Genomic DNA, 225,679 nt, shown 5'->3' with positions numbered 1-225,679 from the left:
CTGAAGGCGGTCGATGCGCGCCTGCCCGAACCGGTGCGGCGCAACGGCATCCAGGTCGAGAAGGCCGCCGACAACATCCAGCTCGTCGTGTCGCTGACGTCGGACGACGGCCGCATGACCGACGTACAGCTCGGCGAATACGCGTCGGCGAACGTCGTGCAGGCGCTGCGCCGCGTCGACGGCGTCGGCCGGGTGCAGTTCTGGGGTGCCGAGTATGCGATGCGGATCTGGCCCGACCCGGTGAAGATGGCCGGACACGGCCTCACCGCGTCGGACATCGCGACGGCCGTGCGCGCGCACAACGCGCGCGTGACGGTCGGCGACATCGGCCGCAGCGCGGTGCCGGACAGCGCGCCGATCGCGGCGACGGTGTTCGCCGATGCGCCGCTGAAGACGCCGGCCGATTTCGGCGCGATCGCGCTGCGCACGCAGCCGGACGGCTCCGCGCTCTACCTGCGCGACGTCGCGCGCGTCGAATTCGGCGGCAACGACTACAACTATCCGTCGTACGTGAACGGCAAGGTGGCGACCGGCATGGGCATCAAGCTCGCGCCGGGCTCGAACGCGGTGGCCACCGAGAAGCGCGTGCGCGCGGCGATGGACGAGTTGTCCGCGTATTTCCCGCCGGGCGTGAAATACCAGATCCCGTACGAGACGTCGTCGTTCGTGCGCGTGTCGATGAACAAGGTGGTCACGACGCTGATCGAGGCCGGGGTGCTGGTGTTCCTCGTGATGTTCCTGTTCATGCAGAACCTGCGCGCGACGCTGATTCCGACGCTCGTCGTGCCGGTCGCGCTCGCGGGCACGTTCGGCGTGATGTACGCAGCCGGCTTCTCGATCAACGTGCTGACGATGTTCGGGATGGTGCTCGCGATCGGCATCCTCGTCGACGATGCGATCGTCGTCGTCGAAAACGTCGAGCGGCTGATGGTCGAGGAGGGGCTCGGTCCTTACGAAGCGACCGTCAAGGCGATGAAGCAGATCAGCGGCGCGATCGTCGGCATCACGGTCGTGCTGACGTCGGTGTTCGTGCCGATGGCGTTCTTCGGCGGCGCGGTGGGCAACATCTACCGGCAGTTCGCGCTGTCGCTCGCGGTGTCGATCGGCTTCTCGGCGTTTCTCGCGCTGTCGCTGACGCCCGCGCTGTGCGCGACGCTGCTCAAGCCGGTGTCCGGCGACCATCACGAGAAGCGCGGCTTCTTCGGCTGGTTCAACCGGTTCGTCGCGCGTTCGACGCAGCGTTATGCGACGCGCGTCGGCGCGATGCTGAAGAAGCCGCTGCGCTGGCTCGTCGTGTACGGCGCGCTGACCGCGGCCGCGGTGCTGATGCTCACGCAACTGCCGACCGCGTTCCTCCCCGACGAGGACCAGGGCAACTTCATGGTGATGGTGATCCGGCCACAAGGCACGCCGCTCGCGGAAACGATGCAGAGCGTGCGCGAGGTCGAATCGTATATCCGCAAGGACGAGCCGGCCGCGTATACGTTCGCGCTCGGCGGCTTCAACCTGTACGGCGAAGGGCCGAACGGCGGGATGATCTTCGTCACGCTGAAGAACTGGAAGGAACGCAAGGCCGCGCGCGATCACGTGCAGGCGATCGTCGCGCGCATCAACGCGCGCTTCGCGGGCACGGCTAACACCACGGTGTTCGCGATGAACTCGCCGGCGCTGCCCGATCTCGGCTCGTCGAGCGGCTTCGACTTCCGGCTGCAGAATCGCGGCGGGCTCGACTACGCGGCGTTCAGCGCCGCGCGCGAGCAACTGCTCGCGGCGGGCGGCAAGGACCCGGCGCTCACCGACCTGATGTTCGCCGGCACGCAGGACGCGCCGCAGCTGAAGCTCGATATCGATCGCGCGAAGGCATCGGCGCTCGGCGTATCGATGGACGAGATCAACACGACGCTCGCGGTGATGTTCGGCTCCGACTATATCGGCGACTTCATGCACGGCACGCAGGTGCGCCGCGTGATCGTGCAGGCCGACGGGCTGCACCGGCTCGATCCGGACGACGTGAAGAAGCTGCGCGTGCGCAACGCGCGTGGCGAGATGGTGCCGCTCGCGGCGTTCGCGACGCTGCACTGGACGCTCGGACCGCCGCAGCTCACGCGCTACAACGGCTATCCGTCGTTCGCGATCAACGGCTCGGCCGCGCCCGGGCACAGCAGCGGCGACGCGATGGCCGCGATCGAGCGGGTCGCCGCGAAGCTGCCGGCCGGCATCGGCCACGCGTGGTCGGGGCAGTCGTTCGAGGAGCGGCTGTCGGGCGCGCAGGCACCGATGCTGTTCGCGCTGTCGGTGCTCGTCGTGTTCCTCGCGCTCGCGGCGCTGTACGAAAGCTGGTCGATTCCGTTCGCGGTGATGCTGGTCGTCCCGCTCGGCGTGATCGGCGCGGTGCTCGGCGTCACGCTGCGCGCGATGCCGAACGATATCTATTTCAAGGTGGGGTTGATCGCGACGATCGGGTTGTCCGCGAAGAACGCGATCCTGATCGTCGAGGTCGCGAAGGATCTGGTCGCACAGCGCATGTCGCTCGTCGACGCCGCGCTCGAGGCCGCGCGCCTGCGGTTGCGGCCGATCGTGATGACGTCGCTCGCGTTCGGCGTCGGCGTGCTGCCGCTTGCGTTCGCATCGGGCGCCGCGTCCGGCGCGCAGACGGCGATCGGCACCGGCGTGCTCGGCGGCGTGATCACGGCGACGGTGCTCGCGGTGTTCCTCGTCCCGCTGTTTTTCGTGATCGTCGGCCGCCTGTTCGACGTCGGCCCGCGCCGGCGCGGCGGGCCGCAGCCGACGACGATGGAGGGTTCGCATTGATGTTTGCGTTGAATGCACGCGCCGCATTGAGGGTTCAACTCGCGCTCGCCGCCGCGCTCGCGCTCGCGGGCTGCGCGTTCGCGCCGCGTTACGAGCGGCCGGCGGCGCCGGTGCCGGCCAGCTACGCGCCGGTCGACGGCAGCACGGCGTCGGCTGCCGAGCCGGCTGCGGTGCAAGACGCCGCGCTGCTCGACGACTGGCATGCGTATTTCACCGATCCGGCGCTGCAGGCATGGATCGACGCGGCGCTCGCGAACAATCGCGACCTGCGGATCGCGGCCGGCCGGCTCGACGAAGCGCGCGCGCTGTACGGCGTGCAGCGCGCGGACCTGATGCCGTCGGTCGACGCGAATCTCGGCTATGAACGCGCGCGCCAGTACGATCCGGTCGTGCGCCAAAGCGCGATCAGCGGGCTGTATCGCGCGGGCGTCGGCATCAGCGCGTACGAACTCGACCTGTTCGGCCGCGTGCGCAGCCTGTCCGATGCGGCGCTCGCCGAATATTTCGCGACGGCCGATGCGCAGCGCACAGTGCGCATCGGCGTGATTGCCGAAGTCGCAGGGGCGTACGTGTCGGAGCGATCGTTGCGCGAGCAACTGGCGTTGGCCCAGCGCACGCTCGACGCGCGCGAGCGCATCGCCGCGCTCACGCAGCGCCGTTACGCGGCCGGCACGAGCGATGCGATCGAGCTGCGTTCGGCCGAGATGCTGGTCGCGTCCGCGCGGGCGTCGCAGGCCGCGCTGCAGCGCCAGCATGCGCAAGCGGTGCGCGCGCTGCAACTGCTCGCCGGCGATTTCGCACGTAACGTGCCCGCCGACGGCTCCGCGCTCGACACGCTCGCGATCGCGCCAGTGGCGCCCGGCGCGCCGAGCGCGCTGCTCGAACGGCGGCCGGACATCCGGCAGGCCGAGTCGAGGCTGAAGGCCGCGAACGCGCAGATCGGCGCCGCGCGCGCGGCGTTCTTCCCGCGCATCGCGCTGACGACCGACTACGGCTCGGTCAGCGACGCGTTCTCGAGCCTGTTCGCGGGCGGCACGAGCGTATGGACGTTCGCGCCGCGCATCACGCTGCCGATTTTTGCGGGCGGCCGCAATCGCGCGAATCTCGACGTCGCGAATGCGCGCAAGCACATCGCGGTCGCCGAGTACGAGAAGACCGTGCAGACCGCGTTCCGCGAGGTGGCCGACGCATTCGCCGCGCGCGACTGGATCGACCGCCAGCTTGCCGCGCAGCAGGACGTCGACGCGGCCGACAGCGCGCGGCTGAAGCTCGCCGAGCGCCGCTATGCGGGCGGTGTCGCGACGTATCTCGAACTGCTCGACGCGCAGCGCAGCACGTACGAATCCGGGCAGGAGCTGATCCGGCTCAAGGAGCTGAGGCTCGCGAACGCGATTGCGCTGTATCGCGCGCTCGGCGGCGGGTGGGCGCCGACAGCGGCAGGGGAGGCTGCCGCGTGATGTCGTGGCCGGGGTGGCGGCGCATTGCGATGCGCTGCCGCTGTTCCGGCGTGTATCGCTTCTGCCGTGATACCGTCAGCGTCGACGACGAGCGCATCCGCGCGCGCCGTCGCCCACGTCGTTTCTCCTGGCTGTCGAGCTGAACGGCCATCTTCAGATCGACCTGCATCCCGGCGACCGATCGCGTCGCCGCCCGGCCGCCGATCGTGCCGGACTTCATTCTTTTCGATTCCATCCAATGCGTTCGTGCGTTCGTGCGTTCGTGCGTTCGGGCGTGCGTGCGCAGTGCGCCGTATGCCGCGATGGCGCACGGCATTACGCGCGACTTTTAATCCGGAATTGACGCATCGATTAATTCGTGCATCATGAATAATGCAGGGCGACAAACTGCCGCGGTAAAACGTTTGTATGGTGCGCAATCGTTTGCGAAGAAAATTCGAGGCGGCGAAAATCACTCGTTAATTTCCTGTCAGTTGAAAATCGCCAAATGTTTTCGTTGTGGTCGGCCAACGATGGCGGGATTGGACAGAATTTCGTCATTTCAAAGTGGTTATCCATCAAAGCCTTGACCGGCAATGGGTAGCAAGGTCGGAGTATTGGCGACGGGAAAATGTCTTTATATTTCAAGCGATTCCGTGAAATGGGAAAGGGCTTCGGAAGAAAAAGGTGGATTGATAAACTCAGAGAAAGAGTGTGCTTGAAAATACGTAAATCCGACATTGTCATGCTCTATTTGACAATGATTTACAGAATTCTTTCATTCATATCTCGATAATGCCGCCTCGTGACGGACGGGAGCCACCACACGCTGCCTTTTGTATCCGCCACGTCGTCCATTCCCTTTGCAATTCTCACGGAAAACGCCATGAAAAAAACCCTCCTGACCGCTGTCGCACTCGCAGTCCTGTCCACCTCCGCCTTCGCAGACGGCACCGGCACGATCAACTTCACGGGCGAGATCGTCGCGGGCGCATGCGGCATCGATTCGGGCTCGGTCAACCAGACCGTGAACCTCGGCAAGGTGCCGACCCACACGTTCAAGCAGGCCGGCGACAAGTCCACGCCGACCAACTTCGACATCAAGCTGACCGACTGCGACACCAGCATCGCGCAGAACGCGTACTTCACGTTTACCGGCACGTCGAGCGCGGGCCAGCCGAAGCTGCTCGCCACGATCGGCTCGGCAACCAACGTCGGCATCCGCCTGCAGGCTGCATCGGGCGAATACCTCGACAACGGCGCAGAGCAGAAGGCGCCGACCGTGCTGCAAAACGGCACGAACATCGCACGTTTCGCGGCCATGTACGAAGCCACGGCAGCCGGCGTGACGCCGGGTACCGCCGACGGCGTCGCGAACTTCACGGTCCGCTACCAGTAAGCGTCCGTACCGGGGAAGGGGTGCGCGCACCCTTTCTCCATCCTCGTTGCCTTCCCGCTTCTTCTTCCTCGGATTTCCGGTAGCGCCGCGTGCGAATCAGACATTCCTTCCTTTGCGTCTCCGTGCTGGTCGTCGGCAGCCAGAGCCATGCGACGGAATTCAATTCGTCATTCCTCGACATCGACGGCACGAGCAACGTCGACCTGTCGCAGTTCTCGCAGGCCGACTTCACGCTGCCGGGCGAGTACATGCTTGACGTGCAGGTCAACGACCTGTTCTACGGGCTGCGGGCGATCCAGTTCATCGCGCTCGACGCGTCCGGTGCGGGCAAGCCGTGCCTGCCCCCGGAACTCGTCGCGCAGTTCGGGCTGAAGCCGTCGCTCGCGAAGGACCTGCCGCGCTTCCAGGGCGGCCGTTGCGTCGATCTCGGCGCGATCGAGGGCGCGACCGTGCGTTATCTGAAGAGTGACGGGCGGCTGAAGATCACGATTCCGCAGGCCGCGCTCGAATTCACCGATTCGACCTATCTGCCGCCGGAGCGGTGGTCCGAAGGGATTCCGGGCGCGATGCTCGACTATCGCGTGATCGCGAACACGAACCGCAGCTTCGGTTCGGGCGGCCAACAGACGAATGCGATCCAGGCCTACGGAACGATCGGCGCGAACTGGGACGCATGGCGTTTTCGCGGCGACTATCAGGCGCAGTCGAACGTGGGCAACACGGCGTATGCGGACCGCACGTTCCGCTTCAGCCGGCTTTACGCGTTTCGCGCGCTGCCGTCGATCCAGTCGACGGTGACGTTCGGCGACGACTACTTGAGCTCGGACATTTTCGACACGTTCGCGCTGACGGGGGCGTCGATCCGCAGCGACGACCGCATGCTGCCGCCTTCGCTGCGCGGCTATGCGCCGCTGATCTCGGGCGTTGCGCGCACCAACGCGACCGTGACCGTGTCGCAGGCGGGACGCGTGCTGTACGTGACGCGCGTCTCGCCGGGCGCGTTCGCGCTGCAGAACATCAATACGAGCGTGCAGGGCACGCTCGACGTCGCGGTCGAGGAAGAGGACGGCAGCGTGCAGCGCTTTCAGGTAACGACGGCCGCCGTGCCGTTCCTCGCGCGCACGGGACAACTGCGCTACAAGGCCGCCGTCGGCAAGCCGCGGCAGTTCGGCGGCGCAGGCATCACGCCGTTCTTCGGCTTTGGTGAAGCCGCGTACGGTTTGCCGTTCGACATCACGGTGTACGGCGGATTCATCACCGCTGCGGGCTATACGTCGATCGCGCTCGGTGTCGGCCGCGATTTCGGTACGTTCGGCGCGGTTTCGGCCGACGTCACGCATGCGCGCGCGCGGCTGTGGTGGAACGGTGCGACCCGCAACGGCAACTCGTACCGCATCAACTATTCGAAGCACTTCGACGGGCTCGACGCCGACGTGCGCTTCTTCGGCTATCGCTTCTCCGAACGCGAGTACACCAACTTCGCACAGTTCTCGGGCGACCCGACCGCGTACGGCCTCGCCAACAGCAAGCAGCGCTACTCGGCGACGATGTCGAAGCGCTTCGGCGACACATCGACCTATTTCTCGTACGACCAGACGACCTACTGGGCCCGCGCGTCGGAGCAACGCGTCGGCCTCACGCTGACGCGCGCGTTCTCGATCGGCGCATTGCGCAACCTGAACGTCAGCGTGTCAGCGTTCCGCACGCAGAGCGCGGGCGCGAGCGGCAACCAGTTCTCGGTGACCGCGACGCTGCCGATCGGCGGTCGCCACACCGTCACGTCGAACCTGACGACGGGCAGCGGCAGCACGAGCATGAACGCGGGCTACATCTACGACGACCCGGCCGGACGCACCTACCAGATCAACGCGGGCGCGACCGACGGCCGCGCGTCGGCGAACGCGAGCTTCCGCCAGCGCACGTCGACGTACCAGCTGAGCGCGCAGGCGTCGACGCTCGCCAATGCGTATGCGGCCGCGTCGCTCGAAGTCGACGGCTCGTTCGTCGCGACGCAGTACGGGGTGTCCGCGCACGCGAACGGCAACGCGGGCGATACGCGCCTGCTGGTATCGACCGACGGCGTGCCCGACGTGCCGCTGTCCGGCACGCTGACGCACACCGACTCGCGCGGCTATGCGGTGCTCGACGGGATCTCGCCGTACAACGTGTACGACGCGACCGTCAACGTCGAGAAGCTGCCGCTCGAAGTGCAGGTGTCGAACCCGATCCAGCGCACGGTGCTGACCGACGGCGCGATCGGCTTCGCGAAGTTCTCCGTCGCGCGCGGCAGCAACCTGTACCTGACGCTGACCGATGCGGCCGGCAAGCCGCTGCCGTTCGGCGCATCCGTGCAGGACGCGGCGAACGGCAAGGAACTCGGCATCGTCGGCGAGGCCGGTGCCGCGTTCCTGACCCAGGTGCAGCCGAAATCCGCCCTCGCGGTGCGTGCCGGCGAACGCACGCTCTGCACGGTGAACGCACTGCCGAGCCAGCTTCAACTCGAAGGCACGCCGATTCCGGTGACGTGCCAGCCGCCCGGCGAGTCGCATGCAGCGGCCGCACGGGTCGAACATTGAATTGACGGAACCCGCGATGAACCATGCTTTCTCCTTTTCCTTCCGGCGACGCGCGTCGTGCATGCTGGCCGCGGCCGGCGCGCTGCTCGCCGGCGTCGCGCACGCGGCGATCGTGCCGGACCGCACGCGCGTGATCTTCAACGAAGGCGAACAGGCCGCGATCGTCACGATCACCAACAAGAGCACGACGTATCCGTATCTCGTGCAGTCGTGGCTCGAGGATACGCAAGGCAACAAGATCGCGTCGCCGCTGATGGTCGTGCCGCCGCTGCAGCGCGTCGAGGCGAACGAGCGCAACGTGCTGCGCATCGCGAAGCTGCCCGGTGCCGCGCTGCCGGCCGATCGCGAAACGGTGTTCTACCTGAACATCCGCGAAGTGCCGCCGAAAACCGATACGCCGAACACGCTGCAGATCGCGCTGCATACGCAGATGAAGCTGTTCTACCGGCCGAAGGGCGTGCAGCCGGCGCGCGACGAGGACTGGACGCTGCCGATGACGCTGCGCGTCGACGCGGCCACGCACCGGCTCGTGTTCGACAATCCGACGCCGTACCACGTGACGGTGGTCGACATGACGACGGGCGCGCAGAAGACGCCGGTGCCGATCGAGCCCGTGATGGTGAACCCGATGAGCACGGCCGACGTGCCGTTCAAGGCCGCGACGCCGTCAACGCTGTTCGTCACGCATATCGACGATTACGGCGGCCAGGTGGCGGTCGAATATGCGTGTGACGCGGGCGCTTGCAAGAGCGTGAAGAAATGAGCGGCGCCGCGCATGACCGGCAATTGCCGGCGGCATGGCTACGCTGGATCGTGCTTGCTTTGCTGGTCGCGGCGGCGCAGCCCGCGTGGGCGTTGCGGTGCCTGACGAACAGCGGTGCGACCTCGCTGACCGAACCGATCGGCGGCGTGGCGTCGTATCCGACCGACGCGCCGGACGGATACGTGATCTGGGTCTCTCCGGTCCGCACGACGTCGGGGTATTGCTACAAGGACCTCGGTGATGCCGGCAGCCTGAAAGTCGTCGACAACATCTATTTCTACGCGAACCCGAATCGCACGAACCCGGCCGCGTGGGGGCTCGAGATCGGCATCCGCTACCAGGGGATCGACTATTTCGACAAGACGAGCAATCGTGGCGGCGGCGTGTTTACCGGGTATGCGGTGCCACCGTGCAGCAAGTACGACTTCGATCGCGGGCGTTGTCAGCAGACCCGGATCAGCATCGACTACCAGGTCGTCGTGCGCAAGAAAGGCAACTGGGTCCAGCCGCCGAGCGATATCTACACGGTATTCCAGTTCGACGGCGAGTTCGGGCTGAATGCGTACAACCCGAGCTTCCAGTACCGGTTGAGCGGCCTACGCAACCTCCAGCCGACGCCGTGCTTCGTCGACGTGCTCGTGACGCCCGAGCCGGGCATCGTCAACTTCGGGCAGGTGCAGGCGGTGGGCAACGGCTTCATGCCGGCGGTGCCGCGCAAGCGGTTTTCGTTGTCGTTGACCAAGAAATGCAACGTCGCGGTGCGGGTCGACGGGTATTTCGAAACGAGCTTTCCGGTGCAGAACGGTTTGCTCGTGTCGGCGAAGGACAGCAATTTCGGTATCGGCATCGAGGACAGCCAAGGCAAGGCCATTCCGTTCAATCAGCAGTTCACGCTGGCTCAGTTTGCGTCCAACGTGATGAATCAAAGCGTGTTGATGGACGCGGTGCTGAAATCGTTCGGCCCGCCGAAGATCGGGCGATTCGATGCGACCGCAACGATCCGGTTGTTCATCTACTGACGTGATGCTCACGGGTGCAGCCGGGCCGCAGCCTGGCGCACCGCACGCCATGAAAAAAGCGCCGGCATGCCGGCGCTTCCTTTTCAAACCCGCTGCGCGATGCTCAACGCACCCAGCGGCACATCTTGTGATGGTGATGCTCGAAGTGGCACACGCGGTGCGGATGCGCTTCGGCGATGGCCGGCACGAGCACGGCGGCGGCAACGGCGGCGGCGGTCAGGGTTTTCAGTAGCGTCTTCATGTCGAGGTCCTGTCGTTCAGTATTGGGTCACGGGAGGCGGAAGGCTTTACCACTGCGGGCGCTGGTCGTCACGGCGATCGTAGCGATGGTCGTCCCGGCGGTCGTCATGACCGCGCGGATGCTGCGCTTCCCAGTCGCGGCGCTCCCAGTAGCGCTGTCCGTCCCAGTAACGATCGCCGTGCCAGCCGATCGTGACCTGAGCCTGGCCAGGGTATGCGACGCAGCCGGTCAGCATCACGCTCGACAGCGCGCCAACCATGACAGCGGATAACACGATGGATTTCATGTTGTTCTCCCTTGGAAACAGCAAGCCGATCGTACGAGCCCCCAAAATTTCACGTGGTAATAAGTTGCTACGGCAAATGACAGCCGTACGCGTTTCGTCAGGGGCGTGAAAGACCGGGCCGACGTCACGCAAGCAGCAGGGGGCGCGCGAATGCGTCGCTCGCCCCGTGCGGCGGCGCGCCTGCCATGAGCGTCGGGCCGTTTCCGGCGCCGGCCGCCTTCCTTTCATGCGGAAAGCTTTCCGCACGCCACGGATCCGCTGTTCCCGTCCCGTTCGTCGAGACATCGGCTCTGCCAATTAATCAGACAAATCCCGGCAACCGGAAGGGGCTTTCGGTAATCGTATTGAGAATGATTTGCGTTTACGTTAGATTGCGCTATCTCAGAATTTGACGGAGCAGATCGATGGCAATGGCGGAAGTGCTTGAACGACCGGCAGCGGCAGCGGCGAACCCGTTCCTCGGCAGTTATCCGGGCTTGCCGTCGCGCTCCGTGCCGCGTGCGTGCCGTGCCGCGGAGCAGCGTGCGCAGGGCGCGCTGCTCGACGTGCTGATTTCCCATCGCGCGATGCTCGTCAACGTCGCGCGCGGCTTCGTCGGCTGCGCGAGCCGCGCCGAGGACGTCGTGCACGACGTGTTCGTGAAGCTCGTCGAATTCCCGAACCAGGACGCGGTGCGCCAGCCGGTCGCGTACGTGACGCGGATGGTGCGCAACGCGTCGATCGACGCGTGCCGCCGGCAAAGCCTCGAGAACGTCTATCACACGGAAGAGGACGACGGCTTCGACGTGCCGTCGCCGGAACCGACGCCCGAGGCCGCGCTGATGACGCGCGACACGCTGCGCCGCGTGTGGGCCGCGCTCGACGACCTGCCGGCGCGCAGCCGCGCGGCGTTCGAGATGGTGCGGCTGCGCGAGGAAACGCTGCAGACCGCGGCGCGCGCGCTGAACGTGTCGCAGACGCTGGTGCATTTCATGGTGCGCGACGCGGAGCGGCACTGCGTGGAGTGTCTCGACGCATGCCAGCGCGGCGTCGCGTGTCCGGTGTTTCTCGGCGGCCGCGCACGGCGGCGGTAAAAAATCGCGCCGGCCAATCGTCTTCAAGACAGGAGCGGCCGAATCGACAGCGCGCCGCTTCGCATCCTTCAACCGTCTCCCGCTTTTTTCCGATCATGACGCAAGCCACGACGCCTTCCGCGGACACCGACGACCTCGTCTACACGGTCGTCATCAACGACGAAGAACAGTATTCGATCTGGCCGACGTTCCGGCCCGTGCCGGCCGGCTGGCGCGAGGTCGGCGTGCGCGGCCCGAAAGCCGACTGCCTCGCGCACATCGAGACCGTCTGGACCGACATGCGCCCCGCGAGCCTGCGCCGCGCGATGGACGGCGAGCGCGCGACGCGCGCGTCTTGACCCGCTGCGCCGCGCTTGCGGCGCGCCACCTGAAGAGGACGTTGCATGACCCTGCTTTCGTTGCCGACGCTCGACGACCTGCGTATCGAGCCGGGGCTGCCCACCGTCGTGTCGCCGCGCGGCGCCGACGGCATGTCGATCGACGAAGTCGCGCCGCTCGCGCATGCCATCGCGGCCGACACGCTCGAACGGTCGGGCGGCGTGCTGTTCACGGGCTTTAACGTGCCGTCGATCGATGCGTTCCAGCAGTTCGCGGCGTCGTTCGGCGATCCGCTGATCGGCTATGAATACGCATCGACGCCGCGCAGCCAGGTCGCAGGCGCCGTCTACACGTCGACCGAATACCCGCCGCATCGCGCGATTCCGCTGCACAACGAGCAGTCGTACACGCGCGAGTGGCCGCTGCGGATCTGGTTTCATTGCGCGCTCGCGGCGCCGAAGGGCGGTGCGACGCCGATAGCGGACAGCCGCGCCGTCTATCGCGCGCTCGATCCGGCGCTCGTCGCGCGCTTCGAACAGCGCGAGCTGCTGTACGTGCGCAACTTCGGCCAGGGGCTCGACCTGCCGTGGCAGCAATCGTTCGGCACCGACGATCCCGCCGAGGTCGAGCGAATGTGCGCGGCGCGCGGGATCGAATGCGCGTGGCGCACCGACGACGGCGAGCTGCTGCTGCGCACGCGCGAACGCTGCCAGGCCGTCGCGCGCCATCCGCGCACGGGCGAGCGCGTGTGGTTCAACCAGGCGAACCTGTTTCACTTGTCGGCGCTCGACGACGACATGCAGGAAGCGCTCGTCGACGCGGTCGGGCTCGAGAACGTGCCGCGCAACGTGTACTACGGCGACGGCGAGCCGCTCGAGGCCGACGCGCTGGCGGAAATCCGCGGCGTGCTCGACCGCCAGCGCATCGTGTTCCCGTGGCAGACGGGCGACGTGCTGATGCTCGACAACATGCTGACCGCGCATGCGCGCGACCCGTTCGAGGGGCCGCGCAAGGTGGTCGTCGCGATGGCGCAGAGCTACACGGTCCGGCGCGCGACCGAACGGAGGACCGATGACGCGTAGTCCCGCCGCGCTTGCCGCGCGCGGACTGACGGTGGGTTATCGCGACCATGTCGTGATCGACGGGCTGGACCTGTCGATCGCGGCCGGCCGCGTAACGGCGCTGTGCGGCCCGAACGGCTGCGGCAAGAGCACGCTGCTGCGCACGCTCGCGGGGCTGCAGCCCGCGCGTGCGGGCCACATCGACGTGAACGGCATGCCGCTCGCGTCGTTTCGCCGTCGCGCGCTCGCGCGCGAACTCACGATGCTCGCGCAGTTCAACCAGATTCCGTCGGGGCTGACCGTGCGCGAGCTCGTCGCGTACGGGCGATACGCGTATGGCGGCTTCCTGCGCGGGCTGTCGCGCGCCGACCAGGCGGCGATCGACGCGGCGCTGGACACGAGCGGCCTGGCCGGCGACGCCGAGCGTGACGTCGGCGCGCTGTCGGGCGGCGAGCGCCAGCGTGCGTGGATCGCGATGGCGCTCGCGCAGCAGGCGCCGATCGTGCTGCTCGACGAGCCGACGACCTATCTCGACATCCATCACCAGCTCGACATCCTCGACGCGCTGCGCGCGCTGAACCGCGCACGCGGGCTGACGATCGTGTGGGTGCTGCACGACCTGAACCAGGCCGCCGCGTACAGCGACGAGATCGTGCTGATGCGTGCCGGCCGCCTCGTCGCGCAGGGGGCGCCCGACGCGATGCTGGAACCGGCGCAGCTGCGCGCGGCGTTCGGCGTCGGCATGCTGAAGCTCGCGCATCCGCAGACGGGTGCGCCGATGTGCGTGCCGGCCTACGGGCCGCCGGCATCGGGCACGCAGCACGCGTTCGATCGCGCGGTCGATCGGGATATCGCCGTATGACGACGTTCGCGATGCGCAAGCGGCTCGCGGCGAGCGGGCAGGGCGCGGCATCCGGCCGCCGTGCCGGTGCGATCGCGCTTGGCCTTGTCGTGCTGATCGCCGTGCTGGCGGTGCTGCGCGTCGCGCCGGACCTGCACGTATGGTGGAACGCGGTGCCGGGCAGCGACGCTGCCGCGCTCGCGGGCGTGTTCCTGTTCGACCTCAACCTGCCGCGCGTCGCGGCCGCGCTCGTCGCGGGCGGCTGTCTCGGCATCGCGGGCGCGCTGTTCCAGTCGCTCACGCGCAACCCGCTCGCGTCGCCCGACCTGCTCGGCGTGACGGGCGGTGCCCAGCTCGGCCTGCTTGCGGCGATGCTGGTGCCGGCGCTCGCCGGCGTCGCGTCGGTGCCGCTGCTGTTCGTCTGCGGGCTGATCGCCGCCGCGTGCGCGATCGTCGCGGCCGGCGGCTGGCGCGCGACGCCGCTGCGGCTCGTGCTCGCGGGCAGCGTGTGCATGCTGCTGTTCGCGGCGCTGTCGACGCTGGTACTCGCGTTCTTCGAGCAGAACATTGCAGGCGCCGCGCTGTGGACCAACGGCAGTCTCTATCAACCGGGCGCGACCGGGCTCGCGCTCGCCGCGCGCTGGCTGGTCCTGCCGCTGCTGGCATTGCCGTTCGTGATCCGGCCGCTGAATCCGCTCGCGCTCGGCGACGAGGCGGCGGCCGCGGCCGGCGTGCGCGTCGATGCGACGCGGCTCGCCGCGACGATCGTCGCGGTCGCGTTCACGAGCGTGGCGGTCAGCATCGCGGGCCCGCTGTCGTATGTCGGGCTCGTCGCGCCGAACCTGCTGCGCCAGGTGCGCGGTGCGCGCGCGGCGCGGCTCGGCGTGCTGGTGCCGCTGTCGGCGCTCGCGGGCGGTGCGCTCGTGCTCGTCACCGACAGCGCGGTGCTCGCGTCGGGCCTCGACGCGACGTTGTCGACCGGCGTCGCGATCGCGCTCGTCGGCACGCCGCTGATGCTCGCGATGATCCGGCGCGGCGCCGCGTGGTCGGGTGTGCTGCACGCGCAAGCCGAACGCGCGGCCGGCAGCGGCTCGACGCGCGTGGTCGGCTGGCTCGAACGGCTCGGCTGGCCGCTGCGCACCGCGCTGTTCGTCGCGGCCGGCTTGCTCGTGGTGTTCGTCGGCGTGTCGACCGGCCCCGAATGGCTGTCGCTCGCGCGCTGGTCCGCCGCGCTGTCGGGCCACGATGCGCTCGCGCGCATGCTGATCGACCTGCGCATGCCGCGGCTGCTGTGCGCGCTCCTCGCGGGTGCGCTGCTGGCCGCGAGCGGCGTCGCGATGCAAAGCGTCGTGCGCAATCCGCTCGCCGGGCCCGAAGTGCTCGGCGTCACGCAGGGCGCGGGGCTCGTCACGCTGTTCGCGTTGTCGACGTGGCCGCTGATGGGCCATGTGACGCTTGCCGTAGCCGCCTTGACCGGCGGCGCGCTGTCGCTCGCGATCACGCTCGCGCTGAATCACCGGCATCGTTACGCACCGCTCGCGGTCGCGTTGACCGGCATCGTGATCGGCGCGCTGTGGACCACGCTCGCGCAATGGCTGATCACGCAGCAAAGCGTGCAGCCCGCGCGCTTCGTCGTCTGGCTCGTCGGCGGCACCTACGGTCGCAGTTGGGGCGAGGTGTCGATGCTGCTGCCGTGGTGCGTGCTCGCGATACCCGTATTCGCATGGCTCGCGCGGCCGCTCGATATGCTGGCGCTCGGCGACGACCAGGCGGCCGCGCTCGGCCTGCCGGTCGCCGCGCTGCGGCCGCTCGCGCTGACGATCGCGACGCTCGCCGCCTGCGCGGCCGTCGCGGCGGTCGGGCCGGTCGGCTTCATCGGACTGATGGCGCCGCACGTCGCGACGATGCTCGGCGCGCGCCGGCATCGCACGCGTCTGTGGCTGGCGGCCGCATGCGGCGCGCTGATTCTCGGATGTGCCGATCTGGCGGCCCGCACGGTCGTCGCGCCGCGCGAAGTGCCGGCCGGCGTGCTGACCGCGCTGATCGGCGCGCCGTACCTGCTCGGGCTGCTGATCCTCGAGGGGCGCCGCGCCCGGCGCGCGGGGCGATGACGCCGGCGCTCGACGGCGCGCGCGTCACGTGCTTCTCCGCGTTCTCGCCCGAACCGTTCGCCGCGCATCTAGACGACGTGTGGCTCGGGGTGCCCGACGACACGCACGCGCCGTGCCGGATCGTCGTGCCGGTGAGCGCGCTGCCCGATCATCGCGACGCGGTGCTCGACGCGATGGTGCGGCGCTACGGCGGCGATCCGGCGCAGCATGCGCGCGCGCTGATGTCGCAATGGAGCAAGTACTACTTCGGCCGCGCGGCGCCCGCCGGCGTGGTCGCCGCGCTGACGCTCGGCCGGCCGCTCGACATGGCGCCGGAACACACGTTCGTCGCGCTCGACGACGGGATGCCGGCCGCACTGTATTTCGCGCCAAACGCGCTCGGCGCGCCGTGCGCCGATCCCGCGCCGCGCTATGCGGGGCTCGTCGCGCATCTCGGCGCGGTGATCGACCTGCTCGCGGCGATGGGCCGTGTCACGCCGCGCGTGCTGTGGAGCAACGCGGGCAACCTGCTCGACTATCTGCTCGATACGTACCGGTCGCTGCCGTGTGCGGCCGATCCCGTTCGCGATGCCGACTGGCTGTTCGGCGCGTCCTGCGTTCAGGGCGCGCCGAATCCGCTGCGCCTGCCGGTGCGCGACGCCGTGCCGCGCTCGCCGTTGCTGCCGACGCCGTTTCGCGCGCGCCGCGTGTGTTGCCTGCGCTATGAAATTCCTGGAGAAACGCAACTGTGTGGAAGCTGCCCCCTGCTATTGACGATGGACGACGCGGCGCTGGCCGAGCAGGACGCGTGCCGGTGACGCATGCCGGCCGCCGTCATGCGCTCGGCGCACTGGCCGCGCTCGGCGCCGCGTGCTGCGGCGCGCTGGTTACACCGGCCGTCGCGGTCGCCGGCGACGCGCGCGGCGGAGCGGGCAGCACGGCCTCGCCATCGAGCCGCTTGCTCGCCGGCAACCCCGTCGTATCGCAGGCGAGTGCAACGATGCCCGTGCGGCCGCAGCGCGTGGTCGCGCTCGACTTCATGTTCGCGGAAAGCGTGATCGCGCTCGACATCGTGCCGGTCGGCATGGCGGATACGGCGTTCTATCCGGGCTGGCTCGGCTACCGGAGCGACCGGCTCGCGCACGTGACCGACATCGGCTCGCGGCAGGAGCCGGGGCTCGAGGCGATCGCCGCGGTGAAGCCCGATCTGATCATCGGCGTCGGCTTTCGGCATGCGCCGATCTTCGCCGCGCTCGACCGCATCGCGCCGACGATCCTGTTCCAGTTCAGCCCGAACGTGTCCGAAGACGGCGTGCCCGTCACGCAGCTCGACTGGATGCGGCAGATCTTCCGGACGATCGGCGCCGTGACCGGACGCGACGCGCGTGCGAAAGCGGTCGAAGCGCAACTCGACGCGGGCATCGCGCGCAATGCGTCGCGGCTCGAGGCGGCCGGGCGCAGCGGCGAACGCATCGCACTGCTGCAGGATCTCGGGCTGCCCGACCGTTATTGGGCCTATACGGGCAACAGCACGTCGGCGGGCCTTGCGCGCGCGCTCGGTCTCGAGCCGTGGCCGAAGAAGCCGACACGGGAAGGCACGCTCTACGTGACCTCCGCCGACCTGCTCCGGCAACGCGATCTCGCCGTGCTGTTCGTCACCGCGACCGGGATGGACGTGCCGCTGTCGTCGAAGCTCGATTCGCCGGTGTGGCGTTTCGTGCCCGCGCGGCGAGAACACCGGATCGCGCTCGTCGAGCGGAATATCTGGGGGTTCGGCGGTCCGATGTCGGCGCTGAAACTGGCCGACGTGATGACCGATACGATGCTGAAGCTGCCGATCGTGCGCTGAACGGGGAGATCGTCGTGAGCGGGCGGGGCAGCGCGTGGCCGGGAATTGGGTTGTCATTCGCGTACCGCCCGAACGGGCCGCGGCATTGCGGTGGCATTACGCCGTATGCAAGTATGCCGAACAATATCTCCTTCCGATTCATCCGAATCCTTCCGATTCATCCGAATCCTTCCGATCTTCCGATCTTCCGATCTTCCGAACCTCCGAACCTCCGAACCTCCGAACCTCCGAACCGAACAACGCCTGCGCGCCGCAATCGCTGCACGCAGGCCGCCGGTGTTGACGCATGCTCACGCGCTCAGCGCGTCGGCACCATCCCGCGCGCGTGACCGCGCGGGCGTCGTGTCGCTGACGATCTGCCCGTTGTCGAGTTTCAGCAGGCGATCGGCGAGATCGAAATAGCGGTCGTCGTGCGTGATCACGATCACGGCCTTGCCGCGCGCGCGCAGCTCGGGCAGCAGCTGCTCGTAGAACACGGCCTTGAACGACGGATCCTGGTCGGCCGCCCATTCGTCGAACAGGTAAAACGGGCGGTCCTCCAGATACGCGACGACGAGCGCGAGCCGCTTGCGCTGCCCGGTCGACAGCGCACGGTTCGAGAACGCGCCGTCGACGACCTTCACCTTGTGATCGAGCGCGAGCTTCGCGACCAGCGCGTTCGCGCGCGCATCGGCCTGCGCACGCGCCGGATCGTCCGGATCGACGATGCCGAGCAGCGCATCGAACAGGTGGAAATCGTTGAACACCGCGCTGAAGCGCTGCCGGTACGCCGCACGCTCGCGCCAGCCGATCGCGAGGCCGTCGACCTCGATCGTGCCTTCCTCCGGCTCGTAGAGCCCCGTCAGCACCTTCGCGAGCGTCGTCTTGCCGCTGCCGTTGCCGCCGACGATGAACACGAGCTCGCCCGGCTGGATCGTCAGGTCGATCGGCCCGATGCGGAACATTCGTTCGTCGCGCTCGTGGAAGTACGCATGCGTGACGCCGCGCAGCGTGACGGCGCCGGCCGGCGGCACGTCGGGCGCGTCGCTGGCGGGCGGCACCGTGCGCAGCGCGCCGAACTCGGCCATCACGCCTTCGATCCGCGTGAGCGACACGCGCGCCGCATTGACGGTCGGCAGATTGTTCAGCAGTCCGTCGAGCGGCACCAGCATGAACAGGAACACGACGACGTAGCCGGCCGCCGCACCGGCGTCGGCATGCACGCCCAGCTGCGGCCAGAACGCGGCCGCGCCGAGGAACACGTAGAACAGGAAGATGATCCAGCCGACACCGACCGCATACGCGCTGAACGCGCGGCGGCGGTGGTCGCGCACCTCGCCGATCGCGGCGCCGAGCTGGCCGTCGACGAACTGGCGCGCGCGCGCGTCGTGCAGCTTCAGCTCCTTCGCGCCGGAGAACAGCGAACCGAGATAGCCGAACAGGCGGTCCTGCGCGTGGCCGGCCGCCTCGAGTGACGCGATCGCGCGGCGGTCGCCGGTGTGATAACCGAGCGAGCCCGCGATGATCGCGGTCAGCGCGAGCAGGCACACCGGCCACGACAACCACGCGAGATAGCCGAGGCAGCCGAACACGATCGAGCCGTGCATCACCAGGTTCGGCAGCGCGAAGAACAGCATCGACACGTTGGTCGCGTCGTCGGTCAGCACCGACTGCACGGGCGCCGCGCCGATCCGCTCGATGTCGCGCAGTTCGGCTGCGCCGACACGCCGCGCGAGATGCACGCGCAGACGCGCCATCGTGTCCTGCGACAGCCGGGCGAACAACGTGCCCGACACGATCCGCGTGACGAGCGCGATCACCGCGCACAGCGCGAAGCGCCACGCGAGCGACGCGTCGGCCGCGCCGGGCTGCGCGAGCGCGCGGTTCAGCGTCGCGACGAGCAGCACGCTCGCGACGCCGTTGAGCACACAGGCGACGAGCGCAAGCGCGAGCGATGCGCGGCTTTCGCGCAGCAGCGCGAGGATCAGGCGGGCCGCGGGGCGGCCGGGGGAGGCGTCGAGGGACGGCGGGGAAGAAGGCTCGTGGGCGGCGGTCATCGGCAACGTCGGTAAATGAAGGGCAGGCAAACCGTGCGGAAACGGCAAAACTGACGCGAAAGCGGCGCGCGGGACGGGCCCGGTTGCGGCGCTCCTCCCTGATAGACGAACGGGCCGCGCAAATATTTAGCCATGCCGTCAAAAAATGCATCCGTTCGGACTTTGCGCGCAGAACGGTAAAAAATCGGCCGCGCCGTTCGTCACACCAGTGAAGCCGCCCCAAGCGGCCCCGAGACTTGGCCGAAGCGGCCGGACCGAAGGACTTCACGCACATGACGAGTTTCCCGACTGCGTTGCACCACCGAATCCGCGAACTGGCGCGCCGCGCGCCAGCCGCCCCTGCGCTCGCCGCGCCTTTCCAGAACGACCTGCGCCTGTCGCGCGGCGCGCTCGACGCGCGTGCATCGCGCCTTGCTCGCCAGTTGCGTGCTGCCGGTGTCGGCGAGGAAGTGCGGGTCGGCGTCTGTGTCGAACGCTCGTGTGAGCTGTTCGTCGCGCTGCTGGCCGTGCTGAAGGCGGGCGGCGTGTTCGTGCCGCTCGATCCGCGTCATCCGGCCGCGCGCCTCGACTGGATCGTCCGCGATGCGCAGTTGCGCCACGGGATCGTCGATGCGGCGGGCCGCGCGGCGCTCGGCGCGTCGTTCGAACACGCGTTCGACGCGACGTCGGCGGTGGATGACGGCGCGGATGCCGCCGCCTTCGCCGACGAAGAAGACGAAGACGTGCCGGTGCATCCGCGTGCGGCCGCCTACATGATCTATACGTCGGGCTCGACCGGCACGCCGAAGGCGGTGGTCGTCGAGCACGGGCCACTCGCCGCGCATTGCGACGCGCTCGCGGCCGCACTGCCGATCGAAGGCGGCGATCGCCTGCTGCATTTCGCGTCGGTCAATTTCGACGCCGCGCACGAATGCTGGCTCGCGCCGCTCGCGGTCGGCGCGAGCGTGACGATTGCACCGCCGCAGCCGTTCGCGCCGGACGCCGCCCATGCGCTGATGGTGCGCGAATCAGTCAGCGTCGCCGCGTTCCCGCCGGCCTACCTGCGTGAATTCGCGGCCGTCGCCGCGCGCGACGGCGTGCCGCCGGCCTTGCGCGTGCTCGCGTTCGGCGGCGAAGCGCTGCCGCAACAGGCCTTCGAATTCGTGCGCCGCACGTTCCCGTCAGTACGCCTGATCAACGGCTACGGGCCGACCGAGGCCGTGATCTCGCCGATGCTGTGGCCGGTCGAACCGGGCGAAACGCCCGTGCTGGCCGCGCACGATGCGTATGCGTCGCTGCCGATCGGCCACGTGATAGGCCCGCGCGTCGCGCGTATCGAAGGTGACGAGGCGGGCGAATCGGGTGAATCGGGTGAATCGGGCGAGGGCGGCGAACTGCTGCTCGGCGGCGTGTGCATCGCGCGCGGCTATCACGGCCGCCCGGCGTTGACGGCCGAACGCTTCATTCCCGATGCGCAGGGCGAGCCCGGTGCACGCGTGTACCGCACCGGCGACCTCGCGCGCCAGCGCGCCGACGGCGCCTTCGATTATCTCGGCCGTCTCGACGACCAGGTCCAGGTGCGCGGCGTGCGCGTGGAGCCCGCCGAAATCGCCGCGTGCCTGCGCACGCATCCGGCGGTGGCCGACGCGGCCGTGATCGCCGAAACCGGCAACGGGCCGACGCGGCTCACCGCGTGCGTCGCGCTGCGCGCGGCCGCCGACGATGCGGCGCTGAAGGCGCACGTGGGCGCGCAGTTGCCTGCCGCGTGGCAGCCGCACCGGTTCGTGCGCTGCGATGCGCTGCCGTACACGCTGAACGGCAAGCTCGACCGTGCCGCGCTGCGCGAGTGCATCGCCGCAGCACGGGATACCGAACAACACGCTGGCGACGCACCGCGCACGCCGACCGAAGCGCAGATCGCCGGTTTCTGGCAGACGCTGCTCGGCCTCGACGCGACGCCGTCGCGAGCCGACCGCTTCTTCGCGCTGGGCGCCGATTCGCTCGCGGCGATGCAACTGCAGGCCGCGATCCGCGCCGCGTTGCGCGTGAACCTGCGGCTCGACATGCTGTTCGCCGATCCGGCGCTGGGCGAGCTGGCCGCGCACGTCGATCGCGCGGAACGCGAAACGGGCGAGCCGCTGGCCGCGATCGCCGCGCGCCGTGCGCCGGCTGATGCGGCCGCATCGGGTGCGGCGCATGTCGATCGCGCGGCATCGCTCGCGCAGCAACGCTTCTGGGTACTCGCGCAAACGCGCGACGCCAGCGCCGCCTATCACATCGCCGCGCACTGGACGATCGACGGCGCGCTCGACCGCGCTGCACTGCAGCGCGCGCTCGATCACGTGATCGGGCGGCACGAGGCGTGGCGCACGACGCTCGTCGACAATGACGACGGCATCGTGATGCAGCGTATCCACGCGCATCTGCCGGTTTCGATCGCCACGGTCGACCTGCGCGACCAACCGCCGGCTGCACGCGATGCAGAGGCTGCTCGTCTTGCCGAACGCGACGCGGGCGCGCCGTTCGATCTCTCGCACGGGCCGCTGCTGCGCGCGACGCTCGTCGTGCTCGCCGACGAGCGCCAGCGGCTGCTGTTGACCGCGCATCATGCGATCACCGACGGCTGGAGCTCGCGCTGCGCATTCGACGAGCTGTCGGCCGCATACGGCGCGTACGCGCAAGGCCGCGAGCCGTCGTTGCCCGCGTTGCCGATCCAGTACGCCGACTACGCGGACTGGCAGCGCGACATGCTCGCTGGCGGCGAAGGCGAGCGTCAGCTCGAATATTGGCGCGGCGCATTGCGCGACGTGCCGGGCCCGCTCGCGCTGCCGGTCGACCGCCAGCCGGGCGCGACGCGCACGCTGCAGGGCGCGCGTGCGTCGCTTCGCCTGCCCGACACGGTCACGGCCGATGTGCGGCGTCTCGCGCGCGACGCGCAGGCCACGGTCTTCACCGTGCTGCTGGCCGCGCTCGACGCATGGCTGTCGCGCCTGACCGGCGAGACGGACGTCGTCGTCGCGGTGCCGGTCGCGCATCGTCAGCGTCCGGAAACCCGCGCGCTGCTCGGCCTGTTCCTGAATACGGTCGCACTGCGCGTGCGCGTGGTGCCGACTCTGCCGTTTCGCGCGCTGGTCGACGCGGCACGCACGGCGGCACTCGACGCGGTCGCGCATCAGGATGTGCCGTTCGAACGCGTCGTCGATGCGGTGAAGCCGCCCGTCAAGCGCGGCGACGAATGGCTGCGCGTGAAATTCGCGCAGCAGTTCGATGCGCGGCACGACAGCGTGCTGCCGGGCGCGACCGCGGTTGCGACGCCGGGGCCCGATCTCGCCGCGCGCTTCGATTTCGCGCTGGACTTCACCGATGACGCGAACGGGATCGAACTCGTCGCCGCCTATGCGACCGACTGCATCGATGCCGATACCGCGCGCGCATGGCTCGACAGTTATGCGGCGCTCGTCGCCGCCGCCGCACATGAACCGCAATGCACGACGGCCGCGCTGCCGTGCGATGCGTCGCCGGCATCGCGCCAGTCGCGCGACGGCCGCGCGCTGAGCGTCGAGCACACCGACATCGTCGCCGCATTCGCGCGGCAGGCCGCTGCCTATCCGCATCGCGTCGCGCTTGCCGATACGTCGGCGGCGCTGACGTTCGCCGAACTCGACGACGCGTCGAACCGCATCGCGCACGCACTGACACTGCGCGGCTCGACGGCAGACGCGCCCGTCATCGTCTGCATCGAGCGTTCGGCACGCTTCGTCGTCGGCCTGCTCGGCGCGCTGAAGGCCGGCGCGCTGGCCGTGCTGCTCGACCCGGCCCAACCGGACGCACGCCTGGCCGCGGCCGCCGCCGATAGCCGCGCACGCTGGGCGCTGGTTGCGAACGCGGCCGCGTGGCCGGCCGGCATCGACGCGCAGCCGCTCGACGTCGACACGCTCGCGCAGGACGCGACGCTCGCACACGCGGCCGGCGTACGCGTCGCGCGGCATCCCGAACAGGGTGCCTATCTGATCTATACGTCGGGCTCGACCGGTACGCCGAAGGGCGTCGTCGTGTCGCACGGCGCGCTGGCCGACTACGTGCAGGGAATGCTCGACGAACTTGCGTTCGCCCCGGACGCGTCGTTCGCGATGGTGTCGACCGTCGCCGCCGACCTCGGCCACACGACGCTATTCGGCGCGCTGTACGCCGGTCGCACGCTGCACCTGCTGCCGGCCGCGTGCGCGTTCGATCCGGACCTGTTCGCGGAAGAAATGCGCCGCCGCGACGTCGGCGTGCTGAAGATCGTGCCGAGCCACCTGCAGGCGCTGCTCGATGCGCGCGTGCCGGCCGACGTGCTGCCGCGCCACGCGCTCGTGACCGGCGGTGAAGCGCTGACGTGGGCGCTCGTCGCGCGTCTGGCCGCGCTCGCGCCGGCCTGCCGCGTGATCAACCATTACGGGCCGACCGAAGCGACGGTTGGCGCGATCGCGTGCGACACCGCGTCGATCGCGGCCGACGCGCGCGATCCGGCGAGCGGCGTGCCGCTCGGCGCGCCGCTGCCGAATGCGCGCGCACTGGTACTCGACGCGTTCGGCGCGTGCGTGCCCGCCGGTGCGACGGGCGAACTGTATCTGGGCGGGCCGGGCGTTGCGCGCGGCTACCTGAACCGGCCGGCGCAGACCGCCGAGCGCTTCGTGCCCGATCCGTTCACGCCCGGCGCGCGCCTGTATCGCACCGGCGACCGCGTGCGTCTGCGCACGGACGGCCGTCTCGCGTTCCTCGGCCGGATCGACGATCAGGTGAAGATTCGCGGCTATCGCGTCGAGCCGGGCGAGGTGAGCGCGGCGGTACGCGCGTGCGGCCCGATTGCGCAGGCCGAGACGCTCGCGATCGAGCACGACGGCCGTCTGCGGCTTGCGACGTTCGTCGTGATGCGCGACGGCGCGGCATTCGATGAAGCCGCCGTGCGCGCGGCGCTCGGCACGACGCTGCCCGACTACATGGTGCCCGCGCAGTTCGTCGCGCTCGCACGTCTGCCGGTGACCGCGAACGGCAAGATCGATCGCGCGGCACTGCGCGAACTGGCGGCCGCGCCGGTGGCGACGGCCTCCGGCGACGCGCCGCAGGGCCCGGTCGAAACGGCGCTCGCGGAAGTCTGGCAAGCGGTGCTGAAGGCGCCGCATGTCGGCCGCGACGACAACTTCTTCGAACTCGGTGGCGATTCGATCCTCGTGCTGCAGGTGATCGCACGCGCCCGCAAGCGCGGCGTGCGCTTCACGCCGAAGCAGCTGTTCGACGGCCCGACGGTCGCCGAACTCGCGCGCATCGCGAAGACCGGGGACGTTGCCGCTGCTATGTCGGCAACGACTTCCGCAACGCCCATGCCAGATCAGTCCGCACCGGCTGCCGAGGCGATCCTGACGCCCGCGCAACAGCGCTTTTTCGCGCTCGACGTGCCGCGTCCGGGCCACTGGAACCAGTCGGTCGCGTTCGACGTGCGCGGCCCGTTCGACGCCGATGCGTTCGCGCGTGCATTCGATACGTTGCTGACCCATCACGATGCTTTCCGCCAGCGCTTCGCGCGTGGCGCGGACGGCAAGTGGCACGCGCGCGATGTGGCAAAGCCGTACGACGCGCTGCCGTTCGTCGAAGTCGCCGCACGCGATGATGCCGACGCGCTGGCGCGCTTCGACGCACTGCAGCGCCGCCTCGATCTCGGCCGTGGGCCGCTCGCCTGCGCATGCGCGGCGCGGCTGCCGGACGGTGCGACGCAGCTATATCTGGCGATTCACCACGCGATCGTCGACGGCGTGTCGTGGCGCATCCTGCTCGACGACCTGGACGCCGCGTATCGCGCTGCATGCGAGCGCACGCCGGTCCGTCTGTCGCAGCCGGGCCTGCGAGCGGACGCATGGGCAGCACGCCTGGCGCGTGCCGCGACCGACCCGGCGTCGCCGCTCACTGCCGAAGTCGCATACTGGACCGGCATGGCACAGGGCGACGACCTCGTGCCCGATCATCCGGACGCACCGGCGACGAACGCCGACGCGGCCGTCGTCGTGCAGACGATCGACGCGGCACTGACCCGCGCCGCGCTGACCGATGCGCATGCCGCGTATCGCACGCAGACGATCGAACTGCTGGGCACGGCGCTCGCCCTGGCGCTGGCCGGTGCCGGTGCCGGTGGCGCCGCATCGTGCCGGGTCGAACTCGAAGGGCATGGCCGCGAGGCGCTGTTCGACGATGCGGACGCGAGCCGCACGATCGGCTGGCTGACGAGCCACTATCCGGTGACGCTGCCGGTCGCCGCCACGGCGCGCGACACGCTGTGCGCGGTCAAGGACACGCTGCGCGCGGTGCCGCACAAGGGGCTGGGCTTCGGCGTGCTCGCGCACTACGGCGATGCGGCGACGCGCGCGGCGCTGGCCGCGGTGCCTCGTCCGCACGTCACGTTCAACTATCTTGGCCAGTTCGACGCACCGCGCGACGCGATGCTCGTGCCGCGCTTCGGCGGTACCGGCATCGAGCGCGACCCGCAAGGGCCGCTCGGCAACACGCTCGCGATCCACGCCTATCTGGATACCGATCGCGATGGCGCACGCACGCTGAAGGTTCACTGGGTATACGGCGCGCCGCAATTCGAGCGCGCGACGATCGACGCATTCGCGGCACGCTTCGCCGTCGCACTGCGCGAACTCGCCGACGCATGCGCGTCGCGTGTCGCGCATCGCGGCGGCGGCGCGACGCCGGGCGATTTTCCGCTCGCGCAGGCCGCCGGTCTCACGCAAGCCGCGATCGAGCGCGCGCCGCTCGACTGGCGCACGATCGACGACGTGTATCCGCTGTCGCCGATGCAGCAGGGAATCCTGTTCCACGCACTGTTCGCACCCGGCCACGCAAGCTACGTGAACCAGCTCGTCGCGACCGCGACGGCGCTCGATGCCGACCGGCTGGCGGCCGCATTCGGCGCGTCAGTCGCGCGCCACGACATCCTGCGCACCAGTGTGATGCCCGACGAGGCCGCACCGCTGCAATGCGTGCATCGCCATGCGCAGATGCCGATCGAACAGCTCGACTGGCGCACGCGCGGCGACACGCTCGACGCCGATTTCGACGCATGGCTCGCGGCCGACCGCGCACGCGGCTTCGACTGGCGCGAGCCGCCGCTGATGCGGCTCACGCTGATCCGCGTCGCAAACGACGCATGGCGGGTCGTCTGGACGCGTCACCACGTGCTGCTCGATGGCTGGAGCACCGCGCGCCTGCTCGCCGACATGCTGCGCGACTATCGCGGCCCCGATGCCGTGTCGCCGTTCGCGAGCCGCCCGACGCTGCGTTACCGCGACTTCATCGCATGGCTCGGCACACGCGACCGAGCGGCGGACGAGCGCTTCTGGACCGATCGGCTCGCGCGTCTCGACGCACCGACGCTGATCGCCGAGCGCGTGGCCGACCGTGCGGATGCCGACATGGTCACGTGGCGCGCGACGATCGATGCGGATGCGATGACGCGCGTCGCACGAACGGCACGTGCGCTGAAACTGACCGTCAACACGCTGGTGCAGGGTGCGTGGGCGCTCGCGCTGCAGCGCATGACGCACCAGCCAGCCGTCGCGTTCGGCGCGACCGTCTCGGGCCGTCCCGATGCGCTCGCGGACGTCGACACGGTGCTCGGCCTCTTCATCAACACGCTGCCGGTGATCACGGCGCCTGCGCCGCAGCAACGCGCGGCCGACTGGCTGCAAGCGCTGCAGCGCGAGAACGCGGCCGCCGCCGAGCATGCGCACACGCCGCTCGCCGACATCCAGCGCTGGGCACGCGGCGCCGGCGGCGCACTGTTCGACACGCTGGTCGTGTTCGAGAACTATCCGGTCGACGACACGGCGCGCGACACCGATCCGCGCGCGCTCGCACTGAGCGACGTGCGCAGCATCGAAGCGACCGATTTCGCGCTGACGCTCGTGATCGAGAGCGGCGCCGAGCTGACGATTGACTACGGCTACGACACCGCGCGCGTCGATGCGCGCCAGGTCGAGACCTGGCACCGCGCGTTCGCGTGCGCGCTCGACGCGCTGTCCCGCACGCCGGACGCATTGCTCGGCACGCTGTCGATCGCCGACGACGCGACGCGCGACGCACTGGCGCTCGCGCAGGACACGGCGCGGATGTGGCCGGACGCGCAACGGCAGCCGCTGCACCTGCAATTCGCGGCCGCTGCACGGGCGACGCCCGACGCGATCGCGCTCGAATACACGGATACCCATGGCAGCGTGCAACGTGCGACTTATCGCGAACTCGACCTGAACACGACGCGTGTCGCCGCCGCATTGCGCCGGCGCGGCGTGCTGCCAGATACGCCCGTGGCGTTGTGCGTCGAGCGCTCGTTCGACATGGTGACGGCACTCGTCGGCGTACTGAAGGCCGGCGCGGCCTACCTGCCGGTCGATCCCGACTATCCGGCCGAGCGCATCGCGTACCTGCTGCGCGACGCGCGGCCGGCGGTCGCGATCACGCAGGCCCATCTGCGCGAGCAGGTCGAGGCCGCGCTCGGCAACGACGCGACGACGCAACTGCTGACGGTAGCCGATCTGCTCGCCGACGGCACCGACAACGGCGTCGATGGCGACGATGGCGATGCAGCGGCCGATACCGCCACCGACGCTGCGACCGACATCGACGACGCCCGGCTCGCATACCTGATCTACACGTCCGGCTCGACGGGCAAGCCGAAGGGCGCCGGCAACTCGCACGGCGCGCTCGCGAACCGGATCGCGTGGATGCAGCACGCGTACCGGCTGACGCGCGACGACGTCGTGCTGCACAAGACGCCATTCGGCTTCGACGTATCGGTATGGGAATTCGTGTGGCCGCTCGCGATCGGCGCGAAGCTCGCGATCGCCGCGCCCGGCGATCACCGCGATCCGGCCCGCCTCGCGGCCGCGATCCACGCACACGGCGTGACGGTGCTGCACTTCGTGCCGTCGATGCTGGCCGCGTTCGCCGCATATCTCGACGATTTCACGGCCGCAGCGCAATGCGACAGCGTGCGCCTGATCGTCGCGAGCGGCGAGGCGCTCGCGCTCGAACTCGTCGCGAAGGTCGCACGGCTGATGCCGGACGCGACGCTCGTGAACCTGTACGGGCCGACGGAAGCCGCGATCGACGTGTCGCACTGGACCTGCGGCCCCAGCGACGCGAGCGCCGTCGCGGTGCCGATCGGCCATCCGATCGCGAACCTGCAGCTGCACGTGCTCGACGCGGCCTGGCAACCGGTGCCGGCCGGCGCGACCGGCGAACTGTATCTGGCGGGCGCGGGCCTCGCACGCGGCTATCTCGGCCGTCCGGGGTTGACCGCTGAGCGCTTCGTGCCCGATCCGTTCGTGGCGGGCGCGCGCATGTATCGCACCGGCGACCTCGCGCGGCGCCGCGCCGATGGCGCGTTCGATTACCTCGGCCGCGTCGACACGCAGGTGAAACTGCGCGGCCAGCGGATCGAGCCCGGTGAAATCGAGGCGCTGTTGCGAGCGGCGCCGGGCGTGCACGACGCGGTCGTGATCGTGCGCGACGAGCAACTGATCGGCTATGTCGCCCGCGGCGACGCGGGGCCGCTCGACCGTGCGGCACTGCTGGATTCGCTGCGCGCGCAGTTGCCGGCATACATGGTGCCGTCGCAACTGATCGAGCTCGACGCGCTGCCGGTCACGCCGAACGGCAAGTGCGATCGCCATGCGTTGCCCGCGCCGGTGCGCGAGGCAGCCGCGGCCGTCGAACTCGCGACCGACACGGAGCGCGCGCTCGCGGCGATCTGGCAGCGCGTGCTGCACGTGGACGCGATCGGCCGCGACGACGACTTCTTCCTGCTCGGCGGCCACTCGCTGCTTGCGACGCAGGCCCATGCGCAGGCGAACCTGCACTGGGGTCTCGCGCTGCCGCTGCGCACGCTGTTCGACACCCGCACGCTCGAACGCTGCGCGGACGCGATCGACGCGGCCTGCGCGGCACGCGGCGAGACCGACGCGGCGAGCGCGATCGATGCGCTGCTCGGCGAACTGGAAACCCAATAAGGACGACGGATGACGAAGGTTCAACCCGACTGGCTCGCGCTCGCGACGCGTTTCGCGCAACTGCCCGACGCGCAGCGCGCGGTGTTCATCGACAGGCTCGGCGCGGCCGGCATCGACTTTCGCGTGCTGCCGATCCCGCCGCGCACGCCGCGCAGCGATCGGGTGCCGGCGTCGTTCGCGCAGACGCGGCTGTGGCTGCACGCGCGGCTGATCGACGCGCCCGACGCGTATCACATCACCGAGCGGCTCGCGCTGACGGGCCCGCTCGACGGTCACGCGCTGCGGCTCGCGTGCGATGCGCTGATCGCGCGCCATGAAGCGCTGCGCACGACCTTCGATGAAGCGGAGGGCGGCGTCGCACAGACGATTCATCCGCCGCTGCGTTGCCCGTGGCGCGAGACCGATCTCGACGCGCTGCCCGACGCGCAGCGCGTCGCGCGCGCCGAAAGTATCGCGGCGGCCGACGAAGCCGGCGCATTCGATCTCGGCGCGGCGCCGCTCGTGCGCGCACACCTGATCCGCTTCGACGCGACGCACCACTGGCTCGCGCTGACCGTGCACCACATCGTGTCGGACGGCTGGTCGTCGGGCGTGATGCTGGACGAGCTTGCGGCGTTCTATCGTGCGTATGCGTCGGGCCAGCCGGTGCCGCTCGCGCCGCTGCCGATCCAGTACGCGGACTATGCGCTGTGGCAGCGCCGCTGGCTCGATGCCGGCGAGCGCGATCGCCAGCTGGCGTTCTGGCGCGAACGGCTCGATCCGCAGCGCGGCGTACTCACGCTGCCCGGCGCAGCCGCGCGGCCTGCTCGCCGCAGCGCGCGCGGGGCACGTCATGTGTTTTCGCTCGACGCCCGCACCAGTGCACAGCTGCGCGCCTTCGCGGCCGGGTCGGGCGCGACGCCGTTCGCGGTGCTGCTCGCCGCGCTCGACGCGCTGCTCGCGCGCGCGACTGGCGATGCGCGGATCTGCGTCGGCGTGCCGGCCGCGAACCGCGAGCGCGCGGAAACGGCCGGCCTGATCGGCTTCTTCGTCAACACGCTCGCGATCGACGTCGACGTGCCGGCGCACGGCGATTTCTCGTCGCTGGTCGCGCGCACGCAGCGCGCGCTCGTCGATGCACAGATGCACCAGGACGTGCCGTTCGAGCAGGTCGTCGACGCGCTCGGCGTGCCGCGCAGCGCAAGCCACCATCCGCTGTTCCAGGTGATGGCCGCGTATGGCGAGCGCCGCGCGCTGCCGGCGCTCGGCGCGGCGTCGGCAGCGTTGCTGCCGTCGGGCACGCCGTCCGCGAAATTCGACCTGACGCTTGCCGTCGAGGCGACGCCCGACGGCACGTTCGACGCCGCCTTCATTCATGCGCTCGACCTGTTCGATGGCGACGCGATCGAACGGCTGGCCGCACGCTTCGTCACGCTGCTGGGCGATGCGCTCGTGCGTCCCGACACGCCGGTCGGTGATCTCGACTGGCTGCCGGCGGACGAACGAGCACAGCTCTTCGCGTGGAATGCGCCGGCAGGCGCGGCCGAAGCCGAGCCGTTCGTGCCGGTGCACGCGCGCATCGCCGCGCATGCGAAAGCACGGCCCGACGCACGCGGCGTCGCCGACGTCGATCGCGCGCTGACGCGCGGCGAGGTCGACGCGCGCGCGGCACGCATCGCGCGCAATCTCGTCGCGGCCGGCGTGCGGCCCGAAATGCGCGTCGGCGTCGCGCTGCAGCGCTCGGTCGACCTGCTGGTCGCGCTGATCGCGGTGCTGAAGTCGGGCGCCGCGTTCGTGCCGCTCGATCCGGCCCATCCGCGCGAACGGCTCGCGCAGATCGTCGGCGACGCAGGCATCGCGCACGTGCTGACCGATGGCGCGAGTGCTGCATCGCTGCCCGAGTTGCCGGCCCTGAGCGTGTGGCGCGCGGATGAAGTCGACGCGCTCGACGAGGCGGCCCACGTGACGCTGCCGGACGTGCTCCCCGGCCATGCCGCGTACGCGATCTACACGTCGGGCTCGACCGGCAAGCCGAAGGGCGTGATCGTCGATCACGCGGCGTTCGCGCGGCATTGCGTGGCGATCGCGGAGCGCTACGGTGCTGGCGAGCACGACGTGTTCCTGCTGTTCCAGTCGGTCAACTTCGACGGCGCGCACGAAGGGTGGTTTTCGCAATACCTGTCGGGCGCCGCTGTGTCGGTGACGGCCGACGTGCTATGGCCGCCCGCGCAGACCTGCGCGATGATGGTCCGCGACGGCGTGACGATGACCTACGTGCCGCCCGGCTGCGCCGCGCAGCTCGCCGAATGGGCGCTCGCGCACGGCGCGCCGCCGACGCTGCGCTCGCTGACCGTCGGCGGCGAAGCGACGTCGCGCGAAGCGTTCGCGATGCTGCGCCGCGCGATGCCGAACGTGCGCGTGGTCAACGGCTACGGCCCGACCGAAACCGTGATCACGCCGACCCTGTGGATGTTCCGTCCCGGCGACGATCTCGCGAAGCTTGGCGACGCCGCCTATCTGCCGATCGGTACGCTGGTCGGCGCGCGCACCGCGCACGTGCTCGACGCGCGGCTGCATCCGCTGCCGGTCGGCGTGATCGGCGAGCTATATCTGGGCGGCGAGGGGATCGGCGTCGCGCGCGGCTACCTCGATCGTCCCGCGCTGACGGCCGAGCGCTTCGTGCCGGATCCGTACGGCGCGCCGGGTGCGCGCCTCTATCGCACGGGCGATCTCGTGCGGCGTCGCGCGGACGGCGTGTTCGACTTCATTGGCCGCGTCGATCACCAGGTGAAACTGCGCGGGCTGCGCATCGAACTCGGCGAGATCGAGGCGCAGCTGGCCGCGCACGATGCGGTGCGCGAAACGTGCGCGGTCGTGCACGGGCAGGGCGCGCAGGCGCAGCTCGTCGCCTACGTCGAACTGACCTCGGACGCGCAGGCCGCCGCGCAACCGGTCGAAGCGGCGACGCTCGACGCGCACTTGCGCCGCACGCTGCCCGACTACATGGTGCCCGCGCAGCTGATCGTGCTCGACGCGCTGCCGCGCAACGCGAACAGCAAGGTCGACCGTGCACGGCTGCCGGCGCCGGTGCGCGTCGAACGCGCCTACGAAGCACCGCATGACGGCGACGAAACCGCGCTCGCGGCAATCTGGCGCGACGTGCTGAACGTCGAGCGCGTCGGCCGCGGCGACCACTTCTTCGAACTCGGCGGCCATTCGCTGGCGGCGGTGCGCGTTGCGACGCGCGTCGCCGAGCGGCTCGGCCGCGACGTGCCGGTGCGTGCGCTGTTCGAAGCGCCGGTGCTCGCACAATACGCACGCCAGGTGGCCGATGCGCCGCGCGCCGCACACGCCGGCGCCACGGCGCCGGGCGTCGCGGTGGTCAAACCCGATGCGCACGGCGTGTGGCCGCTGTCGCCCGCGCAGCTCGGCCTGTGGTTCCTGTGGCGCGCGCAGCCGGACAGCGCCGCGTACAACATTCCGGTCGCGCTGCGCGTGCGCGGTCCGCTCGACCTCGAGGCACTGCGCGCGGCGTTCTCGGCGGCGGCGGCCGCGCACCCGGCGCTGCGCGCACGGCTCGTCGTGCGCGACGGCATGCTGCCGGGCCAGCGGATCGACGCCGCGGCGTCCGTCGCGCTGCCGCTCGTCGACCTGTCCGCGCAGCCCGACGCGCTCGCCCGCGCGGCGGCGCTGACCGATGCCGATGCGCTCGCGCCGTTCGATATCGCGGCCGATGCGCCGCTGTGGCGTGCATGCGTGCTGCGGCTCGGCGCGGACGATCACGTGCTGTCGGTGACGATCCATCACATCGTGTCGGATGGCGAATCGATCGAGCTGTGGCTCGATGCGGTGCGCGCACGCTATGTCGCGCTCGTGCGGGGTGACGTGGCATCGGCATCGGCATCGTCGGCAGCGTCGACGACGACGGCGGAAAACACGTCGCTCGTGCTGCCCGCCCCGTGCCATCCGGCTCGCGTCGCGTACTGGCGCGACGCGCTGGCCGACCTGCCATCTCCCATGCTGCCGCGGCGCGCACACGCGCCGGCCGTCCCGCAATGGCGCGCGGCGCGCATCGCGTTCGAATTCGACGCGTCGCTGATCCGTGCCGCGCGCGACGCCGCGTCGGCTGCGCACGCGACGTTGCCGATGCTGTTGCACGCGGCGCTCAACACCGCGCTGTTCCGTGTGACCGGCGCAGCCGACCAGCCGGTCGGCGTGCTCGCATCGACGCGGGAGCTGACGGGCGATGCGGCGCGCGATGCGCTGGGCCTGTTCATCAATTCCGTGGTCGTGCGCACGCAGATCGACACGGCGGCCAGCCGCACCGACGTGCTCGCGCAGGTGCGCGATACGGCGCTCGCCGCTTATGCGCATGCCGACGTGCCGTTCGCCGACGTCGTCGCGGCGCTGCGCGCACCGCGTGCCGCGCACGCCAATCCGCTGTTCCAGGTGATGTTCAACTACCTGCGCCCGACCGGTGCCGCCGCACGCGACTGGGCCGGTTTGTCACTCGCCGACTTCGACGACGTGCGCCATCGCGTGGTGTTCACGCTGGAGCTGGATGTCGTCGAGCATCCGGACGGCCGCGTGAGCGCCGCGTTCTCGTATGCGGACGAACTGCTCGACGGCGGTTTCGTCGATGCGCTCGTCGAGCGCTATCACGACGAACTCGCGCGTTTCGCCGGTGCGCCGGAAGCGACACTCGGCGTGCCCGATGCGCTGTTCGATGCGCCGGCAGCGGCTGCAGTCGGCCCGGCCACTGGCCAAGCAACGCCCGTCAAGACGGCATCGCATGCCCCGAACGCTGCGGCCGCGCTCGCCGCGCTGTGGTCGGACACATTCGCGACGGCCGCGCCGGCGCCCGACGCCGACCTGTTCGAAGCCGGCGCGACGTCGTTCGACGTCGTGCGCTTCGTTGACGCGGCCGGCCGCGCCGGTCACGCGCTGACGGTGGCTGACGTGTTCGCGTCGTCGACGCTCGCGGCGCTCGGCGCGCATGTCGAGGCATCGGCCGAAGCGGCGCAGGAGGTGCGCGATGCTGGCTGAAGTGCGTCCGGACGGATTCACGATGCCCGACACCTGCCGTCTCGCGTTCGCGGACGGCCTGGTCGCTGCGCGCGACGGCGCGGAGATCCGCGTCGCGCAGGGCGACGGCATCGGCGCGCAGCTGCTGCGCGCGCAACTCGCGGACGACGGCACGCTGCGCCTCGTCGCGTACAACCATCGTGCGGCGCCGGCCGAGCAGCGCCGCGCGCTGCTGGCCGCACTCGCCGCGGCGTTTTCCGACGACGTGCGCCGCGCGGCGATCCGTCTCGACCCGGCCGCGTGGCCGGCGGTCGCGCTCGATGCGCTGCGCGCGAGCGGCGTGCTCGCCGACGGTGGCCTGTGCATGCGCGAAGGCTGGGCGCAGCAGGCCGATCTGTGGCGCGTCGGCACGCCGCTGCCGTGCGCGACGCTGCCGATGCTGACCGACGGCCGCCGTCATCCGCGCCGACCGCCCGCGCCGCGCGGCGACGTGTATGCGCGCGACCTGCCGGCGCTCGGCGTGCGCTTCACGCTGCGCGGCTGGCAGCCGGCCGAAGACGCCGCGCGCGTCGCGCGCTGGTTCGACGAGCCGCGCGTGCGCGACGGCTGGCCGGGCACGCAGCCCGGCGCGGACGGTACGGGGCCCGATGCCGATCCGCACGTGAGCCCGCTCGTCGGGTGCTTCGACGGCGAACCGTTCGCCTATGTCGAGGCGTTCTGGCTGAAGGAAGACCCGCTCGCACCGCACGTTGGCGCGCGCGACTACGACCGCGGGCTGCGGATGCTGGTCGGCGAGCCGCGCTGGCGCGGCCCGCATTGCGTGGCGGGCTGGCTGCCGTCCGTCGTTCATTACCTGTTTCTCGACGACCCGCGCACCGAAGCGGTCGGCTGCGCGGTCCCGGCCGGCCGTGCACGGATCGTCGATACCCTCGCGCGGCACGGCTTCGCGCGGCCGCGTCGTCTGGCGCTCGCCGACACGCAGCCGCTGTGGATGTGCACGCAGCGCGAGACCTTCTTCACCGGCCGTCACGTCTGACGGGCCGGTTTCACCGACAAGGGAGCTGAGAGACATGCAGAGAGAAACCGTATTCGACCTGATCGGCGTCGGCTTCGGGCCGTCGAATCTGGCGCTGGCCGTGCGCCTCGAGGAGCGGCGTGCGGCACGCCCGCTCGCCCATTGCTTCATCGAACGCCAGCCGGAATTCGGCTGGCATCGCGGAATGCTGCTCGACGACTGCCGGATGCAGATCTCGTTTCTGAAGGATCTCGTGACGATGCGCGATCCGAAGAGCCGCTACACGTTCATCAACTACCTGTTCGAACGCGGCCGGCTGAACGAATTCGTCAACCTGAAGAACTTCTATCCGACCCGCGTCGAATTCCACGACTACCTGAGCTGGGTCGCCGACGCATTCGACGAGCACGTCCACTACAGCGAAACCGTCACGGCGATCGAGCCCGTGCGCGGCGACGGCGCGCGGATCGACGCGCTGCGCGTGGTGTCGCGCGACGCGGCCGGCCACGAGCGCCGGCGCGCGACGCGTGCGCTGTCGGTCGGCGTCGGCGGCACGCCGGCGGTGCCGGACGCGTTCGCCGCGCTCGGCCGCGATCGCATGATCCATTCGTCGTCGTACCTGACCGACATCGACCGGCTGGTCGCGTCGCCGGATGGCGAGCGCCGCCGCGTCGCGGTGATCGGCGCGGGGCAGAGCGCGGCCGAGGTGTTCATCGACCTCGCGCGCCGTTTCCCGCACGTCGACGCGAGCCTCGTGATGCGCGCGGGCGCGCTGAAGCCGGCCGACGACAGCCCGTTCGTCAACGAGATCTTCAGCCCCGAGTTCACCGACGTCGTCTACGCACAGCCGCACGATGCGCGCCGCGCGCTGCTCGAGCGCTACCGCGACACCAACTACGCGGTGGTCGACCGGCCGCTGATCGAGCAGATCTACGAAATGCTGTACCTGCAGCGCATCGACGGCACGCCGCGTCATGCGCTGCTCGCGAACAGCGCGATCGAGGCCGCGGTGCGCACCGCCGACGGCCGCATCGAGCTGACGCTGCGCGACCGGATGAACGGCGCCACGCGCGTCGAACGCTTCGACGCGCTCGTGCTCGCGACCGGCTACCGACGCGACACGCATTCGGCGCTGCTCGAAGGGCTCGCGCCGTATCTCGGCGATGCGCTCACGCGCGGCGACGTCACGCGCGACTACCTGCTCGCGACGCCCGAGCACTTCGCGCCGCGCATCTACCTGCAAGGCTGCTGCGAAGACAGCCACGGCCTGTCCGACACGCTGCTGTCGGTACTGGCGCGCCGCGCGGACGAGATCTGCGCGTCGATCGAGGAAGGGACCGCGCCCGCCCATGACGACGGCGCGGCCCGGGCACTGCATGAACAACGACATCAAAACGGGGCGAGCGCGGGCCGCATGGCTTTCGCTCTTTGACAAAGGCGCGGTCGGAGACCGCATCGAAAAAGTGGAGCAGAGAAAGATGGAGTGGGCAACAGGCACGCGTGTGCGTGCGATCGCAGCCGCGGCAGGCGTGGCGTTCGGGATGGCGGCAGGCCACGCATTCGCGCAGACGGCGCCGGCTGTGAACGCGGGCGCCGCGGCGTCGGCCGGCAGTGCGCAAAACGGTGCGGCGGCCAATGCGTCGAGGAGTGCGCCGAACGGCTCGACGACCGGCACGCTGCCGGCGATCAACGTCAACGCGGGCGCGGAAGGAGACGGCACGGTCGGTCTCGTCGCGAAGCGCAGCAGGACCGGCACCAAGACCGATACGTCGATCGATGCAATCCCGCAGACGATCAACGTCGTCACCGCGCAGCAGATCGAGATGACCGGCGCGACCGACGTGAACGCGGCGCTGCGCTACGTGCCGGGCTTCTCGTCGTACGGCTCGGACAACCGTTCCGACTGGTACGCGGCGCTGCGCGGCTTCACGCCGACTGCCTACGTGAACGGCCTGCAGGTGCCGAACACGCTGAACCTGTCGAGCTGGCGCGTCGATCCGTACATGATCGACAGCATCACCGTGCTGCGCGGGCCGACGTCGGTGCTGTACGGCGCAGGCGACCCGGGCGCGATCATCGACGTGCAGACCAAGACGGCCGACGGCGAACGCGTGCGCGAAGCCGGCGTGCAGTTCGGCAACTATGCGCGCAAGCAGTTCATGATCGACGTCGGCGACAAGCTCGACGCGGACGGCAAGTATGCGTACCGGTTCGTCGGCGTCGCGCGCGACGGCAACGCGCTGACGGGCCCGAACAACGACCAGCGCGTCGCGCTCGCGCCGTCGTTCCGCTGGCGCCCGGATGCGGATACGTCGCTGACGCTGTCGGCCACGTACCTGCAGGACTGGGGCGACATCTCGTCGAACTTCCTGCCGGCGCAGGGCACGGTGCTGCCGAACCCGAACGGGCAGCTCGGCAAGGACGTCTACGGCGGCGATCCGGATTTCAACTACTACCGCAAGAAGCAGTGGTCGCTCGGCTACCAGTTCGAGCGGAACCTGAACGCGATGTGGACGTTCCGGCAGAACGTGCGCTGGATGCACCTGTCGCTCGACAACGGCTCGGTGTTCGGCGCGGGCCTGGCCGACGGCAGCACGACCGACATCAACCGCTGGGCCGGCGTGTTCCAGACGAACTACAGCCGCTTCGACATCGACAACAACCTGCAGGGCCGCTTCGGCACGGGGCCGCTCGAGCACACGCTGCTGCTCGGCTTCCAGTACAACCGGCAGACCGCGACCGACAGCGAATGGCTGGCCGCCGCGTCGACGTTGAACATCTACAACCCCGTCTACACGCCGGTCACGCTGTCGGTGTTCTCGCCGCCGAACACCACGTACCGCACCAACACGTACACGACGATGAACACGTTCGGGCTGTACGTGCAGGACCAGGTCAAGTGGAACCGCTGGACGCTGACGCTCGGCGGCCGCGAGGACTGGGTCAACCAGCGGATGGACGACCGCGAGGGCGGCACGCAGTCGAAGGCCGACGTCACGGCGTTCACCGGCCGCGTGGGCCTTACGTACCAGGGCGACTACGGGCTGTCGCCGTACGTCAGCTACGCGACGTCGTTCAATCCGCTGATCGGTGTGAACCTGTACGGCGGCGGCCTGCCGCAGCCGACGCGCGGCAAGCAGATCGAGGCCGGCCTGCGCTGGCAGCCGGCCGGCCGGAACCTGATGCTGAGCGCGGCGATCTACCAGATCAACCAGACCAACGTGCTTACGCCGACGCCGACGAATCTCGATCCGTCCGGCACGACGTCGATCCAGACCGGCGAAGTGCGCTCGCGCGGGATCGAGCTGAACGCGACCGGCAAGCTCACGCGCAACCTGTCGCTGATCGCGTCCTACGTCTACCAGGACGTGAAGAACGTGAAGGCGAACGACGCATCGCTGAACAACTGGCCGGTCGACATTCCGCGGCCGCGCCAGATGGCGTCGCTGTGGGCGGACTGGACGTGGCACACGGGGCCGCTCACCGGCTTCGGCCTGGGTGGCGGCGTGCGTTACCAGAGCGCGTCGGCCGGCGCGGCGGACAACTCGCTGACGGTGTCGAGCTACACGCTGTTCGACGCGGGCGTGCACTACGACACGCGCAACTGGCGCTTTGCCGTGAACGGGACGAACCTGTTCAACCGCCACTACATCAGCGGTTGCCAGTCGACGAGCGTCTGCATTTTCGGTACCGACCGCACGGTGATCGCCACCGCGAAATACAACTGGTGACGCCGTGCGCCGCGGCGTGCCGGCCGGCCTTCGGGCCGGTGCGGGCGGGCCGCGGCGCCGTCGTCCGCTTTTTCCACGACGCCTCCATGCCGAAGAAAAATCTCGTCTACATCCAGTCGCTGCGCAACGGCGCGGCCGATCGCGCGGGCCAGCCGGTCGCTTACCAGGGCGGCACGCGCTACATGAAGGCGCCGCTCGAATTCCTCGTCGAGCGCCTGAACGATTCGCCGCTCGGCGAACGCTATGCGCTCAAGGGCGTGATCGTCGACGACGACGAAGGCTCGCCGGCCGATCGCGCGAAGGTCGCCGACTACGGCTTCGCGCGCACGCCGGGCCGCCCGTGGATCCTGCCCGACGGGCTGACCGTGCAGGGCCGGCCGGTCGACGAACTGTTCTGCACGATTGCGTCGACATACCGCCGGCTGCCGCGCGACGCGCGCGAGCGCGTGACGGGCAAACAGGCGTTCGAGCGCCGCCTGCTCGAACGCCTGCTCGAACTCGACGCCGACGTGGTCGTGCTCGACGGACTGCTCGTGATCCTCGACGAGCTCGTGCGTCCGGGCGCGCGCTTTCACCGCCGCATCGCGAACATCCACCCGGGTATCACGGCCGACGATTCGCCGTACCAGCGGCGCGGCGCGTGGGCAACGCTCGACGCGCTGCACGGCGCGCGCGGCGAACGGGTCGACTGGGCAAGCGGTGCGACCTCGCGCGTCGAACCCGTGACGATGACGGGCGCATCGTTCCACTACGTCGACAACGGCATCGATTCCGGCGAGGTAATCTGCGACGTGCTCGACACGCCGATCGCGCCGGACGACACGATTCTCGAACTGCGCTGGAACAACTTCCAGCGCAGCCTGTTTCCGGCGCTCGAGCGGGGGCTGCACGTCCTCGCCGACCGCCACGACGCGGGAGCACTGTGATGGAAGACACGCTGACGAAACCGGCCGGCACGGCAGATACCGTCGAAGGCGAGGTGGCCGCGGCACTGGACGGCGCCGCGCACGCGCAGGCGACGCCCGCCGCCGAGCACGCGCTCGACGCGTGGCGGCCCGGCGACCCGCCGGCCGCGCTGCTCGCGGAATTCGTCGCACTGTTCAACACGGACACGCGGCACGACACGGCGACGGTGTCCGTGCCGCTCGGCGACGCCGATCCGGCGGCCGTCGGGTCGTACGTCGAGCGCGCGGTGCGCGAAGGCGTGATCGACGGCGCGCAGGTCGCGGGCGACCGGCTGCGCCTGAGCGCATCGCGCGCGACGTTCTGGCAGAACCCGCAGCCATGGTTGAAGGCGCCCGCATCGGGCGGGATGCCGCTGCGCTACACGATCACGAACGGCCATCGGCATCCGGTGCGACCGCCGTCGCCGGCCGGCGAGATCTATGCGCGCGACATGCCGCAAGTCGGGATGACGTTCAGCCTGCGCACCGTCGACATCGATGCGCATGCGCGGCTGTTCAGCGACTGGATGAACCTCGATCGCGTCGCGCATTTCTGGGATCAGCGCGGCACGCTCGACGAGCACGCCGCGTATCTCGCGCAGCGGCTTGCCGATCCGCACATGCATCCGATGATCGGCTATTTCGACGATACGCCGTTCGGCTATTTCGAGTTCTACTGGGCGAAGGAGGACCGCCTCGCGCCGTTCTACGACGCGCACGACTACGATCGCGGGCTGCACCTGCTGATCGGCGACTCGCGCTTCCAGAGCGCGGGCAAGCTGCATGCATGGTGGAGCGGGGTGCTGCACTACATGTTCGTCGACGAACCGCGCACGCAGCGGCTCGTCGGCGAGCCGCGCGTCGATCACGTGCGGCATATCGCATACATGCACCGGCTCGGGTTCTACACGCTAAAGGAGTTCGACTTCCCGCACAAGCGCGCGGCGCTTACCGTGATGGAGCGCGAGACATTCTTCGACACTTTCCGGTTGCCGTGACGGGACGGCGGCGCGAAGCGTCGGTGCGCGGATTCGCACGCGGCGACGTTTCGCGCGGCTCGAATGGCCGCGGGCATCGGCCGTTCGGGATATGGATCGGGCGGGCGGCATGAGGAAGAATGGATCGCATCCTCATCACGCACAGGTCATGACGACATGGCAAGCACATCCGCGATCGCATCGGGCACGCTCCCCGATCCGCGTTCCCCGACATTGACATATGCCGGCATATGCCTAAAATGGGCGCATCGTACTCCCGTGGAGTGGCTCATGCGCACCGTTTCCATTTTCAAGAACGCCCGTAACCAGGCAATCCGCATCCCGAAGGACATGGAATTCGAGGGTGTCACGGAACTCGAGATTCGCCGCGAGGGCGACACGCTGCTGCTGCGTCCGGTGCGGCCGACGTGGCTGTCGTTCGCCAGTGAACCACTGGCCGATGCCGACTTCCTCGTCGAGCGCCCGGCGATCGTCGAACCCGGCCGCTTCGACCTGTCCGGCGCCGATGACGACGCACCGACGGAGTCCGGCCGGTGACCACGCTCTACATGCTCGATACGAACATCTGTTCGTTCATCATGCGCGAGCGGCCGCCCGTGGTGTTGTCCCGGTTGCAGTCGTGCGTCAATGCGCAGCACCGGATCGTCGTGTCGGCAATTACCTATGCCGACATGCGGTTCGGCGCAGTCGGCAGAAAGGCTTCGCCGAAGCATGCCGAACTCGTGACGGCCTTTGTCGCGCGGCTGGACGGCGTGCTGTCGTGGGATACCGCAGCGGTCGATGCGACGGCCGCGATTCGCGTCGACCTTGCCGCACGTGGCACGCCGATCGGCGCGAACGACGCGTCGATCGCCGGTCACGCGATCGCGGCCGGTGCGGTGCTTGTCACGAACAACCATCGCGAGTTCGGCCGTGTAGCGGGGTTGTCGCTCGAAGACTGGACAGCCTCGGCATAGGGGCGAATGCACGATGGCGCTGCTGTCGCGCGGCGCGCCAGCACGTCATGCCCGCGGAACGGGCGGATCCGCGAGGAAAGCCGAGCGGAACGCGTCGAGATACCGGTCCGCGTCATCGTTGAATTCACCCGGCAGCAACGCGAACGCACGAGCCTGCAGATCCTGCACGAGCGTCGCGTAAATCGCTTCGTCGGATAACAGCGCGCGGATCGCATCGTACGTTTTCGGTGAAGCAATGCCCTTCGCATCGCGTGCCAGCAGCGCCGCCGCTGCCAGCTCCGGCTGGAAATCGTGCAGTTCGACCAGATCGGGCGCAACGTCCCAGATGCGCTCGCGATTGCCCGCGTCGTGAAAATGCGTGAGCAGGAACAGCAGATCGTACGCGTCGCTGTTCTGGCGCGCGCGCCGGTCCTTCCACGCGAGCAACTTCAGCAGCGCGAGCGCCGGCAGGCTGGTCACCGGCACCACAATGCCGGCGCCGATCGACACGGCCAGCGCCGTATCGACCGCCTCCTGAAAGCCCAGCACGTTCAGCACGAAGTCGCCGCCCGGCGGCCACGCGATTTCGCCGGGCGGCGTTTCGAGCGGCCCGAACGGCACGAGATCGAGCTCCGTGCGAAAACCCTGCGTCCCGCTGTCGAACAGCAGTTTCTGCTGATGTTTCGGCGCGCGCGCGAATTGCCCGGTCGCGACGAGCGCATCGACGAGCCGCTCGTGAAACGGCCAGCTCACCGCGCACACGGCGACATCGACGTCCCGCGTCGCGCGCACCGGCCGGATGCCGTGGACATGCCACATCAGGATGTCGCGCGCGGTTGCGCCGGCGACGACGAATGCCGCGTCGAGTGGCGCGCAGGCTGCGCCGACCGCCTGCAGCAGCGTGACCGCCGCCGGCTCGAGCGGCCGGCGTGCGTCGACTTCAAGCGGGCGGGTGGGCGAGGTATCGGTCATGGATGTATTCGGCAGCGGCAAGATTGCGGCTGTCCCCGGACGAGACGAGATCCGCGTAGATCAGCAGCGGCGGCACGAGCGGCACGTCCTGCTCGCGCCAGTCGAGCGCCGGCGACGGTGGCCAGAATGCTTCGAGCAGTTCGACGTCGCCGTGCTCGTCCGGGCGCAGGCGCGCCTGGAGCAGCAGGCGGTTCGACGCGGCGCCGTGCGTATAGACGGTGATCGCGGCGGGTTTCAGGTCGTGCGTGAGCAGGTCGGCCGCCGGTTCGCCGCCGAGCTGTGCGTCGAATGCAGCGAAATCGAAATTGCGCCACCAGTCGGGCGCGAGCGCGGCAAACCGCCGGCTCGGCAGTTTCGCGCGCAGGCGGCTCGGGTACAGTGCAACCCATTCCTGCACGAAACGCGGCCAGTCGGGAAACCGGCGCTCGCCGTTGCGCCGCTGCGCGACGAGGCCGCGAGCGATCAGGTCGTCCATCGCGAGATTGACCGTGCCGAGCGCGACGTCCGAGGCGGCGGCGATCGCCCGAAGCGGTTGCGCGACGAGGCTCGGCTGCGTCGCGAGCGCAAACATCACGGCGAGCCCCTTGGGCGTCGTCGCGCGCGATGCCGGCCGGCGCGGTGTGCGTACCGGTTTCGGCCGGCCGGAGATCATCACGGTCGCCTCCGGCTGGACCAGGCACGCGTTGCCGGCGGTATCGAGATACGGGATGTCGTGATCGATCAGGCGGGCAGCCAGTTCGGCTGAAAAATACGGCGCGACCAGCATCAGCGGCCGCTCGCCGGGCGTCGGGGTAGCGCGATGGCGTAACGCGGCGAGTGCGCCCTGCAGCGATTCGACGCCGACGCTCACAACAGCCGGCATCTCGAAGGCCTGTCCGGCAATGCCGAAGCGGATCATCGCATCGGCATGCGCGCTGCGGGCGGCCGGCACGCGCACGGGCCGTGCGTTGAAGCGCCGGGTCGCGCGTTCGAACGCGGCGCAGGCTTCGTCGAGCACGTGTTGTTCCGCTATCGGCAGGGTGGCGTTCTTGGGCATCAGGGCGAATCGGTTGTTCACTTTTTTATCAGCGTACACAAAAAATGTACGCCCGTCAAAAAATGAACAAACTCGCTCAAGCCATTGAGGTAAATGAATTATTTAAGAATATCGAACTGCAATCAACGAACGCCCCCGCCTGAAAAATCGAGACCGAACATGCAGTGTCGCGAATCCCGATCGCGCACGGTAGTCGCCCGAATGGCCGGTTTGTGACCGCCGAGCGAGTCGCCATGTTCCGCCATCACGGAACGGCAACTCCAGGTTGTCTCAGTGACGACTTTCTGTCTGCCCGGTTGCCGCTCAACGGACTATCCTTGCCTGCACATTCCCCACCGAACCCAGGAGACGACACCGTGACGCACAGCGTGATCCCCGCAGGCCTCGCCGACGAAATGATCGAGATCCGGCACCGCATTCATGCCCACCCCGAGCTGGGCTTCGAGGAATTCGCAACGAGCGATCTCGTCGCCGGGCAGTTGCAGGCATGGGGCTATACGGTGCATCGCGGGCTCGGCGGCACGGGTGTGGTCGCGCAGCTGAAGGTCGGCAACGGCACGCAGCGTCTCGGCCTGCGCGCCGACATGGATGCGCTGCCGATCCACGAGTCGACCGGCCTGCCGTACCAGAGCACGATCCCCGGGAAGATGCACGCATGCGGTCACGACGGCCACACGGCGATGCTGCTCGCGGCCGCGAAGCACCTGGCGCGCGAGCGCCGCTTTTCCGGCACGCTGAACCTGATTTTCCAGCCGGCAGAGGAAGGGCTCGGCGGCGCGAAGAAAATGCTCGACGACGGGCTGTTCGAGCAGTTCCCGTGCGACGCGATCTTCGCGATGCACAACATGCCGGGCTTCCCGACGGGCAAGTTCGGTTTCCTGCCGGGGCCGTTCATGGCGTCGTCGGATACCGTGATCGTCGACGTGCAGGGGCGCGGCGGCCACGGCGCGGTGCCGCACAAGGCGATCGACCCGGTCGTCGTGTGCGCGCAGATCGTCGTCGCGCTGCAGACGATCGTGTCGCGCAACGTGTCGCCGCTCGACATGGCGATCGTCACGGTCGGTGCGATCCATGCCGGCGAAGCGCCGAACGTGATTCCCGATCGCGCGCAGATGCGCCTGTCCGTGCGCGCGCTGAAGCCCGAGGTGCGCGACCTGCTCGAGACACGCATCAAGGAAGTCGTTCATGCGCAGGCGGCCGTGTTCGGCGCGACCGCGACGATCGACTACCAGCGCCGCTACCCGGTGCTCGTCAACGATGCGCAGATGACCGCGTTCGCACGCGGCGTCGCGCGCGAGTGGGTCGGCGAAGCGAACCTGATCGACGGGATGGTGCCGCTCACCGGCAGCGAGGATTTCGCGTTCCTGCTCGAGAAGCGGCCGGGCAGCTACCTGATCATCGGCAACGGCGACGGGGAGGGCGGCTGCATGGTGCACAACCCCGGCTACGACTTCAACGACGCGGCGCTGCCGACCGGCGCGTCGTACTGGGTCAAGCTGGCCGAGGCATTTCTGGTGTGACGAAGAAGGCGACGTGCGGGCCGGGGCCGGGCATCGGTGCGCCGATCGCGGTGATTGCATCCGGCATGTACCTGACGTTGGTACATGCCCATCGTGTTCAAAGGCAGTGATTCATGTCGCTAAAAGCCACCGTTTCCCGAGACAAGCACTTTGCCGAGTGCGTCGACGCTGAAGTGCGGTCGAAGCGATGTTCCGAGAGCGACATCGTGCGAGCGAGATCGCGGCTGCTTGAATCACCTGAAGCACCGGTGCGCGTGCTGCGCGACGCGCTGAAGGCCGGCGAGGCCTCGGGCGATCCCGCGACGTTCGACGGAGAAATCTTCCTGGCCCGCATGCGGGCAACGCATGGCGGATAAGGTCAGTCAGGTCACACGATTCCTGCCCCGATCTTGAAGGCGGTTGGCGTCGTGCCGCCGAACATGGGCCGCTCTCGCAAGCTGACCACTCATATCTCGAACACGTCCCCGCTGAACAACGCCGCCGCCGCATCCGGATTCGACGGCCAGTACATGTGCATGTACGTCGCGACGATCGCCCCCGCGCGATAAACGGCTTCGCCGCTGCCGGGCTCTCCATCGGGCCGGGCGGCGGTCGCCACCGGCGCCAGCGGCGTGTCGAGCCGCGAATAATGAAACGTGTGTCCGCGTATCGGCCCGGTGCGCGTGTCGAGCTGCTGCATCCCGAGCGCCGCGAACCGGCGCTGCATCGTCGCATGGCCTGACAGCAGCCCGAGCATCGGTGTCGTCGCGCCTTCCACGTCGGTCAGCGACTCGCACAAATACACCATCCCCCCGCATTCCGCGACGATCGGCCGGCCGGCCGCCGCGTGTGCGCGAATCGTCCGCGCGGTCACGGCATTCGCCGCGAGCGTCGTCGCATGCAGTTCCGGATAACCGCCCGGCAGGAACAGCGCGTCGCAATCGTCGGGCACGGGCTCGTCGGCAAGCGGCGAAAAGAACCGCAGCTGCGCGCCGAGCGCATCGAGCAGCGCGAGATTGGCCGGATAGATGAACGAGAACGCCGTATCGCGCGCGATCGCGATCCGCTTGCCGGCCAGCGCACGCGGCAGCGGAGCGCCGACGTCAGGTTCCGCGAACGAGACGGCGGGCGGCAATTCGGCGAGCGCCGTCTGCGCGAGCACGTCGGCCGCACGATCGAGCCGCGCATCGAGATCGTCGATGTCGGCCGGCTGGTGCAGGCCGAGATGCCGTTCCGGCAGCGCGATGCCCGCATCGGCCGGGACGTGCCCGAGCCAGCGCAAGTCGTCCGGCAGCGCCTGCCGCAACAGTTCCGCGTGACGCGGCGAGCCGACGCGGTTCGCGAGCACGCCGTGAAACGGCACCTCCGGCCGGAACCGCGCGAGCCCGAACGCGATCGCCGCGAACGTCTGCGCCATCGCCTTCGCCGAAATCACCGCGACGACCGGCACGCCGAATGCCGCCGCGAGATCGGCGCTGCTTGGCGTGCCGTCGAACAACCCCATCACGCCTTCGATCAGGATCAGGTCCGCTTCGCGCGCGGCATCGGCGAGCAGCGCCCGGCAGCCGGCTTCACCGACCATCCCGAGGTCGAGCGCGTGCACCGGCGCGCCGCTCGCGCGTTCGAGCAGCATCGGATCGAGAAAGTCCGGCCCGGTCTTGAACACGCGTACGCGCCGGCCGAGCCGGCGGTGCAGCCGCGCGAGGCCGGCCGTAACCGACGTCTTGCCCTGGCCGGACGCGGGCGCGCTGACGAACAGCGCGGGGCAGGCCGGCATCGGTCAGAACTCCACGCCGCGCTGCGCCTTCACGCCTTGCTCCTTGTACGGATGCTTGACGAGCCGCATTTCGGTGACGAGATCGGCCGCATCGATCAGCGCATCGGGCGCATGCCGCCCGGTGACGACGACGTGCACCGAATCCGGTCGCGCGACGAGCGTCGCGAGCACTTCGTCGAGCGGCAGGTATTCGTACTTCAGCACGGTGTTCAGCTCGTCGAGGATCACCATCCGGTACTCGCCGCTTTCGATCATCCGGCGCGCCTCGTCCCAGCCCTTGCGCGCGGTCGCGATGTCCGCGTCGCGGTTCTGCGTATTCCACGTATAGCCGTCCCCCATCGTCACGAAGTCGCATTGCGCGACCGCACCGAGGAAGTCGCGCTCGGACGTATGCAGCGCGCCCTTGATGAACTGCACGACGCCGAGCCGCATGCCGTGGCCGAGCACGCGCACGGCCATGCCGAACGCAGCCGTGCTCTTGCCCTTGCCGTTGCCGGTGTTGACGATCAGCAGGCCCTTTTCCTGGGTGGCGGCAGCCTGCTTCTTTTCATGGCCGGCGCGGCGGCGTTCAGTCATCCGCTGATGGGATTCGGCATCGGTCTTCATCGGGAATCGTCCTGTCGAAAGCGAAACAAAGGGTTCAGAGCGGGCCGGCGAGCGCAACCGTCACGCCGTCCCGGATGGATTTGGGGCCGAGCAGCCGGCCATTGGGCGCCGCGAGCCGCGCGCACGGCTCGGCCACGCCCGCGACGCCGAAGCGCGCGAGCGCGGCGGCCGACGGGCCGCTCAATAGCGGTTCGGAGCAATGCGCGAGTTGCGCCGCGTCGAACGCGACGAGCGGCCAGCCGCGCCGTGCGCACAGCGTGCGCAGCGGCCGCGCACGCGCCTTGTCGGCGAGCGTCGCGACGACGGCCGGCTCGACGTCCGGGTAACGCGCCAGCGCCGCGCGGATCGCGGCATCGAGTTGGGCGGCCGTCACGCCCGCGCGGAAACCGACGCCGAGCGCGACGCGCATCATGCGCGGCCGCCGAGCGCCGCGCGCACCGCCGGATCGTCGGCGAGCGCCGCGACACGGCCGATCACGACGATCGCGGGCGAACCGATGCCGGTCAGGCCCACGCGTTCGACGATCGTGTCGAGCGTCGCGAGCACGTGCCGCTGCCCGTCACGCGTCGCGTTTTCGATCGCCGCGCACGGCATGTCGCCGGCCAGGCCGCCGTCACGCAGCGCGGTCACGATCGCGTCGAGCCGGCGAATGCCCATGTAGATCACGATCGTCATCCGCGTCGCGGCCAGCGCGCGCCAGTCGGGTTCGTCGGCACCCGCACCGTGGCCCGTGACGAAGATCACGCCCTGCGCGTCGCCGCGATGCGTGACCGGAATGCCGAGCGCGGCCGGCGCGGCGATGCCGGCCGTGATGCCGTTGACGACCTCGACCGGAAAACCGGCCGCGCCGAGCGCGAGCAGTTCCTCGCCGCCGCGGCCGAACACGAACGGATCGCCGCCCTTGAGGCGCGCGACGCTGCGGCCCGCGCGCAGGTGCGCGAGCATCGCGGCGACGATCGTCTCCTGCGGCGTCGATGCATGGCCGCCGCGCTTGCCGACGTGCTCGATGCGTGCGTCGGCGCGCGCGTGGCGCAATACGTCGGGGTTCACGAGATCGTCGACGAGCAGCACGTCGGCCGCGGCGATCGCGCGCACGGCCTTGAGCGTCAGCAGATCGGCGTCGCCGGGGCCGGCGCCGACGAGCCATGCGCGGCTCATCGGACGCGGCACGGCGCGCACCGTGTCGTAGCGGTGGAAAGGGGACAGCGAGCGGCACATCGGCGGCCGGCGGACAGGCAGTGCATGACGGATCGAGCGAAGCCCGCGCGAGCGCGGGCGGAAAGCGCACCCCATCCGTTCCCCGCGGATCGGGCGTTCGGCGAGCCTCGGGCTCGCCCCTTGCGTCGGCCGGTATCCGGGCTGGCCGCTTGCCAGGCCGCAGCCTTCCCACCCGCTGAAGGGCAGTGGCATCGCGGGCGGCCTGGGCGCGTGCGGGGGGGAACCGCGGCGCGCGGGCGGCGTACCGTTGCGGGGACAGCACAGGCCGGGCGGACTTCCGCCTCCTGTTTCCCGTTTAACTGCGTGCGCGGAATGCGCATGCGAGCACCGAACGCGGCGCATACGATAGCACAGCGCCCGGCCCGCGCGAACCCGCCGCGCGGGTGCCGGGATGCGGCCGCGGGCGCGGTGCCGCGGTCATGCCGAAGCCTCCCGCGGCGGCCCGTTGCGCCTTGACGCTCCGCGCACCGCCGCCTACACTCGCACGCGTTTCGGTGCTCGCACGCGCCTCTCCGGCGTGCGCAGTTAAACGGGAAACAGGGAGCCTGCCTGCGCCGCAGTCGAGCCAACCTGTGCTGCCCCCGCAACGGTAAGCGAACGCGTCGCGCGCAAGCGCCACGCAGCGCCGCTTCGCCGCATGCCCGCCGCATGCGGACGACCGCCACTGGATGCCGCGCATCCGGGAAGGCGAAGCGGCGTGTTCGTCAGCCCGGATACCGGCCGAAACGTTGGGGTTCAGCGCCGCGGGGAGGCGGCGCATCGTCCACGGCCGCAGCACGCCCGACGCCCGCGCGTTTCCCGCTTTCCCCGCCGATCCGCCCGCCGCACGCGCGCCGGGCCGGCGCGACGAACGGCAGGCGGCGCGGGCAGGGCCGACGGCGGCCGTGTTGGCATTCACGATGTCGACCGTTCGCAAGGAAGCGTCATGTCCGATTCGTCGTTCCGTCCGTTCTGCAGCCGTCCGTGCGGACTGCACCGCGCCATCCCCGCGATTCGCCAAATGACATGCCGCGCCGCCATCGACGCGACGATCCCGGCCTGATTCCATTTTCGCCACAGGACCTACCATGACCCTACGCAAGCTTCCCGTCACGATCGTCACGGGCTTTCTCGGCAGCGGCAAGACCACGCTGATGCGCCACATCCTGCAGCACGCCGAAGGCCGCCGCATCGCGGTGATCGTCAACGAATTCGGCGAGCTCGGCATCGACGGCGAAATCCTCAAGGGCTGCGGGATCGGCTGCGAGGATGCGGAGGGCGCGCAGGGCGAAGCGTCGGGCCAGCTGTACGAGCTCGCGAACGGCTGCCTGTGCTGCACCGTGCAGGAGGAGTTCTATCCGGTGATGGAAGCGCTCGTCGAGCGCCGCGCCGACATCGATCACGTGCTGATCGAGACGTCGGGCCTCGCGCTGCCGAAGCCGCTCGTGCAGGCCTTCAACTGGCCGACGATCCGCAACAGCTTCACGGTCGACGCGGTCGTGACCGTCGTCGACGGGCCGGCCGCCGCGAGCGGCCAGTTCGCCGAGAACCCGCAGGCCGTCGACGCGCAGCGCCGCGCCGATCCGAACCTCGATCACGAATCGCCGCTGCACGAATTGTTCGCCGATCAGCTGTCGTCCGCCGATCTCGTGATCGTGAACAAGGCCGACCTCGTCGCCGACGCGCAGTTCGCCGAAGTCGAAGCCGCGATCCGCGAGGAAATCCCGCCGCAGGTGAAGATCGTGCGCGCGACGCGCGGCGAACTGGATCTCGCGATGCTGCTCGGGCTCGAGTCGGCATCGGAGGAAACGATCCATCTGCGGCACGACCATCACGGCTCGGCCGACGACGGCGATCACGACCACCATCACGACGATTTCGATTCGGTCGTCGTGTCGGGCGATGCCGGTTCGCGCGAAGCGACGATCGCCGCGCTGCAGCGTGTCGTCGAGGCACATACGATCTATCGCGCGAAAGGCTTCGCGGCGCTGCCCGATGCGCCGATGCGGCTCGTGATCCAGGGCGTCGGCCGCCGCTTCGACAGCTATTTCGACCGTCGCTGGCAGGACGGCGAGCCGCGCACGAGCCGCTTCGTGCTGATCGGCGAGGATCTCGACGCGGCCGCGCTGCAGCGCGCGTTCGACGCCGCGTGCGCGGCGCAAATGCAACAGGCGTAACGCGCGATGCATCTGCTGCGCACCACGCCGGGCGGCTTCGTCGACGATACGCAGGGTGTCGTCCGGATCGACCAGCAGCCGGCCGACATCGTGATCCTGAGCTCGGCCGACACGACGCTGTCGCTGCTGGCCAGCGTCGTGCCGAAGCTGCCGGCCGGCTTTCCGAGCGTGCGGCTTGCGAACGTCACGTTCCTGCGGCAGCCGGCGTCGGTCGATTTCTATGTCGACGACGTGCTGCGTCACGCGAAGACGGTCGTGATCGATCACCTCGGCGGCGAAGCATACTGGCCGTACGGGATCGAACAGGCCGTGTCGCTCGCGTCGAAACGCAAGCAGCAGCTCGCGATGTTCTCGGGCGACCTGCAGGAAGACCCGAACCTCGTCGCGAAGAGCACGGTCGCGCCCGACCTGTGCCGGCTGTGGTGGCGCTACCTGCGCGAAGGCGGGATGCACAATGCCGAAGCGTTGCTGCGCAGCATCGCGTTCCATACGCTCGGCTTCGGCGACGAACCCGAGCAGCCGCGCCCGCTGCCGGCCGCCGCGCTGTATCACCCGGCGCGCGACCCGGCGAGCGTCGACGACTGGCAAGCGCGCTGGACGCCCGGTGCGCCCGTCGTCGCGATCCTGTTCTATCGCGCGCACTGGCAGGCCGCGAACACGGCCGTGTTCGACGCGCTGGCCGATGCGCTCGTGCGCGAAGGGCTCAATCCGCTGCCGATCGCGGTCACGTCGCTGAAGGACGCGGTGAGCCGCGAGGTCATCACGCAGCTCTGCGACACGCACGGCGTCGCGCTCGTGCTGAACACCACGGCCTTCGCGGCCGGCGCGATCGACAGCGCCGAGCCCAACGTGCTCGCCGGCGACGCGCCCGTGCTGCAGGTGATCCTGTCCGGCGGCAACCGCGACGCATGGGTGGCCGACAATCAGGGGCTGCACGCGCGCGACATCGCGATGCACATCGCGCTGCCCGAGGTCGACGGGCGCATCGTCACGCGCGCGGTGAGCTTCAAGGGGCTCGCGTATCGTTGCCCGCACACTGAAGTCGACGTCGTGCGCTACCAGCCGGACGCCGAACGAATCGCGTTCGTCGCGGCGCTCGCGCGCGGCTGGTGCCGGCTGCGCACGCTCGACAATGCCGACAAGCGCATCGCGCTGATCCTCGCGAACTATCCGCAAAGCGAAGGGCGGATCGGCAACGGCGTCGGGCTCGATACGCCGGCGTCCGCGCTGCGCGTGCTGTCGACGCTGCGCGACGCGGGCTATGCCGTGGCCGACCTGCCGACCGACGGCGACGCGCTGATCGCGCGACTCACCGAAGGCGTGACCAACGACCCGGCCGTGCGCGCGTTGCGCCCCGCGTTCCAGAGTTTCGCGCTGGCCGACTACATCGCGCATTTCGCGCGGCTGCCGGCTGGCGTGCGCGACGCGCTGAACGAACGCTGGGGCCCGCCCGAAGCCGACCCGACGCTGCGCCAGGGCCGCTTCACAATCGCCGGCTGGCGCGCGGGCAACGTGTTCGTCGGCATCCAGCCGTCGCGTTCGCGCGGCGAGAACGACTATGCGAGCTACCACGACGCGGACCTCGTGCCGCCGCACGCGTACCTCGCGTTCTATTTCTGGCTGCGCGATGCGTTCGCCATCGACGCGGTCATCCACCTCGGCAAGCACGGCAACCTCGAATGGCTGCCGGGCAAGAGCGTCGCACTGTCCGACGCGTGCTGGCCCGACCTGACCCTCGGACCGCTGCCGCACCTGTATCCGTTCATCGTCAACGATCCGGGCGAGGGCAGCCAGGCGAAGCGACGCGCGCAGGCGGTGATCGTCGATCACTTGATGCCGCCGCTCACGCGCGCGGAGAACTACGGCCCGCTGCAGGATCTCGAACGGCAGGTCGACGAGTACTACGAAGCACTGATGGTCGATGCGCGGCGCGCGAAGCTGCTGCGCAAGACGATCCTCGCGACGATCGCCGAACACCGGCTGCATGACGAGCTGAGCGTGTCGCCGCCGCGCGACGCGGGCGCCGAGGATGCGCTGCTGACGCGCGTCGATGCGTGGCTGTGCGAACTGAAGGAAGCGCAGATTCGCGACGGGCTGCACGTGTTCGGCGCGTCGCCGGCCGACCGTCAGCGGCGCGATACGCTGCTCGCGCTCGCACGCTTTCCGGTCGGCGACGGCAAGGGCGAACGCGCGGGACTGATTGCCGCGCTCGCGCGCGACCTCGCGCTCGGCGACGCGTTCGATCCGCTCGCAGCCGACTGGGCCGCGCCGTGGACGGGCCCGCGGCCCGCCGTTCTGCAGTCGCTCGACGAATCGCCGTGGCGCCATGCGGGCGATACGCGCGAGCGGCTCGAGCGGCTCGCGCAGCAGTGGCTGGACGGGCTGTGCGCGCACGCCGGCGTCGATCCCGGCATCGACACCACGCCACCCGGCGACTGGCCGCACACGCTCGCGGTGATCGAACGCGTGCGCTCGACGCTGATGCCCGCGCTCGACGCGTGCGGCGGCGAGGAGCTGCGCCAGCTGCTGCGCGGGCTCGACGGCCGCTTCGTGCCGCCCGGGCCGAGCGGCTCGCCGTCGCGCGGCCGGCCCGACGTGCTGCCGACGGGCCGCAACTTCTATTCGGTCGATACGCGCGCGGTGCCGACGCAGGCCGCGTGGTCGCTCGGGCTGAAATCCGCGCAGCAACTGATCGAGCGCCATCTGCAGGATCACGGCGACTATCCGCGCGCGATCGGGCTGTCGGTCTGGGGGACGGCCACGATGCGCACCGGCGGCGACGATATCGCGCAGGCGTTCGCGCTCATCGGCGTACGGCCGAAATGGGCGCACGGCAGCCATCGCGTGACCGACTTCGAGATCCTGCCGATCGAGATCTTCGACCGGCCGCGCATCGACGTGACGCTGCGCGTGTCGGGCTTCTTCCGCGATGCGTTCCCGAACCTGATGCACTTGTTCGACGCGGCCGTGCAGGCCGTCGCCGCACTCGACGAGCCCGAGGAACTCAACCCGATCCGCGCGCGCATCGAGCGCGAACGCGCGAAATGGATCGAGCAGGGCGTGGCACCCGACGAAGCGCGGCGCCGGGCCGGCTGGCGCGTGTTCGGCGCGCGGCCGGGCAGCTACGGCGCGGGCCTGCAGGACCTGATCGACCAGCGCCGCTGGCAGACCGACGCCGACCTCGCCGACGCATATCGCCGCTGGGGCGGCCATGCATACGCGCAGAACAGCGCGGGCGACGCCGCCCCCGACGTGTTCGGCGAGCGGCTCGCGACGATCGACGTCGTCGTGCAGAACCAGGACAGCCGCGAACACGACATCCTCGACTCGAACGACTACTACCAGTTCCAGGGCGGGATGACGGCGGCCGTGCGCCACCTGTCCGGGCAACAGCCGAGCATCTACCACGGCGACCATGCGAACCCGGTCGCGCCGAAGATGCGCACGCTGCGCGAGGAGATCGCGCGCGTGATCCGCTCGCGCGTCGTCAACCCGAAATGGCTCGACGGCGTGAAGCGTCACGGCTACAAGGGCGCGGCCGAAATGGCCGCGACCGTCGACTACCTGTACGGCTATGACGCGACCGCGCGCGTGCTGTCGGACCACCAGTACGCGCTCGTCGCCGACGCGTACCTGTTCGACGACGCTACCCGCGCGTTCCTCGAACGGCACAACCCGAAGGCGCTGCACGGCATCTGCGAACGCTTCGTCGAAGCGATGCAGCGCGGACTGTGGCAGCAGCCGGGCGACTATCGCGAGCGGATCGAAGCGGTCTGGCTCGACAGCGAACAACTCCAGGAAGGGGGGCGGCGATGACCGATCCGACGACGCACCGCGCACGCACGGTGTTCCCGTTCGCGGCGCTGGTCGCGCAGCAACCGCTGCAGCAGGCGCTGCTGCTCGCGGCGATCGATCCGTCGCTCGGCGGCGTGCTCGTCAGCGGGCCGCGCGGCACCGCGAAATCGACCGCCGCGCGGGCGCTCGCGGAATTGCTGCCCGAAGGCGAATTCGTCACGCTGCCGCTGTCGGCGAGCGACGAGCAGGTCACGGGCACGCTCGATCTCGCGCATGCGCTCGCCGAAAACGGCGTGCGCTTCCGGCCGGGCCTGCTCGCCCGCGCGCATCGCGGCGTGCTGTACGTCGACGAGGTGAACCTGCTCGCCGACGGGCTCGTCGATACGCTGCTCGACGTCGCCGCGAGCGGCGTGAACGTGGTCGAGCGCGATGGCGTGTCGCACGCGCACGATGCACGCTTCGTGCTGGTGGGCACGATGAATCCCGAGGAAGGCGAACTGCGTCCGCAACTGCTCGACCGCTTCGGGCTGATGGTCGAGCTCGAGAACTGTTTCGACGCCGCGCAGCGCGAGCAGATCGTGAAGGCGCGTCTTGCGTTCGATCTCGATCCGCACGCGTTTCGCGAGCGTCATGCGGCGGCGCAGCGCGCACTCGGCGACCGGATTCACGCGGCACGGGCACGGCTGTCGACGCGGGATTTCGACGATGCGGTTCACGCACGCGTCAGCGCGCTGTGCATCGACGCGGCCGTCGACGGCCTGCGCGCCGACCTCGTGATGCTGCGCGCCGCGCGCGCGCTCGCGGCGCTGGAGCAGGCCGACGCGGTGACGGTATCGCACGTCGAGCGCGTGGCCGACGCGGTGCTGCGGCATCGGCGCCACGCGGGTACGCCGCCGCCGTCGGGCGCGTCGCCATCGAGCGGCGACCGTGATGCCCCTTCGCCGCCGGACACGCGCCGGCAGCCCGGCAATCAACCGGACGGGGCACGCAACGATGCGACGGCATCGCAAGGCGACTGGGGCTACCTGCCGCCCGAGCCGGCCGGACTGCGCGACGTGAAAGGCGTGGTGCCGCTGCCGTTAAAAAAACGCTGAGCCATCGAGCCGACGCCGCCGCGAACGTCGTTCGCGGTCCTCGATGGCAGCCAGGCGCCGCCGCGCGCGTGCCGGGGACGGCGCGTGCCGGCACGGCCGTCGCGTGGCCGGCGACGCTCGCCGCGAAGCGCGGCGAGCCGCTGCACGCCGGCCATCTGCGTTTTCGCAAGCAGGCCGGCACACCGCGCGCACTTCATTGCTTCGTGCTCGACTGTTCGGCGTCGATGCTGTCGCATGAACGGCTCGCGCTCGCGAAAGGCTTGATCGTCGCGTACTTCGACCAGGCCGCGCGCGACCGCGTGGAAACCGCGCTGATCTGCTTCGGCGGCGACGGCGCCGCGCGGCGTTTCGGCCCGGCCGTGCCGCGCTGGTGGAATGCACGCTGGCTCGAACCGGTGGACGGTGGTGGCGGCACGCCGCTCGCGGACGGCATCGCGGCCGCCGCGCAATTGCTCGCGCGCGCTGCACGGCGTGCGCCGGACAAGCAGCGCTGGCTGTGGGTGCTGTCCGACGGCCGCACGCGCGAAACGCCGCCGAAACCGGCGGTTGCCGATCACGTCGTGTTCGTCGATTTCGACGACGCAGCCGTGCGGATCGGGCAGGGCGGGCGGCTCGCCGATGCATGGGGCGCGCAATGGACGACGGCCGCGGCGCTGTGCCACGGACCGATCGGCTGATCCGGCAATCCGGCAATCGTCCGCGCGGGACGATCGCCGACGCTGCGCTATGATCGCCGTTTCTGCTCACCGGAATGTCTGCCATGCAAGTACTCGTCGATGCCGACGCGTGTCCCGCCGTCGTCAAGGACATGCTGTTTCGCGCCGCGCGTCGTGCCGAGATCTGCGTAACGCTGGTCGCGAACCAGTTCCTGCGCACGCCGCCGTCGCCGTTCATCAAGGCGCTGCAGGTGCCGGCCGGTTTCGACGTGGCCGATGCGCGGATCGTCGAGCTCGCACAAGCCGGCGATCTCGTGATCACCGCCGACATCCCGCTGGCCGCGGCCGTCCTCGACAAGGGCGCGCATGCGCTCGACCCGCGCGGCAACTGGTTCAGCCGCGAGAACATCGAGGAACGCCTGTCGACGCGCGCGATGATGGATCAGCTACGCAGCGCGGGCATCGACACGGGCGGGCCGGCGCCGTTCAGCGCGCGCGACGGCAAGGCGTTCGCCTCGCAGCTCGACCGGTTCCTGGCACGCAACGGCAAGCCCTGACGCAGCGGGCGACAGTGTCGTCGGGCGTGTGATGCGTCACCGGTTTCGCGTCGAATCGCAGGCTACGGCAGAATACGGATTCGCCCCGACATGGAGATCGTGGCGCGAACGAACCCTCGGAGGGCATGGATGTCACCGACCCAACTTCTCGTTCCGACGTTGACCCAGATGCTGCGCGCGCAATCCGCGTGGCTCGACAAGGCCGTGTCGCACCGGCAGGCCGCCGGCGACGCACCCGATGCGGTGCTGGCGCTGAAACTCGCGCCCGACATGTACCCGCTCGCCGCCCAGGTGCGGTTCTCGTGCTTCCAGGCGATGGAACCCGTCTACCGGCTGCGCGGCGAACCGCTGCCGGCCGCGCTGCTGGCGCTGCGGGAAGCCGGCTGGCATGCCGATGCACAGCCCGGCACGCTGAGCGACGCGCAAGGGATCCTCTCCGGCACGATCGCATTCCTCGGCGAACTCTCGCCCGACGCGCTCGATGGCGGCGCCGCGCTGCCGATCGCACTCGAGCTGCCGAACGGCATCGCGTTCGACATGACCGGCGAGCAGTACGTGCGCGACTGGGCGCTGCCGCAGTTCTACTTTCACTCGATCGCCGCGTACGCGATCCTGCGCCATTACGGCGTCGAGCTCGGCAAGGCCGACTATGTGCCGCACATGCTGGCGTACGTGCGGCCCGGCACGATTCCGCAGGGCTGACCGGATGACAGGACGAGCCGGCCGCGGCGCTCCGGCATGACGCGGGCGCTCTTCATCTGCAGCCGCAACCGGCTGCGCAGCCCGACGGCCGAAGCGGTATTCGCCGCGTGGCCGGGCGTCGAAACCGACTCCGCGGGCCTCGCGCCGGACGCGGACACGCGTTTGTCCGCGGAGCAGATCGAATGGGCCGAGATCGTGTTCGTGATGGAACGCGCACACAAGGCGAGGCTGTCTGCACAGTTCGGCGCGCGCCTGAAGCACAAGAAAGTCATCTGCCTCGACATTCCCGACCGCTACGCATACATGCAGCCCGAACTGGTCGCGCTGCTCGAACGCAAGGCCGGACCGTTGCTGCGCGCGTGAGTGGCGCAGGTCGATTCAACGCGAACGAAGCGATCCGTCCGTGAGTGCCGAAAAACGGTCGAGATGCAGCAGTTCGATGATCTTGCGCGTCGGCACGCTGGCACGCAGCGTCTCGAGGCGTTCGACGTCGAACCACTTGCAGCGCGCAATCTCGTTGCTCGCGCGCGGGGTCAGGTGTTTCGGCACGTCGGCCACGAACACGTGATGGAGTTTCGTGAGGCCGCCGAACTGCACCGCATAGTCGAGCGCGAGCCCCTCGAGCCGCGTTTCCTCCGCCAGCTCCCGCTGCGCGGCCTCGAGCGGTGTCTCGCCGCGCCGGATCGTGCCGCCCGGCAGCGACCAGCGCGCCGCGGTACGGGCGACCAGCAGCACGCTGCTGCGCTGGCGGCACACGATCGTGGCGCGCTCCTTGATGCTGTCGATGGTATCCGGCACGGTATTCATGTTCGGCAAAACAGGTGCTGAATCGTGGAGGGAAAGGCACGTCGACCGGCGTTGCCGGCCTGTTGCCCGGTCGTCGGGCACGATGGCATGCAAGCCGCCGCGCCGATCATACCGGTCGTTCGTGACAGTTCCGTGCGTCACCGCGCGTCACGCGTGCGTGTAGATCCCCGTGCGGGCGGGCTTTCCGGAACGTCCGTGGCGCCGTTTGTGGACGGCCCGCCGGTGATGCGGCGGCGTCACATGCGGGCGCACGGGCGCCGGCCGCGCCGTTGGCGCGGCGGCACGCGGCTGTAATTGTCCCTCGCCAAAATGGAAGGTCTGGGTTTGTGCGCTGGCGACGCCCAACGTCGACGCCAGCACGAGGGCCGCGAGCAGCATGCGTTTCATGAAATCTCCCACTTTCTTCGGATGAGTGCCGGTCGCCAGCTTAGCGAACCGCGGCCCGGTGCCGCAACCGGCTCGCGTTCGGTGTCGTTCCCACTTGCGGACGGCCGCTCTTCGCCCAGCCGTCGACGCACGTCCGGCTTGACAATAAAATTCTCGAGTGTGAATATAAATTCACACACAAGAATTATCCTTCAAGCCAAGGAAACCGCGCCATCGTAGTCGGCGCAGCGGAACCGGCGATCCGATCAACCGGAAGCAGGAGCGAGACGCATGGCGGAGCTGGAGCAGCAGGGCGCGTTGGCGGGGTTGCGCATCATCGATCTGTCGCGGGTGCTGGGCGGCCCGTACGCGACGCAGATCCTCGCCGACCACGGCGCGGAGGTAATCAAGGTCGAACCGCCGTCGGGCGACGAGACGCGCACGTGGGGCCCGCCGTTCGACGGCGACACCGCGTCGTATTTCCTCGGCGTGAACCGCAACAAGCTCGGCATCGCGCTCGACCTGACGAAGCCGGACGATCGCGAGCGACTGCTCGGCCTGCTCGAGCACGCGGATGCGCTGGTCGAGAACTTCAAGGTCGGCACGATGGAACGCTGGGGGCTCGGCTTCGACGCGCTGCATGCGCGCTTCCCGCGCCTCGTCCATTGCCGTGTGTCGGGCTTCGGCGCGGACGGCCCGCTCGGCGGGCTGCCCGGCTACGACGCGGCCGTGCAGGCGCTGGCCGGGCTGATGAGCGTCAACGGTGAAGCAGGGGGCGCACCGCTGCGCGTCGGCGTGCCGATCGTCGATCTCGTCACCGGGCTGAACGCGGCGCTCGGCGTGCTGATGGCGCTGCGCGAACGCGATGCGAGCGGGCGTGGCCAGTTCGTCGAATCGACGCTGTTCGACTGTGCGCTGTCGATCCTGCATCCGCATACGCCGAATTTCTTCCATTCCGGGAAGGCGCCGGTGCGCACCGGTAACGCGCATCCGAACATCACGCCGTACGACAGCTTTCCGACCGCGAGCGTCGACATCTTTCTCGCGGTCGGCAACAACGGGCAGTTCGCCGCGCTCTGCGACGTGCTCGGCACGCGCGACTGGCCCGACGATCCGCGCTTCGCCGACAACCGCGCGCGCAGTACGAACCGCGCCGCGTTGCGCGCGCTGCTCGAAACGGCGCTGGCCGCTCACGACGGTGCGGCGCTCGCCGAGCAGTTGATGCGCCGCGGCGTGCCGTGCGCGCCCGTGCTCGGGCTCGACGCGGCGCTCGACCATCCGCACGTCGCGCATCGGCGGATGAAGGTCGAACTGGGCCGGCATCGCGGCATCGCGTCGCCGATCAAGCTCGGCCGCACGCCGGCCACGTACCGGCGGCCGCCGCCCGCGCTGAACGAACATGCGGCGCAGGTGTTCGCCGACGCAGGACCGGACGACGGCAGCACGCACGGCAACTGACACGCATCGCGGCCAGCGGCCGTGCAACGGCGCCCGACGCCGCTGCACGACCGCACGCCGCTTCGGACATCACGCCGCGTCGCGCCCGACGCGCGCCGGCGCCAGAGGAGACACATCATGCTCGCATGGATCGGCGCGATCGCGATCGTCGCGCTGTTCGGCCTGATCATCACGAAGCGGCTGTCGCCGCTCGTCGCATTGATCGTCGTGCCGGTGGCCGCGTCGCTCGCGGCCGGCTTCGGACTCTCGACCGGCAAGTTCATCGTGCACGGCGTGCAGAACATCGGCCCGATCGCCGGAATGTTCGTTTTTGCGATTCTATTTTTCGGAATCCTCACCGACGCGGGGATGCTCGACCCGATCATCGCGTGCGTGCTGCGCGTGATCGGCTGCCATCCGCCGCGCATCGTGATGGGCTCGGCGCTGCTCGCGCTGCTGATCCATCTGGACGGCTCGGGCGCCGTCACGTTTCTCGTCACGCTGCCCGCGATGATGCCGCTCTATACGCGGCTCGGGATGGACCGGCGGATCCTCGCGTGCGTCGCGTCGATGGCGGCCGGCGTCAACTTCCTGCCGTGGGTGGGACCGATGCTGCGCGCGTCGGCGGCGCTGCACATTCCCGGCTCGGCGATCTTCACGCCGATGCTTCCCGTGCAGATCGTCGGGCTCGTGTTCGTGTTCGGCACCGCGTACGTACTGGGCGTGCGCGAGGCAAAACGGCTCGGGCTCGATCGCGCCGGCGCCGCGTCGCTCGCGATCGCGCCGCGCGAGCTGACCGACGCGGAACGCGCGCTGCGCCGGCCCGCGCGCTTCCGGATCAACCTGGTGCTGACGCTCGTCGTGCTCGGCACGCTGGTGTCGGGCATCGTCGACCCGATGGTGATGTTCATGCTCGGCACGGTCGCCGCGCTCGTCATCAACTATCCGGACGTGCAGGCGCAGCGCGAGCGGATCGACGCGCATGCGAAGGCCGCGCTGATGATGGCGAGCGTGCTGCTCGCGGCGGGCGCGTTCACCGGGATCATGTCCGGCACGGGGATGCTGAAGGCGATGGCCGAGGTCGTCGTCGCGCACGTGCCGGTCGAGCATGCGCGCCACATGCCGTTCGTGCTCGGCCTGCTGTCGATGCCGCTCAGCCTGCTGTTCGATCCCGATTCGTTCTATTTCGGCGTGCTGCCGGTGCTCGCGGAAAGCGCGAAGCTGCTCGGCGTGCCGCCGATCCAGATGGCGCAGGCCGCGCTGCTCGGCCAGATGACGACAGGTTTCCCGGTCAGTCCGCTCACGCCCGCGACGTTCCTGATCGTCGGCTTGACCGGCGTCGAGCTGGCCGAGCACCAGAAGTTCACGATTCCGTTCCTGTTCGCCGCCACCGTGCTGATGGTCTTCGCTGCGGTCGCGACGGGCGTGTTTCCGTTGTGAGCGTCCGCGTATCCGGCGCGTCGCGCCGGCCTCCACCGAGGAGGCACACACCGGCCCGACGTTACCCCGAAAGCGGCGCGGCCGCCCACGTTTTCCTGGAGAGCAATCCATGCAGTTCGACCTGACCGACGACCAGCGCGCGATCGAAAGCGCGATCGAGAAAATCTGCGAACGCTTCGGCGACGACTACTGGCTCGAACGCGATCGCGCGGGCGGGTTTCCGTCCGACTTTCACGCGGCGCTCGCCGAAGCCGGCTGGCTCGGCATCGCGATGGACCCGGCCCACGGCGGCGCCGGGCTCGGGATGACCGAGGCCGCCCTGATGATGCGCACGATCAGCGCGTCGGGTGCCGGCCTGTCGGGCGCATCGGCCGTGCACATGAACATCTTCGGGCTGAACCCCGTGCAGGTGTTCGGCAACGATGCGCAAAAGGCGCGCTTCCTGCCGTCGCTGATCGCCGGGCGCGACAAGGCCTGCTTCGCGGTGACCGAGCCCGACGCCGGCCTCGACACGACGCACCTGGGCACGCAGGCGCGCCGCGACGGCGACCATTACGTACTGAGCGGGCGCAAGATCTGGATCTCGACCGCGCAGGTCGCGAACAAGATGCTGATCATCGCGCGCACGACGCCGCTCGACCAGGTCGCGAAGCCGACCGACGGGCTGAGCCTGTTCTACACCGACCTCGACCGGTCGCGCGTCGAAGTGCGAGAGATCGAAAAGATGGGCCGCAAGGCCGTCGATTCGAACATGCTGTTCATCGACAACCTGCGCGTGCCGCGCGACGACCTGATCGGCAACGAGGGCGACGGCTTTCGCTACCTGCTGCACGGGCTGAACCCCGAGCGGATCCTGATCGCCGCCGAGGCGATCGGTCTCGGGCAGGCCGCGCTGCGGCGCGCGACGCAGTATGCGTGCGAGCGCGTCGTGTTCGGCCGGCCGATCGGGCAGAACCAGTCGATCCAGCATCCGCTCGCGCAGGCGTGGATGCAGCTCGAGGCCGCGTGGCTGATGGTGATGAAGGCGGCGACACGCTACGACGCGGGGCAGCCGTGCGGGGCCGAGGCGAACGCCGCGAAGTACCTCGGCGCGGAAGCCGCGTTCCAGGCGTGCCAGACGGCGATCGCGACGCACGGCGGGATGGGCTATGCGAAGGAATACCATGTCGAGCGCTACCTGCGCGAGTGTATGATTCCGAGGCTCGCGCCCGTGAGTCCGCAACTGATTCTGTGCTACATCGCGGAGAAGGTGCTCGGGCTGCCGAAGTCGTACTGACCGTAGCGACCCGGCGGCCGGCCCGGCGCGTGGCTTCCCGTTCCGAATCAAGCGCTCGCCATGGACGTCAAACTCGTTGCCCGCACGCTCGACCTGTTCGAGCTGTTCGCCGCCGAACGGCGGCCGCTGCCGCTCACCGAACTCGCGCGCCTGCTCAATGTGCCGGCGTCGAGCTGCCTGGCGATGGCGCGCACGCTCGTGAGCCGCGGCTATCTGTACGAAGTGCGCAAGCGCGGTGGGTACTACCCGACGCGGCGCCTGCAGACGCTCGCCGCCGCGATCGACGCGACCGATCCCGTCGTCGACATCGTGCATCCGCAGCTCGTCGCGCTGCGCGACGCGAGCCGCGAGACGGCCGTGCTCGGCAAGATCCAGGGCGCGTCGGTCACGTATCTCGACGTCGTCGAATCCGAGCAGGCGATCCGCTATACGCGCCAGCCGGGCGAGCTGCGCCCGCTGCATGCGAATTCGATCGGCAAGGCGATCTTCGCGGAACTCGCGAGCGATGCGCAGCAGGCGCTCGGCGCGCAGCTGTCGTTCGAACGCTTCACCGATGCGACGGTGGCCGACCTGCCGGCGCTCGTCGCGCAAGCCTCACGGTTTCGCGAACTCGGCTGGGCCGAGAACTTCGGCGAGAGCGCGCCCGAGCTGTCGGCGATCGCGGTCGCGCTGACGCTCGACGGCGACTGGTACGGGCTGTCGGTCGTCGGCCCGACCGAGCGGATCCGCCAGCATCGCGACACGCATGCGGCGCTGCTGGTCGACGCGAAGGCGCGGCTGCTGGCCGAGCAGGGGCGCGGCTGACGTAGCCACCTGCCGCGCTGCCTGCTGCCCTCGGGTACTCAGGTACTCGGGTGCGCGAGCCGTCAGCGATACCAGCGCGGCGTATACACCCATTCGCGCCCGTCGCCGATCGTGAAACGTCGCGTCGTCGACGAACCGACGATCACCATCGTGCGCATGTCCACCTGGTCGCTGCGCAGCGCGCCGAGGGTCGTCGTTGCGAGTGTCGCGCCAGGCCGGCCGATATCGCGGCCGAGCACGACGACCGTATCGGCCGCGCGATGCGCGCGCACGGCGTCGAGCGCACGATCGAGCTGCCACGGCCGCGCACGCGAGATCGGGTTGTAGAACGCCATCACGAGATCGGCTTGCGCCGCATGCCGCAGGCGCGTCTCGATCACATCCCATGGCTTCAGGTTGTCCGACAGCGAGATCGCGCAGAAATCGTGGCCGAGCGGCGCACCGGCCTGCGCGGCGGTCGCGAGCGATGCCGATACGCCGGGTTCGACGCGCAGCTCGACCGCCGCCCATTGCGGATCGCGCGCTTCGTCGAGTGCCTCGAGCACGGCCGCGGCCATCGCGAACACGCCCGGGTCGCCCGACGACACGACCGCGACGCGCCGGCCTTCGGCCGCCAGTTCGAACGCATGGCGCGCGCGCTGCATTTCTTCGCGATTGTCGGTGCCGTGCACGCGCTGGTCCGCGCGGAACGGGCCGGCCATCGTCACGTAGGTCGTATAGCCGAGGATGTCGGTGGCTTCCGCGAGTGCGGTGCGCGCAGCCGGCGTAAGCCATGCGGCATCGCCCGGGCCGAGGCCGAGCACCGTCAGGCGGCCCCGCGCACGGCCGAGCGTCGCGGGATCGACCGGCTGCGCGGCAACCGCGCAGGCGAAGCCGTCGGACGTTGTGCGCAACGTGTGCGCCACGCGCAACGCATTGCCGAGCACGGCCGCCGCATCGGTGTCGCCGCCGGCAACATCCGCGAAGCGCAGCGGCACGCCCAGCGTGTGCGCCGCCGCTTCGACCCGTGCCTCGCCGAGCATCGTCGCCGGTGCGACGAGCGCGGCGAGCGCCAGCCGCGCGAGGCCTTGCGCGTCCAGCAGCGCATCGATGCGTTCGGCGAGCGGGGGCGCCGCGTCGGCCTGCACACCGCGCGCATCGATGCCGACCACCACGCTGCGCGGATGGATCACGAGTTCGTCGCGCGCGCCGCGCCACGCATCGGGCGTCACGCGGATCGCATGCGCTGCCGCGTCGTCGCGCGGCAGCGCGACGTCGTCGAGCCACGGTGCCGCGCCGTCGATGCGCGTGGCCGCGCCCGCGAGCAGGTCCGACACGAAGCGCTTGCCTTGCTGGAGATCGGCGAGCGCGTAGCCGTCGGGTGGATTGAGCACGCATGCGCCGAAGCGCAGCTCGCCGCTCGTCGTGATCGCCGGTGCGACGCCGAGGCATTCGGCGATTTCGCGCGCGATCACGTTGACGCCCGTCAATCCGCCGAGCAGCGGCACGACGGCCGAGCCGTCTTCCGCGACTGCCAGCACGGGCGGCTCGACACCCTTGTCGGCCAGCGCCGGCGCGACGCAACGGATCACGATGCCGGCCGCGCACAGCGCGACGATCGGCAGGCCGCGCGCGTAAAGCTCGCGCAGGTGTGTGCCGAGCTCGTCGAACGGCACGTCGGCCTCGACGCGCGACGCGAGCCCGTGCACGAGCGCCCCCGGATAACGCGCCTGGATGCGTCGCGCGGTTTCGAGCGCGCCCGCGCCGAGAATCACGATCGCGGGCGGAGTCGTCATCCTTGCCATTTTTCCCCCGGTACGACGAGCAGCGAGAAATACGGCGATGCCATCGGGTCGACCTCGTCGAGCGGCACGATGCGCTGGGTCGCCATCGTCGCGCGCTCGACGTACAGCGCGCGCTTCGCGAGCCCGAGTGCGTCGAGCACGCGCCGCACCTTGTCGAAGTTGCGGCCGAGCTTCATCACGACGGCCGCGTCGGCCTGTGCGAGCCGCGCGCGCAGTTCGTCCTCAGGCAGCACGCCGGACAGCACCGACAGGCTCTGGTTGCGATAGACGAGCGGCTGGCCGAGCACGGCCGTGCCGCCGAGCATCGCGCACACGCCCGGGATCACTTCGGTGTCGTAGCGCGGCGCGAGGCGATCGTGCAGGTACATGTACGACCCGTAGAAGAACGGATCGCCTTCGCAGATCACCGCGACGTCGCGCCCGGCGTCGAGATGCGCCGCGACGATCTCGGCGGCCGTGTCGTAGAAGTCGGCGATCACCGTCTCGTAGCAGAGCGGCGGCGGCAGCGCCTCGGTCGTCACCGGATAGACGAGCGGCAGCTGCGTCTGCGCATCGAGCAGGTGCGCTTCGACGATCCCGTACGCATTGCCTTTCTTGCCTTTCGCGACGAAATACGCGACCACCGGCGCGGCCTGCAGCACGCGAAGCGCCTTGATCGTCATCAGCTCAGGGTCGCCGGGGCCGACGCCGACCCCGAACAGGCGTCCGCGCGGGGCCGTCATTCAGCCTCCGTCGCGAGTGCGTTGACCGCGGCGGCGGCCATCGCGCTGCCGCCGCGCCGGCCGAGCAGCGCGACGTACGGCACGCCGCGGCTGTCCGCGTCGAGCATCGCCTTCGATTCGGCCGCACCGATGAAGCCGACCGGAAAGCCGAGGATCAGCGCGGGGCGCGGCGCACCGGCGTCGATCATGTCGAGCAGGTGGAACAGCGCGGTCGGCGCATTGCCGATCACGACGACGCTGCCGGCCAGGTGCGGGCGCCACAGTTCGAGCGCGGCGGCCGAGCGCGTGTTGCCGAGATGCCGCGCGAGGTCGGGCACGGCCGGTTCGCCGAGCGTGCAGATCACGCGATTGCCGGCCGGCAGCCGCGCGCGCGTGATGCCTTCGGCGACCATCTTCGCGTCGCAGAGAATCGGCGCGCCGGCCGCGAGCGCGGTGCGGCCCGCCGTGCCGGCGCCGGCCGAAAAGCGCAGGTCGTAGACGACATCGACCATCCCGCACGCGTGGATCACGCGCACCGCGAGTTTCTCGAGATCGGGCGGAACCTGCGACAGGTCGGCCTCGGCGCGGATCGTCGCGAACGACTGGCGGTAGATTTCCTGCCCGTCGCGAATATAGTCAAGCATCGGTGGTGTCCTGGCTGTGCCGCGCGCCCGTCAGTCGGGCCGCGGCCTGGTCAATCGTCAGATGGCGCGCGAGCGGGGCGCCGAGGCCCGCGGCGGCGTCGCGCCGGTAAAGGTCGTAGCGTGCGGGCGCGACCGCGACGAGCGTGTGCGTCGCGGGATGCGGCAGCGCGCAGTGGCGCTCGCAGCCGGTCAGGTGCACGTCGACCGGATGGCCGACGCGCGCGGCCAGCGCGAGCGCATCGTGTTTCGTATCGGCACGCGACTTCGCGCAGCCCGCGCTGCCGGTGCAGGCAACCAGCGCCGCCAGCGGGTCGGATGCCGTGCATACCAGGCCGAGCGACGCGAGCGCATCGAGCACGGCCGGCGCGCGCTCATGCCGTATGCCATGCACGAACACGCCTTGCCATGGGGTCATCGACAGCGTGCCGTCGCCTTCGGCTTCGGTCAGTGCCGCGAGTCGCTCCAGTTGCGTCGCGTCGAGCCGGCCGAGCACGCACTGCGCGCCGACGCTGCAGTACGCCGCGTCGAGCGACGGCCGTGCGCCGAAGCGCAGCGCGGCATCCGCGGGCATGCGCCGCCAGCCGGCCAGTGCCGGATCGGCCTCGAGCGGGAAGGGTACGTAGTGCTGCGCGCGCGCGCGCAACGCGCGTTCGCCGCCGGTCGCGAGCCATGCGCGCATCCGCGTGACGTCGGCCGGCGCAAGATCGAGGAACGCGAGCAGCAACGCACGCACGAGCGCGACGGCCTGGTCCGGCGCCACGTCGAACGACGCGGGCGAATCGTCGGACGAGACCGGCGGACAGCCGGCCAGGCCCGCGGCGATGCGGACCGCGCCGTCGCCGCGGCGCCGCGCGGCGAGCCAGATGTCGTGCGGATGATCGAGCGCCGCGACCGATTCGCCGCCGTCGAGCTGGATCGAGAATTTCGGCGACAGCTCGCCGCGGCGCGGCGCGTGCGTCAGCATGTCGAGCAACGGAAGCGCGAGTGCGCGGCTGTCGAGCAGCGCGGCAGGATCGAGCCCGGCGAGCGGGCTGAGCATCACATTGCGGACGTCGTCGCTCGCGGCGAGCGCGGCCGTATCGGCGGTGGCGTCCGCAGTTGCATCGACGGGTGGGCCGAGACCCGCGTCGAGCAACGCACGCGTCAGCGCGTCGGCCGCGCCGTCGCGAATGCCGCGCAGCTGGAGATTCGCGCGATTGGTTGCGTCGATCGTGCCGGAGCCGTACACGCGCGCGGCGGCGGCGATCGCGCGCGCCTGGCGGGCCTCGAGCCGGCCGCCCGGCAGCTTGATCCGGCACAGTCCGCCGTCGGCGGCCGCGACGACGCGCACGAGCCCCGGGCAAGCCGACGGGCGCACGACGGGTGACGCAGGAATCGAAACGGGGGCGGAACTCACGGGATACCGGGACAGTGTCGCGCCGCGGCCAACGCATCGGTACACCCCGCCCGACGCCGACTGGCACGCACGCACTTTCAGGCCGGCAGGTCTCCTGGCTGACAGGTCGGCGCCGGCTCCCGGCCTTCCCGGTGAAACCAGTGGCATGAGGGGGAGATCGGCTCGCTGTCTACAGTTGCGGGGGCAGCCACAGCGGCGCGAGGCGCGCCCTGTGTTCCCTCTTCGGCCCCGAAGGGCACCGGCGAACGAACGGCCGTAGGATACCCGATTTCACGGTCGCTTCGCGACCGCCGGGCGCGTGCCGCGATCGCAGCGAAACGCGGCCCGGCGCCGGTGGGTCAGCAGATGAAACGCGCGGTGGAACACGGTACCATGCCGACTTTCGCAACGCGGACGGTCGCGCCGGCGCCTTCTCGGCCGCCGTGCGGCGACTCGATGAAATCGGACGATGGGGAAGGGTGCATGACGGCGTGGCTGACGGTAGTGGGCATCGGCGACGACGGCTACGCGGGGCTCGGACGCAGCGCGCGGCGCGCGCTGCTCGAGGCGACGCGGGTCGTCGGCGCGAAGCGGCACCTCGACATGCTGCCCGCGCGGCTGCCGGCCGCACGCGAAGCGTGGCCGTCGCCGTTCGACCTGTCGGGCCTGCTCGCGCGGCGCGGCACGCCCGTCTGCGTGCTCGCCAGCGGCGACCCGATGCTGTTCGGCGTGGGCGCCACGCTCGCGCGCGAACTCTCCCCCGACGAATGGCGCGTGCTGCCCGCCCCGTCGTCGCTGTCGCTGGCGGCCGCGCGGCTCGGCTGGCCACTGCAGGACGTCGGCGCGGTGTCGCTCGTCGGCCGGCCGCTCGCGACGCTCGCGCGCCACCTGCTGCCGGGCCGGCGCCTGTTCGTGCTGAGCGCCGACGGCCGCACGCCGGCCACGGTGGCCGCCGAACTCGCCGCGCGCGGCTTCGGTCCCACGCGCATCAGCGTGTTCGAGCACCTCGGCGGCCCGCTCGAGCGGCGTCTCGACGGCCTCGCGCAAGACTGGCACATCGCCGAAACCGCCGCGCTCAATCTCGTCGCGCTCGACTGCCGGGCCGGCCCCGATGCGCCGCGCCGCGCGCTCACGCCCGGCCTGCCCGACGACGCGTATCGCCACGACGGCCAGCTCACCAAGCGCGACATGCGCGCGCTGACGCTCGGGCGCCTCGCGCCCGCGCCCGGCGAACTGCTGTGGGACGTCGGCGCGGGCAGCGGCTCGATCGGCATCGAATGGATGCGCGCGCATCCGTCGTGCCAGGCGATCGCGATCGAGTCGCATGCCGAACGGCAGCGCTTCATCGAGCACAACCGCGACGCGCTCGGCGTACCGGGCCTGCAACTCGTCGCGGGGCGCGCGCCCGATGCGCTCGCGGGGCTCGCCGCACCCGATGCGATCTTCATCGGCGGCGGCGCGACCGCACCCGGCGTGCTCGATGCGTGCTGGTCGGCGCTGAAGCCCGGCGGCCGGCTCGTCGCGAACGCGGTCACGCTGCAGGGCGAACTGGCGCTCGCCGCGTGGCGCGATGCGCATGGCGGCACGCTCACGCGCGTGTCGCTCGCGCACGCCGAGCCGCTCGGCCGCTTCGATACGTGGCGGCAGCCGTTGCCGGTTACGCTGTACGACGTGCGCAAACCCGATTCAACGGCAACGGCATTCACGGACCTCGCGTGATGCGCGACGAAACCCCCGAACAACCGGCACCGCTGCGCTTCGGCTATACGACCGGCAGTTGCGCGACCGCGACGTCGCTCGCCGCCGCGCGCCTGCTGCTCGCGGGTCGCGCGGACGATGCGGTCGAGATCGTGTTGCCGAAGGGGCAGCGCGTGATGATGCGGCTCGAATTCTGCCGGGCCACGGCCGACGGTGCGGAAGCCGGCACTGTCAAGGACGCCGGTGACGATCCGGACGTCACGCACGGCGCGCTGATCTTCGCGCGCGTTGCGCTGTCCGCCGCGCCCGGCGTGCGCTTTCATGCGGGGCCGGGCGTCGGCACGGTCACGCGCGCGGGGCTCACGCTGGCGGTCGGCGAACCGGCGATCAATCCGGTGCCGCGCCAGATGATGACCACGCACCTCGACGCGCTCGCGGCCGAACACGGCTATGCAGGCGGCTTCGACGTGACGATCGGCGTCGAGGGCGGCGAGGCGCTCGCGCTGAAGACGATGAACCCGCGGCTGGGCATCGTCGGCGGATTGTCGATCCTCGGCACGACCGGCATCGTGCGGCCGTTCTCGTGCTCGGCGTACATCGCGTCGATTCATCAGGGTATCGACGTCGCCCGCGCGAACGGGATCGCGCACATCGCCGCGTGCACCGGCAACGCGAGCGAGGACGCGATGCGCGCGCACTACGGCCTGCCCGACATGGCGCTGATCGAAATGGGCGACTTTGCCGGCGCGGTGCTCAAGCACCTGCGCCGCGCGCCGATCGCACGGCTGTCGATGTGCGGCGGCTTCGGCAAGCTCAGCAAGCTCGCGGCCGGCCATCTCGACCTGCACAGCCGGCATTCGAGCATCGACCTGCCGCTGCTCGCGCAGTGGGCGGCCGAGGCCGGCGCGAACGAGGCGCTGCAGGCCGCGATGCGCGCGTCGAACACCAGCCAGGAAGCGCTGAAGCTCGCGAACGCCAGCGGCGTGCCGCTCGGCGACATCGTCTGCGCGCACGCGCTGCGGGTCGCGCGCGACATCGTGCCGGCCTCGGTCGCGGTCGAGATGTTCGCGATCGACCGGCAGGGCCGCTTCGTCGGGAGTGCACGATGAGCGCGCGCATCCTGCTGCTCGGCGGCACCGGCGACGCGCTGAAGATCGCACGCGCGCTCGGCCCGCGACACGTCTATAGCCTCGCGGGCCTCGGCAAGGTGCCCGACGACCTGCGCTGCGACGTTCGCGTTGGCGGCTTCGGCGGCGCTGCCGGGCTTGCCGCGTATCTGCGCAGCGCCGGCATCGGCCTCGTGATCGACGCGACGCATCCGTATGCCGCACAAATCAGTGCAAATGCCGCGGCCGCGGCGCGTGAAGCGGGCGTGCCGCTGTGGGCGCTGCGCCGTGCGCCGTGGGCGCCCGGGCACGGCGACGACTGGCGGATGGTCGACGACTGGGCCGGCATCGAGGCGGCGCTCGCGCCATTCCGGCGGCCGCTGTTCACGCTCGGCCGCGAACCGCTCGCGCATCTCGACGAGATCCCGCCGCACCAGTTCTGGCTGGTGCGCTGCCTCGATGCGCACCCCGGCAACGTGCGCGCGCAGATCGTCGCGACGCGCGGACCGTTCACGCTCGACGGCGAACGCGCGCTGTTCGCCCTCGCGGGTATCGACGTCGTCGTCAGCAAGAACAGCGGCGGCGCCGCTACCGAGGCCAAGCTCGACGTCGCACGCGAACGCAGGCTGCCGGTCGTGATGCTGAAAAGGCCGCCGCTGCCCGACGCCGACCGCGCATTCGACTCGGCCGCCGTGCTGCTCGACGCGCTCGACCCGGCCGCGCGCACGTGATGCCGCGCTCGGCTGCCCCATGAATTGACGGAGATTTCTGGATGACGGTGTATTTCATCGGCGCGGGCCCTGGCGACCCGGAGCTGATCACGGTGAAGGGCCAGCGCCTCGTGCGCACGTGCCCGGTGATCCTGTATGCGGGCTCGCTCGTGCCGCCGGCGGTGCTCGACGGCCATCGCGCGGAACAGGTCGTCAATACGGCCGAGCTCGACCTCGACGCGATCGTCGCGCTGCTCGCCGACGCGCATGCGAAAGGGCAGGATGTGGCACGCGTGCATTCGGGCGATCCGTCGCTGTACGGTGCGATCGGCGAACAGATCCGCCGGCTGAAAGCGCTCTGGATTCCATATGAAATCGTACCGGGCGTGACGGCCACGGCCGCATGCGCGGCGACGCTCGGCGTCGAGCTGACGCTGCCCGGCGTCGCGCAGACGGTGATCCTCACGCGCTTCGCGGGCAAGACGACGATGCCGGAAGGCGAAGCGCTCGGCTCGCTCGCCGCGCATCGCGCGACGCTCGCGATCCATCTCGGCGTGCGGCATCTCGCCCGGATCGTCGACGAAGTGCTGCCGCATTACGGGCCCGCGTGCCCGGTCGCGGTGATCTATCGCGCGAGCTGGCCCGACGAGGAACGCGTGACCGGGACGCTTGCCGACATCGTCGGCAAGGTGCAGGGCACGCAGATCGAGCGCACCGCGCTGATTCTGATCGGGCGCGTGCTCGATGCGGAAGGGTTCGCGGATTCGACGCTGTATGCGAGCGGGGGTTGATTGCGCGTGTGCGGAACGCCAGGCGCTTCGAGGCATCGCGACAACGGGTTTTCTCGCGAGCCGGTCAACTGATCGACTCGCTTGGCCGTGCGGCACTGACCGTGCGATCCGGCGCGCCTGAGTAACACGGGGCAACCGCGCGCCGGCATCGATTCGGACCGACGCCAGACCGATGCGCCTTCGCGTTGCTGCCGATCGGCGCTAGATGCTATGTGGGAGGGCAGTGACAGCAAGCCCGACTGGAGTAAAACGGGAGTTGCACACTCGTTTCTCCGAAGGAGCACGCAAATGGATACGCCTGACACAGCCCTCCGTGGGCAGAATACGACGGCAGGTGGCCGCCTGTACATGGCTTTTGAACTGAGCGAGAAGAACTGGAAGCTCTCACTGGGTGATGGCCAGCGCGCGCCCAGCCGCTGTACAGTCGCAGCGGGTGATACCACGGCGGTTCTCACTGCCATCGCGAACGCTCGGACACGCTGCCATCTCGGCGCCGATGCACCGGTCTACAGCTGTTATGAGGCTGGCCGTGACGGCTTCTGGCTGCACCGCTGGCTGACCGAACACGGCATCGTCAATCTCGTGGTGGATTCGGCCAGTATCGAGGTGAACCGCCGTGCCCGTCGGGCCAAGACAGACCGGCTTGACAGCGACAAGTTGCTCTCCATGCTGATGCGCTACCGCTCCGGCGAGCGGCGCGTGTGGGCGGTGGCCCGCATCCCCACGCCTGAGCAGGAAGATGACCGGCGCCTGCACCGGGAGCTCGAACGCCTGCGGCATGAGCGCACCGCGCATACCAACCGGATCCGTTCCCTGCTAGTGCTGCACAACCTGCGCATCAGGTATGTCGGCGGCCGGATCTGGATGCACTGGTGGGCCCGGCAGCGTGAGCTGCTCGCGCCCGGTCTGCGCGCCGAGATTGAGCGCGAATGTGAGCGGCTCGCCCTGGTGCGCCAACAGATCCGAACGCTCGAAATGCAGCAGGACCGACAGGTACGCAGCGGCGCACATCCCGGCATGGCGTTGCTGGCACAGCTTGTCGGCATTGGTACAGGCAGCGCGTGGACCCTGGTCAGGGAACTGTTTGGCTGGCGGCAGTTTCACAACCGCCGGGAAGTGGCTGGCTGCCTCGGCCTCACCCCCACGCCGTACGCCAGTGGCACCAGCGAGGTTGAACAGGGCATCAGCAAGGCGGGCAACAAACGATGCCGGTGGCTGATGGTTGAGCTCGCCTGGAGCTGGCTGCGCCTGCAGCCCGGCAGCCAGCTCAGCCACTGGTTCAACCAGCGCTTTGCCGGAACCGGCAAGCGGCTGCGGCGCATCGGTATCGTGGCGCTCGCACGGCGTCTGGCGATCGCCCTGTGGCGATTTCTCGAGCACGGCGAGATCCCCGAGGGCGCCATACTCAAGTCGGGAGAGGCCTAACACCGTGAGGGCCTGAACCATATGAGATGCAGCGACAGCATGTAAAGGTCAACGCGCCCGGAACACGCTCGGGTTACCCATTGCGGGTGACCGTTTACCTAGATGGGGCGCGTCGGTAACAGGGTGGCGCCAGCGCTACGCGCATGCGGCATGAGGTGACCGGCCTGCCAGGCCGGCACGGATAGAAGGTCGACCCGGCACTGACCGGTCAACAGACACCCTGACCTGAGTGACATTGACTTGCCAGGCTGCAAAAAGTGTAGGTCATCAGCGTCACAGCCTGCGATTCACAGATTGTCTACGGGCAGCGTGCGTCTGTTCGTAGCAGGCGACCCACACAAACTGACTGTAGATAACAGGTAAAGAGAGTTACTTCGTATAACAAAATTATCATCTCGAGCGGGGCTTGACTTCTGATTCCACATAGAAGGGCCTGTTCACGCTAATAACGGGCTTGCGAACGTGCCTTTCCGCCCGCAAGGCAAGGAGAGAGGAGGCGCAATAGCCGTAGCTATTGCAACGATGAACGACGCCGCAATGCGGGCGGAAAGGCACGTTCCCCTGTTTGGAAAAATCATTCGTGGGGGCCAGCGCAAGCCCGTTATTAGCGTGAACAGGCCCTAGGCCGGCGCGACGCGCCGCGCAAGCTGCGGCACGAAACCCGCCGCCAGCGCGAACAGCACCACACACAGGCCAGCCATTGCGACCCACGCGGGCGACAGATCGGCGAGATGCTGGCGCACGACGCCCGCCGCGAACGGAAACAGCCCCGCGATCAGATAGCCGATGCCCTGCACGAACCCCATCAGCGACGCCGCATCGGCCGGCGTCGCCGCATGATCGACCGTGACGATCAACGACAGCGGAAACAGCGCACCGATGCCCGCACCCAGCAGCAGCGCGGCCGGCAACGCGAGCGTCTGCGGCGCGGCCAGCATCACCAGCAGCCCCGCGAGCAGCGACGCGATCGCCGCGTGCAGCATGGGCCGGCGATCGGGCAGGCGGTCGATGGTCGCCGAGATCGCGAGCCCCGCGACGACTTCCGAGAGCGTCACGCCGCCGAGCAGGCTGCCGGCAGCCGTTGGCGACCAGCCGAGCCGCATGTAGTACGGCGGCAGCCAGGCCAGCACGAGCGTGTACGCGCCCGTCGCGATCCCGAAGAACACCGCGAGCCGCCACGCACGCGGCGAGCGCGACGGCCGCGCCTGCGTCACCGACGTCGAAGCTGACGCCGGCCGCGCCCCGGACGCCGGCGCATCGCCGCCACGGCTGGCCAGCGGCCACGCGAGCGCTGCGATTGCGGCCGGCAGCGCCCAGCCCGCGAGCGCGACGAGCCAGCCCCAGCGGGTCGCGGCAAACGGTGCAACGACGCTCGCAAACACCGCGCCGCCCATGATCGACGTCGAATAGACGCCCATTGCGCCGCCGATCCGCGTCGCGAAATGCGCCTTCACGAACCCCGGCAGCAACGCCTGCACCATCGCGATCCCGATGCCCGCGCAGCATGCGCTCGCCAGCAGCAGCCCCGCATGCCGCGCGCCGATGCGCGACGCGCAGGCGAGCCCGATCAGCGCGACGCCGAGCCACACGCCGCCCGCGATTCCCGTCGCGCGCTGCAGCCGCCGCGCGCTCAGCGCGCCGAAGCCCATCAGCAGGATCGGGATCGTGGTCAGCAGGCTCGCCGCGCCGTCGCCGATGCCGGTCGCACGCTGGATCATGTCGAGCAGCGGACCGATTGCGGCCAGCGCCGGCCGCAGGTTCAGTCCGACCAGCACGACGGCGGCGAGCCGCCATCCTGGAGAGGCGAAACGATTCATGGAACGGCCCTCGATATCGGTGCATGCCCCCTGCGTCGAGGCGCATGCGTTTTCAGGTAAAGTATCTCGACATCAAGATAAATGCCGATTTATCTCGACGTCAAGATAACTGGTGAGCCGAGGAGGGTTAATGGATCGAGCCGCGCATGCGCTCGCGCAATGGCGCATCGAGCGCCCGGATCTGGATGCGTCGTCGATGCTCGTGATGGGGCGGCTGCAGGAAGCCGCGCTCGTGATCGCACGCGACGGTCTCAATCCGCTGTTCGCGCGCTACGGGATGCAGCCGGGCGAATTCGACGTGCTGGCGACGCTGCGCCGCAGCGGCGCGCCGTTCGCGCTGACGCCGACGGCGCTGTACGACGCGCTGATGATGTCGTCGGGCGGAATGACCGCACGGATCGACCGGCTGCAGAAGGCCGGCTGGGTCGAGCGGCGGCCGAACCCGGCCGACGGCCGCGGCACGCTCGTCGCGCTGACGGACGCCGGACGCGTGCTGATCGACGATGCGGTGGTCGCGCACGTCGACAATCAGCGCGCGATGCTGGCTGCGCTGTCGCAGGCGGAGCAGGCGCAACTCTCGGCGTTGCTGGAAAAGCTGCTGGCAGGATGGGGGGAAGGAGCGTCGGCGCCGGCCGAAAAATAACGCGGCCGAATCGTCCTGCTGCCCGCAACGAGGGACATGCGGACACACCGAAGGAAAGCGGGAAAGCCGCCCGCCGCGCGATGCGGCGGGCCACGCAGACAGCGGGCAGCGCCCGCTGCACGGATCAGTCGCGTGCCGGGATGTTGAGCCCGCGCACGACGGCCGGACGCGCGACGAAGGCTTCGAGCGCCCGCGCGATGTTCCGGAATTCGCTGAAGCCGACGAGGTCGCCCGCCTCGTAGAACCCGACCAGGTTGCGCACCCACGGGAAGATCGCGATATCGGCGATCGTGTACGTATCGCCCATCACCCACTTGCGGTTCGCAAGATGCGCGTCGAGCACGGCGAGCAGGCGCTTCGACTCGTCGACGTAGCGATCGCGCGGACGCTTGTCTTCATAGTCGCGGCCGGCGAACTTGTGGAAGAAGCCAACCTGACCGAACATCGGGCCGATGCCGCCCATCTGGAACATCACCCACTGGATCGTCTCGTAACGGCCGGCGAGATCCTTCGGGATCAGCTGGCCCGTCTTGTCGGCGAGATAGATCAGGATCGCGCCCGATTCGAACAGCGGCAGCGGCCGGCCGTCGGGGCCGTTCGGATCGATGATCGCCGGGATCTTGTTGTTCGGGTTCAGCGACAGGAATTCGGGCGACAGCTGGTCGTTGGTGTCGAAGCGCACGAGGTGCGGCTCGTACGGCAGGCCGGTTTCCTCGAGCATGATCGACACCTTGACGCCGTTCGGCGTCGGCAGCGAGTACAGCTGGAGACGGTCGGGATGCTGGGCAGGCCACTTTTTCGTGATCGGGAAGGCAGACAGATCGGGCATGGAGGTTCGCTCGTCAACGTGGAGGATCCGCGGTCCGCCGGCCTGCCGGGCGTCGCCGGCAGCCCCTGACACGGCGGCAGGGGCGGGACGAGCGCATCGACGGGCGGGCGGGGCGCGCCGAAAGCGCCCACTGTAGCCGATCCCCGCGATCGCTGCAGGCGGCGGCCGCGAGTCGCGCCCGAGCGCCGCCGCGCGCATCGCGCCGTGCTTCGCCTGGCTGCGTCGTCAGAAGTTGTGCCGCAGCCCGACCATCGCGGCCGTCGTGCCGACCCCGGGCGCGACCGGCTGCCCGTACGCGAGCATCTGATCCATCGTGCCGCGGTTGTTCACGTGACCGACCTGTGCATAGACCATCGTCCGCTTCGACAGGCTGTAGTCCGCCGTGAGCACGATGGCCGTCGACCGGTTCTCCGAGCGGTTGCGGTCCTTCAGGTAGTACACGGCGGAGGCGACCTGCAGCGCCGGCGTGAAGCGATAGCCGACACCCGCCGACAGCATGTCGAGGTTTACCTTGTCCGCATGCGACGGATTCCGGCCGTTGCCGTACGACGCCGACACCGAGAAATCGCGGATCGTGTATTTCGCGCCGAAATAGACGAAGCGGTTATTGTCGACGCCGGTCGGCGCGGTGCCCGGCGCCGGATTCGTGTCGTGGCCGTTGTAGTAGACGGCCGATGCGTTCAGCCCGTAGTTCGCATACCTGAGCACGACCGATTCGCGCGTGCCGCCCTGGAACTGCCCGGCGACACCGCCCGGCGCGTATTCGAGCGCGATCGATGCGCCCGCGAACGTCGGCGACTGATAGACGAGCGCATTGCTGTCGTACAGCGCGCCGATCGCGCCGTTGGTGCTCGTCCCCGGCCAGCCAGCCGCCGTGTTCAGGCCGAGCCACGCGGTCAGCACGCTGCCGAAGAACTGCGCGTTGCGCACGTCGGTGTCGGCCATCGCGTAGATCATCGGCACGATCTGGCGGCCGGCCGTGAACGTGCCGAACGGGCCCGACACGCCGAGCGACGCAACCTGGTTGAAGATCGCGACGGCGCCGGGCGTGTCGCTCAGCTGCATCTTACCGGTGCCGCTGTCGAACGAGCCCTGCAGCTTGAAGTTGACCTTGTAGCCGCCGCCGAGGTCCTCGCTTCCCTTGATGCCCCAGAAACTCGAATAGATGCCGCCGTCCTTCATCCGGAACACCTTGCCGGTGTTCGGCGCGGTCGGGCTGAACGACGCGGCCGACGTGCTCTGGTACAGCATGCCGGTGTCGACCACGCCGTACAGCGTGACGGAGGATTGCGCGTGTGCGAGCACCGAACAGCCGGCGAGCGCCGCGAGCGCGGCCAGTTTCGTCTTCATCGAAGTCTCCAGGATCGTAATGGACCGCACGGGATCGAGCCCGTGCGAGTGAAGCGGGGAAGCATCGAGGCAGGCGGGAAGGCGTCGGATGCGACGCCGGTGCGAGCCGTGCGGAAAGACTACGCAACGGCGCGCGGCCGCTCCCCCCCATGCGCGGGGGGCAGGGTTGCGGAGAATCGAAGGAGGGCGGCAATGATGCCGCCGTCGACGGCCGGTAAGGACAACGCCGGTACGGACGTGTAGAGGGGGGCGGTCAGGGCGCGCTTTCGAGCAGCCCGAGCACCAGCGCGCGGCGCACCGCGTGCTTGCGCGAGCTGGCGTCGAGCTTGCCGAACAGGTTCTTCAGGTGCCACTTCACGGTTTCCTCGCCGACGGCAAGCGCGACCGCGATCTCCTTGTTCGACAGGTTGCGCGCGAGCAGCTCGAGAATCGCGCGCTCCTTGGGCGTCAGCACGACGCTCGGCACCGCGCGCGGGCTGGCGGTGCTGCGCGGTGCGGGCGGCACGATGCGCGGCTGCGGCTGCGCGGCCCGCGGGGGACCGTCGCCCGCGGCCGCCTCGTCGCCGGCGCGGCGCGCCCAGTCGGCGACGGCCGGATGCGCGTCGGCGAGCGTGCGCGTGAGGCCGAACATGTCCGCGAGGTTCATCGCCTCGTCGAGCCGCGCGCGACCGCCGTGCCCCGACTGCTCGAGCGCGAACGCACTCAGCGCCATGATCTCGATGCGCGCGCGCCCCATGCTCATCTCGCGGGCCAGTACGGCCGCTTCGTCGAGCGCCGCGCTCGCGTCATCCCAGCGGCGCGCGGCAAGCGCAGCGCCCGCGTGCGCCATCGCCTGCAGCAACACGACGGGGCGCCGCCACAACGGCCCGTGCGACGGAAATTCGGCCGCGGCGATCGCGTCGATCCGCTCGACCAGCGCATGGCAGGTTGCCTCGCGATAGCGTGCCGCATGAATGCGCACCTGCTCGGCGAGGCTCGCGACCGACAGCCGCGGCAGCCGCCGCGCGACACCCATTGCGTCGAGCGCCTCGAGCAGGTCGATCGCGCGATGCTCGACGCCGCGCAGCAGCGCGATGCGCGCGGCCGTCAGATAGCCGAGCAGCACGGTGTCGGGCGTGCCCGCGTGCTCGAGCACGTCGAGCCGGTTCGCGAGCAGCGCGGCAGCCTGGTCGACGCGATCGGACTCGTATGCGATCGCCGCGCACATCGCCGCGAGCATGCAGGTCAGCGGATGGCGGCGCCCGAGGTCGGCTTCCGCGCGCGCGAGTGCCGGCGACAACGCGTCGTCCGCGAGCCGGATCTGACCTTCGCCCAGGTAGCTCAGGCCGGTGATCAGCTCGCCCCAGCGCGCGACGTACCCGAACCCGGCCGCCGTCTCGCCGCGCGGCGCGGCCTGCTGGAAGCGGCGCGCCTGCGCCGGTTCGCCGACGATGATCGCGCGCGCCGACAGGCGGTTCGCATGCATCTGGGCCAGCCATGTCGCCGCGGGCGGCGTGAACTCGGCCCACGGCTCGAACAGCTCGACGAAACGGTCGATTTCGTCGGCGTAATAGGCCGCCGCGCTGAGGATCAGCGCGCATTCGTAGCGCATCGCGGCCGGCGTGCCGGCATCGGCCAGGATGCCGGCGATCTGACGCTGCGCCTCGACATGGCGCTCGCCGAGCGCCAGCGCCCAGGCGACCGCGATCCGCAGCGTCGGGCGCTTGTCGAGTTCCGCGTCGGGCAACAGCGCGAGCCAGTCGAGCACGTCGTTGATGCGGCCCTGCTTGATCGCGTCCTCGAGGCAGCGCTGCGCGAGCGCGTACGCGGTCTCGACCTGGCCGGCCGCATACGCATGGCGCGCGGCTTCCTCCGTCATCCCGTGCGCATCGAGCCACGCAGCCGCGCGTGCATGCAGCTCGCTGCGGTCTGCGTCCGGGCCCGCCGCCAGGCGGTCGCGCAACGTATCGCGCACGAGCGGATGCAGCCGGCACCAGTCGGAATCGTCGGACGCGATGAACAGCGGCGTGTCGCGCGCGAGCCGCACGAGCCGGTCGGCGGCATCCGCGTCGTCGAGCAGCGCGGCGCACAGCGACGGATGCAGGCGGTCGGCCACGCTCGTGCGCGTCAGGAACGCGGTGTCGTCGGCAGACAAGTTCGCGAGCAGCAGCTCGACGAGCCGGTCGCGGGTGCCGTCCATGCGCGCGGCGAGCGCGTCGACGGCCTGGCGCGGATCGGCCGAGCGCGCCATCGCGGCCATCGCGAGCTGCAGCCCGAGCGGCCAGCCGTCGACGCGTTCGAACAGCCGCGCGCACGCATCGGCGTCGACCCGCCGCGCAAAGCGTGCGCCGACCAACGCGATCGTCTCGTCGAGCGTGAAGCGCAGCCAGTCGGGGCCCACGAGCGTGCATTGCCCGCCGGCGAGCAGGTCGCCGGCCGCGTGATCGAGCCCGCGCCGGGCGGCGACGACGACCCGCAGGTTCTGCGGCGCGTTGTGCAGCACGTAGGTCAGCGCGTCCAGGCCCGCGGCCGGCAGCCGCTCCGCATCGTCGACGATCAGCAGCGCGTCGATCGACAGTTGCGCGACTTCGGCCAGCCACGCGGTCAGCCCCTCCAGCGCGCGCGCCGCACCGCCCGAAACCAGGCGCCCGAAACCGGGCCGCGCGCAACCGGTGCGCACCGCCTGCACGAGCCCCAGCAGCAGGCGCGGCGCGTCGTCGCGCTCGTCGGCGGACAGCCATACGACCGCGCGGCCGAGCGCGAGCGATTCGCGGCGCCATTGCGCGAGCAGCGAGGTCTTGCCGTAGCCGGCCGGCGCCTGTACGAGCGTGACCGGCCGGGCGTCGAACGTCGGCGCGGCGAGGCTCAGCCGCGCACGCGCGAGCAGTTGCGCCGGCACGCGCGGCGCGGTCGTCTTCAGCACGAGTTCGGTGGGGGGCGCGTCGGCGCGATCGGGTGGGTGGGCCATCGGGGCAGCAGTCGGATTCCGGCGATGCCGTGCGGGCCAGCGTCCGGGGTGGTTGTGGGGGGAAGGATCGGCCGAACCGTGTTCGCGCGTCAATCCCCCCCGCGACGAGTGGGGCCGCACCGCCGCCCGGTCGATAGCATGGGTTCCGATGCGTGACGAACGCAATTGACGAACGCGACGAGGAGGGACCATGAACATCGTATCGACCGGCACGCAACGCAGCGCGTCGAGCGCCGGATAAGCGGAGCGGCACGATGTATCGCCATCTGCTCGTGACGGTCGACGGCGTGCCCGGCGGCATCGACGCGATCGGCCATGCGCTCGAACTGGCGCGGGCGGTCGGCGCGCGGGTCACGTTCGTGCTGCCGGGCGCCGCGCCGGGCTCGCGTTTTTCCGGAGCGCGGATGCCCGAACAGGGTGCGAAAGTGGAAGCCGCTGCGCGGGCGCAGGGGCTGTCGCATGCGATCGCGGGGGTCGGCCATCCGGGGGCCGGCCATCCGGGGGCCGGCGACACGTCGCCTGGCGCGCTCGCCGCCGATCTCGGCTGCGACCTGATCGGCGTCGCGGCGCTGCCGCACGACGCCGATGCAGCCGCAGCCGTGCAACGGCAGTTGCTGCTCGCGACGAGCGGCGTGCCCGTGCTCGTGTGCCCGGCGCGGCATGCGCCGGCCGAGGTGCGCGTGATGGCACGCTGTCTCGCCGCGCATCGTGCGCTCGGCGAGCAGCTGCAGGCCCTGATGATGGCGAGCGAGGATGCGGACGTGACAAGGCGGCCGACGGCCGACGCGAGCGGCATGCCGACGGCGCTGGCATCGCTTGCGGCGCTGCAGGACGCACGCTTCGGCACGTCCGCCGAAGCCCGTCTCTTTGCGGCATTGCGCAGGCGGGCGGAGAGCACCGCGGCCGAGCTCGACGAGCTCGATCGCCAGCGGCGCCGCGATGCGCACGCCCTTGATGCGCTGGCGCGGCTCGCCGCCGCCGGTCTGCCGTCGGCCGCATTCGATGCCGCGCTCGCCGTCTATGCGCGCGGCGCATTCGAGCAGATGGGACGCATGGAAGGCGTGATATTCCCGGCCGCGCGCCGCTACCTGGGCGACGCCGACTGGAACGAACTGGACCAGCCCCCGGCGGGCGGCGCAGCCACGCCGCCGCCGGGCGCCAACGAACCCGACGATGCGTGACGCGCATCCGACCGAATACCTACGGAGAACAAGATGGCACATGCAGTGCGATTCCACGAAACCGGCGGCCCTGACGTGCTGCGCTGGGAAGAAGTCGACGTCGGCGATCCGGGCCCCGGCCAGGTGCGCCTGCGGCACGAGGCGGTCGGCCTGAACTTCGCCGACACGTATTTCCGCAGCGGCCTGTATCCGGTTCCGCTGCCGGCCGGCATCGGCGTCGAGGCAGCCGGCGTGGTCGAGGCAGTCGGCCCCGGCGTGACGAACGTCGCCGCCGGCGACCGCGTGACTTACACCGGCTTTCTCAACACGCTCGGCGCGTACAGCACCGAACGGCTGATCGCGGCCGCGCCGCTCGTCAGGCTGCCGGCCGGCATTTCGTGCGAAACGGCCGCGGCGATGACGATGCGCGGGCTCACGTCGGCGTATCTGTTGCGCCGCATCCACGCGTTCGCGCCGGGCGACGCGATCCTGCTGCATGCGGCCGCGGGCGGCGTCGGGCTGATCGTGTCGCAATGGGCGAAGCTGCTCGGGCTCACGGTGATCGGCACCGTGTCGAGCGAACACAAGGCAGCGATCGCCCGCGCGCACGGCTGCGACCATACGATCGACTACAGCCGCGAGGACGTCGCGAAACGCGTGCGTGAACTGACGGGCGGCGCCGGCGTCGACGTCGTGTTCGACAGCGTCGGCAAGGACACCTTCGAAGGCTCGCTCGATTCGCTGAGGCGGCGCGGGCTGATGGTCTGCGTCGGCACCGCGTCGGGCCCGATCCCGCCGTTCGATCCGCAGCGCCTCGCGATGAAAGGCTCGCTGTACCTGACGCGCCCGGCGCTGGCCGACTACATCGCCGATCCGGCCGAGAAGAACGATCTGGCCGGCGAACTGTTCGCGCACGTCGCCGCCGGCCGCATCCGGATCGAAGTCAACCAGCGTTATGCGCTGCAGGACGCGGCGCAGGCGCACCGCGACCTCGAGTCGCGCAAGACGACCGGCTCGTCGGTATTCATCGTCTGAGGAGACGCGCATGCGAGTCGAACCCCTGACCTGTGCGATCGGCGCGGAGCTGCTGGACGTGAGCCTCGCCGACGCCGTGCACGACGACGGCCTGTTCGCCGAGATCCGCACGCAGTTGCTGCGCCATCGCGTGCTGTTCCTGCGCGACCAGGACATCACGCGCGCCGAGCACGTCGCGTTCGCGCGCCGCTTCGGCGAGCTCGAGGATCATCCGGTCGCCGGCAGCGATCCGGAGCACCCGGGGCTCGTGCGGATCTACAAGTCGCCCGACCAGCCGAACGACCGCTACGAGAATGCGTGGCACAGCGATGCGAGCTGGCGCGTGGCGCCGCCGTTCGGCTGCGTGCTGCGCTGTGTCGAAGGGCCGGACGTCGGCGGCGACACGATGTGGGCGAACATGGTGCTCGCGTACGAGTACCTGCCGGAGCACGTGAAGCAGCAGATCGCCGACTTGCGCGCGCGTCACAGCATCGAGGCGAGCTTCGGCGCGGCGATGCCGATCGACAAGCGCCTCGCGCTGAAGGCGCAGTACCCGGATGCCGAGCATCCGGTCGTGCGCACGCATCCCGAGACGGGCGAGAAGGTGCTGTACGTGAATGCGTTCACGACGCATTTCACGAACTTCCACACGCCCGGGCGCGTGCGCTTCGGGCAGGACGCGAACCCGGGCGCCGGCCAGTTGCTGCAGTACCTGGTCAGCCAGGCCACTATCCCCGAATACCAGGTGCGCTGGCGCTGGAAGAAGAACAGCGTCGCGATCTGGGACAACCGCAGCACCCAGCATTACGCGGTGATGGACTACCCGCCGTGCGTGCGCAGGATGGAGCGCGCGGGCATCGTCGGCGACGTGCCGTTCTGATCTGAGCCCACCCGCGCCGTAACCGGTTCTCAACCCCATGCAACGCGCCGGGCCTGCCGCCCGGCGCGACGGGATGCGCACGCCCGTACATCCCGAACACAACGATTCCATCTGGAGGACGACATGCAATTTCTCGACGATTCGCTGCACCCGGAAAACCAGGACAAGGTAGTCATCACGGTCGCGCCGTACGGCCCCGAATGGATGCCCGCCGATTTTCCGGAAGACATTCCGGTGACGATGGACGAACACGTGCAGAAGGCCGTCGACTGCTACAACGCGGGTGCGACGGTGCTGCACCTGCACGTGCGCGAGCTCGACGGCAAGGGCAGCAAGCGGCTGTCGAAATTCAACGAGCTGCTCGGCCGGCTGCGCGACGCCGTGCCCGACATGATCCTGCAGGTCGGCGGCTCGATCTCGTTCGCGCCGGAAGGCGACGGTGCCGAAGCGAAATGGCTGTCCGACGACACGCGCCACATGCTCGCCGAGCTCAGGCCGAAGCCCGACCAGGTGACGGTCGCGATCAACACGGTGCAGATGAACATCACCGAGCTGATGAACCGCAAGGACATCGCCGGCACGTCGCTGAACGAAGCCGCGCTGTGGGACGCGTACCGCGAGATGACCGTGCCGGCCGGCCCCGGCTGGGTCGACGAACACCTGCGCCGGCTGCAGGCGGCCGGCATCCAGCCGCATTTCCAGCTCACCGGCATGCATGCGCTCGAGACGCTCGAACGAATCATCCGCCGCGGCGTCTATCGCGGCCCGCTGAACGTGACGTGGGTCGGCATCGGCGGCGGCTTCGACGGCCCGAATCCGTACAACTTCATGGAATTCGTGCGGCGCTGCCCGGACGGCGCGTGCATCACGCTCGAATCGCTGATGAAGAACGTGCTGCCGATCAACACGATGGCGATGGCGCTGGGGCTGCATCCGCGCTGCGGGATCGAGGACACGATCATCGACCAGAAGGGCAACCGGATGACGTCGGTGCAGCAAATCGAGCAGTGCGTGCGGATCGCGCGCGAACTCGGCCGCGAGATCGCGACCGGCAAGGAAGCGAAGGCGATCTACCGGATCGGCGTGCAGTACGACGGCATCGACGAGACGCTCGCGCAGCTCGGGATGGCGCCGAACCGTCGGCCGGGCCAGGTGAGCGTGCCGCTGCGCGCAGCCTGACGTGCCGCGCATCCGGGCGGCGGCCCTCGCGGCTGCCGCCCGCCGATCGTTGTGGCGTGGCACCCGTCCCCGCGCGTCGCGCGGGGGCCGACTCCGGTCAACGGAGCGGGGCCGCGCAAGCCGCGCCGGCGCGTTGCCGCACCGGTGCCGGAGGAGACACGCATGCTGATTCATCACGTCGAGCCGTCGCTGCAGGAGACGGCCGCCACCGGCCGGCGCGCGCCGGCCTATGCCTGGCTCGTGTTCGGGCTGACCGTCGGCCTGCTGCTGTCGGACTACATGTCGCGGCAGGTGCTCAACGCCGTGTTTCCGCTGCTCAAGCACGCGTGGGGGCTGTCGGACACGCAGCTCGGTTCGCTGTCCGGCGTCGTCGCGCTGCTGGTCGGGCTGCTGACGTTTCCGCTGTCGGTGCTCGCCGACCGTTTCGGGCGCGTGCGCAGCATCGTGCTGATGGCCGCGCTGTGGAGCATCGCGACGCTCGGCTGCGCGCTGTCGACCCACTACACCGAAATGCTCGTGGCGCGCGGCCTCGTCGGGCTCGGCGAAGCCGCGTACGGCAGCGTCGGCGTCGCCCTGATCCTCAGCATCTTTCCGGCGCGCTTGCGCGCGACGCTGACCGGCGCGTTCATGGCCGGCGGCGCGTTCGGCTCCGTGTTCGGGATGGCGCTCGGCGGGCTGGTCGGCGCGCATCTCGGCTGGCGCTGGTCGTTCGGCGTGATGGCCGCACTCGGGATCGTGCTGCTCGTCGCGTACCGCGGTGTCGTCACCGAGCGGCGGCTTGCGGCATGCCGCGTCGAACCGTGCCGGCCCCTTGCCGATGCGCCGCGCGATTTGCGCGGCAGCGTGCGCGTGCTGATGGCGGGGCTGTTCGCGTCGCGCTCGGTGATCTGCGCGTATGTCGGCAGCGGGCTGCACCTGTTCGTGCCCGGCGCGCTGTTCGCATGGCTGCCGAGCTACCTGAACCGCTATTACGCGATGGCGCCCGACCGCGCCGCCGTGCTCGCGGCCGTCTTCGTGCTGCTGTCGGGCATCGGGATGGTCGGTTGCGGAATCGTCACCGATCGCGTCGGACGCACCGACGGCGCGCGCAAATGGCTGACTGCGATCGTGTACTGCGTGCTGACCGGCGTGTGCCTCGCGCTCGCGTTCCGGCTGCCGCCCGGGCCACTGCAGCTCGCGCTGATCTGCGCGGGGATGCTGGTCGGCGCCGGTGCGTCCGGCGCCTCGGGTGCGATGGTCGCGAACCTGACGCCGGCCGCGATCCACGCGTCGGCCTTCGCGACGCTCACGCTCGCCAACAACCTGCTCGGCATGGCGCCGGGCCCGCTGCTGACGGGATGGGTGGCCGATCGGGCGGGCCTCGTCGGCGCACTGCAATGGATTCCCGCCGTGCCGCTCGCGGCCGCCGTGCTGTTCGCGATCGGACGCGCAAGCTACGCGGCCGATCTCGCGCGCGTCGAACGCGAACGGCGCGCATCCCGTCTTTCCTGAACTTTCCCGAACCGAACCCACCCGGAGGCTGCATGACCCTGGCGACCGCGCCCACGCCCACCATCCTGATCGTGCCCGGCTTGCGCGATCACGTCGAAGATCACTGGCAGACGCATCTGCAACGACGCCTGCCGAACGCGCGCGCCGTCGCGCCGCTCGAAGCCGACAAGCTGAGCCGCGCCGCACGGGTCGCGGCGCTCGACGCGGCGCTGGCCGAGATCGGCGGCCCCGTGATTCTCGTCGCGCACAGCGCGGGCGTGATGATCGTCGTCCATTGGGCGCAGCAGGCCACGCGTGCGATCGACGGCGCACTGCTTGCCGCGCCGGCCGATCTTGATACGCCGATGCCCGCAGGCTATCCGCCCCTCGATGCGCTCGACGCGCACGGCTGGACGCCGGTGCCGACCCGGCCGCTGCCGTTTCCGAGCATCGTGGCCGCGAGCCGCAACGACCCGCTTGCGCGCTTCGAACGCGCCGAAACGCTCGCGGCAGGGTGGGGCAGCCAGCTTGTCGATCTCGGCGAGGTCGGCCACCTGAACCCGGCGTCCGGGTATGGCGAGTGGCGTGACGCGGAGCGGCTGATCGGGGAGGTGATCGCGCTGCGTGCGGACTGAGCGCCGTCTGCAGCGCGCCGCGCAGGATTTCATGCCGGCGCGGCTGTGCAAACCAGTTCCATTTCAGCGCCTGCCGATATACGACGTCCTAACACACCATGCCGCCGTTGCCCCAGCGCGCCATGAAATCGGTCAATCGGCAAATCACCGATAAAAGGAAGGTTTTTGTTAGGGAAATTCCCGCCCCGCGCCGCTCGGTTTTTTGTTGACCGACATCGTATAACACCGTCATGATTTCCTGAAAGAAAGGTCCCATCCACCGACCGAAGCGAGGAGACATGAACACAACCACGATCGCGCGCCGTGTTCGCCGGATCGCCCTGGCGCTAAGCCTGACGTTGCCGGCCGCGGCCGCCGTCGCGGCCCCGGTGTCGCTGAATGTCGTCGACGTCGCGGGCAACCTGCAACTCACGCAGAAGGCCATCGAAGCGTTCAAGGAAAAGAACCCGAACCTCGTCGCGAACGTCACGTTCACGAACGCGCCCGCGCCGCAGCTGCCGGGCAAGATCAAGGCGATGCAGGCGGCGGGGCGCGCCGACATCGACCTCGTGCTGACGGGCACCGACGCGCTGGCCGCCGGCATCGAGCAGAACCTGTGGCTGAAGCTGCTGCCCGACAACGCGGGCGCGTTCCCCGGCGTGCTCGACAAGTACGCGCCCGGCCCCCGCAAGATGCAGGATGTCGCGCAGGGCTTCGGCCTCGAAGTCACCTACATGCCGGCCGGCCCGCTGCTCGAATACAACCCGGCGAAGGTCAGCGACCCGCCGAAGACGCCTGCCCAGCTGCTCGCATGGTGCAAGGCGCACCCGAACAAGCTGATCTACGCGCGCCCCGCGAACTCGGGCCCCGGCCGCACGTTCCTGATGGGGCTGCCCTACGTGCTCGGCGACAAGAACCCGCAGGACCCGATCAACGGCTGGGACAAGACCTGGGCGTTCCTGAAGCAGCTCAACGACTGCGTCCCGTATTACCCGGGCGGCACGTCGGCCGTGATGAAGGAACTCGGCGAGGGCACGCGCGACATGACCGTGACCGTCACCGGCTGGGACCTGAACCCGCGCGCGCTCGGCATCGTGCCGGCCGAATTCCGGATCCAGGCGTTCGACAACATGACGTGGGTCAACGATGCGCACTACATGGTGATCCCCAAGGGCGTGCCGAAGGACAAGCTCGACGTGCTGTTCAAGCTGATGAACTTCCTGCTCGAACCGGCGCAGCAGGCGATGACCTACGACGACGGCTACTTCTATCCGGGCCCGGCGGTGAAGGGCGTGACGCTCGAGATGGCGCCCGCGCACAGCCAGGACGTGATCAGGAAGTTCGGCCGCCCCGAGTACGCGAAGCTGCTCGCGGATCGTCCGCACGTGCAGCCGCTCAACGCGCAGGCGATGGTCGCCGCGTTCCAGAAGTGGGACCGCGAGATCGGTTCGCAGAAATCGAAATGACGCATGAACCCGCGGGCGCCGCGGCGCCCGCGCCGACGGAGTTCGCGTAATGAAGCACAGTTTCGAACGGTTGCGGCTCGACGGCGTGTGCCGCAGCTTCACCAATGCGGAGGGCGCACAGGTCGCCGCGCTGAACGGGCTCGATCTCGACATCAGGCGCGGCGAGTTCATCGCGCTGCTCGGCCCGTCGGGTTGCGGCAAGTCGACCGCGCTGAACTGCATCGCCGGGCTGCAGCCGCTCACGAGCGGCGGCATCTGGCTCGACGACACGCGCATCGACGTGCTGCCGCCCGAGCGCCGCGGCTTCGGGATGGTGTTCCAGAACTACGCGCTGTTCCCGCACATGTCGGTGCTCGACAACGTCGGCTTCGGGCTGAAGATGCGCGGCGTGCCGAAGCAGGACACGCGGCGGCGCGCGCAGCAGGCGCTCGAACTCGTGCAACTCGTCGGCCACGAGGGCAAGCTGCCCGGGCAGCTGTCGGGCGGGCAGCAGCAGCGCGTCGCGATCGCGCGCGCGATCGTCATCGAGCCGCCGCTGGTGCTGATGGACGAGCCGCTGTCGAACCTCGACACGAAGCTGCGCATCGAGATGCGCGCCGAGATCCGCCGCATCCACACGCAACTCGAACGCGCGACGATCTACGTGACGCACGACCAGGACGAGGCGCTGTCGATGGCCGACCGGATCGTCGTGATGAAGGAGGGCGTCGTGCAGCAAGTCGCGTCGCCGAAGGACGTGTACACGCGCCCGCACAACCTGCACGTCGCGCGCTTCATGGGCTATCGCAACGTGCTGCCGTTCACGCTCGAAGGGATGGCCGGCGACTACGTGAACGTCACCGCCGCCGGCGTGCGCGTCACCGGCGTGCCGATGGCCGGCTTCGACGGCAAGGACGTCGTGGTCGCGCTGCGCCCCGACGACATCGAGCGCGCGGAAGACGGCGCCGACAATGCATTCGACGCGACCGTCGAAACGGTCGAGTACGGCGGCCGCGATTCGCTGATCCGCGCGATCACGCCGTTCGGGCCGATCTGGGCGCGGGTCGCCGGCGAATTCGCGGAAGGCGAGCGGCTGCGGCTGCGCGTGGCGCCGGCACGCACGCTCGTCTATGCGGGAGACGCGCAATGAACGGCCACCGCGCCGCGCGCGCGGCCGCACGCCCCCGGGAGGCCGCATGAGCACGCTCGCGACCGGCGGCACGCCGCGCGACGCGAAGGCATGGCTCGTCACGCCCGCGCTCGCGTTCATCGTCGCGCTGTTCATCTATCCGTTCGCCTACGGCCTCGTGCTGTCGTTCCAGCCGATGAACGGCGGCGGCGCGCTCGCGAACTACGTGCAGTTCTTCACCGACACCGCGATGTGGCCGACCGTGCTCGTCACGCTGAAGCTCGCGGTGCCGGCGACGCTGCTCAACGTCGGCATCTCGGTGCCCGTCGCGTTCGCGTTGCGCCGCAACTCGCCGTACCAGAAGTTCGTCACGACGCTGCTCGTGATTCCGGTCACGCTCGGCACGGTGCTCGTCGCCGACGGGATGCTCACGTATTTCGGCCCGAACGGCTGGTTCCCGCAGGCGCTGCAGGGGCTGCACCTGTACACCGACGAAGTGCGCCTCACGCACAACTACTGGGGTGTGCTGCTGTCGCTGATCGTGTCGGGCTTTCCGTTCGCGTTCCTGCTGATGCTGTCATACATCAGCGGCATCGACCCGACGCTCGCGCGCGCCGCGGCCACGCTCGGCGCGAACCCGTGGCAGCAGTTCCGGCAGATCTACCTGCCGCTGCTCGTGCCGGGGCTCACGATGGCCGCGTGCCTGTCGTTCGTGCAGGCGTTCTCGGTGTTCCCGTCGGCCGTGCTGCTCGGCGCGCCGGCCGGGCCGACGCGCGTGATCTCGATCGCGGCGGCCGAAGCCGCGTTCGAGAGCTACGACTATTCGCTCGCATCGGCGATCGCGATCGTGATGGGTTTCGTGCAGTTGCTGGTGGTCGCGTCGATGCTCGGTGCGCGCCGCTTCTTCTATACGGGGCCGGTGACAGGGGGCAAGGGCTGATGGCGACCGACAATCATGCCGCGCCGGCCTGGCCGCCGAAGCAGGACGCGCCCGATGCACGCCCCGTCAACGCGAGGACACCGCGGAAGATGAGAAGCAACCTCGCCGGCCGGGCCTGGAAGGCACTCGTCTGGGGGCTGATGGCGTTCTTCCTGCTGAACGTGATGCTGCTGATCGCGACCGTCGCGGTGAACTCGGTCGCGACGCGCTGGTTCGGCACGCCGCTGCCGCAGGGCTTCACGCTGCACTGGTACGCGAAAGCGTGGGAAGACTTCCAGCTCGCGAGCGTGCTGTGGGTGACGCTCGAAGTGGTCGGCGCGGTCGTGCTGCTGTCGGTCGCGCTCGGCGTGCCGGCCGCCTATGCGCTCGCGCGCGTGCGGTTCCGCGGCAAGCGCTTCGCGCTGCTGGTATTCCTGCTGCCGCTGATGGTGCCGCCCGTCACGTACGGGATTCCGATGGCGACCGTGATGTACAAGGTCGGGCTCGCCGGCACGCTGCCGGGCGTGATCCTCGCGAATCTCGTACCGGCGCTGCCGTTCGTGATCCTCGTGATGACGCCGTTCATCGAGCAGATCGACCCGAATCTCGAGGCCGCCGCGCGCATCTTCGGCGCGAACACGTGGCGCTATTTCCGCTACGTGCTGCTGCCGCTGCTGGTGCCCGGCATGCTCGCGGCCGGGCTGCTCGTGCTGGTGCGCACGATCGGGATGTTCGAGCTGACCTTCTTCACCGCGGGCCCGAGCACGCAGACGCTCGTCGTCGCGCTGTATTACGCGGTGTTCTCGACCGGCGTGCGCGCGCCGCAGTCGATCGACGCGATGGCGATGATCTACATGGCCATCACGCTCGTGTGGGTCGTGATCGCGCTGCAGTTCGTGAGCCCGACGCAATTGGTCAGCCGCGTGAAGCAGGAGCGGCAGTAAGCGCGGACACCAGCGGCGGGGCGCGGCGCACGGGCCGTCCGTTCGGCCGCCCGCATCCGTGCAATTGGTTACAAATGGATACCGCGAACGACGCGCGGACGTTGCAGACTACGCGGCGTACCGGCTCGGTGATGCGTTCACTCGCATCGCAGCATGCCGCCCGACGTTCACCGGATTCACGGAGTGCCATGAAGTTTCCCACGCTGCTGACGCTCGGCTGTGCCGCCACGCTGCTCACCGCCTGCAACCTGCTCCACGACGGCCCCGGATCGAGCGACGTCGACGCCGCGGTGCGCCGCGCGCTCGAAGCGGAAAACCACGGCGGCCTGAACGCGCTGTTCGGCCAGCCGCTGCCCGTGTCGGCCGACGTGATCTCGGCGAAGCCCGACGGCGACTGCAAGAAGGTCGGCGAACGCACCTATACGTGCAACGTCGTGGTCACGTGGCGCAACAGCGATTACGCGCCGTCGCGCGCGAACCTCACCTTCGTCAAGGCCGCCGACGGTTCGTGGCAGACCTCGGGCGTCGACGCCGCGATCGCGACGGGCGCCGCCAAGTCGCTGATCGACAGGATCGGCAAGGCGTGGCCGGGCAATGCGGCCAGCGGCGCGTCGGCGCCGCAGTAACGCGTGCGCGACGGGCTTCGTCGCGCTTTCTTCCTTCCGAGTACGGTCCCGGCGAGCGGGGGCCGCACCGTCCTTATTCCGACACCGGCGCCCGGCGAACCGCTGACCATGGCGGCAACGGCCCGCGTGCCGCCGTGCGGGTCACGCTGCGGTCGGCGGCCGCCACCGACCGCACCGTCATCGGTGCGGTCTGCGCCGGGCGACCCGACGCGGTCGAGCCGTCGGCATCCGCCAATCCCGCACGATTGCTCGACATGCGCGTCGGCGGCACGGATGGCGTGAGCAGAGAAAAAGGGGCAAACGCGGCCGGATATCGATCGACCCCATCCTCGGTATGCGGACCGACATATAGGGAAAACCCTTAATTCGCGCTATAATCACGGCCTAGAAGAAAGGTCGAACCATGCCCGAACGTTTCCAATCCCTTGAAAAGTTTGTATTTTCCCTCGTCGTGATGTCCGCGGTCGTCTGCTCCGCATTCCTCGCGTACGAGCGTCATCCCGAGATCAAGATCGCGCTGCACGAAGGCGAAGCGCTGATGCGCGAAAGCGCCAAGTATTCGGTCATCTGCTCGCCGTCCAAGGTCGATCCTTGCGTCGAGATGTCCGCTTACTGAGCCTCGCCTCCCGCTGACGCATTCCCGCTGATTCCCGCCGACGCGCGGCCGATGGCCGACACGCGCCGGCGGCGCGCATCGCGCACTCGCGCGCACCGGTTCCGGTCGCGCGTCGCCTGACCGCCGCTTCCCCGATTCTCCGATTCCGCTGCGGCGTCCTGCCCGCAACGCGTCTTCCTGTCTTCACATCCTCACGTCCCGCGCATCGCTGCCGATGGCCGGCGCAGCATACTGCCGCCTGCCGCGCTCAACCGGCCGTCACGACATGCCGCGGTTCGCCGCTCGCAAACGCCGCGACGTTGTCGACGAGCTGGTCGGCCAGCGTCTGCATCGCCTCGTCGCTCGCCCACGCGACATGCGGCGTCAGGATGAATGCCGGATGCGACAGGATCGCGTGAAACGGATGTGCGGCCGGCAGCGGCTCCTGCGTGACCACGTCGAAGCCCGCGCCCGCGATCTGCCCCGACTGCAGCGCATCGACGAGCGCGCTTTCGTCTACCAGCCCGCCGCGCGCCGTGTTGATCAGCAACGGCCGGCGTGCCATCCGCGCGAAGGCGGCCGCGTCGATCAGGTCCCGGGTCGCCGGCGTGAGCGGGCAATGCAGCGTGATCACGTCGCTGTCGCGCAGCAGCGTGTCGAGCGGCACATGGTCGCCGCCCCGCGCATCGCCGTGCGCGGCGAACAGCACGCGCATGTCGAGCGCACGCGCGATGGCGGCCACGGCCCGACCGAGCACGCCGTCGCCGACGATCCCGAGGGTCGAGCCGGCCAGATCGCGGATCGGATGATCGAAGAAGCAGAACTGTCCGCTGTCGAGCCAGCGTCCCGCGCGCACCGCATCGCGATACGCGACGAGGCTGCGCCGCAAGGCAAAGATCAGCGCGAACGTGTGCTCGGGCACCGTGCGCGCCGCATACCCGCGAATGTTGCTGACGACGATGCCGCGCGCCGCGCACGCGTCGAGATCGACGATGTCGGTGCCCGTCGCGGCGATCGCGACCATCCGCATATGCGGCGCGGCGTCGAGCATCGCCGCGTCGAGCCGGACCTTGTTGGTCACGACGATGTCCGCGTGGCCGATGCGCGCGGCCACTTCGCGCGGGGCCGTCCGTTCGAAGGTCTGGAGCGTGTGCGGAAACGGGAACGGCTTCAGCACGGTCTGCGGCGACAGCGTCGCGCGGTCGAGAAACACGATCTTCGCGGGTGAACAGCTGGAAAACATGGCGGGCCTCGCTGACGGGCGCCCGGCGGGCGCGCAACGGCAATGATTCTGCCGACGGCCCGCGGGATCGGGCTTGATCGTTGCGCGAGTGCGCTTTCCCGCATGGAAAGGCCGGCGCTCCATCGCATGTGGAGCGGCGCGGCGTCTCCTGATTCACCGCCTTGCATGCCTTTCCGTTCGGGAAAGGCTGGTTGAGCATCGATCGATTTTCGCCGGGCGCGAACGCCGTCATGATCGCCGTCATCGACAACACGATTTCATCGGAGACAGACATGACGAGACCCCTGGACGGAATCCGCGTGCTGGAACTCGGCCAACTGATCGCCGGGCCGTTCGCGGGCCGGATGCTCGCCGAATTCGGCGCGGACGTGATCAAGGTCGAGCCGCCCGGCGTCGGCGACCCGCTGCGCAAATGGCGGCTGCTGCACGACGGCACGTCGGTCTGGTGGGCCGCCCAGTCGCGCAACAAGACCTCGCTCGCGCTCGACCTGCGCACCCCCGAAGGGCAGGACGTCGTGCGCCGCCTCGTCGCCGAGACCGACGTGCTGATCGAGAACTTCCGGCCCGGCACGCTCGAAGGCTGGGGGCTCGGCTGGGAGACGCTGTCCGCGATCAACCCCGGGCTCGTGATGCTGCGCGTGTCGGGCTTCGGCCAGACCGGCCCGTATCGGGACCGGCCGGGCTTCGGCGTGATCGCCGAGGCGATGGGCGGCCTGCGGCACCTGACGGGCGAACCGGGCCGCACGCCGGTGCGCGTCGGCGTGTCGCTCGGCGATTCGCTGTCGGCGCTGCACGGCGTGATCGGCATCCTGCTCGCGCTGCGCCATCGCGAGCAGCAGGGCGGCAAGGGGCAGGTCGTCGACGTCGCGCTGTACGAATCGGTGTTCAACATGATGGAAAGCCTGCTGCCCGAGTACTCGGCGTTCGGCGCGGTGCGCGAGGCGGCCGGCAGCAGCCTGCCCGGCATCGCGCCGACCAACGCGTACCGCTGCCGCGACGGCAAGTACGCGCTGATCGCCGGCAACGGCGACAGCATTTTCCGGCGCCTGATGGAACTGATCGGGCGGCCCGATCTCGGCAATGATCCGGCGCTCGCGCACAACGACGGGCGCGTCGCGCAGGTCGCGCGCATCGATGCGGCGATCGGCGAATGGAGCGCGCGGCACGACCTCGACGGCGTGCTGGCTGCACTGAACGACGCGCGCATCCCGTCCGGGCGCATCTACGACGTCGCGGACATCGCGGCCGATCCGCATTACCGCGCGCGCGACATGATCGTCGACGCGGCGCTGCCCGATGGCACGCCCGTGCTCGTGCCGGGCATCGTGCCGAAACTCGGCGCGACGCCGGGACGCATCGAGCGTCCCGCGCCCGCGCTCGGCGCCGATACCGACGCGGTACTCGAATCCATCGGCATCGATGCCGCGACGCGCGACGACTGGCGCACGCGCGGCGTGATCTGAACCGACCACCGGGACGACGACATGAGCAAGCATCTCCAACGACTCTACATCCACGAAGTCGCCACACGCGACGGTTTCCAGAATGAAGCGGCGTTCGTCGACACCGACGACAAGATCGCGCTCGTCGACGCATTGAGTGCATGCGGCTACGCGAAGATCGAGGTCACGTCGTTCACGTCGCCGAAGGCGATCCCCGCGCTGCGCGACGCGGAGGCCGTGATGCACGGCATCGTCCGCGCGCCGGGCGTGGTCTATACGGTGCTCGTGCCGAACGTGCGCGGCGCGGAACGCGCGCTGTCGTGCGGCGTCGACGAGGTGAACCTCGTGATGTCGATGAGCGAAAGTCACAACCGCGCGAACCTGCGGATGACGCGCGAGCAGTCGTTCGCGCAGCTGCGCGACGTGATCGATGCGGTGCGCGGCTCGGGCGTCGCGCTCAACGTGTCGCTGTCGACCACGATGGGTTGCCCGATGGAGGGCGACGTGCGCGACGAAACCGTGCTGGCGTGGATGCAGCGCTTCGCGGATCTCGGCGTGCACGGCTTCACGCTGTGCGACACGACTGGCATGGCGTATCCGTCGCAGGTGCGCGCGCTGGCCGAGCGCGCACGCGAGCGCTTCGGCGCGCTGCAGCTCACGCTGCACTTTCACAACACGCGCGGGATGGCGCTCGCGAACACGCTCGCCGCGCTCGACGCCGGCATCGACCGCTTCGACGCGTCGCTCGGCGGGCTCGGTGGCTGTCCGTACGCGCCGGGCGCGACCGGCAACGCGTGCACCGAGGAGCTCGTGCACATGCTCGAACTCGACGGCTACGATACGGGCGTCGACCTCGCGGCCGCGCTCGCCGCGGCCGCACGGCTGCCCGCGCTGATCGGACACGACGTGCCGAGCCAGATCCTGAAGGCCGGGCGCCGCTCGGACCTTCATCCGCCGCCGCGCGCCGAAGCCGGCAGCATGCCGGCGCAGCGGGCTTTCTCGTGAACAGCCGTGAACAGGAGCAAATCACATGGCGCTGATTGACCACCTCGACCACCTCGTGCTGACCTGCGTCGATCCGCAGCGGACGAAGCATTTCTATACGGAAGTGCTGCAGATGCAGCTCGAGACCTTCGGTGCGGGCCGGCTCGCGTTCCGCTTCGGCAACCAGAAGATCAACCTGCACGTGCGCGGCGCGGAGTTCGAGCCGAAGGCGCACGTGCCGGTGCCCGGCGCGCTCGACCTGTGCTTCATCGCGTCGGTGCCGCTCGACGACGTGATCGCGCATCTGCAACGCGTCGAATGGCCGATCGTCGAAGGGCCCGTCGAGCGCACCGGCGCGACGCAGAAGATCCGGTCGGTGTACGTGCGCGACCCGGACCTGAATCTGATCGAGATTTCCGAGTTGATCTGAGTGGCTTCGCGTGGTGGTCGTCGTGCCGTCTCATCGCGCCGGTCCGTCCGTTCGCGCATGCGCCGGCACGCGGCGCCCGCCGCGCGACAGTCCGCCGCCGAAAGCGGACAGATGCGCGCCGCACCCGCCGATTCCGGATAGCCGGCCCCGGTCACGCTGCGGATAATGGTGCGACGGCGTCGGCCCGTCCGTCGCCATCGCAGCGGGCACCGCGAACGTCCCGCGTATCCGCAATCCGATCCAGGCGCTTCCCGAATGACGATCCTTTATCGCGGCATGGACCGCGCGGCGCTCGACGCCGCCTACCTGAACACGAAGGCCATTCCCGATTTCCCGGCCGTGCTCGCATCCTGCCAGGCACGCAGCAGGGCGCTCTACGATGCGACGTCCGGGCAACGCGACCTGCGTTACGGCGCGGGCCCCGCGCAGCGTTTCGACTGGCTGCGCTGCGGGCGGCCCGACGCGCCGCTGTTCGTGTTCATTCACGGCGGCTACTGGCAGCACTGCGCGAAGGAGGATTTCGCGTATGCGGCCGCCGGGCCGCTCGCGTGCGGCTTCGACGTCGTGCTCGCCGAATACACGCTCGCGCCGGACGCGTCGATGACCGACATCGTCGGCGAGATCGGCGCGCTGCTCGACCGTCTCGCGGCCGATCCCGACCGCATCGGCACCGCTGGCCGGCCGATCCACCTGAGCGGCCACTCGGCCGGCGGCCACCTGACGGCCGTGCATCGCGCGCATCCGGGCGTCGTATCGGCGCTTGCGATCAGCCCGCTCGTCGATCTCGAACCGATCTCGCTCTGTGTGCTCGACGACAAACTGAATCTGACCCAACAGGAAATCGCCGCGTACAGCCCGCTGCGTCATGTCGGGCCCGGCGCGCCGACCGTCGTCGCGGTCGGCGCGGCCGAGCTGCCCGAGCTCGTGCGCCAGGCGCACGAATACGCGGACGCATGCGAGGCGGCCGGCGAACGGATCGCGCGCGCATGGCTGCCCGGCATGCGGCACTTCACGGTGCTCGACGATCTCGCGAAACCCGATAGCGCGATGCTCGCCGCGTTGCAGGCGATCGCGCCACGCTGACCGCGTCGTATTGCACGCATTCGGCACCCGTTCACACCCGTTCGCGCCGCGCGCGGCCGGGCGTATGATCGGCATCAGGCCGATCCGGCGCCGTTCGCCCGCGCCGCACGGCTTTCCCCAGGACCCTCATCATGGTGAACCCGCTTCATTTCGATCTGCAGTCGCTGCGCGTGTTCGCGCTCGTCGCCGAGCACGGCAGCCTGACCAAGGCGGCCGAACACGGCCAGCTCACGCTGTCCGCGGTCAGCAAGCGGATCGCCGAGCTCGAAGGCGTGACCGGCAGCGCGCTGTTCGTGCGGCATGCGCGCGGCGTCGAGCTGACGCCCGCGGGCCGCGCGCTGCTCGACCATGCGGCGAAGGTGATCGAGCAGGTCAACCGGATGGCGCACGAGATGAGCGACTACGTCGCCGGCGTGCGCGGCCACATTCACGTGTGGACCAATACGTCGGCCATCGTCCAGTTCCTGCCGGCCGATCTCGCCGCGTTTCTCACCGACAATCCGGGCATCAAGGTCAGTCTGGAGGAGCGGCTGAGCCACGAGATCGTCGACGCGCTCGCGTCCGGCAAGGCCGATCTCGGCGTGTTCGCGGACAACGTGCCGGCGCCCGGCATCGACCGCCGGCTATACCGGCGCGACGAGCTCGTGCTGCTCGTGCCGCGCGGGCATCGCTTCGCCGCGCTCGACAGCATCCGCTTCGCGGACACGCTCGATGAAGACTACGTCGGCCTGAGCGATGGCAGTTCGCTGCTCGCGCGGATGACCGACGCCGCGTTCGCGGCCGAGCGCTCGCTGAAGCTGCGCATCCAGGTATCGAATTTCGATGGCGTGAGCCGCATGATCGAGGCCGGGCTCGGGATCGGCGTGCTGCCGCGCGATGCGGTGACCGGCGAGCGCGCGGCGCGGCTCGGCGTCGTGAAGCTCGACGATGCGTGGGCGACGCGCACGCTGTGGGTCGGCGTGAAGGCCGGCAGCGTGCTGACCACCGACATCGCGAAGCTGTTCGATTTCATGTCGGCGCGCTGAACAAGCGGAACGCGCCGCACGCGCGATGCACGGGGCACGCATTCGCACGCCCCGTGCCGGTCGCCGCGTCAGACCGGATTGATGTCGTCCTGGCTGCGCCGCGTGGTCAGCGGCCCGAGCACGCGCAACGTGACGGCGACGATACCAAGCGCAACCGAGATCACGCCGAACATCGCCCCCGCGCCGTGTTCGGCCAGCACCGGCAGCAGCACGAACGGCAGCACGCCGCTCACGATGCGCGACAGTGCGTACGTGCTGCCGATCGCGGTCGAGCGTACGCGCGCCGGGAAGATCTCCGCCTGGTACACGTGATACGCGTTGCTGAACACGTTCGACGCGCAGGTCGTCAGGAAACCGAAGCAGACGATCAGCACCGTATTGCCCGAGTACGCGAAGCACAGCCCGAACGCTGCGATCGACAGGATCGACACGATCACGAGCGTGCGGCGCTCGATCCAGTTCAACAGCGGAATCGACAGCAGCGAGCCGATCGGATAGCCGATGAACGACAGTGCAATGAACAGCGTGCTGTCCGTCACGTCGAAACCGCGGCTCTTGACGACCGTGCCCGCGAGCGTGCCGAAGCCGTAATAACCGAAGCCCTGGAACAGGTGGAACACGGCGAGCATCAGGTAGCGCGTGCCATAAGGCCGGCGGCGCAGCAGCGCGATGCGCTCGCCGAGGCTCAGCGGGCGCTGCGGTTCGGCCGACGCCGCGAACTGCTCGGGCACACGCACGCCGGCGCTGTCCGCGAAGCGCCGCGCGGCGGCATGCGCGTCCGCCGTGCGGCCCTGCGCGAGCAGCCAGCGCGGGCTTTCGGGCAGCCGCTGCTGGACCACCAGCACGTACACGGCACCAAGGCTGCCGATCGCGAGGATGATGCGCCAGCCGGCCACGCCCGCGATGTGCAGCGGGTTCAGCCATAGCGCCAGAAAGCCGACCAGCGGCACCGCGACATACGAAGTCGTATAGGCCCACGCGGCGAGCCGCCCGCGCTTGTCCTTCGGCAGGATTTCCGACAGGAAGCTGTCGGCGACCGGGTAAATCGCCCCGACGCCGATGCCCGTCAGGAACCGGCATGCGACCAGCATGTCGGCATTCACCGAGAACGCGCCGATCAGCGAGAACGCGCTGTACCAGACGAGCGTCAGCAGGAACGCCTTGCGCCGGCCGATGCGGTCCGCGAGGCTGCCGAGACACATCGCGCCGACGAACATCCCGATGAATGCCGATGCCAGCAGCAGCTTGAAATCGGCGCTTTGCCGGCTCAGCCCGTATTCGTTCTGCAGCGCGGAACCGATCGTGCTGACGAGGAAGATCTCGTACATGTCGAAGAACAGCCCGATGCCGATCACCCAGACGACGAACCGGTGCAGCGCACCGACCGGCAGGTCGTCCATGAATTCGCCGAGCGTGATGCCGCGGGCGGGAAGGGTGGTCGCATCGGCGCCGGCCCGGGCCGCGGGCGGTACGGCGGATGCGGGCGCGCCCGCGGTACCGCCAAGGTTGAGGGATTGGCTGTTCATCGTGTCTCCTGATTATCGATTTGCCGTGGCGCGACGCCCGGCCGTTCGCGACCGGCCTTGCGGCTCCGGCCGCGCGACGCGACGCACACGTGCCCGCCACGCCCGCGAAAGGCCGGATGCGCGGGTGGCGCCGATCGTCCGAAACATGGTGGGCGAATTTGCGCGGCGCGATAATTGCGGATGCTTCAAGCATCCTTTCCTGCGCAGAAAGGCTGCGCAACGCCCGCGGGACGGGCGTCGGGCGGGACGATGGCGGCTGCGGGAACGCAGTGGCAGGGAAAACCATGAGCGGTGTGGCGCCCATTCGGCGATCGGGGGAAGCCATACCGCGCGGCTCGGTATCGACAGCGTCGCCCGGCGCCGCTCAACGGATCGGCAGGCTTCGGTTCCCGCACTCGTCAGCGTCTAGCGATCGATGTGACTCACAAGGCGCGATCGTCGCCATTCATGGCGACGCGCACGGATCGGAACGTCCGGCCGTCGTGGTCGCGCCGGCACCGGCACCAGCACCAGCACCAGCACCGGCACCAGCACCAGCACCGGCATCGGCGTCGGCCCGTTCACCCAGGACCGTATCGGACGCAACGGCCTGCAACCTTGCCGCCAGATCGGGCGCGATGCCGAGTTGCGCGGCCGCGTGCTCCCGTGGGCCGAATGTGCGGACGTCGACACCGGCGATCTGCTGGAACAGCACGAGCGCGCTCAGGTAAGCGCCCGGCACGCCCGGATGCAGATAGTCGGGCCGCGAGATCGGCGGGTCGTTCTGCGCGCGCATGCCGTACCACAGCAGCGGCGCGCCGGACGGCGCATATGGGTCGGGATCGGCGACACCGGTCGACCATGCGCGCTGCCACGCGCGTCCGACCGGTGCGACTGCCACGATCGACGGATCGGCGCGGCGCGCGCCTTCGTATGCATCGCGATACGCGGCGACCAGATCGGCGAGACGATCGGCGTAACGTGCGCGAAAACCGTCGCTGCCCGGCTCGCCGGCGAGCGCTTTCGCGAGATCGGCGCGCGGCCAGGTTTCATACAGATAGACCCGCGCTCGCGGCGCCGCCGCACGAATGCCGCGCGCCAGCTTCGCGACGCTCGCGCAGAAACCGGCCGGATCGCTTGCGCGGCTGTGCGTGAGCGCGAACGGCAGCGGCTTCGCGCTCAGTTCCTGCAGGACGACCACATCCCAGGTGGGCCGGTCGATCACGTCCGATGCAACACGGTCATGCTTCGCGAGACTCGTCGCCGACATCGCCTCGAGGTGAACCTCATAGTCGAGCCCGGCTTCGACGGCAAGGCGCGCGAAGATGCCCGGAATTCCGCCCCACGGACCCGGCTCGTGTTCCGCGCGCGCACCGGTCTGCCCGACGTTTTCGTCGGCCACCTCAGCGGTGCCGTCGGCCGCCTGGCTGCCGGTGCGCATCGCGCCGTACGAACGCACGGGCGTGTAACGGCCGTGCGTGAGGCTGTCGCCGACGAACAGGATGCGTAGCGGGGCGTGGGCGGCCGGTGCAGGCGACCCGCCCGGCGAATCCGCGGCAGAGGCGGCCGTCGCCGGCCCGGCGGCCAGCAACGCGGCGATGCACGTCAGTGCGCAACGCGTGATCGGGCAACGGAACGAGGGCACGGCAGGCATTTCGGTCATCGCGGGGTTCCGGAAGGACGCGTGGCCGAAGTATTTCACGAAGCGGCTCGGCGGGGCCGACGAACCGCCGCCGAGCGCGTACGGTAGACTGCTCGCTGCTTTTCCCCGTCAATGACACGACCACTCGCGCACACCTGCACGCCATGGACCGAATCGATGCGATGAAGGTGTTCGTCGCCACGCTGGACGAGGGCAGTCTCGCGGGCGCGAGCCGCCGTCTCGGCCGTTCGCCGGCGGCGGTCAGCCGCGCGATCGCGTTTCTCGAGGCGCACACGGGCACCGCGCTGCTGTACCGGACCACCCGGACGATTCGCCTGAGCGAAGCCGGCGAACGCTACGCGGCAGCGTGCCGCCGCATCCTCGCGGATCTCGAGGAAGCCGACATGCTGATCGCCGACGAACGCTCGGCGCCGCGCGGCCTGCTGACGGTCACCGCACCGGTCGCCGCGGGAGAGGACGTGCTGCGCGCGCTGCTCGACGAATTCATCGACCGCCATCCGGCCGTGTCGATTCGCCTGCAGTTGCTCGACCGTCCCGTGAGCCTGATCGACGAGGGGATCGACGTCGCGCTGCGCATCGCGCACCTGACGGATTCGACGCTCGTCGCGATTCCGGTCGGCACGGTGCGCCGCGTCGTCGTCGCGTCGCCCGATTATCTGGCGAACCATCCGCCGATCACCACGCCGGCCGATCTCACCCGGCACCGGATCATCTCGATGACGCACTTCGGGCTCGATTCATGGAGCTTCCCGCCGTCCGGCCAGTCGGCGCTGCCGCAGGTTGTCCCATTCGCGCCGCGCTTCATCGTCAACACGATCCGCGGTGCAGTCGCGTCGGCGCTCGCCGGCCACGGCGTCACGCGGCTTTTCTCGTATCACGTCGCCGAGCACGTCCGGGACGGCGCGCTGCGCATCGTGCTGCGCGACAGCGAGCACGCGCCGCTGCCGATTCATCTCGTCACACCTTACGGACGACTGTCGGTGCCGAAGGTGCGGACATTCGTCGATTTCGCAGCACCGCGGTTGCGCGAGCACTTCGCCCGGCTGGCCACCATCACCGACGGAGATTGAACCGCATTGCGGAAGAATGGCTTCCGCATCGCGTGGATTCTCTCGATATCCGGTTCAATTTAGACTTCCTTCAACCGACGGACGCACGTGCGGCCGTCCAGCGAATGGAGGTCCTCATGCAACAAGCGCTTCTCGACCGGCCGCATGCCCCCGCGTTCAACGTGTGGCGCGGCACGGTGTCCGGCGCCAGCGCGAGCCTGATCGGCATCGGCCTGGCGCGATTTGCGTACACGCCGCTGCTGCCCGCGATCATCGGCGCGCACTGGTTTCCCGCCGCGACGGCAGCCTATCTCGGCGCGGCCAACCTCGGCGGTTACCTGGCCGGCGCGCTGATCGCCGGTGCACTCGCGCGTCGCGCCGGCTCGACCGCCGTGCTGCGCGCGATGATGCTGCTCGCGACGCTTGCGTTCGTCGCCTGCGCGGTGCCCGTATCGTTCCTGTGGTTCTTCGTCTGGCGCTTCGCATCCGGCCTGTCGGGCGGTGCCCTGATGGTGCTCGCCGCGCCCGTGATCCTGGCGCACGTGCCGCCGGCGCGCCGCGGTTTTGCGAGCGGCGGCATCTTCACCGGGATCGGTCTCGGCATCGCGGCGTCGGGCACGATCGTGCCGATCCTGCTGCGGCAGGGGCTCGCCGCGACGTGGCTCGGGCTCGCGGTCGTGTCGCTGCTGCTGACCGCCGTCGCGTGGCACGGCTGGCCGGCGGACGATGCGCCGCCCGCCGCGGCCGTCGCGCCGTCTGCCGCACACGCGCGCAACCTGCCGACCGGCAGCCTGCGCGCGCTGTACGTCGAGTACGGTCTCAATGCGGTCGGGCTCGTCCCGCACATGATCTTCCTCGTCGACTACGTGGCCCGCGGACTCGGCAAGGGCGTCGACGCAGGCGCGCAGTACTGGGTGCTGTACGGCCTCGGCGCGATCGTCGGGCCGCTCGCGTGTGGGCATCTGGCCGATCGCGCCGGCTTCGGCCGTGCGCTGCGCATCGCATTCGCGATCGAGGCCGTCGCCGTGGTGCTGCCGCTGCTCGGGATGGGATCGGCCGCGCTGATCGTATCGAGCATGCTGGTCGGCGCGTTCACACCCGGCATCGTGCCGCTCGCACTCGGACGCGTGAATGAACTGCTCGCCCATCATCCGTCGGTCGCGAAACGCGCATGGCGCAGCGCGACGACCAGCTTCGCGATCATGCAGGCGGTGGCCGCCTACGGTCTGTCGTACCTGTTCGCATCGAGCGGCGGCCGTTACGAAACCCTGTTCGCCGTCGGCGGCGCCGCGCTGCTGCTCGCGCTCGTGGTCGATGTGGCCTGCACGGCGAGGGCGCGATGAGCACGACCGTCCAGGCACCGGCCGCGGCGCTCTCCGGCCGGTCCGCCGCAAGCTACGCCGAACGCAATGCGCGCTACTGGCGGCGCAATCTCGCCGTGTGCGTATTCGGTTCGTTCACGACGCTCGTCAGCCTGAGCATGCTGCTGCCGTTCCTGCCGCTGTATGTGCGGCAGCTCGGCGTCGACGCGCAGTCGGCCGTGATCGAATGGTCGGGCGTCGCGTTCGGCGCGACGTTTCTCGGCACGGCCGTGACCGCGCCGCTGTGGGGCCGTCTCGCGGATCGCTTCGGCCGCAAGCCGATGCTCGTGCGCGCGGCGCTCGGAATGGCCGTCGTGATGTCGCTGATCGGCGTCGCGCATAACGTCCAGGAACTCGTTGCGCTGCGGCTCGTCGCCGGGCTCGTCGGCGGCTATGCGTCAGCGTCGACCGTGATGGTCGGCACCCAGGCGCCGCGCGAACGCGCGGGCTGGGCGCTCGGCATCCTGTCGACCGGTGCGCTCGCCGGCAACCTGGTCGGGCCGCTCGTCGGCGGGCTGCTGCCGGGCTGGCTCGGCATTCGCGGGACGTTTTTCGCGGGGGGCGCGATGATCGCCGTCGCCGCGCTGCTGACGATCTTCATCGTAAAGGAAGACTTTCGCGCGGACACCGACGCGCAGGCGCGACAAGCCCGCGCAACGACGGCGGACACGGCACGGCGCACCGATCGTGCGGCGGTCGCCGCGCTCCTTGTGACGGCGATGATGGTGCTGCTCGCGAACATGTCGATCGAGCCGATCATCACGGTCTACATCGGCGGGCTCGGCGTGGACGGCAGTCACCTGGCGCGCGTCGCCGGCGTCGTGATGGCCTGTTCGGCACTCGGCAGCGTGCTCACCGCCGCGCGGCTCGGCGCGCTCGCCGACCGGATCGGCAGCTGGAACGTGATCGTCGGCTGCCTGCTTTTGACCGCGCTCGCCATGCTGCCGCAGGCGTTCGTCACGCACTGGTGGCAGCTCGCGGCACTGCGGGTGCTGATGGGGATGACGCTCGCCGGGCTGCTGCCGGCGATCGGCAAGCTGGTCCGCCAGTCGGTCGACGAGCGCGCGACGGGCCAGATGCTCGGCTACCTGCAATCCGCGCAGTTCTGCGGGCAGGTGATCGGCCCCGTGATCGGCGGACAAATCGGCGTCGCGCTCGGTCTGCATTCGGTATTCTTCGTGACGGCCGCGCTGCTGACCGCCTGCGCGGGGCTCGCCTGTCGCGTACGCAGTCGATAAAGCCGGCGCGGGCCGAACCGGGGGGTGGCGGACTGGCGTAGCATGGGCGCAGTTGCGGGGAAGCCGCTGCGCGCACCGTTCGAACGTGACGATCCGCGAACGTATCGCGCCTCGCGCGAGCCGGCGTCAACGCCCGATCGGCCGCCGCATTCGCCATCGCTTTCGCATGACCGGCCCGGCTGCACGCGACGTGCCGCGAACGCGCCGCGTGCCGAACCTGACCCAGCCGCTTCGGCTCTGGCCGCAGCATTCCGATCCCGGACGTTGCAGGAGACAACGACATGAATCAACCGACCGACAACCGGACGCTGTTGCGCACGCTCGGCATCCGCACCCCGATCATCCAGGCGCCGATGGCCGGTGTCAGCACACCTGCGCTGGCGGCTGCCGTATCGAACGCGGGCGGGCTGGGCTCGCTCGGCGTCGGCGCGACGAACGCCGACGGCGCGCGCAAGATGATCCGCGACACGCGCGCACTTACTGACCAGCCGTTCAACATCAACCTGTTCTGCCACCAGCCGGCCCGTGCCGACGCAGCGGTCGAACGCGCGTGGCTCGACTGGCTCGCGCCGGCGTTCCGCGAACAGGGCGCGACGCCACCGGTGTCGCTGTCGGAGATCTACACGAGCTTCGTCGCGGACGATGCGATGCTCGCGATGCTGGTCGAAGAAAAGCCGGCGGTCGTGAGCTTTCATTTCGGGTTGCCGTCCGATGAGGCCATTGCCGTGTTGAAGCGTGCGGGCATCACGCTGTTCGCGGCCGCGACGAATCCCGACGAAGCCCGGCAGATCGCCGCGGCCGGCATCGATGCGATCGTCGCGCAGGGCATCGAGGCCGGCGGGCACCGTGGTGTATTCGACTCGACGGTGCACGACGACCGGCTTGGCACATTCGCGCTGACGCGCCTGCTCGTGCGCGAATGCGCGCTGCCGGTGATCGCCGCCGGCGGCATCATGGACGGCGACGGCATCGCCGCGGCGCTCGCGCTCGGCGCGCAGGCCGCGCAGCTCGGCACCGCGTTCGTCGCGTGCCCGGAGACCTCGATCGACGACGGCTATCGCCGCGCGATCCTCGGCAACGCGGCGCACCGCACGACGTTCACGACCGCGATTTCCGGCCGGATCGCGCGCGGCATCGCGAATCGGCTGACCGCGCTCGGCGACGATCCGCACGCACCGGCCACACCGGCCTATCCGATCGCGTATGACGCCGGCAAGGCACTGCATGCGGCCGCCAAGGCGAAAGGCGAGTTCGGCTACGGCGCGCAGTGGGCGGGGCAGGCGGCACCGCTCGTCCGGTCGCTGCCGGCTGCCGAACTGTTCGCGACGCTCGAGCGCGAGACGCGAGCGGCCATCGCGCGGTTGCAGCACGTGCTGGACTGATTCCCGGGCCGCGTGCCACACATGCCGGCGCTTGGCAAATGCGCTGCAACGCCACCGCAACGCACATCGCCGGCAACAAAATTGCAATGTTCTGTATCTGCGCGCCGCATGGATACAGCGCGATACAACGCATGGGTCCGGGCCCGCTATAAAGCAGACATGACCACTTGAGGAGCACGACATGTCTGCGACATGGTTCAACGGATCCTGCCACTGCGGCGCCGTGAAATTCGAAGTCCGGACCGCGCTTGCGCCGGCGGTTCGCTGCAACTGCAGCCTCTGCCGCCGCCGCGGCGCGCTGATGAGCCCGATGTTCGATGCGGCCGACCTCAAGATCGTCGCGGGCGAGGGTGCACTGACGCGCTACCGCTTCAACACGCACACGGCCCGCCACTATTTCTGCAGCCGGTGCGGCATCTATCCGTTTCACCAGACGCGCAAGGATCCCGCGTGCTGGCGCGTCAATCTCGGCTGCCTCGAAGGCGTCGATCCGTACGCGCTCGACGCGGCAGTCGCCGACGGCGCGAGCCTTTCCGTCGTGGAGGACGCATGAAACGCTGGCTGATGATCCTGCTGTTCGCCGCGGGCGGCCTTGCCACCGAAATCGCGCATCCGGTGCAGTGCTCGCTGCTGTCGATCAGCCGGCAGCGGACCGGCAACCGCCGCGGTCGAAACGACGTCGGCGGGGGCTGAGCGCGAGCAGACACCGTACATATCGCATCCTGTTGATCGGAAGCGATAGTCATGCTTCCGATAAGATCGCACGCGATATATAATGCGCTCATCTGCGACCGATCCCGTGTCGATGGAGGACGCTCATGAAACCAACCGAAGCACAATCGCCCGCCACGCCGAAACTGTCCGAGTTCCTGTGTTTTGCGATCTACTCGACGAACCTCGCATTCGGCAAGGCATACAAGCCGATCCTCGAGGAGCTCGGTCTCACGTACACGCAATACATCACGATCATCGCGCTGTGGGAGGAGGGCAACCAGACGGTCGGGCAGCTCGGCGAGAAGCTGTTCCTCGAATCGAACACGCTGACGCCGATCCTGAAAAAGCTCGAGGCGATGGGTTATCTGGAGCGACACCGCGATCCGTCGGACGAGCGCCAGGTGCTCGTGAGCCTGACGAAAAGCGGCCGCCGCGTGCGCGAGAAGGGGCTCGACATGAACCTGGTCGAAGCCACCGGGTTGAAACCCGACGAATTCGCGAAGATGCAGAAGGCGATCGTCACGCTGCGCGGCAACCTGATCGATTCGATCGACGAGTAGACGAACCGATTCAGCATCGATGTCGAGCCGGCGGGGTGTTTTCGCCGGCTCCTTCGCCATTTCCGCAAGTCGCCCGCGATCAGGTCCGGCACACCGGCTCTTTACGGCTTGCTCCCGGGTTGCTCCGTCCGGCCGTCTTCGCGCCCCAACACCAGCAGATGCATGTCGCGACGCATCGCGAAGCCAAGGGCCCGATAGCGCTCGATCGCGACGTGATTCGACGTGAGCACGTGCAGGAACGGCGTTTCCGCCCGCGCGAAGATGGTCGCGATCAACGAGCGGATCAGCCCGGCCGCGAGGCCCTGGCCCCGAAACGCGGCATCCACGCACACCGCGCTGATCTCCGCATGCTCGCCTGCCTTCAGCCGCTGACCCACCATCGCCACGAGCCGGCCCTGTCTGCGTACACCGATATAACCGCCGAATTCGATCGTGCGCGTGCCGAAGGGCCCCGGTTCCGTCGCCGCGATCAGCTCGAGCATCTCCGGCACGTCAGCGTCCGTCAACCGGACATGCTCCAGAGGATGCGCGTCGTCGAGCGTTCCCTGCCAGATCATCTGATGCAGCACCGCACGCCGGACCACGGAACAGCCGGCCGGCGTCGGGATCTCGTCCGGCGTGACCAGTGCCGCCGGACCGTGCGCGTCGATCAGTGCGCGCAGCGCATCGAACGCGCCCGCGCTGCGCTCGGCCATGCCGGCAAACGGCGCAAGCGCCGGAGGGAATCGCCGCGCAAGCGCATCGCCGAGTGCAAAACAATGCTGCTCGCCGGTGAGCGCATTCCAAACGACGTTGTCGAGCGGATGCGATCCGCCTTCTTCATGCCCCGTCGTCGCTTCCCGCATTGCCCGCTCCTTGATTGAAGGCCGTCCGCCGCACAGCATAAACGCGATCGCCGACGCAGGTTGGCAGGCAAAATGAAAAAGGCGCACACGATTACATCGCATGCGCCATATTTGACGGACGATATCGCCGATTTCGTCGCGACGTTCAATGTCCGGAATAGATCGAGCGCTCCGCCGTGCGAATCGTGCTGCGACTGCCGGACTGCGTCGCGCCGTCGGCGTTGCCGCCATAACCGGCTGCCTGCGTGTCGGCCACCGTCGCACCGTTGTCGCGAACCCGCTTCAGCGCTGCCTGCAGGTTGTCCGGATAGTTCGGATCGTTCGCGCGATTCGGCAGATAGCCAGCCTGCTGGAGCGCGGCCAGCTCCGCCCGCACTTGCGCACGCGTCACGGTGCTGTCGGCCGCAAAGGCCGGGGAGGTCACGGAAGCCGATACGGCGACGAGCAGGGCTGCAATCAGTTGGGTCTTCATCATTCACCTCGATAGAAAAGCGTGTATTCAGGTTGCGCGCGGCACGCCGGCAATCGGCGCCGATCGCGGTTTCGTTCAATGGCCGAAGTAGATCGAGCGCTCGGCGACATGCGTGACCGAACGGCTGCCCGACTGCGTGACGGCGGCGGCGTCGCTGCCATAACCGGACGTCGCCGTGTCGGCCGCGACGGTGCCGTTCGCGTCGATACGCGTCAGCGCGGCTTGCAGGTCGTCCGGATAGTGCGGATCGTTCGCACGGCCCGGCTCATAGCCGGCTTGCTGCAGTTGCACGAGCTCGGCGCGCACTTGAGCACGCGTCACGACGGCGTCATTGGCAAAGGCCGGCGCGGCAACGGCAGCGGACACGGCAACGAGAACGGCAGCGATCAGTTGGGTTTTCATCATTCACCTCGACAAGAAAATGGCAGGACATTCGTGAAGGCGGCGCCTGGCCGCCCGATGCAACACATCAGACGATGCGAATCTCGACGTCGATGTTGCCGCGCGTCGCCTTCGAATACGGGCAGGTCTGATGTGCGGTATCGACGATGTGCTGCACGACGTCGCGATCGAGCCCCGGCACGCTCACGTTCAGGCGGGCCTGCAGGAAGTACGCGTTGCCGCCCATGCCCAGGTCCACTTCGGCGTCGACCGCGAGGTCGACCGGCAGCGTCACCTTCGCCGCACGCGCTGCAAGCTGCATTGCGCCGATGAAGCAGGCCGACCAGCCGGCCGCGAACAGTTGTTCCGGGTTGGTGCCCGTGCCGGCGCTGCCCGGCGACGACAGCTGGATGTCGAGACGGCCGTCGGAACTGCGCGCCGAGCCGTCGCGGCCGCCGGAAGTCGTGTGCGTCTTGCCCGTGTACAGCACTTTTTCGATCTTGCTCATCTTTCACTCCGTCAGGTTGGAAGGTCTTTCTCAGATGCGATTCGATCGCATGCGATGCAGTTTCGTCGAAGCACCTCTCACCGTCAAGCGGATTCGATTAAATCGCATGCGATATTTTGTATTGCAATGTATCTGGATTACGTCGTGCCTTATGGGGCAAGGCCTTTCGGTGATATAGCCCTTATTTTGAGAAGGCGACGCGCAGGGGGAAATTTCACGGCGGGCAGGGCAGACGCCCGCCGGAATGGCCGTTGCCTCGGTGGCGGCAACCTGATTAAACCGGACGAATTTCGGCGATCACGACCAGGATCACGGCCGCGTCGGCCGGCAACTGCCGCTGGGAGAAGGCCGAGCGCGCGTGTCCCGCCTTGTCGCCCAGCACTGCGGCGAACAGGTCGGAAGCGCCGTCGATCACGGTCGGCTGGCCGTGGAAGCCGTCGGCCGACGCGACGTGGCCCTCGACCCGTACGATGTGATGCAGGCGGTCGAACCCGCCCAGGTGCCGGTGGATCTGCGCGAGCACGTTCAGCGCCGCGAGCTGCGCCGCGTGCCGGCCGTCATCGACGCTCAATTGTTCGCCGACGCGGCCCGTATAGGCAACCTTGCCGTCGACGAGCGGCAGTTGCCCGGACACGAACAACAGGTTGCCGGCTTCGCTGACGGCCGTATAGCTGCCGAGCGGTTGCGGCGGTTCGGGTAGCGTAAAGCCGAGTTCGGCCAGCTTTTGTTCGATCGTCATCGCGTTCTCCTTCGGGAATGGTTGATAGGTCGGCCGCAGCGGAAGCATCGCGCGCCAGGACCTCTGTTGATCACTCTAGTGAGGCGGCCGGGGCCGGTAAATATCGTTTGCGCAATTGATTCGACACACGATGTAACGAATCGCATGCGGCACGAAACGATGCGAACGCACGCCGGCGAAGCCGCCCGGTGCCGCCTGCCGCGCTCGCGGTTCGCTGGTTTCCCGCCCGTGATTCATGCACACTCGTTGCCTCGACGCCCCGCGATGGAAGTACCGGATACGGCAGGAGCCCCCTCATGCAACGAAAATTCGACGACCTCCTGCTCGGCAGCATCGAGCTGTTCTGCATGGCAGCCGAACTCGGCAGCTTCACGCTCGCCGCGACTGCTGCGAGCGTCACGCCGGCCGCTGTCAGCCGCTCGGTCGCGCGGCTCGAGGAGCGTCTCGGCGTACGGCTGTTCGTACGGACGACGCGGCAGATCCGCCTGACCGATTCCGGCCGGCGCTACTTCGAACAATGCCGTGCAGCGCTGTCGCAACTCGTCGACGCGGAGCGCGAAGCCACGGGCCAGCAGGCGACGCCAGCGGGCGTGCTGCGCATCAGCATGCCGACGCCGTACGGACACTATCGCGTGCTGCCGCTGCTGCCCGCGTTTCGCGAGCGTTATCCGGACGTGCAGGTCGAAACGCACCTGAGCAACCGCAACATCGACTTCGCCGAGGAGGGCTTCGACCTTGCGATCCGCGGCCGCGCACCGGCGGATTCGAGCCTCGTCGCGCGCAAGCTGGAGGATGCCGAACTCGTCGTCGTCGCGACGCCCGGCTACCTGAAGCGCGCCGGCATGCCACGCGCCGTCGACGATCTGCACATGCACGAATGCATCCAGTTCGAACTCCCGAGCAGCGGCCGGCCGATTCCGTGGTTGTTCAGCGACGGCTCGGCGGAAATCGAAATCGCGACCACCGGCGGCTACGGCGCGTCGGGCGACGTCCTCGCCGGCGTCACGCTCGCACGCAGCGGCGCGGGCCTGTTCCAGACCTATCGCTTCATCGTCGAACGGGATCTGCGGGAGGGCACGCTCAAGGAGGTGCTGTCCGGCCAGGGCGGGCGATCGCGGCCGTTCATGCTGCTGTATCCGCATGCACGCTATCTGTCGTCGCGCGTGCGCGTCTTCGTCGACTTTCTCATCGAACATCTGGCGCAGGCGCCCGGCAAGCGGGCGCGCTAGCTGCGTCCAGCCACGCCGGCAGCGGCGCGGCTGCGCCGGTAGCGGACCGCGTCGCGCCGTCCGCGCCAGCGCGTTCTTGCTGCCTTGCCGCTCAGTGCCCGGCGCTCTGGCCGCCGTCCACATGCAGGATCTCGCCGGTGACGAACGGCGCCGAATCGAGATACAGGATCGCGCCGACGATGTCGCTCATCTCGCCCATCCGGCCGACCGGATGCAGCGATGCGAGCGTCGCATGCGTGTCGGGTGCATGCATCGGCGATTTGATGATGCCGGGCGACACGGCGTTCACGCGGATGCCGGCCTGCGCATACTCGATTGCGAGCGACTTCGTCGCCGCATTGAGCCCGCCTTTCGTCAGCGATGCGAGCACCGACGGTACGTTGCTGTTCGCGTGGTCGACGAGGCTCGTCGTGATACTGACCACGTGTCCGCCGCCGTGCCGCTGCATCGCCGCGATTGCGCGCTGCGTGACGTGGAAGAAGCCGTCCAGGTTCACACGGGTGACGGCTGCATAGTCGTCCGCCGAGTATTGCGTGAACGGCTTCGCGATGAAGACGCCAGCGTTGTTGACGAGCGTGTCGACCCGGCCAAAGCGCTCGATGGCGGTGTCGACCACGCGCCGCGCGAGCGCCGGGTCGCCGATGTCGCCCGCGACGGTGACGAGATCGGGATCGTCCGACGGCCCGATCGAACGGGACGTCGCGACCACCCGATGGCCCTGTGCGCGGAATGCGCTGACCGTTTCAGCGCCGATGCCTTGCGATGCGCCGGTGACGATAATGACTTTGGAAGTGCTCATGATATGCCTCGACAGGTGACTGGTTTTCGGCTTCAGTGCCGCCCGGATCGATGAATCCGATGGACCAGACTCTAGGCGCGTCGGGCCGGAGTTCGAACACCCACCATGGACCAATAGTCTTGCGTCGCGGGAACAAATGGAGGAAGTGCGGGGACGGCCGCGGCGACGCTCGGTGCGACGGCGTGTTGGCGGGAAGATCGGCGTGATCGCCTACGAGCCGGCAATCGTGCGACGACGCGCGTCCAAGCGTCGTGAATTCGGAGGTTTGCGCAGTCAAATACCGCGAACGCGGCACGCTGGATGTTCGTAACACGCCGGGCATTTCGGCTCTTTATCGATACTATCGAGATAACTTTTCTTATCATAATAGATTCATTATTTTCACAAACTGTCGAATCTGAAAACGCGCCTGACCGCACCTTCACACGCATCGTCGGACGGCTCCCAAAAGCGGATCAGGGCAGGGCTGTCGCGCGCATGCACATGCTCGGCACGCTATCCAGCACTCCGGACGCGGCTAAAACTAAAACTGGCACAATCCCGCCGACATCCGCAGATGCGACCCAATATCGCCCGCGCCGGACGATGCCGATCCGTTCATGCCGGACGCTTGCTTCGACCGGCACAGCACATGCATACACGCAGGACGCGCGGGCACCGGCGCCAACTGAATGCAAGCGCCGTCAAATGGCCGGCGCGCGACATGCCTGGCACTACGGCGAGACGAACTAGAGAACGGGGCGGATCGATGCCTCCGGTTTCGGGCTGCCAGGGCGGCGCTCGACGCGTGGGACGCGCGGCGCTTGCCGTCGATCTGGATCAGTTCACCGAGGCACGCGCGACGCGCTCGTGGCTGATAAACCTTCGGCGGACGCTGTCGGCGCGGAATCCAGAGCCCAGCGTCCGTCATCAACTTCCTGACCGTCTCCTTGGCCAGTCGAATGCCGTGGCATTCCCGGAGCTTCTCGCACGCCAGTGTCGGCCCGAAATCCGCGTAGCGATCGCGGATGATCGACAGCGCCCGCTGGGCCAACTCCGCATCCAGCCGCCGGTTGCCAGGACCGCCACGCTTGCGCGAGGTCAGGCCCGCCGCGCCAGATTCCCGGTATCGAATCACCAGCCGCTCGATCTGCCGGACCGTCAGGCCCAAGCGTTCGGCCGCGCGGCCAGGCTTCACGCCCAAATCCACTACGGCCTGGATTACCTTCAGACGGTCGAGTTCTCTCATGTTCAATGTCACCAGTGCTGTTCGGTGCATCGCCGGCTCCATGATCTGACGGGGAGCCGGCAAGCTTACCGAGGTCCAAACGCGACATTTCTAAATGGCTAGAACACGACATTTCTATAAAGCTACTACAACCTATTTAAGTGATAACTATGATTATGTCAAATCTCGAATTTCCTCAAAATCACCGCTGAAAATCCCGACCGGACGCCGCCGGAATCCCGTCGCCAAAGCCGCTGTTTTCCATCCAGCAAGAACCCGGCCCGGGCCAAACCGACAACACGCGACATCCCCCGACGGACGCCTGCCAGACGCCGTCTCCATCCACCGCAAACCGTCCGCAACACGACGATCAGGACAACCACATCCCTTGCATCTTGTGCGAGAAATGCGCGCGCTCGGCCGTCTCCATCAGCGACAGGAATTCGTCCTGCATCATGTGGATCAGCGCTTCGTGGTCGCCGGCCTCGAAATACACTTCCGGCTGCTGCGCGAGATGCTCCTCGAGGAACGTCTTCATCCCGTACGCCATGCACACTGGCGGCAACGCGCCCAGGTCGCAATCCTTGAACAGTTCGCGCAGTTCGATTTCCCGGGCGAGCACGAGATGGCGGCCGGTCTTGACCCAGAGATCCGACAGCCGCACCGCGTGCGACGTCGGCAGCACGGCGGCGACGTAGCCTTCGTCGTCCTCGAGCAGCACGGTTTTCGCGAGGCGATCGCCGGGGATATGCGCGGCGGCGGCCGTCTCCATGCTGGTATGGCTATACGGGTGGTACACGACTTCGTACCGCGATGACTTCTGGCGCAGGCAATCCTGCAGGGTGGCTGATACAGGCATGGCACACCTCGTCTGGATGAATCGGGCGAACGAAGTTCGCTCCGGATTCGTTCAGCATAGGTCGCATTGCGGCCAATGGAAACGCCCTTGCAGCGGCTCTCGCACGGACGGCTCGACACTCGGCTTCGGCCCCTTTTTCGATAACGCGACCGCCCTCGCCGGCATGTGAAATCCCGGCCCGGGATACGCGTCCCCATTCACTTGCCGGCCCCGCCTTTCCTGCAGACAAGACTGGCGATGCGCCATCTGGCGCGATAACGCAAACCCATGCGACGGCGGAGCCGCAATAGACCGTTAGTTGCATTTATGAAAAGAGTGTCGAGATGCCGAAATCATCTCGACAAGCCATGAGGAATCGGCCGGTCACGCACCGGCAAGCTGCCACGAACCGCGCCGACAAAGACCGGCCCGCGCCCTATACTGAGCCAGGCGCCCGCCATCCCGCGGCGGTCGATTCCGGGAGCGACCATGCATTACCAGTTGATCTACGAACTCGTCGACGATTACCTGTCCCGGCGCGAACAGTACCGCGCCGAGCACCTTGCCCTCGCGCGGGCGGCAACCGAACGCGGCGAGCTCGTGCTCGCCGGCGCATTGCAGGATCCGGCCGACCAGGCCGTGCTCGTGTTCGAGGGCGATTCGCCGGAAGCCGCCGAATCGTTCGCGCGCGCCGATCCGTACGTGCAGAACGGCCTCGTCAAGTCGTGGCGCGTGCGGCCGTGGCGTGTCGTGGTCGGCAAGCACGCACCGCACTAGGGCGTCGCGGCTACAACCACCCCGCCCGCTTGAAGCGCCACCACAACGCGAGATCGGCCGCAACCATCACCGCGATGCAGCCGTAGAAACCGTACTTGAGGTGCAGTTCGGGCATGTTCGCGAAGTTCATCCCGTAGATACCGGCGACCATCGTCGGTATCGCGAACAGCGCGGCAAACGAGCCGAGCCGCTTGGTCACCTCGTTCTCCGCGAGCGAGATCATCCCGAGGTTGACCTGGATCGCGGTCACGACCATTTCGCGCCGCCCTTCGATCGTCTTCACGATCCGCTGCAGGTGGTCGTACACGTCGCGGAAGTAATGTTCCATGCCGCTGCAGACCTGCGGAATGCGACCGCCGGTGAGCTTCGCGAGCGGCTCGATCAGCGGCGCCGTGTGCTGGTACAGCATCACGAGCCGGCGTTTCAGCGAATAGAGATCCTCGATGATCGCGCGCGACGACGCGGGCGTGGCCTTCGTGAAGATGCGGTCCTCGAGTTCCTCGAGTTCGATGCCAAGCGTCTCGAGAATCGGGAAATAGCGGTCGACGACCTGGTCCATCAACGCATAGAACACGAACGCCGAGCCTTCCTGCAGCAGATGCGGTTCGCGCTCGCAGCGCTTGCGCACCGCGCGGAAATCCTGCTCGGTATGGTTGCGGATCGACAGCACGTAGTTCGGGCCGACGAACACGTTCAGTTCGCCGACCTTGAATTCGCCGTCATCGTCGAGCTCGACCGTATGCAGCACCGCGAACAGCGAATCGCCGTACTCCTCGATCTTCGGGCGCTGATGCCCCTTGCGGGCATCCTCGAGCGCGAGTTCGTGCAGCCCGAACTCCTCGCCCATCAGGTCGATCTCGTCCGGTGTCGGATCCTTCAGCGCGACCCACACGAAACACTCGGGCTTCGACACGTAGTCGCTGATGGCGTCGATATCGATGTCGGCCAGCTTGCGGCCGTCCTGGTATGCAGCACAATTGATCAGCATATTGTCCGTGATGTTGCCGTTTCCGCATCAGTTTACCGGTTTGCCGCGTGGACGGCCCGGCTTGCGCGGCGCGCCGATATTGGTCATGATCGAACTGCATGCGCCGCAGCGCGCGCACGGCAACGCTTCGGCATTCCGCATTCGCACGGCATGGCCGTGCTGCCCAACCGTCAAGGAGGCAGGCCCATGTGGTATTTCTCGTGGATACTCGGCATCGGCGTGGCGCTCGGCTTCGGCATCATCAACGCGATGTGGCTGGAGGCGGAAGTGTTCTCTCGCGACGACAAGCGCACCGACGCATCGCGCGCGGGCTCGGGGAGCCGGTATTCGTGACGCATCTGGTGTTCTTCTGCGGTCATGCCGGAACCGGCAAGACCACGCTCGCGAAGCGGCTGATCGGGCCGCTGATGCGCGCGACCGGCGAGGCCTTCTGCCTGCTCGACAAGGACACGCTCTACGGCCGCTACAGCTCGGCCGCGATGGGCGCCCTCACCTCCGATCCGAACGACCGCGACAGCCCGCTCTACCTGAAGCATCTGCGCGATCCCGAATACCAGGGCCTGCTCGACACGGCCCGCGAGAATCTCGCGCTCGGCATCGGCGCGCTCGTGGTCGGCCCGCTGTCGCGCGAAGTGCGTGACCGGCGCATCCTCGACCGCGCATGGCTCGGCATCGGGCCGGACGTCAAGCTGACGGTCGTGTGGGTCCATACGGCGGAAGACGTCGCGCACCAGCGAATCGTCGCGCGCGGCAATCCGAACGACGCGTACAAGCTCGCGCACTGGGACGAATACCGGCAACGCCGCTTCGTGCCGACCGGCCACGAATGCGACGGCATCGTGATGTTCGACAACACCGCGCCGTCCGACGCTGAGATCGATGCACTGCTGTACCGCATCGCGCCGCCAGCGCCGCAGACCACGATGGTTCCGCCGCTGCCCGCCTGAGCGACACGCACCGCTCTGCTCCCCCCTGCTTCGGCAAGCCCCCCAAAAAAACAACGCCGGAAGCGCTGTTGCGCTCCCGGCGTTGCACGGCCCTCGTGCCGGAGTCCCGTCGTCAGGCGACTTCGTGCACGCGCTCCATCGTGCCGCCTTCGTACAGCTTGCCGAAGCGGTTCGCGAGGAACGCCTTCAGCGACACCTTTTCCTGCGGGATGAAGCCGCTTTGCGGCAGCTTCTTTTCGCGGAACAGATCCAGCACCGCGCACATCGCGCCGGCCGTCGTGATCTGGATCGCGCTCATGTGCATCCCGCACACGTCCTTCGCGAAGATCTTGCGCGTGAACACGTCCTGCACGAGCTGGCCGTCCTTCACGCCCGTCACCGTGACGAACACGAGCACGACGTCCTGCTTGGTCGACGGCACTGCGCGGCGCATGATCGACTTCAGCGTGTCGCGATCGCTCGACAGGCGCAGGTCCTCGAGCAGGAACTGCACGAGCTCGCGGTGGCCCGGATAGCGCACCGACTTGTAGTCGAGCGTCTCGACCTTGCCCGACAGCGTCTCGCACAGCGTGCCCAGGCCACCCGACGTATTGAACGCTTCGTATTCGGTGCCGTCCAGCGAGAAGTGCTCGAGGCCTTCGAGCGGCTGCACCCACTGCTTGCGGCCGTCGCGGATCGCTTCGCACGGCTGGCAGTATTCGTTGATCAGGCCGTCGACGCTCCACGTCAGGTTGTACTTCAGCGCGTTGGTCGGATACTCGGGCAGCGCACCGACGCGCATCTTCACGTCGCGCACTTCGCTGAAGCCGTTCACGAGCTCGTGTGCGGCGATGCCGATGAAGCCCGGTGCGAGGCCGCACTGCGGCATGAACGCGCGGTCCGAACCGTCGGCCAGTTCGCGGATCGCGTGGGTGGCGCGCACGTCTTCGGTCAGGTCGAAGTAGTGAACGCCGGCCGCCTTGGCCGCCGCGGCGACGTTGACCGCGAGATAGTACGGCAGCGCGTTGACGAGCGCATCGAAGCCCTTCACGGCTTCGCGGATCGCATTGGCGTCGGCCGAATCGACACGCTGCGTCGCGATGCCTTCACGCGACAGCTTGGCGAGCGCATCCGCATCGCGGTCGAACGCGACGACTTCGTAGTCGCCCGTTTCACGCAGCATGTGAGCAATGGTGTGGCCGATCAGACCTGCGCCGACGATGGCGATTTTCATGCGCTTATCTCCTGATGATGGGTTTGGTGTTGGTGTACGGCGTCGAGCCATGAACACAGTTTAGGGACGCGCAAAATCAGTTCCAAGACGAAGAGTGATGCGAAACGACCGATAAATTCGACGGAATGACGATGCATTTCGTCACAACGACCAAATCGTCTGAAAATCGCGTATATGACGCACCGCAAACGGGCCGCTGCGGACGCGTGTGGACAAGCAGGAATGAACGAGCAAAGCGGAATCGTGGCGCGCGCGGGCCGGCATTCGACGCAACGGTGATCGCGTGAAGATGCGCGAAGGTCATGCCCCGCCGTGCGGGCGAACGCAAACGGCGGGCATCAACGGAAGGAAAAAAGGAGGAACAACCTGCGCGACGAATCGCGCCACGGCGTCACTCGGGACGCCGCATGCGGCGCGTCATCCGCCAATCGTGCCGCGATCGATCTTGCGCGACAGGATGATCGACGTCGTCGTGCGCTCGACGCCTTCGAGCGTGCCGATCTGGTCGAGCAGGTCGTTCAGGCGCTCCGGCGAATCGGCACGCAGCCACGCGACATAGTCGTATTCGCCGCTCACCGCGCACAGCAGCTGCACTTCGGGCATCCGGTCGAGCTTGCGCAGCACGTCCTTGCCGAACTTCGGCGTGAGGATGATGCCGACGTACGCATAAATGCTCGCGTCGAGCACGTCCTGGCCGAGCCGCACGCTGTACCCGGCAATCACGTTCGTGCGCTCGAGCCGCGCGATGCGCGCGACGACCGTCGTGCGCGCGACGTCGAGCTGTCGCGCGAGATCGGCGACGCTTGCGCGCGCATCCGCTTGCAGCAGCGCGACGAGTTGCCGGTCGAGGTCGTCGAGTTGGTCGAGGCGAGGTGGACGCATGAGACTGGGCCGGCGTGCAGCGCGCCGGCGAAATGGAACGTGACGCGATGATAGCGCCGAACGCCGGTGCGCCCAAACGGCATCGCACGCCGTCATGGGCTCGCGCATGTGCACCACCCTCCTCGCTCGCAGTCGCCGTCCGGCGTGCCGACCGGACGCCGTCGACCGTCGCCCGCCCGCTATGTCCCTTTCAATTTCGATTCGTATCGGATGTAAGCAAGTGTCGCTTTCGCTGCTGCGCGACACGCAACGTGCTACTAATAACAGGCGACGCGAGATGCGCGCTCGCGGCACTGGCCGCCGCGCCCGCTCGCACGACACCACCCCGGAGAGCCAACCATGAAGAAAATCTCGCTCACCCTCGCCATGCTCGCCATTGCAGCCAGCGCATTCGCGCAAACGCCGCCGCAACCGCAGACACCTGCTCCGGCGACGGCAACGGCAACGGCCGCGTCGGCGCCGAGCGCCGAACAACGCGCCGCACGCCATGAGGCGCGCATCGAGCAGCGCATCAAGTACCTGCACGATCAGTTGAAGATCACGTCGGCGCAGGAGCCGCAATGGAAGACGTTCGCCGACACGATGCGCGAGAACGGCGAAACGATGGGCCACCTCTATCGCGCACGGATGGAAAGCCACAACGTGTCCGCGGTCGACGACATGAAGCAGTACGCGGAACTCGCCCAGGCGAACGCGGACGGCGCGAAGAAGCTCGCCGACGCATTCGCGCCGCTCTACGAACGCTTCCCGGCTGACCAGAAGGCGCTCGCCGACACGACGTTCCGCAGCTGGCTGCACCACGGCGGCGAACACCGCGGCAAGGGCAAGAAGAGCAAGGACGGCAAGGCAGCAGCCGCGCCGGCCGCAAGCGCGCCCGCCCAACCCTGACCTCCGCCTCGCCGGCGCCGCGCTGCCCGCAAGGGCCGAACGGCGTCGCGCATCCCGCGGGAATTCGGCGCGTCACACGGCGCGCCGAATTCGGGATAAGCTCCCGGCTTTTCCCGCACTTCCCCGCCATGCTCGAACTCAAGCACATCGATCTGCGTACCGACCCGCAGGCCCGTCGCGTCGTCAAGGACGAAACCGTCACGGTCGCATTCGCCGATGCCGACGGCGAACTGATGAGCCTCGAAGGCCCGAACCGCTATGTCGCGGGCGACGCGCTAATCACCGGCTCGACCGGCGACCGCTGGGTCGTGTCGCGCGCACGTTTCGACGCGAAGTACCTGCCCGCCGATCCGACGCTCGCGCACGGCACGCCGGGCGCGTACCGGAACCGGCCGGCCGTCGTGCTCGCCCGCCGCATGGACGAGCCGTTCACGATCGCCCGCTCGGAAAACGGCGACACGCTGCGCGGCGTCGCCGGCGACTGGGTGATGCAGTATGCGCCCGGCGACTACGGCGTCGTGCAGGCGCAGCGTTTCGCGCAGGTCTACCGCGACGCGTAACGCACCCGCAGCGACACTACACCGGCACCGCGCCGACGTGCTCGCTCGCGTTCACGCGAAGTCTTCGTCGAGTTCGAGTTCCGCGTCACGCTCGACGGCCTCGCCGGCCGCGTGCCGCTCCTCGAGCGAGCCCAGCATCGCTTCCGTGTACGCATGCAGCACCGCGTGGCTGCGCGCGCGCTGCATCGGCCTGAGCGCCAGATAGCGCGCCAGCGCGGCCGGCACGATGCGGATGTCGAGCGTCATCCGCTTCGGCGTCGAGCCGAAACGCATCGCGAGCCACTGCACCGACAGGAACCGCCCGCGCTCGTCGCTGCTTTCGGCAAAGCGCGTCTGCTCCGGAAAGAGATCGCAGATCACGCGCGCGAGCGCGTCGAATTCGGCGCTCCGGCATTCGATCAGATAGTCGTCCATTCCGTCCTCCCGTCAGGCCGCCGCACGCGGCGACCGGCACGTCTTCGCCAGCACGGCGACCAGAACCGCGGCCAGCACGAAATACACGGCCTCGAGCGATCCGGCCGGCAGCACGCGCACCTGGTACAGCAGTGCCGGCGCGACAGCCAGCGCATGCAGCGCGATCGCTAGCGGCAGCACACCCGCGCGGCCGGCACGCACGCCGCGCCAGACCAGCACCGACAGCGCGAGCTGCACCACGAACGCCGAGCAGCGCTCGAGCAGCAACAGCAGGATCGACTGTGCCGACAGCGTCGCCAGCATCACGTGCAGCCGCACGACGGTATCGCCCGGCAGGTCCGCGAGCTGCGTCTCGAGCTGTCCGCGGCTCGCGAGCCACGCGAGATACGACCACTGGCCCCACACGAGCACACCGACGAACCACGCTTCGGCGCCGGCATGGCCGATCCCGTAGCCGATGCCGCGCCCGTCGCCGGTCGATGCGCCGTAGCGGCGATTCAGGAACCGCATCCCGAGATAGCGGCCGACTTCCTCGAACACGGCAGTCGCGAGCGCGCTGTACGCGACGAATGCGAGCGGCTGCGTGAGCCAGCCGCCGGCAGGCGTCTGGCTCAGCACGAGGCCATGGAACGCGCGTTCGACGATCATCGCGAACAGCGTGAAGACGGCGACGCCGACGATCGTGTCGCGGCGGTCGAGCGCAAGCGGCTTGCGCAGGGTGCGGAAGAGAACGAACGGCAGTAGCGCGATGATCAGCGTGGCGGCAATCAACACCGCCAGCGTGACGGGAGCGACAGTCATGTATTTCCTTGTTCGGGGCAGCGCACCTGACGCGCTACGTGCCCCGAATGATACTCAGCTTGCGGTCGACGCGCGCGCAATCAGCTCGCCCGGCAGCATCGCGACGCGCACGTCGCCGGCCGCGCCGTCGATCCGCTCGTGCACGAATTCGACGGCCTTGTAGCCGATCTCGTAGGTCGGCTGGCGGATCGCCGTGATGCCGATCAGCTCGGCCCACTCCGGATCGTCGATGGACAGCAGCGCGGCCTTTTCCTGCCACGCGGCGCCGAAACGCGCACGCAGGTGGCGCGCGATCGCGAGCGCGACCGGCGCGTTCGCGGCGAACAGCGCCGCACGTACGCCGCGCCGCGTCGCATCGTCGATGCGTGCGTCGAGATCCGCGAGCGCCGCGGCGGCCACGGCCGGCTCGTTCAGGTCGAGCACGACCGTCGACGGCACCGGCAGCCCGCGCGCGCCGAGCGCGGCGCGAAACGCAGCCTCGCGCAGGCGCCGCGAGCTGACGTGCTCGAACGGCTGCACGACGAAATGAATCGCGTCGAAGCCGCGCGCGATCAGGTGCGCAAGCGCCGTCTCGATCGCATCGGTGTTGTCGAGCCCGATCAGGTCGGCCTCGAAGCCCTCGACCGTCCGGTCGACGAGCACGGCCGGGATGCCGCCGCCGCGCAGGGGGCGCAGCACGTCCTCCTCGGCACCGAGCGCATTGACGATCAGCCCTTCGACCCGGTAGGTCGTGAGCAACTGCAGGAAACGCCGCTCCATCTCGACTTCATTCGCCGCGTGACAGATGAGCGGCATGTAGCCGAGCGCGTGGCACGCGGCCTCGACGCCCTGCAGCACTTCGACGGTATACGGATTGGTCAGGTCGGCCGCGAGCATGCCGAGCAGCCGGTTGCGGCCGCGCTTCAGCCCGCGCGCCATCTGGTTCGGCCGGTAATTGAGGCGCGCGATCGCCGCCTCGATCCGCTGGCGCAGATCGGCGGACAGCACGTGCGTCTCGCCGTTCAGATAGCGCGAAACGCTGGTCTTGCCCGTGCCGGCTTCGCGCGCGACGTCGCTGATCGTCGCCGGACGCTGCGTGGAAGGTTGCGAATCGCTCAAGTCGTGCCTCGCGACGTACGATCCGCGCCGCTTCGTATGCGGACGGACCATTGTTGTTGGATACCAAAGCCACCGGGCGGACGCCGCCGATCCGATGCTTCGCGGTCGACCGAAGCCGGCGCGTTCGCGCCCGCCCCGGTCACCGGCAACGAACGGTGATCGGCCGCACCGGACCTGGCACGGATTGCCCGTCGCCGGACGCCGCCGGCCGCGTGGCCGGGTCGTCGATGCGACGAGCCGGCGATCATAACGCAGCCTGCCCTCCCGCACCAAGACCATCGTCTCTAACGGTGCCGGCGGCCCCGTCGGCCGGCCGCCACTGCCGCTCAGGCGCGCGCGAGTGCGTCGGGATTGACGAGGTTCGTGCGCAGCGTGCCGGCCAGCGCGCCGACCAGGTTTTCCGCGGCGCAGCGCGCCATCGCATGGCGCGTCTCGTGCGTCGCCGAGCCGATATGCGGCAGCGCGACGACATTGTTCATCCGCAGCAGCGGCGAATCCGCCAGCACCGGCTCCTTCTCGAACACGTCGAGCCCCGCACCGCGGATCGTGCCCGCACGCAGCGCGTCGATCAGCGCGGCCTCGTCGACCACCGGCCCGCGCGATGCGTTGATCAGGATCGCGCCGCGCTTCATCTTCGCGAATTCGGCCGCGCCGATCAGGTGATGCGTTTCCGGCGACAACGGCACCTGCAGGCACACGAAATCCGACTGCGCGAGCAGCTCGTCGAGCGTCACGCGGCGCGCGCCGTATTGCGTCTCGGCTTCGGCATGCGCGGAACGGTTCGTGTACAGCACCTGCATCCGGAAACCGAGCGCCGCGCGGCGCGCGACCGCGCCGCCGATCCGTCCGAGCCCGACGATGCCGAGCGTCTTGCCCTGCACGTCGGTGCCGTACAGATCGGGGCCGATACTGCGATGCCAATGCCCGGCCTTCACCCACTCCGCCAGTTCGACCACGCGCCGCGCGGACGCGAGGATCAGCGAGAACACGGTGTCGGCGGTCGATTCGGTCAGCACGTCGGGCGTATGCGCGAGCACGATGCCGCGCCGCGTGAGATCCGGGACGTCGAAGTTGTCGTAGCCGACCGAGATCGTCGACCAGGCCTTCAGCCGCGGCGCACGATCAAGCATCTGCGGCGTGATCTTCAGGCTCGCGCCGATCGCGCCCTCCGCGTCGCCGAGGGCATCGGCGAGCGCGTCGGCGCCATCGGCCTGCACGACGTCCGCATGCTCGCGCAGGTACGCGAGAACGTCATCGGGCAGCGGCTTGTACGCGACGATACGAGGCTTCATCGTTTTCATTTTCCTTGCAGCGGCGTCGCGAGCGAGTGCGCATCGCGCGCCTGGGGTTTGACGGACAGCGTGAGGATCACCGCGGCGACGAGCGCGACGCTCATGAACGCATACGACGCGACGGGCGACCCGGTCGCCCCGTTCAGGTAGCCGACGAAATACGAGCCGACGAACGAGCCGAGCGCGCCCATGCTGTTGATCAGCGCCATCGCGCCACCGGCGACGTTCCTCGGCAGCAGTTCCGGGACGATCGCGAAGAACGGGCCGTACGGCGCGTACATCGCGGCGCCCGCGATCACCAGCAGCGCATAGGAGATCCAGAAATGCGACGAGCCGAGCGCATAGGATGCGGCGAACGCGGCCGCGCCGACCAGCAGGAACGGCCACACGAAGCCGCGGCGCGAGCCGACCTTGTCGGACGCCCACGATGCGACCAGCATCGCGATCGTCGCCGCGAGGTACGGCAGCGCCGACAGCCAGCCGGTCGCGACCATCCCGAGCTCGGAGCCGTTCTTGACGATGGACGGCAGCCACAGCACGAAGCCGTACACGCCGATGCTCCAGCAGAAATACTGTGCGCACAGCTTGATCACGGCCGGCGAACGGAATGCTTCGCCGTAGTTGCGCACGGGCTTGATCGCCGCCTGCTCGGCCGCGAGCGCGGCGTCGAGATCGCGCTTTTCCTGTGCGGTGAGCCACGGCGAATCGGCCGGCTTGTCCTGCACGAGGAACCACCAGCACACGGCCCAGATCACGGCCGGCACGCCTTCGGCGATGAACATGTGGCGCCAGCCGAATTCGTGGACCAGATAGCCCGACACGATCGACATCCACAGCACGGTGACCGGGTTGCCGAGGATCAGGAACGTGTTCGCACGCGAGCGTTCGCTCTTCGTGAACCAGTTGCTGATGTAGATCAGCATCGCCGGCATCACGGCTGCCTCGACCACACCGAGCACGAAGCGGATCGCCATCAGCGACGGGATGTTCGTGACCACGCCCGTGAGCGCCGCGCAGGCGCCCCACAGCACGAGGCTGGCGAACACCAGCTTCTTCACGCTGCGGCGCTCCGCATAGATCGCGCCCGGAATCTGGAAGAAGAAATAGCCGAGGAAGAACAGCGCACCGATCAGCGACGACAGCCCCTTGCTGATCCCGAGGTCCTGGTTGATGCCGGCCGCTGCCGCGAACCCGTAATTTGCGCGGTCGAGGTAGGCGAGGCTGTAGGTGATGAAGACGATCGGCATGATCGTCCACCAGCGTCGTGCTGCAAGATTGGCTGCCATCTGTGTGTCTCCTAGATAGATCGGAGTGGCGGGTCGTCGCCTGACTCCGCTCCCGTCCTGTCGGGAATCGACCGGCCTCGGCATATCGCCGCCTCGTCCGGCCTCATGCAAAACCGTGCGTGAAGCACGAAATGGGTCCGCGGATTGTGCCGTGGTCGGCCTCTCATTGCGCGGTGACGGTTTCCGCCAAGCGATCGGTGCGATTGCTGACATTTTCGAGCCGATCGAGTGCGACACGGGTCGGCAGGCCTTCCGAATCGCCGATCACCTGGATCGCGAGCGCTCCGATGCGGTTGCCGCGCACGACCGCCTGCTCGACGGACCGGCCTTCGAGCAGCGCGCTGACCACGCCGACCGCGAAGCCGTCGCCGGCCCCGACCGTGTCGACCACGTTCGCGACGTGCTCGCCCGCGACCGTGCCCTCGCGGCCGTCGGCCGTGCGGAAATACGCGCCTTCGGCACCCAGCTTGATCACCACGCCACGCGCGCCTCGTGCCAGATAGAAGCCCGCGATGTCGGCCGGCGTGTCATGCCCGGTGAGCTGCTGCCCTTCGGCAAGCCCCGGCAGCACCCAGTCGGCGAGCGCCGCGAGCGCGTTCAGCGTCTTCGCCATCACGTCGGCGGACGGCCACAGCGTCGGGCGCAGGTTCGGATCGAACGAGATCGACTTGCCCGCCGCGCGCATCTCGCGCGCCAGCTGGAACGCGAGCTCGCACGACGTCGCGGAGATCGCAGGCGCGACGCCCGTCAGGTGCAGGTGCCGCGCGCCGAGCACGTAGTCGGCCACGTAGTCGTCGCACGACAGGTGGCTCGCGGCCGAGCCCTTGCGGAAATATTCGACGGTCGGGTCGCTGCCGTCAGCGTTGCGCGACTTCAGCTGGAAGCCGGTCGGATAACGCGGATCGACCGTCACGCACGACGCGTCGATGCCTTCGCGTGCGAGCGTGTCGAGCACGTAGCCGCCGAACGAGTCGCGGCCGACCCGGCTCATCCAGCCGACCTTGAAGCCGAGCCGCGACAGGCCGATCGCGACGTTCAGGTCCGCGCCCGCGATCCGCTTCGTGAATTGCGCGGCGTGCGCGAGATGGCCGGGCTCGGCGGCGACGAACATCGCCATCGCTTCGCCGTAGGTCACGACATCGAGTGCTGCTTTCATGAATGAACTCCTCCGTATCCTTCCGGCGTCACGCGGCGGCGAGCCACGCGACGCGCCGGCCGGCATCGCCCGCCAGGTCCGCCGCATCGAACGGGAACTCGATCCCGCGCGGCGCCGCTTGCGGCAGGGCCGCGAGCACGTCCGTGACGAGCGGATCGCCCGGCGCCGGCGCCACCGCGAAACGGCGCGCGCCCTCGCCCTCGACGGCCTTGCAATGAATGTATTCCACGTGCGGCGCGAGCGAGCGCGCACACGCGAGCGGCGCTTCGCCCGGCCACTGCCAGTTGCCGATGTCGAACGTCATGCCGAGCACATCCGGCATGCCCGCCTCGCGCAGCGCATCGAACAGCCCGCGGAACTGCGCGAGCGCGCCGCCCATCGGCAGTTGGCCGTTCTCGACCACCACGCGGGCACGCGCGCCGCGCGACAGCGCGACGATCTCGGCCGCATGCGCATCGCCTGCGAAGCCGCCGAGCTGGAACTTGACGAAGCGCGCGCCGAGCGCATCGGCTTGCGCGAGCGTGTCGCGCAGCGCGTCGGCGTCGAGCGCGCCGGTTTCCGTGTACAACGTGGCCGGCGTCGAATAGACCGACCACAGCCCGTGCGCGACCAGTGCCGTGCCGAGCTCGGCCAGCGCGCCGGGCGCCGCTTCGTCGTCCGATGCGAACAGCTCGCGCCGCACCTCGAAACCGGTCGCGCCGGATGCCGCAGCGGTCGCGACGAATGCACGGTGGCCCTCCTGGCGCACGCGGTCCATCCCGAATGCGCTCGCCACGATCACGATGTCTGCCATGTCTGCCCTTTTTACCGGAATGGAACCGGTTCCATTTGCTTGAGACGGATGGTGCGCTTCGCCTCAGGTGCGCGCCATAGAGGAAATCCCTAAGACCGGCCGGCACACGAAGAATGCGTGCCTGCGCACCTGCATGCGGCGTTCCCGGAGCAGCTTCGGCGGCCTATGCGGCGTCGTGCGAGAGGCTCATGTCGAGGAACTGGGCGGCCACGCGCGACGGCGCGGCGCCATGCGGCACCAGAATCGAGAAATGGCGCGTGAGCGGCGCGGGGGCCAGCGAACGCGGCACGAGCGCCGCATCCTCGTGACGCAGCGACATCGCGGACACGAACCCGACGCCCATCCCCGCACGCACGGCTTCCTTCACGGCCTCGACGCCCGCGATCTCGAACGCGACGCGCGTCGGCGCACCGCCGTGCGCGAACGCGCGTTCGACGAGCTGCCGCACGGCAGAGCCCTCCTCGCGCAGCACGAGCGGATGCGCGGCGAGTGCGTCGAGCGTGACGCCGGCTTCGTACTCGGGTGCGGCGAGCGGATGCCCGGCCGGCACGACCGCGACGATCTCGTCCTCGCGCCACGCATGCACGGCGGTGCCGGGCGGCAGCGACTCGCCGGGCGGCCCTTCGATCATCGCGATGTCGAGCGACGCCAGTGCGGCAACCACGTCGGCCGTATTGCCGCTCATCGTCTGGATCGCGACCCGCGGCGCGCGCGGCTGGAACGCCGCGATCAGGTACGGCAGCAGGTAGCTGGCCGGCGTCGTGCTCGCGCCGATTCGCAGCGTGCCGGCATCGAGCCCGCGCACCGCGTCGCGAAACGCGCGCGCCTGCGCGAACGTGTCGCGCTGCGCCTTCGCGTACTGCGCGAGCTGCTCGCCGACCGGCGTGAGGCGGATGCCGCGGCCGTCGCGCTGGTATAGCGGCTCGCCGAACTCGTCCTGCAGCAGGCGCAGCTGGCCGGACACGGCAGGCTGCGACAGATGCAGCGCCACGGCAGCGTGGCTGATGTTCAGGTGCTCGGCGACGGCCGCGAACGTTATCAGTTGATCCGGGGTCATGGGGATGAATTATCGGCTTTCCGGATAGTTTACGTCACAAATCACAATTTTTCATATCGATATATCCAAATTAGGATTAAGCCATCGCAACCTGCTTCATCACGGTGCCCCATGTCCACTGCTCCGACTCCCCATCTCAGCCACGCCGCGCCATCGATGCGCGGTCAGTTGAACGGCGTGCTGTTCGTCGCGCTGTTCGCCGCCGCCGTCACGAGCCTGTCGCAACTTCCGGCGATCGCCGGGCTCGGCCTGTCACCGCTGATCGTCGGCATCGTCGCGGGCGCGCTGTACGGCAACGCGCTGCGTGACGGCATGCCGGCGAGCTGGGCGGCCGGCGTCAACTTTTCCGCGCGCAAGCTGCTGCGTATCGCGGTCGCGTTCTTCGGCCTGCGCGTGAGCCTGCAGGAAATCGCGCAGGTGGGCCTGCCGGGCCTGACGGTGTCGGTGCTGGTCGTCGTCAGCACACTCGTGATCGGCACCTGGGTCGGCATGAAGGTGATGAAGCTCGATCGCGACGCGGCGCTGCTGACCGCTGCCGGCAGCGCGATCTGCGGCGCGGCCGCCGTGCTCGCGTTCGAGTCGACGCTGCAGTCGAAGCCGCACCAGAGCGCGATGGCCGTGGGCAGCGTGGTGCTGTTCGGCACGCTGTCGATGTTCCTGTACCCGCTCGCGTATCACGCCGGCCTGCTCCATCTCGACCCGGCCGGCCTCGGCCTGTTCTTCGGCGGCACGATCCACGAAGTCGCGCAGGTGGTCGGCGCGGCGAGCGACATCAGCCCGCAGGTCACGCACGTCGCGACCATCGTGAAGATGACCCGCGTGATGCTGCTGGTGCCGGTGCTGCTCACGCTCGGCTGGTGGCTCGCCCGCTCGGCACGCTCGGCCAATGCGGCCGCCGACGGCGCGCAAGGCAAGCGCAAGATGGCCGTGCCGTGGTTCGCGCTCGGTTTCCTCGGCTTCGTGATCGTCAATTCGCTGAACGTGCTGCCCGCCGACGTCACACATACGCTGAACGTGCTCGACACCTTCGCGCTGACGATGGCGATGACCGCGCTCGGCATCGAGACCCGCGTGTCGCAGATCCGCGAGGCCGGCCCGCGCGCGCTGACCACCGGCCTGATCCTGTACGTCTGGCTGATCGCCGGCGGCTACGGGATCACCTGGGCGGTGCAACACTGGCTTGGCTAAGCCGCACATCCACGCCGCGACACGCGCCGCGCCCGACGGGAAGATCCCGCGGGCGCGGCGCAGTGCTATGCTTCGCGTCGTTTTCCTTCGTTCTCTTCATCACCCTCTTTCAGCCGTGCTCTCGTTCCTGCTGAAGCTGCGCACTCGCGCCCAGACACTGTTCCGCCTGTCGGACGCCCATACGATGCTGATCTGGTCGGCCATCGTCGGCGTCGGCGGCGCCTTCGCCACCATGACGTTTCGCGAAGGCATCGACCTGATGCAGCACCTGATCTCCGGACACGGCGGCAGCTTCGTGCAGATGGCGAGAAGCCTGCCGTGGTACGTGCGCTTCTGGATGCCGGCCGCGGGCGGCTTCCTGGCCGGCTGCGTGCTGCTGCTCGCGACGCGCGGCGACAGGAAATCCGGCAAGACCGACTACATGGAGGCCGTCGCGCTCGGCGACGGCGTCGTGCCGGTACGCCAGAGCCTGTGGCGCAGCGTGTCGTCGCTGCTGACGATCGGCAGCGGCGGTTCGATCGGCCGCGAAGGCCCGATGGTGCAGCTCGCGGCGCTCGCCGCGTCGCTGGTCGGCCGCTTCGTGCACTTCGACCCGCCGCGCCTGCGCCTGCTCGTCGCGTGCGGCGCGGCGGCCGGTATCACGTCCGCGTACAACGCGCCGATCGCCGGCGCGTTCTTCGTATCCGAAATCGTGCTCGGCACGATCGCGATGGAGAGCTTCGGGCCGATGGTCGTCGCCTCCGTCGTCGCGAACATCGTGATGCGGGAATTCGCCGGCTACCGGCCGCCGTACGAGATGCCGGTGTTCCCGGCCGTCACGGGCCCCGAGGTGCTGCTGTTCGTCGTGCTCGGCGCGCTGTGCGGCGTGCTCGCGCCGCAGTTCCTGCATCTGCTCGATGCGTCGAAGAACCAGTTCAAGCGGCTGCCCGTGCCGCTGCCGGTGCGGCTCGCGCTCGGCGGCCTCGTGGTCGGCGTGATCTCGGTGTGGATTCCGGACGTATGGGGCAACGGCTACAGCGTCGTGAACCACATCCTGCATTCGCCGTGGACCTGGCAGGCGCTCGTCGCGGTGCTGGCGTTCAAGGTGATCGCGACCGCCGCGACGGCAGGTTCCGGCGCGGTCGGCGGCGTCTTCACGCCGACGCTGTTCGTCGGCGCCGTGTTCGGCTCGCTGTTCGGGCTCGCGATGAACGCGCTGTGGCCCGGCCACACGTCCGCGTACTTCGCGTATGCGATGGTCGGGATGGGCGCGTTCATGGCCGGCGCCACGCAGGCGCCGCTGATGGCGATCCTGATGATCTTCGAGATGACGCTCAGCTACCAGGTCGTGCTGCCGCTCATGGTGTCGTGCGTGTTCGCGTATTTCGTCGCGCGCGCGACCGGCACGACGTCGATGTACGAGATCACGCTGCACCATCACCAGGACGCACAGGAACGGCTGCGGCTGCGCACCACCCAGATGCGCGAGCTGATCCAGCCCGCGCAGACGGTCGTGCCGCTCACCGCGACGGTCGCCGACATGACGCGCGTGTTTCTCGAATATCCGGTGAAGTATCTGTACGTGACCGACGAGGCCGGGCGCTTCCGCGGCGCGGTCGCATTGAAGGACATCACGTCCGACCTGCTCGACAAGCGCGACACGACCGACAAGACGGCCGCGCACTACACGCATACGCCGTTTCCGCTGCTCACGCCCGACATGCCGCTCGCGACCGCGCTCGAACGCTTCATGGCGTTCCAGGGCGAACGGTTGCCGGTGATCGAAAGCGAAGCCGAGCCGACGCTCGCCGGCGTCGTCTACAAGACGTCGCTGCTCGACGCTTACCGGCGGATGACCGGCGAGCGCTGACGGACACGGTGCACGGAACCCGGTGGGGCATGCACGGCCGCACCGCATTCGCGGCCGCCCGATCGTTCAGTCCGGCGCGCGCCCCAGCACGACCCGTGCGAAGAACCCCGCAAGCACCGATTCGGCCACGTCGGCCGACACGTGCTGCGGATCGGCCGTGTAGTACGACTGCACGCCGTCGCACAGGCACATCAGCCCGAACGCGAGCGTCTCGGCCGGCAGCAGCAGCGGCGTGCCGGCGCGCTCGGCGAAGCGCTGGATGAACTCGGCCATCTGCAGCCGCTTGCCGTGCAGGAACTGGTTGAAGCGCACGCGAAACTTCGCGTCGCGCGCCGCCTGCAGTTTCGCCTCGCCCCACAGCAGCGAATACTCATCGTCGCGAAAGAGCGTCCGGTAGTACGCGAGCGCCATCGACTCCATCTGCTCGCGCGGCCCGCCCTCCTCGAAGATCGCCTCGAAATCGGCCTGCACCGAATCGTGGTCGCGCTCGAGCAGTTCGAGCAGCAGCTCCGACTTGCTGTGGAAGTTCGAGTAGAACGCGCCGCGCGTGTACCCCGCCGCCGCCGCGATGTCCTCGACGCTCGCGGCGACATAACCTTTCTTCAGAAAAATCCGGTGCGCGGCATTCAGCAGACGTTCGCGCGTCTGGTCCCTGCTCTGCTCGCGAGTTAAGCGCTGTGGTTTCATGGCGCGCAGTCTAGCATCAACTCCCTTTCGGATTCATCTTTGCATTCAGATACAGGTGTGTATTAGAATTCGCCACAGTTTCCGAACGACCTCGTTCGTCTCTGTCGGCGCGCGCCACGCCTGCGCCACTCGGGGCAAGCGCCCGCCGCGCTTGCCGGCTTCGTCCCGCTTTCACCTGCTCTGGGGGTTTCGTGAATCGCTCCGGTTCCCGCGCCGTGCTGCTGATCGGCACCGCGCTCGTTCTCGCCGCCTGTCATCCGAAGGAAGCCGCGCCGCCCGCGCCGCGCCCGGTCGTCGCGCTGCCCGCGCAGGCCGACGGCGTTGCGACCGCGGCCACGCTGCCCGGCGAGATCCAGCCGCGTTATGCGACGCCGCTGTCGTTCCGCATCGCGGGCAAGATCGTCGAGCGCAAGGTGCGGCTCGGCGATACGGTCAAGGCCGGTCAGGTCGTCGCGCTGCTCGATCCGTCCGACGTCGAGAAGAACGCCGCGAGCGCGCAGGCGCAGCTTGATGCCGCATCGCACAGCCTCGCGTTCGCGAAACAGCAGCTCGACCGCGATCGCGCGCAGGCGCGCGAGAACCTGATCGCGACCGCGCAGCTCGAGCAGACCGAGAACAGCTACACGTCGGCGCTCGCGCAGCGCGACCAGGCGCAGCAGCAGCTCGCGCTCGCGAAGAACCAGCTCCGCTATGCGACCCTCGTCGCCGATCACGCGGGCACCATCACCGCCGAACCGGCCGACACGGGCCAGAACGTATCGGCCGGCCAGGCCGTCTACCAGCTCGCGTGGTCCGGCGACGTCGACGTCGTGAGCGACGTGCCCGAAGCCGCGCTCGCGTCGCTCACGCCCGGGCACGCGGCGAGCGTCACGCTGCCATCGCTGCCGGGCCGCCAGTTCGCCGCGAAAGTCCGCGAAATCGCACCGGCCGCCGATCCGCAAAGCCGCACCTATCGCGTGAAGCTCACGCTCGCCGCGCCCGATCCGGCCGTGCGCCTCGGGATGACCGCGAACGTCGCATTCGACGGCGCGCCGGTTGCCGGCAACGCGCCGAGCATCACGCTGCCCGCGACCGCGCTGTTCCACGACGGCCCGCATCCGGCCGTGTGGGTCGTGCGCGCGAAGGACGACTCGCTCGAACTGCGCCGCGTCGACGTCGCGCGCTTCAACGAACGCACCGTCACCGTGTCGCACGGGCTGCAGCCGGGCGAGCACGTCGTGCTGCAAGGCGTGCATACGGTCAGCGCGGGCGAGAAGGTGCGGCCGATCGCACCGCTGCACCCGGAGGACTTCGCGTCATGAGCGGCCCCCGCGAAGAAGGCCGGTTCAACCTGTCGGCATGGGCGCTGCGCCACCAGGCGCTGGTCGTCTACCTGATCGCGCTCGCGACGCTCGCGGGCATCCTCGCGTACACGCGGCTCGCACAATCCGAAGACCCGCCGTTCACGTTCCGCGTGATGGTGATCCGCACGTTCTGGCCCGGCGCGAGCGCGCGGCAGGTGCAGGAGCAGGTAACCGATCGGATCGGCCGCAAGCTGCAGGAAACGCCGGCCATCGACTTCCTGCGCAGCTATTCGCGCCCCGGCGAATCGCTGATCTTCTTCACGATGAAGGATTCGGCGCCCGTGAAGGACGTGCCCGAGACCTGGTACCAGATCCGCAAGAAGGTCGGCGATATCGGCTATACGCTGCCGCCCGGCGTGCAGGGCCCGTTCTTCAACGACGAATTCGGCGACGTCTATACGAACATCTGGACGCTCGAAGGCGACGGCTTCACGCCCGCGCAGCTCCACGACTATGCGGACCAGCTGCGCACCGTGCTGCTGCGGGTGCCCGGCGCCGGCAAGGTCGACTACTTCGGCGACCCCGACCAGCGGATCTTCATCGAGGTGAACAACGCGCAGCTCACGCGCCTCGGCATCTCGCCGCAACAGCTCGGACAGGCGATCAACGCGCAGAACGACATCTCGTCGACCGGCGTGCTGACCACCGCCGACGATCGCGTGTTCGTGCGGCCGAGCGGCCAGTTCGACAACGTCGCGGCAATCGCCGACACGCTGATCCGCATCAACGACCGCACGTTCCGGCTCGGCGATCTGGCCACCGTGAAGCGCGGCTACGACGATCCGCCCGTCACGCAGATGCGTGCCAACGGTCATGCGGTGCTCGGCATCGGCGTGACGATGAAGCCCGGCGGCGACGTGATCCGGCTCGGCAAGGCGCTCGATGCCGAATCGAAGGACCTGCAGGCGCAATTGCCGGCCGGCCTGAAGCTGACGCTGGTGTCGAGCATGCCGCATGCGGTCGCGCATTCGGTCGACGATTTCCTCGAAGCGGTCGCGGAAGCCGTCGCGATCGTGCTCGTCGTGAGCCTCGTGTCGCTCGGGCTGCGCACCGGGATGGTCGTCGTGATCTCGATTCCGGTCGTGCTCGCCGTGACCGCCCTCTTCATGTACCTGTTCGACATCGGGCTGCACAAGGTGTCGCTCGGCACGCTCGTGCTCGCGCTCGGGCTGCTCGTCGACGACGCGATCATCGCGGTCGAGATGATGGCCGTGAAGCTCGAACAGGGTTACACCCGCGCACGCGCCGCCGCGTTCGCCTATACGAGCACCGCGTTCCCGATGCTGACCGGCACGCTCGTCACCGTGTCGGGCTTCCTGCCGATCGCGCTCGCGAAATCGAGCACCGGCGAGTACACGCGCTCGATCTTCGAGGTGTCGGCGATCGCGCTGATCGCGTCGTGGTTCGCGGCCGTCGTGCTGATTCCGCTGCTCGGCTATCACCTGCTGCCCGAGCGCAAGAAGCACGCGCACGAAGCCCACCTGCCGGACGATCACGAGCACGACATCTACGACACGCGCTTCTACACGCGGCTGCGCGGCTGGATCGACTGGTGCATCGAGCGGCGCTTCGTCGTGCTGCTGATCACCGGTGCCCTCTTCGTCGTCGCGCTGATGGGCTTCTCGCTCGTGCCGCAGCAGTTCTTCCCGAGCTCCGATCGCCCCGAGCTGCTCGTCGATCTGCGGCTGCCCGAAGGCGCGTCGTTCGCGGCGACGCTACGCGAGACCGAACGCCTCGAGAAAGTGATCGACAAGCGCCCCGAGATCGATCATTCGGTGAATTTCGTCGGCAGCGGCGCGCCGCGCTTCTACCTGCCGCTCGACCAGCAGCTTCAACTGCCGAACTTCGCGCAGTTCGTGATCACCGCGAAATCGGTGAAGGACCGCGAGAAGCTCGCGACCTGGCTCGAAACCACGTTGCGCGAGCAGTTTCCGGCCGTGCGCTGGCGGCTGTCGCGGCTCGAGAACGGCCCGCCGGTCGGCTACCCGGTGCAGTTCCGCGTGAGCGGCGACAGCATCGCGACGGTCCGCTCGATCGCCGAGAAAGTCGCGGCGACGATGCGCGGCGATGCACGCACGGTCAACGTGCAGTTCGACTGGGACGAGCCGGCCGAGCGCTCGGTGCGCTTCGAGCTCGACCAGAAGAAGGCGCGCGAGCTGAACGTCACGTCGCAGGACGTATCGAGCTTCCTCGCGATGACGCTGTCCGGCACGACCGTCACGCAGTATCGCGAACGCGACAAGCTGATCGCGGTCGACCTGCGTGCGCCGCGCTCCGAGCGCGTCGATCCCGCGAAGCTCGCGGGCCTCGCGATGCCGACCCCGAACGGCCCCGTGCCGCTCGGCTCGCTCGGCCGCTTCACGCCGACGCTCGAATACGGCGTCGTGTGGGAGCGCGACCGCCAGCCGACCATCACCGTGCAGTCGGACGTGCGCGCCGGTGCGCAGGGCATCGACGTCACGCATGCGGTCGACGCGAAGCTGAACGCATTGCGCGCGCAACTGCCGGTCGGCTATCAGATCAACATCGGTGGCTCGGTCGAGGAAAGCGCGAAGGCGCAGAAGTCGATCAATGCGCAGATGCCGCTGATGGCGATCGCCGTGTTCACGCTGCTGATGATCCAGCTGCAGAGCTTCTCGCGCGTGCTGATGGTCGTGCTGACCGCGCCGCTCGGGCTGATCGGCGTGGTCGGCACGCTGCTGCTGTTCGGCCAGCCGTTCGGCTTCGTCGCGATGCTCGGCGTGATCGCGATGTTCGGGATCATCATGCGCAACTCGGTGATCCTCGTCGACCAGATCGAGCAGGACATCGCCGCCGGCCACGGACGCTTCGACGCGATCGTCGGCGCGACCGTGCGGCGCTTCCGTCCGATCACGCTGACGGCCGCGGCCGCCGTGCTCGCGCTGATCCCATTGTTGCGCTCGAACTTCTTCGGGCCGATGGCGACCGCGCTGATGGGCGGCATCACAAGCGCGACCGTGCTGACGCTGTTCTACCTGCCCGCGCTGTACGCCGCGTGGTTCCGCGTGAAGCGCGACGAACGCGACCCGCGCGAGCCACGCGATCGCCCGCCGCACGATGGCGGCACGCCTGCCGCGCCGTCGGGAGCCTGACCATGGAACTGTCGTTGAACCTGAAAACGAAGGCCGCCCGGATGCTCGCGGCCGCGAGCCTCGCCGGCCCGCTCGCCGGCTGCGCGTGGTTCGCGCCGAACGGCGAGCCGCCCGCGATGCCGTCGCCCGCGCATTACGGCGCCGCGCCGCAAGTGCAGCAGACCGTCGCCGCGCAAGGCGTCGCGCAGCAGTTCGAGGTTGGTGCGCAACCCGTGCCCGACTGGTGGACGCAGTACCGCTCCGATACGCTGAACGCGCTCGTCGACGAAGGGCTGCGCAACAGCCCGACGCTCAGCGCGGCGTCGCATTCGCTCGATGCCGCGCGCGAGCAGCTGCACGGACAGATCGGCAGCTCGATGCTGCCGTCGATCGACGCGGGCGGCCAGGCCACGCGCCAGCGCGCGCTCGGCGTGCCGATCCCCGCGCTCGGTGCGCCGACACTGCTATACGACACGTTCGTCGGGCAACTGCAGGCGAGCTATACGATCGACCTGTTCGGCGTGTCGCGCTTCGCAAACCGCGCGCTCGCGAAACGCGTCGATGTCAGCGCATTCCAGCTCGAATCGGCGCGGCGCGCGCTCGCCGCGAACATCGTCACCGCGTCGATCACGGTGTCGGTGCTCAACGCGCAGATCGCGACGACCGAACGGCTCGTGGCGCTCGCGAACGACCAGGCGCACGACGCGCAACGCCGCTACGCGCTCGGCTCGGCGTCGCACAGCGACGCGCTGAACGCGCGGCAAAGCGCGGACACCTTCGCCGCGAGCCTGCCCGCGCTGCGCCAGCAGCGCGACTCGGCGCGCCACGCGCTCGCGGTGCTGGTCGGCCGCACGCCCGACCGGCCGCCCGCCGACCTCACGCTCGCCGATCTGCACCTGCCCGAGCAGGTGCCGGTAGTCGTGCCGTCGGACCTGCTGCAAAGTCGCCCCGACATCCAGGCGGCCGATGCGGGGTTGAAGGCGGCCGCCGCCGAAGTCGGCCTCGCGACCGCGCAGATGTTCCCGCAACTGTCGCTGTCGGCCGCCATGGGCAAAGGCGGCTTCAGCTGGCCGACGATGCTGTCCGGCGCCGGCACGATCTGGAACGTCGGTGCGTCGCTGAGCCAGCCGATTTTCCACGGCGGCGCGCTGCTCGCGCAGCGCCGTGCGGCGAAGTCGACCTACGAAGCTGCAGCCGACCAGTACAAGCAGACCGTGCTCGCCGCGTTCCAGAACGTCGCCGATTCGCTCGCGGCGCTCGAGCATGACGCAGAAGCGCTCGACGCGTCATCCCGCGCCGCGCTGTCCGCGCGCGGCGCGTACGACGATGCAGCCGCCCGCGTGCGGCTCGGCGCGTTGCCGCCGTCGGCCGCGCGCGCAAGCGAGCTGCAGTACCGCAACGCACGGCTCGACGAGATCCGCGCGACCGGCGCGCGGTTCGCGGATACCGCGCGGCTCTACCAGGCGATGGGCACGCCGCCGGTCGATTCGACCGGCAACGCCGCCAAGACCGGGAATGCCGGGAAAGCCAGGAAAGCCGACACGGCCGGCAGCGCTGAGCAAAACGCCCTCGGCGCCCAGGCGCGCATGGTCGCACCCGACGCGCCGCCGTCACCGCAGTAACGCGCGCCGTTCTTCATGCGCATGGCGCGCGGGCCCGCCCCGCGCGCCGGTCTGCAATCTTCCGCTTGACCCTCACGTAGCGTAACGTTCGAGACTCCAGTGTGCGCACCGAACGGAGGACACCATGCGGCTGAAAGTGGGAGAGCTGGCGAAACGTAGCGGACTGACCGTTCGCACGCTTCATCACTATCACGCGATCGGCCTGCTGACGCCTTCGGCGCGTGCCGACAACGGCTACCGGCTGTACGACCACCACGACATCGCCCGGCTCCACCAGATCCAGGCTTTGCGTCGCTTCGGCCTGTCGCTCGCCGAAATCGGCGACTACCTGAACCAGCCCGACGCCCCGCTCGTCGAGCTCGTCGAGCTCGTCGCGAAACAGATCGCGTCGCTCGACCGCCAGCTCGCGCAGACCGCGCAGCTGCGCGAGCGGCTCGTGCACCTGCATGCGCAACTGGCCGCGGGCACGGAGCCGGAGCTGGCCGATTGGCTCACCACACTGGAGTTGATGACCGTGTACGACAAATATTTTTCCGAGGAAGAACTCGCGCGCCTGCCGATGTACCGCAAGAGCCAGAAAACGGCGACGCGGAATGGATCGCGCTGGTCGGCGACGTGCAGGCGCTGCATGACGCGGGCGTGCCGGCCGAAGACGCGCACGTGCGGGCACTGGCCGACCGCTGGATGACGCTGCTCGTGCGCGACACGAACAACGATCCGCGGATGCTGGCGAAGCTGCCCCTGATGCACGAACGCGAGCCGGCGATGCAGTCGCAGATCGGCATCTCGACTGCGTTGCGCGACTACGTGCTCAAAGCGGTGGCCGAAACCAAGATGCGGATCTTCGAGCAGTATCTCGCGCCGGACGAGATCCGCTTCATGCGCGCGCACTACGGCGAGCGCGCGATGGAATGGCCGCAGTTGATGGCGGACGTGCGCGATGCGATCGACGCTGGCGCGCAGCCCGATTCGCCGGAAGCCCGCGCACTCGCGCAACGCTGGCTCGAGCTGTTCTGCAGCTATGCAGGCCGCGATCCGGCCACGCACGCGAAATTCCGTCAGGCGATGATGACCGAGCCGGCGCTGACGAAGGATTCGTGGGTCGACGACACGCTGATCGGCTTCGTGCGGGAGGCGATGGCACAGCTTGTGCCGGCGCGTTGAGCGCATAACACCGAGGCGGTGCGTGACAGTGGCGCGCGACGCCCGAACGTGCCTTTCGTTCAGCGATCCCGATGGCCATCACATCGACCGGACCAAGCCCGCCGGCCCCTGCGCTCACCGCTCGCGCATCCCGAGCCCGAGCGCCTTCATCCGCCGGTACAGCGTGCGCTCGCTCATCCCAACCTGCTCGGCGAGCGCCTTGCGCGTACCCTCGAACGTGCTCGCGATCCGCACGAGCTCCGCGTCCGACACGCCGCGCGCATCGGCCACCCGGGTTTGTGGCGCCGCCGCTGCCGCGACCAGCTCGGCCGGCAGATGCTCGACACGAATCGTCCCGTCGTCCGCGAACAGGCACGCGCGTTCGAGCACGTTGCGCAGCTCGCGGATGTTGCCCGGCCATGCATACGCATCGAGGCACGCACGCGCACGCTCGGTCAGCACGAACGGCCGCGCGCTCGCGTCGCCCGCGCCGGCACGCGCATTCGCGATCCGCCGCAGGATCGATTCGGCCAGCAGCGCGACGTCGCCGCGCCGCTCGCGCAGCGCGGGCAGCGGAATCGGAAACGCGTTGATCCGGTAATAGAGGTCCTGACGGAACCGGCCGTCATCGATCATCTCGCGCAACGGCTTGTGCGTCGCCGCGACGAGCCGGAAATCCGCGCGCAGCGCCTCGACGCCGCCGACGCGCCGGAACGTTCCCGATTCGATCAGCCGCAGCAGCTTCACCTGCATCGGCAGCGGCACGTCGCCGATCTCGTCGAGAAACAGCGTGCCGCCCTGCGCAGTCTCGACGAGGCCCGGCTTGCGCTGGTTCGCACCGGTAAACGCGCCCTTCTCGTAGCCGAACAGTTCGCTCTCGAACAGCGTCTCGGCGATGCCCGAACAGTCGACGACCACGAACGGCCCCATGGCACGCTCGCTCGCCTCGTGCAGCGCCCGCGCGAACAGTTCCTTGCCGGTGCCCGATTCGCCGAGCAGCAGCACCGGCAGCATCGACGGCGCGACCCGCTGCAGCGCGCCAAGCGCCGCGTTGAACGCGTCGGCACCGCCGACGAGCCCCTCCGCGCTCGGCTGCGCGGACGCGCTGCGCACCGTCGTCAGCCGCTCGACGTACGCCATCACGTCGCCGCGCGCATCGACGATCGGCCGCAACTCCACGTCGACGTGCTCGGGGCCGCGCGGCGTATGGTGAATGTGCAGCACGCGGTTCAGGCTGCGCGACTCGAGCGCCTGCTTCATCGGGCAATGCTCGCCGGCCTGGTCGCACGGCACGTCGTAGTGATGCGAGACCTGGAAGCAGCGCCGGCCCACGTGCTCGACGCCCGCCACGCCGAACTGGCGCCGGTACGCATCGTTCGCCGCGAGGATGCGGTAGTCGGGATCGAGGACGATCATCGGCTGCGGATCCTGTTCCAGATACGCGACAAGCGCGCGCACGTCGGGCATCGGGTCGGGAAAACGTGCGGGAACGATCGGAATGGTGTCGTGCGGATTCATGGGTCGGGCTCGAGAACGGATGGCCGGACGAACTGCCAGGCCGACTGCCAATTCTGCCACGACACTGCCAGACATGGCAGTCCGCACTGGCAGCACGCCGCCGGCCGTGCCCGCCGCGTACCGCGAGCGCGCCGAAAATCCGAACCGAATCAAGCATTTGCCCGATCGTCCGGCGTCGCGGCACCGACTGGCACGCTTCTTGAACATGGGATCCCCGATTGCAGATGCAGAACCCCATCGAGGACATCCCGTGAGCCATGCCCCCATGCTGTCTGTCGAAGGCTTTTTCGACCCGGCGACCCACACCGTCAGCTATCTGCTGCTCGAAACCGAGAGCCGCGCATGCGCGCTGATCGACAGCGTGCTCGACTACGACCCGAAATCCGGCCGCACGCGCACCGCCAGCGCCGACCGGCTGATCGCGCGCGTCGCCGAACTCGGCGCGACCGTCCACTGGCTGCTGGAAACGCACGTGCACGCCGACCATCTGTCGGCCGCGCCGTACCTGAAGGCGCACGTCGGCGGACAGATCGCGATCGGCTCGCACGTGCGCCGCGTGCAGCACGTGTTCGGCGCGCTGTTCAACGCCGGCCCCGGCTTCGCGCAGGACGGCAGCCAGTTCGACCGCCTGCTCGACGACGGCGACACGCTCGCGCTCGGCGCGCTGACGATCCGCGCGCTGCACACGCCGGGCCATACGCCCGCGTGCCTGACCTACTGCGTCGACGATGGCGCGCAGCGCGCGGCGTTCGTCGGCGACACGCTGTTCATGCCCGACTACGGCACAGCCCGCTGCGACTTCCCGGGCGGCGACGCACGCACGCTGTACCGCTCGATCGCGCGCGTGCTGGGCCTGCCGCCCGACACGCGCCTGTACCTGTGCCACGACTACCAGCCGGGTGGCCGCGACGTGCAATTCGTGACGACCGTCGCCGAGCAGCGCCGCACGAATGTGCACGTGAAGGACGGCGTGACCGAGGACGATTTCGTCGCGATGCGCACCGCACGCGACGCGACACTCGACATGCCGGTGCTGATGCTGCCGTCCGTGCAGGTGAACATGCGCGCCGGCCGCCTGCCCGAGCCCGAAAACAATGGCGTGCGCTACCTGAAGATCCCGCTCGACGCGATCTGAGCCGCCGCCCCGACCGGAGAAACCCCGACATGACCATCCGCACGCTGACCGACCTGCTGTCGGTCTCGCCCCAGATCACCGCGACCGACCTGCCCGCGCTGCACGCGGCAGGCATCCGCGCGATCATCTGCAACCGCCCGGACGGCGAAGGCGCCGACCAGCCGACCGTCGCCGAGATCCGCGCGGCCGCGGCCCCGCTCGGCATCGCCGTGCATTACCTGCCCGTCGACACCGGCAAGGTCACCGACGACCAGGCTGCGCAGTTCGGCGCGCTCGTCACGACGCTCGCCGGCCCGGTCCTCGCGTACTGCCGCAGCGGCACGCGCTCGGCGACGCTGTGGGCGCTGTCGCATGCCGGCCTGCGTCCGCTGAACGACATCGTCGCGACGGCCGCCGCCGCCGGCTACGACCTCAGCGCACTCGCGGCGCGCCTCGCGCAAGGCGGCCGGTACGCCGCGCCGGCCGTCGACGCGCGGCACGACATCGTGATCGTCGGCGCGGGCGCGGCCGGCGTCGCGGTCGCATCGAGCCTGCTTGCGCGCGACGCATCGCTCGATATCGCGGTGATCGACCCGGCCGATACCCACTACTACCAGCCGGGCTGGACGATGGTCGGCGCGGGCGTGTTCCGGCCCGCGACAACCGCGCGCCGGATCGCCGACCTGCTGCCGCGTGGCGTGAAATGGATCCAGGCGGCCGTCGCCGGCTTCGAACCCGACGCGCATACGGTCGTGCTCGATGGCTGCCGGCGCATCGGCTACCGCAAGCTGGTCGTGTGTCCGGGGCTCAAGCTCGACTGGCACGCGATCGACGGCCTCGCGGAAACGCTCGGCCGCAACGGCGTCACGTCGAACTATCGCTACGATCTCGCGCCGTACACGTGGGAACTGGTGCAAGCGTTCCGCGGCGGCGATGCGCTGTTCACGCAGCCGCCGATGCCGATCAAGTGCGCGGGCGCGCCGCAAAAGGCGATGTACCTGTCGTGCGATCACTGGCGGCGCACGGGGCGCCTCGGCGCGGCGAACGTCGAGTTCCTGAATGCGGGTGGTGCGCTGTTCGGTGTCGCCGACTACGTGCCTGCGCTGATGGAGTACGTGAAAAGCTACGACATCGCGCTATCGTTCGGCCACAACCTCGTCGCGATCGACGGACCGGCGCGACGCGCGACGTTCAGGCGCACGCTGCCCGACGGCGGAACCGAAACCGTCGAGCGTTCGTTCGACATGATCCACGTCGTGCCGCCGCAGAAGGCGCCCGATTTCGTGCGCGCGAGCCCGCTCGTCGACGCGGCCGGCTGGATCGACGTCGATCCGGCAACGCTGCGGCACAAGCAGTTCGCGGACATCTTCGCGCTCGGCGACGTCACCAACACCACCAACGCGAAAACCGCCGCGGCGGCCCGCAAGCAGGCGCCCGTCGTCGCGCACAACCTGCTCGCGTCGCTGGGCCGCGCACATGGCGATGCCGCGTACGACGGCTACGGATCGTGCCCGCTCACCGTCGAGCGCGGCAAGATCGTGCTCGCCGAATTCCTGTACGGCGGCAAGGTCGCGCCCACCTTCCCCGCGTGGCTGATCGACGGCAGGCGTCCGTCGCGGCTCGCGTGGCTGCTCAAGGAGCGCGTGCTGCCGCCGCTCTACTGGAAGGCGATGCTCAAGGGCCGCGAATGGCTCGCGAAACCCGCGATCGCACGTTGACCGGAACCCGATGACACCATGCTGATTTCCCTCGTACTCGGCGGCTTCGTCGGTGCCGTGCTCGGCCTCACCGGCGCGGGCGGCGGCATTCTCGCGGTGCCCGCGCTCGTCGTCGGGATGGGCTGGCCGATGCAGCAGGCCACGCCCGTCGCCCTCGTCGCGGTCGCGGGCAGCGCCGCGCTCGGCGCGCTCGAAGGGTTTCGCCACGGGCTCGTGCGCTATCGCGCGGCGCTGCTGATGGCCGTGGCCGGCGTGCCGCTCACGACGCTCGGCGTGCGGCTCGCGCACGTGCTGCCGCAACGCGTGCTGCAGGCGCTGTTCGCGCTGACGATGCTGGTTGTCGCGGGCCGCCTGCTGCGGCAGGCGCTGCGCCACGCGCCCGGCGACACGGCCGAATCGCCGCTGTGCGTCGGCCGCGTGAACCCCGATACGGGCCGCCTCGTGTGGTCCTGGCCGGTCGGGCTCGCGCTCGCGTCGACCGGTGCGGTGACGGGGCTGATGACCGGGCTGCTCGGGGTCGGCGGCGGCTTCGTGATCGTGCCAATGCTGCGCAAGTTCACGAACGTGTCGATGCACGGCGTGGTCGCGACGTCGCTGATGGTAATCGCGCTGGTCGGCACCGGCGGCGTGTTCGCGACGCTCGTGTCGGGCACGCGCGCGTCGCTCGACATGATGCTGTGGTTCACGGTCGCGACCGCGATCGGGATGGCCGCCGGCCGCCACGCATCCCGGCGCCTGTCCGCGCGGCACGTGCAGGCCGGCTTCGCGGCCGTGCTCGTCTGCGTGGCGCTCGGGCTGCTGGCCAAAGCGGTGTTCGCCGCATAAGCCATCCAAGCCGCGTCAGCCACGCGCAGCGCGACCCGCCAAACGAAACGCCCGGCCCGACTCGTCGTCGGCACCGGGCGTTTTTCGTTGCGTCGATAACCTGTGCGTGTGCGTCAGGTGGCGAACGCGGCCATCCGCTTGCGTTCCTGACGCAGCATCACGAAGTTCGCGATCACGACGCCGGCCGTCACCGCGACGATGAACAGCGTCGCGAGCGCGTTCATCTCAGGGTTCAGGCCGAGACGCACGCGCGAGAACACGACGAGCGGCAGCGTCGTCGAGCCGGGGCCCGACAGGAACGCCGACAGCACGAGGTCGTCGATCGACAGCGTGAACGACAGCAGCCAGCCCGCGATCAGCGCCTGCGAGATCAGCGGCAGCGTGATCGTGAAGAACACCTTCAGCGGCGTCGCACCCAGGTCGAGCGCGGCTTCCTCGAGCGACGGGTTCAGCTCGCGCACGCGCGACTGCACGATGATCGCGACGTACGAGATGCACAGCATCACGTGGCCGAGCCAGATCGTGAACACGCCACGCTCGGCCGGCCAGCCGATCCACTTCGCGAGCTCGATGAACAGCAGCAGCAGCGAGATCCCCTGGATCACCTCGGGGATCACGAGCGGCGCGTTGATCATCCCGCTGAACAGCGCAAAGCCGCGAAAGCGCCCCATCCGCGCGAGCACGAAGCCGGCCCACGTGCCGATGAACACCGACGCGAACGCGGTCAGCACGCCGATCTTCAGCGACAGCCATGCGGCCGTCAGCAGCTCGTCGTCCTCGACGAGCGCCGAGTACCAGCGGAACGAGAAACCCGACCACACGGTGACGAGCTTCGACTCGTTGAACGAATAGACGATCAGGCTGATGATCGGGATGTACAGGAACGCGAAGCCGGCAAACAGCGCCGCAAACTGCAGGTAACGATTCGGCTTCATCGACGGCGGCCCTCCTGCTCCTTCGCCTGGAAGTGCTGGAACATCGCCATCGGCACGAGCAGCAGCAGCACCATCGCGCAGGTCACGGCCGATGCCATCGGCCAGTCTGCGTTGTTGAAGAACTCGTTCCACATCACGCGACCGATCATCAGCGTGTTCGCGCCGCCGAGCAGCTCGGGAATCACGTACTCGCCGACCGCCGGAATGAACACCAGCAGGCAGCCCGCGATGATCCCGTTCTTCGACAGCGGCAGCGTGATCTGCACGAACGCCCGCCACGGCTTCGCGCCGAGGTCGTACGCGGCTTCGAGCAGGCGCAGGTCCATCTTCACGAGGTGCGCATACAGCGGCATCACGAGGAACGGCAGGTACGAATACACCATCCCGATGTACACCGCGTAGTTCGTGCGGTACAGCTCGATCGGCGTATGCGTCAGGCCGATCCACATCAGGAAGTTGTTCAGGAGCCCGTTGTTCTTCAGGATCCCGATCCATGCGTACACGCGGATCAGGAACGACGTCCAGAACGGCAGCATCACGCCCATCATCAGCAGGTTGCGGGTCGCCGGGTTCGAACGCGCGATGTAGTACGCCATCGGATAGCCGATCAGCAGGCAGAGCAGCGTCGTGATCGCCGCGACCACCACCGAATTCACGTAGGTCGCGAAATACAGGCTGTCGGTGAGCAGGAACGCGTAGTGCGACAGGTTCAGCGCGATGTGCACCACGCCGTCCGTGTACGACGCAAGCTCCGTGTACGGCGGGATGCCGAGCTGCAGCTCGGCGAAGCTGATCTTCACGACCAGCACGAACGGCACGAGGAAGAACAGCACGAGCCACGTGTACGGCCCCGCGACGACCGCCGAGCCGCCGGTCAGGTTGAAGCGCCGCACGGGCCAAGCGAGCAGGGACTTGAGCGCGTTCATGACGTCAGCACCACGCCTGCGGTCGCGCTCCAGCGCACGTAGATCTCGTCGCCGAGCACCGGCGTGTCGAGCTCGGAAATCGCGAGGCTCGACACGTTCGCGATCACCGTCTTGCCCGCGTCGAGCTTCACGTGATACAGCGAATAGCCGCCCATGTACGCGACGTTGCTGATCCTGCCGCGTGCCCAGTTGAACGCGCCTTCGGGCGGCTTGCGCGTGAGCGCGATCCGCTCGGGGCGCACCGACACCGTGACCGGCATCCCGAGCGGGCCCGAGATCCCGTGGCTCACGTACAGCCGGCTCGGCAACTCCGGCGATTCGATGGTCACGTGATCGGGTTCGTCCTCGACGGTCACGCCGTCGAACAGGTTCGTCGAGCCGATGAACTCGGCCGAGAAACGGCTGTTCGGATATTCGTAGACTTCGTTCGGCGAGCCGATCTGCACGATCTGGCCTTCGCTCATCACGGCGAGCCGGTTCGCCATCGTCATCGCCTCTTCCTGGTCGTGCGTGACCATGATGCAGGTGACGCCGACCTTCTTCAGGATGTTGACGAGCTCGATCTGCGTGCGCTGGCGGATCTGCTTGTCGAGCGCCGACATCGGCTCGTCGAGCAGCAGCACCTTCGGACGCTTCACGAGCGAACGCGCGAGCGCGACGCGCTGCTGCTGGCCGCCCGACAACTGATGCGGCTTGCGCTTCGCGTACTTGCTCATCTGCACGAGCTCGAGTGCCGCGGCGACGCGCTCCTTCAGCTCGGCCTTCGGCGTGCCTTCCTGCTTCAGGCCGTATGCGACGTTCGATTCGACCGACATGTGCGGGAACAACGCATACGACTGGAACATCATGTTCACCGGCCGCTTGTACGGCGGCATCTGCGCGAGGTCCTCTCCGTCGATCAGGATCTTGCCCGACGTGATCGTCTCGAGGCCCGCGAGCATCCGCAAGAGCGTCGACTTGCCGGAGCCCGAGCTGCCGAGCAGCGCGAACAGTTCGCCCTGGCGCACCGTCAGGTTCACGTTGCGCACCACTTCGGTCTCGCCGAATTTCTTGACGACGTCGACGATCTGGACAAAGTTCTCGGCGCGCGTATCGGCGCCGGACGAAGGAACGAAAGACGGCGCGCCCGCGACCGGCGCGCCCGACTGGCTATTCATGATGTGCTGCTTCTCTCCTGCGTTTGACGAACAAAGCCCCCGGGGACACCAGGGGCTTCATGACTGCTGGGGAACACCGGCTCGCGTCAGCGGCCCGATTTCAGCTCGGTCCACAGACGCGTCTGCAGACGCTGGATTTCAGGCGGCAGCGGCTTGAGCAGGAACAGCGTCTTCACGACGTCGGCCGGCGGATAGACGGCCGGATCGTTCGCCACGTCCGGCCGCACGTACTTGCGGGCCTCGGCGTTCGCGCTCGGGTAGTACACGGCGTTCGTGATCGCCGCGTGCACCTTCGGATCCTCGATGTAGTTGATCCATTGCAGCGCGGCTTCCTTGTTCTTCGCGTCCTTCGGGATCGTCATCACGTCGAACCAGACCGGCGCGCCGCCCTTCGGAATGTAGTACTCGACCTTGTACGGCTTCTTCGCTTCGATCGCGCGATGCTTCGCGATCACGACGTCGCCCGACCAGCCGAACGCGAAGCAGATGTCGCCGCCGACCAGGTCGTTGATGTAGCCCGACGAGTTGAACTGCGTGATGTACGGGCGGATCTTCTTCAGCACTTCCATCGCGGCCTTGTAGTCGGCCGGGTTCGTGCTCATCGGATCCTTGCCGATGTAGTGCAGCGCCGCCGCGAACATCTGGTCCGGCGCGTCGAGCACCGACACGCCGCAGGTCTTCAGCTTCGAGAGGTTTTCCGGCTTGAACAGGATGTCCCAGTTGTCGAGCGGAACCTTGCCGAGCGCCTGCTGCGCCTTCGTCAGGTTGTATGCGAGACCGGTCGTGCCGTATGCCCAGGGCACCGCGTACTTGTTGCCCGGGTCGGCGCCTGCGACGAGCGCCATCAGTTGCGGATCGAGGTACTTGAGGTTCGGCAGCTTCGACTTGTCGAGCGGCGTGAAGATGCCGGCCGCGATCTGCTTGCCCGCGTAGTTGCTGGTCGGCACGACGATGTCGTAGCCCGAGCTGCCCGTCAGCAGCTTCGCCTGCAGCGTGTCGTCGCTGTCGTAGTTGTCGTAGCGAACCTTGACGCCCGTCTGCTTCTCGAAGTTCGGGATCGTGTCCTTCGCAATGTAGTCCGACCAGTTATAGACATTGAGCTGCGTATCCTTCGCCGCTGCCGCCGATGCACCCACGCACAGCGCGAGCGCTGCGAACCGGCCCACTACCTTTGCTTTCATCCCGTTCTCCCTCCGGCCGGACCTTGTGTCCGGCTGCCGTCTGCCTCGTCATGGCGGCGCATTCTGGCGCGCCGCCCCTCGAAAACCCCGAAAACTACCATCATTCGCGCGCCGTCACAAAAAAATCATGCCGGTGTCGCGCAAACGGAACAGATTCCCGCCGCGAGCCGCTCTGGCGGCCCTCACGACGGGGCGTTCCGGGGGAATTCTATCGGGTAATCCGCGGCTGTCCATCAGGAAAAGAAAGCGATGGCGAAACCGACCGGACGAGCGGCCATCATGCCACCGGCATCGCGGCCGGGCCGCGTCACGCCGATGCATTAAAATGGCGCCCTGACGATTTCACTGCGCGAACCCTTCCGATGGCCTCCAATCTCCACGACCTGCCCGACAGCCCCTGCATCGGCGTGTGCTCGACGCTCTTCGACGAAGTCTGCAAGGGCTGCGGCCGCACGGCCGCCGAAGTGTCGAACTGGGTGTTCCTGAGCGACGACGAAAAACGCGCGGTGTGGGCGCGCATCACGCGGGAGGGCACCGCGATGCGTTTTCAGTACGACAAGCTGTAAATCCGCCGCACAAAAAAAGAGCGGCATGCCGACTGCCATGCCGCCAACCCCAACTCTGTTCTTTGCCGCGCGCGCCTAGAACTTCATCCCGACGCCCACGCCGACGATCAGCGGATCGATGTGCAGCGTGCCGATGCCCTTGTCGCCGAGCGTCGCATCGGTGCTCATCCAGATCTTCTTCACGTCGACGTTCATGAACACCTTCTTCGTCAACTGCACGTCGACGCCGAACTGCAGCGCCGGACCGAAGCTGCTCTTGTTGATCGACACGCCCTCGCCGCCGACGTTGAGCCCGTTGTTGTAGAAGTACGTGTAGTTCAGGCCCGCGCCGACGTACGGACGCACCTTGCCGGCATGATTGAAGTGGTACTGCAGCAGCAGCGTCGGCGGCAGCACGCCCACGCCGCCGAGATTGCCGAGGCTCGACGTCATCTGGTGCCGCGACGTGGCGAGAATCAGTTCCACGCCTAGGTAGTCGCGGATCATGTAGGTGAAGTCGAGCTCCGGCACGATCGCGTTGTTCACGCCGGTGTTGATCGCACCGAGCGTGTCGCTCGCGCGCTCGTTCGGCTGGATGCTGATCGCGCGCAGCCGGACCAGCACGTCACCCTGGTTGATGCCGTCGCCCGGCGACGCCGCGTGCGACAGCGAAGGCATCGCGGCGAGGCTCGACGCGATGGCGGCAGCGGTGACACATGTTCGAATCGTTTTGTGCATGGTACGGACCCTTGAAGAATGTATTCCATTCTCCCTGTAGGGTCTTTTTGACATCTTGATATCCGTCAAGCCAGCGTAAACATCGGGCGGTTTGTCGCAGGCTCCGCCGCGCGGCCCGTCAGCAGCAGATCGAGCAGATCGTGCACGCTGCGGATCGCGTTGCCGAACGGCAGCGCTTCACGGCCGCGGAAGAACAGGCCGTTCGCGACGTCGCCGCGCAGTGCGGCCGCGAGCCGCGTGTCGATGCAGAAATGGCCGAACTTCTCGATGCCGTCGCGCAGCCCACACACGCTCAGGCATTCGAGCGCGGTCGGGCAGCGCTGCTTGAACGCGCCGAGCTTGTTGCGAATGCGCGTTTCGTTGCGCAGGTAGCGATCGAGCCACGGGGTCTTCACCGCGCGCGCCGGCAGCCCCGTCACGCTGACGAATTCGACGATGTCGTCGGGCAGCGCATCGGCCAGCACGCGCTTGAAGTTCGGATGCGCGTCGCCCTCTTCCGTCACCGCGAACGGCGTGCCCACCTGCACGCCGTTCGCGCCGGCCGCGAGCGCCGCGCGCACCGTGTCGTGGCTGTTGATCCCGCCCGCGACGATCAACGGGATCGCGTCGCGCGCAAGGCCGAGCGATGCCATCACCTGCGCGGTCTCGTCGAGCACGCGTGCGAAATCGAAGCGCGCATCGTGCATGTCGTCGATCTGCGTGACGCCGAGGTGGCCGCCCGCATGCGCGGGATGCTCGATCACGATTGCATCGGGCAGCCGCCCCTTCTTCATCCACTTCTTCAGCACCAGCGCGATGCCGCGGCTGTCCGACAGGATCGGGATCAGCGCAATGTCATGGCCTTGCGTGAGGTCGGGCAGATCGAGCGGCAAGCCCGCGCCCATCACGATCGCATCGGCGCCTTCGTCGCACGCGACGCGCACGTAGTCCGCATGCGCGCTCACCGCCTTCATCACGTTGACCGCGATCATCCCGCGCCCTTCGCTGTAGGTCTTCGCGAGACGAATCTCGCGCGCGAGCGCTTCGAGGTTCGCGGCCTCGAGCGTCGCACGATCGGGATTCGCGCGACAGCGCGCGAGCAGGTCCGCATGATGGTGGCGCAGGTCGATACTGGCGATCGTGCCGAGCGCACCTTCGCGCGCGACGCTGCCGGCGAGGCGGTGCGCGGAGATGCCGACGCCCATGCCGCCCTGAACCACGGGCAGCAACGTGCGGCCGCGAATCGTGAGCGGCGGGAAGGAAGTGCGTGCGGTCATCTGAACCTCGTCGAAACATCGGAAATCGGAAACGCGATGATCGACGATCCACCGGCGCACACCTTGACGGCCGTCAATAAAAAAACGGCACGCGAGCGTGCCGTTGCGGGTCGTGCGGCGTGAAACGCTCAGCCCTGGCTCGCCGGCTTGAGCTGCATCGACTTGTACTCGAGATACTCTTCGAGCCCGTACACGCCGTTCTCGCGGCCGTGTCCCGACTGCTTGTAGCCGCCGAACGGCGCGGCACCGTTCCACGTGCCACCGTTGATGTCGACCTGCCCCGTGCGGATGCGCCGCGCGACGCGCATCGCGCGTTCGTCGCTGCCCGCCCACACCGCGCCGCCGAGCCCGTACGGCGAATCGTTCGCGATCCGCACCGCTTCGTCTTCGTCGCGATACGTGATGATCGACAGCACCGGCCCGAAGATCTCTTCCTGCGCGATCGTCGATTTCGGATCGACGCGGCCGAACACCGTCGGCTTCACGAAGAAGCCCTTCGCGAGCCCTTCCGGCAGGCCCGTGCCGCCCGTCACGAGCTCCGCGCCGTCGTCGATGCCGCGCTGGATGTACGCCTGCACGCGCTGCTGCTGCACGGCCGAGGCGAGCGCGCCGAGGCGTGTCGTTTCCTGACGCGGATCGCCCGCGACATACGCTTCGGCCGCGGCCTTCGCAATCTCGCGCGCCTCGTCGTAGCGTGCCTCCGGCACCAGCATTCGCGTGTGCGCCGAACAGGTCTGGCCCGCGTTCAGGTAGCACGCGTTGACCGTACCCTTCACCGCCGTCGCGAAATCGGCATCGTCGAGGATCACCGACGCCGACTTGCCGCCCAGTTCGAGCGCGACGCGCTTCACGCCCGCTGCCGCGAGTTCGGCCACGCGCTTGCCGGCACGCGTCGAACCCGTGAACGACACCATGTCGACGTCCGGGTCGGTTGCCAGGACCTCGCCGACGACCGGGCCATAGCCGCACACGAGGTTGAACACGCCCGGCGGCAGGCCCGCCTCATGAATCGCTTCGGCGAGCATGAACGCGTTGAGCGGCGCGACCTCGGACGACTTCAGGACGACCGTGCAGCCGGCCGCGAGTGCCGGTGCGACTTTCAGCGTGACCTGGTTGAGCGGATAGTTCCACGGCGTGATCGCCGCGACGACGCCGACCGGTTCGCGCACGACCAGCGAGTTGCCGACCGTCGCCTCGAATTCGAACGATTCGGCGAGCTTCGCGTACGCCTTCCAGTTGTAGATCGGGCCGCCGACCTGGATCGCGCGCGACAGCTTGATCGGCATCCCGACTTCGCCGGTGATCGACTGCGCGAGTTCCTCGCTGCGCGCCTGCAGGCGCTCGACGATCTTGCGCAGGTAGCCTGCGCGCGTCGCGGCCGGCGTCGCGGCCCACGCATCGAATGCCGCGCGCGCCGCACGGATCGCGTCCTGCGCGTCCGACGCGACGCCTTCGGGAATCCGGCCGATCACGGCCTCGGTACCCGAGTCGATCACGTCGATCGTGCCCGTTCCGGCCGGTTTGCGCCACGCGCCGCCGATGTAGAACTGATCGTAGATTTTCATCGCTTCCTGTCTCCCGGAAAACGGCCATTCTAGCGAGTGTGACGCGGCACGGCGATCACTCGGAACGAGACCACCGGCGCCGCCGAACGGTCCACCGGCACACCGGCGGCACGCGCGCCGGACGCACGCTTCGCGCGGCTGCGTCATCCGCGCCACGCCGTCGCACCAGGTGGCCCGCATCGTGCTATGTTTTTAGTATCGGCGCCGGCCGCTGCACGCCGCGCCACCTGGAATCGATGCCTTCGTGAGCGCTGCCATGACCGACGCATCCCGTACCCTCGGCTCGCAAGATCGCCTGGAGCTGCTGTGCTGGCTCACCTGCGGCAATCTCGGCGCGTTTTACCTGAATGAATCCTGGCCGGACGCGTCGTTCCAGGTGCAGGCCGCGCACCGCTGGCTAGACCGCCATCACCGGCAGTCCGACTGGCTCGCGATCGCGAAGCTGGCCGCGCTGGCGCAGGACATCGCCAAGCGGCACGCCGGCTTCGTCGACGCATCATGGGCACGCGACGCGGTCGAGGAAATCGTCGATACCGACGATCTCGACTACCGGGCGAAACTCGTGCAATGGGTGTACGAAGACTGCTGCAAGGCGCTCGCCGACAAGCGGCTGGCCGACTGACCGCTCCCGCATGCGCGCGCGCCGGTACGCGCCGTCACGCTATCGGCAACCGCTGCGTCGACTTCAACTGCCGCAACGACAGGTTCGAGCGGATGCTCAGCACGCCCGGCAATTTGCGCAGCACCCTTTCGACGAAGTGACTGTAGTCGTCCAGATCGGCGGCCACCACCTGCAGCAGGAAATCCGCTTCGCCGGTCGTGTTGTCGCACGCAAGCACGTTGGGGCTCGCCTGGATCAGGCGCTCGAACTCGGCCGTCACCTCCTCGCTGTGCTGCGTGCAGACGATCTGCACGAACGCCATCACGCCGAACCCGAGCTTTCTGCGATCGAGCCGCGCGTGATAGCCCGCGATCAGCCCCGCTTCCTCCAGCCGCCTGAGCCGGCGCCAGCAGGACGTCTCGCTCAGCGAGAACGCTTCGGCGAGTCGCGCATTCGACACGCGCCCGTCCTGCTGGAGCATGTCGAGCATGCCGCGATCGATCCTGTCCAGTTGTTCCATGAAAGCTCCTTGCGGCAATCGCGCGATGGTCGCAAGGCTATCCCAAAAATATCCGTTTCTCAATCGCAAAACGAAAGATAAATCCACTTCTGCGCGGCTATAGTGAAAGAGTCATTCGATCCAGGAGGAGATAGTGAAAGCAGTCGTTTATGAAGCATTTGGCGCGGCGCCGCGGTTGATGAACGTCGACGATCCGACGCCGGCACCCGACGGCGTCGTGATCGAAGTGAAGGCGACCGGCGTGTGCCGCAGCGACTGGCACGGCTGGATGGGGCACGATCCGGACATCGTGCTGCCGCATGTGCCGGGCCACGAACTCGCAGGCGTCGTGGTCGCGACGGGTGCGGCGGTCACGCGCTGGAAGGCCGGCGATCGTGTCACGGTGCCGTTCGTCGGCGGCTGCGGCCACTGCCCGGAATGCCACTCGGGCAACCAGCAGGTATGCGAGCAACAGTTTCAGCCCGGCTTCACGCACTGGGGCTCGTTCGCCCAATACGTCGGCATCCATCACGCGGACCTGAATCTCGTGCGACTGCCCGATGCGCTCGATTTCCCGACCGCGGCGAGCCTCGGATGCCGCTTCGTGACGTCATTTCGCGCGGTGGTCGACCAGGGTCGCACGTCGGCCGGCCAGTGGGTCGCCGTGCACGGCTGCGGAGGCGTCGGTTTGTCGGCGATCATGATCGCGAACGCGATCGGTGCGAACGTCGTCGCGATCGACATTTCGGACCAGGCGCTCGCACTCGCGCGATCGGTCGGCGCAGCGGCGACCGTCAATGCGTCGCAAGTCGCCGACGTTGTCGATGCGGTGAAGGAGATCACGCGCGGCGGCGCACACGTGTCGCTCGATGCACTCGGGCACCCGACCACCTGCTTCAATTCGATCAGCAATCTGCGCCGCCGCGGCAAGCATGTGCAGGTCGGGCTGATGCTCGGCGAGCATGCGACGCCGGCCGTGCCGATGAGCAAGGTCATCGCGCACGAGCTGGAGATTCTCGGCAGCCACGGGATGCAGGCGCATCGTTACGACGCGATGCTCGACATGGTGCATGCCGGCACGCTCGCGCCGAACCGGTTGATCGGCAAGGAAATCAGTCTCGGCCAGTCGATCGATGCGCTGATGAACATGAACCGGTTCGAAGGCGCCGGCGTGACGGTCGTGACGGATTTTTCGGGCTGACGGCGGCTGGACGTTACCGCCGGCGATGGTGGCAATCTGCTTCCGCCGCCATCGCACGTTTCTCTTCCGCAGTTTGCGCACGCATCGACTCGACGTGCGCGAACGATACGCGACGCCGGCTTACAACAGCGACTTTCCTTGCGCCAGCACCTTGTCGCAGATCTGCCTGGTGACCTGCTGCTTCAGCCCGCCGCCGCTCAGGTCGAGCTTGCTGCCGTTGCCGGCGTCGAGGATCCCGCTTGCTCCGCTCGTATAGCCGCTGTCGGACGATGCGTTGCCGCCGAGCTTGCCCATCAGCGCATCCTTCACCGACGATGCGCTGCCGGACGCGCCGCCGAGATAGTTGTTCTGGATGCAGAACTGCAGCAGCCCCGCGACGTTGCCCGTGCTGCCCGACATCAGCGACGACGCACCGCCGCCGCCCGTCAGCGCGCCACCGAGGCCGCCGAGACTGCCCAGCGCGCCGCCAGCGCTGCTGCCCGAGTCGCCGCCGCCGACCTGCTTCAGCACATCGCCAAGCTGCGCATGCGCGACCGAAAACGGCGCGAGCAATCCGATCAGCGCGCCGGCAACGGTCGCGCGGTATAGACGTGCGTTCATGTGAAGCCTCCTTGTAGTGACTTGGTGACTGTGTGAGTACCGCGATTCGAATCAAAGCATACTCAATCGACCGCCCCACGACAGCCTCGACACGGACGCGAAACGTCAGGCATGGTGATATCGGCGGCGATTTGACAATGCTTGACGGGGAATGCGACGCGTACTCGCGATCCATCCGAGCCGTCTTGCCATCATTTCCGGCGGGGTCGTGCCGATCCAGTAACAGCGAGCGCCCCGATACGAAAAAGCCCGCCAGGCTTCCACCTGGCGGGCTTCCGGTACATCAGGTCGGGCATGACCGCCCGGGCACTTACTCCTGCCCCTGGCTCGTCAGGAAATCCTCGTAGTTCCCGCCGAAGTCGAACAGCGTGCCGTCCGTCTTCACTTCGATGATCCGGTTCGCCAGCCCGCTCACGAACTCACGGTCGTGGGACACGAAGATCAGCGTGCCTTCGAACTGCTCGAGCGCGATCTGCAGCGACTCGATCGATTCCATGTCCATGTGGTTGGTCGGCTCGTCCATCAGCAGCACGTTGTGGCGGCCGAGCATCAGCTTGCCCCAGATCATGCGGCCCTTCTCGCCGCCCGACAGCACCTTCACCGACTTCTTGATGTCGTCCGACGAGAACAGCAGGCGACCCAGCGTGCCGCGCACCATCGTCTCGTCATCGCCGTCCTTGCGGTACTGGTCGATCCAGTCCATCAGCGTGATGTCGTTCGGGAACTCCTCGTACGTGTCCTGCGGCATGTAGCCGACATTCGCGTTCTCGGACCATTTCACCGTGCCGTGGTCGAGTGCCAGCGCGCCGAGCAGCGAGCGCAGCAGCGTCGTCTTGCCCGCACCGTTCTCGCCGATGATCGCGATGCGCTCGCCCGGCTGAACCGACAGGTTGAAGTTCTGGAAGATCGTGCGCTCGTACTTCTTCGTGATGTCTTCGGCGACCACTGCGACGTTGTGCAGCTTCTTCTCGAACTCGAAGCGGATGAACGGGTTCTGGCGCGACGACGGCTTGAATTCCTCGATCTTGATCTTGTCGATCTGCTTCGCGCGGCTCGTTGCCTGGCGGGCCTTCGACTTGTTCGCCGAGAAGCGGCGCACGAAGTCCTGCAGCTCGGCCACGCGCTCCTTCGCGCGCGCGTTCGCCGCGGCCTGGCGCTCGCGCGCCTGTGCCGATGCGAGCATGTAGTCGTCGTAGTTGCCCGGCCAGACCTTCAGCGTACCGAAGTCCATGTCGGCCATGTGCGTGCACACCGAATTCAGGAAGTGACGATCGTGCGAAATGATGATCATCGTCGAGTTGTACTCGTTGAGCGTGTGCTCGAGCCAACGGATCGAGTTGATGTCGAGGTTGTTGGTCGGTTCGTCGAGCAGCAGCACGTCCGGCTTCGAGAACAACGCCTGCGCGAGCAGCACGCGCAGCTTCCAGCCCGGCGCGACGTCGGCCATCGTGCCGTTGTGGAACTTCTCCTCGATGCCGATGCCGAGCAGCAGCGCGCCCGCACGCGCCTCGGCGTCGTAGCCGCCGTATTCGGCGAACTTGCCTTCGAGCTCGGCCGCGTGCATGTAGTCGTCGTCCGTGGCTTCCGGGTTCGCGTAGATCGCGTCGCGCTCGGTCATCGCGGCCCACATCTCGGTGTGGCCCATCATCACGACGTCGAGCACGCGCACGTCTTCATACGCGAACTGGTCCTGGCGCAGCTTGCCGAGACGCACGTTCGGCTCCAGCGCGACGTTCCCGGCGCTCGACTCGAGGTCGCCGCCGAGGATCTTCATGAAGGTCGACTTGCCACAGCCGTTCGCGCCGATCAGACCATAGCGGTTGCCCTCTCCGAATTTGACCGAGATATTCTCGAACAAGGGCTTCGGCCCGAATTGCATCGTGATGTTGGCAGTAGAAAGCACGGCAGGTCCCGTAAGAGAGAAATCGACGGAAAACCGTGTATTTTAGCAGGTGTCGGAGAAACTGCCGACCGCGCTGTTCCGGCCCCGCCAGCCGGCCCGCTGCACGCGGCACCGGCACCTCTGCGGCGGGCGCCGTCACTTGCCGGACTTCGCCGCCGCCTTCTGTGCCGCCTTGGCCTTCATCTGCCCGAACAGCTCCGAGCACGGCACGTCGCGGTTGTTGCTCGGTGCGATCAGCGGGATCAGCGCCGCGAACGGGTTGATCAGCCCGAGTCCGACCATCGCGCCTGCGCGCAGCGCGAGCGCACCCGCGTCGACGCCAACTTTCGGGTTCTTGAACGTGCCCTTCGCGTACAGCGGCGAGCGCAGCGAGAAGATCCGGAATCCCTTCGTGTGCGGATGGATCTTCAGGTCGAGCGATTCGTCGCGCAGGTTGATCGGGCCATCGACGTTGATCAGCGCGTCGTCGGTATCGAGCGCGAACACCTTCGGGTCGAGGATGCCGTTGGTCGCGGTGAAGTCGATCGCCGCGCAATTGATGTTCACGTCGCGGTTGCCGAACAGCTTCTCGTAGACGACGTTCGCGACGTTCAGCCCCGCCGCCTCCATCAGCAGGCGGCTGATGCGGCCGTCCGTGATGAGCGCCTTCACCTCGCCGTTCGACGTCGCCGCGAGCGCGGCCGGCGAATTGCCCGTCGCAGAGAGCGACGCGTCGCCGTTGATCTCGCCGAGCGCGGTCTGCATCACCTTCTGCGTCGGGAACAGCTGCTTGAGCTTCAGGTGCCGCGCGGCCACCGTGAAGCGGCCCTTGAGCGGCGCGCCGCTGCCGTCCAGATGCGCGGTCGTCGCGAGCGTGCCGCCCGCGACGCCAAACTGCAGCGGTTCGAGCGTCAGTACGCCGTCCTGCATCACGATGTGCGTGTACAGGTTGGTGATCGGCAGGTTCGCGCTCTTGATCAGCTTGCGGCCCGTGAACTTCACGTCCGCGTCGATCGCGCGCCAGCGGTCGGTACGGAACGTCTCCACCGGCAGCACGCGGTCCGTCGGCTGGCGCGTCGTGTCGCCGCGCTTGGCCTTGCTCGCGGCCGTGTCGGCCCCGATCACCGGTGCGAGATCGGAGAACTGCAGCAGGTTCGACACGAGTTCGCCCGACAGCTTCGGCCGTGGCTCGCGCTGCGCCCAGGTAAGCGTGCCGCCGAGATCGCTGCCGCCGACGCGGCCGTTGAAGTTCTCGTAGCGGAACGTGCTCGCGTGCGGCTTGAAGTTGCCGATCAGGCGCCCTTCGGTCGCATACGGCGGCGTGTCGGGCAGCGTGATGCCGGTAATCTGGTAGAGGTGCGACATCGACGTGCCCTGCAGCCACAGCCGCAGGTCGATCGCCGCGAGATGCATCGGATCGGTCAGCGTGCCGACGATCGCGAGCCGCGTGTCGCCAGCCTTCACGTCGGCCTGCAGCGGGAACGGCTGCGTCGCTTTCTCGATCGCCAGCACGCCGCCCACCTTGCCGGTGCCGCTGATCGGTACGTTCTTGTAGCGGCCATCGACCTTGAGGCCGAACGCATACGTCGGGCCCGACGGCTTCGCGGGCACCGCGGCACCGGATGCACCGCTCGCACCGGATGCACCGCTCGCACCGGATGCCGGCACGGCCATCGATGCGGAGGAAGCCTGCGTAGCCGCGGAAACGGCTGCCGCCCCCGATGCGGCCATGGATGTCGACGCCGCGCTCGCGGCCTGCGCCGCCGACGCGCCCGATGCAGCCTCGGCACTTGCCTTCGCGCTCAGTTGCGCGGCGCCGCGCTTGCCGACGCGCTGCGCAGACGCCGCGCGCGACGTTTGTTCCTGCTCCTTCAGCACGTCGCCGAGCGGGATCGGCTGGCCGAGCGTGTCGATCGCGATCGTGAGATCGGCCTTGGTGATCGCATCGCGATAGACGACGGTGCCCTTCGCGAACCCGAAGCTGTCGAGCCGAACCTTCCATGTCGACGGCTGTCCCGATTGCTTGAACTGGAAGGTCCACGTATTGCGGCCGTCGGCGAGTCGCTCGAGGTCGACCGCTGGGTTGACGACGTCGATCGACGGAATGACGATCTCGTGCGCGAGGAGCGGCAGGACGGCGAGATCGAAATGCGCGGCATCGAGCGTGACGAACTTGGGGCCTTTCGCCCAGTCGGGATTGCCGATCTCGAGTTGCGTTGCGGAGAGGCTCGGCCAGGGCACCCATGCGCGCCAGCCGGTTTCGCCGTCGGGGCGGCGCCAGTCGACCTTGAGATCGCCGTTGATCGCGAACGGGCGGCCGAGTGCACCACTCACCTGCTCATTGACCCACGGCTTCGCGCGGTTCCAGTCGAACGTGAAGATAAAGATGCCGGCTGCCGCGATGATCAGTGCGACGATACCGACGATCCATGCAGCCGATTTGCCGATGGCTCGGGCTAGCGTCATGGCGGTTCCGTTGTTGTTCTGCAGAGTTTGCGCGCCATGTCGGGCCACTTGCGTGAGTGAATGAAGCACGACACCGGCGGCTTTTCAATCGGTATTATGACGCACGCTGCAGCAACGCCTCGGCGCCATTAACGCTTTTTTTCATTTGTGACATGACAGTCCCCACCGGTCTCATCGATGCGCAGCACATCACGCGCCGCGACGCCAGCAGCGGCAAGACACTGCTCGCGCCGACCGACTTCAGCCTCGCCGCGGGATCGCGAATTGCTATCACGGGACCGTCGGGTTCCGGCAAGAGCGTGCTGCTGCGCGCGCTCGCGTTGCTCGATCCGCTCGACGGCGGCCACATCATGTGGCGCGGCAAGCGGGTGAGGCGCGGCGCGATGCCGCGCTACCGGCGCAGCATCGCGTACGTGCGCCAGCGGCCCGCGCAGATGGACGGTACCGTCGAAGCGCAATTGCGCTACCCGTACTCGCTCGCGATCTATCGCGACGTGACCTTCGACCGCACGCGTGCGGAAGCGCTCGCGGCGCGCGCCGGTCGCGGCGCCGACTTTCTCGACAAGCGTGCGAGCGAACTGTCGGGCGGCGAGGCACAGATCGCCGCGCTTTTGCGCGTGCTGCAGCTCGATCCCGACGTGCTGCTGCTCGACGAGCCGACGTCCGCGCTCGATCCCGATTCGACGCGCGCGATCGAAGCGCTCGTCGGCGCCTGGTTCGACGCGGCGTCCGACGCGCGCGCGTACATGTGGATCTCGCACGATCCGGCGCAGGCCGCACGGATCGGCACGATGCGGCTCGTGATGCAGGCCGGCGTGCTGCACACGGCGAGCGCGACGGAGGCTGCGCAATGAGCCCGGCACTGCAGGACCTGAGTCTCGTCGACGTCGGCATCGCCGCCGCGCTGGTCGCGGTCAACGGCGCGATCTCGGCTGCGCTGTCGCTCGGCCTCGGACGCAAGCTCGCGCTTGCCGCCGTGCGCACCGTCGTGCAGCTGCTCGCGATCGGCTACGTGCTCGGCTGGGTGTTCGGCCATCCACACTGGACCGTCGTGCTGCCGCTCACCGCGTTGATGACGCTGATCGCGGGCTTCGCGGGCGCCGGTCGCGGCAGGCACGCCTATCGCGGACAACGCATCGACAGCATCGCGTCGATCTGGTTCAGCAGCTGGTTCGTCGCGGCCATCGGCCTGTTCGTCGTGATCCGCATTCATCCGTGGTACGCGCCGCAGTATGCGATCCCGATCCTCGGGATGATCCTCGGCAATACGCTCACCGGCGTGTCGCTGGGCGTCGAACGGATGATGGAGGAACTGACCGCGCGGCGCGACCGCGTCGAGACCGCGCTCGCACTCGGCGCAACGCGCTGGGAAGCCGCGCAGGACGCCGCGCGCCAGGCCGTGCGCGCGGGCATGCTGCCGACGCTCAACCAGATGGCCGTCGTCGGCGTCGTGAGCCTGCCGGGGATGATGACCGGTCAGGTGCTGGCCGGCCAGTCGCCGCTGCAGGCCGTGCGCTACCAGATCGTGATCATGTTCCTGATCGCCGCGGCGTCCGCACTCGGCACCGTCGGCGCGGTGCTGATGACGTATCGCCGGCTGTTCTCGGCCGATCACCGCTTTCTCGCATCGCGGCTCGAGGAACGCGCGCATTGACACGCATTGACGCCCGGTGCAGCAACACGCACGCGGCATCCGTGCGACCCGCCGTCAGCGGGCGGGACGACGCTTGTCGAGCGCATGCGATGTTTCATCGTCATGTCGTTCGGAAATGTTCGGAAAAGAGAAGGAGGATGCCGCGAAGATAGCGTGACACCCGCATGAGGTCACGCACGCCGCCGGGAAAATGGCCGCGCTGGCAGCGCACACCCGGCTTGGCGAAGTCGAGCACCAAACGATGGAGCCCGACGCCGCGCGCCACGAAACCGTCACGCGCGGCCCTGCACGGATCGACCGGATACGCCCCGGCGTTGGTTGCGCGCGCACCGGAGGCGGCCGGCCCGCGCGCACCGCTCAGTGCTTGATCGACACCGTCACCTTGGTGCCGTCGCTCATCGTGACGGACTTCGAACCGCCATTGGTCGAGATCGACACCCACTTGACCTGGCTCACCGATACGACGTCCGGGCATTGCAACGACTTGCCGCCCGCGCTTACGGTGCGCGCGCCTTTCGGCGCGGCCGCCTGGAAGCTCATCTGCACGTTCGCGGTCCCCTTCGCGTCGACCGATGGCGCGAGCCGCACCTGGGTCTGGCGCACCATCGCGCCGTTCGCGTCGCGCGGCAGGTTGTCGGCGTTCGGGCAACCGTCCGGCATCGCGACCGCGCCGCCCGGCGGCACCGACTTCCAGTTGAAGTCGTCCGTTTCACCCGAGCGGATCTTGCGGGTCTCCTGCGTATTGCCGAAGGTCTTCGAGTCGACCTTGACGGTGTATTCGAGCTGCCCTGTCCCGCCGCCCTTCAGGCTGCCCTTGACCGGCGGCGCCGCGAATACGCTCGCGCTGACGCACGCCGCCGCGAACACGGCCGACCACGATACGGCGACTGACAAGCTGCGTTGGCTCATGCTGACCTCCTTGTAATGCGGCGGCACGCGCGTGCCGCGCGGTTTTCGATGCATGATGCGTTGCCAGTCTACCGCCAAGCGGCATGCAGTGCGCCGCAAACGCATCGGGTGTTACCCCGCTTGCGTTCGCGGCGCGGCATCCCGTATGCGCGACGCCGGCTCAGAAGCCGCTCAGCACCAGCTTGCCGATCGCGCGCCCGGCCTCGAGCAGCTGGTGCGCGCGCCGCACGTTCGCCGCGTTGATCGTGCCGAGCTGTTCGCCGAGCGTCGTGCGCAGCGTGCCGCCGTCGACGAGCCGGGCCACCTCGCTCAGGATCTTGTGCTGCTCGATCATGTCCGGCGTCTCGAACATCGCGCGCGTGAACATGAATTCCCAGTGAAACGCAGCGCTCTTCGCCTTCAGCAGCTCGACCGGAACCGGCTTCCCGTTCTCGACGATCGTGCAGATGCCGCCCTGCGGCCGGATGACTTCCGCTGCGGCGGGGAAATGACGGTCCGTGTCGTTGAAGATCAGCACGTAATCGACGCTCGGATGGCCCATGTCACGCAACTGCGCGGGCAGGTCGCCGAAATGGTCGACCACGTCGTCCGCGCCGAGCGAGCGCACCCATTCGGCCGACGCCGGGCGCGACGCGGTCGCGATCACGCGCAGCCTGGCGAGCGTCTTCGCGAGTTGGATCGTGATCGAACCCACCCCGCCCGCGCCGCCGATGATCAGCACCGACTTGCCCGCGTCCGCGCCCTGCGGCGACACGCGCAGCCGGTCGAACAGCGCCTCCCACGCGGTCAGCGCGGTGAGCGGCAATGCGGCCGACGCCGCGAAATCGAGCGTACGCGGCTTGCGCGCGGCGATCCGCTCGTCGACTGCGTGGAATTCGCTGTTCGCGCCGGGGCGCGTGATGCTGCCCGCGTAGAACACCTCGTCGCCGGGCCGGAACAGCGTGACCTCGGCACCGACCGCGACGACCGTACCGGCCGCATCCCAGCCGAGCACGCGCGGCGTCTCCTCGACCTGCGGCTTCGGCGCGCGCACCTTGGTGTCGACCGGGTTCACGGAAATCGCCTCGACCTTCACGAGCAGGTCGCGCGGGCCCGGCACCGGTTGTGGCAGTTCCACGTCGACAAGCGCCTGCGGGTCGTCGATCGGCAGGTAACGAGTCAGTCCAACGGCTTTCATCACGAAACTCCTTCAGGGAAATCGGGCGGGCCGCGGCGCAGCCCCATGAGTGCCATCGTAGGCCTCCCGATCCTTCGAGAAAACCGCTATATTTCCTGAAACATTTTCAGGAATTTCAGAATAATGGCGTCCGATCCGATCCCGGCTCCCGACAAGCCGCTCGACCTGCTCGACGTCGGCCTGTTCGTGCGCGCCGCGCTGCTCGCGAACGTGAGCGCGGCCGGACGCGAGTTCGGCGTGTCGGCCGCGGTCGCCAGCGCGCGCATCGCGCAGCTCGAGCGCCAGCTCGGCGCGCGGTTGCTGCATCGCACCACACGCCGCATCAGCCTCACGCAGGACGGCGAAGTCTTCATGGCCCGCGCCGAGGCGCTGCTGTCGGCCGCCGACGCCGCGCGCGCGTCGGTCGGCCACGGCCGAAACGAGCCTTATGGACGGCTCAAGGTGTCGATGTCGTCGTCGTTCGGCCGCCAGCACGTCGCGCCCGTGATTCCCGCGTTCCTGCGCCGCTATCCGTCCGTGTCGCTCGACCTGCGGCTGTCCGACGAGATCGTCGATCTCGTCGACGACGGCTACGACGTCGCGATCCGCCTCGGCGCGCTGAAGGATTCGACGCTCGTCGCGCGCAAGCTCGCCGCGAACCGGCGCGTGCTGTGCTGCTCGCCCGCGTATCTCGCCGAACACGGCACGCCGCGCCATCCGGCCGATCTCGCGCAGCACGAATGCGTGATCCTCGGCGACCAGCGCGACTGGTCGTTCGTCACGCCGCAGGGTCCGCTCACCGTGCGGGTCGGCGGCCGGCTCGTCGCGAGCAACGGCGAGGCGATCCGCGAAGCGCTCGTCGACGGCTTCGGCATCGCGATCAAGTCGACCTGGGATGTCGGCCCACTGCTTGCGAGCGGCGCGCTCGTCACCGTGCTCGACGACTACCCGTTCGCGAACGACGTCGCGATCTGGGCCGTCTATCCGAGCCGCGCGCACGTGCCGCTGAAGACGCTCGCGTTCATCGCGTTCCTGGCCGAACACTTCGGCGATCCGCCTTACTGGGATCGCGCGGACGGACCATCACCCCAATAGCCCAAAGCCCGCAGGGCCCGGCGAAGCGCCGCGTACGGCTCGCGGCACGGCGACCGCGCGGCGCCCCGGCAGGTATCCGATAGCTATCGGGTAGCTATCGGATACCAACCGGCTACAATGGCGCGTTCGCAACGCAGCGGCCCGACGCCGGACGGGGCCCGCGTTCGCAGGCGGCCGCACGCCGGCCGGCCGCGCACGCGTTTCATTCGCTTCCAATCATTCCGCCATGACCCACAACCTCGTCATCCAGAGTCTCGCGCCGCTGTCGGACGCGCATCACAAACCGCTGCTCGCGCTGTCGCGCGGCACCCGCATCGTGCAGACCGACGATCACGCGCTGCGCATCGAAAACGCGAACCCCACGCAGCGTCTCGACATCGACGCGTACTGCGGCACGCATGCGCTCGACTTCGGCTTCGTCGAAGCCGGCCACACGCTCGGCGATTTCGGGCTCGTCGTGATGGATATGGATTCGACGCTGATCACGATCGAATGCATCGACGAGATCGCCGATTTCTGCGGGCTCAAGACGCAGGTCGCGGAGATCACCGAAGCGTCGATGCGCGGCGAGATCCGCGACTTCAACGAGAGCCTCACGCGCCGCGTCGCGCTGCTCGCGGGGCTTGACGCGCAGGCGCTCGAGCGCGTGTACGAGGAGCGGCTGCAGTTGTCGCCGGGCGCGGAAACGATGCTCGCCGGCGTGAAGGCCGCGGGCATGAAGACGCTGCTCGTGTCGGGCGGCTTCACGTTCTTCACCGAGCGGCTCAAGGCGCGCCTCGGCCTCGACTACACGCATGCGAACACACTCGAGATCGTCGACGGCAAGCTGACCGGCAAGGTGCTCGGCGAGATCGTCAACGCGGACGTGAAGGCGCGCATGCTGCGCGATACCTGCGCATCGCTCGGCCTTGAGCCGAGCCGCGCGATCGCGATGGGCGACGGGTCGAACGACCTGAAGATGATGGCCGAGGCCGGGCTGTCGGTCGCGTTCCATGCAAAGCCCGTCGTGCGCGATGCGGCGACCGTCGCATTCGACCATGTCGGCCTCGACGGGCTGCTGCGGCTGTTCTGATCCGCACGAGCCGCCCATGAAAAACGCCGGCGCGATGTTGCATCGCGCCGGCGTTTTGTCGTTCCGATTCGGTTTCGTTATCGGCCGAGCGTCGCCTGCAGCGCGCGCTCGATGTCCGCGCGCAGGTCGGCTTCGGCTTCGAGACCGATGTAGAAGCGCACCAGCGTGCCGCGATGCGGCCAGTCCGCACGCATCGACGCCACGTCGTAGGGCATCGCGAGGCTGCACGCGCCGCCCCAGCTCCAGCCGATCGCGAACAGCTCGAGCGCTTCGACGAAACGATCGATCTGCTCGCTGCCGTAGCGTTCGTCGAACACCACCGAGAACAGCCCGCCCGCGCCGGTGAAGTCGCGCACGAATGACGCGTGTCCCGGGCAGTCGGGCAGTTGCGGATGCAGCACCGCCGCGATCTCCGGCCGCGCCTTCAGCCATTGCGCGAGCGCAAGCGCGCTCTTGCTGTGCGCATCGAAGCGCACCTGCATGCTCGGCAGGCTGCGCAGCACGAGCGAGCAATCGTCGACCGACACACCGATCCCGCAGCGCATCCGCGCGAGCTTCAGTTGTGCGTGCAGTTCCGCGTTCGCGGTGATCGTCGCCCCCATCAGCACGTCGCTGCCGCCCGACTGATACTTCGTCAGTGCCTGCACCGAGATGTCGACGCCATGCTCGAACGGCTTGAACGCGAGCCCGGCCGAATACGTGTTGTCGATCGCGGTGACGATGCCGCGCGCCTGCGCGACCGTCGTGATCGCGCGCACGTCGGGCACTTCCATCGTCACCGAGCCCGGCGCCTCGATCCAGATCAGCCGCGTGCTCGGCTGGATCAGGTCGGCAATCCCCGCGCCGACGAGCGGATCGTAGAAGCGCGCGGTGATGCCGAAATCCTTCGCGAGCCAGTTGCCGAAATCGGCGTTCGGTCCGTAGATGTTGTGCGGGATCAGCACGTCGTCACCCGCCTTCACGATCCCGAAATAGACGTTCATGATCGCCGCGAGGCCCGACGGCTGCAGCAGCGCGTGCGTGCCGCCCTCGATCTCGGCGAGCCGCTGCGCGAGCGCGAGCGACGTCGGGGTCGCATGCAGCCCGTAGCGCCACTGGTTGTCGTTGTGCCAGACCAGCGCGCGCATCGTCGCGAGATCGGGGAACACGACCGTCGATGCACGCGCGACCGGCGGCACGAACGAACGGAAGCCTTCCGGAATGACGTCGTCGGGTTGAACGATGCGGGTCTGGAGTGCGCGCTTCGGAGTGGATGCAGTCATAGGGCAGGAGGCCGGTAAAAAGGCCGTTCGGTTGCGGAAGATGGGGCTAGATTAGCCAAAATCGGCGCGGTTGGCCCGGTACAATGCGCGCCGCACGCACCGAGCCAGCGCGTACTCAGTCGTCGGTGCGCAGGTTGACGACGCCGCCGACCGTCTCGATTTCCTGTACGCGGCCGTCGCGTACCTGCAGCGCCGCGCGCTTGCCCGGCGCCGGGCGCAGCACGACGGGCTGCGGATCCGATTCATCCGAGTTCATCCGGTCGGCCTTCAGGTCGCCCGTCGAGTCGAAGCGACCGATCCACACGCCCGTGATGTTCGTGCCGTCGTTCGATTCCTCGATTTCGAGCGTGTCGCCGTCACGATCGCCGGCGAGCAGGATCACCTCGCCCGTGTCCGCGAACTGGTATTCGCCGTGCACGCCCTCCTCGTCCGTCTTCGGGCCGAGATGCACGACGATCGGCCGGTCGCCGAGCGTGCCCTCGTAGCGCGGCAGGCGGGCGAATTCCGGGTTCGGCCGCAGCGGCCGTGCGGGCGCCGCTTCATCCTGCTGCGCGCCCGGCGCGACAGCCTGCGCCGCGACCGCACCCGGCATCGCAAGGCCCGCCGTCAGCGCGCCGGCAATCACCAGCGCCCGTTGCCATTCCGAATATCGACCCACCTTGTATTGCTCCTTGCTTCAGATTCGCTCGACAATCGCGACGATACGCCGCTCGTCGCCAATGCACATCGTCACGAGCGTATAGCGACCACCATGCGAAAGCACTGATGCGGCACGCACACCCGCCCGCGCCCGTTCACGTCGCCCGTCATTCGGGTATGCGAATGAGTGCGTCGCGCGGCCGGCGTGCGTGATCCGCGTCAGCCCTGCATCAGGCGTTCCACCGCATCGCGGTGCGGAATCGGCGCGACCGCGCCGTAGCCCGTGGTCGACAGCGCCGCCGCCGCGTTCGCATAACGCGCGGCCGCGAACGGATCGTCGCCCGCGACGATCCGTGCCACGAACGCGCCGCCGAAGCAGTCGCCCGCGCCCGTGGCGTCGACGGCCGCAACCGCGAAGCCCGGCACCACACGCCGTTCGTTCGGGGTCGCAACGTACGCACCTTCCTTGCCGAGCTTCAGCGCGACGATCTGCGGCCCGTGCTCGAGCATCGCATCGACGATCGCGTCGCGGTCGTTCGCGCCCGTGAGCGCCGTGACGTCGTCCCAGCTGGGCAGGCAGATGTCCGTCAGGCGCAGCGCCTCGCGCATCACCGCACGGGCGCGCGGCAGCGGCCACAGCTTCAGGCGCAGGTTCGTGTCGAAACTGACCTGCGCGCCGTTGCTGCGTGCATGGTCGATCGCCGCGAACGCGGCGTCGCACGCGGCCGTGCTGATCGCGAGACTGATGCCCGACAGGTGCACGGCCTTCGCCGCGGCCAGCGCCTCGAGCGGCAGGTCGGTCACCGCGTAGCGGCTCGCCGCGGAGCCCGCGCGCAGATAGTCGAACTGGTGGCCGTCGGCGCCGTGCGTGACGAAATACACGCCGGTCGGCGCCGTACGGTCGATCCGCACGTACGTCGTGTCGACGTGCTCCGCCGCCCACATGTCGGTCAGCAAGCGGCCGAACGGATCGTCGCCGATCGCCGACACGAAGCCGGTCGACGCACCCTGGCGCGCCGCGGCGATGCAGAAGTTCGACGTGTCGCCGCCGAAGCCCTGCAGGAACTCCGGACGGCCCGGCTGCGACTGGTTGAATTCGATCATCGCCTCGCCGAGCGCGAGGATCTGCGGAAATGCGGCGGTCATCGCTTAAACCTCGCCCCACAGGTCGTGGCCGTCCGCGCCCGTGATCTTCACCGACACGAAGTCGCCAACCTTGTAGCGCTTCGACGCCTTCGTCGCCGGCTCGACATAGACGACGCCGTCGATCTCCGGCGCATCCGCCGCCGTGCGGCCGATGCCGCCTTCTTCGCTGACTTCGTCGATCAGCACCTTGAGGGTCTTGCCGACCTTGCGCTGGATGCGCTGCGCCGATACCTCCTCGGCGACTTCCATGAAGCGCGCGCGGCGTTCCTCGCGAACGTCGTCCGGCAGCGCGCCGTCCAGTTCGTTCGCGGTCGCGCCTTCGACCGGCGAATACGCAAAGCAGCCGACGCGATCGAGTTCCGCCTCGCGGATGAAGTCGAGCAGCGTTTCGAACTGCTCTTCCGTCTCACCGGGGAAGCCGGCGATGAACGTGCTGCGGATCGTCAGGTCCGGGCAGATCTCGCGCCACTTCTGCACGCGCTCGAGCACCTTCTCCGCGTTCGCCGGCCGCTTCATGCGCTTCAGCACTTCCGGATGCGCGTGCTGGAACGGCACGTCGAGATACGGCAGCACATGGCCCTTGAACGGGCCTTCGGCCATCAGCGGAATGACTTCGTCGACGCTCGGATACGGATACACGTAGTGCAGGCGCACCCATGCGCCGTACTGCGCGGCGAGTTCGCCGAGCGCGGCGACCAGGTCGGTCATGCGCGTCTTGATCGGCTTGCCGTTCCAGAAGCCCGTGCGGTACTTCACGTCGACGCCGTACGCGCTCGTGTCCTGCGAGATCACGAGCAGTTCCTTCACGCCCGACTTGAACAGGTTTTCCGCCTCGAGCATCACTTCGGCGACCGGACGCGACACGAGATCGCCGCGCATCGACGGGATGATGCAGAACGTGCAGCGGTGGTTGCAGCCTTCGGAAATCTTCAGGTATGCGTAGTGACGCGGCGTGAGCTTGATGCCGGCGGCCGGCACGAGGTCGGTGAACGGGTCGTGCGGCTTCGGCAGGTGCGAATGCACGGCCTGCATCACTTCGCCCACCGCGTGCGGGCCGGTGACGGCGAGCACCTTCGGATGGACTTCCTCGATGAGGTTCGAGCCGCTGGCGCTCGACTTCGCGCCGAGGCAGCCGGTGACGATCACCTTGCCGTTCTCGGTCAGCGCTTCGCCGATCGCGTCGAGGCTTTCCTGCACGGCTTCGTCGATGAAACCGCAGGTGTTGACGACGACGAGGTCGGCGCCATCGTAGGTGCCGGAGATTTCATAACCTTCGGCACGCAGCTGCGTGATGATTTGTTCGGAGTCGACGAGGGCCTTCGGGCACCCGAGGGATACCATACCTATACGCGGGGCCGATGAAATTTTCTGAGACATCTGGGAGTGTGGGGCGTGGCAGCAAAAGCGAGAGTTTACAGCTATTTACGGTTCAGCGACCCAAAACAAGCGGCCGGCGGCAGCATAGACCGCCAGCTCGAGTATGCCGCTCGTTGGGCCGCCGACCACGGGATGGAACTGGATGCGTCCCTATCACTTCGGGATGAGGGGCTGTCGGCCTACCATCAGCGCCACGTCCGACAAGGCGCGCTCGGCGTTTTCCTACGCGCCATCGAGGATAGTCAGGTACCGGACGGCTCCGTGCTGATCGTTGAGGGTCTGGACCGATTGAGCCGGGCTGAGCCGCTACAGGCACAGTCGCAGCTCGCACAAATCGTAAACGCCGGCATCACCGTCGTGACCGCCAGCGACGGCCGGGAGTACAACCGCGAGCGCCTCAAGGCGCAGCCGATGGATCTCGTATACAGCCTGTTGGTCATGATTCGCGCGCACGAGGAATCAGACACGAAAAGCAAGCGCGTGAAGGCGGCGATCCGCCGGCAGTGTCAGGGCTGGATCGCCGGCACGTGGCGCGCGCCGATCCGGGTCGGGAAGGATCCGCAGTGGGTCCGGGAAGGCGAAGGCGGCCGGTTTGAACTGATACCGGAGCGCGCTGCGGCAGTCCGCCTGGTCGTCGAAATGTTCAAACAGGGGCACGGCGCCGTTCGGACGATTCGCGAGCTGAGCGAGCGCGGACTCGCAGTGACCGAGAGCGGCCGCATGGCTGCGTCGCACATCTACAAGATTCTCGCAAACCGAATGCTCGTCGGTGAAAAGTCCGTAGAGCTCGACGGTGAGACGTACCGCCTCGAGGGGTACTACCCGGCCCTGCTCTCCGCCGAGGAGTTTGCCGACCTGCGCTATCTCGCGGAGCAACGCGGCCGGCGCAAGGGCAAGGGCGAGATTCCCGGCGTTGTAACCGGGCTCGGTATCACCCACTGCGGATACTGCGGCGCGGCAATCGTGGCGCAAAACCTCATGAGTCGCAAACGTATGGCGGACGGACGCCCCGCTCCGGGTCACCGCCGGCTGCACTGCGTCACGTATAGCACCGGCGCCGGTTGCAAAGTCAGCGGCAGCTGCAGCGTTGTGCCGGTCGAGCGGGCGCTGATGCTGTATTGCTCAGACCAGATGAATTTGACGCGCCTGCTCGAGGGCGATGGCGGAACTGCGGCGCTGAGCGCGCAGCTGGCAAGCGCGCGGCAGCGCGTCGCCGAGCTCGAAGCGCAGGTCCAGCGCGTCACTGACGCCTTGCTGGTGGACGACGGCGACGCGCCTGCCGCCGTGCTACGCCGCCTCCGTGAGCTGGAAAGCCGGCTCTTGATCGAACGCCGTGACGTCGACTCGTTCGAGCATCATCTCGCCGCGTCGGCGGCGAACGTCACGCCAGCCGCCGCAGATGCGTGGCGGGAACTGGTGCACGGCGTCGAGCATCTCGACTACGACGCCCGCATGCTGGCCCGCCAGCTTGTCGCGGATACATTCTCGCGGATCGTGATTTACCAATCCGGCTTCCGGCCCGACGCAGACGACGGGACCATCGGCGTTGTTCTCGTCGCGAAACGCGGCACCATACGCATGCTCCACGTCGATCGCAAAACGGGAGAGTGGCGCGCCGCAGAAGAAATCGATGTCAATAAAATGTTGATAGATTAATCTATAGTCTCCATCAAAAAAATCGCTTACTCTTGAAAATCTGCTTCATGCAGAAGAAGATTTTCGACAAACACACGACGGGGTTTACAGCGATGGCGATTTATTTTTATACAAGCGATCCTAGCGGCCTTCTCGCCAGCTTTAAGAAAAAAATTTCTCAAGATGAACAAGAGGGGAAAATTACAACTTGGGAAGAAAAAGACGGCGCCTTCACCCATAAGGCAAAGGAGTGGAAGTATGAGGCCTGGTTCAGACCGTCGATCGAAGAGGGAAAGAATTTGACCTTCAACATCGTGAAATCAAAAGAGAATGAGGGAGTTTCGAGGGTTGCCTATGGCTACTACCACGGCCATTTGACAGAGACGTTTCTCAACCATTTTGATAAGCTCTTTTCGTCGGCTCAGTCCACCGCACTTGCGACAACTGGAGACATCGTCTCCAGCCCGAAGAAATAAGAAAAGAATATTATAACCAAGGGTAAACACGGGCAGATACTGTTTATCACTTGGATTCGGCCGACATTTCGTCGGCCGGATAAAGCTGCAGCATCGCACGCGCGGCCTCGACATTCGGCGTCGTCAGCCATTCCTCCCAGTCTTCCGGCCGCAGGATCACAACCGAGCGCTTCTCGTCTCCGGGCCGGTGCATGTGCTTCATGATCGGGTGCTCGTCGCCATTCACCGTGATCATAGCCATGGTGTGCTGCTCGGTGCCGTCCGGGCGTTGGAGTGTCCGCCAGATGCCCGTGACGACGAGGCACTCTGCTCGGGCGATCGCCTGCTGGCGCTCCTGACCGAGGCCACTGACGGCCGCACATTCGCGCAGCGCGGAGTCGAACGGTGATCGCATCGGACCTGCTCACCAGGCGGGAATTCCAGTTCTCGGGGGAGCGCACGCCGGATGTGCCGATCGCGCTGGCCACGCGCGCGAGCGCGTCGATTCCGCTGGTGTTCGCGCCGGTGGCGGCAGCCGGCGCGCTGCTCGTCGACGGCGGCACGACCGACAACATGCCGGTGAGCAATCTGGTCGTCGACAGCGTGCCACGGCTCGGCGTGTTTCTGCGCTCCGACGACGCTGATCTGCCGCCGGTCAATTGCGGCCTGCGCACGCTCGCGCCGCGCATCATAGACCTGATGCTCGCGTCGAACGAGACGGCGCGGATCGCTGCAGACCGGCTGGCCGACGCGACGATCGTCGACGTGCTGACCGGCTTCGCCAGCTCGTTCGATCGCAACATGGCGGCCGCAACGCGCCAGCGGCTCTACGACTACGGCTATCGGGCGGTAGAAGATGCGTTGCTGGCGGCGAAGTAGGGCGACTTACGACGAATCCCCGTTGGCATGGTGTCGAGTCGCGTAATGGCTAGGATATCCACTTTGACTATGAAGTGGATACCCTTCTATTTCAAAAATTATCGAAAAATGTCAATAAATCAACTACAGAAGTGACATCAGATACTCAAGCTCTCGACGATATTTTTTGTTCGCATCGTACACTTCAAGTCGTTTTTTCGGCTCAATCGTGTAGCTCCTTCCGATCTGAAGCTTTGGAATGGGAATACCCAATGCCCCGCTAATTCTGCCGGATGAGGTGAAGTCATCGGTAATGGCAAATGAATCTTCCGGGTTCTTGTCGAACAGGTGAGCGTAGCGACTTGCGACAGAATATGCTCGCTCGATGAAAGATAAAGATGCTCGGTCTTTCGTTTTTTTCACATTGCTGCGTGCGCCAACCATTGTCATTACGATAGCCACTACCTTGGGAGGCTTCAAATCTCCGCCCCGTTTCAACCATTGGTTGAAGTCGCTGGCCGGGTTTCCGAGCATGTCAAGCGTTAATTCAAGGGACTTAATCGAATGCTCATCGACGCGTACGGGTATAATCAACGCATCGCTAGCACACCACGCAAGGTGCGTAGCTCCGGTATAGAACGGGCTGCAATCTATTAACTGAAGATCACATTTTTTGAGGTCAGATTCTTTGTCGAGAGTTGCCTTGATGGTGTATAAGATGTTTCTTACTTTTTGCTCTGAGTTTACTGGCTGCGTTGAGGCAAGTTGAAGTTGTTGATAAAGCGAACTGGCGAATGCGAATAGCCCTGGGCTGCTCGGAATAAAATATGAAGCCTTTATTCCCTTGAATTCATCGTTTTTGCCGCTGATAAGATACGATATGTCGTCTGGTATATCGCCAAATGCGGGACCAAGAAGTCGAGGCTGAATTGCATCATAAATATTCACAGCCAGTTCGTCTTTCGAGTTATTGAGGCTGTCGGTGAGATTGCCTTGCGCACATAGATCGGCAACTAGAGTGCTTTTATTCAGCGCCATAAGGTACGCGAGGTTGAAGCTCAAAGTGGATTTGCCGATCCCTCCGCGCAAATTGCTTACGCAGTAGCTCCTGTAACTAAACTTCGCTACAGGATGCTGGTTATCAGCCAGCGAATTCTCGTGATTGAAAATAATTTTCTCCAACCCGCTTTCCATGGCTGCGCCTCCGTGCGTTGAGATGTGTTGACGCGAGGATACCACGGTGAGGTGCGGGTAAGTGAGAAATGTGTGGTTTAAACGAAAAAGCGTGGTTTCGATTGGAAGGCGCGGTTGAGCTGATGGAGTGAGGGGGATGTGCAGATGTGCGGTTGAGTCGTAAAAATGCGCTCGCGACTCGGCGCCCGGGCTGCGATACGGACCCGGGCCACGCCGGCGCGTACAACGGCGACTTCCCGAGGTTGTCGTCGCGCACGTTCATCGTGCTGCGCATGATCGGTGGCTTGCGGCCCTGCTCCTTCGCCGTCTCGGCATTGGCCTTCTGCAGCGCCCGCGGCCAGAAACCGAAGCCGGCAATCAGCGGCGTGAACTGCCCGTCGATGCTGGCCACGATCGGCGCGTCATAGTCCTGGTAGATCTCGGGCTTCCACGGCGTCCAGCGGTACAGGTCGACGAAACTGTCGATCCTCAGCTCGCTGAGCCCGGATTCTTCGCCAGGCGCGCGGTAGTTTGTGCACATTGCCGCCCCTATTTTCGTTCTTGACGGGACTATCTTATCGCTCGATATACTGTATATCCATGCAGTATTTGGCTCAGTGCCATGCAGCACTATTTCATCCTCAACGACCAGCACGAGCCGGTAGAGGTCGACCTTCCGACGTACTGTCAGTCGAACAGCAACATCGCCGACACAACGGTCGCGGCGAACACGCGCGTGTGGACGATATTCCTGGGGACCACCCGAGATCAGGATCCGCCCGAGCAGCCGTACTTTGTCCACTACGTGTTCGAGCCTGGATCGCTATATCGAACTGTCGACACGTATGGCTACCACGAAGCGGTCGCGCGGCACGGCCGCATCGTCGAGTGGTTGACGAAGCGCGCCGAGTTGCGAGCTCAGCGCGCCGCCGCCATCAAGGCGCCGTAGTCACGCTCGCACTGCTGGCCGGCGATGCGGGCGCGGTCAGCGTATTCCGCCAGCTCTCCCGCGCGGTCGTCAATGCTGCCGAGCACGTCGGCAAGCAGATCGAGGGCGTCACCGGTTGTCGGGCCTCCGGGCGCAGCGGAGGGATGGTGAGCCCGTGCGACGAGCCCGGCGACTTGTTTGCGCAGGCGGTCAGCAGCAGAAGCGGCAGCATCAGCGGCAGCGCGCGCCTGATCACGTAGTTTCGAAGCATCTACAGCATTCTCCTGTTGTTGGCGAGCGATCCGGTCGCTCTCGTCGCGCTCGGCGACAAGATCCTGGATGCGCTTCGCCTGCGTTTCCACCGTGGACGATTGGTCGGCGTCACGATGCCCTTTGATGTAGCCGCCGGCCGCGCCGACGGCGACAGCTACGACGGCGGCCGCGAGGAACTTACTGTCCATTGCCGTTTTCCGGTTGCGCCGGCGTGCGGCCGATGAAGCGCTGCGCCGCTGCCTCGAGAACAGACTGTCCGAGGATGCCGATAGCCGACGCGACGCCGATCAGCGCCGTCGGCTCCAGTTCCTTGAACATGATCAGGATCGCGCCGGCGCTCGACGACAACCCGGCCCCGATGATCATTCGGCCGAGCAGGATGCGCACGGTCAGCCGCTCACCGCCGACGAGCAGCTTCCCCAACCCGATCACCGCGCCGAGCACCACCAGCGTCAGGAATTCTTTTTCGTGTACGTTCAACTGCATATCCCCTCCATCAACGCGCGAGTTCGAAGTGCACGCCGTCCTTCAGCGTCTTCCAGTCACCGCCCCACACGATGGGAATGCCCAGTTCACCGGCCGCCTGCTTGAACGCGCGAGCAATGTCCTCGTAGTACTTCCACTCCCACGTGCCGGAGCCACTCACGTAGGCCATGACGTCCACCGCATCGCCAGTCAGGTGACGACTGTTCATCGTTTGGCTTTTCTTCGCGGCGACCAGCTCGCGCTGGCGCGCCTGTGTTCGCAGCCCTTCGATCACGCCGAAGTCCACCGACGACAGTTCCAGCGCGCGCCGGACCACTTTCACGAGCTGCTCTTTCACGCCGACGAGATTCGCCTCGCTGCGCCGGCTGAACTTGAAACGGGATGCTTCCATTACGACACCTCTACAGAAGGCGGCCGCACTCGGCGGCCGTAAACGAAAAAACCGCCCGAAGGCGGTCGTGGTGATTGCGCGCAGATTTATGCCCAGGCGCGGCGTGGTCGGTGGATCGATCAGTGCGTCGGCCAGCGACGCGAGCTCGCCGGGATCCGCACGCGTTTGGGCTGACCGTCGGTCCAGTCAAGACTGCTGGCGAAGTACACGTTCGTCCACGCCTGTCCGTCGCTCGAGCACTGGATCGCGTAGGTCTGTGGATTACGGCTACCCTTGCGAAACGTCAGGGGCACCAACGCCACTTCATCGACATCGCGGGGCGTGCCGAAGTCCACCTCGATCCACTGGTTCACTGGGTTAGCAATGGAGCTGGTCCATGCATCCGCTACCCCCAACCACTCGCTCATCGGAGTGTTTCGAAACGTCAGCGCAGCGGTGCGCCCGTTGTATGCAGAGCTTTCAGAAGTCCTGGCCTCGTCATACGACAGCCTCCGTCCCTGCCGGTACATCCATACACGACCAATTGACAAGTACTCTTGCGGCGTTACCGGGTTCGGGACCGGCATGTAAATCCGCCAGTATCGCGCCGTGCAGAAGCGATCCGGCGGCTGCTCGACCACGCGCCCCGCGATGGTCTGCTCAACCAACATCACGTTCACGCCGATCACGTTAATCTCCCGCCAAGCACTGCCCGGTCGTGCCTGTCGCGAATACGCGCCGCACCCGCATTGGATGCCAGCCTTCCTTGAGCGGCACGGTCACCTCGGTGCCGGCCGCCATCACCACGCGGAAGTCGCCGGCGACTGTCACAACGAGCACCCGCGAGACGAATTTCATGTCGTCGTCGTCGGAGGGTACGACCTTCCACAGGTCGGTAATGCTGTCGACGCTCGTGCGCCCCGCGGGGTGCCGGTCGGTTGCTACGACTGCCATAAGCGCTCCAAAAAATAAAGCCGCCTCTCGGGCGGCCGTCGGCAATACGAAGTACCAGTCACACCTCGTCGGGCGCCTTCGGCCACTGAATTTCAAACGGAAAACCTTCCTGCTCAGGAATCTTCCGCAGCTCGTCGCGGTACGCCACCCACTTCGCGACTTGCTCCTGCACCTCTTCCGGGGCATCCGGGGGCGCTACCGTCTTGTTGTCGGTGTTCCGCAGTGCCATATCGCGGAAGATCCGAACGTGCTCGGCACGAATGGCTTCCTCGTTGTCCTTGAAGAATGCATGCACCTCGGCGTCGTCCGGCTGCAGCACCGACTCGCTTGCCCAGTAGGCGATATACGGATCGCCGCATTGCCCACCATTTCTTGCGACCGGGTGGGCCGTGCGGTAGTCGCGCCCCGAATCGAGATCCGGATACATGCGCCTCAGCGCGAGCACCATATGGTCGTGGGTGTATTTTCTGAATTCCATCTGTTTTCCTTATTGATTGCGGAGAACAACACCACGCTGCCAGATCGCCGTAACTGAGCTCGTGCTCGCATTGACCCGGAGGCCGGTCACCACCCACGGAGCTGGTAGATCGATCTGGCCGTGAATGACGCTACTGACCGACCCCACGTAGTCAAACTCCGATACTCCGGAATCCACCTGTACGCGCGCGCCGGCATTGGCCTTGCCGTTCATGGCGTCCCAGGTCGCCTTGCCGTTGATGTTTCCCCACAGGTCATCGATCTCAACGCTCAGTGGTCGACCACGCCATGTGAGGTTCAGGTTCCCGTCCGGTTGGAGGATCAACTGCCCGCGCAGGAAGACATTGCCGTAGTCGTCAGTCGCGAAGGGCACGCCGTTGTAGGCAGAGTTGATGATCTCAAGGCCTCCGCCATCGCGCGCGCGCAGGAACGTGCTTGCTGCCTGGCCCGGCCGGCGGTTCTGCAACGCGATGTCGGCTTGCCATCCGTCCCTCCCAATCGTCACGCGGCCCGTGATCGGGCCACCCCCACGGTCGACCTTCGTGTCGGGGTTGAAGCTCATGTCGGTCCAGATCCGGCCGATATTGTTCGTGCCAACGGTCAACCACGCCGCGTTTTTGTCGGGGTTCGTCGTGAGCATGTAGCGCGCGGAATCGCCGTAGACCGCGTATTCCTTCACCCACTTCTGCGTCGCATAGGAGCCGAGGTCGCCTGCGGTCACGTACTTCGCGAGCCTCTTCGCCAGCAGTTCGGTGTTCACCACTCGCTGAGACGAATCGTTCTCGGCCACGGTCGGCGCCCACGGCGCGCCCCAGTGTCCCGGCGACCCGTCAGGCGCACGTCCCTCGTTCTCAACGTCAGCGCGGTACATGATCCCGTTGTGCTGCACGATGGCGCCTTCCGGATAGGTCTCGGTCGCTGACCACTGCGCAACGCCGCGCTGCATGAAGTAACGGATCGCGCGGTCGACGCGCCGCCCGAGCCAGTTGAACCACTCCATTGGCGGCTTCCCGCCGGTCTGATCGAGCGCGACACCCCAGCCGCGTGCGACGTTTGGGAAGTCGTCGACTTCGCCCGGTCGCGCGCCGCCTGCAAACACGTCCTCGTCCGGACGTTCGAAAATCGTCATCGCAGAATCCTCGCAAAAGCTCCCTCACCGAACCCGTACGTGCCGGGCGAACCGGCGAAGCCGAACGGGTGCTCGGTGATGGTGAAATAGAACGACACGCCAACGCCCGCCGGTCGCGGTAGCACGTCAAGGTTTCGAACCGCGTAAATCAGGAAGTCGGACAGCGCGGACACACCGATGACGATCGAGATCGACATGTCGTAGTTGTCCGACACGTCCGCGTGCCCGTCGAAGATGAAGTCGAGCGCATCCATCATTTCCGGGATCGTGCCGACCATGAAGTTCTTCGCGATGCGGCAGCGGATCAGGAAGCGGTAATCGTCGTCATCCAGCTCGACGGAATCGTTCAGCGGGTCGCCGAGCCGGTAGAACTTCGACCCGCCGGCGCGCTGAACGCGGAACGCGCCGCCGCCCTCTCCGTAGAAGCCGAAGTAGTCGCGCGGCACGATGTCGGTGAGCACTCGTGCCTGGCCGACATGCTTCCCGACAAGGTCGAGGTTCGCGCGGCGCGCCGTGTCGATATCGAGCGCTTCCGGAAGCACCGCGATGCCCTCCCACGCGCGGCGGATCTCGTCGTCGATCAGCTTCGCGTGCGCGACGGCGCGCGGCTTGCCCTTGTACTGCCAGATCAGCAGGCGGTCGTAACTCATAGCGGAATGATCTCGATGTTCTCGGGCAAGAAGCGCGCACGTTCGCGCGGCCCGATGGTGAGGTTTTCCGGGAGCATTACGCCGTCCACGAAGCCGATATTGAACGTCTCGATCGTGAAGCCCGGCACCGTGTTCACGGGCGTGTAGAGGCGCGACAGGGCAACGTCCTGACCGATGCTGTAGCGGTACCCGGCCAGCGCCTTCTTGATCGCGTCCTCGTCGATAGCCTGCTGTCCGCGGTCGCGCTTCAACTGCAAATACGCGGCGCAGTCTCGAATCCTCGGGCGATCGAACAGAATCTTCCGTTGGCGGCCCTTTCTATCCCGCACGAAGTATTCGACGTCACCGCGCATGCCCGTGCCCGACGTTTTGTTGTCGAAGATGATCTGCGCGATGGTCGCGTCGTCGCCGCCGTCGACGATCACGTTGATGCTTCGGGGTGGCACGCCGTTGGCGTCCGTCGCGTCGGTCCAGTTCTCGAGGCAGATCACCTCGCGCACATCGTCTAGCTCGTCGAGCTTCGCCTCGATCGTCTCGGCCGAGTTCTGGGCCGGCCGCGCGCGCGATCGAGCGAAGCGAGCGCGCAGCTCTCCATCGAGCTCCTCGGGCGCGCCTGCCTCCGTCGCCGTGAACGTCGTTGCCGAATCCCAACCGCTCACGATCGTTTCGATCTTCAGCGTCGTGCCGATCGGGTTCGTGAACGCACCGCGTTCCTCGCTCTGGAAGTCTCCGCGCCCTGCGCCTGCGGCATTCAGCACGACGTCGCGGATCAGCTGCCAGCGCACGCGCTGCGGATCCGACACGACGGCGCCGGCCGGAATGGTCCGGTGCGGCGTGCCGAGCAGGATCACGCTCGACATGCGGCTGTACCGCGCGCCGCGTTTCTTTAGCCCCGCGTACGCGACGCGCTGCTCCAGCCACTTTCCGCCCGCATAGTCCGGATCGAGCGCCCGATAGATCGCAGCGCCGAGCTCGTTTATATCGGCCAAGCCTTGAGCAAATAGCCCGATAGCCTGGGCGTCCGGGCTGTCCGGGCTTAGGTCGATATCCTCGCCGTAGATGCGACGGAGACCAGCCTCCATACGCGTCAGAATGGCGTCGAGCCGCTCGGCCACGTAGCCCTGCGGTGTGAGTTGCCCCATTGATGCTCCTGCCTGCGTGATGTGAGGATGCCGCGCTGCGACGTCAGATGCCGACCGGCACCTCGATATCAGCCTCGCCTCCGTGGATATCGCGGATCGTCACGGCGACGGTCATGCGGCGCGTCTTCACGTCAATCGACGTGTCGAACGCAAGAATTTGCGCTACGCCCTCGGTGCCGAGGATCTGGCGCTTGATGTCGCTTTCGAGGCGGTCGCGCTCGTTCCCGCGCTCCATGCGTTCGATCCACGCGATGCCGTGGTCGAGATCCAGAAACCAGTCGCCGCGGAAAGAACGCAGCCGCGTCGTGACGCGCTGCGCGACCGATTCGGACAGATCCGCGTAATCGGCGCGGCCGCGCCCGAAGGTCCAGTCGCCATTGGCGTCAAGTCGTCGAACCCTCATCCTTCTGGATCTCCCGTTTCGTTACCGAGCACCGGATGGCGGTGCTTGTCGACCGTGACGCCGTTCGATTTGATCGTGCCGCCGCTGTGGTCGATATCGCCCTTGATCTGCGTGCCGCGCCCGCCGCCCTCGCCGACCATGCCAGCCTGGTACGTCAACAACTGCTCGAAGATCACCGGACACTTCACGCGGAACAGCGCGCCGTCGAGTTCGATGTTGCCGTCGTCGTCCATCCGGAAGCGCGCCGGCCCGTCGATCTGACGGATCACGAGCGCCCCCATGTCGAAGCCGCCCGGCACGTTCGGCAGCGAGCGAATCCCTGGAATGAAGGAAGCGTCCGACAGGTCATGCATGCGCAGGTCGAGCGGCGGCCCGTTGCGGCCCGACGCAAACCAGCCGTCGATGCAGCGGTCGTTGATGATCACCTGCCCCTCGTCACCGTCCTTCAGCGGCCACTCGAACACGAACCCGCCGCCCGTTGGGAACGACACGGGCACGTCGACCAAGAGCGGCAGCTCGGCGCCGCTTCCGTCGGCCAGCTGCGCGTCGATCGCCGCGCGTACGACAGCCGTGCGCGCGTCCCCGTCGAACGACACGACGACGCCCGGAAAGGCCGTCCGCACCTTCAGCAACTCCCCGCGCAGCGAGTTCGCCTGCGCGAGCTCCGGTGACGGCATGTCCTCGTCAAACGTTCCCATCGTCACCTTCCTCGTTCGCTCTCTTCGTCTTGCCCTTGCTGGCCTTCGGCTTTTCGACCTTCTGAAACTTCCCCCCGCGCACGACCAGTTTGCAGAACCAGTCCGGCGTGTGCGTATCGCCCAGATACTTCGCGGTGACGACCTTGTAGTCGCCGTTGAAGTAGTCGAGGATCGATTCGACACGCACGAGCCCGCCGGCGCGTATAGCCGGGTTCAGCAGGCAGTCGACCTCAAGGCCGTTGTCGGTCGCGCGCGGGCTGCCGATCATGCCGGTGTCCTGCGACAGCACGACGCCCTCGCCCGGCAGCACCTTGTTAGCGGGCAGCACAATCAGCTCACCGTCCTGCACCGACCAGTCCGCGCCGCTGTTGCGCGCGACAACGCCCACAACGTCGCGTGCGTTCCCCATCAGCACCTTCCCGCGCGGCAGCGCACGCGCGTTCGTCAGATCGGCCACGCCCGCGCGCGTGCGCGTCATCGCCTTCGTAGCCTCGGCCAGCACGTCCGCATCCGTCGCGCCGGCGCTGAGCGTCGTCCAGACGCGCGCAGTGCGGTAGTCGACACTGCCGTCGCCGCATTCGAAGTCGAGAATCCAGTCGGCCTTGTCGCGGCGCGGCCGCGGCTTCAGGATGTCGCCCTGGTACAGCAGCCGCAGCTCGTTGTAGCCGACCGATAGCCGCGCGAGATCGAACCCGCGCGACAGGATGCGATTCAGGTTGTCGCGGTTCAGGTTGTAGACCGAGATCCGGCCCGGGTTGGGCCTCTCGTCGAGGCTCTTCGTGATATCGAACGCGATGCGCAGGTCGTCGATTGCGATCGACTCGGATCGGTTGCCGAGCTCGAGACGCCAGCGGCGCCCGAATTGGATTCCCATATCTTCACCACCATCGAACAGCCCAGATCAGCGCAACCAATCCGCCGAACGCGCCCGCAACAGCGGCAATGATGTACGCGGCACCGACCCGCGCCGCGAAGCGCGCTGCACCGCGCGCATCAAGTTGACCAGTCACATTCATCTTCGTAAACTTCATTTGGCTCTGCCTTCTGCCTGTCTCAGAGGGTTGATGCAAGAAAGCCCCGGCTGCGCACACAGTCCGGGGCTTTCGCTTTTCTACGGCGCAGCTCCGGGGCGGTTCCCGAAAGCGTACGGCCGAAAATTGGGGTGCTTCCTTACGGTTTTCCTGATACGGGCCGGCGCGAGCCGATTCACCGGAAACCCTCGCGTAGCACACTTTTCGAGGGGTTTCGTTACTGCTTTTCCTACGGTGGCGCCGCGCCACTTACCTCAGCCTTCATCCCGACATACAGCGCGAACCGCTCACCGAAATCGTTGCCGCCTATGGGATCGATGCCGACGCCGCTCAGGTCTTCCAGCCAGAAGAAGAACGCCACCGAGTCGCGCCAGAGAATCGGCAGCCCCAGCACGAGCGGCACCGCCTCGACGACAGCCGCGTCGTTGTCGCGTTCGCGCACGTCGAGCTCCCAGTGGTCGCCGATGGTGTTGTAGCGAATCGTCAGATCCAGCAGCGAGCCGTCACCAGGGTCCACCGACATCTCCTGCAGCGGCGTCGAGTCGATCGGTAGTCGAATCATGTTGCTCCCGTTACGTAATCGAGCACCTTCCGGACAGCGGAGCGTTTGCCTGCTGCGCCGGTGCCCTGCACGTTCCCTTTCTGCGTCGCGCCGGCACTCTGCTTGCCGGCACGGCCGGCTTTCTTCGCGCCGCTCGCCACCGACAAGCCGCCGGCTTTCTTCGTCTCGACAACGAAGATGCGCCGACACGTGACCGTCAACACCGCGCTGTGGATGCTCGACTGCTGCAGCGAGACGGTCTTCATGAGCATGTCCTGGTACAGCTTCGACATGGTTTGAACCTCGACCGGCGAGCCCGACTTCTGCAGCGCGAGCAGCGCGTCGTGGATCTGCGCGATCCGGTTCTCGCTCTGGCTTTCGTCGCCGGCGATCCACGCCGAGAAATCCGGCAGCCACGGCGCCAGCGCGCGCGGAGCGATCATCCCGACCACCGCGTTCGCAGACGTACTGACGAATGACGTCAGCTCGCGCTGCGCGCGCGCGAGCGTGTCCGCGGTGAACGCCTCGAACGAGGTCGGCGTGCCGATCACGTCGAGGAAGTCGCTCACGCTGCGGATATTCACGATGCTCGCCAGCAGCGACGATTCGACCGGCGGCTCGTACGCGACAACGGTCCCAGAAATGACTACCTCGCTCGGTTTCAGGAACGCGTGGTCGGCAATCTCGGCGCCCGATTCGACCGGGTTCTCGGTGATCTCCAGATCGCTGGTGTGCGTTTCATCCTTCACCACGTCGAGCGTGATCGTGCCGATAGCCGTACGTAGGATTTGCGTTGCTGCTGCCATCCTTCCTCCCCTAACCCACAACGGCGCTGGCCGCGTTCACGATGGCCTGCCGGTTCTGCCGCTCCTGCATCACCTCCAGCTCGCGCGCAGCCGCGCGTGCGTCGTCGGACTGCACGTGCACGGTCGTGTTGTTCGTGACGTTGGCGTTCACGGTCTTGTTGCTGACCGCCGGCGATGCCGCCGCCCCGCCTGGCGTTGCCCCCGCGGCGGCCGCGTTCACCTGCTGCGGCAGCTGCGCCGCGGCGCGCGCGGCCGACGCAACCGCGCCGGCCGGACTGTCCGGCGCGGACACGTTCACATCGCCACCGCCGAAGAACCGCCCCACAGCGCCGAGCGTTTTCTCGATGAGCCCACCGAGACTCGGGAAATAGCTCTTGATGTTTTCGATGGTGGTTTTCACGAACTCGCGGATTCGCCGGAACGTGTGGACGAACAGGTCCGCGACACGGTTCAGCATCCGGTCGACGGCAGCGCCGGCGGCCTCGAAGTCGCCGGTGAAGAACGAGAAGAACCAGTCGAGCAGGTCGGCCATCAACCCGAATGCGGTCGCGAACAGGTCCCAAAGCTGGCCGAGCACGGCACCGACGAACGCGACGGACTGCGCGAATCCGAGCTTCAGGTAATCCCACACCTCCCCAAGGATCTCCAGGACCGTCTCGCCATGCTCGGCCCACCAGCGGCTCAGGTCGCGCACGAACGCATCGATCTCGGCACGCACGCTCGCGATAGGCCCGCTCAACGCGTCCCAGAATTCCCCGAACTGCGCCTCGCCGCCGTCGAGGTGCGTCATGAAGTCGTCGATCAGCAACAGCAGCACGCCAATCGCCGCGACGAGCCAGAACACGGGGTTTGTCGCGAACGCGAGCAACGCGGCACGCTGGAACCACGCGAGCGCCGCACCAACCAGCAGCAGCGCCACGCGCATGCCACCGATCCCATCCGTCAGCCGGACGAAGAACCGGAACACGTTCACGAGCACCTGGCCTGCCGTGTACATGATCGTGATGAACCGGCTTATGCCCTCCTGAATCAGCTCGCGGTTGTTCCGCATCAGCTCTTTCAGCCCGGCGATGAACGCCTTCAGCTGCGGCAGGATGCCGACCGCGATGTCGCTGCGCAGCGCGTCGAAGCCGAACGCGAGGTCGGCCATCTGGTCCTTCCATTCGCTGGCTGCGTCGGCCTGCTCGGTGGTCGACACGCCCCACGCGTCGGCCTCGTCGAACAGCGCCTGCAGTTCGCCGCGCGTGAGGCGCAGCGTTTGCAGCATGGACGCGTCGGCGCCGATCTTCGACAGGAATGCGGCCTGCTCCGGCTTCGACAGCTTCGCCATCTTGTCCTGCACGTCCCCAAGGATCTCCGAGAACTGTTTGACCGAGCCGTCTGCGTTCTTCGCGCGCAGGCCGTACTGCTCGAACGCCTTCGCGCCACGACCGACGCCTGACGCGGCCTCGCCGATCGTCTTCGACATGCCCTTGATCGACGCCGTCGCTGCGCCGACCGATGAAGCGTTCTGCTCGGCCGCGTAGCCGAGCCGCTGGATGAACTCGACGCTTTCGCCCGTCTCGCGCGCGACCTGATTCAGCTCGTCGAGCCCATCGAGCGACTTCGCGAACCATGCCGTCACGCCGGCAGCGAGGCCTGCGATCGCAGCCGTCGCGGTGCCGGCCACCGTCACGATGCCGCTCAGCTGCTCGCGGAACGCCTTCGCCTGCTGCACGTCGGCCGCGACGCCGAGCTTCACCACGAATTCATCAAGGGTCATCGCAACCTGCCTGTGCCTGTTTCTGTCTCATGCGCGCGCCGCGCTTCATCCTGCGCGTCGTCCCACGCCCGCATCGCCTCGTGCATGTCGCACAGGTCCGCGAGCGTGTAGATCGTTCGCAGCTGGTCCAGCGTCACGCCATTGAATCGCCTGGCGATGGGTCCCCAGATGAACCAGTCGATTCCGTCGTCTTCCCTTTCTGGAACCGCGCCATCAGATCCCGGAAGAGCCGCGAAAAGGCGCTTGCGCCGAAAAAATCGCTGAACTGGTATTTGATCCCGGCCATCAGCAACGGGAGCAGGTGCCCGCGATGCTCGTTGAAGTGCTCGTTGAACTTGTCGCGGATGCGGTACGGCTTGCCGCCGGCCACCGATGCGGCCGTCGCTCCCCACACGATCGCTTCGAGCTGCGCGACCTCGGGCCGGCCGAGGTTCGACAGGATCGTCGAGATCGCCGCGGTGACGATGGCAGTCTGGTCGACGTTCTCGGCCGAACCGAAACCGCTCGCCTGCATGCCCTGCAGCAGCGCGCCTGCACTTTTCAGGGCGTTCCACGCGCTCACCGCGTCGGCCGGCGTCATCACGTAGCGAACGCCATCGAGTTCGATATCGAGTTGCTTGTCCATCAGTTTCCGAGCCCGTTTTCAAGTTTCATGTTCATCGTTTCGAAGGCGATCACCCACTCGTGTGGGTTATGCGCCGTGCCGCGCACATACTTCGGCAGCGTCGTGAAGTAGCCCTTGCTGGCCGTCACAACGTCGTCGTTCAACAAGTCGCGGATCGAAAGCTCGAGCGGCGTGAACGCCTTCAGGTTGGTCCGCTGCTGGGTCCGCAGCCCGGTCAGGAACTTGTTGTTCGGGCTGTGCTGCTTGATCTTCAGCGTGAGCTTCCCGGACTCGTCCGGGTTCGCGACGAATACGCCCGTGCCGTTGGCGCCGATGGTCAGCGCGCCGGCGTCCGCGTTGTGCTCGGCTTGGATCACGTCGCCGCCATCCGCCCAGTCGTCGATCGGCACGCCGTTGATCAGCACCGACACCTGTTTCGGGTCAAAACTAGCCATCTGTCAGGCTCCAGTAAAAAGCCCCGCCGAAGCGGGGCTCGTGTTGTGTCTCGCGACGATCAGCGGTCGAAATTCACCAGCACGTCGACACCGTGCACCGCGCCACCGAGCTTCACCGCGACCTGAATCGATGGCGCCTTCCGCTTTTCACGGTCCGACGTCGACAGGTCGTCAACCGTGTCGCACCAGGCGTAGAAGCCCTCGTCGAGATAGTCGCCCGTCGCCAACGTGCCGAACGGATCACCGTTCCACACGCCCGGCGCGAACGCACCGTTCTTCCGCCCTTCGCGGCACACCTTTTCGACCGCCGCGACGAGCCGCGGCGTGCCGAAGTCGGTGAGCGGGATCTTCGTCGGACTGCGGTACAGCGCGGCGAACACTTCCTTCTGCACCGCGTCGACGAACCAGTCGAGAATGTGGATCTCGTCGAAGAAGCGGCCACCCACGACGGTGCCCTCGGCGACCATCGCCGCCTCGTCGAAGTAGGTATAGAAGTTCAGCCCGAGCCGCCGGCACTTGTTCGCCTCGGTCAGCGCCAGGTTGTCGGCCTCAACGGTCGGCAACGTCTTGAACTTCATTGTCAGCGTCGAGTTGTTCGCCGCGAAGTTCACCGACAGCCCGCGCGCGAGAAACGACAGGATCGCGTAGGGGTCGGTCTTGTCGTACGTTGCGACCGTACGGTAGTTGCCCTTGTCGTAAAGCCGCTTGTACACGTTCGCAGACTCGAACTCGATGTGCTGCGGGTTCGTCGTCGTGACGCCGAGCACCTTGCCGAGCGCCGCCTGAATCCAGTCGGACAGATCTGCGAGCTCGTCGTCGGGCAGTTGGTCAGCCACAGACAGCGCATACCAATCCGGCTGCCTGTCCTGAATCGCGGCGACAGCCTCGGGGATGGTCTGCTTCTTGAGTTCTACGGCGGCGCTCCCGGAGACGATGCGCCCTTGGCCTCGCTCGAGCTTCATCAGCGCGCCGATGTACGTACCGACCTGGCCGTCGTCTTCGACGAACACGAATTCCGGCCCCGCGCCCGGCGTATCGGACGTGATCGCGAAGCGATTGCCCGTCTCGTCGAACGAGCATTTCCAGCCAACATCGTCGCCAGCTGCGGTATTGATCGCCGCAGCGACATCCGTGAAGCGGATTACGCTCGTCAGGTTCAGGCCATTCACCTTCGTCGTCACGTCGCCCTGCTTGATCGTCAGGTAGCCGGCGCTCGCGTTGCGGAACTCGGCCAGCATCGCAGTTGCTGGCGAACCGATCAGCGCGGCTGCCACGGGCGCAATCCCGCGGTCGACCTTCAGCCAGCGGCCGATCATGAGGCTTCGCGGGCGCGGGCTCTGAGCCATGAAGCGGCGCGCCGCGCGTGCTGTTTCGGAATTCGTCCCGAACGCTGCCTCGACGTCGGGCTGTCCTGCTGCGTCGATGTACAGCGTGCTGGTGTCTTTGAACACGTTGCCGGCCTCGGGCGTCAGCAGCAGCGTCATGCCGAAGTCGCGCCGCGACGGCGCGCGCGGCTGCGTGTTCAACTGGACTCGTACGACTTCGTTGAGAGAAAGCATCATTGCTCCCTGATTGGTGGTTCGATGGTGATCAGTTCGACGTGCCGCTCGGTGTGAACCTCGATGTCGACGCGCTCGATGCGCGGCACCGAGACCTCGACGACGTGTGAATGGGTGAAGGTGGCCGTGAAGCGTGCGCGTTCTTCTGGGCCACCGCCGACGGCGGCCGACACGTCGATCACGCGTGTGCAGGACAACATCGCGGCGCGCACTTTGTTCTTCAGGAACGACATAGCGAAGCTGGATTCGAGCGCGAGCTGCAGCTTCGAAAGCAGCGCATACGCGTTCGTCCCGAACGCCTCGAACGTCACTTCGGTCATGAGGGACCGCCTCAGGCGCTCCAGTTCGCGCACACCGTCGAAACTGCGGTGCGCCGTGCCAATCGGCGTGTCGCCGGCCGCGCTGACGACGACGAACGGCGCGCCGTCTGGTGGCCCCGCGTCCCACGTCGGCCGAACGCTGCCGTCAGGTAACGTCAAAAGCTCCCGCACGAGGTTTCGCAGTGGCGTCGTGTCGAGTTGCGAGCGCGTAGTAATAGCCATAGTCGGACCAGTCGGAATCCGCCGTGACGCGCCAGCGCGCACCGTGGTGATGCACGAAATCGCGCGCGGCGAGTGGCGCGTCGCAAAACACGGCGATGGTTGGAAAATGCCGCTCGCCCTCCGGCCGGCTTTCGAGCTGCACCTTGCTCGCGGGATGCACGACGCCCGTCACCGTGCCAGGCGTGTACGTCTCGTCCCATTCGCCGGACGGCAGCCGCACGCCCGACGCACGGTCGATCTCGATCTCGCGCGCGCCGAGATCCGGATCGGTCACAACGTCACTGAGATCCAGCATCGCGCACCTCCGACGTGAGGGACTGAATCAGATTGCCTTCGTCGATCAGCGGCCGGCTACTACCCTTGCGCGCGATCGTCTCGGGCTTGTTCGGCGCGAAATTGCCCCTCCGCACCTCGGTCTGCACCGCCCCGACGCCGGCGACACCGGCCGCCTCATACGCGGCATCGACCGACCCTTCGCCGCGCGCGGCACGGCGCAGCCCATGCGCGAGAACATCCTGAATCTGCTTCGATCCGTTCGCGAGCCCCTGCGGGATGAACGGCCGCGGCTCCAGCCCCTTCTCGGGATCACCAAAGGACAGGCGCGCGGCGAGCTGCGCGTTCGTGATGTCGGCGCCCGGGTGCAGCTCAGCGCCGGTGGACACCGGATAGCCGACGACCACCTCGCGCTTCGCCGTCCGGTCCAGCATCGCGATCAGCCGGTCGAGGCCGGGAAAGTTGGAATCGCTCACACCACCAACCCTCCTGCGCCGACGATGCGGCGCAGACGCAGGTATTCCTGCCCCCAGACGGTCGACGCAAACCACGCGTCGTCACCGATCAACGCGGCAGGCACCGCATAGCTCGCCTGCACCTCGCCCGCCTTCTTCGACGTGGCCGTGAGCACCGGTTTGCCACCGGTGCGCTCCGCGGCGCGCGCCATCATGAGGAAGTGCATCACGAGCCCGCACGCGGCGCGCTGGTAGAAGCCCCCCCACCGCACGCGATCGAAGTACGGTTGAATGTCCTCGATCGCGAGCTCGACAACGTCGTCGTCGAACGGCTTGGACAACGCGGCGAACCGGGCTCGCACGTCGGCAACGGTGACCGGCGCCCCTCGTGCCGCGCTCACGTCGTCTTGCGGCCACGCCTCGGCGCCGGCGTCGGCGTTTCGGCGGAACCTTCCCCGGTTTCGTCCGTCAGCGGCTGCTCCGGCTGCTCCGGCTGCTCCGGCTGCTCCGGCTGCTCCGGCTGCTCCGGCTGCTCCGGCTGCTCCGGCTGCTCCGGACCACCGGCGCCGAGCTGGCCGCTCGCCTCCTGCTCTCCCTTACCGCCAGGCGCCGGCGGCGCCGGATCGTTGAGCGGGATATCGGCGGCGACCGGCTTTGGCGTCACGTCGACGAGCTCGCCGTCAGCGATCTGTGCGCACGCGGCGCGCCCGCGTTTGAACGTCATCCACACCGTATCCGGCACCGGGCGGGTAGCGCCCGGCGGGATCTCGAAGACCTGGCCGAATACGCGGATCACCGAGGCCGCCCGGGTCGTGTTCTTGATTTCCGGCATGGCGCCCCCTCAACCCATCACGTCGTCGACATACATCGCCGTCTTCGGGTAGCGGAATTCCACGCCCGAATAGCGGTACTCGCCATTCACGAGCATTTCGAGACCGCGTTGCTCGGGCGCGTGGAACAGCAGCGCCATCGGAATGTGGAACACGAGGTTCTCGCGGTTCTTCTCGTAGAACATCATGCGGCTCGTCTTGCCCTTACCGGCCGTTTCAAGATCCGCGGCCGCGCGAAACTGGACGTCGATGTTGCGTTCGGTCTTCGACAGGTTGTTCTGGCGAATGAACTCGAGAATCGTCGTGTCCGAATTGTCCGAGCGCGGCGTGCTCGACAGGCGCGCCAGCACGCGGCCCGGCATCGCAACGGTGTCGACGACGCTGTTACGACGGGTCGTCATCCAGAGCTGCGCGATGTGGTCGTTGATGAATTCCAGCGCCTGGCCGGGGGATGCCGTCATCAGGTCGACACCGGCACTCGATTGCGGCACCTCCGGCGCATTGAACAGGCCCGTCAGCGGCTCTTCACCGCGCTCGCCTTCCTCGCCGTAGAGGCCGACCTGATTCATGTGTGCACGCCACGCCCGCATCGCGGTTTCCTGACGGTCTGCATCGAGCGGCTGGTTCAGCGCGGCTGCCGTGCGCAATTCCGCGAACGTGTACGCGTAGCCGATCGCGCTACCGACCACCGGCACCGACTTCGTGCCGTAGAACACGTCGACGCGCGGGATATCTCCGCCTTGGCCGGAGTGTCGCTTGCCGCGACCAACGAAGTCCTTCATGCGGTAGACGATCGACTCGACGTGCGGCCCTGCCTCGGTCGAGATCGGCACAAGCGCCTCGTAGTCGAGCGGCTCACGCTTTTTCTCGTACACCTGCGTTTCGAGGTATTCGAGCTGCGACGTGAGAAACGCGAGGCCCGGCTCGGAATCGATGTTCAGCGCCGGCAGGCGGCGCAGACTATCGAGGATGATCTTTCTGCGGTTCATTCGGTTACTCCCCCTTCGTATCGGGCGTTGCGACCGGCACGGTCAGGCCCGGCACACGATTGATGACGACGACGCCGACCTGACCCGGCTCCGTTTTCGATTCCCACTCGGCGCCCGCGATCTGCGTGCCCTTCGCCGCGGAAAGCATGCCGTCGTCGGCAAACATCACCGGATCCCGCGGATTGCAGCCGTCCGTGCACGTGGCCCAGATGCGGCCGTCCTGCATCGCCGGCAGCGTCACGTCCGGCTTGTAGAACACTTCGCCCTCGAGGTTCGCCGTGAACGTGACGTGACGCACCGAGATGCCCGCGAACTTCGTCGCGCGTGCGTCGCCGGGCAGGACATACTCACCCGCCACGTCGGTGAAGAAAACTGCGACGCCGAACTCGATCGGCGCGGTGCCGCGGTTCGTGCAGTTGAAAATCGTCGCCGTGTTGTTGTCGACGATCAGGCCGGGAATGCCGCGCTCGAACTGCGCCGGCGCGTAGTCGGCCAGGTTGATGCGATTCATGTGGTTTGCTCCGGTTGGTTGTGCCACGCGTTACTGCGCGCGTCCGTTCATGCGGTCGATGAAACTGGTGCGCGCGGCGTCGGCCGTCTTCTGGGCACCGCCACCGTCGCCCGTGTCTTTCACCTGCTTCGACTGGTTCAGCGTGTCGATGACCGGGTCGCGGCGCGTGCCGTTCTCGCCCGTCTGCCTTGCGCCGACCGTGGCCGACAGCACGCCGAATGCCTGGCGCAACGTCGCGTCATCCGCCGCGTCGACCGTCTTGCCGCCCAGCACCGCATCGACGACGGGTTTGTGGTCGCCGTACAGCGACTTAATGACCTCGCGGCGGTACTGCGCACACGTCTTGCCCTTCGCGTCGATGGTCGGCGCGATGCGCTTGCCGCCTTCGAGCATTTGCGCCCAGTCCGCGACCATCGCGTCGCGCTGCTGCGGCGTCATGGCGTCCTTCTGCGCTTCTTCGAGCTCGTCCTCCAGCTCTTCGACTTCGTCCTCCAGTTCCTCGGTGTCGCGCAACGCGATCGTCTTGCTGCGGATCTTGATCTTGCGATCGAGGCGCGCGTTCAGGTCGGCGACGGTAGCCGTCGAATCGGCGAGCCGCTTGTTCAGGTTGTTGACGGCCGCCGCCGCAGCCTCGTCGAGGCTGAACGGGATGCCGTCGATCGTGATCTGGATCGGCATTGCTGTTGCTCCTTTCGGGGTGGATGGTTGTGAATCTCCGACGCGGCACACGGGCCCACACCGGCCGCGGCGCACCAGCGCCGTGTGGTTGCCGCGAATGTCGCGCTGCATGCCCTCGTAGGGCTCGCCTTCTGGCGTAACGCCGGGAGTCCAGTCGTACCAGGCGCTGTAGCCGCCGGACAATTCCTCGCGCACCTTCGACTCGACCTGCTCGATGGCGTCGGCGTCCATGATTCGGGCCTCGCCGCGCAGTAGATTGCCGACACGCTGCGGCGCGACCATCTGGCCGACCGACAGCTCTCGCCAGTTGTCCGCCGTGACGCCGTCCGGCGGGTGGTCGATCGTGATCGGCTGGTTGCCGAACGATGCGATCGCGTCCGGATGGAACACTTCCTCCGGCGGCCGGTAGACCCGCACCTCGCGCATCGGGTCGCCGTCGAGGCCGAGCTCGTGCGCGAGATAGATCTGGATGCCCGTGCGGGCAATGACGGCCGGCGCCACGAGATATCCCTCGGGCGTGCGCCGACGCTCGCCCAGCGCCGCGTCGAACGTGTGCTGTATGCGTTTGCTCATTCCTCGTCGTCCAATCTAAAGCGCGGCACCGCCACGCACCTGCAGTTCACGTCATGGCCCGGGTGCCCGGTCTCCGGCGGCGAATCCCACCGGAACACCTTCCCGTCGTTGTCGGCGTGGCTGTCGCGCACGCGCTCGTCACCGCTGGTCTGCCACTCGTATTCCTCGATCCCGAGCGCGGTCTGCCGGGCCTCCGTGACGGCCGCGTTGAGCTTCGACGTCTGGTCGCGCGCGATCAGCTTCGCGCGGCTCTCGGTCACACCCGTCTCGCGCTGGATCGATTCGACGATGGCGCTGTAGCGCTGGCCCTGCTGGACCGACACAAGCACCTGCGTTGCGATGCGCTCGAAGTACTGCTGCGGCACCGACTTGATCAGCCGCACGTTGGTTGCGGCGGCCGCCTCCAGCACGCCCCCGAGGTTCTGCATCTGGAGCGCGGCCCGAATATCGACGCCGATGGCTGCGTTCACGGAGGCGCGTAACGCCTCGGTGGCGCTCTCGTCGCAGATCTCGGTCATGCGCCGCGCGAGCAATCGCGCACGCGCCGCGACGTTCGCCGCAACGCGCGCCGCTGCCGCGTCGAGCGCCTCGTTTAGCGCGCGCACGAACGCGCTCGCCATGTCGTCGGCCGTGTAGCTGTATTCGGCCTCGTTGCGCTTCAACACGGGCAGCACGTCAGCGCGCACCGCGTCCGCGCACGCACGCACGACCGCGAGCAGTTGCGTGCGATACCAGCCTTCAGCTCGCCGGTTTGGCCGGCTCAGTCGGACGCGTGACAGGCGCCGTCGACGAACCCGGTTCGCCCGCGCCAGATTCGCCAGGCTCATCTCCATCGGGTTCTTCCTCGAGCGGTTCGTTGAGGCTCACGGCGAGGTCGATATCCTCGTCGGTGATCTGGTAGGTGTCGTTCGCCTGCAGGCGGGTCATGATCTGCCGTTCCATCGGCAGGCCCATGTCGACCAAGTACAGCTTGTCCGTCTCCGCGCGTGCCTTGTCGGCGGCAGCCTGCTCGGCCTCCGTCAGCTGCCAGAGCGGGTTGAACTCGATCACCAGATCGTCGAGACGGCGGCCGAGCATCGACATCGACATGACGTCGTAGATCAACTCGACCTGCGGGCGCAGCTCCTGCTCTTGCCGCGACTTCAGGCCGTCGTAGTAGTTGCGGATATCGCTGTCGCCGGTCGCATTCAGCCCTTTCGGAGCCTGGCCGAACAGCCGCGTCGCCGGAATGTCGGCCGCGCCCGCGACGCGCTGTTGGAACATCGCACCGACAGCGTCGAGCCCCGAGAACGAGATCGTCTTCTGCTCGTACGTGTCGTTCTTGTCGAGCAGCGTCATACCGATGAACGACTTCAGCATCGCGACGAGCTCGAACCGCTTCTGCACCATCTTCGTGCCTTCGTCGGTCGCGAGCATTTCGCGCAGGCCATCGACCTGCAGCACGTTCACGATCGCCTCGAACATCATCGACGCCGTACTTCCGGCGACCGTCTCGTCGTTGCGCAGTTCGTCGTAGGCAGCCTGCAGTACGCTGTCGTGCCAGTACTGGTTGCGGCGCAGCTCGTCCCACGGCAACAGCGCGCCGTCGGCGAAAATCAAGCGGCTGCTGTGAATCGCCTGGCTCGTGTTGGCGACGCGAAACCGCGTCGGCCGCCAGTAGTCCGGTCGTTCGAGATCGATCTGCATCAGCAGCGTGTCGGGCATCAGTTGCCAGCGGTCCAGCACGACGAAGCCGAGCAGCGAGCCCTTCCGAATCTTGTCGACGCGCAGCGGCTGCGCCGGATCGTCACCGGCGATCGAGACATACAGCGCCGAGCCGCCGTACAGACGCCCCCACTTCAGGTTGTCGCCCACGCGCGCGATCAGGCCGTAACGCTTCTCGGCCTTCTCGAGCTTTTGCTTCGAGTCCTCATCGTCGGTTTCCAGCTTCAGCCACTCGCGCGTCATGTCCTCTGCAGGCGCGTCTACGATCTTCCGCGCGAGCCAGTTGTGGCGATACATCACCGTCAGCTCTTCGCGGTCGATGATGTCGCCGCGGCGGAATTTGCTGTGCGAGCGCTTGTCGCGGGACGTCATCATCCCGGCCACGAGGTTCGACAGCGCGTCGCCCGTGCGCACGCCCGGGCCGCGTGCCCGCGCCGCGCGGTTAAAAAGTTTCTCGAACATTCGTCAGTTCCATGCGCTCCAGTCGGAGGCGTTCGCCAGCATGTCGGTGGTTGCGTCGATCAGCGGGTCGATCTGGTCGTCGTGCGCGTGCGTGTCGTCGGCCGTGAACGCGTTCAGCTCGTTCACGAAGTCGAGCACCCAAGGCGCATCCGCCGGGATCAGCGCGAGGCCGGCTGCCCAGTAGCTGTTGACGTCCATCACGCGGCGCAGCTTGTCGGTGTCGCGCGGCAACGGCCGCACGGGAATCAGGCCGTTTTTCTGAATGTCCTGTATCAGCCCCGTTCCGCTCGCCTTGTCCTCGATCACCATCTCGCGCAGCGGGCCACTCATGCGGTGGTCATAGGGCTTGTGCTTCGCCCAGAAGTCGAGCGCGGCCTGTCGCAGGTCCGGCGCCTTCCATTTGCTTCGGATCTGGTCGAGCAGGTAGATGCGGCCGTCGTCGCCGGCGCCCCAGCACTGGAACACTGAGTAGTCGTTCCGCTCGGCCGTCTTCTGCGCCGTATCGACGAAGATCTTCCGATAGAGGATGCGCGGCAGCGTCGTGTACCGCGGGAACCACGCGCCCTTGATGATCCCGCCGCCGAGCGGCGATGGACGCTGCATGTACTGCCCCGAGTGCACGTACGGCGCGACGCGCTCCATATCGAGCTGGTCGGCCAGCGGTTCCTTGTACGGCCAGTAGCTGAACCGCCCGTCGGCGTCCTTCTCCGACAGTTCAACCAGCTTCCGCACGCGCTCCGGCAGCGCCTCGACATACTCGTCGGTGATCAGCGCCGGGATCTCGACGAACTCCCATTCGCCGGGCAGGTTGCCTTCCTTGATGAAGCCGGTCGGGTCTTCCTCGGCCAGGCGCTGCATGATCACGATGATCGGCGTGTCGGGGTTCGCCTTCCGACTCTTCACCGTCGACAGCAGCTTCCGGTTCGCCTTGTCGCGGTATGTCTTGCTGTACGCGTCCTCCACCTTCAACGGGTCGTCGATGATGATGGCGCCCTGCCACCCCTCGGCCATGTGGCCGGCACGAAAGCCTGTGATCTGGCCGGCAAGCGACACCGCGTAGACGCCGCCCGCCTTCTTCCCGTTGACGACGACGTTCCAGCGCTTCTTCGACTTCGCGTCAGCTGCGATGGCATACGGCCACTTCTCCTGATACTCGTCCGACTCGACAACCTCGCGCGCCGTCTCACTGTTGAGCAACGCGAGGTCATCGGAATACGAGATGTGCAGGAACCGCGCCCACGGATTCAACGCGAGGCCGCGCGAGATCAGGTTGATCACCACCATCTCGGTTTTCGACGAGCCTGGCGACACGTTGATGACGACGTTCTTCGTCGTGCCATCGATGACGCGCTGGATCACGTCCGCGATCAGCACGTGGTGCCAGTTGACGCGGAACTTGATGCCCTGGCGGTGCTTGAAAAAATACCGCGTGAAGAACAGGTGATCCCGCTCGCACAGCTGCTTCGCGACGGTGCGCTCGACGTCCGGATGGACGTGCTCAGAATTCGCGCTGGAGCTTGTCGAGCGCCGCTTTGACTTCCCGTTCATCCACGATGTGCGTCCTTTGTACGACCGGGCCGCCATCCTGCCCTGTCAGTTCGACCGACTGCGGCGTTTCCTTCCATCCGCCGCGGGTCTTCAGCCAGAAAATCATGCTCGCCACGTTGCCGCCGGCGGCCTTCTTGAACAACGCCTGCGCGACCTTCGTGTTCGCCTTCACGAGCCCTTCGGTCAGCTCGCGGCGAAAGTGCTTGCGCAGCGTCGGCACCGAGATCGGCTTCCCGTTCGCATCAACGATGAGCATGACCATGTCCTCCTGCGGGATGCCGAACGCCGCCAACTGCTCGACGAGCGCGCTCTGCGTCGGAGTGGCCTTGAAACTCGGTCGTGCCATTGCTCTACCTTGGCCGCCGATTCGCAGCGACCTCCTCGAATGTTGCGCCGCTCTCCGCATGCGTGGCCTGCAATCCGGTGAACGCCTGCCACCGCGCGATGATGACATCGCAGTAGCCGGGGTCGAGTTCGATCAACCGAGCGCAACGACCAGACTTCTCGCAAGCTATCAGCGTCGTTCCAGAACCCCCAAACGTGTCGAGCACGATATCGCCGTCACGACTGCTGTTTCGGATCGGGTATTCGACGACAGCCACGGGCTTCATCGTCGGATGCAGATCATTGCGTGTTGGACGATCGAACGACCAAACGGTCGACTGGCTACGGTCTGCGTACCAACGGTGCTTCGCAGTGGGCTTCCAGCCGTACAGCACTGGTTCGTGCTGCCAGTGATAATCCTGTCGCCCGAGCACCAGCGATTGCTTCACCCACACGCAGCACTGCGCCAACTTGAAGCCGCTGTCGATGAGCCCGCGCCGGAACGCTAGGCCCTCGGTATCCGCGTGGAACACGTAGATGCCGGCACCACCCTTCACGGCATCGAACATCGCCTGATACGCGGCAAACAAGAACGCCCCGAACTCATCGGCCTGCATCGCGTCGTTCTGTATCGTCATGCGCTTGTCGGTCTTTCCGACGTACGCGACGTTGTACGGAGGGTCGGTGACGATCAGATCCGCGAGATTGCCGTCCATCACCGCTGTGATGCTGTCCGCGTGCAGGCAGTCACCGCACATCACGCGGTGTCTGCCGCAGCACCAAATGTCCCCCACCACCGACACCGGTGTTTCCGGAGGCTCCGGCGCTTCGTCCTCGTCCGTCAATCCACCACCACCTTGCTCGATCAACCGCGCCAGATCGACGGCCTCGAACCCGAGTAGGTCCACGTCGAAACCATCGTCGCGCAGCTCGGTCACTTCGAGCCGCAGCAGCTCGTCGTCCCATCCCGCCATCAACGCGAGCTGGTTGTCGGCGATGACGAACGCGCGGAACTGCGTCTCGGTCCACCCGGACGCGTCGATCACGGGCACGTCGCCGTCCGCGAAGGGGTCGGCGCCGCGCGAGTGACCCGGCGGTGGATACAGGCGCTTGCCTGCGCCGTAGAGTTTCCGGATCGCGGCGAGCGTGCCGTGCCCCTTCGCGATGACGCCGTCGCGCACAACGATGGCGCCGACCATGCCGAATTCCTCGATGCTGGCGGCGATCTGCGCTATCTGCGTTTCGGAGTGGGTCCGCGCGTTGCGGGCGTAGGGGATGAGGCTGTCGATGGAACGGCAGGAAATTTGCACTCTAGGCCCTTTTTATAGATGAAAAAAACGGCCACAACAGCAAACTGCGTAACCACCCGCGCCAACGAAAAAGCCCGCTGGCTTTCGCTCAGCGGGCTTTCTTACGCGCTCACAATCATTTATCTGGAAGCGATGCGTCGACCAAAATATCGTCAATACGACCGTCGGTACCAACCATCACGGTGACTCGCCCAGGCACGACGTCTTGCGTAACTGCATCACCCACTTTCACGACCCGTACCGGACGTCCAATCAGATCCTTGATCAAGGCGGGAGCTGTCTTGTAGGACCAAGGCCAATGCGTCCATCGATCATCGCCAGCGCGCGCATTCACGGGCCAAGGCGGATCGACTGGGCCGGGGCCGCCGTTCGGCTGATTTTCATTCGGCATTTTTTTGGTCTCCATGTTGGTGTGGAGCAACCAATATACATGGGAAAACGCATGGCAATCGTGAACGGTCTGACCGGCACCCGGGTACAAGTTGCCGGCGTAGAATCGTCGAGCCGGGTGAAAGCCGGCACCAAATGCAAGGAGACCGTCGATGGCGTACTACAAGTATCTGAACACGCTGCATCAGGAAAACGGAAACGAATTTGATCTTTTGCACCATCCCGGAGCAATCACTCCTCATTCCGGGATTTACCGCTGTGAGGTATGCGGCGGCAGCGCGGTTTCGACGTTAGGTCACGCTCTGCCGCCACAGGATCATCATGTTCATGACGCAGGGCAGCCGATCAGGTGGCGACTTATCGTGAAAGCTCACTGGCGGTAATTGAAAAAGCCCGCTGACTTTCGCTCAGCGGGCTCCAAGGCGCTAAATTTTTAGGGAAAACTATGATTCAGTGCACTCTGTTCCACGAAAAGCTGGACAACCTAAGCTCCAAATTCAAGCCGGGCGAACCCATCGCAATCGTGATCGCCGACGCAAAAAAACTCGAAGCCGCGATGAAGGAAACCGACGCGTACTACTACAATCCCGCCAAAGTTGACCGGCGTGCGGCTCTCCTTAAGAAGGGACAATTCGAAATCCCGCTGGTGGTACCGCACGAAGACAGGAAAATGGAATGGATTGAGGGCTTCCATCAAGTGAATGCCGCGCTCGAAGCAGGCTACCCGCGCATTCCAGTTTCCACGTCAATCGGGTTAGCGAACCTGCTCCGTGAACAAGTCGGTGAAGATGAAAACGGATGCCCTCAGGATGATTTCTGTTTTTCCAACTTGAACGCAATCCTACACGCGTAAATTGAAAAGCCCGCTCAAGGCGGGCTTTTTGTCTCTGGACGCACGTATGACGTGTATCGAATATTGAGGATTGTTGTGATTTTTTCCCGGCGTGTCAAGCAATCGGTGGATCAGGATCGAACGAGTTCGATTTCGACCGATTGTGACTGGCCGGGATGATCCGCAGGTTCCCCTCCCAATGCAGTCCACACACGAGCGGATTCACGATCGGGACAATGTGATCGACGTCGTGCGGGACGCCGGTCTCCTGCTCAATCTCCGCCCGCCGCCGATAAATCGCGATCATGGCTGACATGCTCGCCCACCGCGGCGTCCCGAGCCGGATCAGCATTCGGCGCCGCTCGCGGTAGCTTTCGCAGGTTGCGACTGTCTCACCCCACTGCTCGCGCCGCTCCGGATCCGTCCAAGGGTGGAGTTCCGCGACGCGTCGAATTCGATCCTCAACCCATTCGAACTGGCTCATGCGCGCCTTCGGGAAGCGTTCGATGAACTCCGCGGGCGACATTGCGACGTCCGAGAGCCATTCATCTACCGACTCCCCCGTCGTCGCCTCATACCAGGCACTGAACTCCGGTCCACGAAGTTTCGCCATGATCTGGCGATACAGCTTTGTGTTTCTCTCGTGATTGCGATCGCGAATGGGAGACGAGACAACGCGACCGGCGGCGAACATTGCTGCCTCGTTCTCGCGCCGCTCATCCAAGCGCGCAGCCTTCCGCTTTTCCTTTCGGCTGCGCGCGACCGATTCGGACGAAAATGCGCTCTTCTTCGAATCAGGCCATGCGCCCATTCAGCTCGTTACCTCCAAGATTCCAAGCTCCTCAAATCGGCGCTCAAGGACGGCCCACGCCACGTCGGTCACGCCAATGGTACCGTCCTTCCGATTTCCCAAGAGCCACCGCTTGATTGCCACGTTCTGAGCGCATGCGGTGTTTTCGTGTACATCGCAATCCGCTGCGATTTCCTCGAGGTTCTTCTTCATGCCGAAGACTTTCTCGACGATGCTTCGCCGGAGCCGATAGTGCGAGAACCCCGAGCAGTATGCCGCAGAGGCTTCGGTCAGCCACGCGATCGCGGCCTGCCATTCGAGGTTCGGCGTCCGGCCGCTGCAGCATGCCGCGCCACACGAGCACGGGAGATCGCGTGGCGCCGCGCGTGCGATGACCACGGACAGGTGCAGCTCGGGCAGCTCCCACAGGTGCCGCCGGATCTGGCCCGCCTGCCCTGCGCCGTCGAGGCCCACGAGTCCCATGCCGGTGCCGATCGACTCGCCGCGCAGACGCTTCGCCATCATCGTCTCGCCGTACTGCTGCAGCGAGTAGCACATCGCGAAGCGCACCGCGTCGAACCCGCTCTTGAATCGAATTTCGTCCATGCCCTTACCCTTGCGATGCCAGTTCGGCGCCCGCAATCGCCAGCGCAAGCATGCCCGGCTCGCCGTGCTGATTCAGCACCGCGCGCAGGTCCACAAGCGCGGCCTCGACCCTGTCCTGCTGGTCGGCCGGCATCATCGCCACCATCCCGCGAATCATCATCAGCTGTTCGAGATCGCTCATCGTTTTCACCTCACGCCTTTTCCAAATTCAACTCGATCACTTCGACTCGCACACCCGGCGTGCGCGCGTACCGCTTCGACACCCACCCGTCGACGATCTGCGCGTCGTCGACGTACGCCACGCCGTTGAGGCCGTCCTCGATCGCCTTCACGACGTTCGACCAGTCGGGCTTCTTCGTCGCGCCGATCAGTCCGGCCGCCGCCGACGTCTGGCGACGCTGCGACCAGCTCGTCGGAATCGGCACGCCGATATGCACGACCAGGCGCACCGGTCCCTCGAACGGTCGCGCGCCGCGCATCGCCGCGCCCGCGGTTACCTTCACGAGGTTTTCGTAGCGCTCCGTCGTCTCGGGCGTGTACGTGCGCACGTGGCCGGCATGCCGCGAGAAGCGTGCACGCCCCTTCGCCACCGGCTTGCCGGGCACCGTGAACTCGACGCGGCGCGCGACCGGCGACGACGCGTTCGGAACTTGCTGTTCATGGCTCATCGGCCGTTCTCCAAAATTTCGCCGGCCTTGACTGGGCCAGCGGTATTGCGAAACCTTCGATCGAGTTCGTCCCACCACGGACCGTTGCCAGCGGCGCGGTAGACGCGGAGACGAAAATCCATGTCGGGCTCGTCGTCGCGTTGGGTCACGTCGAGCTCGGTGCCCTTCGCGACGATCCCGGACCACGATCGCCACCAGTCCGCCGTAGTCATGCCGGTAGCGGCCGACGGCGTGGCGCGTGCGGCGAGCACGTCGCCGACGATCGCATCAAGGAATCCGACATTCACCGGCTGCGGCGACTGCGCCTTCGCGCGCCGCTTGCGCGCCTCGGCGATCGCGGACACGAGCATTGCTGGCGTGACACCGGCCGCGACCCACGCAGTGACACGCGGATCGTCCGGCGCGGCATCGATGCCGTGCGCAGCCAGCGTTTCGAGCAAAGCGGCGGCGGCAGGGGGCGAATCGCTCGGACCGTGATCGCTACCACTGTCCTGTGCTATGCCGCCGCCGTATGGGTTTACATATCCCTGTCCCTGTCCCTCTCCCTTAAGAACGTTTTCCGGTGGAATTCCAGCGGAACGATCAGAAATTCCAGGGGAAGGCTTGGGTGTTTCTGTTGGAAAGAGATCGCGTTCCGTCGGAAATCCAATGGAAATCCATGTATCGAAGTCAGGGATTTCCAGCAGAACAAGGCCGATTTCTGCCCGCTTCTTATTCTGTTTGCGGACGCGATCCTCGAGCTTCGTGTAGGCGTGCCGATGCTTCGCTCGCCAAGACTCGTTCGCTTTTTCAGCAACCACTGGGTGATACAGGCGGCCGTCGGCACACTTCACCCAGCCGCGCAGCGCGCCGTCCCGCACCTTCTTCCACTCGGCAACAACACGGCCATATCCGGCGAGCTGAGACAGCACACGGTCGTCGTCCGACAGCGACGCCGCCGGCACCTGATGCCAGGACGCACACCAAAGCAACACGGCCGCGCGGAACTCTTCGCCGGTGGACAGCGCTGCGATGTCGCTGTCGCGCAGGCGCACGACATCGAGCGGCATGAATGCAAAGTCACGGAGATCGCAGTCGGCAGCCGTGAGAGGAATCGGGAGATCTTTCACGCAGCTATCTCCAATTCACTTCTGACCTTCGCCGATGAGATAAGATGAATCAGCGTGTCTGTAGCAGATCCAACAATCGGAGAGAACAGCGCATGGCTACGATCGTCCACGATTGCCCCCACTGCGGCGCATCCCTCGCTGCGTTCGTTCCGATCGGCGCGACCGTGCACCCTAAGCGGGCCGACTTCTGGAACCTTCTGGCAACGTGTCCTGCATGCGGCGATCCCATTGCTGCAGTGGTATGGGCGTCTGATGGGCCACGTTCGAATCCGACGAACTGCGCGACGAGTCTGAACGCACATCACGAGTATCGAGTGGTCGCGCTCTACCCGAAGCCGGAAGTCATCCCAACGCCCGAGCATGTCCCGGACGCCGCAGCTCGTGCTTTCGAGCAAGGAACGAGGTGTCTTGGCCGCGGCGACTATACTCCCGGCGCAGCGATGTTTCGCCGCTGCCTCGAAATCGCCCTGAAAAAATACACGCCGGAAATCGAGGCGTGGAAACTTGAAAAGCGAATCGATAAGCTCGCGACAGAGGGCAAAATCACAAAGGACATACAGGCGTGGGCTCATCGAGTACGACTCGACGGAAACGACGCGCTGCACGAAGAAGAGGAGTTCACCAAAGAGTCGGCTGGTGAACTCATGGAATTCACTCGTCTCCTGTTGACGTACCTGTACACGCTGCCGGAAAAAATTCGCCTTCGCCTCAATCCGAAAACCGAATAAGTCTCGACAATCATCCTCTGGACGCGAAAGCACGCGCCGTGGCGCAATAAGCGTCATGTGATCTCCCTCCGCCATGTTACGATCCCCCGAAATTCAAGTGCGGGGGATCCATGAGGCGCGCATGGGAAATGGTTCATTTGGCAGTCGTTGCACTGCTGGTTTGCATTGCCTTCTTTGCGCTCGCACGCATATGGACTTCGGCAATGCATGCCGACCATTCGGCGAAGGATTTCTGGGACGTTGCCAGCGTACTCGGCACATGGGCGGCCGTCGTCGCTGCGCTTTACATCACGACGTCGGACCGGCGAAAACGCACTCAGGACGATCTGCTCATGGCTCGTTTGACAGCCGCCAGCGTCACCTACAGATTGGGGTTGCTCAAAGATGCAGTGAGCAGCGTCAGAGAGTTTGCACAGTCGAAGCTGAACGGCGACATCTATCCTGCTCACTTTCTGATGTATGCGCACACGCTCCAATCGATTGAAAAGTGCTCGTTCGACGAGCTTCGGAGCCTCGCTGCACTCCCCGGGCACACCGCCGTTCAGATCGCAGGCGCTCAGGATCGCGTCGACATCGCGCGGGCAATGCTCGACAAGGAATCCATTTCTATTTCGACGCTCGACGAACAATTGCGCTCGCTGGGAATCGTCGTAACGGCACTTGTTGAGGCCGAAAATCTTCTCACCCATGCGGTTCGGGTTTGTGAACGCGAAAGCCAAGCAGTTAACGAATCGATCGGATCGAAAATTCACGCCTGACCTCCCGGATTGTTCTCCGCGGCCCGGCCGCAACCCCACTGCTGCGCGAAACAATCGAGTGCGCCGCGCATCGGGTTTTCGTGAAAGTGAGCACCGGTGCGTGCCGCGCTCGAACTGGTCACGCATGATCAGCGCCCCGCGCCGCACTCACCGCCACCGGAGCGCGCGCATTCGCAGAACATGCCTACCTTCCCCATCGTACACATCGCGTCGAGGTAGTCGCGCGTCACAACGACGTGATCGAGTGCCGCGAGCAGCGCGTCGAGCTTGTCGAGCGTGATGCCGGCCGGCTTCTCCTGCACGAGCTTCGACGGCATAGATTCGTCCCACCCCGTCGCCTCCAGGAGGCGTTGCTTCTTCTTCGGATCGTTGAGCGCGGCGCGGATTGCCGCTGCGATGCTGGCGCGCATCACCAATGACATCGGCTGATTCATGACCATTCACCATCAATTCAAAAACTAAGGAATGCCCATGAACTCAGCGCCGGATACGCTGTGTTCATGGACACGAAACACACAACCGCCAGAGGCGGCTTTAAGGAGATAAGCGTGCTCGCTGACGTGGGAGACTCGTTGCTACTCACTTCAACAACCCTTCACGAAAGGAGTACGCGTGCACGGCACCTACGAAATGCTTGTTATCGACGCGAAAACCGGGGCGTCTATCGGCGAATGCAGCTTCGTCGTTCCCCCTCGTCGCGGCGAATGGATCGAGTTTCCAGAGCGCCCGAACTCGGCGGCCATGTTCGAGGTCGTCAAGGTTGTTCACCCGGTGACAGGCGACTGTCCCGACATTTACGTACAGCGTCTCGGAGGCAATCACGAAGCGCTGGATCGGCTCTGTTCGGAGCAATCCGAGCCGTGACGATGCGTTCGGCTGCGTTGAGCTCTTCGCGGCCGAACAGAACAATCGCCACAACGCGCCTGCCAGTCATCGAGGCCGATAACGGCAAAAGCTCGAGGTCGCTGGTCACTGCGAAGCCGGCGCGCGCCGGGTTGGGCTGGCGAGCGTCCCCCGCGCGCCAGAACGCGGCCGCCGGCGGCGACGCGGAAATCGGCTTGAGCGGCCGCGCCACGCGTGCGTCGAGTGCCGAAGGCACAAAACGCGCGAGCACGCGGCCGTACGCAGCACGAAGACGAGTGGCAATGCGTCGCATCACGCCACCTCCTTCGAACGGTTCACCGCGTCTTCCATCACGAACATCAGCGCGAGGTTGAAGACCAGGCCGGCAAGAAAGCCAACGGCGAGCGCCTCGCTCGTCGTGCACTCGCGGCCCGCGAGGTACAGGCAGACGGGATCGAGGACATTGCCGGCCGCCGGCAGCGCGCCGATCGACGCGACGCGACGAGGCCGAGGCCGAGGCCGAGGCCGAGGCAACGAAGCACTACCCTATGCATCGAGAAATTTGGCTTTCTTGAATTCATCCGAGACTGAATATGAAAATGAACCGAGCGCTGCAACGCGAAATTCTTGAAGCTCTGGCCGAAACGTTCCCAAAGGCAATGCCAAGCGAGCCGTGGAAAGGACTCATTGAAAAGTACGGCGACGATGCCTTTCGCGCGAACGCGCTGTACCTCGACGGGCACGGGCTGCTGACCTGGAACGTGCAATCTCAAGGCATCTACGTGCGCATTACTTCCCGCGGCCTCGACTTTCTCGAGGACGACGGCGGCCTTTCCGCAATGCTCGACGTTGTGACGGTCAAGCTCCACGAGGACACCCTGAAAGAGCTGATTGGTCAGCGGATCGAGGCTGCAAATCTGCCTGAGCCTGAAAAGCACCGATTGCTTGATCAGTTGCGATCGCTGCGCGGCGAGACCATAAAACACCTGACACTGAAGCTCGTGGATGCGGGACTGGAGAATTGGCCGGCAGCACTGCAACTAATTCAAACGTTCGCGCGCTCACACGGGGTGTAAGTGAGTCAACGTTGCGAAAGTGCAGCCCGCCGCGGTCGTGCGGAAATGGAATCCAGAACTCGTCGACATCGATCACAAGTTCGGCGAATACACCGTTCCGGTGGAATACCAGCGATGTAAGGGTGATGTTGGTCACGCCACCTCCTGATGCGGTGCTGTCCGCGCTCCGACAGCCACGAGCTCGGGCCAGTACCGGTGCCAGTCGCCAGGACGCAAGTGCTTGCGGGTCACAATGCGTCGAGATTCGCGTTCGATCGCAACACACGTGTCAGCACCGAGAGGCCTGCCGAGGCTGAGCATTTTTCGGATATAGCCGATCGTCGTGCCGCAGGCCTCGGCAAACGCCACCTGTTCGGCACGGGACATCCCTTTCAGAAATTCACGTAGCTGTTCCATGACCCGAATATTACCAAATGGTGATTGTTTTTCAACACCTTTCAGAGTTTTACCTTTTGGTCATGGCTCGGGATAATTGACTATGGACCTACCAGACGTCCGCCGGGCAAGGCTCGGCCACCTCATCGCAACCCGCTATCACGGGCGCCAAGTCGACTTCCTGAAGGAGTCCGGCGAGAGCCAGAGCGAAATTTCCGGCATGCTCAACGGCCGGAAATCGTTCGGAGAAAAGAAGGCGCGGAAGATCGAGCTAGCAGTCGGGCTTCCGAAAGGATGGCTGGACGAGTCGGGTGATGGTGTTGTGACAACAGAGACCACGGCGGTTGCAGATCCCCTGGCGGCCTACATCAACCGAGTCCGGGCAGTCCTTAGCGGACGGCCCACCAGTGAAATTGACCGAATCGTCCGCGGCATTGAATTGCTTGTTGTACCAGTTGCAGAAGCTACACGCCCCCAGCATCGCGAGAAATTTTCGTTCACCGATTCGGAGAGAACAGGTGAACAGAATGAAAATGCCGCATCACAGAGGCGTACGTCATCTAAGTAATACGTAGCCGCGAAAGCGGCTATTTTCTCGCCATCTCGATAGTTTTAATTTATCAACAATAATTTTTTTGAGATTTGACCTATGCCGCTGACTACATTCGGGGACTTCATAATCGAGAACTTTCTGCTCGAACTGATCATGATCGCGTGCGCAACACCGCTGGTCACACATGCCATCCGCGCCGAGATCGCCGCCAAATACTGCACGCTATTTGGTGTCCCGGCTGGCCTTACGTACCACACGATGGTCTTTCACCCGCGCTACTGGCACCTGTGGACTGTTCACCAATGGAAAACTTTCGTCGAAATCAGACAGAACAAGAGACGTCGCTCGGCTGATTGAGATCAAATTCAACAACCGCGACGAGGGAGGCAGCGTGAGAGAAAGGCGTGCCTTGCGATATGTCTCTGCCCCCGTCACACGGGGCGCGGACACGCGCATGCACGCGTCCCCATTCAGGCCGTGAGGATGTCCCATGGCCGACATCACTTCAATTGCGGATTATCGCGCAGCGCGCGGTGATTACGGTCCGCCTAAGCCGACTGGTCGCGCCCAGAAAAAGCGACGCCCGAAACGTAACGCCCATCCCCTGCCGGCGCCGACAGCGACACTTACGCGCACGTCAAAAAATACCCGCGAACTTGAAATCACCGAAGACTACGTCCGTTCCAAGTTGATGTTCCTCGAGGATCTTGTCGCAACCGCTGGCGACGTGATCCATGACCTCCGGAAACGGTACCCGTATCTGTAGGGGAATTATAACTGTTTGGTATTGACTTGATATGACTCTTTGGTAATATTCGTCCATCGCCACTCAACCGATGGACGACCATGACTACGATCAGTACCGCAGCAGCCGAGCTCACCCGCCTCGAATCGAGCCTTCGGGCCATTGCCGGTCGGCCGCTCGAGTTCACGATCCGCGGCTCCCGCGCCTTCACCTTCTCTTTCGACGACTACGACCCGGCCGCCGGTGCGCGCGTCGCGCGCTTCTTCGCGCCGATGGCCGTCGCGACGGTCGATGCTGACTTCGAGTGCGGCACGCACATCTACGTCGACGTACCCGAAGCGCTGCACGCGTAAGGCGGGATCGACATGCAAAACACAACTCCGGTCAGCATGACCACCACCGCCTACGAAGCGTTCATCGAACGCGGCCTGGCTCGTGTCGAGCGGGATCTCGATAACGAGGCCGCACGCGCCGAGCTGGTCGACGCGCTCGCCAGCGTCATCGAGCATCGAAAACTCGGCACACCAGACGCCGCCGAATTCGCCGATGCCCTCGGCGCGATCTGCGACGGCGAAGCGGCCGACCTGCTCTCTGCATATCGGTTGGGGCGCGAGAACCTCTACAACTTCATCAGCGCTCGGTATCGCGCGTATGTCGGCGGACTCGCACGCGCTATCGCGAATGCGCAGGTGCAACGCCTGGACGACGACGCGCGGCACGACGCAGCGACGCGAGGTGATGCATGACGATCAACCTCACCATTGTCTGCATCGCGTGGGTCCTCGCAGCCGTGAGTGTGTGCCGCATGAACCTGCGCGCGGCCGCCGGTCGGCACGCCAGCTTCGCCGGTCCGTTCCTCCTGTGCGTTGCGTTCCTGCTCGCGCTCTACTCCTACCTCGGCGCGAGCGACGAAGCCGACGCAGTCCGTACCGAGCGCGTCGCGCGCGAATTTCGAGGTGGCGCGTGATACCTCCTCGCCTGCTCATGCTGCGTCCGGCCCCTGATAACGCCCTGCTTCATGCAGCGATGCCGCGCAATCGCCGCGCGCTCGCCGCAGCGTTCTGGATGCTGTTCTACGGCGCGCCGGTCGGCGCCGTCCTTTTCGTCGCGTACCTGATCGGTCAGGCTCGCCTGCAGTAGCCCGATCTGCCACGTCGCCAGATACCCATTCCAATTAATACGGAGTCCTATATGAAACAATCCGTCTATACCGTCCGCGCTTCGAGCTGGGGCGCGCTTTTCGACTGCTCGTATCGGTGGGAAGGCATCCACCTCCTGAAGCTGCCGAACGTAGTCGGCCTGCGCGCCGCGCTCGGCACCGCGATTCACGCGGGCACCGCCGTATTCGACCAGGCCCGCATCGACGGCAGCGGGCTGACCGTCGACGACGCCGCCGGCGCGTTCGTCGACAAGCTGCACGACCCCGAGAACGAGTACAACCCGTTCGCCGACGAACTGACGGTTCCGGAGGCCGAGCGTGTCGGGCTGACGCTGCTGACGAAGTACTGCCTCGAAGTCTCGCCGCAATATCAGTTCGTCGCGGTCGAGATGGAAACAAAGCCGCTCGAAATCGACTGCGGCAACGGGATCGTCGTTCGGCTGACCGGCACGATGGACCGCGCGCGCGTGCGCCGCTCTGCGCTCGGCGTCGGGATTGCTGACCTCAAGAGCGGATCATCGGCCGTACAGAAAGGCGCCGCCGTCACGAAGGGACACGGCCCGCAGGTCGGCACTTACGAGCTGCTCTACGAGCACTCGACGAACGACATCATCGGCGACGCCGCCGAAATCATCGGGCTCAAGACGAAGGGCACGCTCGAAATCGCGACCGCGCCCGTCAAGAACGCGAAGCGCGTGATGGTCGGCACCGACGACACCCCCGGCCTTATCCAGTTTGCCGCCGACATGTTCCGCTCGGGCGACTTCTACCCCAACCCGAAATCCCTCCTGTGCGCGGAGAAGTACTGCCCGCGCTACGCCACCTGCATCTTCCACGACTGATCGACGAGGCCACTATGACCGCATCTACCAACGCACCCACCACCCTCGAAGCCGTGCGCACGCCGCAGCCGCGCGAGGCCAGCTTGCCGGCCGTCGCGCCGGGCTTCGGTTCGCTGCAGTCGTTCGAGCTGATGCAGCGCGCGGCGAAGCTGCTCGCGTCGTCGACGCTTGTTCCGGTCGCATACCGCCAGGTGATCGAAAAGACGGATAAGTGGGGCAACGTCACCGAGTCGCGCGAGAACCCGAACGCGCTCGCGAACGCCGTCGTCGCGCTCAACATGGCGCAGCGGATGAACGCAGATCCGCTGATGGTCATGCAGAACCTGTACATCGTCGAAGGCCGGCCGTCCTGGTCGTCGCAGTGGATCATCGCCGCTATCAACGGATGCGGCCGCTTCTCGCCGCTGCGCTTCGACATTCAGAAGCTCGGCCGCAAGGCCGTCGCATACACGTTTTTCGAGTGGAAAGACGGCAACAACGGCCGGCGCGTACGCGAGGAGCGCAAGCAGGACGTCGAAATCGACGACATGGTCTGCGTCGCGTGGGCGCTTGAGCGTGGCAGCGAAACGCGCCTGGAGTCGCCGCCTGTGTCGATCGAGCTGGCCGTCAAGGAAGGCTGGTTCACGAAGAACGGTAGCAAGTGGCAGACCATGCCCGAGGTGATGCTGCGCTACCGCACCGCGTCGTTCTTCGGGAAGCTGTATGCGCCCGAACTGCTGATGGGCCTGACGACCGTAGAGGAAGCCGCCGATATCGTCGACGTCAATCCGGACGGCTCCTATTCGGTGAACCGCACGACGCTCGACGAAATGCGCGGCGGCGGCCGAGCCCAGCCCGCTGACGAGGTGCCGCGCGCCGGAGCGCCGACCAATCAACAGCCGGGTTGGCAGAACGGTGCGTACGACGCGGCGCGCGATCCGTCGCAGACCGTGCGCCAGCCGCGCACCGCCGACGCGCCTGCTTCTACCGTCGGCGAACCGTCAACCACCACACAGGTATCGCACGACGACGGCATGGGCCAGCGGGCCGACGACGGGCAACAAGGTGGTTTCGAGTTCGACGAGTCCGGCCTCGTGCAGGGCATCCGCGAGGACATCGCGGCCGCCACCACCGCCGAGGATCTCGACCTCGCGCGCAGCGCGATTTCCGGCGTCACCAACGAAGCGATCAAGGCCGAACTGAACGCGGCCGCCTCGGCACGCATGCGAGCCATCACCGCGGCCGCCGACGAGCAGGCGCAGCAGCAACGCCAGCAACAGCAGCGCACCAGCGCGCAGCGCCGGCCGCGCACGCCGCTCGGCGCCGAGTAACCCGCCAACCATCACAAGGATTCGACCATGACCGAGAACAACGACGCGAAGAACGTCCTCAACATGACCGCCGGCACGATCGGCCGCGACCTACTGTCGGCCCTCGTCCTCGAACTGAAGATGCTGCCCGACGTCTGGGTGAAGCTGAGCGAGAAGAAGCAAAACGACGTGATCGACCGACTGCGCAAGCGCGTCGACACCAGCGTGAAGATGGCCGTGCACCTGATCGCGAGCGACGGCCGCATCGTCGTGCAAGGCGATCTTGACCAGATCACCATCAAGGACGGAGTCAAGGCGGTCGTGAAGTTCGGCGCGCACGCGACGAACCTGCACGAGCTGTACGACGCCAGCGGTAAGACCGTGCTGGTCGTCGTGGCCAACCCGGGCGAGCACACCGAAGGCATGGACGAGGTGCGCGGCGAATCGGATCAGCGCGGCCTGAACCTTGGCGGCGAATACACCGCCGACGACGGCGACGGCATGAACGGCCTGCCGACCGACGACAGCGACATCGTCGACGCCGAATTCCGCGAAGTCCCGCAGCTCGGCGACGGCCCGACACAGGCGCAGGTCGACGAGCAGTACCAAGCGGGCCGCGCGGCGGCCGAGGCCGGCAGCGCAGAAACCGACTGTCCGATCATGGCCGGCGAGCTGTGCATCGCGTGGGTGAAGGGCTGGAAAGACTGGCACGACGAGCAGACGGACGACGACCCGTTGATCGGCGAGGTCGAGGCGTTCGTGATCGCGAAGCAGCGCGTGTCGGTGTCCCTGATCCAGCGCCATTTCAGGATCGGCTACAACCGCGCCGCACAGCTGGTCGAGGCTCTCGAAAAGCGCGGCGTCGTCAGCGCGGAGAACGACAAGGGCCAGCGCGCGGTGCTGAAGTCGGCCGAAACCGAGGGAGACGCAGCGTGAAGATCACGAGCATATTCGTGCGCAACTTCCTCGGCGTGCGCGAGGCCGACATCACCCTCGACAAGCCCGTCGCGCTGTTCGGCGGCGCCAACGGCGCCGGCAAGAGCAGCATGGAGGAAGCCGTGCGCCTGGCACTGACCGGCGACGCGACCCGGGTCCAGCTGAAGAAGGAATTCGGCGCGCTGCTGAACGAAGGCGCGACCGGCGGCCAGATCACGGTCGCATCCGGTGACGCGCACAACACGATCAGCCTGCCCGGCGGCAAGCTCGCGCGCGGCCTGGCGGACGACCCGCGCATGCCGCTCGTGCTGGACGCGCAGCGCTTCGCGCGTTTCGCGCCGGCCGACCGCCGCACGTTCCTCTACGACTTGATGGGCGTGAAGGTCGGTCACGAGGAAATGCGCCAGCGGCTCGTCGCGCGGCTCGGCTACGACAAAGCACTGCCGGCGGGCGGCGCCGAGCGGCTGCAGGTCATCACGCCGCTGCTGCGCGCGGGCTTCGACGCGGCGCAGCGGGACGCGACCGAGCGCACCAAGGCCGCGCGCGCGGCATGGAAGGCGGTCACGGGCGAGACGTACGGCAGCCAGAAGGCAACGACGTGGCGGCCCGAGCCGGTCGAATTCGACGAAACCGCAACGATCAAGCTCGAAAGCGAGCTCGATTCGATCGACGGAGAGATTGGCGATGTGCGCGAGCAGATCGGCGCGGCCGAAGCGAGCCGCACTGCCGCCAACGCGCGCGCGTCGAAGATATCCGAGCTGCGCGTGGTCGCGGAGCAGTACACGAAGCGCGCCGCGTCGCTCGAGCATGCCGACGCGCAGGTGGCGGAATTTCTGCCGAAGGTCGAAGCGCTGCGTGCGGCCGCCGGAGCCGCGCCGGCCGGTGTCGAATGCGCATGCCCGGAGTGCGGCGCGCTGCTGCGCTACCTGCACGGCGTACTGACCGCGGCGGGCGCCGCGGCAGTCGACGAGGACGCCCGCGCAAAGCTGCCCGAGTACGAGAACAGCCTCGCCATGCTCCAGCGTGCCGCAGCGAACCGCCGCGCGGATCTCGACGCCGCCGACGAAGCCGCAAAGCAGCTCAAGCTGCTGGAGGCGGAACAGGCCGACTTCGTGTCGACGGCAGAAATCGACGAGATGCGCGCGCGCCTGGCCGAACTGAACACGCGCGGCGGAAAGATTGCCGCCGACGTCGAAGCAGCGCACGAACGCCAGCGCCGCGCCGCGGCCGCCGCTGACGTGACGAAGAAGGCACAGGCGCACAACGCCGACGTCACGGAGTGGGACCGCATCGCGGTAGCGCTCGGCCCGGACGGCATCCCCGCCGAGCTGCTGAACGAGGCACTCGGGCCGATGAACGAGAAGCTCGCGGATCTCGCGGAACTGAGCGAGTGGGCGCATGTGCTGGTGAAGCCCGATATGTCCATCTTCGTCGGCGGCCGGCCTTACGGCCTGCTGTCCGAGTCGGAGCGCTGGCGCGCCGACGCCCATATCGCGGCCGCAATCGCGTTGCTGTCCGGCCTGCGGCTGCTCGTCCTCGATCGCGCCGACCTGTTGATCGCGGAGGAACGCGACCGCCTGCTCTACTGGCTCGACGACCTCGCATTCACCAACCAGATCGACACCGCACTCGTGTTCATGAGCCTGAAGGCACCGCCCAAGGCGCTGCCCGAAAGCATCGAGGCGTTCTGGATCGAGAACAGCTGCGTAACCCCCGTGTGTGCCGGCGAGCCGGCCGCCACCTGAACTGGTCGCCGGCGTGCGCCCCGCACGCCGGTTTGGGGCGGCCCGTAGAGCGCCCGCTTTTTATTGCTCACCGCCGCGCGCCTTCCGTGCCTCGGATTGCGCGGCGCATTCGGGGCGGCTCGTACAGCGCCCGTTTTTTTGGAACCGACATGCAACCGACTCAGACGAAAAAAACTCCCTGGAACCCCTCGCGCCGCGCGACCGCGCGCGTGAAGAATCCCCTTCCCCAACCGACCGCCTGTCACTACGACGGCGGCCCGGTCGAGATCGTGAGTAACGCCGAGATCTACGGCCGCGAGTACGGCGACTGGCCGTGGGCCTTCCTGTGCCGCACCTGCCGCGCGTACGTCGGCATGCACTCGTTCACAAGCATCCCGCTCGGCACGCTGGCCGACGCGCCCACACGCGAGGCGCGCAAGCGCGCGAAAGCGGCGTTCAACCCGCTCTGGGAATCCGGCGCCATCGCGTCGCGCACCGACGCCTACGCCTGGCTGGCCGAGCAACTCGGCATCGAGAACCACGAGGAATGCCACATCGGCTGGTTTGACGTGTCGACGTGCAATCGCGTCGTCGAAATCTGCAACGCATGGGAGGCAGCATGACCAACACGACCACCAACAACACCCCGAGTTCGCTGCCGGCACCTATCGACGTTCTGCGCGAACTGGACCGCTTCGAAGCCGCGATGCGCCGCGCCTTCGACTACACGCCCGAGCGCAACGCGTTCGGCGACGTCGTGCCGCACGCCGAGGAAGCGTATCAACGTGTCCGCGACAGCGACCGTTTCATGGGCTTCTGCCTGGCAGTGGCCGCCGGCAGCGGTGGCAAGGTGATTGCCCCCGAGGCGCTGCTCGAAATCGCACGCGCGGCCGGCCTGCGCAGCTTCCTGCACGGCGTGAACGCACCGGACGCGCGCGGGATCCTTGCCCGCTACCAGCGCGCCGTCGACGAGTATCGCGAATCGCTGCCGGCCGCCCCCGAACGGCAGGTATCGGGATGGGTCTACGACGCGACGCGGAAGGCGCTCGACGCCGTGCACGAGGTTGCGCTGGAGTTCGGCTGCCCACGCGGCGCGACGGTATCGGACTGGCTGCGCGAGCGGCTGTCGGCCACCCAGCAGCCGGAGCCGCGCGAAGCCATCATGTTCGAGCACGACGACGGGCGCTATGCGGTCGCGCCGAGCGCCGAAGTCGCCCACTTCACTCGCGACGAGCCGGCATGGCATCGCGTCGGACCTGTGGCCGTCTACGGATTTACTGGGGCGCAGCCGGAGCCGCGCGCCGAGGTGACGGACGACGACGTCATCAGTGCGTGCGACGCACACGGGATCACGCTGCCCGTAGATGCGGTTGGGCCCGCGACATCCCTTATCAACCTGTTCACCGCCCGCGCAGTAGGTGCAGCATGACCAAGCGCCGCCCCACCCCCGACCAGATCCTCGCGCGTATGTCCGCCGGCACCAAGTACGAAGCCAGCACGGTCGCCAGCAAGTTCGGCATCAAGGCCACGCAGATGAAACCGTTGCTTGAAGCGCTCGTCGAATCGGGCCGCCTGACGCGCGGCGCGCGCCGGCACGGCGAACGCCTCTGCCCGGCCTACGTCCGGCCGACCAACGCGGACATCGCACTGCGCGAGTCGACGTCGGTGGCCGGGCCGGCCTACGCGCCGGACTGGCGATCGACACTCACCGGCTACGACAGCGCGCACCGCGAGCGCGCCGAGCTCTGCATGATGGCGAGGACGCAATGAAAGAACATCCGATCCTGTTCAACGGCGAAATGGTTCGCGCAGTCCTCGACGGTCGGAAGACGCAGACGCGCCGCGTTTTCAAGGTGCCGGCCGGGCTCGGCTGGTACGTCAGCGGGTCGGCACGCGGCGAGGCGACCGGCGACCTTCATGATCTCGCCGGCTCGGGCTGGTGCAGCGTCGACGAGCTCGCTTGCCCGCACGGTATGCCCGGCGATCGCCTCTGGGTACGCGAAACGTTCTTCGCCTATGGGCGATGGGAAACGCGATACAGCGAGAAGAAGGGGCGCGATAAATGGCACTTCGTCGACCTGACGGCGGAAATGGACCGGCGCTACCAGTACGAAGACCCGACGCCGACCGTCGCGCGCCATCGTCGCAGCAGCACTCCTGCCTGGTGGCGCAGGCCGTCGATCTTCATGCCGCGCGCCGCCACTCGAACGCTGCTCGATGTGACCTGCGCGCGGGTCGAGCGCGTGCAGTCCATCACCGAGAACGACGCCGAGGCGGAAGGCACAGTTGCAGGCGCCTACGAGTACGACAACGGCGAAGGCACCGAGAGCGCCCGCGAGTCGTTTCAATGCCTTTGGGACAGCATCAACGCCGCGAACGGCCACGGTTGGGACGCGAATCCGTGGGTGTGGGTGTTGGAATTCAAACGAGTGGGAGGCCCGGAGCAATGACGAAGAAGAACGAACCGAACGCCGGCGCGCCGGCGGCCGACCTCCAGGTCGTCGCGCCGATCTCCAGCACGATCAGCGCGGTCAGCTTTCAAGGGTTGAGCATCACGACCCCAGACGGCGAGACGGCGACGCTCGCGGTGATCGACATGCAAGGCCGCATCATCGACTCGGGGCCGAGCGTGATGCGTGCCGTGTGGGAGGTCGCGATTAGGTCGTATCGAAACTTCCTGATCGGGAGCGGACATCTACGGGTACTGGCAAAACCAACGCAACACATCTAGCCGGCAAACAGCGCCCCTTACGGCGCTGTTTTTATTTTTACTCCACCAATCAAGGTCATTGGGCCCACGGCGGCGGATAAGATCCACATGCTCCGGCAGGTGTGCCACCACACATCATCACCGGTCCGTTACACTCGCACCCCTCTCTCGGCGGATTTCCGTCACGCTCGATTTTGCAGTAGGTGCGCTTCTCATCGTCCGTAGGCACGTAGCCTAATGGATGCGAATAGATGGTAAGGCGAACCACAATTGTCCCACCCCATCGATCAAATATGTTTCCACTTCCCCTCGACGACAGAGAGCCGGATACGCAGTTTTTTTGAATCGAATTCATTCCGTACCCACCATTTTTACGGCTCAGAACCTCAGATTTATATCCGCAAATTTGGTAGGAATCTGGAACGCATTGATTGAAATCCCCACTATTTCCACTTCCGCACGAACCATTCCAATCAGAATCACATGAATAGACAGAAGACTCCTTCATTACTCCGGGAACGCCTGCATAGCAATGATCGCCACAATCTTCAAAATCGTTAGCTAGAGCCGGCGCCGAAAGTAGAGCTGCCGACGTGGCCAAGGTTGCTAGAAAGCCTCTATCAAGAATCGGTCTCATATGCCACCATCCCGTCACGTTTTTTTGAGGTAAGGTATTCTTCGGTGGCACAACCTGTTTTCAGTCCACAAGAGAACGTACTAGGTCGTGCTGATCAATCATGCCCCGAAACTATGACGGCAACAACCTGGCGCAAGGCACGATTTCATGTTTCTCTACCCCGGGAAGGCGACGTCCGGTTCCCACCCACTACCAATTTATATATTTCTAGTATTTTTTAGGTTCGATTGAGAAGCGAATCCGTGGTTCCGGGTCGTCGCGTTCAAAGCTAAGGGAGGAATGCAACAATTGCACCGACGAACAAGCCACCGACTGAAACCGCACGCACGAACGATGTGCCGCACCAATCACCAACACCGCCAACGCAGTAGGCTTTCTGTGGTTGAGCATCACGACGCCGGCCGGTGAACCAGCAACGCTCGCGGTGGTCGACATGCAAGGCCGGATCATCGACTCGGGGCCGAACGTGGTCCGCGCAGTGTGGGAGGTGGCGACCAGGTCATATCGAGACTTCCTGATCGGCAACGGGCACCTGCGTGTGCTTACGCAGCCCCCAAGCGCCAGCGCCAACTAAAAAAGCGGCGCCATTCATTTGACGCCGCTTTTTCCATCGAGCTATTCTAGACTCGACTCGCTATTTTCCGGCTTGATGCGTCTTTGGAACTCTAAAAGACGGCACGGTGGGCATAGGAACTTGCAAGCGCATTGCGAAGTCCTGAACAATCTGACGATAATATGGCCAGAGATGGTACGGCATGTTGTGTGACGCGAACTCACTTACCCCTTCTTGAGGCAATTCGTCCGGCTTGCAACCGGCCACAATGTATTCGACAACAAAGTCGATCAGGAGATCACAAGCTACATCTTCCTCGTTCAATTCTGTATCGTCTGCTGGTATGCCCTCGCCCCCAGTCTTCACAATTCTCGTTCGTGTAGACGCCATGAACTTCATGAAGTTGATGGTCGGTTGCTTGGCATCGCCGGCAAATTCAACTTCAGAGACAGATATCTCGGACACCGTCCAATTAATCCGCGTGAAACTCTCGAATACCTGCCGACGATCGTACCAAGCGGCAACTTTTGCATCGATATGCGTTGGGAATGCCGTTTGGATGTGTAGATGCGGCAGGACCTTATCAAGCAGTTCTCGATTCATGCTGCTTTGCGAGCCTCAATAGTCGGAGCAGACGTAAACGTCTCGTTCGCGCCTTGGATAAGAGTGAAACGTCGGCTTCTAACGACAACTCCATCACGAGGAACAAACGATTCACCATCCGAAGTTACACTGAACGTCTTCTTGCGACCCGCTACTACATTCGGTTCAAGTTTGATATCCAGATGCATATCGAGAGCGTGCGCGATTTGTGCAGCGGTCGCCATCGTCACGTTATGCCGACCACTGAAGACCCTGCTAACAAACTCCGGCTTTTTATCCATCTGTTCTGCCAGAGCTTTTTGCGTAAGCCCCAGTTTTTTCATTGCCTCGACGAGTTGTCGGGACAGATCGAGCAATGCGCGCTCGGTCCAATATTCGGGAGATTTTTGTGCGCGCTTGAAGGCTTCCTTGTAGCGGCTACTGATCTTCATCTTCCTCTCCATCAATTTCAACTAGTTCCAAGGTGCCGTTCTTCTTGGCTTCCTGGTACTCCTTGTATGCCTCTTTTACCGCATTGACATGCGCTTTGGGTGTCTTCCCAGACTTACCCCCGGCCTTGTAGAACATTTTCGCCAGAACGATCATCCGACCGTCATCGTAAAAATACAGAAGGCGCAACGTACCAGAGACATCAAACTGCCAAATTTTGGGGTCGTCACAGACATCATGGGTACGGTTCTCAGCGAAGGCCTCTGGTCCATGCATAGCGACATGCTCGAGAAATGCCCAGCAGCGTTCAATGTCACCGTCCTTGATGTCGTCCAACGCGCGATCGCCGCGGGCGCTCAGCACCTCGTAGACGGACCACGCATGTTTGATAACGGCTTCTACGCGCAAGATATTAACTTAAAAGTTATTCTTCAAGGGGAGAGCTTGACATCGGCGTGTGGCATTGCTCGCAGAAGCCCGCTGCAGACGGGCAAGCCTGGGGTGCGGCGAAGTGTCGCACCCGCTGAAACGCCGGCCCACCGCATGCACGATCTCCGAGGATGTAGCCCGATTCTAGCACCGCTCTTGCCGTCTCCGACCCTGACTAGGGGTCACTCCGAGGTCACCACAATTGATATATATTGAGTATCTTACGGGCACCCGAGGCTGACAAAGCCTACTTTGGGGGACTGGGACATCTGGAATGTGGGGGCGTGGCGGCAAAAGCGTGAGTTTACAGCTATTTATGGGTCAGCGAGGCAAAACCAGCGGTCGAGAGCTCGCCGATGGCGCCCTCAATATGCAGCGCATGCGATCGCATCGGGCCGCCACGAACTGCGGATCGGCCCCTTTCCGGCCGACGGCGATGAAACGACCGATACGATCGCCACGCATCACTGCACGACGATTGCCCCGGCTCCGCCCCGCCGCTATGCGAAAATCCCGACATCCGCTCTCATCAATTACCCAACGGGATTCGCATGACCACCCACATCACGATCGAATTCACCGAGCACGCCGCCGAAACCATCGGCGAGCAGACCAGCACCAGCTTTTCCTATGACCAGGGCGCCCATGTGCCGCAACCCGGTGACTTCGTCGAACTCGAGAATTCGCGGCAGACGTTTCTCGTGATCGGCCGCGTGTTTTCGCTCAAGGCCAACTACAGTGCCGTCAAGCTCGTGCTCGATCTGCCGCCGCACGACGACGAGCAGGGATTCCCGGCACTGTGAACCATCGGGTCCGGCAACGCCGGCGTCGCCGCGGGCGTTCGCAAACGTCCGGACCGCCTTGTGCGAAAACGCTCCCGTAACGGGAGCGTCAAAAAGCCCGCCGAAGCGGGCCAATGCGAATCCAACCCCGCGCGCACGGAAACTTCGCAGCAGTCAGACACCGCTCGAACCACACCCACACCGCATCGCCCCGCCGCCGACCGGCCACATTTCCGCATCGAGTTGCGGCAACCCGGCTCCCGGCGCCGCCGCGCGGCTATCGTCACCGGACACTCCCGCACGCATCCATCCCGATTGTGCGCCGCCGTTGTCGCACGCACCCGCATGCGCTTCGCGGCACGCGACCGGCACGAGCGCGCGCCCGCCAGGTGCGACACGTCCCGGTTGCGTTTCACTACTTGTCTGGAATTCGATCGACCGGACTTCGGTCATGCCCGCCTCACGCGCGCGAAGGCACGGGCATTCGGTGCCGACGATCAAGAACGACCGTCGGCGAATTCTTGCGGCAGCGGACCGTCAGCCATCGTCGTGCGAGCGCACACGATCGGCCGTATCGCATCGCCGCACGTCGCGGCACCGACCGTCCGGCGGCTCGCGCCGCCGCGGCCGGCCTGCCGCGAAAGCGTTACTTCTTCTCCGGCTCCGTCGCGCCCGGTTGCTTGAACGGGAACGTGCTGAACATCGACTTCGCCTGGTTCTGCATCTGCTCCTGCATCTGCACGAACATGTTCTTCGACTGCTCGATGTAGCTCGTCATCATCCCTTGCATCATCGGCGCCTGCATGTTCATGAACTGCGACCAGACTTCCGGATTCATCGCGTTGCCTTCGTAGAGGTTCTTCGACTGATCGGCAAGCTTGTTCTGGATGTCGATGAACGCCTGGATGTTCTTTTCCAGGTACGTGCCCATCATGCCCTGCATCGCATGACCGTAGAAACGAATGATCTGCGACAGCATCGACGACGAGAACATCGGTACGCCGCCGCTCTCTTCCTCGAGGATGATCTGCAGCAGGATGCTGCGCGTCAGGTCTTCGTTGGATTTCGCATCGACGACCTTGAAGTCCTCCTGTTCCAGCACGAGCTGCTTGACGTCGGTCAGCGTGATGTACGTGCTCGTCTCGGTATCGTAGAGCCGGCGGTTCGGGTACTTCTTGATGAGCCGCTCGGCCGTTTTCTTTGTAGTAGTCATGTAACGCCTTTGAATGCAGCGTAGCGCAAGTGACAAATCCCCGCCTCCCGGATCCGGGAGGCGGGGGCCTTCGGAAACGCCAGGCTGCGCGGCCGACCCGGCCCGCACAGCCGGACGTTCAGCCCATGTGCAGGCCGCCGTTCAGCGAGAAGTCGGCGCCCGTCGCGAAGCCGGAATCGTTCGACGCGAGCCACGCGACGATCGAACCGATTTCCTCCGGCCCGCCGAGACGACGCACCGGGATCGTCGCGACGATCTTCTCGAGCACGTCCGGACGGATCGCCTTCACCATGTCGGTGCCGATGTAGCCGGGCGACACGGTGTTGACCGTCACGCCCTTCGTTGCGACTTCCTGCGCGAGCGACATCGTGAAGCCGTGGATGCCGGCCTTCGCGGTCGAGTAGTTCGTCTGGCCGAATTGCCCCTTCTGGCCGTTCACCGACGAAATGTTGATGATCCGGCCCCAGCCGCGCTCGACCATCCCGTCGATCACCTGCTTCGTCACGTTGAACAGGCTCGTCAGGTTGGTGTCGATCACGGCCGTCCAGTCTTCATGCGTCATCTTGCGGAACACGACGTCGCGCGTGATGCCCGCGTTGTTGACCAGCACGTCGATCTCGCCGACTTCGGCCTTGACCTTGTCGAACGCCGTCTTGGTCGATTCCCAGTCGCCGACGTTGCCTTCCGACGCGATGAAATCGTAGCCGAGCGCCTTCTGGTCCTCGATCCATTTCACCCGGCGCGGCGAGTTCGGGCCGCAACCCGCGACCACCTTGAAGCCGTCCTTCGACAGACGCTGGCAGATGCTGGTGCCGATGCCGCCCATCCCGCCCGTTACGTATGCAATTCGCTGAGACATAAATCTCACTCCATTTTTTGGTTTCGAGAGCTGCCGGAGGCCCCTCTGACTTCACGTAGCGCTGGCCGAAGCCGCAATCGGCCGGCGCCCGGATTGGTTTGGCGGTGACGGCCGGTTACGGACGTTCGACCGCGAGTGCGACACCCATCCCGCCGCCAATGCACAGCGACGCCAGCCCGCGCTTCGCGTCGCGCTTGAC

Annotated in this window: 222 protein-coding genes, 3 pseudogenes and 3 riboswitches (1 of these 228 cut by a window edge); of the genes and pseudogenes, 114 read left to right on the top strand and 111 right to left on the bottom strand. The window is 67.3% G+C overall.

From position 1 onward, the window contains the following. The 6 genes from DIE15_RS09285 to DIE15_RS09260 form a co-directional block, all read left to right on the top strand. Positions 1-2,811, top strand: partial view of a multidrug efflux RND transporter permease subunit gene (locus DIE15_RS09285; protein ID WP_124833042.1) — the 3' portion only. 327 nt of this gene lie to the left of the window's left edge; the window shows 2,811 of its 3,138 coding nt (coding positions 328-3,138); its start codon lies off the left edge, out of view; its stop codon occupies positions 2,809-2,811. Further along, positions 2,811-4,268: an efflux transporter outer membrane subunit gene (locus DIE15_RS09280; protein ID WP_124833041.1), complete on the top strand. Its 1,458-nt coding sequence runs from the start codon at positions 2,811-2,813 to the stop codon at positions 4,266-4,268. The genes DIE15_RS09285 and DIE15_RS09280 overlap by 1 nt, the downstream gene beginning before the upstream one ends. A gap of 865 nt (positions 4,269-5,133) precedes the next feature. Next, positions 5,134-5,646 (top strand): fimbrial protein, encoded by a 513-nt coding sequence (locus DIE15_RS09275; protein ID WP_057924440.1) that lies wholly within the window; start codon positions 5,134-5,136, stop codon positions 5,644-5,646. A gap of 122 nt (positions 5,647-5,768) precedes the next feature. After that, the gene (locus tag DIE15_RS09270) at positions 5,769-8,222 is read left to right on the top strand and encodes a fimbria/pilus outer membrane usher protein (protein WP_124833040.1); all 2,454 of its coding nucleotides are present in this window, start codon (positions 5,769-5,771) and stop codon (positions 8,220-8,222) included. Between the two features lie 16 nt (positions 8,223-8,238). Continuing rightward, positions 8,239-8,985 (top strand): molecular chaperone, encoded by a 747-nt coding sequence (locus DIE15_RS09265; RefSeq protein ID WP_124833039.1) that lies wholly within the window; start codon positions 8,239-8,241, stop codon positions 8,983-8,985. Then, positions 8,982-10,004, top strand: a complete 1,023-nt coding sequence (locus DIE15_RS09260; RefSeq protein ID WP_124833038.1) for a fimbrial protein — start codon at positions 8,982-8,984, stop codon at positions 10,002-10,004. The genes DIE15_RS09265 and DIE15_RS09260 overlap by 4 nt, the downstream gene beginning before the upstream one ends. Before the next feature lie 103 nt (positions 10,005-10,107). Here the strand turns inward: DIE15_RS09260 and DIE15_RS36945 are convergent, their stop codons facing one another. Both DIE15_RS36945 and DIE15_RS09255 read right to left on the bottom strand, forming a co-directional pair. Then, positions 10,108-10,245, bottom strand: coding sequence for an HHHH-motif protein (locus tag DIE15_RS36945; protein ID WP_162840545.1), 138 nt, complete (start codon positions 10,243-10,245; stop codon positions 10,108-10,110). A gap of 46 nt (positions 10,246-10,291) precedes the next feature. Then, positions 10,292-10,531 (bottom strand): hypothetical protein, encoded by a 240-nt coding sequence (locus DIE15_RS09255; protein ID WP_057924443.1) that lies wholly within the window; start codon positions 10,529-10,531, stop codon positions 10,292-10,294. Positions 10,532-10,935: 404 nt separating this feature from the next. Between DIE15_RS09255 and DIE15_RS09250 the strand changes: the two genes are divergently transcribed. From DIE15_RS09250 to DIE15_RS09220, 7 genes are all read left to right on the top strand, one after another. Further along, positions 10,936-11,604 (top strand): RNA polymerase factor sigma-70, encoded by a 669-nt coding sequence (locus tag DIE15_RS09250; protein WP_124833037.1) that lies wholly within the window; start codon positions 10,936-10,938, stop codon positions 11,602-11,604. Positions 11,605-11,699: 95 nt separating this feature from the next. After that, positions 11,700-11,942: an MbtH family NRPS accessory protein gene (locus DIE15_RS09245; RefSeq protein WP_006753776.1), complete on the top strand. Its 243-nt coding sequence runs from the start codon at positions 11,700-11,702 to the stop codon at positions 11,940-11,942. A gap of 45 nt (positions 11,943-11,987) precedes the next feature. Then, complete coding sequence (locus tag DIE15_RS09240) at positions 11,988-13,004, top strand: TauD/TfdA family dioxygenase (RefSeq protein ID WP_124833036.1); 1,017 nt, start codon at positions 11,988-11,990, stop codon at positions 13,002-13,004. After that, positions 12,994-13,845, top strand: coding sequence for an ABC transporter ATP-binding protein (locus tag DIE15_RS09235; RefSeq protein WP_124833035.1), 852 nt, complete (start codon positions 12,994-12,996; stop codon positions 13,843-13,845). The genes DIE15_RS09240 and DIE15_RS09235 overlap by 11 nt, the downstream gene beginning before the upstream one ends. Beyond that, a complete protein-coding gene (fhuB, locus tag DIE15_RS09230) occupies positions 13,842-15,935 on the top strand; it encodes a Fe(3+)-hydroxamate ABC transporter permease FhuB (protein ID WP_124833034.1) in 2,094 nt (697 codons plus the stop codon). Before DIE15_RS09235 ends, fhuB begins: the two co-directional genes overlap by 4 nt. Continuing rightward, a complete protein-coding gene (gene fhuF / locus DIE15_RS09225; protein ID WP_124833033.1) occupies positions 15,932-16,732 on the top strand; it encodes a siderophore-iron reductase FhuF in 801 nt (266 codons plus the stop codon). The genes fhuB and fhuF overlap by 4 nt, the downstream gene beginning before the upstream one ends. After that, entirely contained in the window at positions 16,729-17,763 is a 1,035-nt protein-coding gene (locus DIE15_RS09220) for an ABC transporter substrate-binding protein (RefSeq protein ID WP_057924509.1), read from the top strand. The genes fhuF and DIE15_RS09220 overlap by 4 nt, the downstream gene beginning before the upstream one ends. 290 nt (positions 17,764-18,053) lie before the next feature. On the opposite strand, the gene DIE15_RS09215 is transcribed toward DIE15_RS09220, so the two are convergent. After that, a complete protein-coding gene (locus DIE15_RS09215) occupies positions 18,054-19,799 on the bottom strand; it encodes a cyclic peptide export ABC transporter (RefSeq protein WP_057924449.1) in 1,746 nt (581 codons plus the stop codon). A 272-nt stretch (positions 19,800-20,071) separates the two neighbouring features. Here DIE15_RS09215 and DIE15_RS09210 point away from each other — a divergent pair, with 272 nt between their 5' ends. The 9 genes from DIE15_RS09210 to DIE15_RS09170 all read left to right on the top strand — a co-directional run bounded on the left by DIE15_RS09210 (position 20,072) and on the right by DIE15_RS09170 (position 42,472). Further along, positions 20,072-29,824, top strand: a complete 9,753-nt coding sequence (locus tag DIE15_RS09210) for a non-ribosomal peptide synthetase (protein WP_124833032.1) — start codon at positions 20,072-20,074, stop codon at positions 29,822-29,824. Positions 29,825-29,833: 9 nt separating this feature from the next. Beyond that, the gene (locus DIE15_RS09205; RefSeq protein WP_124833031.1) at positions 29,834-34,849 is read left to right on the top strand and encodes a non-ribosomal peptide synthetase; all 5,016 of its coding nucleotides are present in this window, start codon (positions 29,834-29,836) and stop codon (positions 34,847-34,849) included. Beyond that, positions 34,839-35,864, top strand: a complete 1,026-nt coding sequence (locus DIE15_RS09200; RefSeq protein ID WP_124833030.1) for a GNAT family N-acetyltransferase — start codon at positions 34,839-34,841, stop codon at positions 35,862-35,864. The genes DIE15_RS09205 and DIE15_RS09200 overlap by 11 nt, the downstream gene beginning before the upstream one ends. A gap of 34 nt (positions 35,865-35,898) precedes the next feature. Next, positions 35,899-37,275 (top strand): lysine N(6)-hydroxylase/L-ornithine N(5)-oxygenase family protein, encoded by a 1,377-nt coding sequence (locus DIE15_RS09195; protein ID WP_124833029.1) that lies wholly within the window; start codon positions 35,899-35,901, stop codon positions 37,273-37,275. 46 nt (positions 37,276-37,321) lie between these two features. Next, the gene (locus DIE15_RS09190) at positions 37,322-39,574 is read left to right on the top strand and encodes a TonB-dependent siderophore receptor (RefSeq protein ID WP_124833028.1); all 2,253 of its coding nucleotides are present in this window, start codon (positions 37,322-37,324) and stop codon (positions 39,572-39,574) included. A gap of 86 nt (positions 39,575-39,660) precedes the next feature. Next, complete coding sequence (locus tag DIE15_RS09185; protein WP_057924511.1) at positions 39,661-40,500, top strand: formyltransferase family protein; 840 nt, start codon at positions 39,661-39,663, stop codon at positions 40,498-40,500. Further along, a complete protein-coding gene (locus DIE15_RS09180; RefSeq protein ID WP_124833027.1) occupies positions 40,500-41,516 on the top strand; it encodes a GNAT family N-acetyltransferase in 1,017 nt (338 codons plus the stop codon). The genes DIE15_RS09185 and DIE15_RS09180 overlap by 1 nt, the downstream gene beginning before the upstream one ends. Before the next feature lie 270 nt (positions 41,517-41,786). Further along, positions 41,787-42,053 carry a type II toxin-antitoxin system VapB family antitoxin gene (gene vapB / locus DIE15_RS09175; RefSeq protein ID WP_057924455.1) on the top strand — a complete coding sequence of 89 codons (267 nt, stop codon included), beginning with the start codon at positions 41,787-41,789 and terminating at the stop codon, positions 42,051-42,053. Beyond that, complete coding sequence (locus DIE15_RS09170) at positions 42,050-42,472, top strand: PIN domain-containing protein (RefSeq protein WP_124833026.1); 423 nt, start codon at positions 42,050-42,052, stop codon at positions 42,470-42,472. Before vapB ends, DIE15_RS09170 begins: the two co-directional genes overlap by 4 nt. Positions 42,473-42,517: 45 nt before the next feature. On the opposite strand, the gene DIE15_RS09165 is transcribed toward DIE15_RS09170, so the two are convergent. Together DIE15_RS09165 and DIE15_RS09160 are read right to left on the bottom strand one after the other, a co-directional pair. Continuing rightward, complete coding sequence (locus DIE15_RS09165; protein ID WP_124833025.1) at positions 42,518-43,423, bottom strand: nucleotidyl transferase AbiEii/AbiGii toxin family protein; 906 nt, start codon at positions 43,421-43,423, stop codon at positions 42,518-42,520. Continuing rightward, positions 43,392-44,459, bottom strand: a complete 1,068-nt coding sequence (locus DIE15_RS09160) for a type IV toxin-antitoxin system AbiEi family antitoxin (RefSeq protein WP_124833024.1) — start codon at positions 44,457-44,459, stop codon at positions 43,392-43,394. Before DIE15_RS09160 ends, DIE15_RS09165 begins: the two co-directional genes overlap by 32 nt. A gap of 356 nt (positions 44,460-44,815) precedes the next feature. Between DIE15_RS09160 and DIE15_RS09155 the strand changes: the two genes are divergently transcribed. Both DIE15_RS09155 and DIE15_RS09150 read left to right on the top strand, forming a co-directional pair. Beyond that, a complete protein-coding gene (locus DIE15_RS09155; protein WP_124833023.1) occupies positions 44,816-45,979 on the top strand; it encodes a M20 aminoacylase family protein in 1,164 nt (387 codons plus the stop codon). Between the two features lie 113 nt (positions 45,980-46,092). Further along, positions 46,093-46,335, top strand: a complete 243-nt coding sequence (locus tag DIE15_RS09150) for a type II toxin-antitoxin system ParD family antitoxin (RefSeq protein ID WP_057924458.1) — start codon at positions 46,093-46,095, stop codon at positions 46,333-46,335. 89 nt (positions 46,336-46,424) lie between these two features. Here DIE15_RS09150 and DIE15_RS09145 read toward each other — a convergent pair whose 3' ends face one another. From DIE15_RS09145 to cobA, 4 genes are read right to left on the bottom strand one after another with little or no spacing between them, the layout of a single operon-like run. Further along, positions 46,425-47,735: a cobyrinate a,c-diamide synthase gene (locus DIE15_RS09145; protein WP_124833022.1), complete on the bottom strand. Its 1,311-nt coding sequence runs from the start codon at positions 47,733-47,735 to the stop codon at positions 46,425-46,427. Between the two features lie 3 nt (positions 47,736-47,738). Next, a complete protein-coding gene (cobO, locus tag DIE15_RS09140; protein ID WP_057924460.1) occupies positions 47,739-48,341 on the bottom strand; it encodes a cob(I)yrinic acid a,c-diamide adenosyltransferase in 603 nt (200 codons plus the stop codon). A gap of 34 nt (positions 48,342-48,375) precedes the next feature. Further along, positions 48,376-48,753 (bottom strand): cobalamin biosynthesis protein, encoded by a 378-nt coding sequence (locus DIE15_RS09135; RefSeq protein WP_124833021.1) that lies wholly within the window; start codon positions 48,751-48,753, stop codon positions 48,376-48,378. After that, positions 48,750-49,559, bottom strand: a complete 810-nt coding sequence (gene cobA, locus DIE15_RS09130; RefSeq protein ID WP_173938478.1) for a uroporphyrinogen-III C-methyltransferase — start codon at positions 49,557-49,559, stop codon at positions 48,750-48,752. The genes DIE15_RS09135 and cobA overlap by 4 nt, the downstream gene beginning before the upstream one ends. Positions 49,560-49,668: 109 nt before the next feature. Beyond that, a riboswitch (cobalamin riboswitch) is annotated at positions 49,669-49,906 on the bottom strand. Positions 49,907-50,034: 128 nt separating this feature from the next. Then, a riboswitch (cobalamin riboswitch) is annotated at positions 50,035-50,299 on the top strand. Between the two features lie 327 nt (positions 50,300-50,626). Between cobA and cobW the strand changes: the two genes are divergently transcribed. From cobW to DIE15_RS09095, 7 genes are all read left to right on the top strand, one after another. Then, complete coding sequence (cobW, locus tag DIE15_RS09125; RefSeq protein WP_124833020.1) at positions 50,627-51,715, top strand: cobalamin biosynthesis protein CobW; 1,089 nt, start codon at positions 50,627-50,629, stop codon at positions 51,713-51,715. Between the two features lie 6 nt (positions 51,716-51,721). After that, positions 51,722-55,531 carry a cobaltochelatase subunit CobN gene (gene cobN / locus DIE15_RS09120; RefSeq protein ID WP_124833019.1) on the top strand — a complete coding sequence of 1,270 codons (3,810 nt, stop codon included), beginning with the start codon at positions 51,722-51,724 and terminating at the stop codon, positions 55,529-55,531. Then, entirely contained in the window at positions 55,528-56,604 is a 1,077-nt protein-coding gene (locus DIE15_RS09115; protein WP_124833018.1) for an ATP-binding protein, read from the top strand. Before cobN ends, DIE15_RS09115 begins: the two co-directional genes overlap by 4 nt. 68 nt (positions 56,605-56,672) lie before the next feature. After that, positions 56,673-57,281 (top strand): VWA domain-containing protein, encoded by a 609-nt coding sequence (locus tag DIE15_RS09110; RefSeq protein WP_057924466.1) that lies wholly within the window; start codon positions 56,673-56,675, stop codon positions 57,279-57,281. Positions 57,282-57,364: 83 nt separating this feature from the next. Then, positions 57,365-57,817: a YaiI/YqxD family protein gene (locus tag DIE15_RS09105; RefSeq protein ID WP_057924467.1), complete on the top strand. Its 453-nt coding sequence runs from the start codon at positions 57,365-57,367 to the stop codon at positions 57,815-57,817. 129 nt (positions 57,818-57,946) lie between these two features. Then, complete coding sequence (locus DIE15_RS09100; RefSeq protein WP_124833017.1) at positions 57,947-58,519, top strand: DUF1993 family protein; 573 nt, start codon at positions 57,947-57,949, stop codon at positions 58,517-58,519. A 36-nt stretch (positions 58,520-58,555) separates the two neighbouring features. Further along, positions 58,556-58,882: a low molecular weight protein tyrosine phosphatase family protein gene (locus tag DIE15_RS09095; protein ID WP_057924469.1), complete on the top strand. Its 327-nt coding sequence runs from the start codon at positions 58,556-58,558 to the stop codon at positions 58,880-58,882. 15 nt (positions 58,883-58,897) lie between these two features. Here the strand turns inward: DIE15_RS09095 and DIE15_RS09090 are convergent, their stop codons facing one another. Continuing rightward, a complete protein-coding gene (locus DIE15_RS09090) occupies positions 58,898-59,326 on the bottom strand; it encodes an NUDIX hydrolase (RefSeq protein WP_057924470.1) in 429 nt (142 codons plus the stop codon). Positions 59,327-59,473: 147 nt separating this feature from the next. Beyond that, entirely contained in the window at positions 59,474-59,713 is a 240-nt protein-coding gene (locus tag DIE15_RS09085) for a hypothetical protein (RefSeq protein WP_124833016.1), read from the bottom strand. A gap of 270 nt (positions 59,714-59,983) precedes the next feature. Here DIE15_RS09085 and DIE15_RS09080 point away from each other — a divergent pair, with 270 nt between their 5' ends. From DIE15_RS09080 to DIE15_RS09065, 4 genes are all read left to right on the top strand, one after another. Further along, positions 59,984-61,150: a CaiB/BaiF CoA-transferase family protein gene (locus DIE15_RS09080; protein WP_057924471.1), complete on the top strand. Its 1,167-nt coding sequence runs from the start codon at positions 59,984-59,986 to the stop codon at positions 61,148-61,150. A gap of 117 nt (positions 61,151-61,267) precedes the next feature. Beyond that, positions 61,268-62,569: a CitMHS family transporter gene (locus tag DIE15_RS09075; RefSeq protein WP_124833015.1), complete on the top strand. Its 1,302-nt coding sequence runs from the start codon at positions 61,268-61,270 to the stop codon at positions 62,567-62,569. A gap of 109 nt (positions 62,570-62,678) precedes the next feature. Next, the gene (locus DIE15_RS09070) at positions 62,679-63,845 is read left to right on the top strand and encodes an acyl-CoA dehydrogenase family protein (RefSeq protein WP_124833014.1); all 1,167 of its coding nucleotides are present in this window, start codon (positions 62,679-62,681) and stop codon (positions 63,843-63,845) included. Positions 63,846-63,905: 60 nt separating this feature from the next. Beyond that, a complete protein-coding gene (locus tag DIE15_RS09065) occupies positions 63,906-64,649 on the top strand; it encodes an IclR family transcriptional regulator (RefSeq protein WP_124833013.1) in 744 nt (247 codons plus the stop codon). 62 nt (positions 64,650-64,711) lie between these two features. Here the strand turns inward: DIE15_RS09065 and cobJ are convergent, their stop codons facing one another. Genes cobJ through cobG form a run of 4 tightly spaced genes read right to left on the bottom strand, consistent with a single transcriptional unit; the run spans position 64,712 to position 69,135 of the window. Beyond that, positions 64,712-66,424 carry a precorrin-3B C(17)-methyltransferase gene (cobJ, locus tag DIE15_RS09060; protein ID WP_057924475.1) on the bottom strand — a complete coding sequence of 571 codons (1,713 nt, stop codon included), beginning with the start codon at positions 66,422-66,424 and terminating at the stop codon, positions 64,712-64,714. After that, the gene (locus DIE15_RS09055) at positions 66,421-67,155 is read right to left on the bottom strand and encodes a precorrin-2 C(20)-methyltransferase (protein ID WP_124833012.1); all 735 of its coding nucleotides are present in this window, start codon (positions 67,153-67,155) and stop codon (positions 66,421-66,423) included. The genes cobJ and DIE15_RS09055 overlap by 4 nt, the downstream gene beginning before the upstream one ends. Further along, the gene (locus tag DIE15_RS09050; RefSeq protein WP_057924477.1) at positions 67,152-67,778 is read right to left on the bottom strand and encodes a precorrin-8X methylmutase; all 627 of its coding nucleotides are present in this window, start codon (positions 67,776-67,778) and stop codon (positions 67,152-67,154) included. Before DIE15_RS09050 ends, DIE15_RS09055 begins: the two co-directional genes overlap by 4 nt. Next, positions 67,771-69,135 (bottom strand): precorrin-3B synthase, encoded by a 1,365-nt coding sequence (gene cobG / locus DIE15_RS09045; RefSeq protein WP_311771970.1) that lies wholly within the window; start codon positions 69,133-69,135, stop codon positions 67,771-67,773. The genes DIE15_RS09050 and cobG overlap by 8 nt, the downstream gene beginning before the upstream one ends. A gap of 105 nt (positions 69,136-69,240) precedes the next feature. Next, positions 69,241-69,432, bottom strand: a riboswitch (cobalamin riboswitch). 204 nt (positions 69,433-69,636) lie between these two features. Here cobG and DIE15_RS09040 point away from each other — a divergent pair. The 5 genes from DIE15_RS09040 to DIE15_RS09020 all read left to right on the top strand — a co-directional run bounded on the left by DIE15_RS09040 (position 69,637) and on the right by DIE15_RS09020 (position 74,883). Beyond that, a complete protein-coding gene (locus tag DIE15_RS09040) occupies positions 69,637-70,872 on the top strand; it encodes a bifunctional cobalt-precorrin-7 (C(5))-methyltransferase/cobalt-precorrin-6B (C(15))-methyltransferase (RefSeq protein ID WP_057924478.1) in 1,236 nt (411 codons plus the stop codon). Further along, positions 70,872-71,960: a cobalt-precorrin-5B (C(1))-methyltransferase gene (locus tag DIE15_RS09035; RefSeq protein ID WP_124833010.1), complete on the top strand. Its 1,089-nt coding sequence runs from the start codon at positions 70,872-70,874 to the stop codon at positions 71,958-71,960. The genes DIE15_RS09040 and DIE15_RS09035 overlap by 1 nt, the downstream gene beginning before the upstream one ends. Next, the gene (locus DIE15_RS09030) at positions 71,957-72,688 is read left to right on the top strand and encodes a cobalt-precorrin-6A reductase (protein WP_124833009.1); all 732 of its coding nucleotides are present in this window, start codon (positions 71,957-71,959) and stop codon (positions 72,686-72,688) included. The genes DIE15_RS09035 and DIE15_RS09030 overlap by 4 nt, the downstream gene beginning before the upstream one ends. A gap of 41 nt (positions 72,689-72,729) precedes the next feature. After that, positions 72,730-73,458, top strand: a complete 729-nt coding sequence (gene cobM, locus DIE15_RS09025; RefSeq protein WP_057924481.1) for a precorrin-4 C(11)-methyltransferase — start codon at positions 72,730-72,732, stop codon at positions 73,456-73,458. 288 nt (positions 73,459-73,746) lie between these two features. After that, positions 73,747-74,883, top strand: a complete 1,137-nt coding sequence (locus tag DIE15_RS09020; RefSeq protein ID WP_057928810.1) for an IS110 family transposase — start codon at positions 73,747-73,749, stop codon at positions 74,881-74,883. Between the two features lie 620 nt (positions 74,884-75,503). Here the strand turns inward: DIE15_RS09020 and DIE15_RS09015 are convergent. Next, positions 75,504-76,700 (bottom strand): MFS transporter, encoded by a 1,197-nt coding sequence (locus DIE15_RS09015; protein WP_124833008.1) that lies wholly within the window; start codon positions 76,698-76,700, stop codon positions 75,504-75,506. 130 nt (positions 76,701-76,830) lie between these two features. Between DIE15_RS09015 and DIE15_RS09010 the strand changes: the two genes are divergently transcribed. After that, the gene (locus DIE15_RS09010; protein WP_057928964.1) at positions 76,831-77,343 is read left to right on the top strand and encodes a MarR family winged helix-turn-helix transcriptional regulator; all 513 of its coding nucleotides are present in this window, start codon (positions 76,831-76,833) and stop codon (positions 77,341-77,343) included. A 124-nt stretch (positions 77,344-77,467) separates the two neighbouring features. Here DIE15_RS09010 and DIE15_RS09005 read toward each other — a convergent pair whose 3' ends face one another. The 3 genes from DIE15_RS09005 to DIE15_RS08995 all read right to left on the bottom strand — a co-directional run bounded on the left by DIE15_RS09005 (position 77,468) and on the right by DIE15_RS08995 (position 82,469). Continuing rightward, positions 77,468-78,172 carry a glutathione S-transferase N-terminal domain-containing protein gene (locus DIE15_RS09005; protein ID WP_124833007.1) on the bottom strand — a complete coding sequence of 235 codons (705 nt, stop codon included), beginning with the start codon at positions 78,170-78,172 and terminating at the stop codon, positions 77,468-77,470. A 225-nt stretch (positions 78,173-78,397) separates the two neighbouring features. After that, a complete protein-coding gene (locus DIE15_RS09000) occupies positions 78,398-79,522 on the bottom strand; it encodes a porin (RefSeq protein ID WP_124833006.1) in 1,125 nt (374 codons plus the stop codon). 253 nt (positions 79,523-79,775) lie between these two features. Next, a complete protein-coding gene (locus tag DIE15_RS08995; RefSeq protein ID WP_124833005.1) occupies positions 79,776-82,469 on the bottom strand; it encodes a LuxR C-terminal-related transcriptional regulator in 2,694 nt (897 codons plus the stop codon). A gap of 254 nt (positions 82,470-82,723) precedes the next feature. Here DIE15_RS08995 and DIE15_RS08990 point away from each other — a divergent pair, with 254 nt between their 5' ends. From DIE15_RS08990 to DIE15_RS08965, 6 genes are all read left to right on the top strand, one after another. Continuing rightward, complete coding sequence (locus DIE15_RS08990) at positions 82,724-83,650, top strand: universal stress protein (RefSeq protein ID WP_124833004.1); 927 nt, start codon at positions 82,724-82,726, stop codon at positions 83,648-83,650. 33 nt (positions 83,651-83,683) lie between these two features. Next, positions 83,684-84,664, top strand: a complete 981-nt coding sequence (locus DIE15_RS08985; protein WP_124833003.1) for a quinone oxidoreductase — start codon at positions 83,684-83,686, stop codon at positions 84,662-84,664. Positions 84,665-84,674: 10 nt separating this feature from the next. After that, on the top strand, positions 84,675-85,523 hold the full coding sequence (locus DIE15_RS08980) for a TauD/TfdA family dioxygenase (RefSeq protein ID WP_057928958.1): 849 nt from the start codon (positions 84,675-84,677) through the stop codon (positions 85,521-85,523). 123 nt (positions 85,524-85,646) lie between these two features. Further along, a complete protein-coding gene (locus tag DIE15_RS08975) occupies positions 85,647-86,702 on the top strand; it encodes a 3-keto-5-aminohexanoate cleavage protein (protein ID WP_124833002.1) in 1,056 nt (351 codons plus the stop codon). A gap of 162 nt (positions 86,703-86,864) precedes the next feature. Beyond that, complete coding sequence (locus tag DIE15_RS08970; protein WP_124833001.1) at positions 86,865-88,193, top strand: MFS transporter; 1,329 nt, start codon at positions 86,865-86,867, stop codon at positions 88,191-88,193. A 32-nt stretch (positions 88,194-88,225) separates the two neighbouring features. Beyond that, complete coding sequence (locus DIE15_RS08965) at positions 88,226-88,807, top strand: alpha/beta hydrolase (protein ID WP_057928955.1); 582 nt, start codon at positions 88,226-88,228, stop codon at positions 88,805-88,807. An 88-nt stretch (positions 88,808-88,895) separates the two neighbouring features. Here the strand turns inward: DIE15_RS08965 and DIE15_RS08960 are convergent, their stop codons facing one another. Further along, complete coding sequence (locus DIE15_RS08960) at positions 88,896-89,087, bottom strand: hypothetical protein (protein WP_124833000.1); 192 nt, start codon at positions 89,085-89,087, stop codon at positions 88,896-88,898. Here DIE15_RS08960 and DIE15_RS08955 point away from each other — a divergent pair. From DIE15_RS08955 to DIE15_RS08930, 6 genes are all read left to right on the top strand, one after another. Then, the gene (locus DIE15_RS08955; RefSeq protein WP_057928954.1) at positions 89,086-90,252 is read left to right on the top strand and encodes an ABC transporter substrate-binding protein; all 1,167 of its coding nucleotides are present in this window, start codon (positions 89,086-89,088) and stop codon (positions 90,250-90,252) included. The two genes, DIE15_RS08960 and DIE15_RS08955, sit on opposite strands and share 2 nt — an antisense overlap. Before the next feature lie 49 nt (positions 90,253-90,301). Next, positions 90,302-91,381 (top strand): ABC transporter ATP-binding protein, encoded by a 1,080-nt coding sequence (locus DIE15_RS08950; RefSeq protein ID WP_124832999.1) that lies wholly within the window; start codon positions 90,302-90,304, stop codon positions 91,379-91,381. Positions 91,382-91,427: 46 nt separating this feature from the next. Continuing rightward, a complete protein-coding gene (locus DIE15_RS08945) occupies positions 91,428-92,300 on the top strand; it encodes an ABC transporter permease (protein ID WP_057928975.1) in 873 nt (290 codons plus the stop codon). Further along, positions 92,300-93,223: an ABC transporter permease gene (locus DIE15_RS08940; protein WP_057928952.1), complete on the top strand. Its 924-nt coding sequence runs from the start codon at positions 92,300-92,302 to the stop codon at positions 93,221-93,223. The genes DIE15_RS08945 and DIE15_RS08940 overlap by 1 nt, the downstream gene beginning before the upstream one ends. Before the next feature lie 188 nt (positions 93,224-93,411). Further along, positions 93,412-93,849 (top strand): hypothetical protein, encoded by a 438-nt coding sequence (locus DIE15_RS08935; protein WP_057928951.1) that lies wholly within the window; start codon positions 93,412-93,414, stop codon positions 93,847-93,849. 403 nt (positions 93,850-94,252) lie between these two features. Next, complete coding sequence (locus DIE15_RS08930) at positions 94,253-94,465, top strand: hypothetical protein (RefSeq protein ID WP_014897011.1); 213 nt, start codon at positions 94,253-94,255, stop codon at positions 94,463-94,465. Between the two features lie 247 nt (positions 94,466-94,712). Here DIE15_RS08930 and DIE15_RS08925 read toward each other — a convergent pair whose 3' ends face one another. Then, positions 94,713-95,687 carry a D-2-hydroxyacid dehydrogenase gene (locus tag DIE15_RS08925; protein ID WP_124832998.1) on the bottom strand — a complete coding sequence of 325 codons (975 nt, stop codon included), beginning with the start codon at positions 95,685-95,687 and terminating at the stop codon, positions 94,713-94,715. Between the two features lie 272 nt (positions 95,688-95,959). Here DIE15_RS08925 and DIE15_RS08920 point away from each other — a divergent pair, with 272 nt between their 5' ends. From DIE15_RS08920 to DIE15_RS08900, 5 genes are all read left to right on the top strand, one after another. Then, the gene (locus DIE15_RS08920; RefSeq protein ID WP_057928974.1) at positions 95,960-97,150 is read left to right on the top strand and encodes a CaiB/BaiF CoA-transferase family protein; all 1,191 of its coding nucleotides are present in this window, start codon (positions 95,960-95,962) and stop codon (positions 97,148-97,150) included. A 21-nt stretch (positions 97,151-97,171) separates the two neighbouring features. Then, positions 97,172-98,134, top strand: a complete 963-nt coding sequence (locus DIE15_RS08915) for a hydroxymethylglutaryl-CoA lyase (RefSeq protein WP_124832997.1) — start codon at positions 97,172-97,174, stop codon at positions 98,132-98,134. A gap of 25 nt (positions 98,135-98,159) precedes the next feature. Continuing rightward, positions 98,160-98,543 carry a VOC family protein gene (locus DIE15_RS08910; RefSeq protein ID WP_124832996.1) on the top strand — a complete coding sequence of 128 codons (384 nt, stop codon included), beginning with the start codon at positions 98,160-98,162 and terminating at the stop codon, positions 98,541-98,543. Between the two features lie 255 nt (positions 98,544-98,798). Continuing rightward, positions 98,799-99,626 (top strand): alpha/beta hydrolase, encoded by an 828-nt coding sequence (locus DIE15_RS08905; RefSeq protein WP_124832995.1) that lies wholly within the window; start codon positions 98,799-98,801, stop codon positions 99,624-99,626. 131 nt (positions 99,627-99,757) lie between these two features. After that, positions 99,758-100,651, top strand: a complete 894-nt coding sequence (locus DIE15_RS08900; RefSeq protein ID WP_124832994.1) for a LysR family transcriptional regulator — start codon at positions 99,758-99,760, stop codon at positions 100,649-100,651. A gap of 68 nt (positions 100,652-100,719) precedes the next feature. On the opposite strand, the gene DIE15_RS08895 is transcribed toward DIE15_RS08900, so the two are convergent. Both DIE15_RS08895 and DIE15_RS08890 read right to left on the bottom strand, forming a co-directional pair. Next, a complete protein-coding gene (locus tag DIE15_RS08895; RefSeq protein WP_124832993.1) occupies positions 100,720-102,177 on the bottom strand; it encodes an MFS transporter in 1,458 nt (485 codons plus the stop codon). A gap of 445 nt (positions 102,178-102,622) precedes the next feature. Further along, the gene (locus DIE15_RS08890) at positions 102,623-103,819 is read right to left on the bottom strand and encodes a hypothetical protein (RefSeq protein WP_124832992.1); all 1,197 of its coding nucleotides are present in this window, start codon (positions 103,817-103,819) and stop codon (positions 102,623-102,625) included. 143 nt (positions 103,820-103,962) lie between these two features. Here DIE15_RS08890 and DIE15_RS08885 point away from each other — a divergent pair, with 143 nt between their 5' ends. From DIE15_RS08885 to DIE15_RS08860, 7 genes are all read left to right on the top strand, one after another. Continuing rightward, positions 103,963-104,889 (top strand): LysR family transcriptional regulator, encoded by a 927-nt coding sequence (locus tag DIE15_RS08885; RefSeq protein WP_057928944.1) that lies wholly within the window; start codon positions 103,963-103,965, stop codon positions 104,887-104,889. 116 nt (positions 104,890-105,005) lie between these two features. Next, positions 105,006-106,211 carry a YbfB/YjiJ family MFS transporter gene (locus tag DIE15_RS08880; RefSeq protein WP_124832991.1) on the top strand — a complete coding sequence of 402 codons (1,206 nt, stop codon included), beginning with the start codon at positions 105,006-105,008 and terminating at the stop codon, positions 106,209-106,211. Continuing rightward, positions 106,208-107,467 (top strand): MFS transporter, encoded by a 1,260-nt coding sequence (locus DIE15_RS08875; protein WP_057928943.1) that lies wholly within the window; start codon positions 106,208-106,210, stop codon positions 107,465-107,467. The genes DIE15_RS08880 and DIE15_RS08875 overlap by 4 nt, the downstream gene beginning before the upstream one ends. Before the next feature lie 281 nt (positions 107,468-107,748). Beyond that, a complete protein-coding gene (locus DIE15_RS08870) occupies positions 107,749-108,849 on the top strand; it encodes a nitronate monooxygenase family protein (RefSeq protein WP_124832990.1) in 1,101 nt (366 codons plus the stop codon). A 181-nt stretch (positions 108,850-109,030) separates the two neighbouring features. After that, a complete protein-coding gene (locus DIE15_RS08865) occupies positions 109,031-109,402 on the top strand; it encodes a GFA family protein (protein WP_057928941.1) in 372 nt (123 codons plus the stop codon). Then, positions 109,399-109,542 carry a hypothetical protein gene (locus tag DIE15_RS36940; RefSeq protein ID WP_175826861.1) on the top strand — a complete coding sequence of 48 codons (144 nt, stop codon included), beginning with the start codon at positions 109,399-109,401 and terminating at the stop codon, positions 109,540-109,542. Before DIE15_RS08865 ends, DIE15_RS36940 begins: the two co-directional genes overlap by 4 nt. Before the next feature lie 125 nt (positions 109,543-109,667). Beyond that, positions 109,668-110,123 carry a MarR family winged helix-turn-helix transcriptional regulator gene (locus DIE15_RS08860; protein ID WP_057928940.1) on the top strand — a complete coding sequence of 152 codons (456 nt, stop codon included), beginning with the start codon at positions 109,668-109,670 and terminating at the stop codon, positions 110,121-110,123. Positions 110,124-110,224: 101 nt separating this feature from the next. Here the strand turns inward: DIE15_RS08860 and DIE15_RS08855 are convergent, their stop codons facing one another. From DIE15_RS08855 to DIE15_RS08835, 5 genes are all read right to left on the bottom strand, one after another. Then, positions 110,225-110,968: a GNAT family N-acetyltransferase gene (locus tag DIE15_RS08855; RefSeq protein ID WP_124833100.1), complete on the bottom strand. Its 744-nt coding sequence runs from the start codon at positions 110,966-110,968 to the stop codon at positions 110,225-110,227. A 145-nt stretch (positions 110,969-111,113) separates the two neighbouring features. Next, the gene (locus DIE15_RS08850; protein ID WP_124832989.1) at positions 111,114-111,443 is read right to left on the bottom strand and encodes a DUF4148 domain-containing protein; all 330 of its coding nucleotides are present in this window, start codon (positions 111,441-111,443) and stop codon (positions 111,114-111,116) included. A 72-nt stretch (positions 111,444-111,515) separates the two neighbouring features. Then, positions 111,516-111,842 (bottom strand): DUF4148 domain-containing protein, encoded by a 327-nt coding sequence (locus tag DIE15_RS08845; protein WP_124832988.1) that lies wholly within the window; start codon positions 111,840-111,842, stop codon positions 111,516-111,518. 67 nt (positions 111,843-111,909) lie between these two features. Continuing rightward, entirely contained in the window at positions 111,910-112,329 is a 420-nt protein-coding gene (locus DIE15_RS08840) for an organic hydroperoxide resistance protein (RefSeq protein WP_057928937.1), read from the bottom strand. 274 nt (positions 112,330-112,603) lie between these two features. Further along, on the bottom strand, positions 112,604-113,068 hold the full coding sequence (locus tag DIE15_RS08835; protein ID WP_057928970.1) for a RidA family protein: 465 nt from the start codon (positions 113,066-113,068) through the stop codon (positions 112,604-112,606). Positions 113,069-113,364: 296 nt separating this feature from the next. On the opposite strand from DIE15_RS08835, the gene DIE15_RS08830 reads away from it, so the two are divergent. Continuing rightward, complete coding sequence (locus DIE15_RS08830; RefSeq protein ID WP_057928936.1) at positions 113,365-114,297, top strand: LysR family transcriptional regulator; 933 nt, start codon at positions 113,365-113,367, stop codon at positions 114,295-114,297. 91 nt (positions 114,298-114,388) lie between these two features. On the opposite strand, the gene DIE15_RS08825 is transcribed toward DIE15_RS08830, so the two are convergent. From DIE15_RS08825 to DIE15_RS08815, 3 genes and pseudogenes are all read right to left on the bottom strand, one after another. Then, on the bottom strand, positions 114,389-115,096 hold the full coding sequence (locus DIE15_RS08825) for an SDR family NAD(P)-dependent oxidoreductase (RefSeq protein WP_124832987.1): 708 nt from the start codon (positions 115,094-115,096) through the stop codon (positions 114,389-114,391). Positions 115,097-115,901: 805 nt separating this feature from the next. Then, positions 115,902-116,324, bottom strand: a pseudogene (locus DIE15_RS08820) (helix-turn-helix domain-containing protein); the annotation flags it as partial. A 349-nt stretch (positions 116,325-116,673) separates the two neighbouring features. Next, positions 116,674-117,162: an aminoacyl-tRNA deacylase gene (locus DIE15_RS08815; protein ID WP_044848239.1), complete on the bottom strand. Its 489-nt coding sequence runs from the start codon at positions 117,160-117,162 to the stop codon at positions 116,674-116,676. Positions 117,163-117,630: 468 nt separating this feature from the next. Between DIE15_RS08815 and DIE15_RS08810 the strand changes: the two genes are divergently transcribed. Further along, positions 117,631-117,918 carry a YciI-like protein gene (locus DIE15_RS08810; protein WP_057928933.1) on the top strand — a complete coding sequence of 96 codons (288 nt, stop codon included), beginning with the start codon at positions 117,631-117,633 and terminating at the stop codon, positions 117,916-117,918. 10 nt (positions 117,919-117,928) lie between these two features. On the opposite strand, the gene corA is transcribed toward DIE15_RS08810, so the two are convergent. Then, the gene (corA, locus tag DIE15_RS08805; protein WP_124832986.1) at positions 117,929-118,906 is read right to left on the bottom strand and encodes a magnesium/cobalt transporter CorA; all 978 of its coding nucleotides are present in this window, start codon (positions 118,904-118,906) and stop codon (positions 117,929-117,931) included. A gap of 186 nt (positions 118,907-119,092) precedes the next feature. Between corA and cydX the strand changes: the two genes are divergently transcribed. Together cydX and DIE15_RS08795 are read left to right on the top strand one after the other, a co-directional pair. Continuing rightward, on the top strand, positions 119,093-119,239 hold the full coding sequence (gene cydX, locus DIE15_RS08800; RefSeq protein WP_124832985.1) for a cytochrome bd-I oxidase subunit CydX: 147 nt from the start codon (positions 119,093-119,095) through the stop codon (positions 119,237-119,239). Next, positions 119,236-119,853 carry an ATP-binding protein gene (locus DIE15_RS08795; protein ID WP_057928931.1) on the top strand — a complete coding sequence of 206 codons (618 nt, stop codon included), beginning with the start codon at positions 119,236-119,238 and terminating at the stop codon, positions 119,851-119,853. The genes cydX and DIE15_RS08795 overlap by 4 nt, the downstream gene beginning before the upstream one ends. 112 nt (positions 119,854-119,965) lie before the next feature. On the opposite strand, the gene DIE15_RS08790 is transcribed toward DIE15_RS08795, so the two are convergent. Continuing rightward, on the bottom strand, positions 119,966-121,066 hold the full coding sequence (locus DIE15_RS08790; protein WP_040144221.1) for a saccharopine dehydrogenase family protein: 1,101 nt from the start codon (positions 121,064-121,066) through the stop codon (positions 119,966-119,968). Positions 121,067-121,483: 417 nt separating this feature from the next. After that, complete coding sequence (locus DIE15_RS08785) at positions 121,484-121,948, bottom strand: Lrp/AsnC family transcriptional regulator (RefSeq protein ID WP_006481526.1); 465 nt, start codon at positions 121,946-121,948, stop codon at positions 121,484-121,486. Between the two features lie 339 nt (positions 121,949-122,287). Between DIE15_RS08785 and DIE15_RS08780 the strand changes: the two genes are divergently transcribed. After that, a complete protein-coding gene (locus tag DIE15_RS08780; protein ID WP_124832984.1) occupies positions 122,288-122,836 on the top strand; it encodes a Spy/CpxP family protein refolding chaperone in 549 nt (182 codons plus the stop codon). 128 nt (positions 122,837-122,964) lie between these two features. Further along, entirely contained in the window at positions 122,965-123,396 is a 432-nt protein-coding gene (locus DIE15_RS08775) for a PGDYG domain-containing protein (protein WP_124832983.1), read from the top strand. Between the two features lie 51 nt (positions 123,397-123,447). On the opposite strand, the gene DIE15_RS08770 is transcribed toward DIE15_RS08775, so the two are convergent. From DIE15_RS08770 to DIE15_RS08735, 8 genes are all read right to left on the bottom strand, one after another. Then, a complete protein-coding gene (locus DIE15_RS08770) occupies positions 123,448-123,810 on the bottom strand; it encodes a DUF3022 domain-containing protein (protein ID WP_057928928.1) in 363 nt (120 codons plus the stop codon). A gap of 12 nt (positions 123,811-123,822) precedes the next feature. Next, entirely contained in the window at positions 123,823-124,611 is a 789-nt protein-coding gene (locus DIE15_RS08765; RefSeq protein WP_057928927.1) for a YhfC family intramembrane metalloprotease, read from the bottom strand. Positions 124,612-124,665: 54 nt separating this feature from the next. After that, a complete protein-coding gene (locus DIE15_RS08760) occupies positions 124,666-125,709 on the bottom strand; it encodes a LacI family DNA-binding transcriptional regulator (protein ID WP_057928969.1) in 1,044 nt (347 codons plus the stop codon). 326 nt (positions 125,710-126,035) lie between these two features. After that, a complete protein-coding gene (locus DIE15_RS08755; protein WP_124832982.1) occupies positions 126,036-127,001 on the bottom strand; it encodes an NAD(P)-dependent oxidoreductase in 966 nt (321 codons plus the stop codon). Between the two features lie 5 nt (positions 127,002-127,006). Then, entirely contained in the window at positions 127,007-128,287 is a 1,281-nt protein-coding gene (locus DIE15_RS08750; protein WP_124832981.1) for an MFS transporter, read from the bottom strand. 163 nt (positions 128,288-128,450) lie between these two features. Next, the gene (locus DIE15_RS08745) at positions 128,451-129,443 is read right to left on the bottom strand and encodes a sugar kinase (protein ID WP_124832980.1); all 993 of its coding nucleotides are present in this window, start codon (positions 129,441-129,443) and stop codon (positions 128,451-128,453) included. Positions 129,444-129,471: 28 nt separating this feature from the next. Next, on the bottom strand, positions 129,472-130,236 hold the full coding sequence (locus DIE15_RS08740) for a sugar phosphate isomerase/epimerase (RefSeq protein ID WP_124832979.1): 765 nt from the start codon (positions 130,234-130,236) through the stop codon (positions 129,472-129,474). A gap of 163 nt (positions 130,237-130,399) precedes the next feature. Then, on the bottom strand, positions 130,400-131,293 hold the full coding sequence (locus DIE15_RS08735; protein ID WP_057928923.1) for a LysR family transcriptional regulator: 894 nt from the start codon (positions 131,291-131,293) through the stop codon (positions 130,400-130,402). Between the two features lie 111 nt (positions 131,294-131,404). Between DIE15_RS08735 and DIE15_RS08730 the strand changes: the two genes are divergently transcribed. Beyond that, complete coding sequence (locus tag DIE15_RS08730; RefSeq protein WP_124832978.1) at positions 131,405-132,481, top strand: YeiH family protein; 1,077 nt, start codon at positions 131,405-131,407, stop codon at positions 132,479-132,481. A gap of 115 nt (positions 132,482-132,596) precedes the next feature. Beyond that, positions 132,597-134,330: a ClcB-like voltage-gated chloride channel protein gene (locus tag DIE15_RS08725; protein ID WP_199866615.1), complete on the top strand. Its 1,734-nt coding sequence runs from the start codon at positions 132,597-132,599 to the stop codon at positions 134,328-134,330. Positions 134,331-134,396: 66 nt separating this feature from the next. On the opposite strand, the gene DIE15_RS08720 is transcribed toward DIE15_RS08725, so the two are convergent. Next, complete coding sequence (locus DIE15_RS08720; protein ID WP_057928920.1) at positions 134,397-135,017, bottom strand: TetR/AcrR family transcriptional regulator; 621 nt, start codon at positions 135,015-135,017, stop codon at positions 134,397-134,399. Between the two features lie 191 nt (positions 135,018-135,208). Here DIE15_RS08720 and DIE15_RS08715 point away from each other — a divergent pair, with 191 nt between their 5' ends. From DIE15_RS08715 to DIE15_RS08700, 4 genes and pseudogenes are all read left to right on the top strand, one after another. Further along, positions 135,209-136,318 carry an efflux RND transporter periplasmic adaptor subunit gene (locus DIE15_RS08715; RefSeq protein WP_057928919.1) on the top strand — a complete coding sequence of 370 codons (1,110 nt, stop codon included), beginning with the start codon at positions 135,209-135,211 and terminating at the stop codon, positions 136,316-136,318. Beyond that, positions 136,315-139,473: an efflux RND transporter permease subunit gene (locus DIE15_RS08710; protein WP_124832977.1), complete on the top strand. Its 3,159-nt coding sequence runs from the start codon at positions 136,315-136,317 to the stop codon at positions 139,471-139,473. Before DIE15_RS08715 ends, DIE15_RS08710 begins: the two co-directional genes overlap by 4 nt. A gap of 2 nt (positions 139,474-139,475) precedes the next feature. Beyond that, positions 139,476-141,074: an efflux transporter outer membrane subunit gene (locus DIE15_RS08705; RefSeq protein ID WP_124832976.1), complete on the top strand. Its 1,599-nt coding sequence runs from the start codon at positions 139,476-139,478 to the stop codon at positions 141,072-141,074. Between the two features lie 124 nt (positions 141,075-141,198). Continuing rightward, positions 141,199-142,238, top strand: a pseudogene (locus tag DIE15_RS08700) (MerR family transcriptional regulator). Positions 142,239-142,352: 114 nt separating this feature from the next. On the opposite strand, the gene DIE15_RS08695 reads toward DIE15_RS08700, so the two are convergent. Next, the gene (locus tag DIE15_RS08695; RefSeq protein ID WP_124832975.1) at positions 142,353-143,735 is read right to left on the bottom strand and encodes a sigma-54-dependent Fis family transcriptional regulator; all 1,383 of its coding nucleotides are present in this window, start codon (positions 143,733-143,735) and stop codon (positions 142,353-142,355) included. Between the two features lie 265 nt (positions 143,736-144,000). Here DIE15_RS08695 and DIE15_RS08690 point away from each other — a divergent pair, with 265 nt between their 5' ends. Genes DIE15_RS08690 through DIE15_RS08680 form a run of 3 tightly spaced genes read left to right on the top strand, consistent with a single transcriptional unit; the run spans position 144,001 to position 147,392 of the window. Next, positions 144,001-144,870: an MBL fold metallo-hydrolase gene (locus DIE15_RS08690; RefSeq protein ID WP_409364295.1), complete on the top strand. Its 870-nt coding sequence runs from the start codon at positions 144,001-144,003 to the stop codon at positions 144,868-144,870. Positions 144,871-144,899: 29 nt separating this feature from the next. Then, a complete protein-coding gene (locus DIE15_RS08685) occupies positions 144,900-146,567 on the top strand; it encodes a bifunctional protein tyrosine phosphatase family protein/NAD(P)/FAD-dependent oxidoreductase (protein WP_124832973.1) in 1,668 nt (555 codons plus the stop codon). Between the two features lie 18 nt (positions 146,568-146,585). Next, positions 146,586-147,392 (top strand): sulfite exporter TauE/SafE family protein, encoded by an 807-nt coding sequence (locus DIE15_RS08680; RefSeq protein ID WP_124832972.1) that lies wholly within the window; start codon positions 146,586-146,588, stop codon positions 147,390-147,392. A 113-nt stretch (positions 147,393-147,505) separates the two neighbouring features. Here the strand turns inward: DIE15_RS08680 and DIE15_RS08675 are convergent, their stop codons facing one another. The 4 genes from DIE15_RS08675 to DIE15_RS08660 form a co-directional block, all read right to left on the bottom strand. Then, positions 147,506-148,327, bottom strand: coding sequence for an ABC transporter permease subunit (locus tag DIE15_RS08675; RefSeq protein ID WP_124832971.1), 822 nt, complete (start codon positions 148,325-148,327; stop codon positions 147,506-147,508). Next, positions 148,324-149,253, bottom strand: coding sequence for an ABC transporter permease subunit (locus DIE15_RS08670; RefSeq protein ID WP_057928911.1), 930 nt, complete (start codon positions 149,251-149,253; stop codon positions 148,324-148,326). The genes DIE15_RS08675 and DIE15_RS08670 overlap by 4 nt, the downstream gene beginning before the upstream one ends. Then, a complete protein-coding gene (locus DIE15_RS08665; protein ID WP_057928910.1) occupies positions 149,250-150,410 on the bottom strand; it encodes an ABC transporter ATP-binding protein in 1,161 nt (386 codons plus the stop codon). Before DIE15_RS08665 ends, DIE15_RS08670 begins: the two co-directional genes overlap by 4 nt. Positions 150,411-150,496: 86 nt before the next feature. Then, positions 150,497-151,591 carry a polyamine ABC transporter substrate-binding protein gene (locus DIE15_RS08660; protein WP_057928909.1) on the bottom strand — a complete coding sequence of 365 codons (1,095 nt, stop codon included), beginning with the start codon at positions 151,589-151,591 and terminating at the stop codon, positions 150,497-150,499. Between the two features lie 362 nt (positions 151,592-151,953). Between DIE15_RS08660 and DIE15_RS08655 the strand changes: the two genes are divergently transcribed. Further along, positions 151,954-152,157 carry a DUF1289 domain-containing protein gene (locus DIE15_RS08655; RefSeq protein ID WP_057928908.1) on the top strand — a complete coding sequence of 68 codons (204 nt, stop codon included), beginning with the start codon at positions 151,954-151,956 and terminating at the stop codon, positions 152,155-152,157. 75 nt (positions 152,158-152,232) lie between these two features. Here DIE15_RS08655 and DIE15_RS08650 read toward each other — a convergent pair whose 3' ends face one another. From DIE15_RS08650 to DIE15_RS08640, 3 genes are all read right to left on the bottom strand, one after another. Next, a complete protein-coding gene (locus DIE15_RS08650) occupies positions 152,233-152,874 on the bottom strand; it encodes an OmpW family protein (protein ID WP_057928907.1) in 642 nt (213 codons plus the stop codon). 65 nt (positions 152,875-152,939) lie between these two features. After that, positions 152,940-154,130: a nitronate monooxygenase family protein gene (locus tag DIE15_RS08645; protein ID WP_124832970.1), complete on the bottom strand. Its 1,191-nt coding sequence runs from the start codon at positions 154,128-154,130 to the stop codon at positions 152,940-152,942. Positions 154,131-154,258: 128 nt separating this feature from the next. Next, positions 154,259-155,695 carry an aldehyde dehydrogenase family protein gene (locus DIE15_RS08640; RefSeq protein WP_124832969.1) on the bottom strand — a complete coding sequence of 479 codons (1,437 nt, stop codon included), beginning with the start codon at positions 155,693-155,695 and terminating at the stop codon, positions 154,259-154,261. 256 nt (positions 155,696-155,951) lie between these two features. Here DIE15_RS08640 and DIE15_RS08635 point away from each other — a divergent pair, with 256 nt between their 5' ends. Further along, the gene (locus DIE15_RS08635; protein ID WP_057928905.1) at positions 155,952-156,317 is read left to right on the top strand and encodes a hypothetical protein; all 366 of its coding nucleotides are present in this window, start codon (positions 155,952-155,954) and stop codon (positions 156,315-156,317) included. 34 nt (positions 156,318-156,351) lie between these two features. Here DIE15_RS08635 and DIE15_RS08630 read toward each other — a convergent pair whose 3' ends face one another. Further along, complete coding sequence (locus DIE15_RS08630; RefSeq protein WP_014896949.1) at positions 156,352-156,816, bottom strand: Lrp/AsnC family transcriptional regulator; 465 nt, start codon at positions 156,814-156,816, stop codon at positions 156,352-156,354. 133 nt (positions 156,817-156,949) lie between these two features. Here DIE15_RS08630 and DIE15_RS08625 point away from each other — a divergent pair, with 133 nt between their 5' ends. Next, the gene (locus tag DIE15_RS08625) at positions 156,950-157,996 is read left to right on the top strand and encodes a zinc-dependent alcohol dehydrogenase family protein (RefSeq protein ID WP_124832968.1); all 1,047 of its coding nucleotides are present in this window, start codon (positions 156,950-156,952) and stop codon (positions 157,994-157,996) included. A gap of 120 nt (positions 157,997-158,116) precedes the next feature. On the opposite strand, the gene DIE15_RS08620 is transcribed toward DIE15_RS08625, so the two are convergent. From DIE15_RS08620 to DIE15_RS08610, 3 genes are all read right to left on the bottom strand, one after another. Beyond that, positions 158,117-158,596, bottom strand: coding sequence for a DUF2501 domain-containing protein (locus DIE15_RS08620; RefSeq protein ID WP_057928903.1), 480 nt, complete (start codon positions 158,594-158,596; stop codon positions 158,117-158,119). Between the two features lie 310 nt (positions 158,597-158,906). Continuing rightward, a complete protein-coding gene (locus tag DIE15_RS08615; protein ID WP_057928902.1) occupies positions 158,907-160,499 on the bottom strand; it encodes an ABC-F family ATPase in 1,593 nt (530 codons plus the stop codon). A 135-nt stretch (positions 160,500-160,634) separates the two neighbouring features. Further along, on the bottom strand, positions 160,635-162,944 hold the full coding sequence (locus DIE15_RS08610; RefSeq protein WP_124832967.1) for an AsmA family protein: 2,310 nt from the start codon (positions 162,942-162,944) through the stop codon (positions 160,635-160,637). A 152-nt stretch (positions 162,945-163,096) separates the two neighbouring features. Here DIE15_RS08610 and DIE15_RS08605 point away from each other — a divergent pair, with 152 nt between their 5' ends. Continuing rightward, the gene (locus DIE15_RS08605) at positions 163,097-163,798 is read left to right on the top strand and encodes an ATP-binding cassette domain-containing protein (protein ID WP_124832966.1); all 702 of its coding nucleotides are present in this window, start codon (positions 163,097-163,099) and stop codon (positions 163,796-163,798) included. Further along, the gene (locus DIE15_RS08600) at positions 163,795-164,598 is read left to right on the top strand and encodes an ABC transporter permease (RefSeq protein WP_057928899.1); all 804 of its coding nucleotides are present in this window, start codon (positions 163,795-163,797) and stop codon (positions 164,596-164,598) included. Before DIE15_RS08605 ends, DIE15_RS08600 begins: the two co-directional genes overlap by 4 nt. A gap of 357 nt (positions 164,599-164,955) precedes the next feature. Here DIE15_RS08600 and DIE15_RS08595 read toward each other — a convergent pair whose 3' ends face one another. Next, positions 164,956-165,507: a DUF6013 family protein gene (locus tag DIE15_RS08595; RefSeq protein ID WP_124832965.1), complete on the bottom strand. Its 552-nt coding sequence runs from the start codon at positions 165,505-165,507 to the stop codon at positions 164,956-164,958. Positions 165,508-165,667: 160 nt separating this feature from the next. Beyond that, positions 165,668-166,684 (bottom strand): zinc-binding alcohol dehydrogenase family protein, encoded by a 1,017-nt coding sequence (locus DIE15_RS08590; protein WP_124832964.1) that lies wholly within the window; start codon positions 166,682-166,684, stop codon positions 165,668-165,670. Between the two features lie 123 nt (positions 166,685-166,807). Between DIE15_RS08590 and DIE15_RS08585 the strand changes: the two genes are divergently transcribed. Continuing rightward, a complete protein-coding gene (locus DIE15_RS08585; protein ID WP_124832963.1) occupies positions 166,808-167,758 on the top strand; it encodes a LysR family transcriptional regulator in 951 nt (316 codons plus the stop codon). Positions 167,759-167,984: 226 nt separating this feature from the next. Beyond that, entirely contained in the window at positions 167,985-168,830 is an 846-nt protein-coding gene (gene serB, locus DIE15_RS08580) for a phosphoserine phosphatase SerB (RefSeq protein ID WP_124832962.1), read from the top strand. Positions 168,831-168,907: 77 nt separating this feature from the next. Here serB and DIE15_RS08575 read toward each other — a convergent pair whose 3' ends face one another. The 4 genes from DIE15_RS08575 to rimO form a co-directional block, all read right to left on the bottom strand. Further along, positions 168,908-170,092, bottom strand: a complete 1,185-nt coding sequence (locus DIE15_RS08575) for a cystathionine beta-lyase (RefSeq protein WP_057928896.1) — start codon at positions 170,090-170,092, stop codon at positions 168,908-168,910. Positions 170,093-170,207: 115 nt separating this feature from the next. Further along, positions 170,208-170,750: a hypothetical protein gene (locus DIE15_RS08570; protein WP_124832961.1), complete on the bottom strand. Its 543-nt coding sequence runs from the start codon at positions 170,748-170,750 to the stop codon at positions 170,208-170,210. Between the two features lie 200 nt (positions 170,751-170,950). Continuing rightward, positions 170,951-171,877: a sugar kinase gene (locus DIE15_RS08565; RefSeq protein WP_057928894.1), complete on the bottom strand. Its 927-nt coding sequence runs from the start codon at positions 171,875-171,877 to the stop codon at positions 170,951-170,953. Positions 171,878-171,880: 3 nt separating this feature from the next. Beyond that, positions 171,881-173,254 carry a 30S ribosomal protein S12 methylthiotransferase RimO gene (rimO, locus tag DIE15_RS08560; RefSeq protein WP_185734412.1) on the bottom strand — a complete coding sequence of 458 codons (1,374 nt, stop codon included), beginning with the start codon at positions 173,252-173,254 and terminating at the stop codon, positions 171,881-171,883. Between the two features lie 15 nt (positions 173,255-173,269). Between rimO and DIE15_RS08555 the strand changes: the two genes are divergently transcribed. Further along, a complete protein-coding gene (locus DIE15_RS08555) occupies positions 173,270-174,910 on the top strand; it encodes a recombinase family protein (protein ID WP_124832960.1) in 1,641 nt (546 codons plus the stop codon). A gap of 47 nt (positions 174,911-174,957) precedes the next feature. Continuing rightward, positions 174,958-175,365, top strand: a complete 408-nt coding sequence (locus DIE15_RS08550) for a hypothetical protein (RefSeq protein ID WP_260428221.1) — start codon at positions 174,958-174,960, stop codon at positions 175,363-175,365. Positions 175,366-175,411: 46 nt separating this feature from the next. On the opposite strand, the pseudogene DIE15_RS08545 reads toward DIE15_RS08550, so the two are convergent. Then, a pseudogene (locus tag DIE15_RS08545) lies at positions 175,412-175,660 on the bottom strand (SOS response-associated peptidase family protein); the annotation flags it as partial. 89 nt (positions 175,661-175,749) lie between these two features. Here DIE15_RS08545 and DIE15_RS38025 point away from each other — a divergent pair. Next, positions 175,750-176,223, top strand: coding sequence for a patatin-like phospholipase family protein (locus DIE15_RS38025; protein WP_124832959.1), 474 nt, complete (start codon positions 175,750-175,752; stop codon positions 176,221-176,223). A 123-nt stretch (positions 176,224-176,346) separates the two neighbouring features. On the opposite strand, the gene DIE15_RS08535 is transcribed toward DIE15_RS38025, so the two are convergent. Together DIE15_RS08535 and DIE15_RS37580 are read right to left on the bottom strand one after the other, a co-directional pair. Next, the gene (locus tag DIE15_RS08535) at positions 176,347-177,396 is read right to left on the bottom strand and encodes a ParA family protein (RefSeq protein WP_124832958.1); all 1,050 of its coding nucleotides are present in this window, start codon (positions 177,394-177,396) and stop codon (positions 176,347-176,349) included. Further along, on the bottom strand, positions 177,344-177,916 hold the full coding sequence (locus DIE15_RS37580; protein ID WP_260428220.1) for a hypothetical protein: 573 nt from the start codon (positions 177,914-177,916) through the stop codon (positions 177,344-177,346). The genes DIE15_RS08535 and DIE15_RS37580 overlap by 53 nt, the downstream gene beginning before the upstream one ends. Before the next feature lie 81 nt (positions 177,917-177,997). Between DIE15_RS37580 and DIE15_RS08525 the strand changes: the two genes are divergently transcribed. Then, a complete protein-coding gene (locus DIE15_RS08525) occupies positions 177,998-178,324 on the top strand; it encodes a hypothetical protein (RefSeq protein WP_124832957.1) in 327 nt (108 codons plus the stop codon). Here the strand turns inward: DIE15_RS08525 and DIE15_RS08520 are convergent. The 34 genes from DIE15_RS08520 to DIE15_RS08365 form a co-directional block, all read right to left on the bottom strand. Then, complete coding sequence (locus DIE15_RS08520) at positions 178,294-178,764, bottom strand: DUF2514 family protein (RefSeq protein WP_124832956.1); 471 nt, start codon at positions 178,762-178,764, stop codon at positions 178,294-178,296. The genes DIE15_RS08525 and DIE15_RS08520 overlap by 31 nt on opposite strands. Further along, positions 178,754-179,062 carry a holin gene (locus DIE15_RS08515; RefSeq protein ID WP_124832955.1) on the bottom strand — a complete coding sequence of 103 codons (309 nt, stop codon included), beginning with the start codon at positions 179,060-179,062 and terminating at the stop codon, positions 178,754-178,756. Before DIE15_RS08515 ends, DIE15_RS08520 begins: the two co-directional genes overlap by 11 nt. A gap of 10 nt (positions 179,063-179,072) precedes the next feature. Further along, entirely contained in the window at positions 179,073-179,453 is a 381-nt protein-coding gene (locus tag DIE15_RS08510; protein WP_124832954.1) for a M15 family metallopeptidase, read from the bottom strand. Positions 179,454-179,572: 119 nt separating this feature from the next. Then, the gene (locus DIE15_RS08505) at positions 179,573-180,121 is read right to left on the bottom strand and encodes a discoidin domain-containing protein (protein ID WP_124832953.1); all 549 of its coding nucleotides are present in this window, start codon (positions 180,119-180,121) and stop codon (positions 179,573-179,575) included. Between the two features lies 1 nt (position 180,122). After that, complete coding sequence (locus DIE15_RS08500) at positions 180,123-180,386, bottom strand: hypothetical protein (RefSeq protein ID WP_260428219.1); 264 nt, start codon at positions 180,384-180,386, stop codon at positions 180,123-180,125. 58 nt (positions 180,387-180,444) lie between these two features. After that, positions 180,445-180,864 (bottom strand): phage tail assembly chaperone, encoded by a 420-nt coding sequence (locus DIE15_RS08495; RefSeq protein ID WP_124832952.1) that lies wholly within the window; start codon positions 180,862-180,864, stop codon positions 180,445-180,447. 9 nt (positions 180,865-180,873) lie between these two features. Next, the gene (locus DIE15_RS08490; protein ID WP_124832951.1) at positions 180,874-181,992 is read right to left on the bottom strand and encodes a hypothetical protein; all 1,119 of its coding nucleotides are present in this window, start codon (positions 181,990-181,992) and stop codon (positions 180,874-180,876) included. Continuing rightward, positions 181,989-182,642 (bottom strand): DUF2612 domain-containing protein, encoded by a 654-nt coding sequence (locus DIE15_RS08485; protein WP_124832950.1) that lies wholly within the window; start codon positions 182,640-182,642, stop codon positions 181,989-181,991. Before DIE15_RS08485 ends, DIE15_RS08490 begins: the two co-directional genes overlap by 4 nt. Then, complete coding sequence (locus DIE15_RS08480) at positions 182,639-183,784, bottom strand: baseplate J/gp47 family protein (protein ID WP_124832949.1); 1,146 nt, start codon at positions 183,782-183,784, stop codon at positions 182,639-182,641. Before DIE15_RS08480 ends, DIE15_RS08485 begins: the two co-directional genes overlap by 4 nt. 43 nt (positions 183,785-183,827) lie before the next feature. Further along, positions 183,828-184,187, bottom strand: a complete 360-nt coding sequence (locus DIE15_RS08475; RefSeq protein ID WP_124832948.1) for a hypothetical protein — start codon at positions 184,185-184,187, stop codon at positions 183,828-183,830. After that, positions 184,184-184,885, bottom strand: coding sequence for a Gp138 family membrane-puncturing spike protein (locus DIE15_RS08470; protein WP_124832947.1), 702 nt, complete (start codon positions 184,883-184,885; stop codon positions 184,184-184,186). Before DIE15_RS08470 ends, DIE15_RS08475 begins: the two co-directional genes overlap by 4 nt. Beyond that, positions 184,872-185,759 (bottom strand): phage protein, encoded by an 888-nt coding sequence (locus tag DIE15_RS08465; protein WP_124832946.1) that lies wholly within the window; start codon positions 185,757-185,759, stop codon positions 184,872-184,874. The genes DIE15_RS08470 and DIE15_RS08465 overlap by 14 nt, the downstream gene beginning before the upstream one ends. Positions 185,760-185,763: 4 nt before the next feature. Next, positions 185,764-185,916 carry a hypothetical protein gene (locus DIE15_RS36935; RefSeq protein WP_185734411.1) on the bottom strand — a complete coding sequence of 51 codons (153 nt, stop codon included), beginning with the start codon at positions 185,914-185,916 and terminating at the stop codon, positions 185,764-185,766. Between the two features lie 229 nt (positions 185,917-186,145). Beyond that, a complete protein-coding gene (locus tag DIE15_RS08460; protein ID WP_260428218.1) occupies positions 186,146-186,478 on the bottom strand; it encodes a phage baseplate plug protein in 333 nt (110 codons plus the stop codon). Continuing rightward, on the bottom strand, positions 186,475-187,263 hold the full coding sequence (locus DIE15_RS08455; protein WP_124832945.1) for a phage baseplate protein: 789 nt from the start codon (positions 187,261-187,263) through the stop codon (positions 186,475-186,477). Before DIE15_RS08455 ends, DIE15_RS08460 begins: the two co-directional genes overlap by 4 nt. A 10-nt stretch (positions 187,264-187,273) precedes the next feature. Further along, positions 187,274-189,025 (bottom strand): hypothetical protein, encoded by a 1,752-nt coding sequence (locus DIE15_RS08450; protein ID WP_124832944.1) that lies wholly within the window; start codon positions 189,023-189,025, stop codon positions 187,274-187,276. Continuing rightward, a complete protein-coding gene (locus DIE15_RS36930; RefSeq protein ID WP_185734409.1) occupies positions 189,022-189,162 on the bottom strand; it encodes a hypothetical protein in 141 nt (46 codons plus the stop codon). Before DIE15_RS36930 ends, DIE15_RS08450 begins: the two co-directional genes overlap by 4 nt. After that, a complete protein-coding gene (locus DIE15_RS08445; RefSeq protein ID WP_124832943.1) occupies positions 189,159-189,650 on the bottom strand; it encodes a phage tail assembly chaperone in 492 nt (163 codons plus the stop codon). The genes DIE15_RS36930 and DIE15_RS08445 overlap by 4 nt, the downstream gene beginning before the upstream one ends. Beyond that, positions 189,650-190,084, bottom strand: a complete 435-nt coding sequence (locus DIE15_RS08440; RefSeq protein ID WP_124832942.1) for a phage structural protein — start codon at positions 190,082-190,084, stop codon at positions 189,650-189,652. Before DIE15_RS08440 ends, DIE15_RS08445 begins: the two co-directional genes overlap by 1 nt. A gap of 59 nt (positions 190,085-190,143) precedes the next feature. Then, a complete protein-coding gene (locus DIE15_RS08435; RefSeq protein WP_124832941.1) occupies positions 190,144-191,646 on the bottom strand; it encodes a DUF3383 domain-containing protein in 1,503 nt (500 codons plus the stop codon). Continuing rightward, the gene (locus DIE15_RS08430; RefSeq protein WP_124832940.1) at positions 191,643-192,134 is read right to left on the bottom strand and encodes an LIC_12616 family protein; all 492 of its coding nucleotides are present in this window, start codon (positions 192,132-192,134) and stop codon (positions 191,643-191,645) included. Before DIE15_RS08430 ends, DIE15_RS08435 begins: the two co-directional genes overlap by 4 nt. Next, positions 192,109-192,480, bottom strand: a complete 372-nt coding sequence (locus DIE15_RS08425) for a hypothetical protein (protein WP_124832939.1) — start codon at positions 192,478-192,480, stop codon at positions 192,109-192,111. The genes DIE15_RS08430 and DIE15_RS08425 overlap by 26 nt, the downstream gene beginning before the upstream one ends. Further along, positions 192,464-192,934, bottom strand: coding sequence for a hypothetical protein (locus DIE15_RS08420; protein WP_124832938.1), 471 nt, complete (start codon positions 192,932-192,934; stop codon positions 192,464-192,466). Before DIE15_RS08420 ends, DIE15_RS08425 begins: the two co-directional genes overlap by 17 nt. Beyond that, positions 192,931-193,314 (bottom strand): DUF4054 domain-containing protein, encoded by a 384-nt coding sequence (locus tag DIE15_RS08415; protein ID WP_124832937.1) that lies wholly within the window; start codon positions 193,312-193,314, stop codon positions 192,931-192,933. Before DIE15_RS08415 ends, DIE15_RS08420 begins: the two co-directional genes overlap by 4 nt. Beyond that, positions 193,311-193,745 carry a hypothetical protein gene (locus DIE15_RS36925; RefSeq protein WP_185734405.1) on the bottom strand — a complete coding sequence of 145 codons (435 nt, stop codon included), beginning with the start codon at positions 193,743-193,745 and terminating at the stop codon, positions 193,311-193,313. Before DIE15_RS36925 ends, DIE15_RS08415 begins: the two co-directional genes overlap by 4 nt. A 9-nt stretch (positions 193,746-193,754) precedes the next feature. Further along, a complete protein-coding gene (locus DIE15_RS08405; protein WP_124832935.1) occupies positions 193,755-194,732 on the bottom strand; it encodes a DUF2184 domain-containing protein in 978 nt (325 codons plus the stop codon). A gap of 4 nt (positions 194,733-194,736) precedes the next feature. Next, positions 194,737-195,243 carry a hypothetical protein gene (locus tag DIE15_RS08400; protein WP_124832934.1) on the bottom strand — a complete coding sequence of 169 codons (507 nt, stop codon included), beginning with the start codon at positions 195,241-195,243 and terminating at the stop codon, positions 194,737-194,739. A gap of 30 nt (positions 195,244-195,273) precedes the next feature. Then, positions 195,274-196,494, bottom strand: coding sequence for a DUF2213 domain-containing protein (locus DIE15_RS08395; RefSeq protein ID WP_124832933.1), 1,221 nt, complete (start codon positions 196,492-196,494; stop codon positions 195,274-195,276). Further along, a complete protein-coding gene (locus tag DIE15_RS08390; protein WP_185734403.1) occupies positions 196,491-197,159 on the bottom strand; it encodes a phage minor head protein in 669 nt (222 codons plus the stop codon). Before DIE15_RS08390 ends, DIE15_RS08395 begins: the two co-directional genes overlap by 4 nt. A 73-nt stretch (positions 197,160-197,232) precedes the next feature. Beyond that, positions 197,233-198,660: a DUF1073 domain-containing protein gene (locus tag DIE15_RS08385; RefSeq protein ID WP_124832931.1), complete on the bottom strand. Its 1,428-nt coding sequence runs from the start codon at positions 198,658-198,660 to the stop codon at positions 197,233-197,235. 3 nt (positions 198,661-198,663) lie between these two features. Further along, positions 198,664-200,208 (bottom strand): phage terminase large subunit, encoded by a 1,545-nt coding sequence (gene terL, locus DIE15_RS08380; protein ID WP_124832930.1) that lies wholly within the window; start codon positions 200,206-200,208, stop codon positions 198,664-198,666. Further along, positions 200,159-200,554 (bottom strand): hypothetical protein, encoded by a 396-nt coding sequence (locus DIE15_RS08375; protein WP_124832929.1) that lies wholly within the window; start codon positions 200,552-200,554, stop codon positions 200,159-200,161. The genes terL and DIE15_RS08375 overlap by 50 nt, the downstream gene beginning before the upstream one ends. Positions 200,555-200,558: 4 nt before the next feature. After that, complete coding sequence (locus tag DIE15_RS08370; RefSeq protein ID WP_260428217.1) at positions 200,559-201,842, bottom strand: site-specific DNA-methyltransferase; 1,284 nt, start codon at positions 201,840-201,842, stop codon at positions 200,559-200,561. Positions 201,843-201,957: 115 nt separating this feature from the next. Further along, positions 201,958-202,248: an I78 family peptidase inhibitor gene (locus DIE15_RS08365; RefSeq protein ID WP_124832928.1), complete on the bottom strand. Its 291-nt coding sequence runs from the start codon at positions 202,246-202,248 to the stop codon at positions 201,958-201,960. A 136-nt stretch (positions 202,249-202,384) separates the two neighbouring features. On the opposite strand from DIE15_RS08365, the gene DIE15_RS08360 reads away from it, so the two are divergent. Then, the gene (locus DIE15_RS08360; protein ID WP_124832927.1) at positions 202,385-202,615 is read left to right on the top strand and encodes a hypothetical protein; all 231 of its coding nucleotides are present in this window, start codon (positions 202,385-202,387) and stop codon (positions 202,613-202,615) included. 62 nt (positions 202,616-202,677) lie between these two features. Beyond that, positions 202,678-203,085: a hypothetical protein gene (locus tag DIE15_RS36920; RefSeq protein ID WP_185734401.1), complete on the top strand. Its 408-nt coding sequence runs from the start codon at positions 202,678-202,680 to the stop codon at positions 203,083-203,085. A gap of 94 nt (positions 203,086-203,179) precedes the next feature. Here the strand turns inward: DIE15_RS36920 and DIE15_RS08350 are convergent, their stop codons facing one another. The 5 genes from DIE15_RS08350 to DIE15_RS08335 are packed head-to-tail and all read right to left on the bottom strand — an operon-like array spanning position 203,180 to position 206,237. After that, positions 203,180-203,875 (bottom strand): hypothetical protein, encoded by a 696-nt coding sequence (locus DIE15_RS08350; protein WP_124832926.1) that lies wholly within the window; start codon positions 203,873-203,875, stop codon positions 203,180-203,182. Continuing rightward, entirely contained in the window at positions 203,876-204,460 is a 585-nt protein-coding gene (locus DIE15_RS08345; protein WP_124833093.1) for a DNA-binding protein, read from the bottom strand. Positions 204,461-204,464: 4 nt separating this feature from the next. After that, positions 204,465-204,641 carry a hypothetical protein gene (locus DIE15_RS36915; RefSeq protein ID WP_185734399.1) on the bottom strand — a complete coding sequence of 59 codons (177 nt, stop codon included), beginning with the start codon at positions 204,639-204,641 and terminating at the stop codon, positions 204,465-204,467. Positions 204,642-204,651: 10 nt separating this feature from the next. After that, positions 204,652-205,128, bottom strand: a complete 477-nt coding sequence (locus tag DIE15_RS08340; protein WP_124832925.1) for a RusA family crossover junction endodeoxyribonuclease — start codon at positions 205,126-205,128, stop codon at positions 204,652-204,654. After that, a complete protein-coding gene (locus tag DIE15_RS08335) occupies positions 205,125-206,237 on the bottom strand; it encodes a YdaU family protein (RefSeq protein WP_260428216.1) in 1,113 nt (370 codons plus the stop codon). Before DIE15_RS08335 ends, DIE15_RS08340 begins: the two co-directional genes overlap by 4 nt. Before the next feature lie 92 nt (positions 206,238-206,329). On the opposite strand from DIE15_RS08335, the gene DIE15_RS37575 reads away from it, so the two are divergent. Both DIE15_RS37575 and DIE15_RS08325 read left to right on the top strand, forming a co-directional pair. Beyond that, positions 206,330-206,965: a DUF4145 domain-containing protein gene (locus tag DIE15_RS37575; protein ID WP_260428215.1), complete on the top strand. Its 636-nt coding sequence runs from the start codon at positions 206,330-206,332 to the stop codon at positions 206,963-206,965. Between the two features lie 203 nt (positions 206,966-207,168). After that, positions 207,169-207,723 carry a hypothetical protein gene (locus tag DIE15_RS08325; protein ID WP_124832924.1) on the top strand — a complete coding sequence of 185 codons (555 nt, stop codon included), beginning with the start codon at positions 207,169-207,171 and terminating at the stop codon, positions 207,721-207,723. A 128-nt stretch (positions 207,724-207,851) separates the two neighbouring features. Here DIE15_RS08325 and DIE15_RS08320 read toward each other — a convergent pair whose 3' ends face one another. After that, on the bottom strand, positions 207,852-208,157 hold the full coding sequence (locus DIE15_RS08320) for a DNA-binding protein (RefSeq protein ID WP_260428214.1): 306 nt from the start codon (positions 208,155-208,157) through the stop codon (positions 207,852-207,854). Positions 208,158-208,335: 178 nt separating this feature from the next. Here DIE15_RS08320 and DIE15_RS08315 point away from each other — a divergent pair, with 178 nt between their 5' ends. Further along, the gene (locus tag DIE15_RS08315) at positions 208,336-208,587 is read left to right on the top strand and encodes a hypothetical protein (protein ID WP_260428213.1); all 252 of its coding nucleotides are present in this window, start codon (positions 208,336-208,338) and stop codon (positions 208,585-208,587) included. 291 nt (positions 208,588-208,878) lie between these two features. Here DIE15_RS08315 and DIE15_RS08310 read toward each other — a convergent pair whose 3' ends face one another. Continuing rightward, positions 208,879-209,100 (bottom strand): hypothetical protein, encoded by a 222-nt coding sequence (locus tag DIE15_RS08310; protein WP_124832923.1) that lies wholly within the window; start codon positions 209,098-209,100, stop codon positions 208,879-208,881. A 59-nt stretch (positions 209,101-209,159) separates the two neighbouring features. Here DIE15_RS08310 and DIE15_RS08305 point away from each other — a divergent pair, with 59 nt between their 5' ends. Continuing rightward, complete coding sequence (locus DIE15_RS08305; protein ID WP_124832922.1) at positions 209,160-209,642, top strand: hypothetical protein; 483 nt, start codon at positions 209,160-209,162, stop codon at positions 209,640-209,642. Between the two features lie 132 nt (positions 209,643-209,774). On the opposite strand, the gene DIE15_RS08300 is transcribed toward DIE15_RS08305, so the two are convergent. Further along, positions 209,775-210,038 carry a YdaS family helix-turn-helix protein gene (locus DIE15_RS08300; RefSeq protein WP_124832921.1) on the bottom strand — a complete coding sequence of 88 codons (264 nt, stop codon included), beginning with the start codon at positions 210,036-210,038 and terminating at the stop codon, positions 209,775-209,777. Between the two features lie 82 nt (positions 210,039-210,120). On the opposite strand from DIE15_RS08300, the gene DIE15_RS08295 reads away from it, so the two are divergent. The 16 genes from DIE15_RS08295 to DIE15_RS08225 all read left to right on the top strand — a co-directional run bounded on the left by DIE15_RS08295 (position 210,121) and on the right by DIE15_RS08225 (position 219,996). Beyond that, positions 210,121-210,585 (top strand): hypothetical protein, encoded by a 465-nt coding sequence (locus DIE15_RS08295; RefSeq protein WP_124832920.1) that lies wholly within the window; start codon positions 210,121-210,123, stop codon positions 210,583-210,585. 81 nt (positions 210,586-210,666) lie between these two features. Continuing rightward, positions 210,667-210,927 (top strand): hypothetical protein, encoded by a 261-nt coding sequence (locus tag DIE15_RS08290; protein WP_124832919.1) that lies wholly within the window; start codon positions 210,667-210,669, stop codon positions 210,925-210,927. Positions 210,928-211,060: 133 nt separating this feature from the next. After that, complete coding sequence (locus DIE15_RS08285; protein WP_124832918.1) at positions 211,061-211,336, top strand: hypothetical protein; 276 nt, start codon at positions 211,061-211,063, stop codon at positions 211,334-211,336. 80 nt (positions 211,337-211,416) lie between these two features. Further along, positions 211,417-211,668 carry a hypothetical protein gene (locus DIE15_RS08280; RefSeq protein ID WP_124832917.1) on the top strand — a complete coding sequence of 84 codons (252 nt, stop codon included), beginning with the start codon at positions 211,417-211,419 and terminating at the stop codon, positions 211,666-211,668. A gap of 36 nt (positions 211,669-211,704) precedes the next feature. Continuing rightward, entirely contained in the window at positions 211,705-212,061 is a 357-nt protein-coding gene (locus tag DIE15_RS08275; protein ID WP_124832916.1) for a hypothetical protein, read from the top strand. Beyond that, the gene (locus DIE15_RS08270; RefSeq protein WP_124832915.1) at positions 212,058-212,282 is read left to right on the top strand and encodes a hypothetical protein; all 225 of its coding nucleotides are present in this window, start codon (positions 212,058-212,060) and stop codon (positions 212,280-212,282) included. Before DIE15_RS08275 ends, DIE15_RS08270 begins: the two co-directional genes overlap by 4 nt. Then, a complete protein-coding gene (locus DIE15_RS36910) occupies positions 212,279-212,455 on the top strand; it encodes a hypothetical protein (RefSeq protein WP_185734397.1) in 177 nt (58 codons plus the stop codon). Before DIE15_RS08270 ends, DIE15_RS36910 begins: the two co-directional genes overlap by 4 nt. Before the next feature lie 51 nt (positions 212,456-212,506). Continuing rightward, positions 212,507-213,316: a PD-(D/E)XK nuclease family protein gene (locus DIE15_RS08265; RefSeq protein WP_124832914.1), complete on the top strand. Its 810-nt coding sequence runs from the start codon at positions 212,507-212,509 to the stop codon at positions 213,314-213,316. Positions 213,317-213,330: 14 nt separating this feature from the next. Continuing rightward, positions 213,331-214,626, top strand: coding sequence for a hypothetical protein (locus DIE15_RS08260; protein ID WP_124832913.1), 1,296 nt, complete (start codon positions 213,331-213,333; stop codon positions 214,624-214,626). Positions 214,627-214,653: 27 nt separating this feature from the next. Continuing rightward, positions 214,654-215,541 (top strand): DNA translocase FtsK, encoded by an 888-nt coding sequence (locus DIE15_RS38020; protein WP_124832912.1) that lies wholly within the window; start codon positions 214,654-214,656, stop codon positions 215,539-215,541. Beyond that, positions 215,538-217,286 carry an AAA family ATPase gene (locus tag DIE15_RS08250; RefSeq protein WP_124832911.1) on the top strand — a complete coding sequence of 583 codons (1,749 nt, stop codon included), beginning with the start codon at positions 215,538-215,540 and terminating at the stop codon, positions 217,284-217,286. The genes DIE15_RS38020 and DIE15_RS08250 overlap by 4 nt, the downstream gene beginning before the upstream one ends. A 209-nt stretch (positions 217,287-217,495) precedes the next feature. Continuing rightward, positions 217,496-217,888, top strand: a complete 393-nt coding sequence (locus DIE15_RS08245; protein WP_260428212.1) for a DUF3268 family zinc-finger domain-containing protein — start codon at positions 217,496-217,498, stop codon at positions 217,886-217,888. Then, entirely contained in the window at positions 217,885-218,694 is an 810-nt protein-coding gene (locus tag DIE15_RS08240; RefSeq protein ID WP_124832910.1) for a hypothetical protein, read from the top strand. The genes DIE15_RS08245 and DIE15_RS08240 overlap by 4 nt, the downstream gene beginning before the upstream one ends. Then, a complete protein-coding gene (locus DIE15_RS08235; RefSeq protein ID WP_124832909.1) occupies positions 218,691-219,035 on the top strand; it encodes a hypothetical protein in 345 nt (114 codons plus the stop codon). The genes DIE15_RS08240 and DIE15_RS08235 overlap by 4 nt, the downstream gene beginning before the upstream one ends. Further along, on the top strand, positions 219,032-219,715 hold the full coding sequence (locus DIE15_RS08230; RefSeq protein WP_124832908.1) for a hypothetical protein: 684 nt from the start codon (positions 219,032-219,034) through the stop codon (positions 219,713-219,715). The genes DIE15_RS08235 and DIE15_RS08230 overlap by 4 nt, the downstream gene beginning before the upstream one ends. Then, positions 219,712-219,996, top strand: coding sequence for a hypothetical protein (locus tag DIE15_RS08225; protein WP_124832907.1), 285 nt, complete (start codon positions 219,712-219,714; stop codon positions 219,994-219,996). The genes DIE15_RS08230 and DIE15_RS08225 overlap by 4 nt, the downstream gene beginning before the upstream one ends. 1,250 nt (positions 219,997-221,246) lie before the next feature. On the opposite strand, the gene DIE15_RS08215 is transcribed toward DIE15_RS08225, so the two are convergent. Genes DIE15_RS08215 through DIE15_RS08205 form a run of 3 tightly spaced genes read right to left on the bottom strand, consistent with a single transcriptional unit; the run spans position 221,247 to position 222,605 of the window. Then, positions 221,247-221,768 (bottom strand): hypothetical protein, encoded by a 522-nt coding sequence (locus tag DIE15_RS08215; protein ID WP_124832906.1) that lies wholly within the window; start codon positions 221,766-221,768, stop codon positions 221,247-221,249. After that, the gene (locus DIE15_RS08210) at positions 221,765-222,199 is read right to left on the bottom strand and encodes a helix-turn-helix transcriptional regulator (RefSeq protein WP_185734394.1); all 435 of its coding nucleotides are present in this window, start codon (positions 222,197-222,199) and stop codon (positions 221,765-221,767) included. The genes DIE15_RS08215 and DIE15_RS08210 overlap by 4 nt, the downstream gene beginning before the upstream one ends. Next, complete coding sequence (locus DIE15_RS08205) at positions 222,186-222,605, bottom strand: type II toxin-antitoxin system RelE/ParE family toxin (RefSeq protein WP_124832904.1); 420 nt, start codon at positions 222,603-222,605, stop codon at positions 222,186-222,188. The genes DIE15_RS08210 and DIE15_RS08205 overlap by 14 nt, the downstream gene beginning before the upstream one ends. Before the next feature lie 572 nt (positions 222,606-223,177). Between DIE15_RS08205 and DIE15_RS08200 the strand changes: the two genes are divergently transcribed. Beyond that, positions 223,178-223,429 (top strand): hypothetical protein, encoded by a 252-nt coding sequence (locus tag DIE15_RS08200; protein WP_047900820.1) that lies wholly within the window; start codon positions 223,178-223,180, stop codon positions 223,427-223,429. Positions 223,430-224,054: 625 nt separating this feature from the next. Here DIE15_RS08200 and phaR read toward each other — a convergent pair. After that, positions 224,055-224,621, bottom strand: coding sequence for a polyhydroxyalkanoate synthesis repressor PhaR (phaR, locus tag DIE15_RS08190; RefSeq protein ID WP_012363978.1), 567 nt, complete (start codon positions 224,619-224,621; stop codon positions 224,055-224,057). 118 nt (positions 224,622-224,739) lie between these two features. After that, a complete protein-coding gene (locus tag DIE15_RS08185; protein WP_057925235.1) occupies positions 224,740-225,480 on the bottom strand; it encodes a 3-ketoacyl-ACP reductase in 741 nt (246 codons plus the stop codon). Between the last annotated feature and the right edge of the window lie 199 nt (positions 225,481-225,679).

The sequence above is a fragment of the Burkholderia sp. Bp9031 genome (assembly GCF_003857965.1).
In the GTDB taxonomy this organism is placed as follows: domain Bacteria; phylum Pseudomonadota; class Gammaproteobacteria; order Burkholderiales; family Burkholderiaceae; genus Burkholderia; species Burkholderia ambifaria_A.
This window is presented reverse-complemented; position numbering and strand designations above follow the sequence as displayed.

Coding starts and splice junctions, on each gene's coding strand:
- phaR (WP_012363978.1), bottom strand. CDS start 224,621: ATGACTACTACAAAGAAAACGGCCGAGCGGCTCATCAAGAAGTACCCG.
- DIE15_RS08680 (WP_124832972.1), top strand. CDS start 146,586: ATGCTGATTTCCCTCGTACTCGGCGGCTTCGTCGGTGCCGTGCTCGGC.
- DIE15_RS08210 (WP_185734394.1), bottom strand. CDS start 222,199: ATGAAGATCAGTAGCCGCTACAAGGAAGCCTTCAAGCGCGCACAAAAA.
- DIE15_RS08360 (WP_124832927.1), top strand. CDS start 202,385: ATGGCGTACTACAAGTATCTGAACACGCTGCATCAGGAAAACGGAAAC.
- fhuB (WP_124833034.1), top strand. CDS start 13,842: ATGACGACGTTCGCGATGCGCAAGCGGCTCGCGGCGAGCGGGCAGGGC.
- DIE15_RS08375 (WP_124832929.1), bottom strand. CDS start 200,554: ATGGCACGACCGAGTTTCAAGGCCACTCCGACGCAGAGCGCGCTCGTC.
- DIE15_RS08755 (WP_124832982.1), bottom strand. CDS start 127,001: ATGAAGCCTCGTATCGTCGCGTACAAGCCGCTGCCCGATGACGTTCTC.
- DIE15_RS08900 (WP_124832994.1), top strand. CDS start 99,758: ATGGTGAACCCGCTTCATTTCGATCTGCAGTCGCTGCGCGTGTTCGCG.
- DIE15_RS09235 (WP_124833035.1), top strand. CDS start 12,994: ATGACGCGTAGTCCCGCCGCGCTTGCCGCGCGCGGACTGACGGTGGGT.
- DIE15_RS09210 (WP_124833032.1), top strand. CDS start 20,072: ATGACGAGTTTCCCGACTGCGTTGCACCACCGAATCCGCGAACTGGCG.
- DIE15_RS08980 (WP_057928958.1), top strand. CDS start 84,675: ATGCGAGTCGAACCCCTGACCTGTGCGATCGGCGCGGAGCTGCTGGAC.
- cobO (WP_057924460.1), bottom strand. CDS start 48,341: ATGAAGACCGATGCCGAATCCCATCAGCGGATGACTGAACGCCGCCGC.
- DIE15_RS08710 (WP_124832977.1), top strand. CDS start 136,315: ATGAGCGGCCCCCGCGAAGAAGGCCGGTTCAACCTGTCGGCATGGGCG.
- DIE15_RS08280 (WP_124832917.1), top strand. CDS start 211,417: ATGACTACGATCAGTACCGCAGCAGCCGAGCTCACCCGCCTCGAATCG.
- terL (WP_124832930.1), bottom strand. CDS start 200,208: ATGAACGGGAAGTCAAAGCGGCGCTCGACAAGCTCCAGCGCGAATTCT.
- DIE15_RS08515 (WP_124832955.1), bottom strand. CDS start 179,062: ATGCAGTTGAACGTACACGAAAAAGAATTCCTGACGCTGGTGGTGCTC.
- DIE15_RS08225 (WP_124832907.1), top strand. CDS start 219,712: ATGACGAAGAAGAACGAACCGAACGCCGGCGCGCCGGCGGCCGACCTC.
- DIE15_RS09085 (WP_124833016.1), bottom strand. CDS start 59,713: ATGAAACGCATGCTGCTCGCGGCCCTCGTGCTGGCGTCGACGTTGGGC.
- DIE15_RS08735 (WP_057928923.1), bottom strand. CDS start 131,293: ATGACCCCGGATCAACTGATAACGTTCGCGGCCGTCGCCGAGCACCTG.
- DIE15_RS09020 (WP_057928810.1), top strand. CDS start 73,747: ATGGATACGCCTGACACAGCCCTCCGTGGGCAGAATACGACGGCAGGT.
- DIE15_RS09145 (WP_124833022.1), bottom strand. CDS start 47,735: ATGCCGGCCTGCCCCGCGCTGTTCGTCAGCGCGCCCGCGTCCGGCCAG.
- DIE15_RS08575 (WP_057928896.1), bottom strand. CDS start 170,092: ATGACTGCATCCACTCCGAAGCGCGCACTCCAGACCCGCATCGTTCAA.
- DIE15_RS08815 (WP_044848239.1), bottom strand. CDS start 117,162: ATGCCTGTATCAGCCACCCTGCAGGATTGCCTGCGCCAGAAGTCATCG.
- DIE15_RS09095 (WP_057924469.1), top strand. CDS start 58,556: ATGACGCGGGCGCTCTTCATCTGCAGCCGCAACCGGCTGCGCAGCCCG.
- DIE15_RS08215 (WP_124832906.1), bottom strand. CDS start 221,768: ATGAATCGAGAACTGCTTGATAAGGTCCTGCCGCATCTACACATCCAA.
- DIE15_RS08875 (WP_057928943.1), top strand. CDS start 106,208: ATGAGCACGACCGTCCAGGCACCGGCCGCGGCGCTCTCCGGCCGGTCC.
- DIE15_RS08695 (WP_124832975.1), bottom strand. CDS start 143,735: ATGAATCCGCACGACACCATTCCGATCGTTCCCGCACGTTTTCCCGAC.
- DIE15_RS09250 (WP_124833037.1), top strand. CDS start 10,936: ATGGCAATGGCGGAAGTGCTTGAACGACCGGCAGCGGCAGCGGCGAAC.
- DIE15_RS08235 (WP_124832909.1), top strand. CDS start 218,691: ATGACCAAGCGCCGCCCCACCCCCGACCAGATCCTCGCGCGTATGTCC.
- cydX (WP_124832985.1), top strand. CDS start 119,093: ATGTGGTATTTCTCGTGGATACTCGGCATCGGCGTGGCGCTCGGCTTC.
- DIE15_RS08585 (WP_124832963.1), top strand. CDS start 166,808: ATGGCGTCCGATCCGATCCCGGCTCCCGACAAGCCGCTCGACCTGCTC.
- DIE15_RS09180 (WP_124833027.1), top strand. CDS start 40,500: ATGGAAGACACGCTGACGAAACCGGCCGGCACGGCAGATACCGTCGAA.
- DIE15_RS08885 (WP_057928944.1), top strand. CDS start 103,963: ATGGACCGAATCGATGCGATGAAGGTGTTCGTCGCCACGCTGGACGAG.
- DIE15_RS08485 (WP_124832950.1), bottom strand. CDS start 182,642: ATGAGTTACGACCGCCTGCTGATCTGGCAGTACAAGGGCAAGCCGCGC.
- DIE15_RS08300 (WP_124832921.1), bottom strand. CDS start 210,038: ATGGAACAGCTACGTGAATTTCTGAAAGGGATGTCCCGTGCCGAACAG.
- DIE15_RS08930 (WP_014897011.1), top strand. CDS start 94,253: ATGCCCGAACGTTTCCAATCCCTTGAAAAGTTTGTATTTTCCCTCGTC.
- DIE15_RS09265 (WP_124833039.1), top strand. CDS start 8,239: ATGAACCATGCTTTCTCCTTTTCCTTCCGGCGACGCGCGTCGTGCATG.
- DIE15_RS08345 (WP_124833093.1), bottom strand. CDS start 204,460: ATGGACGAAATTCGATTCAAGAGCGGGTTCGACGCGGTGCGCTTCGCG.
- cobN (WP_124833019.1), top strand. CDS start 51,722: ATGCATCTGCTGCGCACCACGCCGGGCGGCTTCGTCGACGATACGCAG.
- cobM (WP_057924481.1), top strand. CDS start 72,730: ATGACGGTGTATTTCATCGGCGCGGGCCCTGGCGACCCGGAGCTGATC.
- DIE15_RS08990 (WP_124833004.1), top strand. CDS start 82,724: ATGTATCGCCATCTGCTCGTGACGGTCGACGGCGTGCCCGGCGGCATC.
- DIE15_RS08895 (WP_124832993.1), bottom strand. CDS start 102,177: ATGAACAGCCAATCCCTCAACCTTGGCGGTACCGCGGGCGCGCCCGCA.
- DIE15_RS08270 (WP_124832915.1), top strand. CDS start 212,058: ATGACGATCAACCTCACCATTGTCTGCATCGCGTGGGTCCTCGCAGCC.
- DIE15_RS36940 (WP_175826861.1), top strand. CDS start 109,399: ATGAAACGCTGGCTGATGATCCTGCTGTTCGCCGCGGGCGGCCTTGCC.
- DIE15_RS08475 (WP_124832948.1), bottom strand. CDS start 184,187: ATGAGGGTTCGACGACTTGACGCCAATGGCGACTGGACCTTCGGGCGC.
- DIE15_RS08550 (WP_260428221.1), top strand. CDS start 174,958: ATGCAGAAGAAGATTTTCGACAAACACACGACGGGGTTTACAGCGATG.
- DIE15_RS08835 (WP_057928970.1), bottom strand. CDS start 113,068: ATGACGATCGAACAAAAGCTGGCCGAACTCGGCTTTACGCTACCCGAA.
- DIE15_RS36915 (WP_185734399.1), bottom strand. CDS start 204,641: ATGAGCGATCTCGAACAGCTGATGATGATTCGCGGGATGGTGGCGATG.
- DIE15_RS08320 (WP_260428214.1), bottom strand. CDS start 208,157: ATGAATCAGCCGATGTCATTGGTGATGCGCGCCAGCATCGCAGCGGCA.
- DIE15_RS36925 (WP_185734405.1), bottom strand. CDS start 193,745: ATGCCGGAAATCAAGAACACGACCCGGGCGGCCTCGGTGATCCGCGTA.
- DIE15_RS08915 (WP_124832997.1), top strand. CDS start 97,172: ATGAGCAAGCATCTCCAACGACTCTACATCCACGAAGTCGCCACACGC.
- DIE15_RS08650 (WP_057928907.1), bottom strand. CDS start 152,874: ATGCACAAAACGATTCGAACATGTGTCACCGCTGCCGCCATCGCGTCG.
- DIE15_RS09135 (WP_124833021.1), bottom strand. CDS start 48,753: ATGATGCGCGTCGCGCTCGGCGTCGGTTTCCGCGCGGGCGTGACGGCC.
- DIE15_RS08685 (WP_124832973.1), top strand. CDS start 144,900: ATGACCATCCGCACGCTGACCGACCTGCTGTCGGTCTCGCCCCAGATC.
- DIE15_RS08365 (WP_124832928.1), bottom strand. CDS start 202,248: ATGGAGACCAAAAAAATGCCGAATGAAAATCAGCCGAACGGCGGCCCC.
- DIE15_RS08665 (WP_057928910.1), bottom strand. CDS start 150,410: ATGAATAGCCAGTCGGGCGCGCCGGTCGCGGGCGCGCCGTCTTTCGTT.
- DIE15_RS09275 (WP_057924440.1), top strand. CDS start 5,134: ATGAAAAAAACCCTCCTGACCGCTGTCGCACTCGCAGTCCTGTCCACC.
- DIE15_RS08520 (WP_124832956.1), bottom strand. CDS start 178,764: ATGGACAGTAAGTTCCTCGCGGCCGCCGTCGTAGCTGTCGCCGTCGGC.
- DIE15_RS08860 (WP_057928940.1), top strand. CDS start 109,668: ATGAAACCAACCGAAGCACAATCGCCCGCCACGCCGAAACTGTCCGAG.
- DIE15_RS08260 (WP_124832913.1), top strand. CDS start 213,331: ATGACCGCATCTACCAACGCACCCACCACCCTCGAAGCCGTGCGCACG.
- DIE15_RS37575 (WP_260428215.1), top strand. CDS start 206,330: ATGGCTACGATCGTCCACGATTGCCCCCACTGCGGCGCATCCCTCGCT.
- DIE15_RS08425 (WP_124832939.1), bottom strand. CDS start 192,480: ATGCTGGATCTCAGTGACGTTGTGACCGATCCGGATCTCGGCGCGCGC.
- DIE15_RS09070 (WP_124833014.1), top strand. CDS start 62,679: ATGCAGTTCGACCTGACCGACGACCAGCGCGCGATCGAAAGCGCGATC.
- DIE15_RS08605 (WP_124832966.1), top strand. CDS start 163,097: ATGACAGTCCCCACCGGTCTCATCGATGCGCAGCACATCACGCGCCGC.
- DIE15_RS09165 (WP_124833025.1), bottom strand. CDS start 43,423: ATGACCGATACCTCGCCCACCCGCCCGCTTGAAGTCGACGCACGCCGG.
- DIE15_RS08785 (WP_006481526.1), bottom strand. CDS start 121,948: ATGCGTCCACCTCGCCTCGACCAACTCGACGACCTCGACCGGCAACTC.
- DIE15_RS09245 (WP_006753776.1), top strand. CDS start 11,700: ATGACGCAAGCCACGACGCCTTCCGCGGACACCGACGACCTCGTCTAC.
- DIE15_RS08510 (WP_124832954.1), bottom strand. CDS start 179,453: ATGGAAGCATCCCGTTTCAAGTTCAGCCGGCGCAGCGAGGCGAATCTC.
- DIE15_RS08640 (WP_124832969.1), bottom strand. CDS start 155,695: ATGAAAATCTACGATCAGTTCTACATCGGCGGCGCGTGGCGCAAACCG.
- DIE15_RS08720 (WP_057928920.1), bottom strand. CDS start 135,017: ATGAAACCACAGCGCTTAACTCGCGAGCAGAGCAGGGACCAGACGCGC.
- DIE15_RS09015 (WP_124833008.1), bottom strand. CDS start 76,700: ATGAATCGTTTCGCCTCTCCAGGATGGCGGCTCGCCGCCGTCGTGCTG.
- DIE15_RS09000 (WP_124833006.1), bottom strand. CDS start 79,522: ATGAAGACGAAACTGGCCGCGCTCGCGGCGCTCGCCGGCTGTTCGGTG.
- DIE15_RS08350 (WP_124832926.1), bottom strand. CDS start 203,875: ATGGGCGCATGGCCTGATTCGAAGAAGAGCGCATTTTCGTCCGAATCG.
- DIE15_RS08285 (WP_124832918.1), top strand. CDS start 211,061: ATGGCCGACATCACTTCAATTGCGGATTATCGCGCAGCGCGCGGTGAT.
- DIE15_RS08395 (WP_124832933.1), bottom strand. CDS start 196,494: ATGAGCAAACGCATACAGCACACGTTCGACGCGGCGCTGGGCGAGCGT.
- DIE15_RS08845 (WP_124832988.1), bottom strand. CDS start 111,842: ATGAAAACCCAACTGATCGCTGCCGTTCTCGTTGCCGTGTCCGCTGCC.
- DIE15_RS09090 (WP_057924470.1), bottom strand. CDS start 59,326: ATGAATACCGTGCCGGATACCATCGACAGCATCAAGGAGCGCGCCACG.
- DIE15_RS09050 (WP_057924477.1), bottom strand. CDS start 67,778: ATGCTTGACTATATTCGCGACGGGCAGGAAATCTACCGCCAGTCGTTC.
- DIE15_RS08775 (WP_124832983.1), top strand. CDS start 122,965: ATGCTCGAACTCAAGCACATCGATCTGCGTACCGACCCGCAGGCCCGT.
- DIE15_RS09080 (WP_057924471.1), top strand. CDS start 59,984: ATGGCGGAGCTGGAGCAGCAGGGCGCGTTGGCGGGGTTGCGCATCATC.
- DIE15_RS08955 (WP_057928954.1), top strand. CDS start 89,086: ATGAACACAACCACGATCGCGCGCCGTGTTCGCCGGATCGCCCTGGCG.
- DIE15_RS38020 (WP_124832912.1), top strand. CDS start 214,654: ATGACCGAGAACAACGACGCGAAGAACGTCCTCAACATGACCGCCGGC.
- vapB (WP_057924455.1), top strand. CDS start 41,787: ATGCGCACCGTTTCCATTTTCAAGAACGCCCGTAACCAGGCAATCCGC.
- DIE15_RS08660 (WP_057928909.1), bottom strand. CDS start 151,591: ATGAAAGCAAAGGTAGTGGGCCGGTTCGCAGCGCTCGCGCTGTGCGTG.
- DIE15_RS08400 (WP_124832934.1), bottom strand. CDS start 195,243: ATGAATCGCATCAACCTGGCCGACTACGCGCCGGCGCAGTTCGAGCGC.
- serB (WP_124832962.1), top strand. CDS start 167,985: ATGACCCACAACCTCGTCATCCAGAGTCTCGCGCCGCTGTCGGACGCG.
- DIE15_RS08445 (WP_124832943.1), bottom strand. CDS start 189,650: ATGGACAAGCAACTCGATATCGAACTCGATGGCGTTCGCTACGTGATG.
- DIE15_RS08850 (WP_124832989.1), bottom strand. CDS start 111,443: ATGATGAAGACCCAACTGATTGCAGCCCTGCTCGTCGCCGTATCGGCT.
- DIE15_RS08645 (WP_124832970.1), bottom strand. CDS start 154,130: ATGACCGCACGCACTTCCTTCCCGCCGCTCACGATTCGCGGCCGCACG.
- DIE15_RS09240 (WP_124833036.1), top strand. CDS start 11,988: ATGACCCTGCTTTCGTTGCCGACGCTCGACGACCTGCGTATCGAGCCG.
- DIE15_RS08740 (WP_124832979.1), bottom strand. CDS start 130,236: ATGGCAGACATCGTGATCGTGGCGAGCGCATTCGGGATGGACCGCGTG.
- DIE15_RS09255 (WP_057924443.1), bottom strand. CDS start 10,531: ATGAAATCCATCGTGTTATCCGCTGTCATGGTTGGCGCGCTGTCGAGC.
- DIE15_RS08825 (WP_124832987.1), bottom strand. CDS start 115,096: ATGAGCACTTCCAAAGTCATTATCGTCACCGGCGCATCGCAAGGCATC.
- DIE15_RS09190 (WP_124833028.1), top strand. CDS start 37,322: ATGGAGTGGGCAACAGGCACGCGTGTGCGTGCGATCGCAGCCGCGGCA.
- DIE15_RS08495 (WP_124832952.1), bottom strand. CDS start 180,864: ATGGAATTCAGAAAATACACCCACGACCATATGGTGCTCGCGCTGAGG.
- DIE15_RS08405 (WP_124832935.1), bottom strand. CDS start 194,732: ATGAACCGCAGAAAGATCATCCTCGATAGTCTGCGCCGCCTGCCGGCG.
- DIE15_RS08340 (WP_124832925.1), bottom strand. CDS start 205,128: ATGAGCCATGAACAGCAAGTTCCGAACGCGTCGTCGCCGGTCGCGCGC.
- DIE15_RS08590 (WP_124832964.1), bottom strand. CDS start 166,684: ATGAAAGCCGTTGGACTGACTCGTTACCTGCCGATCGACGACCCGCAG.
- DIE15_RS08995 (WP_124833005.1), bottom strand. CDS start 82,469: ATGGCCCACCCACCCGATCGCGCCGACGCGCCCCCCACCGAACTCGTG.
- DIE15_RS09280 (WP_124833041.1), top strand. CDS start 2,811: ATGTTTGCGTTGAATGCACGCGCCGCATTGAGGGTTCAACTCGCGCTC.
- DIE15_RS08750 (WP_124832981.1), bottom strand. CDS start 128,287: ATGGCAGCCAATCTTGCAGCACGACGCTGGTGGACGATCATGCCGATC.
- DIE15_RS08490 (WP_124832951.1), bottom strand. CDS start 181,992: ATGACGATTTTCGAACGTCCGGACGAGGACGTGTTTGCAGGCGGCGCG.
- DIE15_RS09055 (WP_124833012.1), bottom strand. CDS start 67,155: ATGACGGCCCCGCGCGGACGCCTGTTCGGGGTCGGCGTCGGCCCCGGC.
- DIE15_RS09200 (WP_124833030.1), top strand. CDS start 34,839: ATGCTGGCTGAAGTGCGTCCGGACGGATTCACGATGCCCGACACCTGC.
- DIE15_RS08790 (WP_040144221.1), bottom strand. CDS start 121,066: ATGAAAATCGCCATCGTCGGCGCAGGTCTGATCGGCCACACCATTGCT.
- DIE15_RS08705 (WP_124832976.1), top strand. CDS start 139,476: ATGGAACTGTCGTTGAACCTGAAAACGAAGGCCGCCCGGATGCTCGCG.
- DIE15_RS08600 (WP_057928899.1), top strand. CDS start 163,795: ATGAGCCCGGCACTGCAGGACCTGAGTCTCGTCGACGTCGGCATCGCC.
- DIE15_RS08500 (WP_260428219.1), bottom strand. CDS start 180,386: ATGGCAGTCGTAGCAACCGACCGGCACCCCGCGGGGCGCACGAGCGTC.
- DIE15_RS08840 (WP_057928937.1), bottom strand. CDS start 112,329: ATGAGCAAGATCGAAAAAGTGCTGTACACGGGCAAGACGCACACGACT.
- DIE15_RS08620 (WP_057928903.1), bottom strand. CDS start 158,596: ATGAACGCACGTCTATACCGCGCGACCGTTGCCGGCGCGCTGATCGGA.
- DIE15_RS08910 (WP_124832996.1), top strand. CDS start 98,160: ATGGCGCTGATTGACCACCTCGACCACCTCGTGCTGACCTGCGTCGAT.
- DIE15_RS08630 (WP_014896949.1), bottom strand. CDS start 156,816: ATGGAACAACTGGACAGGATCGATCGCGGCATGCTCGACATGCTCCAG.
- DIE15_RS09010 (WP_057928964.1), top strand. CDS start 76,831: ATGGATCGAGCCGCGCATGCGCTCGCGCAATGGCGCATCGAGCGCCCG.
- DIE15_RS09195 (WP_124833029.1), top strand. CDS start 35,899: ATGCAGAGAGAAACCGTATTCGACCTGATCGGCGTCGGCTTCGGGCCG.
- DIE15_RS08200 (WP_047900820.1), top strand. CDS start 223,178: ATGACCACCCACATCACGATCGAATTCACCGAGCACGCCGCCGAAACC.
- DIE15_RS08855 (WP_124833100.1), bottom strand. CDS start 110,968: ATGCGGGAAGCGACGACGGGGCATGAAGAAGGCGGATCGCATCCGCTC.
- DIE15_RS08465 (WP_124832946.1), bottom strand. CDS start 185,759: ATGGGAATCCAATTCGGGCGCCGCTGGCGTCTCGAGCTCGGCAACCGA.
- fhuF (WP_124833033.1), top strand. CDS start 15,932: ATGACGCCGGCGCTCGACGGCGCGCGCGTCACGTGCTTCTCCGCGTTC.
- DIE15_RS36935 (WP_185734411.1), bottom strand. CDS start 185,916: ATGAAGTTTACGAAGATGAATGTGACTGGTCAACTTGATGCGCGCGGT.
- DIE15_RS09100 (WP_124833017.1), top strand. CDS start 57,947: ATGTCACCGACCCAACTTCTCGTTCCGACGTTGACCCAGATGCTGCGC.
- DIE15_RS08595 (WP_124832965.1), bottom strand. CDS start 165,507: ATGAGCCAACGCAGCTTGTCAGTCGCCGTATCGTGGTCGGCCGTGTTC.
- corA (WP_124832986.1), bottom strand. CDS start 118,906: ATGCTGATCAATTGTGCTGCATACCAGGACGGCCGCAAGCTGGCCGAC.
- DIE15_RS08480 (WP_124832949.1), bottom strand. CDS start 183,784: ATGGGGCAACTCACACCGCAGGGCTACGTGGCCGAGCGGCTCGACGCC.
- DIE15_RS08870 (WP_124832990.1), top strand. CDS start 107,749: ATGAATCAACCGACCGACAACCGGACGCTGTTGCGCACGCTCGGCATC.
- DIE15_RS08535 (WP_124832958.1), bottom strand. CDS start 177,396: ATGGAAAGCGGGTTGGAGAAAATTATTTTCAATCACGAGAATTCGCTG.
- DIE15_RS08455 (WP_124832945.1), bottom strand. CDS start 187,263: ATGGCAGCAGCAACGCAAATCCTACGTACGGCTATCGGCACGATCACG.
- DIE15_RS08460 (WP_260428218.1), bottom strand. CDS start 186,478: ATGATTCGACTACCGATCGACTCGACGCCGCTGCAGGAGATGTCGGTG.
- DIE15_RS08275 (WP_124832916.1), top strand. CDS start 211,705: ATGACCACCACCGCCTACGAAGCGTTCATCGAACGCGGCCTGGCTCGT.
- DIE15_RS08185 (WP_057925235.1), bottom strand. CDS start 225,480: ATGTCTCAGCGAATTGCATACGTAACGGGCGGGATGGGCGGCATCGGC.
- DIE15_RS08830 (WP_057928936.1), top strand. CDS start 113,365: ATGCAACGAAAATTCGACGACCTCCTGCTCGGCAGCATCGAGCTGTTC.
- DIE15_RS09075 (WP_124833015.1), top strand. CDS start 61,268: ATGCTCGCATGGATCGGCGCGATCGCGATCGTCGCGCTGTTCGGCCTG.
- DIE15_RS09105 (WP_057924467.1), top strand. CDS start 57,365: ATGCAAGTACTCGTCGATGCCGACGCGTGTCCCGCCGTCGTCAAGGAC.
- DIE15_RS08810 (WP_057928933.1), top strand. CDS start 117,631: ATGCATTACCAGTTGATCTACGAACTCGTCGACGATTACCTGTCCCGG.
- DIE15_RS08690 (WP_409364295.1), top strand. CDS start 144,001: ATGCTGTCTGTCGAAGGCTTTTTCGACCCGGCGACCCACACCGTCAGC.
- DIE15_RS08305 (WP_124832922.1), top strand. CDS start 209,160: ATGAAAATGAACCGAGCGCTGCAACGCGAAATTCTTGAAGCTCTGGCC.
- DIE15_RS09005 (WP_124833007.1), bottom strand. CDS start 78,172: ATGCCCGATCTGTCTGCCTTCCCGATCACGAAAAAGTGGCCTGCCCAG.
- DIE15_RS08945 (WP_057928975.1), top strand. CDS start 91,428: ATGAGCACGCTCGCGACCGGCGGCACGCCGCGCGACGCGAAGGCATGG.
- DIE15_RS09260 (WP_124833038.1), top strand. CDS start 8,982: ATGAGCGGCGCCGCGCATGACCGGCAATTGCCGGCGGCATGGCTACGC.
- DIE15_RS08635 (WP_057928905.1), top strand. CDS start 155,952: ATGACCGACGCATCCCGTACCCTCGGCTCGCAAGATCGCCTGGAGCTG.
- DIE15_RS08970 (WP_124833001.1), top strand. CDS start 86,865: ATGCTGATTCATCACGTCGAGCCGTCGCTGCAGGAGACGGCCGCCACC.
- DIE15_RS09205 (WP_124833031.1), top strand. CDS start 29,834: ATGACGAAGGTTCAACCCGACTGGCTCGCGCTCGCGACGCGTTTCGCG.
- DIE15_RS08920 (WP_057928974.1), top strand. CDS start 95,960: ATGACGAGACCCCTGGACGGAATCCGCGTGCTGGAACTCGGCCAACTG.
- DIE15_RS08385 (WP_124832931.1), bottom strand. CDS start 198,660: ATGTTCGAGAAACTTTTTAACCGCGCGGCGCGGGCACGCGGCCCGGGC.
- DIE15_RS37580 (WP_260428220.1), bottom strand. CDS start 177,916: ATGTGCACAAACTACCGCGCGCCTGGCGAAGAATCCGGGCTCAGCGAG.
- DIE15_RS08880 (WP_124832991.1), top strand. CDS start 105,006: ATGCAACAAGCGCTTCTCGACCGGCCGCATGCCCCCGCGTTCAACGTG.
- DIE15_RS08965 (WP_057928955.1), top strand. CDS start 88,226: ATGACCCTGGCGACCGCGCCCACGCCCACCATCCTGATCGTGCCCGGC.
- DIE15_RS08525 (WP_124832957.1), top strand. CDS start 177,998: ATGCAGCACTATTTCATCCTCAACGACCAGCACGAGCCGGTAGAGGTC.
- cobJ (WP_057924475.1), bottom strand. CDS start 66,424: ATGACGACTCCGCCCGCGATCGTGATTCTCGGCGCGGGCGCGCTCGAA.
- DIE15_RS08985 (WP_124833003.1), top strand. CDS start 83,684: ATGGCACATGCAGTGCGATTCCACGAAACCGGCGGCCCTGACGTGCTG.
- DIE15_RS36920 (WP_185734401.1), top strand. CDS start 202,678: ATGATTCAGTGCACTCTGTTCCACGAAAAGCTGGACAACCTAAGCTCC.
- DIE15_RS08675 (WP_124832971.1), bottom strand. CDS start 148,327: ATGAAGCCGAATCGTTACCTGCAGTTTGCGGCGCTGTTTGCCGGCTTC.
- cobA (WP_173938478.1), bottom strand. CDS start 49,559: ATGTGCCGCTCGCTGTCCCCTTTCCACCGCTACGACACGGTGCGCGCC.
- DIE15_RS08325 (WP_124832924.1), top strand. CDS start 207,169: ATGCATGCCGACCATTCGGCGAAGGATTTCTGGGACGTTGCCAGCGTA.
- DIE15_RS08440 (WP_124832942.1), bottom strand. CDS start 190,084: ATGGCTAGTTTTGACCCGAAACAGGTGTCGGTGCTGATCAACGGCGTG.
- DIE15_RS08435 (WP_124832941.1), bottom strand. CDS start 191,646: ATGATGCTTTCTCTCAACGAAGTCGTACGAGTCCAGTTGAACACGCAG.
- DIE15_RS08565 (WP_057928894.1), bottom strand. CDS start 171,877: ATGACCGCCGCATTTCCGCAGATCCTCGCGCTCGGCGAGGCGATGATC.
- DIE15_RS08765 (WP_057928927.1), bottom strand. CDS start 124,611: ATGACTGTCGCTCCCGTCACGCTGGCGGTGTTGATTGCCGCCACGCTG.
- DIE15_RS08450 (WP_124832944.1), bottom strand. CDS start 189,025: ATGACCCTTGATGAATTCGTGGTGAAGCTCGGCGTCGCGGCCGACGTG.
- DIE15_RS09150 (WP_057924458.1), top strand. CDS start 46,093: ATGTCGCTAAAAGCCACCGTTTCCCGAGACAAGCACTTTGCCGAGTGC.
- DIE15_RS09065 (WP_124833013.1), top strand. CDS start 63,906: ATGGACGTCAAACTCGTTGCCCGCACGCTCGACCTGTTCGAGCTGTTC.
- DIE15_RS09115 (WP_124833018.1), top strand. CDS start 55,528: ATGACCGATCCGACGACGCACCGCGCACGCACGGTGTTCCCGTTCGCG.
- DIE15_RS08935 (WP_057928951.1), top strand. CDS start 93,412: ATGAAGTTTCCCACGCTGCTGACGCTCGGCTGTGCCGCCACGCTGCTC.
- DIE15_RS09040 (WP_057924478.1), top strand. CDS start 69,637: ATGACGGCGTGGCTGACGGTAGTGGGCATCGGCGACGACGGCTACGCG.
- DIE15_RS08730 (WP_124832978.1), top strand. CDS start 131,405: ATGTCCACTGCTCCGACTCCCCATCTCAGCCACGCCGCGCCATCGATG.
- DIE15_RS09185 (WP_057924511.1), top strand. CDS start 39,661: ATGCCGAAGAAAAATCTCGTCTACATCCAGTCGCTGCGCAACGGCGCG.
- cobW (WP_124833020.1), top strand. CDS start 50,627: ATGACCCTACGCAAGCTTCCCGTCACGATCGTCACGGGCTTTCTCGGC.
- DIE15_RS08655 (WP_057928908.1), top strand. CDS start 151,954: ATGGCCTCCAATCTCCACGACCTGCCCGACAGCCCCTGCATCGGCGTG.
- DIE15_RS08890 (WP_124832992.1), bottom strand. CDS start 103,819: ATGACCGAAATGCCTGCCGTGCCCTCGTTCCGTTGCCCGATCACGCGT.
- DIE15_RS08290 (WP_124832919.1), top strand. CDS start 210,667: ATGCCGCTGACTACATTCGGGGACTTCATAATCGAGAACTTTCTGCTC.
- DIE15_RS08940 (WP_057928952.1), top strand. CDS start 92,300: ATGGCGACCGACAATCATGCCGCGCCGGCCTGGCCGCCGAAGCAGGAC.
- DIE15_RS08745 (WP_124832980.1), bottom strand. CDS start 129,443: ATGAAAGCAGCACTCGATGTCGTGACCTACGGCGAAGCGATGGCGATG.
- DIE15_RS08610 (WP_124832967.1), bottom strand. CDS start 162,944: ATGACGCTAGCCCGAGCCATCGGCAAATCGGCTGCATGGATCGTCGGT.
- DIE15_RS08905 (WP_124832995.1), top strand. CDS start 98,799: ATGACGATCCTTTATCGCGGCATGGACCGCGCGGCGCTCGACGCCGCC.
- DIE15_RS08960 (WP_124833000.1), bottom strand. CDS start 89,087: ATGTCTCCTCGCTTCGGTCGGTGGATGGGACCTTTCTTTCAGGAAATC.
- DIE15_RS09030 (WP_124833009.1), top strand. CDS start 71,957: ATGAGCGCGCGCATCCTGCTGCTCGGCGGCACCGGCGACGCGCTGAAG.
- DIE15_RS08265 (WP_124832914.1), top strand. CDS start 212,507: ATGAAACAATCCGTCTATACCGTCCGCGCTTCGAGCTGGGGCGCGCTT.
- DIE15_RS09035 (WP_124833010.1), top strand. CDS start 70,872: ATGCGCGACGAAACCCCCGAACAACCGGCACCGCTGCGCTTCGGCTAT.
- DIE15_RS08240 (WP_124832910.1), top strand. CDS start 217,885: ATGACCAACACGACCACCAACAACACCCCGAGTTCGCTGCCGGCACCT.
- DIE15_RS08470 (WP_124832947.1), bottom strand. CDS start 184,885: ATGGGAACGTTTGACGAGGACATGCCGTCACCGGAGCTCGCGCAGGCG.
- DIE15_RS08925 (WP_124832998.1), bottom strand. CDS start 95,687: ATGTTTTCCAGCTGTTCACCCGCGAAGATCGTGTTTCTCGACCGCGCG.
- DIE15_RS08670 (WP_057928911.1), bottom strand. CDS start 149,253: ATGAACGCGCTCAAGTCCCTGCTCGCTTGGCCCGTGCGGCGCTTCAAC.
- DIE15_RS09160 (WP_124833024.1), bottom strand. CDS start 44,459: ATGCCCAAGAACGCCACCCTGCCGATAGCGGAACAACACGTGCTCGAC.
- DIE15_RS09215 (WP_057924449.1), bottom strand. CDS start 19,799: ATGACCGCCGCCCACGAGCCTTCTTCCCCGCCGTCCCTCGACGCCTCC.
- DIE15_RS08780 (WP_124832984.1), top strand. CDS start 122,288: ATGAAGAAAATCTCGCTCACCCTCGCCATGCTCGCCATTGCAGCCAGC.
- DIE15_RS08975 (WP_124833002.1), top strand. CDS start 85,647: ATGCAATTTCTCGACGATTCGCTGCACCCGGAAAACCAGGACAAGGTA.
- DIE15_RS08770 (WP_057928928.1), bottom strand. CDS start 123,810: ATGGACGACTATCTGATCGAATGCCGGAGCGCCGAATTCGACGCGCTC.
- DIE15_RS08295 (WP_124832920.1), top strand. CDS start 210,121: ATGGACCTACCAGACGTCCGCCGGGCAAGGCTCGGCCACCTCATCGCA.
- DIE15_RS08865 (WP_057928941.1), top strand. CDS start 109,031: ATGTCTGCGACATGGTTCAACGGATCCTGCCACTGCGGCGCCGTGAAA.
- DIE15_RS08230 (WP_124832908.1), top strand. CDS start 219,032: ATGAAAGAACATCCGATCCTGTTCAACGGCGAAATGGTTCGCGCAGTC.
- DIE15_RS36945 (WP_162840545.1), bottom strand. CDS start 10,245: ATGAAGACGCTACTGAAAACCCTGACCGCCGCCGCCGTTGCCGCCGCC.
- rimO (WP_185734412.1), bottom strand. CDS start 173,254: ATGTCTCAGAAAATTTCATCGGCCCCGCGTATAGGTATGGTATCCCTC.
- DIE15_RS08950 (WP_124832999.1), top strand. CDS start 90,302: ATGAAGCACAGTTTCGAACGGTTGCGGCTCGACGGCGTGTGCCGCAGC.